At 51.0% G+C, this 230,686-nt stretch carries 210 protein-coding genes, 3 pseudogenes, 1 riboswitch and 1 other annotated feature (1 of these 215 only partly in view); of the genes and pseudogenes, 139 read left to right on the top strand and 74 right to left on the bottom strand.

Features of this window, described 5'->3' with window-relative positions; genetic code table 11:
- The first annotated feature begins 141 nt into the window (after positions 1–141).
- From AB4124_RS14265 to AB4124_RS14255, 3 genes are all read left to right on the top strand, one after another.
- Positions 142–735: a TetR/AcrR family transcriptional regulator gene (locus AB4124_RS14265; RefSeq protein ID WP_441973248.1), complete on the top strand. Its 594-nt coding sequence runs from the start codon at positions 142–144 to the stop codon at positions 733–735.
- Between the two features lie 88 nt (positions 736–823).
- Entirely contained in the window at positions 824–1,165 is a 342-nt protein-coding gene (locus AB4124_RS14260) for a zinc ribbon domain-containing protein YjdM (RefSeq protein WP_430202169.1), read from the top strand.
- A 223-nt stretch (positions 1,166–1,388) separates the two neighbouring features.
- Positions 1,389–2,102 carry a sulfite exporter TauE/SafE family protein gene (locus AB4124_RS14255; RefSeq protein WP_441973247.1) on the top strand — a complete coding sequence of 238 codons (714 nt, stop codon included), beginning with the start codon at positions 1,389–1,391 and terminating at the stop codon, positions 2,100–2,102.
- 27 nt (positions 2,103–2,129) lie between these two features.
- On the opposite strand, the gene AB4124_RS14250 is transcribed toward AB4124_RS14255, so the two are convergent.
- From AB4124_RS14250 to AB4124_RS14235, 4 genes are all read right to left on the bottom strand, one after another.
- The gene (locus AB4124_RS14250; protein WP_441973246.1) at positions 2,130–3,242 is read right to left on the bottom strand and encodes a glycosyl hydrolase family 8; all 1,113 of its coding nucleotides are present in this window, start codon (positions 3,240–3,242) and stop codon (positions 2,130–2,132) included.
- 274 nt (positions 3,243–3,516) lie between these two features.
- Complete coding sequence (locus AB4124_RS14245; protein ID WP_441973245.1) at positions 3,517–4,794, bottom strand: polysaccharide deacetylase family protein; 1,278 nt, start codon at positions 4,792–4,794, stop codon at positions 3,517–3,519.
- A gap of 38 nt (positions 4,795–4,832) precedes the next feature.
- Entirely contained in the window at positions 4,833–5,573 is a 741-nt protein-coding gene (locus AB4124_RS14240; RefSeq protein WP_441973244.1) for a hypothetical protein, read from the bottom strand.
- A gap of 226 nt (positions 5,574–5,799) precedes the next feature.
- Positions 5,800–6,786 carry a glycerophosphodiester phosphodiesterase family protein gene (locus tag AB4124_RS14235; protein WP_379413146.1) on the bottom strand — a complete coding sequence of 329 codons (987 nt, stop codon included), beginning with the start codon at positions 6,784–6,786 and terminating at the stop codon, positions 5,800–5,802.
- 218 nt (positions 6,787–7,004) lie between these two features.
- On the opposite strand from AB4124_RS14235, the gene AB4124_RS14230 reads away from it, so the two are divergent.
- The 5 genes from AB4124_RS14230 (at position 7,005) to AB4124_RS14210 (ending at position 13,261) form a co-directional block, all read left to right on the top strand.
- The gene (locus AB4124_RS14230) at positions 7,005–7,697 is read left to right on the top strand and encodes an FHA domain-containing protein (RefSeq protein WP_256720640.1); all 693 of its coding nucleotides are present in this window, start codon (positions 7,005–7,007) and stop codon (positions 7,695–7,697) included.
- A 363-nt stretch (positions 7,698–8,060) separates the two neighbouring features.
- The gene (locus tag AB4124_RS14225) at positions 8,061–9,494 is read left to right on the top strand and encodes a PTS mannitol transporter subunit IICB (protein WP_213647497.1); all 1,434 of its coding nucleotides are present in this window, start codon (positions 8,061–8,063) and stop codon (positions 9,492–9,494) included.
- Between the two features lie 74 nt (positions 9,495–9,568).
- Positions 9,569–11,638, top strand: a complete 2,070-nt coding sequence (locus AB4124_RS14220) for a BglG family transcription antiterminator (RefSeq protein WP_441973243.1) — start codon at positions 9,569–9,571, stop codon at positions 11,636–11,638.
- Positions 11,639–11,654: 16 nt separating this feature from the next.
- Complete coding sequence (locus AB4124_RS14215; protein WP_071220559.1) at positions 11,655–12,095, top strand: PTS sugar transporter subunit IIA; 441 nt, start codon at positions 11,655–11,657, stop codon at positions 12,093–12,095.
- Positions 12,092–13,261 carry a mannitol-1-phosphate 5-dehydrogenase gene (locus AB4124_RS14210; protein WP_441973242.1) on the top strand — a complete coding sequence of 390 codons (1,170 nt, stop codon included), beginning with the start codon at positions 12,092–12,094 and terminating at the stop codon, positions 13,259–13,261. Before AB4124_RS14215 ends, AB4124_RS14210 begins: the two co-directional genes overlap by 4 nt.
- 134 nt (positions 13,262–13,395) lie before the next feature.
- Here AB4124_RS14210 and AB4124_RS14205 read toward each other — a convergent pair whose 3' ends face one another.
- The gene (locus AB4124_RS14205; protein WP_441973241.1) at positions 13,396–13,590 is read right to left on the bottom strand and encodes a hypothetical protein; all 195 of its coding nucleotides are present in this window, start codon (positions 13,588–13,590) and stop codon (positions 13,396–13,398) included.
- 93 nt (positions 13,591–13,683) lie between these two features.
- Here AB4124_RS14205 and greA point away from each other — a divergent pair, with 93 nt between their 5' ends.
- The gene (greA, locus tag AB4124_RS14200; protein WP_076323724.1) at positions 13,684–14,160 is read left to right on the top strand and encodes a transcription elongation factor GreA; all 477 of its coding nucleotides are present in this window, start codon (positions 13,684–13,686) and stop codon (positions 14,158–14,160) included.
- 122 nt (positions 14,161–14,282) lie between these two features.
- On the opposite strand, the gene AB4124_RS14195 is transcribed toward greA, so the two are convergent.
- Positions 14,283–15,488 (bottom strand): MFS transporter, encoded by a 1,206-nt coding sequence (locus tag AB4124_RS14195; RefSeq protein WP_430108846.1) that lies wholly within the window; start codon positions 15,486–15,488, stop codon positions 14,283–14,285.
- Between the two features lie 654 nt (positions 15,489–16,142).
- Positions 16,143–16,454 carry a hypothetical protein gene (locus AB4124_RS14190; RefSeq protein ID WP_339292012.1) on the bottom strand — a complete coding sequence of 104 codons (312 nt, stop codon included), beginning with the start codon at positions 16,452–16,454 and terminating at the stop codon, positions 16,143–16,145.
- Positions 16,455–16,608: 154 nt separating this feature from the next.
- Between AB4124_RS14190 and AB4124_RS14185 the strand changes: the two genes are divergently transcribed.
- The 5 genes from AB4124_RS14185 (at position 16,609) to AB4124_RS14165 (ending at position 19,962) form a co-directional block, all read left to right on the top strand.
- Complete coding sequence (locus tag AB4124_RS14185; protein ID WP_441973240.1) at positions 16,609–16,965, top strand: nucleotide excision repair endonuclease; 357 nt, start codon at positions 16,609–16,611, stop codon at positions 16,963–16,965.
- Between the two features lie 271 nt (positions 16,966–17,236).
- Positions 17,237–17,572 (top strand): ArsR/SmtB family transcription factor, encoded by a 336-nt coding sequence (locus tag AB4124_RS14180; protein WP_339268877.1) that lies wholly within the window; start codon positions 17,237–17,239, stop codon positions 17,570–17,572.
- Positions 17,573–17,597: 25 nt separating this feature from the next.
- On the top strand, positions 17,598–18,107 hold the full coding sequence (locus tag AB4124_RS14175; protein WP_379413173.1) for an SRPBCC domain-containing protein: 510 nt from the start codon (positions 17,598–17,600) through the stop codon (positions 18,105–18,107).
- A 263-nt stretch (positions 18,108–18,370) separates the two neighbouring features.
- Positions 18,371–19,432: an LLM class flavin-dependent oxidoreductase gene (locus AB4124_RS14170; RefSeq protein WP_441973308.1), complete on the top strand. Its 1,062-nt coding sequence runs from the start codon at positions 18,371–18,373 to the stop codon at positions 19,430–19,432.
- Between the two features lie 95 nt (positions 19,433–19,527).
- Positions 19,528–19,962, top strand: a complete 435-nt coding sequence (locus AB4124_RS14165; RefSeq protein ID WP_441973239.1) for a hypothetical protein — start codon at positions 19,528–19,530, stop codon at positions 19,960–19,962.
- 157 nt (positions 19,963–20,119) lie between these two features.
- Here AB4124_RS14165 and AB4124_RS14160 read toward each other — a convergent pair whose 3' ends face one another.
- Entirely contained in the window at positions 20,120–20,818 is a 699-nt protein-coding gene (locus AB4124_RS14160) for a Crp/Fnr family transcriptional regulator (protein ID WP_379413180.1), read from the bottom strand.
- Positions 20,819–20,919: 101 nt separating this feature from the next.
- Between AB4124_RS14160 and AB4124_RS14155 the strand changes: the two genes are divergently transcribed.
- The 6 genes from AB4124_RS14155 to AB4124_RS14130 all read left to right on the top strand — a co-directional run bounded on the left by AB4124_RS14155 (position 20,920) and on the right by AB4124_RS14130 (position 27,062).
- Positions 20,920–21,693, top strand: coding sequence for an HAD-IIB family hydrolase (locus tag AB4124_RS14155; RefSeq protein WP_076323734.1), 774 nt, complete (start codon positions 20,920–20,922; stop codon positions 21,691–21,693).
- 219 nt (positions 21,694–21,912) lie between these two features.
- A complete protein-coding gene (locus AB4124_RS14150; RefSeq protein ID WP_441973238.1) occupies positions 21,913–23,100 on the top strand; it encodes an amino acid deaminase/aldolase in 1,188 nt (395 codons plus the stop codon).
- Complete coding sequence (locus AB4124_RS14145) at positions 23,097–24,431, top strand: D-arabinono-1,4-lactone oxidase (protein WP_441973237.1); 1,335 nt, start codon at positions 23,097–23,099, stop codon at positions 24,429–24,431. The genes AB4124_RS14150 and AB4124_RS14145 overlap by 4 nt, the downstream gene beginning before the upstream one ends.
- A gap of 273 nt (positions 24,432–24,704) precedes the next feature.
- Entirely contained in the window at positions 24,705–25,133 is a 429-nt protein-coding gene (locus AB4124_RS14140) for a MarR family winged helix-turn-helix transcriptional regulator (protein WP_441973236.1), read from the top strand.
- Positions 25,126–26,358, top strand: coding sequence for an MFS transporter (locus tag AB4124_RS14135; protein WP_441973235.1), 1,233 nt, complete (start codon positions 25,126–25,128; stop codon positions 26,356–26,358). Before AB4124_RS14140 ends, AB4124_RS14135 begins: the two co-directional genes overlap by 8 nt.
- 218 nt (positions 26,359–26,576) lie before the next feature.
- Positions 26,577–27,062, top strand: coding sequence for a DinB family protein (locus tag AB4124_RS14130; RefSeq protein WP_441973234.1), 486 nt, complete (start codon positions 26,577–26,579; stop codon positions 27,060–27,062).
- A gap of 146 nt (positions 27,063–27,208) precedes the next feature.
- On the opposite strand, the gene AB4124_RS14125 is transcribed toward AB4124_RS14130, so the two are convergent.
- The 4 genes from AB4124_RS14125 to AB4124_RS14110 all read right to left on the bottom strand — a co-directional run bounded on the left by AB4124_RS14125 (position 27,209) and on the right by AB4124_RS14110 (position 31,699).
- Positions 27,209–29,158 carry an FtsX-like permease family protein gene (locus AB4124_RS14125; RefSeq protein WP_430108875.1) on the bottom strand — a complete coding sequence of 650 codons (1,950 nt, stop codon included), beginning with the start codon at positions 29,156–29,158 and terminating at the stop codon, positions 27,209–27,211.
- Positions 29,148–29,909: an ABC transporter ATP-binding protein gene (locus tag AB4124_RS14120; protein ID WP_441973233.1), complete on the bottom strand. Its 762-nt coding sequence runs from the start codon at positions 29,907–29,909 to the stop codon at positions 29,148–29,150. The genes AB4124_RS14125 and AB4124_RS14120 overlap by 11 nt, the downstream gene beginning before the upstream one ends.
- Positions 29,910–30,008: 99 nt before the next feature.
- Entirely contained in the window at positions 30,009–31,013 is a 1,005-nt protein-coding gene (locus tag AB4124_RS14115) for a sensor histidine kinase (RefSeq protein ID WP_441973232.1), read from the bottom strand.
- Entirely contained in the window at positions 31,010–31,699 is a 690-nt protein-coding gene (locus AB4124_RS14110) for a response regulator (protein ID WP_441973231.1), read from the bottom strand. The genes AB4124_RS14115 and AB4124_RS14110 overlap by 4 nt, the downstream gene beginning before the upstream one ends.
- Positions 31,700–31,956: 257 nt before the next feature.
- Between AB4124_RS14110 and AB4124_RS14105 the strand changes: the two genes are divergently transcribed.
- The 10 genes and pseudogenes from AB4124_RS14105 to AB4124_RS14060 all read left to right on the top strand — a co-directional run bounded on the left by AB4124_RS14105 (position 31,957) and on the right by AB4124_RS14060 (position 38,983).
- Positions 31,957–33,468, top strand: a complete 1,512-nt coding sequence (locus AB4124_RS14105; RefSeq protein WP_441973230.1) for a copper amine oxidase N-terminal domain-containing protein — start codon at positions 31,957–31,959, stop codon at positions 33,466–33,468.
- Positions 33,469–33,731: 263 nt separating this feature from the next.
- Positions 33,732–34,685, top strand: a complete 954-nt coding sequence (locus AB4124_RS14100) for a DMT family transporter (protein WP_441973229.1) — start codon at positions 33,732–33,734, stop codon at positions 34,683–34,685.
- A 131-nt stretch (positions 34,686–34,816) separates the two neighbouring features.
- The gene (locus tag AB4124_RS14095; protein ID WP_441973228.1) at positions 34,817–35,428 is read left to right on the top strand and encodes an Ig-like domain-containing protein; all 612 of its coding nucleotides are present in this window, start codon (positions 34,817–34,819) and stop codon (positions 35,426–35,428) included.
- Between the two features lie 2 nt (positions 35,429–35,430).
- Positions 35,431–35,577 carry a hypothetical protein gene (locus AB4124_RS14090; protein ID WP_441973227.1) on the top strand — a complete coding sequence of 49 codons (147 nt, stop codon included), beginning with the start codon at positions 35,431–35,433 and terminating at the stop codon, positions 35,575–35,577.
- Positions 35,553–35,615: pseudogene (locus AB4124_RS14085) on the top strand (SpaA isopeptide-forming pilin-related protein); the annotation flags it as partial. The gene AB4124_RS14090 and the pseudogene AB4124_RS14085, both read left to right, overlap by 25 nt.
- A gap of 378 nt (positions 35,616–35,993) precedes the next feature.
- Positions 35,994–36,140 carry an LPXTG cell wall anchor domain-containing protein gene (locus AB4124_RS14080; protein WP_441973226.1) on the top strand — a complete coding sequence of 49 codons (147 nt, stop codon included), beginning with the start codon at positions 35,994–35,996 and terminating at the stop codon, positions 36,138–36,140.
- A gap of 44 nt (positions 36,141–36,184) precedes the next feature.
- Positions 36,185–36,865, top strand: a complete 681-nt coding sequence (locus AB4124_RS14075) for a class D sortase (RefSeq protein ID WP_441973225.1) — start codon at positions 36,185–36,187, stop codon at positions 36,863–36,865.
- A gap of 139 nt (positions 36,866–37,004) precedes the next feature.
- Positions 37,005–37,247 carry a helix-turn-helix domain-containing protein gene (locus tag AB4124_RS14070; RefSeq protein WP_071220536.1) on the top strand — a complete coding sequence of 81 codons (243 nt, stop codon included), beginning with the start codon at positions 37,005–37,007 and terminating at the stop codon, positions 37,245–37,247.
- Between the two features lie 4 nt (positions 37,248–37,251).
- A complete protein-coding gene (def, locus tag AB4124_RS14065) occupies positions 37,252–37,770 on the top strand; it encodes a peptide deformylase (RefSeq protein WP_379413218.1) in 519 nt (172 codons plus the stop codon).
- Positions 37,771–38,005: 235 nt separating this feature from the next.
- The gene (locus AB4124_RS14060) at positions 38,006–38,983 is read left to right on the top strand and encodes a ring-cleaving dioxygenase (RefSeq protein WP_441973224.1); all 978 of its coding nucleotides are present in this window, start codon (positions 38,006–38,008) and stop codon (positions 38,981–38,983) included.
- An 86-nt stretch (positions 38,984–39,069) separates the two neighbouring features.
- Here AB4124_RS14060 and AB4124_RS14055 read toward each other — a convergent pair whose 3' ends face one another.
- Positions 39,070–39,474, bottom strand: a complete 405-nt coding sequence (locus AB4124_RS14055; protein ID WP_441973223.1) for a YybH family protein — start codon at positions 39,472–39,474, stop codon at positions 39,070–39,072.
- Between the two features lie 127 nt (positions 39,475–39,601).
- On the opposite strand from AB4124_RS14055, the gene AB4124_RS14050 reads away from it, so the two are divergent.
- The gene (locus tag AB4124_RS14050) at positions 39,602–39,940 is read left to right on the top strand and encodes a winged helix-turn-helix transcriptional regulator (RefSeq protein WP_441973222.1); all 339 of its coding nucleotides are present in this window, start codon (positions 39,602–39,604) and stop codon (positions 39,938–39,940) included.
- A 129-nt stretch (positions 39,941–40,069) separates the two neighbouring features.
- Positions 40,070–41,620, top strand: a pseudogene (locus tag AB4124_RS14045) (BCCT family transporter).
- A 72-nt stretch (positions 41,621–41,692) separates the two neighbouring features.
- Here AB4124_RS14045 and AB4124_RS14040 read toward each other — a convergent pair.
- From AB4124_RS14040 to AB4124_RS14020, 5 genes are all read right to left on the bottom strand, one after another.
- Complete coding sequence (locus AB4124_RS14040) at positions 41,693–42,175, bottom strand: hypothetical protein (RefSeq protein ID WP_441973221.1); 483 nt, start codon at positions 42,173–42,175, stop codon at positions 41,693–41,695.
- Between the two features lie 161 nt (positions 42,176–42,336).
- Positions 42,337–43,347 carry a FecCD family ABC transporter permease gene (locus AB4124_RS14035; RefSeq protein WP_441973220.1) on the bottom strand — a complete coding sequence of 337 codons (1,011 nt, stop codon included), beginning with the start codon at positions 43,345–43,347 and terminating at the stop codon, positions 42,337–42,339.
- Positions 43,344–44,354 (bottom strand): FecCD family ABC transporter permease, encoded by a 1,011-nt coding sequence (locus tag AB4124_RS14030; RefSeq protein ID WP_441973219.1) that lies wholly within the window; start codon positions 44,352–44,354, stop codon positions 43,344–43,346. The genes AB4124_RS14035 and AB4124_RS14030 overlap by 4 nt, the downstream gene beginning before the upstream one ends.
- A gap of 69 nt (positions 44,355–44,423) precedes the next feature.
- Positions 44,424–45,401 carry an iron-hydroxamate ABC transporter substrate-binding protein gene (locus tag AB4124_RS14025; protein WP_441973218.1) on the bottom strand — a complete coding sequence of 326 codons (978 nt, stop codon included), beginning with the start codon at positions 45,399–45,401 and terminating at the stop codon, positions 44,424–44,426.
- Positions 45,325–46,197 carry an ABC transporter ATP-binding protein gene (locus tag AB4124_RS14020; protein ID WP_441973307.1) on the bottom strand — a complete coding sequence of 291 codons (873 nt, stop codon included), beginning with the start codon at positions 46,195–46,197 and terminating at the stop codon, positions 45,325–45,327. Before AB4124_RS14020 ends, AB4124_RS14025 begins: the two co-directional genes overlap by 77 nt.
- Before the next feature lie 324 nt (positions 46,198–46,521).
- Here AB4124_RS14020 and AB4124_RS14015 point away from each other — a divergent pair, with 324 nt between their 5' ends.
- A complete protein-coding gene (locus tag AB4124_RS14015; protein WP_441973217.1) occupies positions 46,522–47,571 on the top strand; it encodes an NAD(P)/FAD-dependent oxidoreductase in 1,050 nt (349 codons plus the stop codon).
- A 78-nt stretch (positions 47,572–47,649) separates the two neighbouring features.
- Here the strand turns inward: AB4124_RS14015 and AB4124_RS14010 are convergent, their stop codons facing one another.
- On the bottom strand, positions 47,650–48,261 hold the full coding sequence (locus AB4124_RS14010) for a TetR/AcrR family transcriptional regulator (RefSeq protein ID WP_441973216.1): 612 nt from the start codon (positions 48,259–48,261) through the stop codon (positions 47,650–47,652).
- Positions 48,262–48,432: 171 nt separating this feature from the next.
- On the opposite strand from AB4124_RS14010, the gene AB4124_RS14005 reads away from it, so the two are divergent.
- The 9 genes from AB4124_RS14005 to AB4124_RS13965 all read left to right on the top strand — a co-directional run bounded on the left by AB4124_RS14005 (position 48,433) and on the right by AB4124_RS13965 (position 58,996).
- Positions 48,433–49,611 carry a YhgE/Pip domain-containing protein gene (locus AB4124_RS14005; protein ID WP_441973215.1) on the top strand — a complete coding sequence of 393 codons (1,179 nt, stop codon included), beginning with the start codon at positions 48,433–48,435 and terminating at the stop codon, positions 49,609–49,611.
- 304 nt (positions 49,612–49,915) lie between these two features.
- Positions 49,916–50,560 (top strand): response regulator transcription factor, encoded by a 645-nt coding sequence (locus AB4124_RS14000; RefSeq protein WP_339291991.1) that lies wholly within the window; start codon positions 49,916–49,918, stop codon positions 50,558–50,560.
- Entirely contained in the window at positions 50,557–51,681 is a 1,125-nt protein-coding gene (locus AB4124_RS13995) for a sensor histidine kinase (RefSeq protein ID WP_430108916.1), read from the top strand. Before AB4124_RS14000 ends, AB4124_RS13995 begins: the two co-directional genes overlap by 4 nt.
- Positions 51,682–51,894: 213 nt before the next feature.
- Positions 51,895–52,830 (top strand): ATP-binding cassette domain-containing protein, encoded by a 936-nt coding sequence (locus AB4124_RS13990; protein WP_441973214.1) that lies wholly within the window; start codon positions 51,895–51,897, stop codon positions 52,828–52,830.
- Positions 52,831–52,858: 28 nt separating this feature from the next.
- Positions 52,859–53,977, top strand: a complete 1,119-nt coding sequence (locus tag AB4124_RS13985; RefSeq protein ID WP_441973213.1) for an ABC transporter permease — start codon at positions 52,859–52,861, stop codon at positions 53,975–53,977.
- On the top strand, positions 53,977–55,128 hold the full coding sequence (locus AB4124_RS13980; RefSeq protein ID WP_441973212.1) for an ABC transporter permease: 1,152 nt from the start codon (positions 53,977–53,979) through the stop codon (positions 55,126–55,128). The genes AB4124_RS13985 and AB4124_RS13980 overlap by 1 nt, the downstream gene beginning before the upstream one ends.
- A 231-nt stretch (positions 55,129–55,359) precedes the next feature.
- Positions 55,360–56,673 (top strand): MFS transporter, encoded by a 1,314-nt coding sequence (locus AB4124_RS13975; protein ID WP_441973211.1) that lies wholly within the window; start codon positions 55,360–55,362, stop codon positions 56,671–56,673.
- A gap of 4 nt (positions 56,674–56,677) precedes the next feature.
- Positions 56,678–57,376, top strand: coding sequence for a MerR family transcriptional regulator (locus AB4124_RS13970; RefSeq protein WP_441973210.1), 699 nt, complete (start codon positions 56,678–56,680; stop codon positions 57,374–57,376).
- 138 nt (positions 57,377–57,514) lie between these two features.
- Positions 57,515–58,996 carry a cellulase family glycosylhydrolase gene (locus tag AB4124_RS13965; protein WP_441973209.1) on the top strand — a complete coding sequence of 494 codons (1,482 nt, stop codon included), beginning with the start codon at positions 57,515–57,517 and terminating at the stop codon, positions 58,994–58,996.
- A 210-nt stretch (positions 58,997–59,206) separates the two neighbouring features.
- On the opposite strand, the gene trpS is transcribed toward AB4124_RS13965, so the two are convergent.
- Positions 59,207–60,190 (bottom strand): tryptophan--tRNA ligase, encoded by a 984-nt coding sequence (gene trpS, locus AB4124_RS13960; RefSeq protein WP_441973208.1) that lies wholly within the window; start codon positions 60,188–60,190, stop codon positions 59,207–59,209.
- 48 nt (positions 60,191–60,238) lie between these two features.
- Positions 60,239–60,516 (bottom strand) — a binding site (T-box leader).
- A gap of 123 nt (positions 60,517–60,639) precedes the next feature.
- On the opposite strand from trpS, the gene AB4124_RS13955 reads away from it, so the two are divergent.
- Positions 60,640–61,596 (top strand): hypothetical protein, encoded by a 957-nt coding sequence (locus AB4124_RS13955; RefSeq protein WP_430108932.1) that lies wholly within the window; start codon positions 60,640–60,642, stop codon positions 61,594–61,596.
- Between the two features lie 81 nt (positions 61,597–61,677).
- A complete protein-coding gene (locus tag AB4124_RS13950; protein WP_441973207.1) occupies positions 61,678–63,261 on the top strand; it encodes a sigma-70 family RNA polymerase sigma factor in 1,584 nt (527 codons plus the stop codon).
- Between the two features lie 230 nt (positions 63,262–63,491).
- On the opposite strand, the gene AB4124_RS13945 is transcribed toward AB4124_RS13950, so the two are convergent.
- Both AB4124_RS13945 and AB4124_RS13940 read right to left on the bottom strand, forming a co-directional pair.
- Complete coding sequence (locus AB4124_RS13945) at positions 63,492–64,256, bottom strand: SDR family oxidoreductase (RefSeq protein WP_441973206.1); 765 nt, start codon at positions 64,254–64,256, stop codon at positions 63,492–63,494.
- 193 nt (positions 64,257–64,449) lie between these two features.
- A complete protein-coding gene (locus AB4124_RS13940; protein WP_441973205.1) occupies positions 64,450–65,280 on the bottom strand; it encodes a MerR family transcriptional regulator in 831 nt (276 codons plus the stop codon).
- Between the two features lie 234 nt (positions 65,281–65,514).
- Here AB4124_RS13940 and AB4124_RS13935 point away from each other — a divergent pair, with 234 nt between their 5' ends.
- Both AB4124_RS13935 and AB4124_RS13930 read left to right on the top strand, forming a co-directional pair.
- Complete coding sequence (locus AB4124_RS13935) at positions 65,515–65,970, top strand: SgcJ/EcaC family oxidoreductase (RefSeq protein ID WP_430202268.1); 456 nt, start codon at positions 65,515–65,517, stop codon at positions 65,968–65,970.
- A gap of 22 nt (positions 65,971–65,992) precedes the next feature.
- Positions 65,993–66,799, top strand: a complete 807-nt coding sequence (locus tag AB4124_RS13930) for a phosphotransferase family protein (RefSeq protein WP_441973204.1) — start codon at positions 65,993–65,995, stop codon at positions 66,797–66,799.
- Positions 66,800–66,879: 80 nt separating this feature from the next.
- Here the strand turns inward: AB4124_RS13930 and AB4124_RS13925 are convergent, their stop codons facing one another.
- Complete coding sequence (locus AB4124_RS13925) at positions 66,880–67,485, bottom strand: DJ-1/PfpI family protein (protein ID WP_076323771.1); 606 nt, start codon at positions 67,483–67,485, stop codon at positions 66,880–66,882.
- 27 nt (positions 67,486–67,512) lie between these two features.
- Positions 67,513–68,754 (bottom strand): MFS transporter, encoded by a 1,242-nt coding sequence (locus AB4124_RS13920; protein WP_076323772.1) that lies wholly within the window; start codon positions 68,752–68,754, stop codon positions 67,513–67,515.
- 130 nt (positions 68,755–68,884) lie between these two features.
- Here AB4124_RS13920 and AB4124_RS13915 point away from each other — a divergent pair, with 130 nt between their 5' ends.
- Positions 68,885–70,237, top strand: a complete 1,353-nt coding sequence (locus AB4124_RS13915) for an aminotransferase-like domain-containing protein (protein ID WP_441973203.1) — start codon at positions 68,885–68,887, stop codon at positions 70,235–70,237.
- A gap of 68 nt (positions 70,238–70,305) precedes the next feature.
- On the opposite strand, the gene AB4124_RS13910 is transcribed toward AB4124_RS13915, so the two are convergent.
- The 6 genes from AB4124_RS13910 to AB4124_RS13885 all read right to left on the bottom strand — a co-directional run bounded on the left by AB4124_RS13910 (position 70,306) and on the right by AB4124_RS13885 (position 76,557).
- Positions 70,306–71,394, bottom strand: coding sequence for a DUF418 domain-containing protein (locus AB4124_RS13910; RefSeq protein WP_441973202.1), 1,089 nt, complete (start codon positions 71,392–71,394; stop codon positions 70,306–70,308).
- 2 nt (positions 71,395–71,396) lie between these two features.
- Positions 71,397–73,328 carry an FtsX-like permease family protein gene (locus tag AB4124_RS13905; protein WP_441973201.1) on the bottom strand — a complete coding sequence of 644 codons (1,932 nt, stop codon included), beginning with the start codon at positions 73,326–73,328 and terminating at the stop codon, positions 71,397–71,399.
- The gene (locus tag AB4124_RS13900; protein ID WP_076323776.1) at positions 73,303–74,073 is read right to left on the bottom strand and encodes an ABC transporter ATP-binding protein; all 771 of its coding nucleotides are present in this window, start codon (positions 74,071–74,073) and stop codon (positions 73,303–73,305) included. The genes AB4124_RS13905 and AB4124_RS13900 overlap by 26 nt, the downstream gene beginning before the upstream one ends.
- Positions 74,074–74,261: 188 nt before the next feature.
- Positions 74,262–75,272 carry a sensor histidine kinase gene (locus tag AB4124_RS13895; RefSeq protein WP_441973200.1) on the bottom strand — a complete coding sequence of 337 codons (1,011 nt, stop codon included), beginning with the start codon at positions 75,270–75,272 and terminating at the stop codon, positions 74,262–74,264.
- Positions 75,269–75,970: a response regulator transcription factor gene (locus tag AB4124_RS13890; RefSeq protein ID WP_339291974.1), complete on the bottom strand. Its 702-nt coding sequence runs from the start codon at positions 75,968–75,970 to the stop codon at positions 75,269–75,271. Before AB4124_RS13890 ends, AB4124_RS13895 begins: the two co-directional genes overlap by 4 nt.
- 44 nt (positions 75,971–76,014) lie before the next feature.
- Complete coding sequence (locus AB4124_RS13885) at positions 76,015–76,557, bottom strand: hypothetical protein (RefSeq protein WP_076323779.1); 543 nt, start codon at positions 76,555–76,557, stop codon at positions 76,015–76,017.
- 189 nt (positions 76,558–76,746) lie between these two features.
- Between AB4124_RS13885 and AB4124_RS13880 the strand changes: the two genes are divergently transcribed.
- Positions 76,747–78,162, top strand: coding sequence for a hypothetical protein (locus tag AB4124_RS13880; protein ID WP_430108949.1), 1,416 nt, complete (start codon positions 76,747–76,749; stop codon positions 78,160–78,162).
- A 165-nt stretch (positions 78,163–78,327) separates the two neighbouring features.
- Here AB4124_RS13880 and AB4124_RS13875 read toward each other — a convergent pair whose 3' ends face one another.
- Both AB4124_RS13875 and AB4124_RS13870 read right to left on the bottom strand, forming a co-directional pair.
- Positions 78,328–80,520 carry a GH92 family glycosyl hydrolase gene (locus tag AB4124_RS13875; protein WP_441973199.1) on the bottom strand — a complete coding sequence of 731 codons (2,193 nt, stop codon included), beginning with the start codon at positions 80,518–80,520 and terminating at the stop codon, positions 78,328–78,330.
- A gap of 34 nt (positions 80,521–80,554) precedes the next feature.
- Entirely contained in the window at positions 80,555–81,649 is a 1,095-nt protein-coding gene (locus tag AB4124_RS13870) for a GntR family transcriptional regulator (RefSeq protein WP_441973198.1), read from the bottom strand.
- Between the two features lie 355 nt (positions 81,650–82,004).
- On the opposite strand from AB4124_RS13870, the gene AB4124_RS13865 reads away from it, so the two are divergent.
- From AB4124_RS13865 to AB4124_RS13850, 4 genes are all read left to right on the top strand, one after another.
- Positions 82,005–82,484, top strand: a complete 480-nt coding sequence (locus AB4124_RS13865; RefSeq protein WP_441973197.1) for a MarR family winged helix-turn-helix transcriptional regulator — start codon at positions 82,005–82,007, stop codon at positions 82,482–82,484.
- Between the two features lie 222 nt (positions 82,485–82,706).
- Complete coding sequence (locus tag AB4124_RS13860; protein WP_441973196.1) at positions 82,707–84,260, top strand: L-lactate permease; 1,554 nt, start codon at positions 82,707–82,709, stop codon at positions 84,258–84,260.
- A gap of 8 nt (positions 84,261–84,268) precedes the next feature.
- Positions 84,269–85,222, top strand: a complete 954-nt coding sequence (locus AB4124_RS13855; protein ID WP_076323785.1) for an L-lactate dehydrogenase — start codon at positions 84,269–84,271, stop codon at positions 85,220–85,222.
- A 329-nt stretch (positions 85,223–85,551) separates the two neighbouring features.
- A complete protein-coding gene (locus AB4124_RS13850; protein ID WP_441973195.1) occupies positions 85,552–86,079 on the top strand; it encodes a cysteine hydrolase family protein in 528 nt (175 codons plus the stop codon).
- 59 nt (positions 86,080–86,138) lie between these two features.
- Here the strand turns inward: AB4124_RS13850 and AB4124_RS13845 are convergent, their stop codons facing one another.
- From AB4124_RS13845 to AB4124_RS13835, 3 genes are all read right to left on the bottom strand, one after another.
- Positions 86,139–86,942: an alkaline phosphatase family protein gene (locus tag AB4124_RS13845; RefSeq protein ID WP_430108960.1), complete on the bottom strand. Its 804-nt coding sequence runs from the start codon at positions 86,940–86,942 to the stop codon at positions 86,139–86,141.
- A gap of 104 nt (positions 86,943–87,046) precedes the next feature.
- Positions 87,047–87,898 carry a DMT family transporter gene (locus AB4124_RS13840; protein ID WP_076323788.1) on the bottom strand — a complete coding sequence of 284 codons (852 nt, stop codon included), beginning with the start codon at positions 87,896–87,898 and terminating at the stop codon, positions 87,047–87,049.
- Positions 87,898–88,671 (bottom strand): DeoR/GlpR family DNA-binding transcription regulator, encoded by a 774-nt coding sequence (locus AB4124_RS13835; RefSeq protein WP_441973194.1) that lies wholly within the window; start codon positions 88,669–88,671, stop codon positions 87,898–87,900. The genes AB4124_RS13840 and AB4124_RS13835 overlap by 1 nt, the downstream gene beginning before the upstream one ends.
- Positions 88,672–88,862: 191 nt before the next feature.
- Here AB4124_RS13835 and AB4124_RS13830 point away from each other — a divergent pair, with 191 nt between their 5' ends.
- Complete coding sequence (locus AB4124_RS13830) at positions 88,863–89,822, top strand: metallophosphoesterase family protein (protein WP_441973306.1); 960 nt, start codon at positions 88,863–88,865, stop codon at positions 89,820–89,822.
- Positions 89,823–89,916: 94 nt separating this feature from the next.
- On the opposite strand, the gene AB4124_RS13825 is transcribed toward AB4124_RS13830, so the two are convergent.
- Together AB4124_RS13825 and AB4124_RS13820 are read right to left on the bottom strand one after the other, a co-directional pair.
- Positions 89,917–90,513 (bottom strand): TetR/AcrR family transcriptional regulator, encoded by a 597-nt coding sequence (locus AB4124_RS13825; RefSeq protein WP_430108966.1) that lies wholly within the window; start codon positions 90,511–90,513, stop codon positions 89,917–89,919.
- Positions 90,514–90,570: 57 nt separating this feature from the next.
- Positions 90,571–92,052 (bottom strand): NAD(P)/FAD-dependent oxidoreductase, encoded by a 1,482-nt coding sequence (locus AB4124_RS13820; RefSeq protein ID WP_441973193.1) that lies wholly within the window; start codon positions 92,050–92,052, stop codon positions 90,571–90,573.
- Between the two features lie 311 nt (positions 92,053–92,363).
- Here AB4124_RS13820 and rlmN point away from each other — a divergent pair, with 311 nt between their 5' ends.
- The 6 genes from rlmN to AB4124_RS13790 all read left to right on the top strand — a co-directional run bounded on the left by rlmN (position 92,364) and on the right by AB4124_RS13790 (position 97,943).
- Positions 92,364–93,425 (top strand): 23S rRNA (adenine(2503)-C(2))-methyltransferase RlmN, encoded by a 1,062-nt coding sequence (gene rlmN, locus AB4124_RS13815; protein WP_379414654.1) that lies wholly within the window; start codon positions 92,364–92,366, stop codon positions 93,423–93,425.
- Between the two features lie 149 nt (positions 93,426–93,574).
- Positions 93,575–94,045: a DUF3052 domain-containing protein gene (locus AB4124_RS13810; RefSeq protein WP_379414653.1), complete on the top strand. Its 471-nt coding sequence runs from the start codon at positions 93,575–93,577 to the stop codon at positions 94,043–94,045.
- A gap of 102 nt (positions 94,046–94,147) precedes the next feature.
- On the top strand, positions 94,148–94,438 hold the full coding sequence (locus tag AB4124_RS13805) for a DUF6509 family protein (RefSeq protein WP_100541128.1): 291 nt from the start codon (positions 94,148–94,150) through the stop codon (positions 94,436–94,438).
- 511 nt (positions 94,439–94,949) lie between these two features.
- The gene (gene mphI, locus AB4124_RS13800) at positions 94,950–95,891 is read left to right on the top strand and encodes a macrolide 2'-phosphotransferase MphI (protein ID WP_441973192.1); all 942 of its coding nucleotides are present in this window, start codon (positions 94,950–94,952) and stop codon (positions 95,889–95,891) included.
- Between the two features lie 317 nt (positions 95,892–96,208).
- A complete protein-coding gene (locus tag AB4124_RS13795) occupies positions 96,209–96,745 on the top strand; it encodes a GNAT family N-acetyltransferase (RefSeq protein ID WP_076323796.1) in 537 nt (178 codons plus the stop codon).
- A gap of 379 nt (positions 96,746–97,124) precedes the next feature.
- The gene (locus AB4124_RS13790; protein ID WP_215161275.1) at positions 97,125–97,943 is read left to right on the top strand and encodes a GNAT family N-acetyltransferase; all 819 of its coding nucleotides are present in this window, start codon (positions 97,125–97,127) and stop codon (positions 97,941–97,943) included.
- 61 nt (positions 97,944–98,004) lie between these two features.
- Here AB4124_RS13790 and AB4124_RS13785 read toward each other — a convergent pair whose 3' ends face one another.
- Positions 98,005–98,895, bottom strand: coding sequence for a LysR family transcriptional regulator (locus AB4124_RS13785; RefSeq protein ID WP_441973191.1), 891 nt, complete (start codon positions 98,893–98,895; stop codon positions 98,005–98,007).
- A 122-nt stretch (positions 98,896–99,017) separates the two neighbouring features.
- Here AB4124_RS13785 and AB4124_RS13780 point away from each other — a divergent pair, with 122 nt between their 5' ends.
- A complete protein-coding gene (locus AB4124_RS13780; RefSeq protein WP_441973190.1) occupies positions 99,018–100,094 on the top strand; it encodes a branched-chain amino acid aminotransferase in 1,077 nt (358 codons plus the stop codon).
- Between the two features lie 166 nt (positions 100,095–100,260).
- Here the strand turns inward: AB4124_RS13780 and AB4124_RS13775 are convergent, their stop codons facing one another.
- Positions 100,261–100,557, bottom strand: a complete 297-nt coding sequence (locus AB4124_RS13775; protein ID WP_441973189.1) for a thioredoxin family protein — start codon at positions 100,555–100,557, stop codon at positions 100,261–100,263.
- Between the two features lie 300 nt (positions 100,558–100,857).
- On the opposite strand from AB4124_RS13775, the gene AB4124_RS13770 reads away from it, so the two are divergent.
- Together AB4124_RS13770 and AB4124_RS13765 are read left to right on the top strand one after the other, a co-directional pair.
- Entirely contained in the window at positions 100,858–101,058 is a 201-nt protein-coding gene (locus AB4124_RS13770; RefSeq protein ID WP_441973188.1) for a helix-turn-helix transcriptional regulator, read from the top strand.
- A 4-nt stretch (positions 101,059–101,062) separates the two neighbouring features.
- A complete protein-coding gene (locus tag AB4124_RS13765; RefSeq protein ID WP_441973187.1) occupies positions 101,063–101,437 on the top strand; it encodes a hypothetical protein in 375 nt (124 codons plus the stop codon).
- Between the two features lie 81 nt (positions 101,438–101,518).
- On the opposite strand, the gene AB4124_RS13760 is transcribed toward AB4124_RS13765, so the two are convergent.
- Entirely contained in the window at positions 101,519–102,235 is a 717-nt protein-coding gene (locus tag AB4124_RS13760; protein ID WP_441973186.1) for a hypothetical protein, read from the bottom strand.
- Positions 102,236–102,899: 664 nt separating this feature from the next.
- Here AB4124_RS13760 and AB4124_RS13755 point away from each other — a divergent pair.
- The 5 genes from AB4124_RS13755 (at position 102,900) to sigJ (ending at position 108,616) form a co-directional block, all read left to right on the top strand.
- Entirely contained in the window at positions 102,900–103,796 is an 897-nt protein-coding gene (locus AB4124_RS13755; RefSeq protein WP_441973185.1) for a helix-turn-helix domain-containing protein, read from the top strand.
- 109 nt (positions 103,797–103,905) lie between these two features.
- Positions 103,906–104,889 (top strand): N-acetylglucosamine kinase, encoded by a 984-nt coding sequence (locus tag AB4124_RS13750; RefSeq protein ID WP_441973184.1) that lies wholly within the window; start codon positions 103,906–103,908, stop codon positions 104,887–104,889.
- A 66-nt stretch (positions 104,890–104,955) separates the two neighbouring features.
- On the top strand, positions 104,956–106,272 hold the full coding sequence (locus AB4124_RS13745; protein WP_441973183.1) for a 6-phospho-beta-glucosidase: 1,317 nt from the start codon (positions 104,956–104,958) through the stop codon (positions 106,270–106,272).
- A 192-nt stretch (positions 106,273–106,464) separates the two neighbouring features.
- On the top strand, positions 106,465–107,766 hold the full coding sequence (locus AB4124_RS13740; protein WP_441973182.1) for a phytoene desaturase family protein: 1,302 nt from the start codon (positions 106,465–106,467) through the stop codon (positions 107,764–107,766).
- Positions 107,741–108,616: an RNA polymerase sigma factor SigJ gene (gene sigJ / locus AB4124_RS13735; RefSeq protein WP_441973181.1), complete on the top strand. Its 876-nt coding sequence runs from the start codon at positions 107,741–107,743 to the stop codon at positions 108,614–108,616. The genes AB4124_RS13740 and sigJ overlap by 26 nt, the downstream gene beginning before the upstream one ends.
- A 79-nt stretch (positions 108,617–108,695) precedes the next feature.
- On the opposite strand, the gene AB4124_RS13730 is transcribed toward sigJ, so the two are convergent.
- The 3 genes from AB4124_RS13730 to AB4124_RS13720 all read right to left on the bottom strand — a co-directional run bounded on the left by AB4124_RS13730 (position 108,696) and on the right by AB4124_RS13720 (position 111,520).
- The gene (locus tag AB4124_RS13730; RefSeq protein WP_441973180.1) at positions 108,696–109,631 is read right to left on the bottom strand and encodes an SDR family oxidoreductase; all 936 of its coding nucleotides are present in this window, start codon (positions 109,629–109,631) and stop codon (positions 108,696–108,698) included.
- Complete coding sequence (gene uxuA / locus AB4124_RS13725; RefSeq protein ID WP_441973179.1) at positions 109,628–110,725, bottom strand: mannonate dehydratase; 1,098 nt, start codon at positions 110,723–110,725, stop codon at positions 109,628–109,630. Before uxuA ends, AB4124_RS13730 begins: the two co-directional genes overlap by 4 nt.
- 117 nt (positions 110,726–110,842) lie before the next feature.
- Complete coding sequence (locus AB4124_RS13720) at positions 110,843–111,520, bottom strand: GntR family transcriptional regulator (RefSeq protein WP_098749386.1); 678 nt, start codon at positions 111,518–111,520, stop codon at positions 110,843–110,845.
- 86 nt (positions 111,521–111,606) lie between these two features.
- On the opposite strand from AB4124_RS13720, the gene uxaC reads away from it, so the two are divergent.
- The 9 genes from uxaC (at position 111,607) to AB4124_RS13675 (ending at position 124,194) form a co-directional block, all read left to right on the top strand.
- Positions 111,607–113,010 (top strand): glucuronate isomerase, encoded by a 1,404-nt coding sequence (gene uxaC / locus AB4124_RS13715; RefSeq protein WP_441973178.1) that lies wholly within the window; start codon positions 111,607–111,609, stop codon positions 113,008–113,010.
- A 113-nt stretch (positions 113,011–113,123) separates the two neighbouring features.
- Positions 113,124–114,734, top strand: coding sequence for a response regulator transcription factor (locus AB4124_RS13710; RefSeq protein ID WP_441973177.1), 1,611 nt, complete (start codon positions 113,124–113,126; stop codon positions 114,732–114,734).
- The gene (locus tag AB4124_RS13705; RefSeq protein WP_441973176.1) at positions 114,731–116,473 is read left to right on the top strand and encodes a sensor histidine kinase; all 1,743 of its coding nucleotides are present in this window, start codon (positions 114,731–114,733) and stop codon (positions 116,471–116,473) included. The genes AB4124_RS13710 and AB4124_RS13705 overlap by 4 nt, the downstream gene beginning before the upstream one ends.
- 235 nt (positions 116,474–116,708) lie before the next feature.
- The gene (locus AB4124_RS13700; RefSeq protein WP_441973175.1) at positions 116,709–118,394 is read left to right on the top strand and encodes an ABC transporter substrate-binding protein; all 1,686 of its coding nucleotides are present in this window, start codon (positions 116,709–116,711) and stop codon (positions 118,392–118,394) included.
- 107 nt (positions 118,395–118,501) lie between these two features.
- Positions 118,502–119,542: an ABC transporter permease gene (locus tag AB4124_RS13695; RefSeq protein ID WP_430109005.1), complete on the top strand. Its 1,041-nt coding sequence runs from the start codon at positions 118,502–118,504 to the stop codon at positions 119,540–119,542.
- A 52-nt stretch (positions 119,543–119,594) separates the two neighbouring features.
- Positions 119,595–120,530 carry a carbohydrate ABC transporter permease gene (locus AB4124_RS13690; RefSeq protein ID WP_076323812.1) on the top strand — a complete coding sequence of 312 codons (936 nt, stop codon included), beginning with the start codon at positions 119,595–119,597 and terminating at the stop codon, positions 120,528–120,530.
- Between the two features lie 163 nt (positions 120,531–120,693).
- Entirely contained in the window at positions 120,694–121,710 is a 1,017-nt protein-coding gene (locus AB4124_RS13685) for an endo-1,4-beta-xylanase (RefSeq protein ID WP_441973174.1), read from the top strand.
- 191 nt (positions 121,711–121,901) lie between these two features.
- Entirely contained in the window at positions 121,902–124,004 is a 2,103-nt protein-coding gene (locus AB4124_RS13680) for an alpha-glucuronidase family glycosyl hydrolase (protein WP_441973173.1), read from the top strand.
- Between the two features lie 43 nt (positions 124,005–124,047).
- Positions 124,048–124,194: a hypothetical protein gene (locus tag AB4124_RS13675; RefSeq protein WP_441973172.1), complete on the top strand. Its 147-nt coding sequence runs from the start codon at positions 124,048–124,050 to the stop codon at positions 124,192–124,194.
- Between the two features lie 526 nt (positions 124,195–124,720).
- On the opposite strand, the pseudogene AB4124_RS13670 reads toward AB4124_RS13675, so the two are convergent.
- Positions 124,721–125,418: pseudogene (locus AB4124_RS13670) on the bottom strand (response regulator transcription factor).
- A 198-nt stretch (positions 125,419–125,616) separates the two neighbouring features.
- Between AB4124_RS13670 and AB4124_RS13665 the strand changes: the two are divergent.
- The 8 genes from AB4124_RS13665 (at position 125,617) to AB4124_RS13630 (ending at position 132,239) form a co-directional block, all read left to right on the top strand.
- A complete protein-coding gene (locus tag AB4124_RS13665; RefSeq protein ID WP_071218722.1) occupies positions 125,617–125,940 on the top strand; it encodes a metal-sensitive transcriptional regulator in 324 nt (107 codons plus the stop codon).
- A 288-nt stretch (positions 125,941–126,228) separates the two neighbouring features.
- Positions 126,229–126,429, top strand: a complete 201-nt coding sequence (locus AB4124_RS13660; protein WP_071218723.1) for a cation transporter — start codon at positions 126,229–126,231, stop codon at positions 126,427–126,429.
- A 36-nt stretch (positions 126,430–126,465) separates the two neighbouring features.
- Positions 126,466–128,898: a heavy metal translocating P-type ATPase gene (locus AB4124_RS13655; protein ID WP_441973171.1), complete on the top strand. Its 2,433-nt coding sequence runs from the start codon at positions 126,466–126,468 to the stop codon at positions 128,896–128,898.
- 87 nt (positions 128,899–128,985) lie between these two features.
- The gene (locus AB4124_RS13650) at positions 128,986–129,627 is read left to right on the top strand and encodes a nitrite reductase (protein WP_076323820.1); all 642 of its coding nucleotides are present in this window, start codon (positions 128,986–128,988) and stop codon (positions 129,625–129,627) included.
- Positions 129,628–129,706: 79 nt separating this feature from the next.
- Positions 129,707–129,919: a hypothetical protein gene (locus AB4124_RS13645; protein WP_339268722.1), complete on the top strand. Its 213-nt coding sequence runs from the start codon at positions 129,707–129,709 to the stop codon at positions 129,917–129,919.
- A gap of 268 nt (positions 129,920–130,187) precedes the next feature.
- Entirely contained in the window at positions 130,188–130,604 is a 417-nt protein-coding gene (locus AB4124_RS13640; protein ID WP_256720651.1) for a MarR family winged helix-turn-helix transcriptional regulator, read from the top strand.
- A 19-nt stretch (positions 130,605–130,623) separates the two neighbouring features.
- Positions 130,624–131,376: an SDR family NAD(P)-dependent oxidoreductase gene (locus AB4124_RS13635; protein ID WP_076323822.1), complete on the top strand. Its 753-nt coding sequence runs from the start codon at positions 130,624–130,626 to the stop codon at positions 131,374–131,376.
- Between the two features lie 104 nt (positions 131,377–131,480).
- Positions 131,481–132,239, top strand: coding sequence for an SDR family NAD(P)-dependent oxidoreductase (locus tag AB4124_RS13630; RefSeq protein ID WP_339268717.1), 759 nt, complete (start codon positions 131,481–131,483; stop codon positions 132,237–132,239).
- Positions 132,240–132,306: 67 nt separating this feature from the next.
- Here AB4124_RS13630 and AB4124_RS13625 read toward each other — a convergent pair whose 3' ends face one another.
- The 5 genes from AB4124_RS13625 to AB4124_RS13605 all read right to left on the bottom strand — a co-directional run bounded on the left by AB4124_RS13625 (position 132,307) and on the right by AB4124_RS13605 (position 137,492).
- Positions 132,307–133,344, bottom strand: a complete 1,038-nt coding sequence (locus tag AB4124_RS13625; RefSeq protein ID WP_441973170.1) for an LLM class flavin-dependent oxidoreductase — start codon at positions 133,342–133,344, stop codon at positions 132,307–132,309.
- 383 nt (positions 133,345–133,727) lie between these two features.
- Positions 133,728–135,029 (bottom strand): serine--tRNA ligase, encoded by a 1,302-nt coding sequence (serS, locus tag AB4124_RS13620; RefSeq protein WP_441973169.1) that lies wholly within the window; start codon positions 135,027–135,029, stop codon positions 133,728–133,730.
- A gap of 331 nt (positions 135,030–135,360) precedes the next feature.
- Positions 135,361–136,131: an ABC transporter permease gene (locus tag AB4124_RS13615; protein WP_441973168.1), complete on the bottom strand. Its 771-nt coding sequence runs from the start codon at positions 136,129–136,131 to the stop codon at positions 135,361–135,363.
- A gap of 39 nt (positions 136,132–136,170) precedes the next feature.
- Positions 136,171–136,881, bottom strand: a complete 711-nt coding sequence (locus AB4124_RS13610) for an ABC transporter ATP-binding protein (protein ID WP_430109031.1) — start codon at positions 136,879–136,881, stop codon at positions 136,171–136,173.
- 86 nt (positions 136,882–136,967) lie between these two features.
- Positions 136,968–137,492, bottom strand: coding sequence for a PadR family transcriptional regulator (locus AB4124_RS13605; RefSeq protein ID WP_430109034.1), 525 nt, complete (start codon positions 137,490–137,492; stop codon positions 136,968–136,970).
- Positions 137,493–137,779: 287 nt separating this feature from the next.
- On the opposite strand from AB4124_RS13605, the gene AB4124_RS13600 reads away from it, so the two are divergent.
- The 8 genes from AB4124_RS13600 (at position 137,780) to AB4124_RS13565 (ending at position 145,760) form a co-directional block, all read left to right on the top strand.
- A complete protein-coding gene (locus tag AB4124_RS13600) occupies positions 137,780–138,535 on the top strand; it encodes a threonine/serine exporter family protein (protein WP_339291939.1) in 756 nt (251 codons plus the stop codon).
- Between the two features lie 23 nt (positions 138,536–138,558).
- On the top strand, positions 138,559–139,038 hold the full coding sequence (locus tag AB4124_RS13595) for a threonine/serine exporter family protein (RefSeq protein WP_076323830.1): 480 nt from the start codon (positions 138,559–138,561) through the stop codon (positions 139,036–139,038).
- A gap of 318 nt (positions 139,039–139,356) precedes the next feature.
- Entirely contained in the window at positions 139,357–141,123 is a 1,767-nt protein-coding gene (locus AB4124_RS13590; RefSeq protein WP_430109040.1) for a LytS/YhcK type 5TM receptor domain-containing protein, read from the top strand.
- Positions 141,110–141,907 carry a LytR/AlgR family response regulator transcription factor gene (locus AB4124_RS13585; protein WP_441973167.1) on the top strand — a complete coding sequence of 266 codons (798 nt, stop codon included), beginning with the start codon at positions 141,110–141,112 and terminating at the stop codon, positions 141,905–141,907. Before AB4124_RS13590 ends, AB4124_RS13585 begins: the two co-directional genes overlap by 14 nt.
- A 187-nt stretch (positions 141,908–142,094) precedes the next feature.
- A complete protein-coding gene (locus AB4124_RS13580; protein WP_071218738.1) occupies positions 142,095–142,394 on the top strand; it encodes a DUF485 domain-containing protein in 300 nt (99 codons plus the stop codon).
- A 6-nt stretch (positions 142,395–142,400) separates the two neighbouring features.
- Positions 142,401–143,912 (top strand): solute symporter family protein, encoded by a 1,512-nt coding sequence (locus tag AB4124_RS13575; protein ID WP_076323832.1) that lies wholly within the window; start codon positions 142,401–142,403, stop codon positions 143,910–143,912.
- Between the two features lie 140 nt (positions 143,913–144,052).
- A complete protein-coding gene (locus tag AB4124_RS13570) occupies positions 144,053–145,591 on the top strand; it encodes a solute symporter family protein (RefSeq protein ID WP_441973166.1) in 1,539 nt (512 codons plus the stop codon).
- Complete coding sequence (locus AB4124_RS13565; protein ID WP_430109045.1) at positions 145,563–145,760, top strand: hypothetical protein; 198 nt, start codon at positions 145,563–145,565, stop codon at positions 145,758–145,760. Before AB4124_RS13570 ends, AB4124_RS13565 begins: the two co-directional genes overlap by 29 nt.
- Before the next feature lie 10 nt (positions 145,761–145,770).
- Here the strand turns inward: AB4124_RS13565 and AB4124_RS13560 are convergent, their stop codons facing one another.
- Both AB4124_RS13560 and AB4124_RS13555 read right to left on the bottom strand, forming a co-directional pair.
- Positions 145,771–147,279, bottom strand: a complete 1,509-nt coding sequence (locus tag AB4124_RS13560; RefSeq protein WP_441973165.1) for a response regulator transcription factor — start codon at positions 147,277–147,279, stop codon at positions 145,771–145,773.
- A complete protein-coding gene (locus tag AB4124_RS13555) occupies positions 147,276–149,021 on the bottom strand; it encodes a cache domain-containing sensor histidine kinase (protein ID WP_441973164.1) in 1,746 nt (581 codons plus the stop codon). Before AB4124_RS13555 ends, AB4124_RS13560 begins: the two co-directional genes overlap by 4 nt.
- Positions 149,022–149,214: 193 nt before the next feature.
- Between AB4124_RS13555 and AB4124_RS13550 the strand changes: the two genes are divergently transcribed.
- The 4 genes from AB4124_RS13550 to AB4124_RS13535 all read left to right on the top strand — a co-directional run bounded on the left by AB4124_RS13550 (position 149,215) and on the right by AB4124_RS13535 (position 153,448).
- Positions 149,215–150,519, top strand: coding sequence for an ABC transporter substrate-binding protein (locus tag AB4124_RS13550; protein ID WP_441973163.1), 1,305 nt, complete (start codon positions 149,215–149,217; stop codon positions 150,517–150,519).
- A gap of 89 nt (positions 150,520–150,608) precedes the next feature.
- Positions 150,609–151,520, top strand: a complete 912-nt coding sequence (locus tag AB4124_RS13545; protein ID WP_441973305.1) for a carbohydrate ABC transporter permease — start codon at positions 150,609–150,611, stop codon at positions 151,518–151,520.
- Entirely contained in the window at positions 151,517–152,338 is an 822-nt protein-coding gene (locus AB4124_RS13540) for a carbohydrate ABC transporter permease (RefSeq protein WP_076323838.1), read from the top strand. The genes AB4124_RS13545 and AB4124_RS13540 overlap by 4 nt, the downstream gene beginning before the upstream one ends.
- 333 nt (positions 152,339–152,671) lie before the next feature.
- Complete coding sequence (locus AB4124_RS13535; protein ID WP_430109053.1) at positions 152,672–153,448, top strand: YheC/YheD family protein; 777 nt, start codon at positions 152,672–152,674, stop codon at positions 153,446–153,448.
- Positions 153,449–153,589: 141 nt separating this feature from the next.
- On the opposite strand, the gene AB4124_RS13530 is transcribed toward AB4124_RS13535, so the two are convergent.
- Positions 153,590–154,474, bottom strand: a complete 885-nt coding sequence (locus AB4124_RS13530; protein WP_441973304.1) for a class I SAM-dependent methyltransferase — start codon at positions 154,472–154,474, stop codon at positions 153,590–153,592.
- 206 nt (positions 154,475–154,680) lie between these two features.
- Here AB4124_RS13530 and AB4124_RS13525 point away from each other — a divergent pair, with 206 nt between their 5' ends.
- From AB4124_RS13525 to AB4124_RS13510, 4 genes are all read left to right on the top strand, one after another.
- On the top strand, positions 154,681–155,421 hold the full coding sequence (locus tag AB4124_RS13525; RefSeq protein WP_441973162.1) for an HAD family hydrolase: 741 nt from the start codon (positions 154,681–154,683) through the stop codon (positions 155,419–155,421).
- Between the two features lie 156 nt (positions 155,422–155,577).
- On the top strand, positions 155,578–155,922 hold the full coding sequence (locus tag AB4124_RS13520; RefSeq protein WP_076324076.1) for an ArsR/SmtB family transcription factor: 345 nt from the start codon (positions 155,578–155,580) through the stop codon (positions 155,920–155,922).
- A gap of 88 nt (positions 155,923–156,010) precedes the next feature.
- Complete coding sequence (locus AB4124_RS13515; protein ID WP_441973161.1) at positions 156,011–156,508, top strand: SRPBCC family protein; 498 nt, start codon at positions 156,011–156,013, stop codon at positions 156,506–156,508.
- Positions 156,509–156,536: 28 nt separating this feature from the next.
- Positions 156,537–156,938 carry a VOC family protein gene (locus tag AB4124_RS13510; RefSeq protein ID WP_076323841.1) on the top strand — a complete coding sequence of 134 codons (402 nt, stop codon included), beginning with the start codon at positions 156,537–156,539 and terminating at the stop codon, positions 156,936–156,938.
- A 172-nt stretch (positions 156,939–157,110) separates the two neighbouring features.
- Here the strand turns inward: AB4124_RS13510 and AB4124_RS13505 are convergent, their stop codons facing one another.
- Positions 157,111–157,935, bottom strand: a complete 825-nt coding sequence (locus AB4124_RS13505; RefSeq protein ID WP_441973160.1) for a helix-turn-helix transcriptional regulator — start codon at positions 157,933–157,935, stop codon at positions 157,111–157,113.
- A 137-nt stretch (positions 157,936–158,072) separates the two neighbouring features.
- Between AB4124_RS13505 and AB4124_RS13500 the strand changes: the two genes are divergently transcribed.
- Positions 158,073–160,046, top strand: coding sequence for a glycoside hydrolase family 127 protein (locus AB4124_RS13500; protein ID WP_441973159.1), 1,974 nt, complete (start codon positions 158,073–158,075; stop codon positions 160,044–160,046).
- A gap of 160 nt (positions 160,047–160,206) precedes the next feature.
- Here the strand turns inward: AB4124_RS13500 and AB4124_RS13495 are convergent, their stop codons facing one another.
- Positions 160,207–160,683 carry a glutathione peroxidase gene (locus AB4124_RS13495; RefSeq protein ID WP_339268689.1) on the bottom strand — a complete coding sequence of 159 codons (477 nt, stop codon included), beginning with the start codon at positions 160,681–160,683 and terminating at the stop codon, positions 160,207–160,209.
- A 263-nt stretch (positions 160,684–160,946) separates the two neighbouring features.
- Between AB4124_RS13495 and AB4124_RS13490 the strand changes: the two genes are divergently transcribed.
- A complete protein-coding gene (locus AB4124_RS13490; RefSeq protein ID WP_339268687.1) occupies positions 160,947–161,855 on the top strand; it encodes an ABC transporter permease in 909 nt (302 codons plus the stop codon).
- Between the two features lie 18 nt (positions 161,856–161,873).
- On the top strand, positions 161,874–162,773 hold the full coding sequence (locus tag AB4124_RS13485; protein ID WP_339268685.1) for an ABC transporter permease subunit: 900 nt from the start codon (positions 161,874–161,876) through the stop codon (positions 162,771–162,773).
- 123 nt (positions 162,774–162,896) lie between these two features.
- On the opposite strand, the gene AB4124_RS13480 is transcribed toward AB4124_RS13485, so the two are convergent.
- Both AB4124_RS13480 and AB4124_RS13475 read right to left on the bottom strand, forming a co-directional pair.
- A complete protein-coding gene (locus AB4124_RS13480; protein WP_441973158.1) occupies positions 162,897–164,366 on the bottom strand; it encodes an alpha-amylase in 1,470 nt (489 codons plus the stop codon).
- Between the two features lie 442 nt (positions 164,367–164,808).
- Entirely contained in the window at positions 164,809–165,852 is a 1,044-nt protein-coding gene (locus AB4124_RS13475; RefSeq protein WP_441973157.1) for a YeiH family protein, read from the bottom strand.
- A gap of 158 nt (positions 165,853–166,010) precedes the next feature.
- Between AB4124_RS13475 and AB4124_RS13470 the strand changes: the two genes are divergently transcribed.
- Complete coding sequence (locus tag AB4124_RS13470) at positions 166,011–166,907, top strand: LysR family transcriptional regulator (protein ID WP_441973156.1); 897 nt, start codon at positions 166,011–166,013, stop codon at positions 166,905–166,907.
- 167 nt (positions 166,908–167,074) lie between these two features.
- Complete coding sequence (locus AB4124_RS13465; RefSeq protein ID WP_339268677.1) at positions 167,075–167,293, top strand: DUF378 domain-containing protein; 219 nt, start codon at positions 167,075–167,077, stop codon at positions 167,291–167,293.
- Between the two features lie 459 nt (positions 167,294–167,752).
- Here the strand turns inward: AB4124_RS13465 and AB4124_RS13460 are convergent, their stop codons facing one another.
- Positions 167,753–168,787: a glycoside hydrolase family 18 protein gene (locus AB4124_RS13460; RefSeq protein ID WP_430109070.1), complete on the bottom strand. Its 1,035-nt coding sequence runs from the start codon at positions 168,785–168,787 to the stop codon at positions 167,753–167,755.
- Between the two features lie 421 nt (positions 168,788–169,208).
- Between AB4124_RS13460 and AB4124_RS13455 the strand changes: the two genes are divergently transcribed.
- From AB4124_RS13455 to AB4124_RS13420, 8 genes are all read left to right on the top strand, one after another.
- Complete coding sequence (locus tag AB4124_RS13455; protein ID WP_339291926.1) at positions 169,209–170,180, top strand: ABC transporter permease; 972 nt, start codon at positions 169,209–169,211, stop codon at positions 170,178–170,180.
- 15 nt (positions 170,181–170,195) lie between these two features.
- Positions 170,196–171,104 carry a carbohydrate ABC transporter permease gene (locus AB4124_RS13450; protein WP_098749345.1) on the top strand — a complete coding sequence of 303 codons (909 nt, stop codon included), beginning with the start codon at positions 170,196–170,198 and terminating at the stop codon, positions 171,102–171,104.
- 43 nt (positions 171,105–171,147) lie between these two features.
- On the top strand, positions 171,148–172,758 hold the full coding sequence (locus AB4124_RS13445; protein ID WP_076323855.1) for an extracellular solute-binding protein: 1,611 nt from the start codon (positions 171,148–171,150) through the stop codon (positions 172,756–172,758).
- Between the two features lie 146 nt (positions 172,759–172,904).
- On the top strand, positions 172,905–174,290 hold the full coding sequence (locus AB4124_RS13440; RefSeq protein ID WP_430128628.1) for an alpha-L-fucosidase: 1,386 nt from the start codon (positions 172,905–172,907) through the stop codon (positions 174,288–174,290).
- A gap of 62 nt (positions 174,291–174,352) precedes the next feature.
- Positions 174,353–175,639, top strand: a complete 1,287-nt coding sequence (locus tag AB4124_RS13435) for an alpha-L-fucosidase (RefSeq protein WP_379410278.1) — start codon at positions 174,353–174,355, stop codon at positions 175,637–175,639.
- 63 nt (positions 175,640–175,702) lie between these two features.
- Complete coding sequence (locus AB4124_RS13430) at positions 175,703–176,725, top strand: carbohydrate-binding family 9-like protein (protein ID WP_441973155.1); 1,023 nt, start codon at positions 175,703–175,705, stop codon at positions 176,723–176,725.
- Between the two features lie 8 nt (positions 176,726–176,733).
- A complete protein-coding gene (locus AB4124_RS13425) occupies positions 176,734–179,352 on the top strand; it encodes a transglutaminase domain-containing protein (RefSeq protein WP_441973154.1) in 2,619 nt (872 codons plus the stop codon).
- A 21-nt stretch (positions 179,353–179,373) separates the two neighbouring features.
- Entirely contained in the window at positions 179,374–180,420 is a 1,047-nt protein-coding gene (locus tag AB4124_RS13420) for a glycoside hydrolase family 18 protein (RefSeq protein WP_441973153.1), read from the top strand.
- Between the two features lie 148 nt (positions 180,421–180,568).
- Here AB4124_RS13420 and AB4124_RS13415 read toward each other — a convergent pair whose 3' ends face one another.
- The 5 genes from AB4124_RS13415 to AB4124_RS13395 form a co-directional block, all read right to left on the bottom strand.
- A complete protein-coding gene (locus tag AB4124_RS13415) occupies positions 180,569–182,869 on the bottom strand; it encodes a helix-turn-helix domain-containing protein (protein ID WP_441973152.1) in 2,301 nt (766 codons plus the stop codon).
- Between the two features lie 649 nt (positions 182,870–183,518).
- Complete coding sequence (gene tatC / locus AB4124_RS13410; RefSeq protein ID WP_076323863.1) at positions 183,519–184,292, bottom strand: twin-arginine translocase subunit TatC; 774 nt, start codon at positions 184,290–184,292, stop codon at positions 183,519–183,521.
- Entirely contained in the window at positions 184,249–184,470 is a 222-nt protein-coding gene (gene tatA / locus AB4124_RS13405; RefSeq protein ID WP_015737862.1) for a twin-arginine translocase TatA/TatE family subunit, read from the bottom strand. Before tatA ends, tatC begins: the two co-directional genes overlap by 44 nt.
- Positions 184,471–184,494: 24 nt before the next feature.
- Positions 184,495–186,120, bottom strand: a complete 1,626-nt coding sequence (locus tag AB4124_RS13400; protein WP_441973303.1) for a PhoX family protein — start codon at positions 186,118–186,120, stop codon at positions 184,495–184,497.
- Between the two features lie 176 nt (positions 186,121–186,296).
- Positions 186,297–187,154: a lipoate--protein ligase family protein gene (locus AB4124_RS13395; RefSeq protein ID WP_441973151.1), complete on the bottom strand. Its 858-nt coding sequence runs from the start codon at positions 187,152–187,154 to the stop codon at positions 186,297–186,299.
- A gap of 364 nt (positions 187,155–187,518) precedes the next feature.
- Between AB4124_RS13395 and cysK the strand changes: the two genes are divergently transcribed.
- Positions 187,519–188,433: a cysteine synthase A gene (gene cysK, locus AB4124_RS13390; RefSeq protein WP_339268663.1), complete on the top strand. Its 915-nt coding sequence runs from the start codon at positions 187,519–187,521 to the stop codon at positions 188,431–188,433.
- A 17-nt stretch (positions 188,434–188,450) separates the two neighbouring features.
- Here the strand turns inward: cysK and AB4124_RS13385 are convergent, their stop codons facing one another.
- Both AB4124_RS13385 and AB4124_RS13380 read right to left on the bottom strand, forming a co-directional pair.
- Complete coding sequence (locus AB4124_RS13385; RefSeq protein WP_430187113.1) at positions 188,451–189,005, bottom strand: DNA topology modulation protein FlaR; 555 nt, start codon at positions 189,003–189,005, stop codon at positions 188,451–188,453.
- A gap of 82 nt (positions 189,006–189,087) precedes the next feature.
- On the bottom strand, positions 189,088–190,257 hold the full coding sequence (locus AB4124_RS13380; RefSeq protein WP_441973150.1) for an epoxide hydrolase family protein: 1,170 nt from the start codon (positions 190,255–190,257) through the stop codon (positions 189,088–189,090).
- A gap of 194 nt (positions 190,258–190,451) precedes the next feature.
- Here AB4124_RS13380 and AB4124_RS13375 point away from each other — a divergent pair, with 194 nt between their 5' ends.
- The 5 genes from AB4124_RS13375 (at position 190,452) to AB4124_RS13355 (ending at position 193,853) form a co-directional block, all read left to right on the top strand.
- A complete protein-coding gene (locus tag AB4124_RS13375; protein ID WP_430109090.1) occupies positions 190,452–191,009 on the top strand; it encodes a CGNR zinc finger domain-containing protein in 558 nt (185 codons plus the stop codon).
- Between the two features lie 248 nt (positions 191,010–191,257).
- Positions 191,258–191,689 carry a YciI family protein gene (locus AB4124_RS13370; RefSeq protein ID WP_076323869.1) on the top strand — a complete coding sequence of 144 codons (432 nt, stop codon included), beginning with the start codon at positions 191,258–191,260 and terminating at the stop codon, positions 191,687–191,689.
- A complete protein-coding gene (locus AB4124_RS13365) occupies positions 191,689–192,951 on the top strand; it encodes an RNA polymerase sigma factor (RefSeq protein ID WP_441973149.1) in 1,263 nt (420 codons plus the stop codon). The genes AB4124_RS13370 and AB4124_RS13365 overlap by 1 nt, the downstream gene beginning before the upstream one ends.
- 120 nt (positions 192,952–193,071) lie before the next feature.
- A complete protein-coding gene (locus AB4124_RS13360; protein ID WP_441973148.1) occupies positions 193,072–193,470 on the top strand; it encodes a VOC family protein in 399 nt (132 codons plus the stop codon).
- A gap of 41 nt (positions 193,471–193,511) precedes the next feature.
- Positions 193,512–193,853, top strand: coding sequence for a DUF1801 domain-containing protein (locus AB4124_RS13355; protein WP_441973147.1), 342 nt, complete (start codon positions 193,512–193,514; stop codon positions 193,851–193,853).
- A gap of 90 nt (positions 193,854–193,943) precedes the next feature.
- Here the strand turns inward: AB4124_RS13355 and AB4124_RS13350 are convergent, their stop codons facing one another.
- Entirely contained in the window at positions 193,944–194,075 is a 132-nt protein-coding gene (locus AB4124_RS13350; RefSeq protein WP_009590359.1) for a DUF4023 domain-containing protein, read from the bottom strand.
- A 92-nt stretch (positions 194,076–194,167) separates the two neighbouring features.
- Between AB4124_RS13350 and AB4124_RS13345 the strand changes: the two genes are divergently transcribed.
- On the top strand, positions 194,168–194,344 hold the full coding sequence (locus AB4124_RS13345; protein ID WP_441973146.1) for a hypothetical protein: 177 nt from the start codon (positions 194,168–194,170) through the stop codon (positions 194,342–194,344).
- Positions 194,345–194,464: 120 nt separating this feature from the next.
- On the opposite strand, the gene AB4124_RS13340 is transcribed toward AB4124_RS13345, so the two are convergent.
- Positions 194,465–194,770 carry an antibiotic biosynthesis monooxygenase gene (locus AB4124_RS13340; protein WP_430187124.1) on the bottom strand — a complete coding sequence of 102 codons (306 nt, stop codon included), beginning with the start codon at positions 194,768–194,770 and terminating at the stop codon, positions 194,465–194,467.
- A 140-nt stretch (positions 194,771–194,910) separates the two neighbouring features.
- Positions 194,911–196,140 (bottom strand): DUF418 domain-containing protein, encoded by a 1,230-nt coding sequence (locus tag AB4124_RS13335; RefSeq protein WP_441973145.1) that lies wholly within the window; start codon positions 196,138–196,140, stop codon positions 194,911–194,913.
- 140 nt (positions 196,141–196,280) lie between these two features.
- Between AB4124_RS13335 and AB4124_RS13330 the strand changes: the two genes are divergently transcribed.
- From AB4124_RS13330 to AB4124_RS13270, 13 genes are all read left to right on the top strand, one after another.
- Positions 196,281–197,000: a response regulator transcription factor gene (locus AB4124_RS13330; protein ID WP_339268649.1), complete on the top strand. Its 720-nt coding sequence runs from the start codon at positions 196,281–196,283 to the stop codon at positions 196,998–197,000.
- The gene (locus tag AB4124_RS13325; RefSeq protein WP_430109099.1) at positions 196,997–198,763 is read left to right on the top strand and encodes a sensor histidine kinase; all 1,767 of its coding nucleotides are present in this window, start codon (positions 196,997–196,999) and stop codon (positions 198,761–198,763) included. The genes AB4124_RS13330 and AB4124_RS13325 overlap by 4 nt, the downstream gene beginning before the upstream one ends.
- A gap of 129 nt (positions 198,764–198,892) precedes the next feature.
- Positions 198,893–200,137 carry an MFS transporter gene (locus AB4124_RS13320; protein ID WP_441973144.1) on the top strand — a complete coding sequence of 415 codons (1,245 nt, stop codon included), beginning with the start codon at positions 198,893–198,895 and terminating at the stop codon, positions 200,135–200,137.
- Positions 200,138–200,296: 159 nt separating this feature from the next.
- Positions 200,297–200,887 carry a TetR/AcrR family transcriptional regulator gene (locus AB4124_RS13315; protein ID WP_339273721.1) on the top strand — a complete coding sequence of 197 codons (591 nt, stop codon included), beginning with the start codon at positions 200,297–200,299 and terminating at the stop codon, positions 200,885–200,887.
- Positions 200,888–200,947: 60 nt separating this feature from the next.
- Positions 200,948–201,607 (top strand): NAD(P)H-dependent oxidoreductase, encoded by a 660-nt coding sequence (locus tag AB4124_RS13310; protein ID WP_441973143.1) that lies wholly within the window; start codon positions 200,948–200,950, stop codon positions 201,605–201,607.
- 107 nt (positions 201,608–201,714) lie between these two features.
- Positions 201,715–201,816, top strand: a riboswitch (purine riboswitch).
- Between the two features lie 370 nt (positions 201,817–202,186).
- The gene (ade, locus tag AB4124_RS13305) at positions 202,187–203,989 is read left to right on the top strand and encodes an adenine deaminase (protein WP_430109105.1); all 1,803 of its coding nucleotides are present in this window, start codon (positions 202,187–202,189) and stop codon (positions 203,987–203,989) included.
- Between the two features lie 288 nt (positions 203,990–204,277).
- Positions 204,278–205,681: a cytochrome ubiquinol oxidase subunit I gene (locus AB4124_RS13300; protein ID WP_441973142.1), complete on the top strand. Its 1,404-nt coding sequence runs from the start codon at positions 204,278–204,280 to the stop codon at positions 205,679–205,681.
- Entirely contained in the window at positions 205,668–206,684 is a 1,017-nt protein-coding gene (gene cydB / locus AB4124_RS13295) for a cytochrome d ubiquinol oxidase subunit II (RefSeq protein ID WP_379410109.1), read from the top strand. The genes AB4124_RS13300 and cydB overlap by 14 nt, the downstream gene beginning before the upstream one ends.
- Entirely contained in the window at positions 206,684–208,450 is a 1,767-nt protein-coding gene (cydD, locus tag AB4124_RS13290) for a thiol reductant ABC exporter subunit CydD (RefSeq protein WP_441973141.1), read from the top strand. The genes cydB and cydD overlap by 1 nt, the downstream gene beginning before the upstream one ends.
- Positions 208,447–210,243, top strand: coding sequence for a thiol reductant ABC exporter subunit CydC (cydC, locus tag AB4124_RS13285; RefSeq protein ID WP_441973140.1), 1,797 nt, complete (start codon positions 208,447–208,449; stop codon positions 210,241–210,243). The genes cydD and cydC overlap by 4 nt, the downstream gene beginning before the upstream one ends.
- 247 nt (positions 210,244–210,490) lie before the next feature.
- The gene (locus AB4124_RS13280; RefSeq protein WP_441973302.1) at positions 210,491–211,498 is read left to right on the top strand and encodes a DUF2332 domain-containing protein; all 1,008 of its coding nucleotides are present in this window, start codon (positions 210,491–210,493) and stop codon (positions 211,496–211,498) included.
- Between the two features lie 241 nt (positions 211,499–211,739).
- The gene (gene fumC / locus AB4124_RS13275) at positions 211,740–213,128 is read left to right on the top strand and encodes a class II fumarate hydratase (RefSeq protein ID WP_076323886.1); all 1,389 of its coding nucleotides are present in this window, start codon (positions 211,740–211,742) and stop codon (positions 213,126–213,128) included.
- A 170-nt stretch (positions 213,129–213,298) separates the two neighbouring features.
- The gene (locus tag AB4124_RS13270; protein WP_430109111.1) at positions 213,299–214,333 is read left to right on the top strand and encodes a hypothetical protein; all 1,035 of its coding nucleotides are present in this window, start codon (positions 213,299–213,301) and stop codon (positions 214,331–214,333) included.
- Positions 214,334–214,443: 110 nt separating this feature from the next.
- Here AB4124_RS13270 and AB4124_RS13265 read toward each other — a convergent pair whose 3' ends face one another.
- The 7 genes from AB4124_RS13265 to AB4124_RS13235 all read right to left on the bottom strand — a co-directional run bounded on the left by AB4124_RS13265 (position 214,444) and on the right by AB4124_RS13235 (position 222,099).
- Positions 214,444–214,992, bottom strand: coding sequence for a hypothetical protein (locus AB4124_RS13265; RefSeq protein ID WP_441973139.1), 549 nt, complete (start codon positions 214,990–214,992; stop codon positions 214,444–214,446).
- 138 nt (positions 214,993–215,130) lie between these two features.
- Positions 215,131–216,720, bottom strand: coding sequence for a PTS sugar transporter (locus AB4124_RS13260; protein ID WP_441973138.1), 1,590 nt, complete (start codon positions 216,718–216,720; stop codon positions 215,131–215,133).
- Between the two features lie 150 nt (positions 216,721–216,870).
- On the bottom strand, positions 216,871–218,223 hold the full coding sequence (locus AB4124_RS13255; protein ID WP_339268629.1) for a hemolysin family protein: 1,353 nt from the start codon (positions 218,221–218,223) through the stop codon (positions 216,871–216,873).
- A gap of 56 nt (positions 218,224–218,279) precedes the next feature.
- Positions 218,280–218,615, bottom strand: coding sequence for a hypothetical protein (locus AB4124_RS13250; RefSeq protein ID WP_098749311.1), 336 nt, complete (start codon positions 218,613–218,615; stop codon positions 218,280–218,282).
- 296 nt (positions 218,616–218,911) lie between these two features.
- On the bottom strand, positions 218,912–220,771 hold the full coding sequence (locus AB4124_RS13245) for an LTA synthase family protein (RefSeq protein WP_430109119.1): 1,860 nt from the start codon (positions 220,769–220,771) through the stop codon (positions 218,912–218,914).
- A 270-nt stretch (positions 220,772–221,041) separates the two neighbouring features.
- A complete protein-coding gene (locus AB4124_RS13240) occupies positions 221,042–221,731 on the bottom strand; it encodes a CidB/LrgB family autolysis modulator (protein ID WP_076323893.1) in 690 nt (229 codons plus the stop codon).
- Positions 221,728–222,099, bottom strand: coding sequence for a CidA/LrgA family protein (locus AB4124_RS13235; protein ID WP_076323894.1), 372 nt, complete (start codon positions 222,097–222,099; stop codon positions 221,728–221,730). The genes AB4124_RS13240 and AB4124_RS13235 overlap by 4 nt, the downstream gene beginning before the upstream one ends.
- 126 nt (positions 222,100–222,225) lie before the next feature.
- On the opposite strand from AB4124_RS13235, the gene cidR reads away from it, so the two are divergent.
- The 6 genes from cidR to rsgA all read left to right on the top strand — a co-directional run.
- Positions 222,226–223,116, top strand: coding sequence for a cidABC operon transcriptional activator CidR (gene cidR, locus AB4124_RS13230; protein ID WP_339268625.1), 891 nt, complete (start codon positions 222,226–222,228; stop codon positions 223,114–223,116).
- A gap of 107 nt (positions 223,117–223,223) precedes the next feature.
- Positions 223,224–224,846 carry a catalase gene (locus AB4124_RS13225; RefSeq protein ID WP_430128674.1) on the top strand — a complete coding sequence of 541 codons (1,623 nt, stop codon included), beginning with the start codon at positions 223,224–223,226 and terminating at the stop codon, positions 224,844–224,846.
- A gap of 195 nt (positions 224,847–225,041) precedes the next feature.
- Positions 225,042–226,085 (top strand): oxidoreductase, encoded by a 1,044-nt coding sequence (locus tag AB4124_RS13220; RefSeq protein WP_076323897.1) that lies wholly within the window; start codon positions 225,042–225,044, stop codon positions 226,083–226,085.
- Positions 226,086–226,227: 142 nt separating this feature from the next.
- Positions 226,228–227,022, top strand: a complete 795-nt coding sequence (gene pdaA / locus AB4124_RS13215) for a delta-lactam-biosynthetic de-N-acetylase (RefSeq protein WP_441973137.1) — start codon at positions 226,228–226,230, stop codon at positions 227,020–227,022.
- Between the two features lie 147 nt (positions 227,023–227,169).
- The gene (locus tag AB4124_RS13210; RefSeq protein ID WP_441973136.1) at positions 227,170–229,458 is read left to right on the top strand and encodes an ATP-dependent DNA helicase; all 2,289 of its coding nucleotides are present in this window, start codon (positions 227,170–227,172) and stop codon (positions 229,456–229,458) included.
- A gap of 404 nt (positions 229,459–229,862) precedes the next feature.
- Positions 229,863–230,686, top strand: partial view of a ribosome small subunit-dependent GTPase A gene (gene rsgA, locus AB4124_RS13205; protein WP_441973135.1) — the 5' portion only. 289 nt of this gene lie beyond the right edge of the window; only the first 824 of its 1,113 coding nucleotides appear in the window; the start codon lies at positions 229,863–229,865; its stop codon lies beyond the right edge, outside the window.

Raw genomic sequence — 230,686 nt, 5'->3', positions numbered from 1 at the left:
AAGAAATGAAATATTATAGATCGGATATTTCATATGTTATAATATACCTGGCTTGTGGTATCGTCAATGATTTTATGAAATTAATTTATTCTTAAATTTCACCAATTACATAACTAATCTTAGGAGTAAGGATGAAGGGATATGAACGGTTTTGAGAAAAGAGCGAATCTGATCAAAGAGAAGATTATGAGAACGACCTTGGAACTGGTGCGAACCTCGGAGCTGAAGCGGATTCGGATTGCTGATATATCCAAGGCAGCCAAGGTATCGCAGGTGACGATTTATAATTACTTTGGCAGCAAGGAGGAGCTGCTGCGTGAGGTTTTTCGCAACTATTTTGATAAGGCGATCCGGGATTTCGAGGAATATATGAGCGAAGGTCATTCCTTGAAGGAGAAGATCGAACACATTATTTTTCTGGAGAAGGAGTCCTACAATGATTTCCCGCCCGGTTTGATCAAAGAGTTGTTAATCGATGACGAAGAATTGGCCCGTTATATGGACGAACAGTACAGGAACAAAGCTATTCCGCTTACGATTCAGATTATTGAGGAGGGTAAGGACAACGGCGAAATTTCACCGGAGGTATCGACGGAACACGTCCTGGCTTTTATCCAGCTATTCATGAATCAATATGAATCGATTCTGGCGATGGCCCAGCAAAGTGATGATATGGACGGCTTCCTGGAGGGAATCGTTCATATGTTCTTCTACGGTGTCTGCGGAAAGGCTTAATCCTCAGTAACAAAAGTATTGGTATTGGCCAGCATAGGTTTCTAATATAGGGTATAGTTAATATAAAACGAATGGAGAATACGAAACGATGTCTTCTTTGCCAAATTGCCCGAAATGTAATTCTGAATATACATATGAGGATGGGAACCTCTTGATTTGTCCGGAATGCGCTCATGAATGGACCCTGGAGTCCGAAGCGGAGCATGATGAAGATACAAAGATCATTAAAGACGCGAACGGCAATGTTTTGGCCGACGGCGATTCCGTAACGGTAATCAAAGATCTTAAAGTAAAAGGCAGCTCCTCTGTATTGAAAATAGGCACGAAAGTGAAAAATATACGCTTGGTCGATGGCGATCATGATATCGATTGCAAAATCGACGGATTCGGCGCAATGAAATTGAAATCGGAATTTGTTAAAAAGATATAAGATGTGTTATCCCATTTCATCGTGGATACACGGTAACAAAACCCTCCATTAGTGGAGGGTTTTTCTCATTTAACCATGGCACGCCGTATAGCATCTGGTGCGCAACATGCACAAATTAATGGCGCCAACTGACCCTTCTCCATGATTCCAATATGTTACAATGGTAGGATGGAGTTGCTTCGAATAGGAGCTTCCCGCAATACGTGATGAAAGCAGGTGCAGCGTGGATATTATACTGTTTGTCGTCATTATTTTTGTAGCGTCCATCCTACAGACCAGCACCGGATTTGGGTTCTCTATCCTGGCTACGCCGTTTCTGCTGCTCTTATTCCAGCCTAACGAGGCCATTCAGATTAATTTGATTCTATCGCTTGTCATCTCGGTTGCTCTGATTGTGAGGATACGCAAGGATATCGACTATGGCATCCTCAAGCGATTGGTGATCGGAAGTGCGGCAGGTCTCCCTGTCGGCATCGTTATTTTTTCGCTGATCGATATTCGTTATCTTAAGTTAGGTGTTAGTCTGATCATATTGGCACTAACTGTCATGCTGATGCTAAAATTCAGAATCCGCCAGAGCCAGGGCAGGGATCTTACGGTAGGGGGGCTAGCAGGCTCTCTAACGACCAGCATTGGAATGCCGGGTCCGCCCCTGTTGTTATATTTCTCGGGGACCGACACGCAGAAGGCAAAGCTCAGAGGGACGACCCTCGCCTTCTATTTGTTCATCTATTCCCTGAGTTTGATCATTCAGGTCATCGTGGCGGGAACGAGCAAGACGGTCTGGATGTCGAGTGGAATTGCACTTCCCTTGGTATTTGTCGGGCTGTTGATCGGACAGCGTCTATTCAACGTCATTAACCAGCGCGTATTCCAGATATTCACCTATATCATTTTGATCTTTACGGGCGTGTATATGCTCATCGAGAGCCTGTAAAGACGCTAGAGGTCCCAGCGACGAGGATTACTTCCCAGTTGATTCTAACAGCGTCTCCGCGAGCAGAGGAAACAGATTATCAAAAGCATGCGTATTCCCATCAAACACATACCCTCCCGGATAAGCAGGATCTTGGCCTCGGAATTGGATCATTCGATCATGCAGCTGCCGGGCCCAAGGGAGGTCATTCGTTTTTAGCGCCAGGATAATAGCCAGGCCGTAGACACCAGGCGACTCATATGTCGCGTCGGGCTTTCGTGTCTTCCGGTTGTAGCGGCCCACCAGCTGCTGATTCTGCTGGAATTCTCCCTTGAGGAATTGTATGAGCTCCTTCGGCCGCTGATCCATCTCCGCCAGATGAATGCCAACGATCAGCTGGTCAATCAGATTGACCGATGCATCGTACTTATATTGACCGGAACTGATCTGATACGTTTTGGGATAGAAGACGCCGTCTGAAGGCATTTGGGAGAGCAGATCCTGATACTGTTCATACTCCTGGCGGGACAGGATTCCGTTATTCTGCATTTCGCGCAGTGCCGAAATGTCCGCGTAGACCAGACTTAACACGGCTGCCGATTCATTACGTTCAAAATCATGATAATCCACGAAATATCCTTGGGTTTGAGCCGAGGCTTGCAATGTGGAGCCGATCTCCTTCGCCAATTGAAGGTATTCTTCGTCGCCCCAGCGCTTGAACGCCTTCAGCAGGGCATCGAGAATTCGAAAATCATCGCCCAGTGCATTGGTCGTTACCTCGGATTCACCGTCCGGCCTGAGCTTCCACCGGATATAGGGCTCCTGCTCCTGATGGAGAAAATAGGTGGTGAGAAGCTGGGCGCTATCGTCGAACCGCGATCGATCATCAGATAAAACGGCGTACTGCATCCAAAGCCCAAGTGACTCGGATAACGCCTCTCTTCCGGCAACGATGTCCGGGTGCTCGGAGGAGGCGGGCTTGAGATAGGTAGCGATGGTACCATTGTCGTTGATCATATGCTCTTCAATGAAAGCTGCTGTCAAGTCGGGGTTCTCCTTGCTTTGGATGATAGCGTAGGCTATGAAGACAATGCCGGTTAGAGCAAGAGCGACGATGATAGCAAGAATGGTTTTCTTGCGAGTGGAAATCCAGGTTGTCATAGGTTCACCTCGAACATACTATTCTACGCTTGCGTTCCTAAAGCCTTTAAGAAGTCCCGGAGACGAATAAAGATAGCTTCTCGGATCCATCGTTCATTTATCCATAAAAAAGGCCGCACCCCGATGTCTGAAGTTACAGAACAACGGGGACGGCCTTTTCTTAAACTTCAGAGACTCACCATCTTTATCTCACCAGAAAAACTTCCGCTAAATGCGGTCTGTCTACTGAGAAAGCACGTCGATAGACGTCGTCTTTCTTAAAGCCATAGTCTGGCTAGTTCAAACTGACGATAGTGAGCCCCTGATCCTGCAGGTGCTTAATAATCTTCGGCAAGGCGTCCACTACTGCTTGAGATTCATGCAGGAGTATAATGGAGCCGGAAGCTTCGATATGCTGGACATAATCGAGGATTTTATCCTCGTCGCGGGTCAGCCAATCCTCGGGATCCCGGTTCCAGAGCACCATTTTACTACCTTGCTGTTGGCTTAACACCTCGGTCCGATCGTCAAAGGCACCGTAGGGCGGACGGAAGAGTACCAGCTTCTCGTCTGTAATAGGCTCGATAAGGTCGGCCACGCGGGTCAGCTCTGCCTGCTGCTGTTCATAGGTAAGGCTTGTCAGCTGGCTATGGGTCATGGAATGACTGCCGACGGAGTATCCGTTTGCATGGATGGCCCTGACATAGTCGGGATGTTTTTTCACATTGGTGCCAACAAAGAAGAACGTTCCGCCAACCTCGTGTTTTTTCAAGACGTTCATAATATCGATGGAGTGCTTGGATGGCCCATCATCGAATGTAAGGGCTACATAGCCTTTGGGCAGGCCGAACGAGATGAACTCTTCCAGCTCCAGCTGTGGAACGGAGGCAGAGAGTTTGATATCCTTCGGTTTGCTCTCCGCTGCTTCCTCCGCTGAGACTGCCACGGTTTTCCCAATGAGTGCGCTCCGGTTCTCGGCAAACAATTGGATGACGGTCTCTGCTTCCGCCGTGGCCGTTGCTGCAGGGTGTGGCCGAATATAACCGGGATACGAGTAATTAAATGAACTTAATAATACAACAAAAACCAAGCTCATCATGATTGCGCTTACCAGCTTAAGCGGAAGATGGCGCCGTTTCCTCGCGAAATGATAGGTCTTGATGTCCTGTTCGGCTTGCATCTCCTCGGACTGATCCGTTTCGGATCGATGTGTGGACAAGAAGGGCAGCGTATGCAAGTCATCTACAAGTCGGATCTTCTTTATGGACTCTAATTCGTTCCTGAAAGGAACGGAGCAGGCAAATGAAAAGCGCTCACTATGATCACGATATGTACGCGTAATGGAACCTATGTATTGCTGTTTGTTAGCATCCCATGCGGTATGTAAGGATAGTCGGTATTTATGAACCCCGTCGAACTCTGCCACGGTTGCTATATTCGCTATGGTCTCGTTATCGGTTAACCATATTAGCTCCGCAGACTCTATAAGGGATAGCTTGATTCGTAGACCGAATGCTTCGGTATCCCTCTCGATCGCCAGCAGTTCTATGATTTTCCCATAGGATTGTGACATGATGGCCCCCCTTTCTCTAGCTGTTTATGTGGGTATGATTATTCCGATGGTGTATTGGAAGCCGTGGTTTTCGGTGAGAAGGAGAAGGACATCTTCTCGGTAAAATCATTGATGGTCTGCATCAGCTTGGCTTTATCATCCAGGATATTTTGGTATTGCTCTGCGTACTTCTGATTGGCAATCTCCAGCTCACGAACCTTCTCTTCAAGCGAGTTGATCTTGAGCATGCTCTGATATTGCGTATTGTTAGACTCCTCATAGAGCTTGTTGTACTTGGCGGTTTCGGTTTCCAACTGGTTGGAGAGCTTCTCGTACGCCAGGTTCGATGTTAGCTGGTATTCCTTGTAATCCTCGAGCAGCTGGTCGTAGGTCATCTGTTTATTGGTCAGCACGTTCTCGAGTTCGCGGATTTCCTTGTTCTTCTCCTGAACCAGCTGATCTCTCTTAATCTGCTCATGCTTATACCGGTTAATCGTTTCGTTGGCGGTAAAGAGCTGATCTTCCAGGCCCCTATTCTTATAGGTCAGCAGCTGCCGTTCCTTCAGCATGTTCTCGATCGAAACAATGACATCGAGGCCGATCTTGTCCTGGTTATCCTTGGAGAATAGCTGTTTGTTTCCTTCTGCAGCGGGCAGTTCAGGCTCCGCGGAGTAAGCTGCCACTTCTTCTGCCGTTACGTCAAGATCCTCTTGTTCGGCAATGTTCTTCTCGGGCTGGATTTGATTTGAGCGGGCACTCTTAAACCACGCCATTCCTTTTTTCTCTGTTTCCCTGGCCAAAATATCAACTCCTATATATTTCAATGATTCTAGTTATGAAATTAGGCTAAAAGACCCCTATTAATAGTAATCGGTAAAATCGTCCCAAAAACTTTGCCCTACACCCCGTGAAAATAAAAAAAAGCCCCCGCGATGGGGCAGGGGCTTTTTAGTGGGCTAATTTTCCGGTTTATGCGGGTTTGCAACTCGCGCATATTCATGAATTGAACGAACATGATGCTTCAACTCATTCATTTTTCTTCAAGGTCAGCTCCGGGGCGATCACGTCGACCCGATTCGTCCAAATCCCGCCGCTGTAGTCCTCTGGCAGTCGTTCCAAATCTGCTACGGAGTCAAAGCCCTCCGACCATCCGCCGTCCCCGGCGACGAGGATGACGCGCGTATTTATGCTGTCCATTCGGTTCAGGAATTTATCCGGCCATCCCCACAAGTAACGAGCGTATTTTTCCGGTATATGAAGCTGGGTGTTGCGGCAAACCGATGGAAGGTAGCCGCTCCAGCCGGCTCCGGCGTAGGATACGAGACAGCTCTTCAGCGTACCCCTTGACATGACGCGCAGGGATGGGAGCTGCGATTTTAATGCCCGGATCGGCTCATCGTCACCGTAAACGGTCAGTTGGCTGAGACGCTTCACCGGGAGTCCGGACAAGTACTCTGCCAGGAGTTTCCCCTCTTCAGTGTCGGTGCTTTTGATATGGATCAGGAATGAGCCGTCAGGGAATGCCTCTAGTACCTCGGCTAACGACGGAATCAGCCCGACGCCCTTTCCCCGAAAAGGATAAGTCGCTCCCTGATCGGCCGTATAGCCATACCCGATGTCTATGTTTTTTAGCTGCTCCATGGTATAATCCTTGACCGAGCCCTCCACGTTAGTACGGCATTCCAGGGTCCAATCATGGAACACGGCGAACTGGCCATCCTTGGTTGGTTTGATATCCAGTTCCACGATATCGGCGCCTGCTTCGAATGCGGCTTTCATGGACGGAATGGTGTTCTCAAGGTAAGCATGCTCCGGCACATAGATGCGGGAGGCGGTGCAAGTATCGGCTTGAATGCCTTCCATCGAGAAGGTCTGGCCAAGCCCCCGATGCGCCAGCAGCAGCGGCTCTACGTCACGGTCTTTGGTGAACAGGGATGTATTATTTACAAACAGAAACACAAACAACACGAGAACAAACAGTATGATGTTCTTCCATCTTTTTAGTTTTCGCATGATCCAATCCCCCAAAATCGTATACAATATGCAGTAGTAGATTTATATTTATCTCTATTTCTATCTCTATCTCTATCTCTATCTAAGTTCTCTATTTATTAATCCTTCTTTCATACATCTTAGTGATTTTGGGCGCATACTCAATAGCTGGACCATAACAATTGCATAATAGCGAACTGATAAACACAATGAGCAGCATAATAAGAACGGGAGGGAGCATGATGGATAAATCCTCCTTTTTGATGGTGGAGCGGGGGAACCCTTATGAGCGTGGAGACGTTATAGCTTTGACAAAACCCATAACGGTGCTTGGCCGCAAGGGCCAGCATTTTGATCCGGATATCGCGTTTGATAACATTTTTGTGTCCCGGCAGCATGCAGCGCTGCTGTATCGAAACGGGAAATTCAGCATTAAGGATTTGAACAGCAAACATGGAACTTTCGTCAATCAGGAACGGCTGGCTCCCCATGATGAAATTTCCCTTCAGCACGGAGATACCATAGTACTCGCTGGAGATCTGATCGTGTTGTCCTTCTCCATCCTCAGCATGGATGAGACGATGGACATTACACCGCTTATCAAACAGCTGGCAGCGGTCGAGGCTTCAGGCGGACTTAGGCTGAATCCTTTCAAGCAGGAGCTGGTATATGGCGAGGATGTGTGTGCTTTTTCGGAAAAAGAGTACAAATGCATGGAGCTGCTAGTCAACCACCAAGGCCAGTTCGTGTCCAAAGATCAGCTCAAGGTTTACATTTGGCCCGAGCGGAGCTATGGAACGGATGAAGTGCCCGATGTGAGCTCCGAGGAGCTGAATGCGCTGATCTACCGGGTGCGCAAGAAGACGCGAGGCATTCTGGACATTGAAAGCATCCGGGGAAAAGGTTATATTTTGCAGACACAGGAAGAATAAGAATGAATGAACAAGCACTTCCGGACCCGGGAGGGCTTGTTTTGTTAAGATAGCGAATCGACAATCAGAAAGGGATGAGCATAGAATAGCGGATGCTGTATACGATGATACACACCGCGCTTTTTTGAAAGCGCTTTATTTCTTCCCTGCGGGCAGGCTTGCTCTACGAAAGAAACCACGTCAGGACTGCATTTTCAAAATTATGACATGATCCATTTAAAAGTTGTCAACAATATTCTTGACGAAACCCGCTTTTCCTTTCATTGAGCCTTTTGCCGGGCTGACTTAACATAGAGATGTCAGATGAAAGCGACACAACAAATTTCAGATTTATGTTCAAATATGACTAGGAGGTTCTATACGATGTCCAACGAGACAAATACAAACGCTTCCAAAGGCATTCGCGTAATGGTTCAGAAGCTTGGCCGTCTCCTTAGCGGCATGGTGATGCCGAATATCGGCGCGTTTATTGCCTGGGGTCTGATTACGGCTCTGTTCATCCCGACCGGCTGGTTCCCGAACGAGAATCTGGGAGCGCTGGTTGGCCCGATGATCACGTACCTGCTCCCGCTCTTAATCGGTTATACGGGCGGACAGATGATCCACGGCAAGCGTGGTGCGGTTATCGGTGCGGTTGCTACGGTCGGCGTCATTGTCGGGGCAGATATTCCAATGTTCCTCGGCGCCATGATTATCGGTCCTATTGCAGCTTGGGTACTGAAGCAGTTCGACAAGCTGGTTGACGGCAAAATCAAATCCGGGTTTGAAATGCTGGTGAACAATTTCTCGCTCGGCATCATCGGCGGCGCGCTGACATTGGTGGCATACACTGGGATTGGGCCGCTTGTACAGGGCATTACCAAAGCGCTGTCAGCAGGTGTTGACGTACTGGTCAATGCCAACCTGCTGCCGCTCGTCAACATTATCATTGAGCCGGCGAAGGTGTTGTTCCTCAACAATGCGATCAACCATGGAATATTCAGTCCGATCGCCACAGAGGAAGCGGCACGTATCGGTCAATCCGTTCTGTATATGCTGGAATCGAATCCCGGTCCCGGGCTGGGTATACTTCTCGCCTATTGGTTCTTCGGTCGCGGTTCTGCCAAATCCTCCGCACCGGGCGCGGTCGTGATTCATTTCCTGGGCGGTATTCATGAGATCTATTTCCCATATATTCTGATGAAGCCGGTTCTGATCCTGGCTGCTATTGCAGGTGGTGTTGCCGGCACCTTCACCTTCCAGATTCTTGGAGCCGGATTGGTGGGCCCTGCGTCGCCGGGCAGCATCATTGCTTACTTCGCCATGGCGCCTAAAGGTGGTCTGATTGCGGTCCTAGCCGGTGTTATTGTTGCAACGGTGGTCTCCTTTGCTGTAGCGGCATTACTGCTCAAAACAGGCAAACAGACTGAAGAAGAGCCGAATCTTGAAGAAGCATCGGCCAAGATGAAGGAAATGAAAACCGGCGGCATGAATGACCAAGTCGCCCCAGCTTCAGCGGCTGTAGCTAATCTAGACAAAGAGAATGTGAACAAAATCGTGTTTGCTTGCGATGCCGGTATGGGCTCCAGCGCAATGGGCGCCTCGGTATTAAGAAAGAAACTGCAGCAAGCAGGCGTCGACATTACGGTTGTGAACTCGGCGGTAAGTGAAATACCGGATGACGCGGATATCGTCATTACCCAGAAGACACTCACCGAGCGGGCCATCGCGAAGAATCCGAATGCGGAGCATATCTCCATCGACAACTTCCTGAAGAGTCCGAGATATGATGAGCTGGTGGAACGACTCAAAGACTAACATAAGCCTAAAACCATATGACACGCTGGCGTAGTAATGCCGGCGTTGTCTTTCATTTCATGAAAAAGGGGGCCATGCGTCTGGGACACATCACTGCCCGCCAGCGACAAATCCTTCTGCTCCTGATGAGCAGGAACGAGGGCATGACGGCTGCAGAAATAGCCGCTGAGGTCGGGGTCAGCGTCAGGACGGTTCACCGGGAAATGGAGGAGATTGAGAAGGAATTGCAGGGTACGGGCGTTCTCCTTCATAAAAAGTCGGGAACGGGTATCCGGCTGGAAGAGGAGACGCCTGGGGAGATGGCTCAGCTGCGGAAGCGCCTGCTTGCAGGGAAGCCGGCTGATTACTCCGTGGAAGAGCGCAAAATCCTCATGCTATGCGCCTTGCTTGAGGCGAATGAGCCCATCAAACTGTTTGCTTTGGCCCATAGTTTAAAGGTAACCGTACCGACCATCAGTAATGACCTGGATGAGCTGGAGCCATTAATGAAGCGGTTTAACCTTAACCTAATTCGCCGCAGAGGCTATGGTATCGAGATTGAAGGCTCGGAAGTCGTAAGGCGATCGGCGATTTGTCGGCTTGTCGAGGAATATCTGGATTATTCGGATCTTGTCGGGGATGGATATCGTGATCAGAGCGAGCCGGTGACTGCCCGTTTGCTGTCCATGATTGATAAACCGGTGCTGCTGGATGTAGAGAAATGTTTATGGGATATGAACTGGGATTGGACGGAGAGTCTTAACGAAGGTGCATATACTTCGATGGTCATAGCGTTATCGGTTTCCGTAAACAGAATCAAGCAGGGGCGGAGCATAGAGACAGCGGATATGACGGGATATGGTAAATCCTTAGCGTCAGTGGAGGAGGCAAAGGATTTCGCAAGTCGCCTAGGCCAAACCTTGAAGATTGATTTCCACGATCCTGAAATGAAATATATAGCTCACTTATTCGAATCAGCGAAGGACATGTCCGAGGTCAGCGAACTGGCTCACACGGATGTGGAGATGGTGGAGATCGCCCAGCGTCTGATCGAACGGGTTCAGGGGCGCACCGGCATTCCGTTCCAGGAAGACCGCACGCTGCGGGCAGGTCTGGTGGAGCATATCGGGGCTGCCATGAAACGGATTCGGGAAGGGACCCGGATCCGGAATCCCTTGCTGAGCCCGATTCGGAAGGATTATGAGGAGCTGTTCGGAATCGTCCGTCGTTCGGTTGATGAAATGAAGCTGGACATGACCGTCCCGGATGAAGAAATCGGGTTTCTGGTTATGCATTTCGGTGCATCCAGCGAACGGCTGAACCAGCTGGGGCATCATCTGAAAGCCATTCTGGTATGTTCCAGCGGCCTTAGCTCCTCGAGGCTTCTCGGGACGCGACTGAATAAGGAGATGCCGCAGATTGAGGTGCTCGGCAACGCTTCGTGGTATGAAGCGGCTCGGATACCGAAGGAGCAATATGATCTCATCATATCGACCATTGATCTTCCGCTGTCGAAGGATCGGTATGTGAGATTAAGTCCACTGCTCACGGCGGATGATAAAGAGGCATTGCTGCAATTCATCCAGAGCACATCCTTGAAACCGGCCGCAGGCATGGCTGCCGATAAGCGAATCGAGGAAGAGCGTAAGGTCGCATCATTCGAGCGTCTGCGCATGCAGGCTGCCCTGATGAACGAGATTGTATCGCTTTTGGATGGCTTTCATGTGTACCACCTGGATAATCGGCAGGATGATTTGCAGGGGACATTGAGAGAGGCTTTGGCTAAGGTGGTCGAGCGCGGGGCTGTCCGTGATGCGGAGAAGGTGAAGGAGCGTTTGCTTGAGCGCGAACGGATGGGCACCCAGCTCATTCCTGATACGACACTGGCCTTGTTCCATACGCGCAGCCGCTATATTACCTGGCCGTCTCTAACCTTGTTCCGGCTGGCGCATTCAGCGCCGCTGGAGGACGGGGCGGAGGCGGGTGTCATACTGCTGATGCTGGCGCCGAAGCAGCTTCCGAAGGAGAGCTTGGAGGTGCTCAGTGAAATCAGCGCCATGCTGCTTCACTCCGAGCTGATCGAGCTGATGGAGCGGGGCAGCGAGGAAGAAATCCGCTCCTATTTGGCGGAAGAGCTTCAGCATTTTTTCAATCACAGACCATAGAAAGAGGGAGACCAACATGAGTAACATACTGTCCAAAGATAAAGTCGTACTGAACGCAAAGGCTGATAGCAAGAGCGAAGCCATCCGCATGGCGGGGAATCTGCTTGTGCAGGCAGGCCATGTATCCGAGGATTACGTGGATAAAATGCTGGAACGCGAAGAGATTGCGTCCACTTATATGGGCGGAGGACTCGCGATTCCCCACGGCACCAAAGAGGCTAAAGGCATGGTGATTTCCACGGGATTGTCCATCGTCCGCTTCCCGGAAGGCGTAGATTTCGGAGGAGATGAGCCAGCGTTTATAGTCATTGGTATCGCGGCTGCCGGTGGTGACCACATGGAGATTCTGACGAATGTGGCCATGATCTTTACGGATGACGAGAGCATTGAGAAGGTAATGAACGCTTCCAGCGAAGAGGAGATTCTGGCGATCTTCGAAGGAGGAATGGGGGCATGAAAGCAGTCCATTTCGGAGCAGGCAACATCGGGCGTGGATTTATAGGTCTCTTGCTGTCACAAGCCGGTTATGAGGTTTGCTTTATCGACGTGAACGAAGAGTTAGTATCGGAGCTGAAAGCACGCGGGGAGTATCCCGTAACCTTGGCCAGCGAAGGACAGGAGACCACGATCGTTAAAGGCATCACGGCACTCAACAGCGCCTCGGAGCCTGAAGCTGCCGCACGTGCAGTAGCGGAAGCGGATCTCGTGACAACAGCGGTAGGCGTGAACATTCTGAAGTTCATCGCCGGCACCATTGCCGAGGGGCTGAAGCTTCGGCTGCAAGCGGAGTCTGCTGCACCGCTTCATATTATTGCATGCGAGAATGCCATCGGTGGCAGCACGCAGCTGAAAGAGCATGTCTACGGGAAGCTTGATGACGAGACGAAGCAGAAGGCCGACCAGCGGGTTGCTTTCCCGGATGCGGCCGTAGACCGGATTGTGCCGCTGCAGCAGCATGAGGACCGTCTGAAGGTTGTGGTGGAGCCGTTCTATGAGTGGGCGGTGGACCGCTCGCAGATGTTTAAGGACTATGTCCCTGTGGAAGGCATTCACTATGTGGATCGCCTGGAGCCGTATATTGAACGCAAGTTGTTCACGGTGAATACCGGACACTGCTCGGCAGCATATGTAGGCTTTCTGAAAGGCTACGAGACCATCCAGGACGCCATGAAGGATGAAGAGGTAGCGAGTCATGTCCGCGCTGTGCTCGAGGAGACGGGATCTGCACTTGTGCATAAACACGGCTTCAATCCTACCGAGCATGGAGCCTATATCGATACCATCCTGGAGCGGTTCCGCAATCCGGCGCTGACCGATGAGGTGTCCCGCGTAGGCCGCTCCCCGATTCGGAAGCTGTCCCCGGGCGACCGCCTGGTGTCGCCAGCCATGCTGGCATTCGAAAGCGGGCTTGCGTATAAGAGCTTGGCGAAATCCATGGCAGCGGCACTGTTGTTCGATGTTCCGGAAGATCCGGAAAGCGTGGAGCTGCAAGCATCGGTCCGGGATATCGGTGCAAGCGACGCGGCCTCCCAATATACCGGCATTGCCGGTGAGCATCCGATTATGGGTGAGCTGATGGAGCAGTATGAAGCATTGAAGGCTGATGTCGAAGCGAGTTCGTAAGGTATTGGAAGTGAATCACATAGCAGGTGGATACACGTGCCGATAGGCCATGGCATCCCATCATCTTATATAGCCCCTGGTTCTCCTTGCGGAGAAATCAGGGGCTATATGCATAAGCAGGAGACCGTGCTCTCTTATCTCGCGTTCTTCAGAACATTGTTCGCTTCCTCTAGGGTGGTTGCCGGGGCTGCGATGTACATTCTCTTCTCGGCGTGTTCTATCTCGGGGAGTACAACGATCCTGATTTGTTCAAAATAATCGTTCATGTATAGCTGTCCAAGTGGTTCAATCTGGGTAGCGGCAACGCCATCATTGTCATTAAATCCCAAATATTCCATCCATCGATTTTCAGAAAGTTTTCGCTTATTTTCGAAATAAAGAGTACACTAGAAGTAAGAAATTAAAAAGTGGATGTGATGAACATGGCAGAAGAACTGATCTTGACCCAGGAGGGCTATGATAAACTCCAGGAAGAACTTGATGACCTCAAGTATGTAAAACGCAAAGAGTTAGCGGAACGGATCAAGCTCGCGATCAGCTATGGTGACTTGAAGGAGAACAGCGAGTACCACTCAGCCAAGAACGACCAAGCGTTTATGGAAACGCGCATCATCATCCTGGAAAAAACACTCAACAACGCCCGGATTGTCGACGCCAAGCATGTAAGCTCGAAAACGGTGAATGTTGGTTCGAATGTCGTCCTGAACGACATCGAGTTTGCAGAGAAGCTTGAATATCAGGTCGTAGGACCGGCAGAAGCCGACGTATTGAACAATAAAGTCTCCTATGAGAGTCCGCTTGGCAAAGCACTGATGGGCAAAGCGGTTGGCGATCAAGTCAACGTGGAAGCGCCGATGGGTATCGTCAAGTATGAGCTGCTGGAGATCAAAGCTCTGTAATCGCTGATGGATCAACGAATATATAAATAGAAGGCGTAACCGGAAGCACGATGTCCGGTTACGCCTTTTCTAATGATTCAACCCCGTATGGCAGGCTAGAGTTACATACCTAATGGAGCAGATTAAGCATTAGCCGTTACGGCCTTGCGCTCATACATATAGCAGGCTGCGCCCAGAATGAAGGCAAGTCCCACCAGTCCAGCGCCCACCCAAGGCAGGGCTGTTAAGCTTAGATGCGTAATGACCACCCCTCCGATAAAGGCTCCCGCTGCGTTTCCGAGATTGCCCGCAGAATGGGTTGCCGTAGAGGCTAGCGCTGGAGCGGACTGGGCCAGACTCATCACGCGCACCTGCATGCCCGGCATAACGGCGAAAGAGGCAGCTCCCCACAGCACGATGGTCAGCACGGCTGTGACCGGGTTATGGATGGTCACGGTGAGGATGGTAAGAATGACGGCCGTCGCAAAGTAAACGCCCAGAATGGAGGGCAGCAGCTTCCAGTCGGCCAGCCTTCCGCCCACGATATTACCGGCGGTTACGCCGATACCGAACAGGATCAGAATCCAGGTGACGCTTGGTTCGGCAAAGCCGGTGATCTCAATCAGCAGCGGCGCAATATAAGTGAAGACGGCGAACAGGCCAGCGTTGCCAAGCGCCCCGATCAGCAGGAAGAGAAGGAGTTGTGGTCTAATGAGTGCTGTGATTTGCTGAACGATGCTTGAAGCTTGTTCCTGCCGTAGCTTCGGAATGAAGATCAGGATGCCGATCAATGCCAACACCCCCATAACGGCAATCGCGGCGAATGAAGCACGCCAGCCCATCGTCTGGCCGATGAAGGTGCCAATCGGAACCCCGATGATATTGGCTATCGTTAATCCGGCCATCATGATGGACACCGCCCCAGCACGCTTGTCCGGTCGCACCAGGTTCGAAGCGATGACGGCTCCCACACCGAAGAAAGTACCGTGCGTCAGCGCGGTCAGCATGCGGGCACCCATCAAAACGGCATAGCTCGGAGCGAAGACCGAAATGCCGTTACCCAGAATAAACAGGCCCATGAGCAGCAAAAGCAGCTTTTTTTGTGGAATTTGGTGGGTTAGAACGGTTAGAATAGGTGCCCCTACGGCTACCCCGAGGGCGTACATCGTAATCAGCTGCCCGGCCGATGCAATGCTGACATTCAGATCATCCGCGACATTAGGGAGTATTCCCATGATGACGAACTCCGTCATGCCAATAGCAAAAGCACCAACGGTGAGAGACAGTATAGAGATGGGAAATGGCTCTTTGGCGCCTTTTTTCCCAGTGGCGTGTTGCGATATATCCATGGTGTTCAAGTCAACCTTTCTACTGTGTTTGTTAAAGATATAATCCCAATCATCATTATCGGTTTTAAAGAGGGACTGTTACATATTATTTAATGTTGTCGGAGGATAATCAAGAACTTTATTTTTTGGGGAAAATGGATACCCTGAATAGGGAAGCCCCTACTAAGGAAAGCTTGTCCAGTATGCAAGAACTCGAGAGTACCGCAGGGGCACTCTCTTGATGAGCGGGCGGATCATCGAGGCCATTTATCGAGCCTGCTGATCCATACTTTGAATATAAGGGTTTTAGAAACAAGTGAACGACTCGATACTTCTTAAGTCGAGCCCCGAATATACCCACATCCATCCCGTCCAGCGGAAGCCAGCAACCGAGGTGCGGCCAACAAAAGTCGGGTAAAACCAGAAGCCGGGTCCACGTGTCGGCCAAATATAGGTATTTCTGAACAAACAGCCCCTAATCGCTCCAGGATCAACTGCGAAGGTACTGGCCATAGGCTGTTGGGGGACAGATGTTGGAGGAGGGGAAGTGGGCCCTTGCATCGGTCCCTGGGGTCCTTGCGGCGGCATAAATGCCATAATGGATTCACTCCTTAATCGGGTTATTAGGTTGGGAAGTACGCGGGAGGCTGCCGAATAACAATGTAAGCCCTTCTTCTAGATGTAAAGCAAGGTGATGACAAGCAATTCGAAGAGGACAAGTGGCAGAATTACATTGTTATAATAACTGGGGCCGAAGCCGCGCTGGTTTCCGTATCCGGGCATGCTCAAGTACAGAATCCCTTTTTCGCAATGCATGATGGTCCCTTCAAAAACATCACCGTCGAGCGTTTCGACGCGAACCAGCTGATTCGCATGCTGCTTACATAGATGGTGAATATGATCGCGAACCGATTTGATGTTGTGCCTCATGTTGGGTTCAGCTTGATACAAGGTTTGTTCCTGGTGTCCGGGATATTGAATGCTCATATTGTAAAAGACCCCCATCGTTATTAGTCATACCTAGTTTCCATCCTATGCGGATGCCTAGAGAGGGGTGCTTTTGAATTTCCCGCATGGGCAAATAAGCAGATTAGTGATACGATTTAGATCAATATATGAGTTGAGGAAGTGAGCGTTAGTCGTGATCAATATAACCATTCCCAAGGTGGACGTTACCATTACCAAGCAGGCAGTTCCGGAATTGAGCCACATTTACGGATTTACAGATTTTCACCTGATTCCAAGAGATCGGGGCGGGATTTTCATGTTCTACAACAGCAAGGAGGAACTCCTGTTTGTTGGCAAAGCAAGAAAGTTAAGACCGCGGATCAAGAAGCATTTTGAAGATAGCGTCTCTCCAATCAAGGAGCATCGGGATGAGGTTACACGAATCGAGGTCTGTATCATTGAAGACGCCGTTCATAGAGAGATCTATGAAACCTATATCATTAATGAATTCAAGGCCAAATATAATGTAGACAAGGTGTTCTTTAAGTAAGGAATACGAAGGATAAAGTGACAAGAAGCAATAGACGTGGCCCGAGTAAAGCCCCGCGTTTATTGCTTTTTTTGTGTTGTGATAAAAAAATCAAAAAATCATTTAAATATTCCTTTACAGGAATATTCCTATAATGGTATATTATTATCAGGAAGTACGGCACACCATTTAATCAGTAAAAAAAAGAGGTGATGATGGTGACGTGGACAGAGAGAACAGACAATCACCGTAAACGCTACAGCAGCGGGTCTGTACCAGTCATCACAACAAGATGGAACTAACCACATTTAACGCTTTAGCCGAACCGAGCCGTTTTCGTATTGTGGATCTCCTGCTGAAAGGGCCTTTAACGGTAGGGGAAATCGCTGAACGTCTTGACATTCGGCAGCCACAAGCGTCTAAGCATCTGAAGGTGCTGCTGGATGCCGGGCTGGTGGAAGTAAGGGCGGAGGCGAACCGTCGGAACTACATGCTGCGGTCGGAACCGTTTGTAGAACTGGACCATTGGCTCCATAATTACCGAAGCATATGGAACGAGCGCTTCGACAACTTGGATAACTACTTAGAGAAACTGCAATCGGAAGGAACAGGTAAGAAACAGGATTAACACCTAATATGAGGAGGAATTGATAATGACAAACCAAATGATTACGCGGGTTGAAGGGCAAGTACTTGTATTGGAACGTGTGTTTAATGCACCTAGGGAGCTGGTATTCAAGGTATTTACGGATGGAGAGCATCTGAAGCAGTGGTGGGGACCTCGCGGATGGGAGGTTACCGTATCCAAGATGGATTTCCGTCCGGGCGGCTCATGGCATTACTGCATGAAGTGTTTGGATAAGAAACAGGGGGATTTCTACGGCATGGAATCCTGGGGCGAATCGGTCTACCAAGAAATTGAGGAGCCTGAGAAAATTGTCTACATCGACTATTTCTCGGATGCAGAAGGCAATATTGCGGAGGGAATGCCCGCAACAACGGTTACAATGTCATTCGAAGAGCAGGATGGAAAGACCAAGCTGATCAGCCGGGCAGTGTACGAATCTCCGGAGGCTCTCAAAACCGTGCTGGACATGGGAATGGAAGAAGGCATTACCCAAACCTGGGATCGCCTGGAGGAATACTTGGCAACAAAGCAATAAGCCAAGCTCAAATACAGGGTTAAAAGGTAAAATGAAATGGCCGGAATCCGCATGGATGCCGGCCATTTTTGAATTCCTCATGTCCATTGACCCGCAGGATTCACGTTATCAGTTAACTTGTAACTTGAAAAATCCCTACTAAAAGTTCAATATAAAGATAATTGAATGATAGATAACGATGTTGAATGCTCTTAGGCGGGAAGCAACGATAATCTTTGCCTACGGTTCTGCCCCACGGCAAAGCATAATAGGAGGAAATCATGATGGAGATTGGAGTTAGCTCGTTCGTAGAGACTTGGCCAGATGTGAAGACAGGCGAAGTGATGAGCCATGCGCAGCGGCTGCGTGAGGTTGTTGAGGAAATCGTACTGGCTGATCAGGTGGGATTGGATGTGTATGGGGTAGGCGAGCATCACCGTAAGGATTATGCGGCATCTTCGCCTGCGGTTGTGCTCGCTGCGGCTGCGTCGCAGACGAAGTGGATTCGGCTGACCAGTGCGGTGACGGTGCTGTCCTCCGCTGATCCGGTGCGGGTGTTTCAGGATTTCGCCACCTTGGATGCCATCTCGAACGGCCGTGCCGAGATTATGGCAGGCAGAGGTTCGTTCATCGAATCGTTCCCGTTATTCGGCTATGATCTGAGCCATTATGATGAGCTGTTCGACGAGAAGCTGGAGCTGCTGCTCAAAATCCGCGAGTCGGAAAAAGTAACCTGGCAGGGCGGGCATCGCCCGGCGATTCATAACTTAGGCGTCTACCCGCGCCCGGTTCAGAATCCGCTGCCGGTATGGATTGGCAGCGGAGGCAATTCGGAATCGGTCGTGCGGGCAGGCCTGCTCGGTTTGCCGCTGGTACTGGCGATTATCGGTGGGAGTCCCCTGCAGTTCGCACCGCTGGTTAAGCTGTATAAAGAAGCGGCCGCGCATGCGGGTCATGATGTATCGAAGCTGCCGATCGGCTCGCATTCCCATGGATTTATTGCGGAAGATACGGAGATGGCAGCGGACAAATTCTTCCCATCCACCCAAGCCAGCATGAATGTATTGGGACGGGAGCGGGGCTGGGGAAACTACGACCGCGCAAGATTCGATGCGGCTCGGAGCTTCGAAGGAGCGCTCTATGTGGGGGACCCGGAGACGGTCGCCCAAAAAATCATTCACCTGCGCAAGCATGTGGGCATTACCCGCTTCATGCTGCACGTGCCGGTGGGAACGATGCCTCATGATGAAGTCATGCGAGCCATTGAACTGCTGGGAACCGAAGTCGCCCCTCGGGTGCGCAAGGAAATCGACCGCTGGGAAGCGGCTGGTGAACCTGCGGAGTAAGCTGGCAGCACTTTTATTGAGATGAAACGGAATTAAACGTAACCTTTTTTCGGACCATACCGTTTATGACATAAACGTACAAGGTGGTGTACATCTTGCGGGTTGCCAGATATTTTCTGCTGTGGTTCGTATTTATATGGATGTTTACCGGTGCGATCGTAGGCTTGGAGTATATCGAAGGATATAAGATTGCAACGACGGAACATTATGGCCTTCGTAATATGGGTCTGGTGTTGGTGATCATCCCGATCTTCTTATCCTCGATCCTATATACGGTGATCGTGCTCCCGTTATCGTGGCTAATCGGCATGATTCGATGGGTTAGAGCTTCCCTCATCCTGTATGCTCTGCTGTATGCCGTGATGTGGGCCGGGGCTGGGGCTTTCCTGTTCTATGAATCCTATGAGGTTCGATTCATACAGGAATATGAGCTCTATGTCAGCACCGCGATTATTCTGTTCGGGGTGGTCGGCTTGGTCTACGCTTGGATCGAGTGGAGATTATTGTTTAGACCCGTTACGACAGTTTGAGGTTCAACAAGAGACCGCTCGGGGCCTAGTGGGCTACCCTGGCGGTCTCTTGTTTTCAATCTCCTTGCTTCTGAACTGCATCTCAACGGACTCGCTTGCCACAGGCCCATGGCCGATTCGTTACAAGAACTTGAGAAAAAAGTTTCAGTCGGGCGATTTACTCATAGCGAATCCCATTCGATGCCACCTCTATGGCGTTCCAGTCCAGAATACGGATGGTCTGTCCGTTCCGCTCCAGGACCCCCTTTTGGGCGAAGGCAAACATCACCCGGTTCAAATGTCGGTGCGTGGTGCCAAGCAAGCTGGCAATCTCCCCGATATGGTCGGTCTTCAGCTCCATCCCAAAGGAAGGATTGGCCCCCGGCGACAGGGTGGACATGAGATAGCTGGCAAACCGGTTCTCCACCGATGCCAACAGATTGACGCGGGAGGCGGTCGTGCAGGTCTGAAGTTTATAGCTCAGGTGATCCAGCAAGGTGGATGTAAAGCGAGCGTTCGTCATTTCATGTTGCTTAATATAGTCAAAGGACAGCCCGATGAACAGGCATTCGTTAACGGCTTCAATCTGGGATTGGACCGGGACGCTTCGAATCAATTCAATATCCCCGATGATGGAAAAAGGATGGCCAAAGCGCAGAAGAAGCGATTTACCGGTTTCGATGCTGGAGGTCACCTTGATCTTTCCTTGTACGAGGAACAAAAGGGAATTCATGGTGAAGCCTTCATGCAGAATGATCTCGCCAGGCTCGTATTGCTGCAATGTAAAAGGCACAGGCTTGCTCAGATCCAGCATGCTCTCGAATTGAAATTGCTCCAGCTTGGCTCTCAGCAAGGGTGCATCATGAAGTAGTTTCATGGGTCTTTGGGTTGCTCCTTTCTCTCCTGGACAAATGTCCTTCTCATTATACGATCAACTGCTATGATAAGAGTAATGAGAAGATACAGGAGGACATGGGCATGAAATTTGTATTCGATCTGGACGGAACGATCTGTTTTAAAGGGCAGCCGGTTTCGAACGAGTTGTTGAAGGCATTGGAGGAGCTGGTGGCGCAAGGGCATGAGGTTATTTTTGCTTCCGCCCGGCCGATTCGCGACTTGCTTCCCGTCCTTCATGAGCGTGTTCATCACTACCCGATGATCGGAGGCAACGGTTCGATGGTGGCGGCAGGGGGAAAGCGGGTCTCCACGGCGGGCTTTGACAGCGAGGTGCTCCCGAGCCTTCTTCAGCTGTTAATAACGTATAACGTTGGCTATTTGATCGATGGAGAATGGGATTATGCCTATACGGGTCCTGCAGATCATCCGATTCTGCTAAATTTGGATCCGCACAAGCTGGCTAAGAACGTGGCGCTCCAGGAGCTGACTTCGGTTGTGAAAATATTGATGCTGACCTTGGACGATATGGCGGAAGTGGAGGAGAGGCTGAGACAGCTGGATGTCGTTGTTCACGTGCATGGTGGGGAAAATGTGCTGGATATCAGCCCTAAGGGGATACATAAATGGAGCGGGCTTCAGCAGTTGGGCGTGAAGGAGGGCGAGTATGTTGCCTTTGGCAACGATGCCAATGATATCACGATGTTTCAGCATGCGCTGCACGCGGTAATGATCGGTGATCATCCGCTGTTGGCACCCTACGCCTCGGAACAACTGCCGCTGGATCGCGATATCGAGCATGCGATTGCGGAACGGCTGCAGGCGCTTGGGCGTCAATATGCTGCGACAAGTGTGTAGGCCCGATAGGTTCCTTCGGGATATATAGAGTTTCAACATACTTCACGGTTCAAGAAACATAAGACGCACTATATTTCCTATACGATAAATTTGTTCAGCCAACCACCGGCTGGGCTTTTTTTATTGTGTGGATGGGTGTGTGCAGAAGGATAATCCGCAGGCTTCGAGAATATCATGTGGCATAGGCGTGAGGGGAAACGGGAAGGTGTTGATAGAGGGATGTCGACATACGAGTACTATAAAGAGATATTCGCGGAAGTCCCGAGGCCGTTCGCCTTGGTGGATCTGGACATGCTGGATGACAATGCACGAGCGATTGCGCGGGCTGCAGGAGGCAAGAAGGTACGGCTGGCCAGCAAGTCGATCCGCTCCGTGGATGTGCTGCATCGTATCCTGGATTCGGATCGCATGTTTCAAGGGATCATGTGTTATACCGCTGCGGAAGCCGTATTTCTAGCAGAAAAAGGCTTCGATGATTTGCTGCTTGGCTATCCTCAGTGGCAGTCGGAAGCGGTTCGGTCCATCGTGAATCTGGTTAGCGAAGGCCGCTCGATTACCTTAATGGTGGACAGTGTGGAGCATGTCGAGCACATCGAACAGTTCGCCAAACAACAGAGTACCGTGATGCCGCTATGCATTGATCTGGATATGTCGGTACATTATCCCGGCCTCCACTTTGGTGTGTGGCGATCGCCCGTCCATTCGTGGGAGGGCATGTACCCGATAGTGGAGCAGATCATTGGCTCCCCTTGGCTTCGACTGGACGGCATCATGGGATACGAGGCGCAGGTGGCAGGCGTCGGGGATAACACAGCCGGAAAATATGTAAAGAATACGATGGTCCGGTGGCTGAAGAGCCGCTCCATCGTCGAGGCCGCCAAGCGAAGGCAGGAAGTCGTGGAGCGGCTTAATGCCATGGATATCCAGCTCCGCTTCGTCAACGCAGGAGGAACCGGAAGTTTGGACAGCTCCCGGAAGGAAGCGTGGGTAACCGAGATTACGGCCGGATCGGGCTTCTATGCGCCGGGGCTGTTCGACCATTATGCGTCATTCCGTTATAAGCCGGCAGCAGCTTATGCCATAGAGGTGGTGCGGATACCGAAGGCAGGGATCGTGACCTGTATGGGCGGGGGATACTCGGCATCGGGAACAGCGGATAAGGATAAGCTGGCGAAGCCCTATTTGCCTGAAGGACTGGAGCTGTTCTCGCTGGAGGGTGCCGGTGAGGTTCAAACGCCGCTGCGCTTGCCTGCCCATGTGAAGCTAGGCCTGGGAGATCCGGTGTTCTTCCGTCATGCGAAGGCCGGGGAGCTGTGCGAACGATTCAAGGTGCTGTATGCGGTCTCGCAAGGCCGTATCGTGGGCGAATATGCCACCTACCGTGGAATGGGGGAGTGTTTTCTATGAAGCAGGTCCAATGGTCCAATTGGTCGGGGGCGGTGCGAGCCAATCCAAGAACGGTGCTGTATCCTGCATCCATTCCGGAAGTGGTGAAGATGGTGCAGATGTGCCGGCAGGAGGGCAGGCGGCTGCGGGTGGTCGGCTCAGGACATTCTTTTACTCCCATTGCTGCATCCGAGGACTGCCTGGTCTCCCTGGACGCCATGCAGGGACTGGTCCATGTCGACGCTGAAGCCAGAACAGCCACCGTGTGGGCGGGGACGAAGTTGAAGCTGCTCGGCGACCTGCTGTTCCAGCATGGGCTGGCACAGGAGAATCTCGGCGATATTGATGTGCAATCCATTGCGGGGGCCATTAGTACGGGGACGCACGGTACGGGCCGGGCATTCGGGAATATATCAACGCAGGTTGTCGGACTTATGGTGGTCACTGGCACAGGCGAGGTGCTGGAGTGCAGTAGGGAGTCGAACCCCGATGGGTTCCAGGCGCTGCAGGTTTCCTTGGGTACACTCGGCATTATCGTGCAAGTGACGTTGAGGCTTGAGCCGGCTTACAAAATAGAATATGAAAGCCGGAGAGTAACCCTCGACGAATGCTTGAAGCAGCAGGCTCGATTAGCGGAAGAGAACCGCCATTTCGAATTTTATTGGTTCCCTTATGCGGAACCGTGCCAGATCAAGCTGATGAATAAGACGGATCAAGAAGTGAAGAAACATCGGCTCAGGGATTATATCAGTGAAGTGTTGGTGGAGAATACCCTTTTCGGTCTAATCTCGGAGCTGTGCCGGAAGGTGCCGAAGGCAAGTCCGTATGTCAGCCGTTTCTCGGCGTCACAGGTTCCTCTGGGTCGTAAAGTGAATTACAGCCATCGTCTGTTTGCGACCCAGCGGCTCGTACGTTTCAACGAAATGGAGTATAACATTCCGGTAGAGTCGATGAATGCGGTTATTGAAGACATGCGGGCAGAGCTGTCCCGTAGTAAGTATCATGTGCATTTCCCTGTGGAATGCCGCTATGCCAAGGGCGATGATATATGGTTAAGCCCTGCTTATGGCCGGGATTCCGCTTATATTGCGATTCATATGTATAAAGGCATGCCGTATGAAGATTACTTCCATGCGATGGAGCGCATTTTCCTCCGGTATGGCGGCCGGCCGCATTGGGGAAAAATGCATAATCTTGAGGCTGCTCAATTGAAGGAGCTCTATCCGATGTGGGAAGCATTCCGTGCGGTTCGGGAAGAGCTGGACCCGGATGGCATCCTGCTGAGTGATTATATGGGCAGGCTGTTCGATGTATCTGGGCCCATCTCCGATTCGATCAGTGATATTGGCTAGACCACGATCAAACATCTCAAATAAAATCGCCCTTAGATGGCTGTCTTATCTTCCATCGCCCAAGGGCGGTTTTTTTGTTGCCCGATGTTCGCTCACGGAAGGGGCAAGAAGCGAATAGATCATTTCAGAAACAGGGAGAATAAGCGTCGTTATGCTGATTGGAAAGCGGCTAGCGTTTGTAATTGGAAATCAATTGGGATGGACAATGCAAAGGATCTTCTTTATAATCAATAAATAGTTACCCAAGGTAACCATTTTGGATGGAGGTATCAAATGGACGCCCACAGACATTTTTTCCATAAATACTTTACGCTGCATCGCCCTTTCGTCAATGAGCTGAACCGTAAGCTTGAAGACTATAACCTGTATTATGCCCAGTGGTCCATTATGTACTATCTGGATGTTTACGAGTCGATGACCTTGGTGGAGCTATCCAAAATGCTGTACGTGGAGAAGCCAACGGTAACCCGAACCGTGAACGCGCTGATTAAGCTCGACTACGTGGAGCAAATTCCGGTGTGTGATAAACGGGAGAAGCGCATTCAGCTATCCAAGACGGGAGTTGGCGTTGTCCAGCAAGTCCGTAAGGTGTTCGACCAATATGAACAGGAGATTATGGAAGGTGTCTCTGCTGAGGAACAGGCCACGGTTATTCGTGTGATGGAGACGGTCAGAGACAACATTATTAGAAAAGGTGATTAACTTGGAGCAAGCAGACTCGCGAGATCGATTGTGGAGCAAGGATTTTTTGATTGTGTTTGGCGTCAATTTCCTGCTCTTTTTATGTTTTTATTCATTAGTGGTCATTATGTCCTCGTATGCAAAGAATGAATTTCATGCATCAACAGGAATGGCTGGCTTGGCTTCCAGCATTTTTGTCGTGGGCGCATTGATTGGACGGTTGATCGGAGGCAGCATCATTGAGAGGGTCGGGCGCAAAAAACTTCTTTTTACCGGTCTGATCGCCTTCAGCGTTCTTATCGGGTTATATTTCATTGTGAACAGCCTGAGCTTGCTGCTCATTGTTCGGTTCTTCCACGGCATAGCCTTCGCACTCGCTTCAACGGCAACAGGCACGATTGCAGCCAGCCTGATTCCGAATTCCAGAAGGGGTGAAGGTACGGGTTATTATGGCGTGAGTATCATTATCGCATCGGCTATTGGCCCTTTTATTGGTCTGATGATTAACGAACATGCTTCGATGATGGCCAACTTCACGCTGTGCGCGGTACTAGGTGTTCTCTCTTTGCTGTCCGCATTCTTTATGAACATACCGAAGCTGGTGCTGACCGCTGAGCAAGAGAAGGATCTGCAAGGATTGAAACTATCCAATTTTATTGAACCGAAAGCATTACCGATTTCACTGGTTAGCTTCGTCATGGGTTTCGGATATTCCAGCGTTTTAACGTACCTCATGATCTTTGCCGGACAGATCAGTTTGACCGAAATAGCCAGTTATTTCTTTATTGTCTACGCTATTGTGGTCATTCTGTCGAGACCGTTCACGGGTCGGTGGTTTGACCAAAGAGGGGCCAACGTGGTGATGTATCCTGCGATACTTTCATTTGCAATCGGCATGGTGCTGCTCAGTCAAGCCCACCACGGTCTGACCTTGCTGCTCTCGGCCGTATTTGTCGGTCTGGGCTACGGTACGACGCAGTCCAGCTCCCAGGCCCTTGCCATCAAGCGTTCTCCGGCTCACCGGATTGGACTTGCGACGTCGACCTTTTATATATTTGTGGACGTGGGCATCGGGTTCGGGCCCTTTATACTTGGTTTCCTGACACCGCTTGTCGGCTTCCGGGGCATGTACATTGCGATGGCAGTCCTGCTCGCTGCGGGTATTGTGCTGTATCACTTCTTAGTTGGGAAAAAGGAAAAAGAAGGGAACGACGGACATGCTGTCGTGCAATCATCAACCATATAAACGGAGGAAAGACTGCCTTTGCGGCAGTCTTTTTTGTGTAGTCATGAACAAATATTTGGACTTGTTCCATGTAAGGTAGACTCCTTCTGCTGACATGACTAGCCCAGAAAGAATGATTTTAATCATTTTCTGCGAATCACAGGACTTCATCCTATAGTAAAATTAGTCATGATTTGTGATGCTGCTCATTACCGGGCGCATGAAGGAGTGAATGACCCATGGCGCATGCAAATAATGTTCTAATGAATCAAATGTTAGCGAATGTGAATGATCCCAGCTGGCATATCCCGTTCCAGCAATCTGTGGAACATTTGACCGAGGATGAAGCGTTCTGGACACCTGCCAACGATAGTCACAGCATTGTTGAGATCATACAGCATCTGCTGTATTGGAATGAAACGTGGCAGTCCAGGTACCGTGAATCGCGGATAGATGCCGTGCCCTCTATTGGAGATAATCATTTAAGCTTCATCATTCCGGATCACGCGACCTTTGCAGAGTTGAGAGACCGATTGATAGCGGTCTTATTACAGTGGCAGGAACTGCTGTCCGAGACCAAGCTTGAGCAGGAAGTGAATGGATTTCCGGGGTCGGCCAAGTGGTGGGAGATCATAAGCAATGCCACCCTGCACAATGCCTATCATATCGGCCAGATTGTGTATATTCGGAAGCTGCAGAAGAGCTGCAGAGCGTTGGAATGGTAATCCACGGTTTTTCACACCTTAAGGTATCCACGATTGGAATGTTTCGAAGTTGCTTTCTCCCGGGTCTCTAGAGATCTCCCTACTAAAAAAAGAAAAAATGCATGGATGGAACCCGAATCATTCCTGGGCCCAACCATGCACCTCGTTTACAACGCTTCTTTAATTACCCGTTTATAGAACATAACCGATAACAACCCGAATATGGAATACAGCGCCGTATACAGCAGCATAACCATGACCATAGGCAGCCACAGCTCGGTTCCGAAGAAGAACCAGCCGGATTTAACTGCAAAGTAACTGTGGGACAACCCGACGACCAGCGGAATGCCGAAGTTGAACAACTGCTTGATCTGAATCCCCTTCAGCAGGTTTCCTTGAGTAAAGCCCAGTTTCCGGAGAATCGTATAATTCGGCTTCTCCTCTTCACCTTCATCCATCTGCTTAAAGTACAGGATGCATCCTGAAGTAATCAGGAAGGTAAGTCCCAGGAATCCCACGATGAACATCATCAAGCCCATATTGCTCTTCTGGTTGAAGACCAGTTCCGTCTGAGAGAGGTTCCCTGTTCGCTCGCTAATGCCGAGGCTCTTAAAGATTTGATTGGCTTGATCAATAGCGATCGGATCCACAATATCGATGCCGTGATAGACATTGGTCTTCTTCTGGATCTTCGGATCCAGGTCCTGAACCAGCTTATCAAATACGGTCTGGTCCACAATCGCCGTCGGCAGTCCGCCGCTTGCATAATAATAGGATACGTAGGCTTCCTTGTCCAAGCCGATCAGCTTCTGCTTAAAGCTTTGATTAGGGCTTATTAGTTCAATTTCCCCTGTGGTCTGTATCGCCATAAATTGCTGGATTGCGTCACTGTATCCCGTGAACAGCGTCTCCCCGGGGGAAACATCCTTGCCCTTCACGCTGGCATCACTGATTACCGGGATGATCATGGAACTGGAATCCACTTGCCCAGAGACCTCCAGGCTGGCCCCGATAATGTCGGATAGGTCCGCATTCACCTGGATGACATCGCGGTTGGTCTGCTTAAACTCGATATTCTCATCCGATAGTGCCTGAATAAAAGCCGTGTGATCCTTCTCGTCTGCCACCGCAAAATGGTTTGGCACGCTCTGCTCGGCCGATTTCTCCGCAGAATAGTATGAGATATAGCTAAGTGACAATAGTCCGATCGCGAGTGCGGATACGGTCGTAATGATGGTCAGCAGCAGCGCATTCGATTTCATGCGGAACATGATGGAGGAGAGGGACAGTACTTCATTCAGGGACAAGTAGCCACCCTTGCTCTTCCGGATCGCGTTGAATAGAAAGCTGACCGATCCTTTATAGAATAGATAGGTCCCGATGATAACCGATCCCAAGATCAGGATCATGGCCATGAACAGTTCGTTCATGGTGGTGAAATCCCCGCTGAACAGCTTGGTGGATACATAGTAACCGAGCACGATGAGCCCGATTCCAAACAGACCGAACAGCATTTCCAAGAAGGACATCTTCTTCACCCGGTTTTCGGTTGTGGATACCGCGTGGAAGAGGGACAGAATGCTCTGTCTTTTGATGAACGTATAATTCATGATCATGATCAACACGTATATGACGGCAAACACAATCACGGTCTGGATCATGGCTTCGGTGGAGAAGGTTAGAGCCGCCTTGGTATCAACGCCGGTGATCTTGAACAGAATCATTAAGATCAAGCGCGAACCCGCAAATCCGGCAAAAATGCCGATGACCATCGAGCCGAAATACAGAATCAGATTCTCCGCGCTGAGGATTCGGAATATCTTACCCTTGGTCAGTCCGATGAGTTGAAACAGCCCGATCTCTTTGCTGCGCCGTTTAATAAAGATCGTGTTGGCATACAGCAGAAATATCGCCACGATGGCTACTAACAGCACGGAAGCCGCGCCAAGCGCAGCCGCCCCCTTAACGGAGCCTTTCGCTTCATCCATTGCCGGATCATATTGCAGCGTAACAAACGCGAAGTACAGGCCCACGCTGAAGATCAGCGCAAACACATACAGATAATAATTCTTGATATTCTTCTTCAAATTCCGGTAGATCAGATAATTAATGTTCATTCTGAACACCGCCTAGCACGCCTTGAGTCTTGATGATGTCGTTGAAGAAGGCCTGCCGGGATTGCTCACCCTTGTTCAGCTGGGTATAGATCTGTCCATCCTTAATGAAGACGACCCGGGTGCAATAGCTGGCGGCCACAGGATCATGGGTAACCATGATGATCGTGGAGTCGATCTTCTGATTTAATTCGCTTAGCTTGTTCAACAGATCGGAAGCGGACTTCGAGTCCAGCGCTCCCGTTGGCTCATCCGCAAAAATAATGCTCGGATCATGGATGAATGCGCGAGCCGCGGAGGTCCGCTGCTTCTGTCCCCCGGAGATTTGGTTCGGATATTTATCCTTGAGTTCGTAGATTCCAAGCTCGGTCGCGATTCTTTGGAACTTCTGCTCGGCTTCCTTTTTGGATACCTTCTTAATGGAAAGCGGCAGCAGCACGTTTTCCTTGACGGTCAAGGTATCCAGCAGGTTGTACTCCTGAAAAATAAAACCCAAATGGTGCTTTCGGAATTCCGCCAATTCCTTCTCCTTGAGACCCGTAAACTCTTTGCCCTCGATTTTTATGCTGCCGAGGCTTACTTTATCGATCGAGGAGAGCACGTTCAGCAGCGTGGTTTTTCCTGAGCCTGATGCGCCCATGATGCTGACGAACTCGCCTTTATCCACGCGGATATCGATGCCCTTCAGCACTTCCTGTTTATTGAATTTGTTGCCGTAGCTTTTATGAATTTGGTTTGCTTCAAGAATTGCCAATTTCACTCACTCCTTCGTTATCTGTCCTTATCATAAAGGAGTCGGAGCATCTTTTCCTTCGATTCGCCGAACAAAGCGCAAAAGCATGTGACATTGTTGTCACATGCCGGTCATGCTCACAAAATCATTCCGTTTCGGAAAGATTAAGGTGAAGGTGGTGCCGATGCCCGGCTTCGATTCCACCTGAATGCGGATCAACAGGGCATCGGTTACTTTTTGCGTCAGATAGAGCCCCATGCCGGTTGCCGCACTGTCCTGATGCGAGGTGGTTGAGGTGAAGCCTTTGTCGAAAATCCGGGGCATGTCCTTCGGATCAATACCGCGTCCGGAATCCTGGATGGTAAGTCTGACATGATCATCCGTAAGATTGCTCTCGATGATGATGTCCGAAGCGCTGCTGTATTTGACCGCGTTGGTCAGCAACTGGCGGATGATAAAGCCCAGCCATTTCGCATCACTGAGCACTTCCGTTACCTCAAGGGAAACGTCAAATCCGATGCCTTTCTGCATGCACCAGGACTTGAGCGCACGTATTTCTTGGAAGATGATCGGCTCAAGCGCGGATACCTCGATCAGCAGATCATTCCGGATAAAGGGGATGCGCTTCTGGTGCAGCTGCTGGTCAAGCAGCAGGTGGATGCGGAGCCACTCATACTGAAGCTGAGCTTTTAACGTCTCGTCTTCCATGCGCTCGATCATCAGCTGCATGGTGGTGAGCGGCGTTTTCACTTCGTGAATCCAGGATAACAGCTCGTCCTTCTCCCCTTGTATCTCCATTAGACGCATGGAGGATTCCTTCTTGAAGCGCTCGGTTTGGAGGGAGAGGATGTCCATGGCAATCGCTTCAAAGGGGTGCTCCGGCTCGCTGATGGCGGCTAAATCGTAGGTGTCATCCCACGCCTGGAGGCTTTTGTAGAACTTGGTTTCCCGATTGTACCTCACAAACAGGAACACCAGGAAGAACAGCGTCGACAGAAACACGATATAAAGGATGGGCAAGAACGGGATCTGGGAGTCCACGGCGGCTATGAACAGAAACAGCAGCTGCAGAAACAGGAAGAACAGAATCCAGCTTAGTCGTTCCCGGATATAGGCCATCATCATGCATGGGCCTCTTCCGTGGCGATATAACCTTGTCCCACCTTGGTTTCGATGTAAGGGTCAAGACCGAGGGGCTCCAGCTTCTTGCGCAGCCGATTGACGTTGACCGTTAAGGTATTATCGCTGACAAAATGCTCGTTGTCCCATAAGCTCTTGATTAGGTCTTCCCGGCTGACGATCTGATTCTTCCGCTCCATGAGGATTTTCAGAATGAACATTTCATTCTTTGTCAGTTCCGCGGTGCCCTGGGGGCTGCTAATCGTATTTTTACCGAATTCGACGGTGGCTCCGCGCCATGTTCTCAGCTCAGTCCGTTCGGTGTTGTAATTGTATACCCGGCGCAGAGTGGCCTGGATTTTGGCAATCAGGACATCAAAGTGGAACGGCTTCTGAATGAAATCGTCCGCTCCAAGCTGCATGGACATCACCATATCGGTCGGGTGATCGCGGGAAGACAAGAAGATAATCGGCACGTTCGAGTGGGACCGAATCATTCGGCACCAATGGAACCCGTCAAACTTCGGCAGCTGAATGTCGATAATGACCAGATCGGGCTGAACGGCTGTAAATTCCTGAAGTACGGCGCTGAAATCGTGGACGCCATAAACGTCATACGACCATTGCGAAAGGCGCTCCTGCACTTCATGGAATAGGGTCACGTCGTCTTCGATTAACATAATTTTAAACAAGAGATTCACCACGCTTTATAGGGTTGTTCAAAAGCCCCTTTGCAAACCTTCCCGGTGCTAAAAAAGTTGACTTTTGAACTTGCACTTTACTATCCATATTTCATTCCCAGTGTATAGCAAATTGTCGATATGTGCCATCTTGTGGGCAGCCATTCTGCGTGTGCACATGTGACGAGGCTTAAATACCTATTTACAAACATTTCCTCACTTCCCATAATAGAAATGAGCCTATGACTTGGGAGGGGAAAACTATCGTTATGTATAAGAAGTTCAAATGGTTGACTGTACTCGTTGCAGCTGTGCTGGTCGTTATAACAGGATGTCAGGCTGTCGGGGGACTGGATATCAACAAGGCGTTGCTTACCAGTCTCGATGTTAAATCCAGCGAATCCAAGGCAAGTATTCGATTCGAGGTGGTGCCATCAGACAAGGCCCTATCGACTGAAGATAAACAAGCGATTGATCTCATTAATTCGTTATCCTTGAATATGGACCATGCTATCGTCCAGGATAGCAAAACCGTGTCCATTCAGGGCAGTGTCCAATATTCGGACAAGAAAATTCCGCTTCATATATCCATGGATTCCAAAGGAATGGCGATTCAATTGGAAGGCGCCAAGCAGCCGTTCTATCTATCGATGGATACGACCATTCCCGGATTACCGGATACCAGTCAGTATGAGCAGGCGATTCAAGATGTCGTGAAGAAGGCGGCAGGGCTTGTGCTGAAGCATTTCCCGAATCCATCGACAATCGCGGTGAAGTCCGCTCAGGAGAAGGTGAACGGGGAAAGCTTGAACCTGACGCATCTCCATATGGAGTTGACGGGTGAGGAAATTCTGAATATGTTCAAACCCTTCGCAGAGAGTTTACTTAAAGACGAAGCCGGTTTGAAGCAGTTGATAGGCGATGCTTACGATGCTATCTATCCGATGATGACCAGCATCGGCGAGACCTACGGCGAAGATGTGGAGCTTCTGCCGCAAGAGTCCAAGGAAGAAGCCGTCGCTTCGCTTTACGAAATGGTTCATGGCGGTTTGAGCGAGCTGATGGTAAATTACGATCGACAGAAGAAACAGTTATTAGAGGAGCTTCCGGGATCCGAAACCGTCTTCGGCAAGGATACGGTCCTCAAGCTGGATTATTTCTTCGATGAGCAGCTGAATACACGCAAGAGTGCGTTGGAACTAAACATCGCACTTCCGGCTTCTGAGGAACTGCCGCTGAAGTCCTTTAAGGTTTATTCCGAGAGTGAAGTATGGAACATCGGTGGCGCGGTCAAAGCCAATCAGGTAGACACGACCAAAGGCGTTCTCGACGTCCTGAACGGGACCGTGACGCCAGGCCAAGTGCTGCGGAACTTCGAGAAGGATTCCCTCATCTATACTGTGTTGAAGGATGATCTGAAGATTACGCACAAAACGATGTTTCTTAGTCCCGTAATCGATGATTATGGATATGGTGTCATCAAGAAAAACAACCAAAGCTTCGTTCCGCTTCGTTACTTGACAGACCAGTTGGATGCCGAAGTGAAGTGGACCAAAGGCTCGAAGAAAATTAAAGTCATCAATGATCTGACAGGGGAAGAAATCGTATTGACCGTAGGCTCCAAAACAGCCAGCGTCGGCGGTGAAAACGTGGCGCTGCAGGAAGCTCCATTCGTGCATAGCAATGGTTCAACCTATGTTCCGCTTCGGTTTATGGCCGAAGCGCTCGGCGCAACGTTACATCAGGAGGGCGACGGCTGGATTTCGGTTAAACGTGATTAACGAGTATTGTTATTGATAACGGGGCAGGCCTATACCTGTTATGAAACGTATAGGATTTAAAGTATAGCGTGGCTGTTTCCTATCATCTTGGGATGATGGGAAACAGTCTTTTTGTCATTACTTTCTTCATCGCGCCAACTGTACCGGTACAGTTGGCGTTATTTCAAATCGTCAGGAAGTCCTTCCTACCGTAAGATAAGTAGCAAATGTACCAACCTCCTCTGGTTGGACTCAAATAGAGAAGATGAAGGAGGATACTTATTATGAATACACCGAATACAAGCCGTGCTTATGCCGCCGCGTTGGGATATACAGTCATCATTGGTTTTTCCTTTATGTTTGTGAAGCTGGCGCTGATCGTCTCTAACCCGCTGGACACATTGGCCCACCGGTTCACTATTTCGTTCATTGCCGCATCGCTTGCACTCCTCATCGCCCGCAGAAAGGTCAAGCTGGATCTGAAACGGCTGCTAACCATCGTGCCGCTGGCCATATTCTATCCATTCCTGTTCTTTACGCTGCAAACCTTCGGTTTGGTCTACACCTCTTCAGCCGAGGCCGGGATCATCCACGCTACCGTACCGATCTTTACGTTGCTCTTGGCGTCACTGTTTTTGAAGGAACGCTCCAGCTGGGCACAAAAGCTATTTACCGTGTTGTCAGTGTCAGGGATCATCTCTATATTCGTGCTGAAGGGTGTTTCCTTCGAGACATCAAGTACGCTCGGGATTGTACTAATTCTGCTGTCGGCGCTTTCCAACGCGATATACAGCGTGATGGCACGCAAGTTGACGCAGAAGCAGTCGGTACTGGATATAACGTTCATCATGTCGATGATCGGATTCGTGCTGTTTAACCTGATGTCGGCCGCTCAACATGCTGCGCAGGGGACGCTCGTACATTATTTTGACCCGTTTCTGCATCCGTCCTTCGTATGGGCCGTTCTGTATCTTGGCGTTTTGTCCTCCCTTGGAACATCGCTACTGTCAAATTATGCATTGTCCCAGATGGAGGCATCCCGGATGGGCATCTTCAACAATCTGGCCACCGTGGTCACGATCTTTGGAGGTGTCGCCTTCTTGAATGAAGAGCTGGCTTATTATCATATCATTGGAGCAGCGCTTGTCCTTATTGGTGTGATTGGGACTAGCCTTGCAGGGAGATCCAAGAGCGCTAGTCGTAAACCGCTTGTGCGGAACAAGTCGAAACCAGCTTAATATGTTTGTTGTAGAGAAATTGTCGAGTTCCACCATGTATGATTACAGGCTGTAGCATCTGTACACACGACCACTTGTCATAATATTCTACTAAAAACAGATGAAATCATACTTAGAGGTGGAGTTAAACTATGAAAAAGAAAGGAGGCATGCTGGCTCTCATTGTTATTTTGATGTTCCAAGGTATATTTGGTACGGGCCTTGGTACGTTTAATGGCCAGAGGGTCAGTGCGGCTGGAGCGGGTAATCCGAATCCGGGTCGGGTAGAGCTCGGCTCAGACGCCATCTTGCTCTACGATTGGGAACTTGATGACAACCACAACTATGTGGATGGCTCAACGATTGAGTTCGACCTGCCCAAGGCATTCAAACTGTACAACAGCATAAACGGGGTTCTTGAGACGGACATTGGGGATGTTGGAACCTTCACGGTGTCAGTGGATGGTCATGTTGTGATGACGTTCAACTCTCTGGTGGATAATGCCGAAGTCCGGGGAACTCTGAAATTCCAGACGAAGCTTAGCCAAGAGGGGATCGGCGGCGGTACTCCGGACGTTGAAATTCCGATTGAGCTTCGGGATAGCACTAAGCAGATCATGATCCCGGCGAAGCCGGCAAAAGGCAATCTTCTGAGCAAGAGCGGCAAGGTTGTCAATGATACCAGGGGCAAACCGTCCACGATTGTATGGACGCTTCAAGTCAATTCGGTCTTGGAACGGATTGACCAGCCCTGGAAGTCTTGAAGGTGGACAAGGCCGACCCGTCGCTTGTATTGGAAGGAGCAACGTTTATTCTTCAAGACACGCAAGGTAAGCGTCCTGAAGTGACGCTGACAACCGATGCAGCTGGAAAGGCTTTTTCACGAAGCTGCTTTACGGCGATTACATTCTGAAGGAGACTTCGGCTCCTCAAGGATACGTAATCGATCAAGCAACTACAACGATTAAGATCGATTCAAGCATTAAACAGACTGGCAATATCAAGCGAATAACCATAACGAACAGCAAGGATAGCGTTCCGCCAGGACCGGATCCAAACCCGGGTAACCCCGATCCAAACCTAGGTAATCCAGGGACATCACCGGGTGGAACAGCACCACCGGGCGGTAATACCGATGAAGGAACGCCAACCGTTCCCGGGGAAGTTGTACAACCCGGAGAAACCGATCCCGTCGTACCGGGCGAAGTTGATCCAGAACCAATCCCTGTAGAGGAACCGGAAGAAGATGACACCCTGGTTGGGGACGAGACGGCGAAGCCGGAAGATCCTTCTACCCCATCCGCCGGGAACAATACGAATCGTAATCCGGTGAATGAAACCAAGCCGGAAGGCGGCCCGATTGCCACGCTCCCGAAAACAGGAGAGAGCAATCCAGCACCGTTCCAACTCGGAGGACTGGCACTTATACTTGCAGGCTTCTTCTTAAGCCGCCGCCTGCGTAACAAACGTCAATAAATGATGATATCCCCTTCTCCCTGCTAATATCTGGAGAGGGGGATTTGAATTTCAATCGTAGTAAGGAAGGACGGCTGTTCATGCGGAAACTTTCGGTTGCCTTGATTCTTGTTGGATTTCTCATATTCTTATATCCGATCCTCCGCGACTGGAATGCGGACCGCCAGCAGGATGGCTTGCTGAAGGAAGCAGCGCGAATCGAGGCTGAAGCTCAACAGAGAACCGCGCAAGATAACGTGGCTGTTCACTACAAGGAGCTCTCCCGTATCCTGGATGAGGGAGAGGCACCAGCTTCAACACAAGAGGAACAGGCCAGTTATGAAGAAGGTTCACCTATCGGCATTATCACCATTAGCAAGTTGAAGTTAGAACTTCCCATTCTGGAGGGAGCAACCCAATCGAATATGAAGAATGCGGCTGCTCGCGTAACGGGGACGGCAAAACTCGGAGAAGCCGGAAATGCCGCCATTGCCGCCCATCGCGCCCATAAGACCGGGCGTCTGTTCAATCGATTGAATGAGCTCACATACGGCGATGAGGTCATCATAAAAACGGAAGGCCGTGAACTGATTTACCGAGTCGACCAAATTTCCGTCGTGGAGCCGACCGATGTATCTGTTCTGGAAGGAGACCCGGATGAGCAGATCATTACACTGATCACTTGCGATCCTATCTACGAGGCTACACATCGTTTGATTGTCCAGGCTGAACTCGTTTCCGATTAAGTGTCTCCTAAGGATCCTCAAGATCTGTAGAGAACTCCTTCGGTTAGGGTTAGATCCCTAAAAAAGGCTTGAGATATTAGGTAGCACCTAATAAAATAAGGTGTGAGCTAATATTTAAATGGAACGGGAGGGGGACCCTGTGCTCGAATGGATGCTACGTAATGTGATGGCGGAGAGAGGGATATGGTCGGGAGCGGCTTTGGCGCGGCTGATGAAAGAGAAGGCGAATTACAGCCTGTCAGCTGCTTCCATTAGTGCCTTGCTGACGAACCAGCCCAGGCAGATGAAGGCAGAGACGTTAGATGCCCTTTGCACAACCTTAGAGTGTACTCCAGGTGACTTATGGGTGCATACACCTCCTTCTAGAACTAAGGGGGCTTAAGTGAATGACGGTTAAAGCTATTGTGCCATTCGGTGATCCGATCTTGCGAAAGATTGCCCGGCCAGTCGATACCGTAAATGCCAGAGCATTGAAGATTCTGGATGATATGGTTGAGACGCTGTATGACAGCGAAGGGCGCGCTGGTCTTGCCGCACCACAAATCGGTATATTACGAAGGCTTATTGTCATGGACTGCGGAGAAGGATTGATCGAGCTGATTAATCCAGAAATCGTAGAGATGGACGGGGAACAGCTGGGCCCCGAAGCGTGTCTCTCTTATCCAGGGTATTACGGATATGTGAAGAGAGCCAATAAAGTTAAGGTAAAGACATTGAATCGCCAAGGCGAGACGGTAATTCTGGATGGCGAAGATTATCTGGCCAGATGTATGCAGCATGAGATTGATCACCTGAACGGCATATTGTTTGTGGACCATGTTCGGGATGGATGGTTGTATCACGAGGAGACCCATCAACGCATCGAGCTGTTTCCTGTCATTGGGTTATCCAATACAGGCGCATAACGGACATGGAGAGTCTCTCTCTTATGAGGAAAGAAATAGAACGGCTGGATGTTCTTATGTCCGGCCGTTTTTTGTATATCATGCACGGGCTAAAATAAGATTTTGAATGTAGAAGGTTGACGGAACAGAATTCTCGTGATATTATTATCTTAAATTAAAGATGTTTTAAATCAAAGTAATAATTTATGAAGGTTGCGCCAACACTTTCTAAATATAAGAGATGGAGGAATTAATCATGAACGGATTAAAAGGAATTCACCACGTAACAGCCATTACGAGCAGTGCCGAGAAGAACTACGAGTTCTTCACCTATGTGCTCGGCATGCGGCTTGTGAAGAAGACGGTTAATCAGGACGATATTCAGACATACCACCTGTTCTTTGCCGATGACAAGGGCAGTGCCGGCACAGATATGACCTTCTTCGATTTTCCGGGGATCCCGCAGGGCAGACATGGTACAGACGAGATTTACAAAACCTCGTTCCGTGTCCCTAACGATGCAGCGCTCGAATATTGGGTCAAGCGATTTGACCGAATGGATGTGAAGCATCAAGGCATTCAAGAGTTATTTGGCAAAAAGACACTCGCCTTTGTTGATTTTGACGATCAGCAGTATCAGCTCATCTCCGATGAGAGCAACGAAGGTGTGGCTTCAGGAACTCCTTGGCAGAAAGGACCGATTCCGCTGGAGCATGCAATAACAGGACTCGGCCCGGTGTTTGTACGGGTATCCAACTTCGATAATTTCAAGGAAATGATGGAGAAAGTGCTCGAATTCAAGGAAATCGACAAGGAAGGTTCACTTCATCTGTTTGAGGTTGGTGAAGGCGGTAATGGCGCACAGGTGGTTGTTGAGTACAACGCCGTGCTTCCAAGAGCTCAGCAAGGCTTCGGCACCGTACACCACGCGGCCTTCCGGGTCGAGGACCGCTCAGTGCTGGAACATTGGATCAAGCGTCTGGACGACTTCCAGTTCCATACATCGGGCTTTGTTGACCGCTATTTCTTCCAATCCCTGTATGCGCGTGTTGCACCGCAAATTCTGTTTGAGTTCGCAACCGACGGTCCAGGCTTCATGGGCGATGAGCCATATGAAACGCTGGGCGAGAAGTTGTCCCTGCCTCCATTCCTGGAGCCAAAGCGCGAGCAGATCGAGGGTATTGTTCGTCCAATCGATACGATGCGAAGCACGAAGGAATTCGTAAAGGAATAATGTAATGAATCTTAAGAAGCAATCCGCTTATTTACGACAAGGGCGGATTGCTTTTTTTGTATCGCTGAAATAATGGATCTTACTATTCATTCCACTTCATCCGAACCAAATGGATGGTCCACGATGTACAGCCAGCTTCCGTCAGGTTGCTGTCTCACGATTTCGGAGGTATAACCTTGAAGCAGAAGAGGTTGGCCATCCCTGTCCGAGGTACGCAAGGTAAAATGGGCACGCAGCATAGCGATATTTTCAAATGGGATGGAGTATAGATTGGTGGAGACCATCTTGCCTTGAAGCAGCAGCAGCTCCTCCAGCGTATGGTGGAAAGAATGAGTTCCGATCTCTAAGCTTCCATTGCGGTGGACATGAATACTGTTCGGTTCATACAATGCCAGCACCTGATCGATATCCCCTGAGTTATACGCGTCAGCAAATGCAGCATTCATATCCTCGGGCTTCCAGACTCGGCTTGCGGGAGTGGATGGTTTCATTGAATCTCCTCTTTCTGTATGATGATAGCAATAGCCTATCTGAAAATGGAAGTTATGATAAGTACGCACAATTTTATGACATAGTCATCTATTTATGACCAATGACCAAGGGGGTTCAGTAATACATATGCCATATCAGGATGAGGAATATGGGTGCCCGGCTGAAATGGGCTTGCACATGATTAGTGGGAAGTGGAAGCCCCGAATCCTGTATGAGCTGTTTCAGGAAACCCTGCGTTTTGGTGAGCTGCATCGGAGAATACCTGAAGTATCAAGGCATGTGCTTACCGTGCAATTGCGGGAGTTAGAGGAGAGCGGCATCGTGAAACGAACGGTGTATCAAGAGGTGCCTCCCAAGGTGGAGTACTCGGTAACGGAATTTGGCCGGAAATTTGAAGCGTTGCTTGAGCAGATGGTTATTTTGGGTCAATTGTATATCGATTCTCAAGAGGTCCCCAACGAATAGCACTTCAAGATAGCCTCGATCAGAAGAATTATCCTTTGCTGCACACATTCACCGATTAAGTACATCAATTCTGGTTTAAATACAAATACTGTATAGGAATGGATGACTTAATAGCCTGAGGTGGAACATATGAAAGGGAGTTTATTCAAGAACATCGTGTTTACGGTTTCGGCCGTCATCATTGCCATTCTTGCTATTCTCGGGGCTGCTATGCCCGGAGCTTTCGGGGAAGTGGCAGGGTATTTGTACAGATTTACGACGAATATGTTCGGCTGGTTCTATCTGCTCTCGATCTTTGTAATTATTATATTTCTGATCTGGGTGGCAACCAGTAAATACGGCACGATTCGTCTTGGTGGAGATAAGGAGAAGCCCGAGTATCCGTTCTTCACCTGGATCGGAATGCTGTTCTCTGCGGGATTTGGTGTAGGGCTGGTGTTTTGGGGTGTGGCTGAACCCATGAGCCATTTTTTTAAGACACCCTTCGGCGGTGTTGAAGCACAAGGTGTAGACGCGGCACGTGTGGCTATGGGCTATTCTTTTTTTCATTGGGGGGTTAGCTAATGGTCCGTGTTTGCTCTTGTCGGACTTGTGATCGCGTTTCTTCAATACCGTAAGCAGAAGGATGGGCTGGTATCTACAGCGCTGGAGCCTGTCACAGGCTCAAAGCGTGGTGTGAAGAATACGATTGATATCCTCGCGGTGATTGCAACGGTCATGGGCATCGCGACTTCCATTGGACTTGGCGTTCTGCAGATGAGCGGTGGTTTGAACACGATTATGGGAGTGAACAATGGTGTCGGGTTGCAGCTAATGATGTTGGGGCTTATTTTTGTCGCTTATATGATCTCGTCCACAACGGGATTGGATAAAGGGATTAAATACCTAAGCAACCTGAACCTCGCGTTGGCGCTCATTTTTTTATTGTTTGTGTTTGTTAGTGGTCCCACGGTGTTCATCTTGGAGACCTTTACCTTGGCACTGGGCGATTATATTACGAATTTCGTATCGTACAGCCTGCGGCTTCAACCCTACGCAGAGGGCACGTGGGTACGGGAATGGACGATTTTTTACTGGGCTTGGGCGATTGCTTGGTCCCCGTATGTCGGAGCTTTCGTGGCGAGGGTGTCCAAGGGAAGAACGATTCGTGAATTCATTGTGGGCGTGATGGTCGTGCCGCCGGTCATTGCCTGTCTGTGGATCGCGGTATTCGGCGGGACGGCGATCTGGTTTGATCTGCACGAGAGCACCGGGATTGCCGCAGCCGTTAATGCGGATGTGACATCGGCCCTGTTTCAGCTCTTTAACCAATTGCCTCTCTCCATGGTCATGAATGTGCTGGCGATTTTACTCATTCTGACGTTCCTGGTGACATCAGCCGACTCAGCAACCTATATATTGGCCAGTATGACCACCTATGGCAGCCTAAACCCTCCTCAAATGGCAAAAATCGTGTGGGGCACGCTCATGGCAGCCATTGCCGGCGTCCTGCTGTATGCGGGCGGACTGGAAGCCTTACAGACAGCGTCGTTGATTGCGGCCTTGCCGTTCACAGTACTGCTGTTGATGATGATCATTGCCGTGGTGAAGCTGCTGCGGCGCGAGCCGATTCCGATTCGGAAGGCTGATCTGAAACGGTTCCGCCGTCTGGAGGAGGCAGCCAACCGGGGGAAGAAGTGAAGGCAAACGCTTGACGGAACGAGGTTTTATATTACCTGCGCGATAAAGAGGGCATCCATGCGGGGCCCCTCTTTATTTTGTGAGGAGATAAGCTCGGAAATGACGGCTACCATAGCCAAGCCAATACAAGCATAGTAATGACATGTGTAAGTAGTAGGCATACCAGGAAGACAGCCCAAGGGATCGAAATAATCCATGAATCCAATTAAAACATAGGATGTTTAGGATCACAAAGAGGTATATGGGGAACTGAAGGAGGATTCGTTTCTTGAAGGATCCGGACTTTATGTCGTCACCGGGGGTGTGGGATTGCTCTCTCTCTACATATGTTCGATCCAGATAGACATTCAGCTCGCCGGCAAGGTAGCCTGTTAGGTACGTTCCCACGATGGCGATGTTGATCCAGCCTACATCCTGTCGAGGCAGCCCGAGGTTGATCAAGAGGTCAAATATCCAGAACATGCATAGTGAACTGATCGTCACGATGATCCATAGAGGAAATGTTGACATCCATCGCTTTGCAGCTGAATCGATCGCTTCCTTTGATTTTTCCATAGTACCTCCCTTTTATTTACTGGGATAATTATCCTTATATTACCTTATTTATGAACGCAATGTATGAAGAGAAGCGATTCGCAGTATACAAAATAGCCCTTATTACACCTGAAAAAGTGCAATAGGGGCTATTAGGCGTTCCGTTCTAAAGAGAATAACAGTTATTTTTTCTTCAGCAGCAAATATACAAAATACGGCGCGCCGATGATAGCAACCATAATGCCAGCGGCGATGCCATCAGGATCCACGATATTCCGTCCGATCGTGTCTGCGAGCAGCAGCAGCCAGCCCCCGATCAATATGGCAATCGGAATGTACATCTGATTCCGCGGGCCAACCAACGCTTTGGCAATGTGTGGGCCCATGAGTCCGATGAACGTGATGCCGCCTGTGACCGACACCGCGGATGCTGCAAGCGCTACGGCGGCCAGAAGCAGCACGATGCGCTCCTTCTCAATGGATACGCCGACGCCGATGCCCACGGGATCGCTTAACCCCAGCAGATTCATGCGCTGCGCTTTGTACAGGGTGAACGGAATCAGGATAATCAGCCAGGGCAGCAGCGCCACAATGAAGGGCCAATCCGTTCCCCATATCCCTCCAGCCAGCCACTTGGCGATAAAATCGACCTTAGTCCGCTCGGCAGATGATGTGAGCACAATCATGACGCCCGAGAGTGCCATGGAGAACCCGACACCGGTAAGCACCAATTTAACGGGCTGCAGGCCTTCGCCTTTTCGGAAAGAGAAGAGGTAGATGCCCACGGCCGTTAGCACAGCTCCGATAAATGCCGCCAAAGGCAGCATGTAAATAAAGGAGCCGGCTTCGATCGGGAAGAACAGGAAGAATACGGCTACGCCGACACCGGCCCCGGAGTTAATGCCGATAATTCCGGGATCCGCGAGATCATTTCGGGTGATGCTCTGCAGAATGGCACCCGATAAGGCGAGCGCCATTCCGGCCAGCAAAGTAATGAGCATGCGCGGCAGGCGTACATCGAATATAATGAATTTCTCTTTGAAGCTGCCTTGGCCCAGCAGGGTTGGAATAATCCGGTCATAGCTAACGGACGAATAACCGAGACCCAAACCAATGAGGACAGTAACCACTGTAAGGCCCAACAAGACCAGAAACGTAATGCGTTGTTTTCTTAATAACGATGGATGAATCATGACAGTCCCCTACCTCCTTTGCGTACGATAAACAGGAAGAAGGGCAATCCCATGATGGCGATCAGAGCGGCTACGGGCGTTTCGTAAGGAGCATGCAGCGTTCGTCCGACCGTGTCGGCAAACAGCATAAATATAGCTCCTACCAAAGCGGACATCGGGATGACATGACGGTAGTCGGTTCCGACGATCCCGCGGACGATATGGGGAATCATCAGGCCGAGGAAGGCCAAATTCCCCACCAAAGCCACAGAGGTTCCGGCCAGAAGGACAATCACGACAAACAGGATGCCTTTGATAGCAGCAATGTTCTGTCCCAAACCGACGGCGACTTCTTCACTTAGGCTTAGGATGGTCAGCTGCCTTGATAACGCGATGGCGATGATAATTCCGACAAGTATGAATGGAAATATCGTCTGCAGCTGCCCCCATGATGTGCCGATCACACCGCCAGCCGTCCACATGGACACATCCTTGGATAATTTAAAATAAATGCCGATTCCTTCGGCGATGGCATACAGGAATGCGGATACGGCTGAGCCAGCCAACACCATCTGCAAGGGAGAGAAGCCGCCTTTTCGCATGGCTCCGATGCCGAAGACCATCACGGCACCGATCGCTGCCCCGATGAAGCAGGCCACCATAATGCCAAAATAATTGGCGCCTGGCAGGAAAGCCAGCGTGAAGGCAAGCGCCGCATTCGCCCCGCTGGTGAGGCCGAGCAGGCCGGGATCCGCCAGCGGATTGCGGGTAATGCCCTGCATGATGGCACCGGAGACCGCCAGCGCGGCTCCGACCAGAATGGCGGCAACCTCACGGGGCAGCCGAATTTCGCGAAGGAGGGATAATTTCTCGCCCTCCATCGAGGTGGTGAGAGCAAACCATACATCCTTGATGCTGGTTTCAGCTGCGCCGAACACCATCGCAACGACAAACGTGCCGATAAATACGATGATGCCCGCAATCAATTGGATTGAAAAAGGAATGGACCGTTTCGTAGGCTTTGTCATGGAATCATCTTTTCATCATAAAGTTGGAATATTCAATCTAAATAAGTCTGTGCAAGGGCAGCCTATATCCTATTTGCCCAGAAAATGTTCCGTAATGAACTCCAGCTGGTACTCCAGCGTGGTTGGATCATTAAAATAAATCCGGTTTCCGTCTGCTTCGAATACGCGGCCATTCTTCACCGCCGGGATTTGCTTATACGTCTCGGTTTGTTGGAAGGACGTATCGGCATCGGCAAATTTGCTCAGAATGACATAATCGCCGGCATACTCCGGCAGCACTTCTGTTGAAAGGGCATAATAGCCGTCCTTCAATGCCATTTCCTTCACTTTTTCCGGCATTTTCAGCTTCATTTCCTGATACAGGATTTCAGTACCGCGGCCCCAGTTATCGCCGTATACATAAAGCTGCTTATTAAAGCTCTCGATAACGGATACGGTGGCGTCTTCACCAATCTTGGCACGGATGTCCTCGCCGGCTTTTTGCGCCCGTTGTTTGAAATCGTCTATCCAGGCCTGGGCTTCTTTTTCTTTGTTCACAAGCTTGCCGATTTCAAGATGCTGCGTCAAATAATCGACTTTTCCGTAGGTAAAGGTCACGGTTGGGGCAATCTCTTTCAGCTTATCGACGTTCTTGATATTGGACAGGCCGATGATGAGATCGGGATCCAGCTCGATGATTTTCTCCAGGCTTTCATCCGTAACTTCTTCGGCATCCTTGATTTTGTCCGCAAATGCGGGATTGGCTTTGGACCAGGAATCAACGCCCACCATGTTGACGTCGAGCGCAAGCAGGTCGCCTACGTAGGAGGACAGCACAACCACGCGCTGCGGATTGGCAGGCACCTCAACGGGTCCGTTCTCGGACTCATATGTAATGGTTCCGGAGTTGGTTTCGGTTTGTTCGGTTTTCGGTGTTTCGGTCGTTTCTGTATTGCTGCCGCTCGTTTCTGCCGGCTTGGTGCCGCAAGCGCTAAGAATGAACAGCAGTGCGATAAACGGGACGAGTAGTTTCTTCGAAGTTGTCGTTTTGCTGCGTTTTGAGTACATCCTCTTTTTCCCCTTTTAATAGATTGTATGTGATACAGATCGGTTTTGCCGTGCGCGGATCGCGGCCGATCTCTGCGTCGATATGGAATACTTTCTTTAATACGTCGTGCGAAATGACGGCTTCCGGATCTCCGGCCTGAATGATATCCCCATCCTTCATCGCGATAATGTAATCAGCGAATCTGGCGGCTTGGTTTAAATCATGCAGAACCATAACAATGGTACGTTCCTGCTCGATATTAAGCTTCTCCAGCAATTCCAGGATCTCAAGCTGATGCGCCATGTCCAGGTACGTGGTTGGTTCGTCGAGGAAGATCATTTCGGTCTCCTGAGCAAGTGCCATCGCAATCCACACCCGCTGCCTTTGTCCGCCGGACAGAGCATCCACCGAGCGATATTTGTAATCCTGGGTTCCGGTAACCTCCAGCGCCCAGTCAATCACTTCCATATCCTGCTTGGTCAAGCGGCCAAAACCGCGTTGATGAGGATAGCGGCCATAGGAGACAAGCTCGCCAACCGTCAAACCGCCGGGTCCTTCCGGAGTTTGGGGCAGAATGGCCAGCTTTTTCGCCAGCAGCTTGGTGTTCATCTTGGCGATTTCTTCTCCATCCAGAATGGCAGCGCCGGACTGGTAAGGAATAATGCGGGTAACAGCCTTCAATAGAGTGGATTTGCCGCAGCCGTTAGGTCCAATAATGGTCGTGATTCTTTTATCGGGAATATCTACGTTAAGACGATTCAATATCAGATTCTCGCCGTAACCGACGCTTATTCGATCTGTACTTAGGCGAATCATCATTTCACCTCCAGAGTAATTAGCTATCAAACGATAATGATTCTCAATTTCATCCATAAATATAATGTGGGGCCGCGTCGTTGTCAATAAATATCTTAATGGAAATTTTAAATAATATTCATGTTTCATCCGAATAATGTCCATATATAGATTGGCAGGGTGTTACATACCTATATATAGGCGAAATTGTGACAATATGAATTTTTTCTAAATGATTGATTGTAAAACGGTGAAAGGCAACGTATACTAATTGATAATGATAATCATTTACGTTACAAGGTGATCACAAACATCCTTTTAATCTATAGACCGGGAGTGAAATGCATGAGTGGGAAAGAGATATTTGATGTAACGGTTATTGGTGGAGGACCAGCAGGATTATATTCTGCTTTTTATAGTGGACTGCGCGGCATGAAGACCAAGATTATAGAATATCAACCCATGCTTGGCGGAAAGGTTCACGTCTATCCGGAGAAAATGATATGGGACGTCGGCGGACTGACGCCTGTTCCGGGCGCGAAGCTGATCGAACAGATGGTTCAGCAAGGTCTGACGTTTAATCCCGAAGTGCTGTTAAACGAGAAGGTTGAATCGATCGCCCGCAATGAGGATGGGCTGTTCGAATTACATACGGCGAATTCCGGCGTGCATTTGTCCAAAACGGTCATCGTAGCGGTTGGCGGAGGCATCCTGAATCCGCAGAAGCTGGAGATTGAAGGAGCCGAGCGGTTTGAGGTGTCGAACCTGAACTACACGGTGAAGTCCCTGCAGCACTTCAAGGGCAAAACGGTGATTGTGTCCGGTGGAGGGAATTCGGCCGTGGATTGGGCGAATGAGCTGGAGCCTGTAGCGAAGAAGGTATATCTGGCCTACCGCAAAGGCGAATTGTCAGGCCATGAAGCCCAGGTCGAGCAGCTGATGAACAGCAAGGCGACTTGCCATCTCAATACATCGATTACGAAGCTCATTGCTTCAGATAATCATGAGGTGATTGAACGGGTAGAGTTGACCAACAATGCGACGGGGGAAGTTTCCTATCTGGCCGTGGACGAAGTGATTATTAACCATGGCTATGAACGGGATATGTCGCTGCTGGAGAACAGCAAGCTCGATATTCATCGGGTGGATGATTACTATATCGCGGGCAACGCAAGCTGCAATTCTTCCATACCGGGACTGTATGCTGCTGGCGACATCCTGCATTTTGACGGGAAGCTGCACCTGATTGCAGGCGCCTTCCAGGATGCCGCGAACGCGGTGAACAGCGCGAAGCAGTTCATTGAGCCGGATGCCAGAAAGTACGCGATGGTCTCTTCGCACAACGAGGTGTTTAAGGAGCGCAATCGCGAATTAGTGAAGCAATTGATCAATTAGAACAAGGGCATGCGTGTACATGCATGTAACGTTAGAAGAGAAGCGAGGGGATCCCCGCTTCTCTTTTTTTGCGTTTCTTTACGGTTTTGGGATAATCCCTGAAGTAATCAACGGGCCGTAGTTGAGCAGCTGCGTCATCATGATCGCCATTTCTCTTGCGGATTTATTCATGCCGGACTCGATCCAGTGGATAACTAAGCCGATATTGGCCGAGGTCATATAAGCAATCAGGTAATCGCTCGGAATGATTTGATTCTCGCCTGCGGGCATTCTGAACGCATGCTTAGCAAACATATGCTTCTTCATGAACTCCCTGAACTGCCGAACGAACGAGATGTCGCCATTCGGTCCGACAATGGCCCGGAAGAAGGCGGCATGCCGAATGAGTTCCTCGAATATTTGTTCTGACGCCGGGTAAGGCTCTCCCTTTTCCGCATAGTCCCTGGAATCCCTGGGATCAATATGGATCACGATGTTCTCAATCTTCTGAAGCACCTCTTCTTTGAGCTTATCCAGCATATCCGGCACATCCCGATAATGCAGATAGAAGGTACCTCGGTTGATATTGGCGCGATTGGCGATATCGGTGACAGTAATCGAACTTATGTTTTTTTCGTCCATGAGCTCAAATAGGGTTTGACGCAACAGCTGGTTGGTCCTGATTTGCCGGCGATCCGCTTTTTTAGTCAAGGAATCCCCTCCAAGTACAATGTGAAGACTTAATCAACAGAGGGCTCGTACACTGATGAGTAATGAACACTCCGCTGAAAGCTGATGATTGAACAAATCTCTCTCTTCATTATAATTAACGCTGTGATTATTAATCAACAGTCTGTTCATTAATAACGAGGAGTGGTTGATATGGGGTTTATAAGACAAAACATGCTGTGGATCGGCGCATTGGTTGTCCTTCTGGTACTGGCAATCTTCGGTATAGCCATGATGGGTTCGATCGCGGGAGCGAAGCCGAAGTCGCTGCCCGTTGCATTGGTCGTCTTGGATCAGCCGGCGGAGTTACCGAACGGCGAACCCCTCGCTGTTGGCGACATGATGAAGGGGATGCTGCAGGGAAACTCACAGCTGCCCATTCATTGGGAGATCGTGAACTCGGAAGCGGAAGCGCGGGAAGGGCTCGACAGTCAGAAGTATTATGGAGCTCTCGTGCTGCCTGAGGACTTAAGCGCGGGCATCTTGTCGCTGCAATCGCCTGCACCGAAGCCGGCTGTGGTGCAGGTGTTGGTGAACGAGGGGATGAGCACGCAGGCATCCACTGCGGTGAAACAGATGCTCGGGCAAGTGGTGAAGATGGCGGGAGCGCAGCTCTCCAACCAGGCACTGACCATGATCGGCACGCAGACGGAAATGCTGCCGGTCACAACCGCGCAGGCTCTGCTCACCCCGTTCGAGGTTCATGAGGAAGTCGTTCATCCTGTAGGTGCGAACCACGCAAGCGGCAATGCGCCGGGCATGCTGATACAGATTCTATGGATCGGCTGTCTGATCCTTAGCGTGTTCTTGTTCCAGGCGCTGCAGAAAGCCGTAGCTGATGGCAACAGCAGGGGGATCGCGATTGTGCTGCAAGGCGCTGTCGGTTTGCTGCTGGCAGGTCTGGCTTCTGGTTTCCTGATGTGGATGGCATCCTCCTGGTATGGCATGGAGTTTACCAACGGGGGCCGTGTTTGGCTGATGCTGTGGCTGGCAGGTTCTGCTTTTTTCCTCCTTCAGTCCACCCTGCTCAACTGGATGGGAATCCCGGCTATGGGGATTTTGGTGCTCCTGATGTTCTTCTCGATGCCGCTTCTCAATATGGCGCCGGAGTTTCTGCCGCAGGCAACGCAGGATTGGCTGTACTCGTGGACGCCGCTCCGCTTTGCTGCTTCAGCTCTAAGAGATGTGATGTATTTTGACGGAGTTTCTGCATCTTCCGCGAATGCTGCCGTACTGTGGTCTGTCGCCGGAGGTTTCCTTGTCCTGCTGCTTGCCGCGGTGCTGAAGAAGGGGAGCCTTTCCGACAAAAGAAAGTCGATGACCGCTTCTTAATAGAGGTTGTTCAAAATCTAACCTAAAGCGTTTTGAAAAACGCACTTCGGAAGCATAAACCTCGGTGCTGAAAATCCGACTTTATGAACACGCACTAATAGAATAGGCTGGCGAATGGGCAGTGTGGGGTGTGTACCCGCACTGCTTTTTTACTTTGCTTAAGCAGGTTGGTCTATATCGGTCGGGTGATCATGGCAAAAGTGTTTAGCATCGTGACGATCAACCTTTATTCAGGTGAATAAAATACTATCGTTCTTCAAGATGGCAGCCTGTATAATCCTGAATAAGGGAGTGTGAGCGTAAGTTGAAGATTAAAGTGATCATAGCGGACGATAACTCTTTTATCAGGGAAGGCATGAAAATCATTCTGGCTACGTTTGATGAGTTCGACGTGGTAGCGACGGTTGAAGACGGCCAGGAAGCGGTCGCCTATTGCGAAGCGCATGAAGTGGATGTGGCACTGATGGACGTCCGGATGCCGAATCTGAACGGGGTTGAGGCCACGAAACAGCTTACGGAGCGCACCAAAACCAGGACGCTGATCTTGACGACCTTCGACGACGATGAATATATTACCGACGCGATCCTGAACGGCGCCAAGGGTTATCTGCTTAAGAATAACGACCCGGAAAGGATTCGCGATGCGATCAAAACCGTGTACCACGGCCATCATGTGCTGCAGGACGTCGTACTGGATAAAATCAAATCCGGGCTGAAGCCGGACAAGGAAGACACCGGTGCCAAGTTCGACCGGAGTCTATTCACCGAACGGGAACTGGATATTATGGCGCTCATCGCCAAAGGGCTGGCCAACAAGGAAATCTCGAAGAAGCTGTTTATTTCCGAAGGCACGATTGCCAATCACATCACTTCGGTTCTCAGCAAGACAGGTCTTGAGCATCGAACCCAGATCGCGATTTTTTATTTGACGGGGGAAGTGAATAAGTGAGCGAACGTCGAAATTATGCCGAATTGTGGGTCATCGGCTTTCAAACGATTCTGTTCCTATATGTGATCGGCCAGTCTTATGTCTCTGATCTTGCGATAACGCCGTGGTATATCCTTGTCATTCTTCTCTACCTGTCCGTGAACGTATCCGTCTATATTTTCAAGAGCCGGAATGCACAGCCGTGCCTCATGGTATTGGCTATTCTTATTGTCGGGGCTTCCTCATTCTACATACATCCGCTGTTGTTCCTGCTGCTTCCCGCGAATCTGTATGAACTGCTGTTTTTATACCTTCGCAGGAGCTGGATGATCCTGATCCTCCTATTGCTTCCAGCGCTTATGGTGCCTCACGAGCTTGTCATTACGTATGTTTTTATATCCGTTCTATCCTATATCTATCTTACGATGCTAAGAACTTTTGTAAGCCGAGTCGCATCCTACCAGGAGCAGAGTGAGCATATGCACCTTGAACTGGATCGGTTGACCCAGCGGTTGAGCGAGAATAATGAGTACATCCGGCAGTTTGAATACATGTTCAAGCTGGAAGAGCGAAATCGGCTGTCGCAGGAGATTCATGATAAGATCGGGCATTCCATGACAGGGGCATTGATTCAGATGGAAGCGGCCAAGCGCTTGATGACAGCGAATCCGGACAAGTCCGCCGAGCTGCTGCAGAATGCCATATCGATCTCCAAAGAAGGCATTGAGAGTATCAGGCTCGTCCTGAAGAATGTGAAGCCGCCTACGGAACAGCTCGGCATCAACCGGATGCGTTTATTTCTGGAGGAGTTCTCGGCTCAGCATCCAATCAAGACCGTATTGACGCATGAGGGCAACGTGGACCGGATCACGCCGCTGCAGTGGAAAATCATTCAGGATAACACCCAGGAAGCGTTAACCAACACGATGAAGTATGCCAACGCAACCTCAGTCTCGTTACATATTGAGGTTCTGGGCACCATGATCAAGGCCAAGGTCAGCGACAATGGCAAGGGCATGCAGAAGGTCATCAAGGGTCTTGGGATCGTAGGCATGGAGGAGCGTGCCGCGGTCGTAAATGGAACCGTGATCGTGGATGGCTCCACCGGCTTCTCGGTGACCACTTTGATTCCTTATAGCTAACACCCGGTAAGTTTGATTTGGTGAATTAAGGAGATCGGTCATAGGGGACTTCCTTTCCCCCTAAGGGTGAAGATTTGGGTCCTCAACAACATGAAGATTCTCATGGGTAAGGATGAACTTGTGCACTATCGCAAGGGCATCCTTTTTTCGTACGATACATACAGATCAAGTCCACCGGTTGATGCGTGGATGGAATATGGAGGCGGAAAACGTATGAACGTGCTGGAGATCAAAGGGCTCACGAAAAAGTTTGGGGATTTCATAGCGGTAGATCAGTTGTCGTTGAACATACGGGAAGGCGAGATTTTCGGCTTCCTGGGCGCGAACGGAGCTGGCAAGAGCACAACCATCAACATCATATCGTCGCTCATGCCCATGACCAAGGGAGAGGTTCATATCCTGGGCAAGAATCTGGTGAAGCATCGAAAGTTCGCGAAGCAGCAGATCGGCATGGTTCCGCAAGAGGTTGCGATTTATGAGGATCTGACCGCCTATGAGAATGTTCATTTTTTTGCCGGATTGTATGGATTGAGAGGATCGGAGTTGAAGAGCAGGGCAGAGGAGGCCCTCGCCTTCGTCGGACTTAGCGACAAACATAAGATATACCCGAAGAGTTTCTCCGGGGGCATGAAGAGACGACTGAATATCGCCTGCGCAATTGCTCACAGACCGAAGCTGATCATCATGGATGAGCCGACCGTCGGCATCGATCCTCAATCGAGGAATTATATCCTGAATTCGGTCAGGAAGCTGAACGAGATGGGCAGCACGATCCTGTACACGAGCCATTATATGGAGGAAGTGGAGGAGCTCTGCACCCGGATTGCCATTATCGACCACGGCAAGATCATAGCGGAGGGCACGAAGGCACAGCTGAAGGCCATCATCACGGACCAGAAGGATATCGGAATTGAAGTACAATCGGCCATCCATCTTGAAGTGAGCAAGTTGGAGGACATTGCAGGCGTCAAAGCGGTTGAAGTGAAGGAAAATATTGTGCACATCAGCTCCGATGCAGAGGTCAATAACTTGAATAAAATCATTCAACAATTCACGGCGCAGGGCATCGAGATTCGTTCTGTTCAAGCCTCCGAGCCGAATTTGGAAACGGTGTTCCTGACGTTGACCGGCAGGAGCCTCCGGGATTAACAGACAAGGGTAGAGGGGGTGGAAGAATATGAACGTACTGAGAATCGCACTGAAGGAGATGAAGATCGTCCGGGAGGTACGGATGCTGGTATTCATGCTGGCAACGCCCGTGCTGCTCATTCTGATCCTAGGGACGGCGCTGTCGAGCGCTTTTAACGGCAGTACTGCGATTGGAGACATCCGGGTGTTATACCATGACAGCGGAACGGAACCCGCGCTTACGGAACAATGGCAGGCATTCACGCAGGAGGCACAGCGTTCATCGGGCATGCTCTTTGAGCAGGCCAAGGAAGGCATGAATGGACAGCAGGAAGTGAGAAACAACCGGTACACCGGTTACGTGGAAATAGACGGCCAAGGGATCCGATATGATGGAAACAGCCGCAACAGTATGGAGAACGGGATTGTGGAGGGGATGCTGTCCGCATTTACCGACCGGTACCGGCTGTCAGCCGAAGCCTCGAAGATCGATCCGGAATATGAGAGCAAGCCGCTTGTTGATGATGGAGGGAGCTATGTGCTGGAGTCTTCTATTCAGGGAGCGAGGCAGCCGGGTTCACTTGATTATTTTGCGATTGCGGTGACTACGATGATCATTCTGTATAGCGCCTTGACGGCAGGCGGATTAATCGATAGTGAGCGAAAGCGAAATACCGCGCAGCGCCTATTGGCCTCACCGGTGACGAAAGCCGAAATTTTTGCCGGTAAAATATTGGGCACACTCGCGATCAATGCCGTATTTGTCATCATCGTTGTGCTGATCAGCAAGTATATGTTCAATGCGTATTGGGGTGAGAACCCGATCATGGTGTTTCTGGTGTTGTTTACCGAGATCCTGTTTGCGCTCAGCCTCGGGCTCGGCATCAGTTATGTGCTGAAGGGAAATGCAGCCGGGACTGTCATCATGGTCATTATTCAACTGGCTGCGTTCTTTGGGGGAGGATATACGCCGGTTGCAAGCACAACGGGATTCATGAGAGAGGCCGCAACATACTCTCCCCTGCATTGGTCCAATGAAGCGCTGCTGCAACTCATCTATTCAAGCAATGGGTCGGCCGCCATGCAGGCGATGATGCTGAATGTCGGTTTTTCCGTCCTGCTGTTGGCCATAGCCATGATTTCGATGCGAAGAAGGGAGGGGCTGTAATGATGAAGGATATGCTCTGGCTCATTCGTAAGACCATATTGACCTCGTTGAAGGATTATAAAAACCTGCTGCTCGTTATTGCGCTTCCCATGGTCGGCATTCTGCTGTCCACCTTAATCTACAAGGGCTCCGGAGATGCCTCCGTTACCATTGGCATCGTGAACCACGATATCGAACAGAAAGTCACGCAAGATACGATCGATTTTGTTGCTCAATTGGAGCATACCGAGGCATCGGTCATTAGGGAATCGGAAGCGGATGACTTGGTTGTGTCGGGTGAGTTGGACGCGGTGCTGATCTTCCCCGAGGGGTTTGCGAAAGGCGTAATTCAGGGGACACCCGAGCCGGTCCGGATCGAATCGATTAAGGGAGCTCAGGTTACCGGTTATGTCAAATCGTATCTGAACGCGTACGTCCAGAATATTTCATCCATGGGGGTTATAGCGGATGGCGATGCCGCTGCGTTTAACGAATTATACAGCGGTTATCGGAGTTCAACGTTTCAATTGTCCACGACTACGGTTGCGGATCAATCGGCCAATCATGATATGACCAACCGGACGATCGGTTACTTGGTTGTGTTCATGTTATTCTCTGCCGTGAATCTATCGGCATTGACAATCCGGGATCGTGAGAACCGTACGTACTATAGACTCTTATCGTCGCCTATTACGGCCCGCAGTTACGTCTTCTCGAATGCTATGGTGAACATCGTTCTGATGATGATCCAGATTGCCGCCACCTTGTTTGTTATGACCCGATTCTTTCACATCGAGCCAGGCATTCCGTTATGGCAGATGTTCCTGATTCTGTCGCTGTTCGCTCTGGTCGCGGTCAGTTTATCGCAGGTCATTGTCGCGTTCTCTGACAGCACCATGATGGCTAACGGAATCCAGACGATGGTGATCATGCCGACTTCGCTGCTGGCAGGGTGCGTATTCCCGCTCTCCGTGATGCCGGAAGCGATTCAGCGAATCGCCGATTTCCTGCCGCAGTATTGGCTGCTCGATACGTTTGGCAAGCTTCAGCAAGGAAGCAAGCTGAATGACATCATGCTAAATGTGGCGATTCTGCTGGCTTTTGCCTTGGCCTTATCGCTGATTGCTACCTACAAGTTTGGGAGAAATAGAGATACACAGAGCTATATTTAAATTTAATGGTGGGATCACCTTGTACTGCACATAGGATGGCCGACTATAAGCGATCAGGGGCTTGCTTAACCAGCACAGCTCCTTTTTTCATTAGTCTAAAACCCGTTCTTCCGGCGAAAAATCTATTGGAAAAAAATGAACAAAGCTATTTCATCTGGAGTTACTCCATGGTTTACAATGAGTTCAGGATACAGGGTCTGGTTGAAACGTTGAACGATCGGGGGATGGAAAATGTTAGGGAAAGCACGAAGTGCCTTGCGGCAAGCCTTTCGCTTCACTGCTACCGGACTGACTCTAGGGGAGAAGTGGCGTCTGGCTCTTCCTGGTCCGATCCTGTCAGTCGGAGGAGTGCTCATCCACAATGTGTTCTTGAAGTATTACACGGATATCATCGGTCTCAGTCCGAAGTATGTCGCTTGGGTGTACATTATCTATAACATCTGGAACGCGATTAACGACCCGGTGCTTGGCGTATGGATCGACAGAATGAGGCATCGCGTGCAGCGTGGGAAATACGTCTATATCATGAGAGTGACGGTGCCGTTCATGATCGTTTCCTCCTTCCTCATGATGCTGTCTAATCCGGCATGGGATCAGTGGTTGATCTTTCTGCTGTATACCGGGTTGTTATTTATTTACGACACGGCTGCAACCGCTTACAGTATAGCCTATCAATCGTTTATGCTGATCGCAGCTCCAACCAAGGAGGAACGCATCGATGTTGGTGTGATCCAGAACTACTTATCCCAAGCGATGTCATTTCTGATCACCTTGATTCCGACGCTGCTGCTCGTTGGGGACGGAAAACAGGAGGTTATCATCCCGATCTTCTCTGCCGTAATCGTGGCAGAAGCGATATTCTTCACTTTGGCCCTGAGGGGACTGAGAGAAGATGCGCAAATGTACGAATCACTGGATAAGCAGCATATCGATACAAAAGAGGTTTACAAAGAAGCCTGGCAGATCATCAAATCAAGGCCTTTCCTCACCTTTATTATATTTACCATCGTCACCGGCCCCGTGTTCTTCTACTTTACGCCGTTTCTCTACTACATGGACAGCGTCGTGCAGTCAACGGGTATCGAAGCTACCGTCATCGATGTGAGTACGCATGTGATCGCGCTCCTATTCTTGCCGGTCATGGGATCTATCGTCAAGAAAAACGGAACGAAGAAGAGTGTATACCTGGGGACAATCTTTGTGGTGCTCGGATACGGGGGGATCTTTCTTGCTGACGGCATATGGACCGCGGCGGCATCCTACGTTCTGATCGTCTTTGCTGTGAACTATCTTCGAACGGCAATATCTCCGGCCCCGGCGCTGCTCATCGACGAGAATGAGCGCACGACCGGCGTGAGGAAAACCGGGCTGTTTAACGGATTGTTCTCGTTATTCACGGTCGCCTTCTCTAGCCTGCAAACGGTTATCTTCATTAATGTCATCGGGGCATACGGATATGACGGTCTTGCGGCGGAACAGTCCGAGTCCGCCATGCTCGGCATTCGGGTAGCAACCGGCTTGATTCCGCTAGAAGAGGGGGGGTGAAGATGTGAAGGAATCGGCGTTAAATTTGAATTTTACGATTGGCGAAGTGTCCAAAATTCTGGATATCCCGATCGATACCTTGCGTTATTACGATAAGATCGGACTGCTACATTCCCGCAGTCGGGACGCGAACAAGTACCGCTATTATGATCTTGAGCAGTTCGATTCACTCATCACGATTCGAATGCTGCGGGCAATGGATGTGTCGATCGAGCGAATCCAAGAGATGCTTCGGGACAACAGCCTAAACGCTATTCGCAGGCTGCTCTCCGACAAGCGGCAAGACATCGATCGCCAGCGGACTTATTTGAAACATTTGTCTCACAAGCTGGAAGTGTTGGATGTTCAGCTTCAACGGTTCGATAACACGGAGGTCATTGAGCTTGTACTAAGCCACCCGTGCTGGGTGCTCCTTACCGATTCCATCATGGAGAGCGGAGATCATGGACTCGGGAGCAAAGTGCAGCAACAGGTACGAAGAATCCATGCCAGGGAATGGCTTGCATTCTGTCATGCCATATCGATTGTGTCGCAAGATAACCTTAACGCAGGCCGTTTTCACAATTACCTGTACAATGGCATTCTGTCCACCTTCCCGATGGAGGGTGACTCTTCCGTCTTTCAGAAACTTGAGCCTCGCTACTGTGCCAGAAAATGCGTGGTTATCGGCAGGGACGACTATGCCAAGATGGACGATCACTAAGATCAGATGAAAGCCTTCATTCGCAATCGCGGACTAAAGATCGCGGGTCATTCTCTCGAAGTCAATCTCTATAACCAGTACGACAATCATTACATTGAAATTTACATTCCGGTAGAAGAACGATAGGGGGAAGCGGACATGAAAAAATTAGTGATCGACGGACAACGATTCTTGAATGAAGACGGCGCTCAAGTGATCCTGAACGGCATCAATCTCGTAAGCAAGGACAAGGCAAAAGGATATGTTGAGCCCTGTGATGCAGCTCTGTTCGCCTGGTTCCGCGAACAAGGATTTAACGTTGTCCGTCTAGGTTTAATATGGGATGGCGTCGAGCCGGAGCCTGGGGTCTACGACGATGCGTATCTGAGCAGAATCAAGCAGCAAGTTGTATGGGCTGAGCAGAATGATCTCTATGTTTTTTTGGATATGCACCAGGATTTGTACAGCTTGCTCTACGGCGACGGGGCTCCCGCATGGGCGACCCTCTCCGACGATCTTCCTCATATTACCGGACAAATTTGGAGTGACGCCTACCTGGAAAGTCCGGCTGTGAACCGCGCTCTGGATCACTTCTGGCGGAATACGTCCGCTTCCGACGGGATCGGCCTGCAGGATCACTATGCAGCGATGTGGAAGCATGCCGCACAGTTTATGGCTGATTGTCCGAATATCATAGGCTATGACATGATGAACGAGCCGTACCCCGGAACAAGCGGACAGGAGGTGCTTGGCACAATCATTGCCGCATATGCGGGGCATGTGATGGGAATAGCCGACCCGAACATGGAACAGCTTGCCGGACTCTGGTTTGACGAGGAAAAGAGGCTAGAGGTTCTTGCCGGGATGGCGGAGATGGATACGTACCGCATACTCGTCGACAGCGCCAGAGAAGTCTCGCAAATCTTCGAACGGGTAGTTCTCGCGCCCTTTTTCAACAAGACAGCGGCAGCCATTCGCTCCGTTTCCCCGGACGGATTTTTGATGCTGGAAACGAGCTATTTCTCGAACATGGGGATCGAGTCCGGCTTGCAGCTAGTGCAGGATCCAGCTGGTCAAACCTTACACCATCAGGTGTTTGCACCGCACGGCTATGATCTGGTGGTCGATACGGAGCATTATGACATTTACAATCAGGATCGCGTCCATCTGATTTTTGCTACCCATCGCAAGGTGCAGGAACGATTGAACGTGCCGGTCCTGGTCGGGGAATGGGGGGCCTTCTCCCAACATCCGGCAACCTTTCAGCTTTCCAAGCAGATCATTGCGATATTTGAGCGGTATCTTTGGAGCAATACATACTGGTGTTGGTGTGACGGCTTCAAGGAAGCCCCATATGTCAAAGCGTTGAATCGCGCGTATCCGCAAGCGACAGCCGGCGTGCTCTCAGCATACCGTTATGATCATGATAACGGCAGTTTAAGTATAGATTTCGTTTCATCCGTTGGAGAGACGTTGATTTACCATCCCCATCTGGAATCGATATCCAGGAGCGACGTGGCGGTTGCCGGTACGGACGCCTATCAACTCGAGCTGCGCCCTTTCCTGGATTCGAAGAGTGGCATCTTGGCGATCACTGTTCCTGATCAAGGGAACAAGATTACGGTTACGATAGGGAGATGATGTCAAGGGGGCTGGAACGACATAGCAGGCATTTCAATAAATAAGGCGAGAATAAGAAGAACCATGGGGTTAAAGCGAGGCGGGACAGACTAAAGCGGCGTAGATACTTGTGTACAATGTAAAAAAGCATGCCAACAAAATAAGCAGGGCGTCCCTTGTTCTGATTCCCGATAAGGAAACAGTCATCAAGGGGACGCCCTCTCGGTTCTTTCAGAACGTGACCAATCCCATCGCTTTCTTGGCGGCAAGCAGTGTTGGGACTGCGGTTTCGGAAGCCCGCTTCGCTCCGTCCATCAAAATGCGATCAAGCTCGGAGGAATTCACGATTTGATGGAACTTCTCCTGGATCGGCTGAAGTTTTTCGATGACCACCTCGGCCAATTCCTTCTTGAACGTGCCGTATCCTTGGCCCTCATACCGATTCTCGATGACGGAGATGGCTTCCTCGGAGAATACGGAGTAAATCTCGATCAAATTGCTGACCGCCGGTTTTTGCTCCCAGTCATGCCGGACCTGGCCATCGGAGTCGGTAACGGCTTTGGAGAATTTCTTGCGGATATCCTCCGGCGTATCCATCATGTGGACGCAGCTATTTTTATTCGGATTGCTCTTGCTCATCTTTTTGGACGGATCGTCAAGGCCCATTATGCGGGAGCCAATATCCTGAATGATCGGCTCGGGAAGCGTAAATGTGTGTTTATACCGGTTATTGAAGCGCTCGGCTACATCACGGGTCAGCTCCAGATGCTGCTTCTGATCGTCACCGACAGGCACATGCGTTGCCTGGTAGAGCAGCACATCGGCAGCCATCAAGACCGGATACGTGAACAACGCGGAGCTCACGGTATCTTTTCCGTCCGATTTCTCCTTGAATTGGGTCATCCGCTTTAATTCCCCGAAATGAGCCTGCGTCTCCAGCAACCACCCGAGCTCCACATGCGCAGGGACCTGGGATTGCAGAAAGATCGTCGCTTTATCGGGGACAATGCCTGACGCAATGTACAGAGCGGCTATGTCTCGTGTGCGCTGGTGCAGCTCCTTGGGATCCTGATAGACCGTGACTGCGTGCAGATCCGGCACGAAGAAATAGGACTCATACTCATGCTGCAGCTTCACATACTGACGGAGAGCACCCCCGTATCCGCCAATATTCAAATCTCCACTCGGCTTAATTCCTGACAATAATCGTTTCATAACACACCTCCTGATTGTTTGCGAACAACACAAAAACACCTCATCCCTCTATGGGACGAAGTGTAACTTTCGCGGTACCACCCAAATTCGACTGTACGGTCGCTCTTAAGCATGACGTGGAAATGGGGAAAATGCACCATTATTCCTGTCATATCTCCCAAAATAACGGTGGAGAGCCGTCAAGGCCTACTGCTCCGGCACAGATCGGAGGTTCGGGTTGAAGCGAGAAGATCCATTCACTTATTCCGGGGTACCGGGCCTCGCACCATTCGCCGGTTCGCTTGGACCTCGAGAGATAAGCTACTATTTCTTCTCATAGCCGTGTGGTATGTTGTTCTTAAATTCATCAGCGCTGCTCTTTCGGATAAGAAGAGAGAGCAAGATGAATATGATGAGAATCATTACACAGGTGTTAGGTGAATGTCAAGAGGGTATGGGGAGGATTCATGATGAGGGATAATGATACGGCGATTCTCGGAGACGGATTATCCATACTGTCGCAGAGTAGAAGGCAAACGGGGGATATTTGGCAAGCCCATTACGGAGCGGCCGCGATCGCGGGTTATTTTTTTATAAAAGCAAACCATTTGACCGGGAAGGTCGAAGAGGCTGTGGCAGCGGAGAACCGGAGGATGCTCGGCAAGTATTTGCAGCCGGGAACGGTGACAGAGGAAAGCGTGAGCGTGGAAAGCGCAGAATCACTGATTCTTGCGGCCCTTGACGATACGATTGATGGTTTGCACTGGGTCGGGCACAATGTGATCTATGCCGCAATAAGTCTGGCTGCACTCCACGAGCTTGGAGGCGGTCTCTGCCATGAAGCAACCGATATTGCGGAATTAGTCTCCTCTTTCGTGAAGACGATTCCGGGAAGGTCCTGGATCGGATATTCTGCAGCCGAGGTCAAACGGTTGACCCTGGATGAACTTGACGGGATACCTGAAATAACGGACGGCGATCAGCTCTCGGCCTTTATTTTGAACGAACTGGCCTCTTATTCGGTGATCTACAGAGCGGAAGCCCATCATGATTTGATGGGGCATATGCTGACCTTCTCACATGCCTTAAACATATTGTACGATCTTGGCCACCACGCTTATTTCCATAGAGGCTTGCCGGGTTTACTCAAAATCGTGAAGGTGCTCCGTACCAGCAACCAGCTGGACCCTGCAGAGCCGATCCGAATCGTATCTCCGGTGGATCGGCTGCCACTTGTGGAGGCTGCAAGATCGTCTTGTTTGCCGCATCAATCGGAGTACTGGGCGGGTATCGACGGGGCTGCGACCGACTGGGACTTCGGCCATCTCTTTAAATTCCCATTTAGTTTCTATCATCATTGGAACCGTGTTTCGGAAGCGCCGGCGAAGGCAATGGAGAATTTCCGATATATCATCCATCCGGTGTAGACGATAATTTCCTGAAGAGGGGTAACCTTTTTTATACGAATCGGCACTTAAGTGTTAGAGACACCGGGAAGGGAGGTTTTAGTGAACGTGTTCCAGTGGATTGAGGAAGCCCGGCGGGGCAGTGCGGTGGCTCAGGAAAACTTGGTCCGGCATTTTACTGGCATGGCGCTGGCCGTGGCCTACGATAAATTGCAGGATCCCCATTTAGCGGAAGATGCCGTGCAGGAGGCATTTACGGAGGCCTTTGCGAATCTGCATAAGCTGCAGGATCCCTGGCGTTTTCCCGGATGGTTCAAAGTGATCGTTGAGCGGCAGTGTTACAGGGACTTGCGCCGCAAGCAATTTCAGACGTTACCGCTGCATGATATGGAATTGCCGGTAGGAGATCAGCGAAGCTTGGAGTCGGTTGTGGAAAAGAGAGAGCTGATCGGTCAGCTGCATGCCACGATCGCAGATTTGCCACCCGGCATGCGGATTTCGGTCCAGCTCTATTATTTTCAAGGCTACAGCCTGCGGGAGATCTCGCAATATTTGGATATATCCCTGCCGGCTTTGAAGAAGCGACTCTTTGATGCCCGGCGGAAGCTGAAGAACACGCTTCATGTAGCCGACTTTGTATCGGTGTTCACCGATCTGTATGAGGGAGGAAAACGTATGCTGCATATCGTTAACGGGGATTCGGTAGGAGATAAGCTGAAGCAAGGGAACATTCAAGGGGACATTCTGGTGTGGCGAGAGCTTTATTCTTTTGGTCCGGTCTTCACGAAGATGGACGTGCCGGATCATCGGAGAACAAGAGCTCAGTATCTGGAGCAAACGCTGGGGATTCCGCAGAAGGAATATATCGGGACCTGCGAGGCGCAGGAGAGGAAGCTTCAGGATTTTCAGCAATATGATGAAATCGTGCTCTGGTTTGAGCATGATCTGTTTGACCAGACGATGCTGTCTTATTTGCTGCATTGGTTTAAGGAACAGTCACTGGGAAATACGAAGCTGAGTCTGCTGTGCATCGGCGCATACCCGGGCATCGAGCTTTTTCGTGGGTTGGGGCAGCTCAGCACGGAGCAGCTCGAGACTTTATCGGGCACATGGCACACGATTGGAGAACAAGAGCTCATGCTGGGCAGTATGTTGTGGGAAGCCTATACTTCGGATCTGCCGGAGAACCATCAGCGCATGCTGGAGGTTGATTCCTCGGCACTGCCTTTTGCTAGGGCTGCATTTGCAGCCCATCTGGCACGGCTGCCCTCCGTGAACAATGGACTTGGGATCATTGAGCAGACCACGTTAGAGGCTGTAGCGGGCGGAATCCATAAGCCTCACGAGTTATTCCGAAAGGTAGGTGACCAGCTCCATACACTGGGAATGGGAGATCTGGAGTTCTGGTATTACCTGGCGAAGCTGACAGAGGGACCGGATTCCTTGCTCGTTATCGATGGTACAGCACCTTTTCCCGACTTCAAACTAGCTGTACCCCATTTCCAAGATCGGGTGTTGCAAGTGACGAGTCTAGGGCGGGAGGTATTAGCCGGGAATTCCGACTATGCCCCCTACACCGGAACGACCGATAAATGGGTAGGAGGTCTGCTTGTGCGGGGTAAGGCTCCGTCATGGCGCTGGAACCCGGAGCGGAAGTCGATTGTGCGGATGGGCGAATCTGATTAACAACAGGTACAGGAAAAAGCGATCTTGAGTAGATTGGCGGATCCGATTACCAGCAGAATATAGCATAAGAGCTATCCTTGCTTGGCGTTAATGCCAAGCAAGGATAGCTCTTTTTAAGATATCAGGAAGTATAAGCTTCGGAGGGTCTGCTGCCTGATATCGCAAGAAAAACTACCGCTAAACGCGGTCTGTCTTCTTTGAGAGTGCGTCGATAGACGTTGTTATTATACTTACAGATGAGAACCACCGGTTGCGTCAACCATTTGTCCTGTTACCCAGCGTCCGTCGCTGGATGCGAGAAACGCGACGACATCTGCAATATCGGACGGCTGGCCGATTCGGCCAAGCGCGGACATCTCCGCGGCATGCAACTGCCCTTCCGGTGTATACAGCCATGTAGCATTCACATCCGTATCCACGATGCCTGGTAGAACCGCATTCACCGTGATCCCGCGTGGACCCAGTAGCTTGGCGAGATGCAAGGTGAACGTGTTGATGGCTCCCTTGGTTATGTTGTAAGCCATAATATGCGGATAGGCGATACGCGTAACACCGGAGGAGATGTTGACGATGCGTCCGCCGTCACGCAGGAGCGGCAGCGCCTGTTGGACCAGGAAGAACGGTGCTTTTACATTGACGGCAAGCAGCTCATCGAAGCTTTCCTCGGTCGTCTCTTCAAAGGTGTTGGAGGTTCCGATGCCTGCGTTATTCACCAGAATATCGAAACGGTTGTCCCCCGTTACGCGAAGAAGTTCCTCCTCCAGCGAATGAATGAGTCCTTTTGCTCCGTCTACCGATTCCAGTTTGGCGCCTAGGGCGATAGCTCGCCCACCCTGATCTTGTATGGTCTGGACAACCTGATCCGCAGCATCCCGGCGGGTTCCGTAATGCACAACGACCAGAGCCCCTTCTTCTGCCAGCCGAAGCGCAATTCCTTTGCCGATTCCCCGGCTTCCGCCTGTAACTAATGCAATTTTGCCTTCCAATCGTTTCATAAACCCCCACTCCTCTTGTTCGATTTAACGTTACTGTACACTCTCCTGTTAAGGGGAGAGTCAAGAGGGTGGTTTAGAATTTTTCTAGAGTTTTTTCATGAACATAAAAGTCATGCCAGATTACTGCTGCTGTAAGTACGGATGGAGGCTGGGTCGAGGTTCGTTTTCGGTAGCCTATCACGGCAAGGAAGGGTTACTCCGCGTTACCTTGTAAGGGGATAAGCAATTCCGCAGGGCGCTTCTTGCCGTAGATATCTTTATCCGAGGTGAGATAAATTTCGCGGATCGGCTCCCGGTCCGATTGAACGAGGCCTTGGGACGAAATCCATGCCTTGAGCTCGGGTACGGCGGGACAGCTATAGCCGTACGGATCACAACGATGGACAAGAGATGCTGCAGATTGCAGCTCTGGTAGGAAGTCTACACGCACCCGACCATTAGCAGGTATATCTCCAGTTATGGGGATTGCGATTTCAATGTCCGCAACGTCGGCATTCCCGCTGCCGTCATCATGCCAAAGGATGATGAGTTGACTGACCTCGGGTTCTCCATAAGAGGTCGCGTATTTCGTAATCTCATCAAGCAAGAGACATAGCTGGCTGCGGGGGACTTGGTCGCGAATTGAAACGGCGCGCTGGGATGGGACTTCCCGGATACGGATGGGGCCTGTCGGATCCCCGGCTTCGGATGGTTCCAGGCGCGACATCCTGCTGTTCACCTCATCCAGCTGCAGCTGGAGGGTCTGCATCGCATGCTGAAGCTCCGTCATTTTATCCACAAGTTTGTTCTTTACGACATCGGTTCCTATATCCTCTTCAAAAAAAGGCTTGAGCTGTTCCAAGGTAAACCCCTGTTCCTTGTAAGCGGCAATCCGCTTTACGGTCAGAAGCTGCTCCTCGGAATAGTAACGGTATCCGCTTTGTTCATCAACATGGGCCGGCTTCAATATGCCCAGCTCATCATAATATCGCAATGTCTTGATGGAAATGCCGCTGACCTTGGCAAAAGCGCTGATCTTCATCATGCCGATGGCAACCTCCTTTACGATTCGGTCTGCGTGGATAACGATATCATATCTCGCGCTCCTGCGTACGTAAAGAACTTAGCTCGCCGGTTCTGAAGGAACAACTCGGTCCCAAGACCGAGTCGGTTTTCATCCTGGAGTGGGAATTCAAAAACGGCCGGATTATCATACAATGGGTTCAAAGAAGATTCAGCGATCCCGCTTAAGAGCAAGAAAGGAATGGAGATGAGGCTGATGAACGGAACGTACGAGGATCGCCAGGCGATCCAAACGTTATTCGATTCGCTGTCCAAGGCGTGGGGAGAAGGGAATGGCCGGGCTTATGCGGAATGCTTTACGGATGATGCGGATTACGTCACGTTTAGCGGACAGCACTTGAAGGGCCGCCAAGAGATCGATGAGGTCCATCAGGAGCTGTGGAACGGGGTTCTGCGAGATTCCAAGCTGGTGGCGGGACCCACCCCAACGGAACTGCGTTTCCTGACCCCGGAGCTTGCGATAGCCCACGCAACAGGAGCGGTACAGCTAAGATTTCATAAGAAGCCGCCCACCAGCCGATTCTCGATTAATACCAACGTGCTCATCAAACAGAACGGGGAATGGAAGATATCCGCATTTCACAACTGCCGGATTCAGAAGCCAGGCTGGATTCAGCGGTTAATGATGCGTTCGAAATCAAAATCCAGCTGACGTAGGAAGCGGAGGAAATGCTTTGAAGAAGGGTACACAGATTGGAAGAGGCAGGAGCGCAGAGGTGTATGAATGGGGAGAGTCTCAGGCTTTAAAGCTGTATTATGAAGGGTACCCCCCGGAATGGGTGACATATGAGGCGGAGATAGGCCGCATCGTTGCGGAAGCGGGCGTGCCTGCCCCTGCCGTCTTTGACATGGTGGATATGGAGGGACGAACGGGGCTGGTGTATGAACGGGTGACAGGACCGTCGATGCTGCATCAGGTTCAATCGTCACCGCGCAAGCTCATGAAGTGCGCCCGTGAGATGGCCCGGCTCCAACATGCGATGCATGGCTGCACGACAACCTTGCTGCCGCCGCAAAAAGAAAGGCTGGAGCATGCAATTCTTGATGCAAGCGGCATCCTGCAGGGAAAGGCACAGGCCATATGCAAGGTACTGGACTCTTTTCCTGAGGGGGACTCCATCTGTCATGGCGACTTCCACCCGGACAATGTGATCGTGGCGGAGAGCGGATACCGGGCGATCGATTGGAATAACGCCACGATTGGTGACCCTCTATGCGACATCGCCAGGACATCCCTGATGTTTCAATCTCCTTTTCATCCGCTCGAACAGTCGAGCCTTATGGTGATTCCGCTTCGGATGGCCCGAGTCCTATGGAATAAAATATACCTGAATGAATATCGTCGATTATCTCATGCAAAGATGGAGGAGATCGACCGCTGGATGCTGCCGGTAGCGGCAGCCAGGCTGAGAGAGGATGTCCCTGGAGAAAGAGCATGGCTGCTGGGTCTAATTGATGATCGGCTGCGTGTTTATGCTTAATGGAGATTAGGCTTCTATGAACCCGCCAGGCTCCTCGGAATGGGGAAAGTGGGCTCATTTCGGGGAGGCTTTTTCGGAATTTATACGCCTGTCTTGGCATGATAGACCGAGGATGAGTTTCCCGTCTGGTAATACGGGTAGCTCATATCCGATTTCACCCGTTCCGCGGTGGCTGCATCGGTTAACCTCTCCAGCACGTACAGGCCGAGATCGATGGATGAAGAAACCCCGCTGCCCGTAAAGAGGCGGTCATCCTGTACAATGCGTGCATGAACGACCTCCTTGCAGTAGGGTGCCAAAAGCTCGTAAGCCGAACCATTGGAGGTAGCCCGCTTGCCCTCCAGCAACCCGGCCGCGCCAAGCAGCAGCGATCCGGTGCACACGGATACGAGATGTTGTGCTTCCCGGGCTGTCCGCAGCCAAGCCAGTACATCGGGGTCGAATCTGAGCTCCCGCGTAGTAAAGCCGCCAGGCACGAAGACCAGGTCATATTCCGACAGATTCGGTCTTACCTTGGATATGACATACTCCAGTCCGCGATCATCCGTAATTTGCTGGCTCATCGCGCAGTAATCCCAGGAGATTTCCGAGTCGGGACGGATGCGGGAGAGCCTGGTCATCACTTCGGTGAAGCCGATAAGGTCCAGGGACGTCATCCCATGGAACAGAATAAAAGCCATTTTCATTAAGAACACCTGCCTATAGGGAGTTTATTAAGCCTCGGCCGACGACTGACCCGGGACGGAACGTCTTCGATTCGACGTTCGATGAAGATGATAGTAGCCCATAGCCGACAAGGCGCTGAACATCAGGTTGAGGCCGATCAACCATTGGTAGCTGTTCGTGAGGTCAAACAGGAATCCGCCGGAAAAAGAACCGAGAACAGCTCCCGCTTGATGGAAAATAAGCAGCGTTCCTGTCTGCAATCCAACGGAGCGATTGCCCATAGCTTCGCTAGCCACCAATATGCCACCGGGGATGGCCCCTAAATAACTGGCTCCGAAGATGACCGAGAAGACGATCGGAGAAATGCTGAAGTGCAGAAACAGCATCGTAAAGGCCAGAATTCGGAATGCATACAGGAAGGACAGTGCCAAACTTCTGGACATCCGATCCAGGAGCAGGGCAAACAGCAGCCCGCCTGCCAACTCAAGCAGCCCGAGAATGCTCAGTGAGGATGTGAACATTACCGAGCCGACATGATCATGCCGGTGGATGGCCATCAGGTGCATTTCAACCGTTCCCATGCTGAAGCCGCAAGTGAACAAGGCAAAGACCACCAGGAGTACCGTCCGGTTGGTTACCATCTCCCTGGCGATCGAGAGGAACGGCAGCCGTCCCGTTGATGGGGGTGAATCCGAAACAGCGGGTTTCTCTCTGTGCTGACCCGGTTGGCGTTCCTTCATGATAAGGAAAGTGAGCGGTATGGAAATGAGCGTAATCCACAAGGTGATGGTGAATGCCGTTGTCCAGTCAAGCCAATCCCGATTGCTGACAAATAGAGGCGTCAGTATGGCCAGTCCGAGGGAGCTTGCGCTGGTCATGATCATGAGCGCTTTCGCCTTATGCCGGCTGAACCAGCTTGTAACCACGACATATCCTGTACTCGCGGCCATGCCGGAGAGGCCGGAGAGCAGTCCGAGTCCTATGAAAAATCCCGCCGGATGATGAAGCGTAAGCACGGTCAGCATGGACAGTACGCCAAACAGGGCGTTCAGGAGCATCATTTTTTTGGGGCCGTATTTATCGGTTAACCATCCGCCGAGGGGAGAACAGATAGCGGCGACGGCAATGTTGAAGGACCATGTGAAGCTAATAAAGGTCAGGTCCACGTCCAAATCCCGTGCCATTTCGTGCTGGTAATAAGACATGACAAACCGGCTGATTGCCGCTGCAAAACCAAGTGTCCATAGATACAGTAGGATGATCCACGCATAACCCCGATCTTTTTTCATCGCTGACCCGTCAGCTCCTTTCCTATGTCTTTACTTCCGCTATGTCATGGAATAAGCTAATTCTAATCATGGAGCAGAAAATGAACAGGACAATTTAGATCAACTGTATCAATACAGGGGGATGATTGGGATGGACACGAAGCACGAGCAAATTGTTGCGTATATGATCCGGGAAGTGGAAGGGGGGCATATCCGGTCAGGCCATAAGCTGCCTTCGGTCCGGGCCGTGGCCAAAATGTTCTCCTGTAGTCCCAACACGGTCGTTCGTGCATATCAGACCTTGGAGCGCGATGATGTCATCTACCCGATAGCCAAGAGCGGATACTACCTTGTAGAAGGGAAGAACCGCACCTCGGCGCGAACGGAAAGCGAGCCGATTGATTTCGCCTCAACGACACCCCGGGGCGATTTTTTGCCGTTCCAGGAGATGGAGCACTGCTTACGGAAGGCGATTTCCGTGTACAAGGAGGAGCTGTTCGGTTACACCGACCCACAGGGGATCTTCTCGTTAAGGAATGAGCTGAGTAGGTATTTCCACGATCAGCAGATCTTTGCGAAACCCGATCACATCGCTGTGGTCACTGGAGCGCAGCAAGCCTTCTCGATCCTGACGCGCATGCCTTTTCAGGGTGAGGGGCAGGCGGTGCTGGTAGAACAGCCGACGTATTTCGGTTTCTTGGCGGCGGCGCGCGTTGCAGGCTGTCCGGTGATCGGAATCCAGCGCGATGAGCAGGGTATCGATTTGGAGGTGCTAGAGTCTCATTTTCGCAGTGGACAGTTCAAATTCTTCTATACGGTGCCGAGGTTTCTCAACCCGCTTGGCACCTCGTATTCGCTGGAGCAGAAGACACGTATTGCGGAGCTTGCCCGGCAGTACGATGTCTATATTGTGGAAGACGATTATCTGGCCGATCTGGAGGAGGATGCCAAGGCGGACCCCTTGTATGGACTGGATCTGTCAAGCCATGTCATCTATGTCAAAAGCTTCTCGAAAACGATTCTGCCGGGCATTCGAATGGGTGCCGTTATTCTTCCTGAACCCATGCTGGATTTGTTTATAACGTATAAGAACGCTGCGGATGTTTCATCTCCGATTCTCTCCCAAGGCGCCCTTGAAATTTATATCAAGAGTGGAATGTACAGGCGCCATGCCGCCAGAATTCGGGCGCATTACCGGGAGAAGATGCGATATGCCACCGAGGTGTGTGCCCATGTCTTCGGCAGCGGCATTTCCTATACTTGCCCTTCCTCCGGCGTGTTCATCACCCTTCGTCTGCCGAAGTACGTAAAGGCATCAGTACTGCAGGAGCGCCTGAAGCAGAGAGGGGTTTCGGTTACGAATGTGGATTTGCATCTGCTGCCGGAGAATCAGCGAAATGACAGGATCCGGTTATGTATAATCGGGGTGGAGAAACCCCGGATTGAAGCGGGATTGACGGTCATCGAGCAGGAGATCAGGCGCCTGGAGCTGAGGATGAGATAGCGGGAGGGACGCTGGTAGGGGGAGTTTATCTGGCCACTCGGCAATAACAAACCCAAAAAACAGGAACCCTATAGGGCTCCTGTTTTTTTGCGAATCGGCACGATGGCCCCATAGGTACCACATCGCCACAACCATTCGAGAGGTCCAAATTGGAACCAACGCATCCACAGATTGCTGGCTATGATCTGGAAGGCCACAATCCCTAGGGAAACGAGTGTCGATACAACATACGTGGTGGGCGAGACGTCTAGGATCAAACGCTGAATCCCTACCAGAAAGACGGTCTGTCCAATGTAGTTGGTAAGCGCCATTCGCCCATATGCTTGCAACGGATACAGCATCTTCGCACCAATGCGGGTACGCTGAAGCATTAAGAGTGAGCTTAGATAAAATACGGACACGAGAGGGCCCGTCGCTATCCCGATATGTGCCAAAGTGAAGGCCGCTTCCATGGTTGGAGATGGCGATTCGCCTTCTATCTTGAATAGAAACGGTGACATCGATTCGGGAGGTGCTGCCCACCACATAGCCCCGATGGCAATGACGGTTCCAAGTAACGACAGCAGCCAAACCATGCGCAGCTTGCTTAACCGTAATCCCTCGCTGATGGTGTCCATTAATCGATATTGGCCTGCGGCCAGCCCTAACAGGATCAGGAACGGGGTGGCCAGCAGTTTGGCACCCATGATTGCCGCAAATGTAAACCCCGCCAATCCAATGCCGAGATTAACCCTCCGCGGTGCCCAATAGAGTGGAACCGCAAGCAGACCGACAATCGCATAATGAAACAAGGCCTCCCCGGATTGATACTGCTGATGTATGAACCCGATCAGCACCAGAATCGCTAACCGGCGAATATACAGCCGAAGTCTCGGCTTACCTCCCGATGAAGCGCTTCGGGATAGAAACATGTAGAACCCAAGTCCGAACAGGAACGTGAAGATGGTGTAGAATCGGGCTTCTACGAAAAAGTTAAGCCCTCGCTGCAGCCAAAAATCCGCTGAGGTTTCCGGCGTGGCGATGAGCCAGAGCGCCAATACGTTAACAAACGGCAGACCAAGGAGGGCAAACCCCCTGAACTGGTCTAAAAAATGTAATCGCCCCTTTCCGGTAGCAGGCCGATGCTGAGTCACTGTGTCTTTTTGTTCTATATGCATATTCACACCATCATTCCATTCACGGATTTAATATAACGGGCTCTGGCGATCAGGAAATAGATCGTTTGGGCAGCCAGGAATGCTGATGAAGCAACCAACACAGGACCGCTTACATACGGAACATCCAGATATCCGAGAATCGGACCGAGCACAACCAGGGACTGCAGGGTTGCAACCAGGATGGGGATAAAGAATAGTACGGCAATCTGAATCGTTGCGGAGATGTTCATCTCCCGCGCACTGAGTCCAATCTTGGACAGAGAACGATACATCGCTTGATCAGCTGAAAGCTCCGTATGCAGTTTGAAATACAAGAAACTTGCCGATGAGATTGAGAATATCAAGGCAACAAACACCCCGATAAAGCTGAATAACGAAAATCCTTGTTTATTGGTGTAATAGTTCTCCGCCCTGGATTGAACATACCCTTCATGAATGGCATCCCGGTTCCATTCCGACAGCTCAAGGCCGAGCTTGGTTTCAGGGTCATCCTTTTGAGGGAGCCCTTGGGAATCGGGAAGAATATACGGATACGTATGACTCACACTGATTCCATCTGCTTTGTTCTCTCCCCTTAGCTCTTCAAACATGGTGTCCGTAACGACCAGCAATCTGCCGCTATATACCACAGCCGCAATCCGGTCTGTCCGGTTCTCCAAGCTGAAAGAGTAGGGCTGACCGGATAAATCGATATCCGCTTCCGTTAGTTTCCCCTTACTCTTCTTCGCTGCATTCGGGGTTTCCGTCAATAAGGCTTCATTCTCGCCGAGTGTCCCAGCCGGCTTGGTATTCATCATGGCAGCCAAACGGTCGTATTGGGATTGCGGCATGATGTGCAAGGAGTCCTCCCCATTCGCTGACAAGCGATAGTAGATGGTCTCGACCTCCGCCCGTTTATACTCAAGCCCTTCTGATTGGAGTCGCTTTTCAATCAGGGCCAACTCATCCTGCACCTTAGTCTCGTCGGCATCGCTATAGTAGGTGTAGCTAAGCGCGTACAGGTTATCCAAATACACTGATTTGATCGATTGCTGCATAGCCAGTACGAAACCGGTGCTCATGGAAGCCAGCGCAACCACAACCGTGACCAGAAACAGCATGCGGGCATTATCCTTAATCTTGTAACTCATTTCGGAAATCCACAGCAGGTTTGTACCTTTCCAGGTAGTCGCGCGATTTCGCTGCAGCATGCGGACAACCCACACAGATAATTGGGAGTAGAAGAAATACGTGCCCATAATGCCGGTTACCGCGGCGATCATCAATCCCGTAGGATCTAACTCTTTGACGCGAAGAACGGTAAAGCCGATGGCAAGCAGCACCACGCCCAAGAGGGCCAGGAACAGATTGGCTTTTGGTTCGGTTTTCGGTTTGCTGGTGCCTTTGAGAAGCTCCAGGACCTGATTCTTCCGGATAAATAACAAGGTAAAGAGCGAAATGACGAGAAACAGCGCAGCGAACGCACCGGCGGTCAGCAGCATCGCTTTGACCGGCCAATAGAACGGCAGCTCGTCCATATCAATTACTTTGGTGCTGATGAGCAGGAATACCTTGGATAACAGCATTCCGCTGGTGATGCCCGTTACGATGGCAATGGCGCCAATCAGAATGTTCTCCAGGGAGATCAGCCAATTGATCTGTTTGGCTTCGGCTCCGAGGATCGTAAGAATGCCGAACTCCCGGTTCCGCGACTTCAGGAAGACGCTGATCGAATATAGCACGAATAAGAACGCAAACACGTAGACGATGACCGTGGCAATCGTCATTCCCGTACGTGTCATGGTACCCATAGGCGAATTCTCGATAGCCGGATGATAGATGAACACCGCATACGTAAAGAAGATCATGACCATGAACGAGCTGCTAAGCAGGTAAGCGAAATACTGACGCCCGTTACGCCGGACGTTGTTAAACGCGAATTGAGGAAAGCTCACTTGTATTCCCTCCCCAGAACGATAGCGTATCGATGATTTTTTGGAAAAAGGCCTGCCGGTTCTCTCCGCGGTGAATTTCGGCGGCAAGCTTGCCGTCTTTAATAAAGACGATGCGGTTGCAGTAGCTTGCGGCCAAAGGATCATGCGTAACTAGCATCAATGTGGTACGATCCCGCTCGTTAATCTCAGCTAACGACTCCATCACGATGCGTGAGGAGTTGGAATCGAGCGCTCCTGTAGGCTCATCCGCAAGCAATAACAGAGGTGCGCCGATGATAGCCCTGGCAATCGCGGTGCGCTGTCGTTGCCCTCCCGAAATTTCGTACACGCGTTTATTCAGAATTTCGCGGATGCCAAGCCGTGAAGCGGTTTGCTGCAGCAGCGACTCCATGTCCTTGAGCGGACGGCGGTCCAGCGTAAGCGGAAGCACGATATTCTCGGCAACCGTTAACGTATCAAGCAGATTGAAATCTTGAAACACAAAGCCGAGCTGTCTGCGACGGAAGTGGGCAAGCTCGCTTTTTTTCATAGTATAAGGATTTTTGCCCCCGATCTTGACCTCGCCCGAGCTTGGACGATCGATGGTGGACACCATGTTCAGCAGGGTGGTTTTGCCGCTGCCAGAAGGGCCCATGATGCCGACGAATTCCCCTTCTTGGATGGTGAGATGAATATCGGTAAGAGCTTGTGTCGCCACTTTGCCCGCATATACTTTGTTTAATGCTTTTACTTCAAGAATATCCATAAACCCAGAAGCTCCTTTCTGTATACCTCATTAGTGTAACCTAACTCTATCGTATACTGACCTGACCGTGCTATGGATTTAGGTGAAACGGAGCTTACATCTCCCATAAGGTTATGTTCGTATTTTTTGTTCGTATTCTGAGATGATCGATATGAAATTAGCCTCTGTCCAATGCAAAGAAGACACACCTAAGAATGAGATGTGTCTTCTTTTACTGCTTTCTGCAGCGTCAAGGTAACGGTGGTTCCTTCACCCAGCGTGGATTCCAGTTGGACGGTATGATTCAGCTTATGGGCAATTTCACGGACAAGATACAGGCCCATACCGGTGGATTCATGATATTGCCGACCGCGCTCTCCGGTGAAGTAGGGATGGAACACCCGATTGATGTCCTCGGGCGCAATGCCGATACCCTCATCGCGTATATGAAGTTTGATGTGTTTCCCCGCTTCTTCTGCGGTTAATTGAATCTTTTTGCCGGGGCTGCCGGAGTAGTTCACAGCGTTCGTCAGAATCTGACCCAGCATAAATCGAAACCACTTGGCATCCGTATAGACGGAGATCTGATCATCGATTTGGAACGCCGGCGTAATCCCCTTACGAATGAACAGCTTCCGGTTCTCGACCACGGATTCGTTTACCGCGGCACGAAGGCCGATGGCTTCTACCGCGAAATCCTGCTCGAACCGGTCCAGGCGTGCGGTATACATCACCATTTCGAGGCCTTTGCGAATGCGCTCAAGCTCTTCCCGAATATGTTCGGCGGGTGCTTCTTCGACTTCATCGAGCGTTAGCTGAATCACCGATAGCGGGGTCTTCATCTGATGTACCCAGCGGTTGACGAAAGCCAGATGCTGGTCGGTTTGACTCTGCTGTCGATGCAGCTGTTCGCGGTATAAGCGTTCATAATGGCCGATCCGCTCGTGTATCGCTTCCGGCAGAGGCGCTTCACCCAGGGGAGGGCTTAAGAATTCCTTCTCCGAAAGCTCCTCGGAAGAAAGCTCTTGATACATCGTGCGATGGGAAAGATACCGGTATGCAAGATAGAGGAGCAGCACGACACTGCTCAACAGCACCCCATATAGCACGACAGTAAAAGGTCTGCCTTCACCGGTAAGCCAGTACAGCAGGGGGATGAGCAGCATTTGAACGGTAAAAAACAATATGAGCGGGAGATGCTCCCGCAGGAAGAGTCTCATTGAGGCTCCCTGCCTGTCATGAACCGGTAGCCAGCTCCCCGGACCGTTTCGATAAGATCTCCGGCACCCAGCTCACGTAGTTTGCGGCGAACCCTTGTAATATAAACATTTAACGTGTTGTCATCAATGAAGTGCTGATCTTCCCACATCAGGTCCAACAGTCGCTCGCGGCTGACCACACGGCCGTCTTTTTCCATCAGCATCGTCAGCAGGGCGGCTTCCTTCTGGGTAAGCTCAGCTGACTCGTCTCCATAAGTCACGACGAATCGCTCCGGATAGATGATGAGACCGGCGCTTTCGACGGTATGCTCATCCTCCTGACCGGAGGCATAGGCACCGACTGCACGGCGCAGGTGGCTGCGGATCTTCGCCAGAACAAGCTCCATGTCAAACGGCTTCGTAATATAATCATCCGCTCCGTTTTCCAGCGCCATAATCTGATCCATGCCGCTGTCGCGCGCCGAGATGAAGATGATCGGGCAGTGCGATTGGGTACGGATTTGCCTGCACCAGTAGAACCCGTCGAATTTCGGCAGATTGACGTCCAGCAGAACCAGATCCGGCTTCGTGTCCGCAAAAATGTCCATGACACGGCTGAAGTCTTCAGTGATCCGCACGTTAAAATCATATTTGGAAATAGCCGACTTTAATTTATCCGCGATTCGTTCATCGTCTTCTACAATCAGGATGGTATACACTGATCCTTCCAACTCCTTTTAACTCCAAACTACATCATGTACTACTATACCGAATTGGAGATGACGTTGGAAATCCAGTGGTCCATGATTCTGAATTGGAGGTAATCTATAAGAACTGCGAGGAGAATGAACCCGATGCTGGCAACCAAAGTAAGCAGTATCGCTGATTTCAGCTGTAGATGGAATCTGCTGCGGATAGCCGCTCGAAACCAAAACCATAGCGCAGCAATGGAGATGATAATCAAGAGTATGGGTTTCCAAAAGAATTGCGCGTTGATATCAATGTCGGACACTCGCATGGCAACACCTGTTGACATGAAGATGGAAAATATGAATGTAACATATAGTCCCACTGTTGCCGACCATCCCCATGTCTTTTGTGCCCATGCCCCTAACGAAGCGGTAATGAACAGGAGAAATATAACGAGAGATAATAGAATGTAGGCCCCTTGAGACAAGAACGAAGGATCAAATGTCTCATTGGTAAATCGGATAGAATCCCGAACACGGTTATACCCCAAGATTACAACGATGATCACCTGAATGATCGCGGCTATAGCGATGAAGCGTTGTTCCCGATTTGGCATGCTGTACACCTCTTTTATGTTTTGATTATTTTACCATAATCTAGATGAAATAGGTCATAACATACCAAGTATATGAGATGCCCAATCAAGTTGTGAATCATGGCACGATCCCGAATTAACCTTTGCCCAGGCCCATGCATAAGATGTAGTCACATCAAACCTGCTGCCTGAGAAAGGGCGTGACTTCATATGGGGATTCATTTAACCGCGATTCACTGGGTGTACCTAGCGTTTATCGTCTTGATCATGACGCTATTGATTCGGCGGCGCGATACGTCGCTTATTTGTATTACCGGAATATTTGCGCTTGGCCTTCTGGCTACGGAAACGCTAAGCGGCTCGGTCTCCGGCGTGTTTCATTCATTCATCTATGCGACCAAAGAGCTGATGGGCACCATCATGATTATATCCATCATCGTGGCGATGAGCCGAGTCTTGATCAAGACGGGGATCAACGAGACGATGGTGGCCCCGCTAACCCGGTTTCTACGTACTCCCGCGATGGCTTACTGGGGCATCGGAATCATTATGATGGTCACGTCCTTCTTCTTCTGGCCGTCACCGGCAGTTGCGTTAATTGGTGCGGTCCTGCTGCCTGTGGCCATCCGTGTGGGTTTGCCGGCCCTCGGTGCGGCGGTGGCGATGAATCTGTTCGGTCACGGCATTGCGCTATCGGGAGATTATATTATCCAGGGTGCGCCTAAATTAACCGCGGATGCAGCCGGTTTGCCTGTATCCAGCGTTATGGCTGCCAGTGTGCCGCTCGTGATCGTCATGGGACTTGTGACAACCGTAACGGCATTCTGGATGATGCGCAGAGATCAGCGGAACGGCAGCTGGAGAAATGGACTGGTAACCATTAAAAGCACGGGGGACGCGCTTACCACGCGTACCGAAGAGGATGATGCTGTTTCGGCGATATCCCCGGTTATGAAAAAATGGTTGGCTATCGTAATTTTGCTGTTGTTCGCGGCAGACGTTGTCACCATGTTCATCCTAAAGCTGCAGGGCGGAGATGCAACGGCCTTGGTCGGCGGCACAGCCGTCCTTATCCTCAGTGTCATTGCCTTGCTGGCTCACCGCAACCGGGGATTAGAGAAGGTCACCTCGTATTTGATCGAGGGATTCATGTTTGGATTCAAAGTATTCGGTCCCGTCATTCCTATTGCGGCGTTCTTCTATCTGGGGGATGCAGCATTTACCGAATTGTTCGGTAAAGTGCTTCCGGAAGCATCTCATGGGATCGTGAACGACCTGGGGGTTGCCCTCGCGAATGCGGTGCCGCTGAACGGTGCGGTGGGTTCGGTAACATTGACGATCACCGGCGCGATTACAGGGCTTGACGGTTCGGGCTTCTCGGGTATATCGCTTGCCGGCTCGATCGCGCAGCTGTTCGCTACGGCCATTGGCTCGGGCGCGGCTACCCTGACGGCGCTTGGGCAGGTTGCCGCAATCTGGGTAGGTGGCGGTACGCTCATTCCCTGGGCGTTGATCCCGGCTGCAGCCATCTGCGGAGTCAGCCCGTTCGAGCTTGCCAGACGAAATTTGAAGCCGGTGCTGCTAGGTCTGACCGTGACTACCGTCGTGGCAATGTTTCTGGTGTAAGCCATGGCAAATATAAATAGCGCTGACCGTATACGTCAGCGCTCGTTTCATCTATGGAGGAACCGAAGTTGGTCATATCCATGTATACCTCATACATAAGGGGCATCCCCAGGCTGCTAACCTAAATGGGGATGCCCCTTTCTTATATGAGCATAGTTGTAACAGTTACTTCTTCGATATCGAGAACGGCAACTCATCAGGGCTGTAAGAACGATAGCTTGGAGCCAGTCCGAGACGGAAATCAAGGGACTTGCCTGCCAGTATATCCTCATGCGTAATGTACAGTTTGGTATAATCTTGTCCCTCTAATTGAACGTTCGCAACGAAATTGGACTGCGGATTATTGTTGTCGGTATGAATCAACATCTGCTTACCGTTTGGCAGCTCAATGCTCACGCTGTCGAATAACGGGATACCGAGGACGTATTCATTGCTGCCTGGACATACCGGGTAGAAGCCCATGGAGCTGAATACATACCATCCGGACATGCTTCCATTGTCCTCATCACCCGGGAAGCCGTTAAAGCCGCTGTTGAACAGGTTCGACATCAGCTGCTTAATGACAACCTGGGAAGAAGCCGGCTGCCCTACATAGTTGAACAGATAAGGAATATGGAAGCTTGGCTGGTTGGAAATGGCCAGCTGGCCATAGTCGATGGCAGCCATCTCACTCATCTCATGAATTTCAAAGCCGTAGCCCCGCACGTCGAAGTCCGGTGCTTTGTTACACAATTCGGTTATTTTGTCGAAAAATCGTTCCTTCGAACCGTATTCCTCAATCAAACCCTGGAAATCCTGGAACACTGCAAAGCTGGTCTGCCAGGCGCTTCCTTCGGCATAATCGAGCCCCCAGCTCGTATCACTGAAATCCGGTCGGAACTGGCCGTTCGGATCCTTTGCCCGCATGAACCCGGTTTCCGTATCGAAGATATTCTTGTAGTTGAGCGCGCTCTGTCTATATTGATCCGCTACATCTGATCGGCCCAAGACATCGGCCACGCGGCTGATGCAGTAGTCGCTGTATGCGTAATCCAGCGTGTGGTTCACGCTCTCGTGATAGGTGTTTGGCACGTAACCGTACTGTATGTAGTCCATCGTTCCCTGACGTCCATAACAGTCCTTTCCGCTCTGCGTGGTAGCGGCAGTCAGCATGGCTTCCAGCAGCTCCGGCATCAGGTGCGGAGCCAATCCTTTAGCCGCGGCATCCGCAATGACGGCGTCAATAAGCGTACCTGGCATCAGTCCGCGCTCATCCGGAGACAGCCATTTCGGCAGGAAGCCGGTTTCGCGGTAGGAATTCAGGAAACCTTCCAGCATTTCTTCATATTCTTTCGGTGCGATGATGGAATAGAGCGGATATACGGTTCTGTAAGTATCCCAGAAGCCGTTGTTGGTATAGAGAATCCCTTTCTTGACGGATCGGGCCGTTGTATCGTAATGTACCGGCTCCATGTTGGCATCCAGCTCATAGAACTTCTGTGGGAACAGGAACATGCGGTAAAGACAAGTATAGAAGGTCCGCATATATTCTTCGTTCGGGTGAGTGACCCGGATTTTGTTCAGGTAATGATTCCAAGCTTGCGCAGCCAATTCCTTCCGCTCATCCAGGGATGTGTTCAGCTCGCGCGCAAGGTTAAGCTCTGATTGCTCCAGGCTAATAAACGACGTTGCCAGTTTAACCTCCAGCACGTCCCTTTCACAGTCTTTGAAACGAATGACGGCATGCTGGTCGACACCGCCAAAAGCAATCTCAGGGAAGAACTGGCCTTCCTTGTTGTAATAACCTGTTGTTGCGAGATCTATGTCCTTGCTAAAGCTCATGGCTACGTACATACGGAACCCGTCATCGTGACAGCCTGCGAAGTTGCTGACATAGCCTGTTAGTCTACGCTGGGCTGCATCCAGTCGGAATTCGCTTATGTTATTAACGTTTAGGACAAAGCCTGCCTGCTGCCCGGAATTGTATTTCATGCGCATTGCCGCACCGTAGGTGCTGGGAACCAGCTCCGTGGTGATGTTATAACGCTGCTGCTTCACTTTGAGATAGTGGGGCTTGAATATCGCTTCTTCGGGCCGGTAGGAACTTTGACAGGTGAAGACGGACCCTCTGATTTTGTCGTCCGCAATCGGCGTCATCAGGAAGTGGGCGAAGTCGCCCATCCATGGACTTGGCTGGTGCGTCAGGCGTATGCCTTGGAAGACGCGGTCATTGGGGTTGAAGAACCAGCTTCCTTCATTATTGGTTTGGACAACAAAGTGGTTCATACCGAAAGGTACACCCGTATAAGGGAGCGCATTCCCGTTGGAATAAGTGTACTGATTGTTGGTGCCTTGCCTTGTATCGATATAGTTTAGCATGTAAAAGTCTCCTTTGATTTTAGAAATAGGCGTGTTACAGCTTCTTTACGGTCTGACGTTCAATGAGACGAACGGGAACTACGACATTCTCATTCGGTTGATCCAGGGAATTCTCGATCAGGGTGATAAGGCTTTGTGCAGCTTGATATCCCATCTGTCCAAAGTCCTGGGATATGGTGGTCAGCTTGGGTTCAACGAAGCTTGCGAGATGAATGTTGTCAAAGCCCACGATGGAGAAATCATCCGGTACCGACAGACCCAGCTCTTTGGCAATCTGAATGATCTCGATCGCAATCAGGTCATTCTCGGCAACAATCCCCGTAATTCCCTGTGTCACAACGGATTGGATAAACTGAATATAGTATTCTCTGCCGTTGTCGTTGTCGTGGGTCAAGTACCGGTCGGTCAAGTCACTGACGCTGTAATCGATCAGGCTGTAATCATACAGAGCCTTCAAATAACCGAAATACCGCTCTCGGATCGAGGAAGAGTTCTCTACCTTCAAGGAGGAGATAAAGGCGATTTTTTTATGATTATTCTCGATCAGATGTTTGGAGGCCAGGTATCCGCCGCCGAAGTTGTCGGAGACAACGGACTGGAATGGAATGCCTTCAATGCATTTATCCATCGTCACAAGCGGGTACTTTGCCAGGTGATACTGATACAGAATGCCAAGATCCGAGATGCTGCTTATCGGGTAGAGAATCAATCCCGAATTGGCGCTTTGTAGCGCGGCCTCCAGCAGCTTCCGCTGTCCGACAATCGTATTGGACTGAATGTTCAGGGTATAGTCGGTCGTTGCGAGAAATTCGTTGATGCCTTTTTCATAATCTCCAAGCCCCGGGTTATGAGTGAACGGTAGAATCAGCAGAATCTCCTTGTTCGTCTTGCCGAGGGGCCTGTGCGGGGCTCTGTCTGTGCTCACGAAACTTCCCTTACCTTGGATCCGGTAGATCAGCTTGGCATTCTCCAGCTCGGTCAGCGCTCTCTTCGAGGTGATCCGGCTGACGTTGTATTCTTTCGAAATCTCAGCTTCGGTCGGTAGCTGATCTCCAGCCTGGAGCTCCCCGCATTCAATCTGGGCTGTTAGAGCATTTACGATATGTTGGTATAGTGGAATTTGTTCCAAAGCGGATCTCCTCCCTGAATTTGATATATCATTTTATGGCGTTTATGTCAAAGTCTAATTGATACTTTTGATAAAAAGTTACAGTTGTTATGTTTGAATGTATAAAATGAATACACTGCTCGTTGTGCATCTAGTTCAAAGATTCTATGTTTATAGTATCGTTTCCGCGGCTATATTTCAAGATTAGGCGCTCTCAGCACCGATAAATTGGAGAGAATTAATTGGTATATATAATAAACGAATAATACACTAATTGATATATCAAATATTCAAGGAGCGGCGGGCGTTGATTTGACAGTTTTTCACTTGAGTGATAAATTGACTGTGATTAAGGGAGGGGAGGTGTAGGGAGTCAATGAAACAATTGGGATTTCATCAGGAGAACCGATTAGCCATGCTGTCTTGGATTCGGATTACCCGTTTTCAACAGATTGGCAACCACCTCTCGAATGAGTTCTTACAGCCGTTTTGCATCACGGTTGCCCAATTCGACGTTTTGATTCAGGTCTTTGCACACCAACCTTTATCACAGCAGGAGCTGGCCGAATATCTTTCCATTAGCGGCGGCGGTGTTTCGCATATGGTGAAACGACTGGAGAAGCTGGGCCTGATTGTCCGCAAGCAGGATTGGAAGGTAAAGTATATCTCACTAACGGATAAGGGACAGGTCTTGCTGGAAGAGATTATCCCGCTGCTGTCGGATTTCCAAACTTCTATGTTCGACATTTTGGATGAACAGGAGTTGCAGCAGCTTTACAAGACCATGAGGAAGCTTCATCAGTATAATGTAAAGAAAAAGTCGGCAACCCCGGGGGTTATCGTCGAGGAGGAGTAGCTAAAAGTTGCCTTGGCTGCTTTTTATCGGCTTTACGATGGGGAGCTGAAGAAGAGGAAAAAGGAGTCCTAAGAGAGGGGTTCCTTTGTTTGCGTGGGTGGACGTAAATTTTTAGAGTTTTACAGGAGGCCTACGACCGTAGACATCCGATGAATAAAAACTATATGACTCCATCATACTAATGCCGTACTCAATCTTTGGGTACGGCTTTTATATGGTGAGGTGTGTTTAGTGGAATGGAACCAACATTATGACCCATTAAATAATATCTGGTTATCGGCAATTGTTGCTACAATACCTATATTATTTTTTGTTATCGTTTTGTCAGTATTCAAAGTTAAAGGCTACATAGCAGGAGTTTTGAGTGTTGTTATTGCGGCGTTGACTGCAATGGTTGCTTACGGAATGCCTTTTTCTAAAGTATTGGGAACTGGAATATACGGGGCATTAACAGGAGTTTGGCCAGTGGCAGCAATTGTATTAGCTGCAATATTTCTTTATAAGTTAACGGTTAAAACCGGAAAATTTGAAATCATCAAAGAAAGTATAACCTCAATAACTCCGGACAAACGCATCCAAGTGTTACTGATTGCCTATTGCTTTGGGGCATTTTTAGAAGGTGCTGCCGGGTTTGGAGCCCCGGTCGCAATAACAGCGATAATCCTCGTTGGATTGGGTTTCAAACCAATCAATGCCGCCGGTATATGCTTAGTTGCTAATATTGCAGGAGGGTCATACGGTGCAATGGGCATACCAGTAACTACTCCAGCCCAATTGACCGATTTATCTCCATTAGATGTGGCAAGCTATACATCTTATATTATTCCGATTGTCAGCTTCATTGTTGCATTCTTAGTTGTATTTCTGGTTGATGGAATGAAAGGCATTCGTGAGACTTGGTTATCGATCGTTGTTTGTGGAGGAGCCTTCGCCTTAGTACAATTTGCAGTACTCAATACGATTGGTGCAGTTCTCGTTGATATTTTGGCTGCAAGTTTGAGTTTGATCGCTCTCACGATATTTACTTTGTGGCGTGAAAAAACCAAATACAAAAGTGATTTTAGACAAGTTACAGTCGCATGGCTACCATTCATCATGCTCACCGTATTTGTAATTTTGTTTTCACAAGTCACATTTGACGATCTCATTTTAAAGATACCAATCCAAGGTGTTCATAACGAAATTATCAAGCATCCACCAATAACAACCGAACCTAGTCCGTATGCGGCGATTTTCAACGTGGATCTGTTATCTTCAACCGTTACCGCGATCGTACTAGCAGGATTGTTGACTATTTTGATTTACCGTATTAAATGGTCAACGGTAAAAAGTTCAATAAAAGATACTTTTAAAGAACTGCTATTCCCAATTATAACGATATGCAGTGTTTTAGCCTTTGCTTATATTTGTAATTATTCCGGAATGTCGTCTACGTTAGGGTTAGCATTCGCTTCGACTGGAGGGTTATTTCCATTATTCTCTCCAGTGTTGGGTTGGATAGGTGTATTCCTAACTGGATCAGTGGTCAACAGTGGGTCATTATTTGCACCACTTCAAGCCGTAACGTCTAGCCAAATCGGAATTGATCCCGGGTCAATGGTTGCAGCCAACGTGATTGGTGGCGACATGGCTAAAATGATCAGCCCACAATCGATAGCCGTAGCGGCAGCATCAGTAGGTTTAAGTGGACAGGAAAATCTATTGTTTAAATTTACAATCAAAATAAGTCTAATATTCCTTGTTGCCATTGGGATAATAAACCTATTACTATACTAGGAGGATTTATGAAGAACAAAATTAGCCGAGTGGTATTAGTGGGTACAGGAGCGGTAGGCTGTAGTTATGCCTACGCCTTGATCAATCAAGGCGTTGTTGAAGAGTTAACACTAATTGACATTAATGAAAAGCGAGCAGAAGGTGAAGCAATGGATTTACAACACGGTATGGCATTTGCTTCAACCACTACTCGTGTAACTTCTGGTACGTATGCCGCCTGCGAGAAAGCCGATCTCGTGGTTATTACCGCAGGTGCTCCCCAAAAGGACAAAAATGAAACACGTCTTGAGTTGGTTGGTAAGAATGCGGAGATTATTCGAAGTATTACCAGAGATATTATGGCGAGCGGATTTAATGGTATCATCTTAGTTGCAAGTAACCCTGTTGATATTATGACTTATGTTGCTTGGAAAGAGAGTGGTTTATCAAAAGAGCGTGTAATCGGATCAGGAACGACTTTAGATAGTGCTCGCTTTCGTTTCATGTTGGGTGAATATCTTGGAGTCGATCCACGTAATGTTCATGCTGCAATTATTGGGGAGCATGGAGATAGCGAAGTTCCGGTTTGGTCTCAAGCGGCTATTGGGATTGAAGGTTTAGAGAAAGTATTGGCTAGACGTAACAACTCAGGAGATAAAGCTGCATTACTGAGTATTTTCGAAAATACACGAGATGCCGCGTACCACATCATTGATCGAAAAGGTGCTACCTATTATGGCATTGGTATGTGTTTGGTACGGATCACTAAAGCAATATTCGCAGATGAAAATAGTATTCTTCCGGTGTCATGTTTGATGGAAGGACAATATGGGCAAAGCGATTTGTATTTAAGCACACCTGCTGTGGTAAATCGTACTGGAATTAAGGAAGTTATTGAAATTGATTTGAATGAAACCGAAAGACAGATGCTTGAAAAATCAGCAGCTGTTATGAGAGAAACTATCCATGGACTTAATAAATGAGCATTTTGCATCGATTTAAAGATAGCCGAATCTGCTAGCAATCAAAGCTTAATGCGAGGCTTGATTCTCAAAATGGGCGGACCTGCAGCATTTTAGCCTTGCTATATTTCAAACTGCTGTTGACCATGTAGGCTGCTTTATTCACGATGGCCCCGTCCTGCTTCACGGTGACTTCCTCTATTCTAAGTTAGGGTGAAGTCCTTTTTTATGCTTGGAACTCCTTGTGTATCAAGGACTCAGGTTACTGCAAAATGCTCATATACATAGCAGGAACGTTCGTTCTATAATAAAGCCGAGGAGTAAATGGATCGTACAGGAGGGTGTTATAGTTGAAGAAGAGTGCGCTATTGGTCATTGATGTGCAGAATGAAATGTTTCAAGTGAATGATCCGGTGTTTGAAGGAGATCGATTGCTCCACAATCTCAAGCAGCTGATCGCAATAGCTAGAAGCGGCGGCATTCCTGTCTTTTACATACAACATAATGACGAAAGTTTGAAGGCAGGGTCGGAGGCGTGGAAGGTTAACCCTGAGATTGCGCCTGCGATGTCGGATACGATCATTCAGAAGACCAGACCGGATTCATTCTATAACACGACGCTTGAGGAAGAACTGAAACGAAAGGGTGTCCAACATGTCATTCTTGCGGGTATGCAGAGTGAGTTATGTGTAGATACCACATGCAGGAGAGCATTCAGTTTGGGCTATGATGTCACGCTGGTATCAGATGCTCACAGCACCTGGAACAATTCGGTGTTAACCGCGCAGCAGATCATAGATCATGTGAACGCTACCCTGAAATGGTTTGCGGACCTAAAAACAACAGAAGAGATCGCCGGCTTTTTTCATATTGAATAGGTAAGAGAAAGTGATTCATCAATTGGAACGTGCTTCCCCAGCAACTCGAATTTTCCGGATTAGAATATTCCTTCAGGTACCTTTCCTTCCCAGCAATCCGGTGCGTGCAGCCCCAGCACATGACCGATGACGGCGGCCGTGTCCATGATGCTGATCGGTGCATCGAGAAGGCCGCGTTTTACGCCCGGACCTGTAATCCCCCAGGTGATGGTCATATCCATCGGGTGATCACTGCCGTGGTCATTAGGATGAGCGCCTCCGCCGCCGTGATCCGTGACCGTGATGATCCAGGTGTCTTCCAGCAGCTGCTGATCATCCAGTGCCTTGACAATCATGTCTACGTACTTATCCGTAACGGCAATCTGCTCCAGCTGCTTATCGGTACCGAATCCGTACTTGTGGCCCGCACCGTCGGGGTGATCCAACTGAATGAACATCAGTTTGAAATTGGGCTTCTGATGAATATAATCGACGATGGCTTCCGTCAGCTCGGGGTCCGGTTTGGATTCCATATGAACGTTGATCGTATTCTCAATGATTCCTGTATTGATCGGTTCCCAGCAGCTGAATGCAGACAGAGGAGCATCCGGCCATTGCTGGCGGGCCAGCTTGAATAGTGAAGCATAGGGGAAACTCTCCGGAATTTGCTGGTGAATTGCCCGGTCATTATCAAGACCGTGTTGGTCCGGTCCTACGCCATATAACAGCGAGCCCCAACACTCAGCACTGATGCTGGGAAATACGGTCTGAGCATCGTACGAGTATGCTCCTGCTTGCAGCAGGGCGTGAAGATGCGGTGCGTCCGCTTCTTGAACGAACCTGCCTGCTCCATCAATTCCAAGAATAACGACACGTTTAGCCATCGATAAACTCCTCCTTGGTAAGAACAATTTGATCTTTAAGCATTGAAGTTGAATAAGACATTATGCAAAATGTGTACAGGATTGCTGACTTGCGATGACGATTGCTACCCCCATAAGGCAATGGTCACGATACCTAGCGTGATGAGCACGGACGTAATGATTCGCCGCCAGCCTTGCTGCTCACGCAGAACGATGATGCCGAGTATGGTGCCAAATACCGTGCTCATTTCACGGACCGGCGCGATGTGCGCAAGCGGGGTGAGCCGCATGGCGAACAGGAACAGCAGGTAAGATCCCGGTGCCAGGATGGAGCCCAGCAGGATCGTGCGCCAGTTCACCGACCATTCCTGTTTTAGCCCTCTTGACAGCATCACGGGAACGATCAGAGCGATGAAATAACTGATATTGGATAACTGGATTAGCGCGATAGGGGAGACCCCCGCATCCAGAACGGCCTTGTCGGTCAGGGTATATCCTGAAATGCAAAGCCCGACCAGGCAAGCATAGCTTAAGGCTTTGGGGTTCAGGCTGGAAGGGCCTTTGAATCTCAAACCCGATAAAGCAAACAACGAAAAGATAATGATACTCAGGCCCATATAACCTGCTGCACTTAGATGCTCATGGAACAACACGAGGCTGCACAGCGAAGTCAGCATAGCGCCAAGCCCTCGCATAAACGGGTATACCTGGGACATATCGCCATGAGTATAGGCTTTGGAGAGCAGCGTGATATAGAAGCCTTGGATGGTCATGGACAGAAGCATAAGTCCGTAAATGTGCGGTTCCAGCTTCAGCCCTGACATCTCCATGAGAAAAGAAGGCATCAGGAGGATTAAGGTGACAGAATGGATGCACCACAGAAACACCGATTTATGAATGCTTCGCTTCGTGAACAGATTCCAAAGGGCATGGGTTAAACCGGAAGACAGCACCAGCAGCAGTGATAGCAGTTCCATCAGAAATGTCCGATAAGGACTTCAATGCTGCGAGCGGACAGGTTATCCACCCATTCCTGTGAACAGCCTGGATCCGTGATAACCATGGAGATGTCCTCCAGTTTGGCGAGCTTCGAGAACGTGGTCACCCCGAGTTTCGTATGATCGGCAAGGACGATGCCTTCCTCGGAACGCTCCAGCATTTTTCGTGATATGTAGGCTTCATCCAGATCATAATCGGTAATGCCATCGGTTAATGAGATGCCGCCGGCCGAGATAAACGCTTTATTGACCTTGAACTGTTCCAGCAGCATTTCGGTCAGAGGACCTGTTGCCGCCTGTTTAGCCCGGTCCATATCCCCGCCGATATAAATAATCTTTCCCTGGAAAATCTCCATCGCCAGATTCAGGACAGGCAGCGAGTGGGTGATGACCGTGACATCAGACCGGTCCTTAAGATAACGCATGACTTCAATCGTGGTTGTTCCGTTATCGAGCAGAACGGTCTCCCCTTCCTTAACTAGGGAAGCTGCGAGTTTACCAATCGCGGCCTTTTCCTCTGCGCATGTCTGGGAACGACTCGTGAAGGAAGGCTCAATATGCCCGGAACGGGATTTGACGGCGCCACCGTAAACTTTGCGCAGCTGGCCTTCCTTCTCTAAACGATCCAAATCCCTTCGGATCGTTTCTGCGGATACCTCCAGCTGCTCCGCAAGGGCGTGGACTTTCACCTTGCCTTCAAGCTCCAATTGATTTAAGATCTTCCCCCTGCGTTCCTCATAGGTTACAGACATAAATTCATTCACCTCAATATTGTATATGACTGATGTTGACCGAAGATGTGGATTCGATCCTATATTAGGCTGGTAAAACGAGATTGTCAACGAAAAGTCATTGACTTTTCGTCGTTACCTCAACTAATATACACATAAAACCACAAGAATTCATTAAAAAACCACATGCCCATGTAAAGGAGACGGTTATGTTGAAGCCAACTCTTCGATTCGGAGACGATCATACCTTTAAGATTGTGCAGTTCACAGATATTCATTGGAAGAATGGGGAGCCGGAGGATCAGATGAGCCGGCGCTGCATGGAAACGGTACTGGACCTGGAGCAGCCGGATTTGGTGGTATTTACGGGCGATCTCATTTATTCGGGCGAAGCCGATCCCGGCTGGAAAAAGTGCCAGGATCCGGTGCAGGCCTTCAAGGATGTTGTCAAGACGGTGGAGTCACGCGGAATCCGCTGGGCTTTCGTATTCGGGAATCATGATACGGAGGGGGATGTCACGCGTGAAGAACTTATGAATGCAGCTCTGCAGCACACCTACAACTGTGCAGAGCATGGCTCGCCAGAAGTTCACGGCGTTGGTAATTATACGATTCCGTTGTACGACAGTCATGGGAAAGACACGGCGGCCGTTCTGTATTTCTTCGATTCAGGGAGAGAGTCTGAACATCCTGATGTTCCGGGGTACGATTGGATTCGGCGCGATCAGATCCGCTGGTATGAGATGGCGTCCTTGGCTTACAGCGCCAAGGATCAAGGAAATCCGCTGCCCGCATTGGCTTTTTTCCATATCCCTCTACCGGAGTATCATGAAGTCTGGGAGCGGAAAACGTGCTACGGGAGCAAGTTCGAGAGAGTGTGCTGTCCCGAAGTGAATACCGGTCTGTTCGCGGCCATGCTGGAGCGGGGCGATGTGATGGGCACGTTTGCCGGACATGATCATATCAATGATTACTGGGGGGAATTGCACGGCATCCGTCTCTGTTACGGCAGAGCTACCGGTTATGGTACATATGGCCGGGAAGGCATGCTCCGTGGTGCGAGGGTTATTTGCCTGCATGAAGGACAGCGGCAGTTCGACACTTGGATTACGCTGAGCGACGGCTCGCAAATACGGGAACAGGAGAAGCATGAACCCGGGACGCCCCTCTGATATACGACAATAATAAAAACACACCTCTTATGAAATGTACGGAAATGATCCGGGTAGTTTCATTTGGAGGTGTGTTTGGTTTGCGTTATTATCTTTATCCGTTCGTAAGCAGTCGCAGCAGCAGCTCCGCCTTAGGGGGCGCATAGCTCGGATCCCCTTGGGACTTCAGCGTCATTAATCCCGATAGCACGGATAAATAACAGGCCGCCAGCTCCCTCAGATCGCCAGCCGCAATCTCTCCGGCGTCCTGCCCTGCTTCGAACAGCGGCATCAGCTGGTCAACGAAGGCATGGATGGAATAGTTCTCGATAATCCGCTTGGCTTCCTCGGGCACGCCATCTGAGGTACGTGCTTGCTGAATCAGCATAAAGTGCGAATTATCATCCTCTTGGAGAATCATGGAGGTTAGCAATGTAATTTTCTCAAGAGGGGTACCGGGCACGTTATAGATTTCGGAAAGCGCTAGCCGTGCCTCCTCCATCGACCATTGAACGAGCGTGATGAACAACTCGTCTTTGGATTTAAAGTAATGATAGAGCAGGCCGTGGCTGACCCCGGCTTCGCTGGCGATCATGCTCATTTTGGTTCCGAAAATACCTCTTCTGGAAAATACTTTAATGGCAGCTCGCATGATTTGTTCTTTTCGTTCGTCGCGTATTTGGTGCAATTGTTCTTCGTTTAACGGGGCCATTGCGTCCATCCCTCACCATGGTATTCTCTTGCTGACATCAACAATAACGCATTTCATTTATTCGGGCAATCCCATGGATAAGGGCAGGAATTCGTAATTAAAGACCGGGATGATCCGCGCGAGTAGTTCTTCCAGCGGCAAGTTTGCCTCCTGTAATACTTGATGGAGCCAAGCGTTACCTTTACCCGACGGGTCCGCATTCATAAGTGCGGTGATATACTCGGCATTAAACAAATGCTGAGGCGAGGCGAGTAGACCCGTTACCATCATATACTGTTCGAATACGGCCATATCGTGATGGCCATAAGCCAGCTCCTGGCATATATCGAACAGCCTCTGGGCAAAAGAGAACCCTTGGGCGGACAGATGGCCTTCGTATGTCACGCCCGGCCATCTGAGATCCGCGGCAGCGCTAAGCCACCATGCAGGTTCCGTGGCGGATTGAATCTTTAGAAGGGCCGAACGCTCGAAGCCCTCCTCAAGCAGGACTCTATTCTGCATCGATTGTAAGCACTGATCCAGCGTATCTGCCTGGATGGCCGCCACCGTCATACCCTGGCCAAATATCGGATCGAAGCTGCAGAAGGCATCGCCGAGCACCAGCAGACCGGAAGGCCAATCCTTCATCTGCTCAAAATGCTGTCTCACGCATTCCTCGATCCGGTAGCCCCGCGGGCTTGAGACCGGTTCAAGCTGCTGAAGCAAATCTCCGATGGTGGCACCGAACAGATTTTGGGCTTCCTGGTCGTATAGCTGATGGTCGGTTGTCGGATAGGAGTCACCTCCCGCGCGGTACAGAACCACCTCCGCAATCTGGTTCTCGATCGGATTGAATACGGCCGTGCCGATACCAAGGGAAGGATCCCCATCATTTAGGATAGTGCTCCACACAGCCTGGGTTTCCTCCGGAACCCTATAGTGCCGCGTGCTGTAACCGAGAGATATGTGCAGCCTTTCTGCCTTCGGTATCGCATACCCGAGGTTCTGCAGCCAATCAGCGAGCTTAGACCCACGCCCGCTTGCATCAACGACGATATCCGCATTCATATGAAGGAGCGCCGGCTCCTTGACGCTTCTATCCCGGAACACAACGCCGGTAACGGCATTCTTGTCGGCGTCAAACAGCAATTGTTGCGCCGTCAGTTTCGGTAAGAGAGTAACGTTGGGCAGTTTGGCCACTCTGCTGCGCAGGGTCCACTCCAGCAGGGATCTGCTGCATCCCGCATTGGGCTCATCGGGCATTTCCAGCGTGCCGTAGCGATTGGTCATTTTAACGGATTTCAGTCCTCGGGAATGAGCCCCTTGCTGAAGCAATTCCTCGGTTATGCCAGGGAACCAACGTTCAACGATCATTTTGCCGCGCTCAAGGAAACGGTGCGGATGATAGGCCTGCGGCGTACCTGCCCGATTTTTCGGTCCTGCCGGAAACTCATCCCGATCCGTGACAATCACTTCATCATAATGCTTGGATAGCACGGTTGCAGTGAATAGTCCAGCTATGCCTCCACCTAGAATGAGCGCTTTGCCTTTTGTTTTCATTCGAAGACCTCCAATATAGATTGATTTAGTCAGTCAATGATAAACACAAAAGCTCCTTCTGAAATTCAAATTTGGAATACAGGGGCAGGACTGATGGCGGTGAACTTCGTTGAACATCGAGCCGATGTCTCCCTTCTGCTATTCATATTTATGATTGATTAAGTCAGTCAATGATAAGATAAAGGTATTTATTGGATATGTCAATCCTGTTTTACGTACAAGAAGCGTGAATTGCCTATAACTCCCCTTGTGTTCGCTTCGGAATTTTGGGACAATAAGGAGTGGACTATGAATAGAAAGAGGACCAATCAATGAACAAACCATCCATTTATGGATTAACATTAGATCAGTTGACAGCTTGGCTTGGCGAGCGTGGACATAAAAAGTTTCGGGCAACACAGGTATGGGAGTGGCTGTATCGGAAGCGGGTCACCGCTTTTTCCGATATGACGGATGTGCATCCGGAGTGCTTGCAGCTGCTCGCGGAGCATTATACGATTCTGACCTTGGAGGAGCATACCAAGCAGGAATCTCTGGACGGAACGGTTAAGTTCCTGTTCAAGCTGGTGGACGGCAACCTGATTGAGACTGTATTGATGCGGCATAAATTCGGTTTATCGGTCTGTGTGACCACCCAGGTCGGCTGCAACATCGGCTGCAGCTTCTGCGCCAGCGGTTTGCTGAAGAAAAGCCGGGATTTATCCGCAGCGGAAATTGTGGAACAGGTTATGCAGGTTCAGCTTCACTTGGATCAAAAAGGCAAAAGCGAGCGGGTCAGCCACCTCGTAGTGATGGGGATCGGGGAGCCGTTTGATAATTATGAGAACATGTCGGATTTCATTCGCGTGATCAAGGATCATAAGGGGCTTGCCATCGGTCCCCGTCATATTACGGTATCGACCAGCGGACTGGCTAACAAAATCATCGAGTTCGCGGACAGCGATCTGGGCGTAAATCTGGCCATCTCCCTGCATGCGCCGAATGACGAGATCCGGACCCGCATTATGAAGATTAACAAGGCGATTCCGATCGAGAAGCTGATGGGAGCGATTGATTATTATCTGGAAAAAACGAATCGTCGCATCACGCTGGAGTACATTCTGTTGAAGGATGTAAACGATCAGCCTGAGCATGCGCTCGAGCTGGCAGAGCTTGTTGGCAAGCGACGCAATCTGGCGAATGTGAACCTCATTCCGTACAACCCGGTAGATGAGCACAGCCAGTATCAGCGCAGCACGAAAGAATCGATCACCTCTTTTTATGATACCTTAAAAAAACAAGGCATTAGCTGCAGCGTTCGCCTGGAGCATGGAACCGACATCGATGCGGCCTGCGGGCAGCTGCGAAGCAAGCAGATTAAGAAAGCGCAGTAACAAGAATAACGTGCAATCTCAGGTGGATTTTTCCGCCATATGGATTGGCCAGTTGAAAGGGCGTACCCACTCATATGGGTATGCTCTTCTTAATAAGGTGTCCGAAGTGCTTTATATTACAATCGAATCGAGAGGAATGAAACTTAAACATGCTGGAGACACATCCAACCGTCAAAAAGCTGCAATTCAAAGACCTCGGCCAGCCGGTTCTGATGCTAAACGCGCCACAGGCTTATCATGAGGTCATCAATTCCCTGCAAGGGGAAGTCCATAAGGAGCCTCAGCAAGTACCTTACGATTTCGTGCAAGCCTTCGGGACAAGCAATGAGGAGTTGCAGCGGTTAGCCAAGATCGCAGCTAGCTCCGTGACTGACAACGGCCTGCTGTGGCTGTGTTATCCCAAGAAATCATCCAAGACCTACAAGAACTCCGATTGCAGCCGGGAGAGCATTACGGGCATTCTTGCTGACGAAGGCTATGAGCCCGTTCGGCAAATCGCTATCGATGAGGATTGGTCGGCCATGCGCTACCGTAAAGTGGAGTTGATCAAGTCCATGACCAGATCGTTTGCAGCAACCGCGAAGGGGAAAGAACGGACGGGTCAAGAGGACGATAAATGAAGGTCGGCTTGCATACGGTAGCTCGGGTATATTGATATTGGCTGCCCGGCCCAAAAATGCGCTGTTGTGTATAATGAATAGAGTGATAGAAAGGATGGGAATATGCTGACAATCAAAGAATACAGCGTTGAATTGGTGAAGGATCCCTTTGGAATCCTGACAGGCAAACGCTTTGAGTTTGTATGTGATTTGGACGTGCCGGAGGACGATGAGCTTTATTCGGAGCACGGCGTCTATTTGAGAGTGATTTACCTGGATGATGAGGAGCGTTCGCGCATTGTAAAGTACGACTTCTATGAGCGGACAACGGACCAGTACCTGGACTTCGATATGGAGCCCGAGGAAGAGGAAGAACTCATGACTTTTTGCAAAGAGCATTTGCAGGAAGCGTAAATAGAGCCGGAAGATGAGAAACAAGCACTTGCGGGTTGACTTGGTCATGCTGTGCTGAATCATTACGGATTGCAGCTTCTTCCATGGAAAGTGGAAATATTGCCGTAACAGGTCTTGCAGACTATTGATGGTTTTGGTAAAGTTAAACACAACTTATGATGAACGGAGGGTTACGTATGTTGGATTATTCCCGATTGAGATCTTTTCGCGGCTAATGAAATAGCGCTAAAGAGACCTGCACAGATGCAGGGTAATCGGGATGGGTCCGTCTTTTTTTACGCAACCCATTTTTATGATATGTCTATAGAAATACACGTCTATTCATTTGTGGGATAACGGTGTTTTCACCTTCCTGTTTTATTTGGATGTGTATTTAGACTAGGCATTCCAGGAACGGTGGACAGCTATAGAACCCGTTCCGGTTACCCAGCACAGGCAGCTCGATGCCTGTGCTTTTTTTGTTGTTATGACGGCTAGGATGCAATGAAATATGGAAGGGGATTGATTCCTTATGACAATAGCAAAACACAATGATGAGTATACACAAGTTATACAAGAGATGCTGGAGATAGCCGGAAAACACGGGGTGAATTTGAATCCGGAGGGAATTGAAATGAATGAATCCGGCATGGATTTCCTTGTTGGATTCGCAGAGGAAGCAGGGACCGGAGCACGGTGGATTCTGCGTAAACCGAGACGATCGGATGTGCTGGAAAGGGCTGATAACGAAGCCCGGGTCCTGAAGCTGATCCCATCCTATCTTCCGGTTGATGTACCGGATTGGCGGATTTATACGCCGGAGCTCATCGCCTACCCGCTGCTTAGTGGGGAGCCTGCCGCTTCCGTCAGCTCCGAAGGCTATGCATGGAATATGGATCATGAGAATCCGGGTGACGGATTTGTCCGCTCATTGGCTGAGACGCTGGTTTCCTTACATGGCATCGATCATGATGCGGCGCGAGCAGCAGGTCTGCGGGTGAAGAGTCCCCAGGAGGTTCGTGAAGAGACGGCGCGAAATATGGAAGACATCAAGAGCCGTTTGGGCGTCTCCGATGCGCTGTGGGAGAGATGGCAGAAATGGCTGGAAGAGGATTCCTATTGGCCAACGCATTCTGCCCTCATCCATGGCGATCTTCATCCCCCGCATATCCTGATTGATGAGCGCGTGCAGGTTACCGGGCTCTTGGATTGGACGGAGTCGGAGGTAGCAAGTCCCGCCAAAGACTTCGTGTTATACTACGCTATTTATGGCGAGCATAATCTCCGCGTCCTGTTGGACCGGTATAAACAAGCCGGAGGGAAGGTGTGGCCGCGCATGTTTGATCATATTGTAGAGCAGCATGCCGCCTATCCCGTGCTGATTGCCCAGTTCGCTCTCCTGACGGGTCAGGAAGAGTATATGACGATGGCTCGGAATGCCCTAGGATTGACGGAGGAAGCCTCCTCGAACTAGGAGATTGTCGGCCAGGAATTTTATGCTGTTTGGTGAGACGGCAAACCCACTGAATACAGCTCTCGAGAAAACTACAAGCCAACCGATGCATACATTCGGTTGGCTTTTTGCATGATATAAATTAACAGAATTCAACATTATTTTGGATGAGCTGTAGGACATATAATGAAATCATGGTGAAATAAGAAGTAAGGTTAACAGATTTTTACTACATTCGTAACGCAATTTACATACCTGTAAACCTCTTGGAAGAGTAAATATGTTATCCTAGACATACTAAACTTACATACATCATTCATTTAGGGAGGGGATTGACCGTGAATATTGAGGTACGTTTATGCCCGAAGGAACAGTCATTTATTCTGCATAACATCTATCCACTGTACTTGCATGACATTGCTGAGATATGGGGGGTCCGTCCTAACCGGTTCGGTGTATTTGAAAAAGAGGATGTGCCGACCTTAAGCGAACAGAGCAAGCAGCTCGATATGTGGTGGGAGCAGCCATCGGTTCTTTTTCCTTATCTGATCTCTGTAGATGGTATCGCGGCAGGGTTGGCCCTAGTGGCGACCACCCCGTACATTCCATCGCCGAATATTCAGTACTACTTGAATGATTTTTTTGTGCTTCGGACTTTTCGAAGACAAGGTGTAGCCCAACGAGCGGCTGAGCTTGTGTTCGATCAGTTCCAAGGTGCATGGGAGCTACAAACGAATCCGACCGAGCGCAATATGAGTACCCAGATTTTTTGGCGCAAGACGTTGAACACGTACACGGGCGGAAGATATACGGAGCATGAAGGCGTCCATCCGGAAAAAGGGGATATGCTGGTCTTCCGTTTTAATAACAAATAAGCATTTCTTCATATGTGGAATCGGGCTTGACAGCTGGATGCTGCTGGGAGTAAACTGAGTTAAATTTTTCGAAAATGCTAGGATGAGGACGCCAGGGTCGCAAGTGGAAGCTGAATCAGAGAACTGCTGGGTGGTGCGAAGCAGTCAGCGGCGATGTATGGCCATCACCTCGGAGCAGATCCGCCGATCGTTTATAACTTGAGGCGTATCCGGTATTCCCTGCCGTTACCATGGGGCATCATTGATGGATGATGACGAGAGTGCGTACCGGCTTGACCGGTGCGAATCAGGGTGGTAACGCGGAGACAAGGCTCCGTCCCTACAAGGGACGGGGCTTTTTTGTGTTCATTTAGACCATGGAAAAGAGAGGAGTGTACGTATGCTTGCGAAATTGATGCCTCAGGACGAGGTGCTGTACCAGGAAGATTTTATTCAGGATGAGGTGTCATACAATCTGATTCATCTCCTTGCTGGGTCACCGCAGAACATGGGGCTGAAATCGCCGGATGGACGGATGATCTTTGCGCAGTCTCCCCGGGGGAACGCGTGGTTATGGATTTCCCGGGAGGTTTCCGGGGATAAGCGGCAGCACCTGCTCCAAGAGCTGGTAAGCGAGCTTGAAGCGGTGACCCTGCCTGGGGTGACCGGGGAGCCGGGTGTGGCAGAGCAGTTTGCACGTTGTTATGCAGAGGAGCGTCAAGGGACCTACCGTCATCATATGACGATGGAGTCTTATCATGCCCCCGCTGTGGAGCCTCCTCATTTTGTCGAGGGCGCGATCAGGCAGGCCGCTGAAGAAGATACGCAGCAGGTGGCCCGGTTTCTGGTTGGATTCTCGGAGGATGCTTATGGGGTCCGCGCGAATGCGGCAAGCCAAGTCGAGACAGCGCAGCGACTCATTCAGCAGGGCGGGTTGTATTTATGGATAGCTGGCGACAAAGCGGTCTCGATGGCTAATCTTGCACACCGTTCGCCAAGGCACGGTCGCATAAACGCAGTATACACGCCGAGGGCTGAACGGAAAAAAGGGTATGCCAGCGCCCTGGTTGCAGACCTTGGACTTCGTCTGCTGCAGGACGGTTTGGTACCCATGCTGTATGCCGATCAGGTCAACCCGGACTCCAATCGATTGTACCAAAATATCGGGTTTATCCGGTGCGGAACGATTCGCGACTTCAAGTTTGTTAACAATGAATAGTGAATCCATAAAGTGGCACGGCTTGGACAAAGCCGGGGAAGACGAGGGGCATCAACAAATGTTATTCTATAAAGGTAGCTAAGAAATGCCGGGCCCGATTGGATAGTACATGATCCCTCAGCCAGACAATGCCCACGTCGGACTGGAAATCAGCGCTCGTAATGGACAGTGTCCGGATGTTGGGAATCGCAAATGAGGACATCACCGACTCGGGTAAAATGGTGGCACCGATGCCTTCAGCTACCAGAGCAACGATAATGGCAACGCTGGAGCATTCGCAAATGACATGCGGTTCAAGTTCGCCGCGCTTAAATTCTTGGATGACCCGCTCATGCATCCCGATCGTCTGATCGGTTTTTAAGGACAAGAACGGATATTCCGCCAGCTCGCGCATCGAGATTTCCGAATGGGAGGATACACTTTCCCAGCTGCCTGGAAGGACCGCGACGAACGGGTCGGAGGGCAGAGGCTGAACGGCATAATGCTCAGGCCCGAAGCTGGATTCGAAAGGGAGCCGGGTCACTGCCAGCTCAATATTACGCTTGTCGAGTTGATCCGCCAGCAGGGAGTGATCGCCTTCCCGAATCTTGAAGGTGACCTCGGGATATTGCTGCCGGAAGATCTGGATGCGCTGGGGCAAGAGCGAAATACAGGAGACGACGGCGCCGATGGAGAGCATGCCGCGGATTCCAGCGTGGATCTCCTTCACCTCGGTTAGCGTTTCATTGAACTGGTTCAGCAGGGATGCGGCTCGGTTCTGCAGCAGCTCGCCTGCGTGTGTGAGCTGAAGTTGCTTGCCGCTGCGTTCAAACAGCAGAACGCCGAGCTCTTCCTCCATCAGTTTCAGCTGACGGCTTAATGGAGGCTGCTCCATATTGAGCTGTTTTGCTGCACGCGTGATCTGTCCTTCCTGCGCAATCGTCAGGAAATATCGTAGCTGTCGAATGTCCATCTTCATACCCCCTCTCCATACCTTTAAGGTATGGTATCCCTATAAATCAGATATTTTTAATATAGGGTATCGATTGATATGATTCAACTAATAACGTTTACAAAATAAGGAGATGTGTGCACATGACTTACGCGATACCCGTGGAGTTAACGACCACCCCGAAGACAAAGCCGAGCCACTACAAACAGGCTTTCGGCACGGTATTTACGGACCACATGTTTATTCTCGATTATGATGCTAGTCAAGGCTGGCACGATCCGCGCGTCGTTCCGTATCAGCCGATCGAACTGGACCCTGCCGCCAAGGTATTTCACTACGGGCAGACCGTATTTGAAGGCCTGAAGGCTTACTTGACGGAAGATGAGCGAATTCTCATGTTCCGCCCGAGCAAAAATATTCAGCGGCTGAACCTGTCCAACCAGCGCCTGAGCATTCCGGCATTGGACGAGGAACTTGTTATGGAAGCGCTCAAGCAGCTGGTGCTCGTGGACCGCGACTGGATTCCTTCAGAGCCGGGCACATCGCTCTATATCCGTCCGTTTGTGATCGCAACCGAGCCCGTGCTTGGCGTAGCGCCATCACTGCAATACAAGTTCATGATTATCCTGTCGGTGGTCGGTTCGTATTATGCAGAAGGCATCAATCCGGTCAGCATTTATGTGGAGCCGAAATACGTGCGTGCCGTAGCCGGCGGCGTGGGCAATGCCAAGACGGCTGGCAACTACGCGGCAGGTTTGAAGGCGCAGGATGAAGCAACGCTTAAGGGATACTCGCAGGTGCTGTGGCTCGATGGCGTACATCGCAAATATATCGAGGAAGTCGGCAGCATGAACGTGTTCTTCAAGCTGGGCGATACGGTCGTAACCCCGGCGCTGAATGGCAGCATCCTGGATGGCGTTACCCGGAACTCGGTTATCCAACTGCTTCAGCATTGGAATATTCCGGTAGAAGAACGGGCCATCTCCATTGATGAAATCGTGGAGGCCCACCGCAGCGGCTTGTTGACCGAAGCTTTTGGTACCGGTACGGCAGCAATAATTTCACCGATTGGATCCCTGGAATGGCAGGATCAGCAATTGAAGATTGGTGAGGGAGCAACGGGCGAACTCTCTAAACGCGTATATGATGCCATCACAGGCATCCAGCTCGGAACGGTTGAGGATCCGTTCGGCTGGACGGTTGAGCTTACGTTATCTTAATAACGATCGATTACCCGAACCTTCCAAAGATAAGGCTGCAGCTATAGATGCAATTCATAATACTTGAGGCAGGCAATACCCTTTTAAATGAAATAAACGGCCTGGTTGCAAAAGCAACCAGGCCGTTTATCATTTCATCGTGTGTAAGCTTCATGAAACGTTTTTTTCATTGATCATATTTAATGAAAAAATTTTCGAAGTCTTCTGAGTGATTTCCGAATTTGACGTTATCGGGAACAATCCCTCCAATTAGCCGTTCTTTTTCGATCCCACCTTTGAAGTATATGAGCGTTGGTGTTTCCTGAACGCTAAACTTCTTCCATCCCTCTTTATATTCAAGTAAGTTATATAATAAAAATGATATTCCAAGTTCGCTAGCGATATTTTTTATTTTAGGTGTCGTCGCCTTACAATGACCACAGGTTGGAGAGAAAAAATATAAAAAGAAGCTTTCTTTATTCATTAATTTGGTACTCAAGTCCATTGGACTAATGATATTTTGATAATTCACATCACTTAATATCTTGATCGTGCTCGGGGACAATTCATTTATTGGTTTATCATAAGGATTCGACGGAGAAGATTGGAGCAAAACAAATGAAGCTCCAAAGATAATAAGGATTATGGTTAGAGACAGGGATAGTCTTTTCATAAAATCTCTCTTTTCCTTTTTTTGGTGTAAATATAACTTGACATTCGAGGGTGAATTGGTAAAATAAGGTGTAAATAAGACTTTACATTGGGGGCGAGGTGCAAATCTAAATTGGTCGAAAATCGAATTCGCGAATTGAGAAGTGAAAGAGATATTACCCAACTTCAAATGGCTAAAGACTTGGAAATCACAAGACAAACCATTATTTCAATCGAAAAAAAACAGTATAATCCAAGTTTGGAACTTGCTCTTAGAATTGCTTGTTATTTTGATTGTACTGTAGAAGATATTTTTACCTTGAAGGAGGAGTGATCCAATGAAATTCAATCAATTGAATATTTTATATGTTATCATTGGTTTCTCGATAGCATATTTTGTAGTCAATGCAGCTGGACGAGATCTCCAATGGGAGATGTTAATTGTTCTTCTGATTGGTGCTGGGACCGCTGAATTTCTCCGAAGAAGGAGATTAATTAAATCTGGGACAACAGAAGTTGATGAACGCACAGATTTTTTAATCAAGAATTATTTAAACAACGTTTTTATTAGCGCTGCGATCGTATTGCTCATCTACCTAATTGTCTGTAAATATCAAGGAATAGCGGAAATTCCAATCAATCATTTATTTTTCTACTTGTTGTTATTGTTGTTTTCTCTTTCTATCGCAGCTGTTACTGCTAAACGAAGGTAAGGTTAAATTATTGGCCCTTACCGCCTAAGATAAAGGAGGTAAGGGCCAGCATGGGAAAAATAATGATAGGTTTTTAGATGATTAACATATCAGATCGATTGCGGATGAGCATCCCCACAGTGCAATTATTCCATAGACTGCAACACAACCTAATGCTGCAATCCCTCCAGCAAAAATGGATAGCGCACAAAGCTCAGCTGCACCCCATCCGGACATATACATGCACATATTACCAACATAATCCGTACAGGACCATGCCATAGGGGTAATCTCTTCTGTTGCTTCTCCTTGCTTTTGTTTGATTAATTCATAGATGTCTTCTTGAGAATAGGTTTGCCCATCCTTAATGATTTTACCATCTGCTGTCAGCTCAATTTCTACAGTATCAGTAGCATTGCATTCTTCGCAGTCGTTTATGATCCGTAGTGTTGTAGTATCACCGTTTTGAATTGTTTCATAAGTAGTAGCCTGTACTTTCTCAGCTTTAGTGTCAACTCCGTAAACCACAAGTTTTGCATTGCCATTTTGATCAACCTCACTTGTAGAAACCAAGGCAATCTCTTCATGACCTTCAACGACACCGTACTTCAAAGAGTTGCCTTTGGAAGTAAACGCGTTGTTAAGAGATTTCGATGATTTGGCAATAATCCCGTTGACCTCTTTAATTTGAGATGGGGTAGCAGCTTTGTAGCCCTCAGGCAGATCTGGCGACTTTGCATTAACAGAAGAACCGGTTGGGGAGAGAACCATTACGAATAAAAATGCGAACAGTGAAAATACAGTAAATGCTTTTTTCATTTTTTTACCTCCTTATATTTGAAGGATCTATCAACGTGACGGGCCAACTGTCAGAGATTTGAAGACTACTTCGAGAATATTCCACTATGGAACAAAAGCAACCCTCCTTTTAAAGTGACTGCTCGTTCTTCTGATATTTACAAAGAATCTCTTACATAGTTATAATGAATCTAACTGTTTTCTTTGTATAAACAGAGGAAAGAGCGCTAAAGAGTCGATTCCGATGGTGCCCGCCAAAGCTCATATGGAATCGACTCTTCTTTATTGAAAACAGGAGGGCGCTTTCTTCATTGCCGACCTGTTTGCAATCGTTGATCTAGCATTCTGGCATACATTCGAGATGTAGAAGCGGCGGTTGCTTTGTTTTTAACTAGAGAAGCATCGTCTACAACTCCTTTGAATCAATAAATGTAATATAACATCTTATATCCCAAATTATAGTAATTTAAATTAAGAAAATCAATAATTAATTGGTAATTAAGTAAAAATTAACCTTATATAAATTTAAAGTTGATATGGATTTCGGGAAGCGCCATATCTAGGAATCTACAAATAGAATCTCTAAATGATGGATATATAATCGGTAACTGGTAATTCACTATAACAAATTCAAGAAAGAGGTTTCCCATCAACCAGTGTACGAAGGCATGGAGGTGCTTTTTTAGTGAATCGTCCGCAGAGTGTCGTTCCTGATGCTATTGATTTTACGAACGCTGCTTTTCCTTTTACAGCGTCGACCACGCACGGCATATTTGCCGGAGCCCAGCGCCTGCATTGGCATCATGCTTTGGAGCTCAACTATATTCAGAGCGGGACCGGATTTATTCTGATCAACGGGATGAAGCTCCAGTTTCAGCAGGGGGATATCATTTTCATCAACAGCAATGATCTTCACCGGGCGTATGAGACCGAGAATCTGGTGATGGATGTCATTATGTTCGAGCCTTCGCTATTATCCATTGACCTCAAGTTCGATCCGGATCTGATGGCTCCCTTCCGTTCGCTTGGAAACATGGAGAGGCAGTCCCCCGTGCACGATGAATTGGCTCATCTGCTGGGGCGCATGATGGAAGAGTATCAATCCCGAGGTACCGCTTATATGAGCCTGATCCGTTCGGATCTTATTCGATTCCTGAGTTTGGCGAACCGCCATCTGTCGACTCCGATTCAAGCGAACAGGCCGATCAAGGGTAGGGGAATGCATGCGTTAAAAGAAGTCCTGCGCACGATGGAGCTTCAGCTGGACTACAGCTGGACGCTGCAGGAGCTGTCGGACTTAACGCATCTGAGCCCTTCCCGGTTCAGCACTCTGTTCCAGCAGGCGGTCGGCACTTCACCGCACCATTATCTGATTCAGCTGCGCTTGACGCATGCCGTGCACTTGCTAGAGACGACGGACCAGAAGATTATCGAGATTGCGGAATCCTGCGGGTTTCGGAATCTGTCTAACTTCAATCGTCTGTTCAAGCAGCATGTCGGTGCATCGCCAAGCGAAATTCGGGAGCGTGCTTATGCAGGCAGTCCCGTGATCCCTTCCACTACAAAAACCAAGAAACAGTAAGATAGTATCACTCCTTGATCGTATAACAGTAGATGGATGTCAGTGGAAGCGGTATCTTAAATATATACCACCACATGACGCCGCTGTATGGCGGGTAGGAGTGAAGTGCATGAGTTTGTATCTGGGTGTAGATGCCGGCGGTAGTAAGACACACGCCGTGATCTGCGATGAGCAAGGGAACATTCTTGGCAAGGGAGCGTCTGGGAACGGCAATCACCAGATTCACCGTGAACATGCGGCCCGTAACATTGAGGAAGCCTGTAATGCGGCTCTTCAAGAGGCTGGAGTTGCCAAAGAAAATATCAGTTATGCTTATTTTGGCTTGGCCGGAGCAGATCGGGAAGCCGATTACGAGATCCTGCGTCCGATGATTGGGGCTCTCGGTTATCCCAAGCACGATATCGCATGCGATACCATTATCGGGATGAGGGCTGGAACGAGCCGTCCGTATGGCGCCGCATTGATCTGCGGTACGGGCTTCAACAGCGCGGCCCGAAATCGTGCGGGAGAAGAGCTTCAGTATGGAGGTTTTGGCTTCTTGTATGGAGACGGATACGCGGGCGGTTCCGGATTTGCCACGCTGGCTTTCCGGGCAGTCATTCGGGCATGGGATGAGCGGGGACCGGCAACCTTATTGACATCGCTCGTGCTAGAGCAGATGGGATACACGTCTGTAGAACCGATGTATGAGGATGTCCTCTACGGTAAGACAAAGGTTCCGCCAAGCCTGGTGAAGACGCTGTTCCAGGCAGCTGAAGCAGGTGACGAGGTGGCAACCCGAATTCTTGAGAATGAAGGCGAAGAGCTGGCTAATGCGGTATGTACGCTGATCCGGCGGCTGGACATGACGGATGAAGCCTTTGACATTGTTTATATCGGCAGTGTGCTGAACAGGCCGAATAGCTCGATCCTGACGGATGCGATCGAACGGATTATTGCGGTCCGGGCACCACATGCGAGCTGTGTAAGACTGACATCCGATCCGGTTTCCGGCGCGCTTCTCTGCGCGATGGATGCCGACGGTCATGCTATTGATGCACAGGCGGAGGCCAAACTAAAAGCATTTACGTTTGAGCAGGTAACCACAGCCTGATCAGTTTATCGTTTTGAATAGAACCTGATAAATACGGATTGATATCATACCTTGGAGGCGATTAATGTGGCAGCAGGATTGAAGATAGCGGTCATCGGGGGAGGTTCCTCCTATACCCCGGAAATTGTTGAAGGTTTCATTCGCAATTATGAGCAAATGCCGATTCGCGAATTATGGTTCGTTGATATTGAAGAGGGCAAGCATAAGCTGGAGATTGTAGGCAATCTAGCGAAACGCATGGTGAAAGAATCGGGCCTGCCGATAGAGGTTCACCTGACACTGGATCGCAGACAAGCGATTGCAGGTGCCGATTTTGTGACGACCCAGATGCGTGTCGGCTTGCTTGCGGCACGTAAACAGGATGAGCATATTCCGATTAAACACGGCGTTATCGGTCAGGAGACGACGGGTCCTGGCGGCATGCTGAAGGCGCTGCGCACGGTTCCGGTGATTCTGGACATTTGCCGTGATATCGAGGAGCTGGCACCGAATGCATGGATGCTGAACTTCACGAATCCGGCGGGCATTGTTACCGAGGCGGTTGCAAAGCACAGTAAGGTGAAATCCGTTGGTCTGTGCAATTCGCCAATTAACTTTCAGAAGTTCCTGGCGGCCGAGTACGGCGTGTCGGAGAAGGACGTTCTGGCCGAGTTTGTCGGAATCAACCATCTTCACTGGGTGACGTCGGCTATCGTTAACGGGGAAGAGAAGATGCCGGAGCTGCTGGACGGCGGCAAATCGTATACGGCGAAGAACGTGCCGACCTTCGGCTGGGATACGGACTTTATCCGCTCGCTTGGAGCGATCCCGACGTATTATCTTAAATATTTCTACATGACCGATACGATGTTTGCGGATATGAAGGCATCGCTGGAGAAGGACGGAACCCGAGCGGATGTGGTCAGCCGGGTTGAGCAGGAGCTGTTTGAGCTCTACAAGGATGAGAATTTGGCCGTGAAGCCGAAGCAGCTGGAGCAGCGGGGCGGCGCTTACTATTCCGAAGCGGCAGTTAACCTGATGACGTCCATCTACAATGACCGCCATGATATCCAGACATTGAATGTCGCAAACGGCAATATCTATGACTTCCTGCCTGCGGATGCCAGCATCGAGATCAACTGCGTGGTAACGGGCCAAGGGCCGATTCCGCTTACACCGCAGAACGTGCCTTCCCATGTTAAAGGACTGATGCATGCGGTGAAAGTATATGAACAATTGACGATTGAAGCGGCCATTACCGGTGATCGCGGAATTGCGCTGCAAGCGCTGGTTCACCATCCGCTGGTACCTTCCGTAGGTGTAGCGAAGCAGCTGCTGGGTGAAATGCTGGAGGCGAACAAAAAGTATTTGCCTGCTTTTTTTAAGCCGGAGACCGTGCAGTGAACCGAAATGAATCTCAAACGTGAGGTTATGATATAGAGCCATGCAAGCCCCTCTTCGTATTGAAGAGGGGCTTTATGGATATGAGTTGCCGAAATCATGAATGATATGAATTTTCGGATTGGATCTTCATTCCTGTCACATCTGGGTATCCTCGCCCGTCATACCCGTATAAAACCGAAAGGGTGATGACGGATGCTAAAATATGATGTAGCCATTGTAGGTGGAGGTGTAGCCGGTTTAACAGCCGCTATCTATGCGGCAAGAGCCGGGAAGCAAACGATACTCGTTGAAAAGCAGGAACGTCTAGGTGGTCGGGCCATGACCCATAAGAAGAAGGGAGCCTACTTCAATCTGGGCGGGCATGCCTTATACCATGGAGATGCCCTTTCAACCTTTCGCGAATTAGGGCTTCAATTGCGGGGAGGTCAACCTTCGATTGACGGGTACGGGATATGGAAAGGGAAACTAAGTCCGTTACCCATGGGCGTGAAATCCCTATTCACTACCCCACTATTAACCTGGAAGGGCAAGATGGAGCTCGGTGCCTGGCTTGCGAAATTAGGTAAACTGGATACGCAGCTGTACGACAACATGAGTTTGCGCGAATGGATTGAAGGTAACGTGCAGGATCCCATGGTACGAAATTTATTTTATTCGCTATTGCGTACAGCGAGTTATGTGGTAGCCCCTGACCTGCAGGCCGCCGGTCCCGTACTGCAGCAGCTTAAGCACGCGCTGAAGGGGGTGCTGTATCTGGATCGGGGCTGGGGAGCCATGGTCGATGAATTAAAACAAAAGGCTCTCGAGCAGGGAGTTCAAATCGTAACGAAGAATAAAGTGATTTCAGTTGATCATCACGAGGGAAGGGTACGGCATGTCCTATGCGGGGATGGCATGAAAATAGAAGCAAACCATATTATTCTTACCACACCGCCAGCTGTTGCTCACGAACTGGTGCCTCATGCAGAAGAAACTGCCCTTCATACTTGGAAGGAGCAGGCGGTCGAAGTGACAGCGGCTTGCTTGGATGTAGCCCTGCGTCGTCTTCCGGAACCGAAGCAGCAGTTTGTGTACGGCCTCGATCAAACCGTCTTTCTCTCGAATCAATCCCGAGCGGCTTACCTCAGTGAAGATGGCGCACAAGTCATAACCTTGCTGAAGTATCAGGGCAAGGAGAAGGATGCAAGAAGGGATTTGCAGGAATTAGAAGAAACCTTAGACTTGGTGCAGCCGGGTTGGCGCAACGAGCTCGTTGAGAAACAATACCTTCCTAACATCACGGTCTGCCACGATTTTATGCATGTGAACCGCCAAGAGAACCCGGGTCCAGCGGTCCCGGAAATCATCGGGTTATATGTAGCGGGAGAATGGGCAGCGCATGGCGAACTCTTGGTTGATGCTGCAACCGCAAGCGCCAAACGGGCTGTACAGCATATACTCTCGCTTGAAAGTGAGGCAAGGATCCCGAATGATGAGCACAGAGTCATTGTATAAAACCTATCGATCCGCTCTTTTCTCGTTAGCTTACCGAATGCTGGGAAGTGTGATGGATGCGGAAGATATCGTGCAGGAGGCTTTCATCAGTTATAACCAATTGCCCCACCCGGAGGATATTCGCAATGAGAGAGCGTTTCTGTACAAAATCGTAACGAATCGTTGTTTGGATCTGCTGCGCTCTTCTGCCAAAAAACGCGAACTGTACGTCGGCCCTTGGCTGCCAGAACCCCTGATCGAGAATATGGCGTCAGAGACGGACCCATCTCATATCGTAGAGCAGCAAGGGTCCATCTCTACAGCGTACCTGCTGCTCCTTCAGCAGCTCAACGCGGTGGAAAGAGCCGTGTTCCTTCTTCGTGAGATTTTCCATTATTCCTATGATGAAATAGCTGAAATTCTGGGAAAAAGCAGCGCCAATTGTCGTCAAATCTTCCGCCGTGCTAAGGGCAGCCTTCATTTTGTTCCTGATCAGAATCCATTGATTTCGGTGGCGGAGGAGCAAATCAAGGAATTTGTAGACTCCCTTTTACAGGGGAACACGAATAAGCTGCTGTTGCTGTTAAACGAGAATGTTGTGTTCTACTCGGATGGCGGCGGTAAAGTCAGAGCGGCGCAAATTCCTGTGGTTGGAGTCCATAAAGTGATCCAATTGCATTTGAACCTGCTTAAAATGTATGAAGGGAAATATGTATACTCTTATCTTACCGTCAATGGTCTGCCGGGAATGCGGATCCAGTTGGATAACGGAGTCCAATTTATTTATTCTTTTGCTTTTAAAAACAATCGGATCGAAGCGATATATACCGTGGCAAATCCAGATAAACTCAGGCATATACAGTTGCCGTGATATAAAAAACAGGGCCGGTTTTAAGATCATAGGATCTTAAACCGGCCCTGCTGCTGTATCAGGTTAAGGAAATAATCCGTTATACCCCGGAATAAGCCATGAAGCCGCCGTCTACGGGAATCACCGTTCCGGTGACGAACCCGGAGGTCTGATCATCCACAAGCCAGAGCAGGGTGCCGAGCAGATCCTCCGGCACGCCAAACCGTCTCATGGGGGTATGGGAGATGATTTTATGAGAGCGCTCGGTTAATGAACCGTCACTATGGGTCAGCAGATTGCGGTTCTGCTCGGTCAGGAAGAAGCCTGGCGCAATCGCGTTCACGCGAATGCCGGATTCCGCGAGATGAACGGACAGCCACTGCGTAAAGTTGTTAATGGCTGCTTTGGCTGCGCTATACGCCGGAACCTTGGTCATCGGGCTCGGTGCGCTCATGGACGAGATATTCAGCACGACGGCCCCGGGACGCCCCAGCATCCCTTCCGCAAAAATTTGCGTCGGTATGAGCGTGCCGATGAAGTTCAAATCGAATACGCTGCGGAAGCCAGGCACACTTAGCCCGAAGAAGGTTGTCAGATCCGGCTGCCCCACATCCTCCGGACGGAGTATCTCGTTGGTTGTATTCGCGTCTTTCCGGTTGCCGCCGGCTCCGTTAATAAGGATATCGCAGGGTCCGAAAGACTGGCGCACAGCCTTCTCGGCTTGCCGGACGCTTTCCACATCCGTTACATCGCAGGGAACGGCAATCGCTGTACCGCCGGCAGCCGTAATTTCGTCCGCTACCTGCTGCCCTTTCTCGGCCGTACGATTCAAGACGGCGACCTTGGCGCCTTGCCGACCCAGCTCCAGAGCCATTGCTCGGCACAGCACCCCGGAGCCGCCCGTAATGACAACCGTCTTCCCGTTTAATGATGGATGGATAGGAAGGGCTGGCGTCACTTGCGGCGTGGATGCATAGGAAGCGCCGCTTGATCCGGATTCAGAGGTACCTGTTGTATGCTTATTTACCTCACTCATTGAACGGCCTCCTTCAGCTGAGCTGCGCTGCCTGCGCGCTCCCGGCTGTAAGCGTCCCACAGCCCCCAGAGATACATAATGCCCAAGGCGCGGTCATATAGACCGTAACCCGGACGGCACTGCTCACCCCAAATATGCCGTCCGTGATCGGGCCTTACATATCCAGTGAAACCGTTATCATGATAAGCCTGCACGATGCCGGAAATATCGACGGTACCGTCTTCGGTGCGGTGGGACGTTTCGATGAAATCGCCATTCTCATAGACGCGCACATTCCGGATGTGTGCGAAAGGAATCCGGTCGTGGAACTCATGGATCATGGAGACGATGTCATTGTCCGGATTGGCGCCGAGCGATCCACTGCACAGGGTCAAGCTGTTTGCCGGGCTATCATATAGCTTGAGGAATCTCCGCAGATTGTCCTGGCTGGTAATGACCCGCGGCAGACCGAAGATCGGCCAAGGCGGATCATCCGGGTGAATGGCCATTCGAATACCGTTCTTCTCGGCAGCCGGGATGACGGCGCTTAAGAAATATTCGAGGTTGCGCCACAGATCGTCCTCGGTAACGCCGCGGTATGCTTCGAACAGGGAGGTTAGATGGGCCAAACGTTCCGGCTCCCAGCCAGGCATCGTAAGCGTGCTGTTTCGGTTGATCGTCTGAACCAGCTCCATCGGATCAGTGCCGTGGATTTTGGCTTTCTCAAAGAAGAGAGCCGTCGATCCATCGGCAGACTGCTTATGAAGATCGGTTCTAGCCCAGTCAAATACCGGCATGAAATTGTAGCAGATGACTTTGACGCCGACCTGGCCCAATTTCTCAATCGTCCGGATGTAGTTGGCTATGTACTGATCCCGGGAAGGAAGGCCGAGTTTGATGTCTTCGTGCACATTCACGCTTTCCACGACGTCAATATGAAGCCCGTACGCTTTGGCCTGGTCCGCAATTTCCTCAATTCGCTCCATCGGCCATTCCTCGCCGACAGGAATATCGTGAAGTGCCCATACGATGCCCTCCACGCCGGGGATTTGTCTAATCTGATCCAGCGAGACCGTATCGTTGCCCTCGCCGAACCATCTGAATACCATGCGCATTTCTTCACCGCCCTTTACAAGTTTAAGGAGTTAACGCAAAGCTGCTGGGAATTTTGCAGTTACGAGTGTAACGCCAAGATGAAGCCGTGACGAATAAGGGTCTTTCGCGGTAACGGCTTATTTGAAATAATCGGGATGCTTCTCTTTCAGCACGGCCAGATTGGAGATAATCAGGCTCAGATGCGCCTGCATTTCTCGTTCGGCATGATCGGCGTCATGGCGTGCAATCGCGTCCGCGATCTCCCGATGCTGCTCGTACAGGTTGGTCCAATTCGGATCGGCGGACAGCCATAACATCCGGCTTCGGTTTAGATGAGCGTTCATCTGCTGCAGCACGTTCCATGTGCCGACCTTACGGCAGCCTTCGAACAAAATACGGTGAAAGGCCTCATCCAGCTCAAACATGTGCTTGCCGTCATGCTTCTCGATGCTCTCGCTTTGCTCGGACAGATTTTGCTCCAGCTCGGCGAGTTTATCCTCGGGAAAGCTTTCGCAGGCAAGCCGGACCACGGCTTTCTCCAGCTGTTCGCGCATGAAACGCGCTTCCTCGACCAGCTCCGAATCGATGAGCGAAACGCGTGTGCCGCGCTGGGGAAGCACAACCACAAGGTCCTCCTGAGCCAAACGGACAAAGCTTTCCCGAACTGGCGTCCGGCTGACCTCGAAGGAAAGGGAAACCTCCTTCTCGGATAGAGCCGTTCCCGGCGGCAGCTCTAGACTGACAATCTGCTGTTTAAGCCGGGAGTACACGATATTTCCGGCCGATCCTGGCTGTAATCGCAAAGATTCTACCACTGCATCACCTCCTAATGTATTCCATACTACCATACTTGTATGGTAGTATGGAACTGAAAATCGAAATAAGAATCGGAGGCGATCACATGAGCCGTTTGGACACGGAAAATCTGCTCCTAAACAGCAACAGCGCGAAGAAACTCTTTTATGATTATGCGGAAGGGATGCCGATATTCGATTACCACAACCATTTAAGTCCGAAGGATATTGCCATCAACCGGCAGTTTGATAACCTGACGGAGCTATGGCTGGATGGGGATCATTACAAGTGGAGGGCGATGCGCTGGCTCGGCGTCGACGAAGAGCTGATTACCGGCAGCGCAAGCGCCGAAGCGAAGTTTATGGCTTGGGCGGAATGTGTTCCGCGATTGATGGGCAATCCGCTCTATCACTGGACCCATCTGGAACTGACCCGCTATTTCGGGATTCAAGAGCGGTTGACTGCGGATAATGCCAAGGAGATCTGGGGAGCTTGCAATGAGCAGTTGAAGGCCCCTGCCTTGCGGGCAGGCGGAATTCTGGAGAAATTCAAGGTCAAAGTGGCCTGCACGACAGATGATCCCGTCGATTCGTTGGAGTTTCATCGCGCCATTCGCAATCATGGGGAGCTGTCCACCGTCGTTGCCCCTGCATTCCGTCCGGATCGGGTCCTGGATCTCACGCACCCCGACTTCACTTCCTATGTCGAGACTATAGGAACGACGTCCAGTTTAGCTGTGGATACTTATCAAGGGTTGCTGGATGCACTGCAAGAACGGATTCAATATTTCCACGATCATGGCTGCCGCCTGTCGGATCACGGCTTCGGCGCGTTTCATTGTGAACAAGTCGATGAACAAGAGGTTGCGGACATTTACAGCAAAGCGATTAGTGGGGGCAGCATCACACCGCTTGAGGAACGGAAATATCGCACCTACACCCTGCTCAAGCTTGGGGAAATGTATCACGCCAAGGGCTGGACCATGCAGCTGCACATTGGGGCGATTCGGAACAATAATGCGCGCATGTTCGCGAAGATCGGCAAGGACAGCGGGTATGACTCGATTCTTGATTTCCATCTGGCGGAAAGCCTGAACGGATTTCTGAGCAGGCTCGATAGGAACGATCAGCTGCCGAAAACCATTGTGTACAGCCTATATTCTTCTCATTACGAAATGATTGCCACCACGATCGGGAATTTCCAGTCGGCTGGCGTTGAGGGCAAGCTTCAGCTTGGTTCCGCTTGGTGGTTCCACGATCAGAAGGAAGGGATGCTGAAGCAGCTCACCGCGTTGTCTTCCATGGGGCTGATCAGCACCTTTGTGGGCATGCTGACCGATTCCAGGAGCTTTATGTCGTTCCCGAGGCATGAATATTTCCGCAGAGTGCTGTGCCGCCTGTTCGGGGACTGGATCAGGGAAGGGGAATTGCCCGCCGATTATGAATATATCGGTGCCATTATCCAGGATATTTGCTACCGCAATGCTGAGCGCTATTTTCAAATCCATTGACAATTCCGTGCGGAGCATGAACAATGGACTTACTATATGAAAGCGTTTGCTGTTAGTCGGATAGAAGATATGTAACAGGAAGATGTGCATGAACAGGTGAGGGGGGACATACCGTGCAATGGAACCGGGCGATATTGGTGGATGACGAGGTGTTTACGCGCAAAGGGTTTCTGAAGCTGATTGATTGGGAAGCCTGCGGCTTCCAAATTGTGGATGAGGCGGACAACGGGGAAGATGCGCTGGAACTGATTGAACGGCTACAGCCGGATGTGGTCATCACCGATATCCGCATGCCGGTGTTGGATGGACTCGAGCTGATCAGGCATGTCGTCATGAAGGACATCGTGAAGCCGTATTTCATTATTGTAAGCGGATACGATGATTTCAACTATGCACAGCAGGCTGTCCGCTATGGTGTGCATGATTTCATTCTGAAACCGATTGACGAGACGGAGTTCAGCCATGCGCTGGTTCGGCTCAGCGAACGGCTGGAGTTAGACCGCGAGGCCCGCATGAGAGAAGAGAGGCTGATGTCAGGAGCCTTGATGGAATCACTCATTATAGGGGAAGCCGATGAGGCGCTGCTGCAGGAATGGGAGCAACGCCTTGAGCTCCAGCCGGAGGGTCATCTGTTCTACGTCTTTGTCGAGCGGAATGACCACCCGCTGGCTTCGAGGGCGAACGACAATGACGGTGGCAGAGCAGAATTCAAGGACAGGGTGGAAGCGGCTCTCCTAGCGATCTCGAGTGGAGAACAGCCCTTCTACCTGCATGAGCACCGCAGTCGAATCGGCATCATCGTCCCGGGCAGCATCCTGCACTCGTTCCAAGGGTGTCAGCGGGGATTTGCCAGACGCATTCAGCAATCGCTTGCCGACTCGGGCGACGAACGAGTCTTTGTTTACTTTGGTCAACCGGTTATGCAACTGTCCCACATTCAGAAGGCTTACGAAACAGCCAAAGAATCACTCCTGTACAAGTACATGTATGATGAGAGTGGCATTGTGATCCATGAGGAGGCCTCCCAGCATGCCCTTCACTACATCGGGCTGGAAGAGGGGCTTTACCAGCAGCTTCTGGAGCAGATCGAGGAGCTGCACTTCGAGAAGCTGGAAGTGACGATTCGTTTGCTGTTCGAATCCTTCCGGGAGAAGCTGTACGCTCCCGAAGCGGTGAAGACGGCAATCAACCAATGCGTGCTAGGCGTGGTCCGGGTGCTTAGCAGTATGGATGGGGATCAGAATCAAATATCCAGCCTAGAACCGATGACCGAGTGGCATGACCGTAACCTGTCGCTTCAGGGGCTGATGCGGCTGTTTACGGATTTTGCGATTGAGAGCGCAAACTATATTGCTCGTCTTCGCAAGGAGCAGCACAAGGGCGGAATTCAGAAGATTAAGGCGTATATCGAAACCCATTATCATGAGAATATCAGCCTGAAGGGCATCGCAGGGAAGTTCTATATGAACCCTGTTTATCTGGGACAGCTCTTCAAAAAAGCATATGGCATGTACTTTAATGATTTCCTGCTGCAGCTGCGCGTGAACGAAGCGAAGCGATTGCTGCGCCAGACGGATCTGCGCATCTATGAGGTGGCGGAACGGGTCGGCTTCGGCAACCCGGACTATTTCGTTACGCAATTCGAGAAGTTGGAGCGAATGGCGCCAAGCGAGTACCGGAGCCGCTTGATGAAGGAGGCTGCGTCCGAAGGGACGGATCGATGAAACCAAGCCTCAATAACGTCCGTCTGCGGGACAAGATGCTGCTAATGTATTTCCTCGCTGTATTTTTGCCCATCCTGGTCACCAATCTCATCTTCTACAACGTGACATCCGGCAGCGTGAGGGAGCAGCGGATCCAGGATATAACGGTGGCGCTTGAGCAGATGAAGAATGAGTTCCGTCGTGAAGTCGAGGACGCGCTGGAGATATCCTCCGTCTTCTACACGGACATTCAATTGAACGAGATCGTGGAGACGGTATACGATCATCCGGCTGATTATATCGAGGCCTATGATACCTATCTCCGCCGCATTTTGAATTCAGGCAGTGCTGTGTACAATTCGGTGAGCGAGATTACGGTTTATGTGGATAATCCAACCTTGCTGTATTCCGGGGGCATTAATTATATCGATGACCAGGTGAAGGAAGAAGCTTGGTACAAGGCGATCGCGGGCAAGAACGTAACCCAGCCGATCGTGATGCGTACGGGCAAGAACGGTCAATTGGACAGCTTCAGCATCATCCGGAGCATGAATTATTTTAGCTCCCAGGATGACCATGCCAAGTATCTCAAGATCGATATGCGGATGCCCTCGATCCGGCAGATCATGAGCAATCTGAATGTACAGGGCAAAGTGTACCTGCTGAGCAGCGCCGGAAATATTGAATACACCACGGATCCGCAAGTCGATGTCATACAGGGTTCCGTACCGTACAACGGCATCGTGCATGGCGACAACTTTCTGGAGTTTCATACCGATACGTTCACGACCAACAATCTGAACTCTTGGACGATCATGGCCGTGACGCCGGAGGATGTGGTGCTGCGCGACGTGCATCAGTCCCTGCGGTTCGTCATTGTGCTGACCTGCCTGAATTTTCTGCTCCCGACCCTCGTGATTGTCTGGATTAGCCGTTCTCTGAACGTACGTCTGGTACGGATACTCAAGCATATGAAGAAGGTCAAGAACCAGCATTACGACACGATCCAAGAGGCTGAGGCACGTGACGAGATCGGTCAGCTGACGGGTGAATTCAACCGGATGACCCTGCAGCTCAAGAGCTTGATTAACGACGTGTATGTGGCGGATATCCAGAAGAAGAATTTGGAGCTGCAGCGGCGGCACGCGCAATTGAACGCCCTTCAGAGCCAGATTAATCCGCACTTTCTCTTTAACGCCCTGGAGACCATCCGCATGCGCAGCCTGATGAAGGATGAGGATGAGACGGCAAAAATCATTCATAATATGGCCAAGATCTTCCGCAATTCTTTAGTTTGGAAAAAAGACATGGTGACGCTCAAGGAAGAAGTTGAGTTTATCCATTGTTTCCTTGAGATCCAGAAATACCGGTTTGGCGACAAAATCGATTATTCGGTCCATGCGCCAGCGGAAGAGGGACACCTGCAAATACCGAAGATGGCCATCGTTACTTTTGTGGAGAATGCCAGCATTCATGGCATTGAGCCGCTCAAGCACGGGGGGCGCATTGAGGTTCATATTGCACGCGAGGGACAAATTCTTATCTGCAACATTCAGGATAATGGGGCGGGCATGTCCGCAGAGCAAGTAGAACGCATCTATCGCTACCTGGATACGGAGGACGAGATGGGCGAGCGGATCGGCATTCAGAACGTGATCTACCGGCTGAAGCTGTACTACGGAAGCCGGTTCCAGTTTGAAATCGACAGCTCGCTTGGACAAGGTACCCGGGTAAGGCTGTCTATCCCCATCGAAACATAACGTCGGCAAATCCTGCTTGGCACTCCGGTTCGGAGTGACTATAAGCAGGATTTGTTCGTTAATCGGCAGGGGTGCAGTTGAGAAGGCTACCGATCTGCCATTTTTCACGACAAAAGATACGGTTCTATAGTTTTCTAAGTATCACCTAAAGATTGACGGGTGAAAATCGCTCCAGAGCTCTCTTATAATGAAAGTGCTTACAAATAAACGAGACCGAAAGGGGTAGGTCAAGAGCATGAACAAGAAATTTTGGCTGAGCTGTCTGACCGTGGTTATGATGGTATCGCTTCTGGCAGCTTGCGGCGGCGGTAAAGAGGCATCGGATGACACACCGGCAGCCGGCGGCGAAGGCGAGAAGAAAGAAGAGAAGGTCACCTTCACCTACTTTAACTCAGCAGCAGGTAAAGACAAAAATACGAACGAGACCACCATCGGTAAAATTTTTGAGGACCAAACCGGCGTGAATTTTAAAATGGAACATCTGGTAGGGGACGAGAACACCAAGGTGGGAACCTTCATTGCCAGTAACGATTATCCCGATGTGATTGTACCGGGGAGCTCGATCGACAAGCTGGTCGGGGCTGGCGCCTTCATTCCGCTCAATGACCTGATCGATAAGTACGGCCCCAACATCAAGCGCGTGTACGAGCCGTATTACAACCTCATGAAGGCCGAGGACGGCAACATTTACTTCCTGCCGCTAAGCGCGGTTGTAGGCGAGTACACGTCGGCTCCCAATATCGAGCAAGGAGCATTCTGGATTCAACGCCGCGTCCTGAAGGAAGCGGGTTATCCGAAGATCAAGACGTTCGACGAGTACCTGGGCCTGATTCGCGACTACGTGAAGAAACATCCGGAGGAAGGCTTGACCGGATATTTGGCACTGACGACGCAGGATAAATTTTTTGCCTTGACCAATGCCCCAATGCACTTGGCCGGCTATCCGAACGATGGCGGGATCATCATTGACATGGAAACCCATGTAGCGAACGATTACGCGGACGATGACATTACGAAGCGTTACCTGCAGGAGCTGAACAAGCTGAATGCGGAAGGCCTGTTCGATAAATCCTCTTTCGTGGACAACTATGATCAATACCTTGCCAAACTGACTTCCGGTAAGGTTCTCGGCTTCTTCGACTATAGATGGCAGGTAGGCCAAGCGATGAACAACCTGCGCGAAACAGCCAATAAATCGGGTGACGACGATCTCGAATATATGGCGTTGCCGATTGTATACGATGAGAATACCAAGGATCAATATCTGGATCCACCATCCTTTGTTAACAACCGCGGTGTAGGGATCTCCGTCAGCGCGAAGGATCCCGAGCGCATTGTGAAGTATTTTAACAACCTGCTTACGGACGAGAACCAGATTCTGTCGAACTGGGGCATTAAGGACGAGACGTATTCCGTCGATGAGAATGGACGCTTCTACCGTACGGAAGAGCAGATTGCACAGACCAATACGGAAGCCTTCCGCGAGTCGTTCGGCTTCAAGTACTTTGAATACAACTGGCCTCGTTACGGCAACGGTTCTACGCTTTCTGACGGTAATTCCGTGGGTGCAGGACGCCAGCCTGAGGTTGCCAAAATGTCCTACTCCGAACCGGACAAGAAATTGCTGGAAGCATACGACATCGATTCCTTCTCGCAATTGTTTGCCGCACCGGACGACCGTCCATGGTACCCGGCTTGGAGCATTCCGATTGACCAGGGCTCACCGGCCCAAATCTTCACGCAGAAGAAAAGCGATTTACAGCGTAAATACTTCCCGAAACTGGTTCTTGCAAACCCTGCCCAGTTTGACGGCATCTGGAATGAATACGTGGGCGAGTTCAGCAAGCTGGATGTGAAGGGATACGAGGACCTGATCACCGAGGAAGTAGCTAAGAAAATCGCAAATGTCCAGGGACAATAATAGATGAAGGAGAGGTGATCAGGGGCGGACCACACAAAATGGTTGTATCCGTCCCTCCTCTTCTATAACAGCATAATTGATAGGCTGGATAGGAAGGAGAAGAAACCGTGGATAAGGCGAACCCGATTGGACCTGCAGAGACGACGGCGTTGCGCGAAACGCCGGCGGTATCGAAAGGTTTCTTCAATAAACAACGGAAAAACGATACTGAATTAAACAATAAACCGCCAACAGGCGAAAAAGGCTTTGTCCAGAAGCTGCTGCAACAGAAGGCGCTGGTCTTCATGTCGATTCCTTTTTTGATATGGTTGTTTGTCTTTAAGTACATGCCTTTATGGGGCTGGACAATCGCGTTTCAGGATTTTAAACCGGCCAAGAAGATTTTCGATCAGCAATGGGTAGGCTTGCAGCATTTCACCTTCCTGTTTCAGGACGAACACTTCCTCAGGGTCATGCGCAACACGCTTGCCATGAGTTTTATCAACCTCGTCTTAGGTTTTGTGACGGCAATTGTGTTAGCGATTCTGCTCAATGAGCTGCGTAATTTGATGTTCAAACGAGTCGTGCAGACGATCAGTTATTTGCCCCATTTCATCTCTTGGGTTGTGGCTGCGAGCATTATTTCGACGGCCCTGTCCGCAGACGGCGGGATTATCAATGAACTCCTCATGTGGTTCGGGATGATTAAGGAACCGATCCTATGGCTTGGGGAAGGGGAATATTTCTGGGGAATACTCGGTGTTTCGGAAGTATGGAAGAATGTCGGCTGGAACACCATTATATATTTGGCTGCCATGACGATGATCGATCCCTCGCAGTACGAGGCGGCGGAAATCGATGGCGCCGGACGCTTTCAACGGATCTGGAACATCACCTTGCCGGGTCTGAAACCAGTATTCATCATCCTGTTGATTATGAATATCGGCAACCTGCTCGAATCCGGTTTTGAACCGCAATATTTGCTTGGCAATGGCATGAACGTGGATTATTCCGAGAACCTGGATATTTTCGTGCTGAAATACGGTATTCAGATGGGCAACTTCTCGCTCTCGATTGCAGCCGGTATGTTCAAGACGGTCGTCAGCTTCATACTCTTGTTCACGGCCAACCATATCGCGAAGAGACTGGGCGAAGATCGATTGTTCTAAGCGAAAGCTTGCGAGGACCGTTCTCTATCAGAAAACGTACAGGAGGATTCATATGGCGAAGATGTCAGATTCACCACGAGCTCATGCCCGGTTCAAGTCTCCTGCGGACCGGTTATTCGATACCTTTAACATGGTGTTTATGATCTGTCTCATGATTATCACGTTGTACCCGTTCATCAATACGCTCGCGGTATCCTTCAACAATGCGACGGATTCGGTGAAAGGCGGCATTTATTTATGGCCGCGGGATTTCACGTGGGAGAATTATAAATATGTATTTAACGAAGCCACGATATTTCACGCTACCTTCATCTCGGTTCTGCGTACGGTGATCGGAACGATTACCTCGGTATTCTGCTGTGCCATGGTCGCCTATACGATCAGCCGTCCGGAATATGTGCTGCGTAAATTCGTATCGATTGCTTTCATCTTAACGATGTATTTCAGCGGCGGTTTGATTCCGAACTTCCTGCTGATTCGCGAATTGGGCATGCTGGGCACCTTCTCGGTGTACATCATTCCAGGCCTGATCGGCGTGTTTAACGTGATCGTCATCCGTTCCTTTATTGAAGGACTACCAGAGGGAATTCTGGAATCGGCCCGGATCGACGGCGCCGGCGAATTCACGACTTTCATGAAAATCGTGCTTCCGCTATGCGTGCCCGTGCTTGCTACGGTATCGCTGTTTACGGCGGTATCCCAGTGGAATTCCTGGTTTGACGTATTCTTGTACAACTCTTCATACAGTGAGCTTAGCACCCTGCAGTATGAACTGATGAAAATACTCCAGAATTCGAACTCATCGCTGAATTCGGGCAACGATTACGCAAGCCAGTTTGCAAGCTCCGAGAGCGGTGCGAATCAGGTTACGCCGACCTCCATTCGGGCAACGATGACCATTGTGGCCAGCGTGCCGATCATTCTGGTATATCCGTTCCTGCAAAAATACTTCGTACAAGGGATGACTCTGGGCGGCGTGAAAGGCTGAGCTCCGGGAGCCGCTAATTTAAGTACATCGTGCGAACTACTCCCTGTGCGCACGGTGCGTGGTCCGGGGCATGAATGGATGGCTGTCGACCAACCGATACCTGTGGCATCACGATCATAACCATCAATCTTGCTATTATCTATAATTTAAGGAGGGACTGGATGTGTCCAACACGCAGCGAAATGAACCGAGGCTTAAGGAAGGGTTCGCGAATGACTTTCTCATTGGAGCGGCCGTGAGCCCGCGGACGATCGAAACGCAAGAGGAATTGCTATCCTATCATTTCAACAGCATCACAGCGGAAAATGAAACGAAGTTTGTCAGCGTGCATCCGGCGGAGGATAGATATACGTTCAAGGATGCGGACCAGCTCGTCACCTTCGCCCGCAAGCATGGGATGAAGATGCGCGGCCATACGCTGGTGTGGCATAACCAGACAACCGACTGGCTGTTCGTAGACAAAAACGGGGACTTGGTGGATAAAGCCACGCTTTTTGAACGGTTGAAATCGCATACCGATACGGTCGTAAAGCGGTACAAGGATGATATTTACGCCTGGGACGTCGTCAACGAGGTCATTGCCGATGAAGGCGCCGAGCTGCTTCGTCCATCCAAGTGGCTGGACATTGCCGGTCCGGAGTTTATCTCCAAGGCATTTGAGTATGCTCATGAAGCCGACTCGTCCGCGCTGTTATTCTATAACGATTACAATGAGTCCCATCCGAACAAGCGGGACAAAATCCATACACTGGTCAAGTCGCTGCTGGATCAAGGAACGCCGATCCATGGCATAGGATTGCAGGCACACTGGAATCTGTACGATCCGGGTTTTGACGATATCCGCGCCGCGATCGAGAAGTATGCATCGCTCGGCCTGCAGCTTCAGCTCACGGAGCTCGATGTGTCGATGTTCCGGTTTGACGACAAGCGGAAGGATCTGATCGAAGCGCCAGAAGAGCTTCTGGAGGCTCAAGCTAAGCGGTACGAGGCAATGTTCGGCATTCTGAAGGAGTACAGGGAACATATTACGTCCGTCACCTTCTGGGGCGCAGCCGACGATTATACTTGGCTGGACGATTTCCCGGTACAGGGACGGAAGAATTGGCCTTTCCTGTTCGATGAGCGGCATCAGCCGAAACCGGCGTTTCACCGGTTGGTGGAGCATACGATTAAGGTGTAAGAATACTAGGGCTTAAGCTATCATTTTATATAACAATAGCGATAATACAGGCGGCTGAAGACGCAATCAGTTTGTCATGATGCCGGTCCTTGTGGCCGGCGTCTGCATGTTCGAGCTTAAGGAAGCAGGCGTTGAAAACAGTGAGATGCTGAAGAGAAACGTTGACCTTGGACAAAAAGGGGGAGTTTACATTGAACAGCACTTTATATAAAGCGTGGCTGCAGTATGCGCCCATCAAGGACCGGGAGCTTGCCTCCGGATACAGCAGGCTGCTCGGCACGATTGTAGCGGACCTGCAGCAGTCGCGGGTTGCGAACACTGCCATTGAGGAACTGAAGCGTGCGTGCCAATCCATGCTGGGGATTGTACCGGTCATCACGGTCGAGGCCCCGGCTTCATCTTATCTCGAGGTATGCATTCTTGCGGCAGCTGAAGCAGACATGGGAGAAATGGATGGGGTCGGCTCAGGCGGGGACAGATCAGGTCGAGATAGGGGCCGGATGGCAGCCCAGTTAGGCGCAGAAGGTTTTCAGCTGGAGCATTCAATCCAAGGGCAGCAGGAGAAGTTGGTATTGATCGGTGGATCCGGTAAAGGCGTATTATATGGGATGTTTCATTTATTGAGATTGCTGGCCTCTGACCAACCGTTAACTGGACTGAACGTAACCGAGCAGCCAGCGAACGGACTGCGGATGATCAATCAATGGGATAATGCCGACGGCTCGGTGGAACGCGGGTACTCGGGCAACTCGATTTTTTACGAAAACGGACGGTTTGCCGAAAATCTGGATCGCGTGAGAGATTACGCTCGTCTGTTGGCTTCCGTGGGTATGAATGCCATCTCCATTAATAACGTCAATGTGCACGAGATCGAGACGAAATTCATTACCGCGGAATATTTGCCGACGATTGCGAAGATCGCGGATATCTTCCGGGAATATGGGATTACATTGTACTTGAGCATTAACTTTGCGGCTCCGCTGCATATCGGCGGCGTATCGACCTCCGATCCGCTGAACGAAGAGGTTCAGCAGTGGTGGAAGGACACGGCGAATGAGATTTACGATCATATTCCGGACTTTGGCGGCTTCCTGGTGAAGGCGGATTCGGAGCATCGCCCCGGCCCGTTTGCCTATGGCAGGGACCATGCCGATGGCGCCAATATGCTGGCTGAAGCCTTGGAGCCGCATGGCGGGCTCGTCATCTGGCGCTGCTTCGTCTACAACTGCATGCAGGATTGGCGCGACCGCAGCACAGACCGCGCACGGGCGGCCTATGATCATTTTACCCCGCTGGACGGCAGGTTTAAGGACAATGTGCTGCTGCAGATTAAGAACGGGCCTATGGACTTTCAAGTGCGGGAACCGGTATCGCCGCTGTTTGGCAGCTTGAAAGAGACCAATCAAGTGCTCGAGTTCCAGGCCGCCCAGGAATATACCGGACAGCAGCGTCACGTATGCTATCTGGTGCCGCAATGGAAAGAGGTGCTGGATTTCGATACCTATGCGAATGGGGCGGGGTCCGAGGTGAAGAAGATCGTGAATGGTTCCCTGCACGGCATGAAATACAGCGGAATCGCTGCCGTTTCCAACATTGGAAATGATGAGAACTGGACGGGTCACACCTTGGCACAGGCGAATCTGTATGGCTTTGGACGTCTGGTCTGGGATCCGGAATTGTCCTCCGAGGAGATCGCGGAAGAATGGACGAGGTTAACCTTCGGTAATGACGACATGGTGGTCAACACGGTATGCGACATGCTTATGCAATCGTGGCCGATCTATGAAAGCTACACCTCTCCGCTCGGGGTGGGCTGGATGATTACGCCGCATACGCATTACGGTCCGGATGTGGACGGCTATGAATATTCAAGGTGGGGTACGTACCATTTCGCGGATCGGGACGGAATGGGCGTCGACCGCACGGTGGCGTCGGGCACAGGCTATACCGCACAGTACTTCGAGCCGAATAGGGCTCGATATGATTCGCTGACGGATTGCCCTGACGAGCTGCTGCTGTTCTTCCATCATGTGCCGTATTCCCATGTGTTGAAATCCGGTAAATCGGTGATTCAGCATATCTATGATGCGCATTTTGACGGGGCGCAAGCAGCGGCTGGATTGCTTGAGGCATGGACCTCGCTGGAAGGAATGGTCGATCCGGAGCGTTTCGCTCAGGTGACGGACCGGCTGACTGATCAAGCCGAGCATGCGAAGCATTGGCGGGATGTAATCAACACATATTTCTTCCGTAAATCCGGTGTGCCGGATGAGCAGGGGCGGAAGATTTATTAAGATCGCTTATAACTGGACGTGGAAATTAGGGTGCCCCCATCAGATGTTGGATCTGGTGGGGCATCTTTTTTTATGGCTGGATACTTTTCGAATGCCGAACCTTTCTATGAGTATGTATTTTTACTACGGCATGAATCGTACGGATGCTGAAGAAGTGCTTGGCACGGGCCAAGAGCATGTGCTGAAATAGGAATGGAAATTGGCGAGATCAAGGAACGATATGGGGAGTTATATACGCCGTAACAGCCCGATGACATCCTGTATTACTTCTATAACTATAAAAAAGGAAAGTTCCTCGAGAAAAATTCACCCGAAACAGAAAAAGAGGCGCGGAATATTTTTATTATTTCATCCATGTTTCATGAGGGGTATGTGGACACCCTGTTGTTTATGGATAGTTATTACGCATCCTCTGGCAAATAAATAGCCTGCTTCCTATTCTTTGGTCCCCAGTCGTATGTTCTTAAGGTTAGGGGAAACTATTTAAAAAAGAAGTAGGCTTTTTCTGAAATTTTTCTTAAATAAATGAATCGCCCTTGGGCAAACGCATTTCGTACCTCATGAAATATCGAATTCGAGTTAACGGATTCTCAAACAAAACTTCAGAACGATAGTACAGTTGGAGAGCTTTATAGATCCCAAAGGTAATACCGCCGGATGCAAGCATACTAGCCATGAGCAGCAGAATCATTTTAGTCCGAAAGCTAAATATCATGTTAGACATGGATGGTATAACCTACTCCCCATACCGTCTTGATCAGTTTATGCTTGTTGGTATCTTCCCCGAGCTTTTTCCGCAGCGTACGAATATGTACCATCACCGTGTTTCTGCCTTCATAGTAGTCTTCGCCCCATACCTGCTGAAATATATGTTCGGCACTATGGACTTTTTTGGGATGCCTGGCGAGCAGATACAAGATATCAAATTCTTTTGGCGTCAATTCAATGGGCTTACCGTAGAGCTCGACCACTCGCTGATCCGGATAAATGACGACGCCCCCGATCTCCACGATAGGTTTATTCACTTCCGCTGCCGACTGACTCAACTGCTTGGTACGCCTGAGATGGGCGTTCACGCGAGCTACTAATTCCATGGGGGTGAACGGCTTGGTCATATAATCATCCGCCCCTCGCACCAACCCCTCGATCTTATCAAGGTCCGAGATTTTGGCACTGAGAAAAATAATAGGCAGTAAAAACTTTTCGCGAATTTGCCGGGTTACCTCATAGCCGTCGAGCTTGGGCATCATAATATCCAAGATGGCCAGATCAATCGGATACGTTTGAACCGCATGAATGGCATCCTGGCCATTGCGCGCTTTAATGCAGTGGTAACCTTCTTTTTTAAGTGCAACTCAATCAGATCCGCAATCTCGGATTCGTCATCCGCGATCAGTATGGTGATACGGCTCATTTTATTTACTCCCGTAAAATGATGATTACCTTTATGAATCGTTCTAAAATCTCAATAAATGAATCGATCCCGATGTAAATCCGGATATAGTCGGGTTATATATTCCATAAGCTGGGCTTTATAGGGTGGGGGGCTATATGATATACTGAGAATAGGGTTAGAATAAGATGAAGTAATGTGATCAAGGGGGGAATGGGTATGACAGTCGAGAAACATGTACATGATGCATGCGCAGTAACCAGTGAACGGAAGAGCCATCATTCCGACAAAACGAAAAGCAATCTCGTCAGCCGGTTGAACCGGATTGAAGGACAGATTCGCGGTGTGAAGGGCTTAATTGAGAAGGATACGTACTGTGATGATGTATTAAACCAGATCTCCTCGATCCAGTCGGCCTTGAACGGCGTCAGCAAATTGCTGCTTGAGCATCATATGAAGAGCTGTGTGGTGGAACGCCTGCAGGAAGGTGACGACGAGGTAATTACCGAGCTGTTAACAACCATGAACAAGTTAATGAAATAATGGAATTCCTGGCTGGAGACGGTCGGGTTATGATGAGTTTCCATGGAGCTGCCACCTTCTAAAGGTGGCAGTAATTGTTTATTCAGGGTGAAGAATAGCGCATGGTTATGCGGTTAATTCAAGCGAGGACATAATTTTTCAAAAAAATGAGAAAACCCATTGACTATATATAGGGTAGGGGGGTATACTAACATCAAGAAACGAGAACAACCAGTTCAAAACTTATTCCGGGCACGCTTTTAGAAGGGCTGCTCAAAATAAATTCATAACCCAAAGGAGAGATTGAACATGGAACAGGTAACAATAAAAGTAGAAGGTATGTCTTGCATGCATTGCGTGAATTCCATTGAAGGAGCTTTAAAGAATGAGAACATCGAGGGTCATGTGGATTTGAAGGCAGGCACGGTCTCCGTTAAATATGACGCAGGCAAAGTCAATTTGGATAAAATCAAAGAAATTATCGAGGAACAAGGATATAACGTAGTTTAACCAAACGGCACGAGGATGAAGAGGGGTGAGGAGAAGATGGGAGCAGGAACAACATTGGAACAGAAGAAAACGTCGCTGCAGTTAACGGGTATGACATGTGCCGCCTGTGCGAATCGGATTGAGAAGGGCCTAAATAAAATGGAAGGCGTCCAGGAAGCGAATGTGAATTTTGCGCTGGAAAAAGCGTCGGTTACATTTGATCCGAATGTGGTTACCGTCCAGCAGATGGAAGAGAAAATTGAAAAGCTGGGTTACGGAACAGCAAAGGAAACAGTGGACCTGCAGCTGATTGGCATGTACTGCGCCGCTTGTGCTTCGAAAATCGAGAAAGTGGTAAGCAAGATGCCAGGTGTTAATCAGGCCAACGTCAATTTTGCACTGGAGACGGCCCGGGTGGAATTCAATCCCGCAGAGGTAAGCCTTAGCGATATTCAACAGCGTGTGGAGAAGCTCGGGTATCAGGCGGTTTCCAAACAGGAGACGCTTGATCAGGAAGGTCACCGCAAGGAGGCCATCACCAAGCAAAAGCGGAAGCTACTCCTGTCGGCGATACTGTCGCTGCCGCTGCTCTGGGCCATGGTGAGCCATTTCTCCTTCACCTCCTGGATCTGGATGCCGGATCTGTTCATGAACCCTTGGTTTCAGCTGATCCTGGCAACGCCGGTACAGTTTTTTATCGGAAAACAGTTCTACGTGGGAGCCTATAAGGCTCTTCGCAACAAAAGCGCCAATATGGACGTTCTGGTCGCACTCGGTACCTCGGCAGCCTATTTCTACAGTCTGTATTTAACGATCGATTGGGCCGCTGCCGGAGCAAATGCACACCATGGGCCCGAAATGTACTATGAAACGAGTGCGGTGCTGATCACGCTGGTCATTATGGGGAAACTGTTCGAATCCCTGGCCAAAGGCCGTACATCGGAGGCTATCAAAACCCTGATGGGGCTTCAAGCCAAAACAGCGCTGGTCGTTCGTGACGGTCAGGAGATGACCATCCCGGTGGAACAGGTCCTTGTGGGTGATCTTGTATTAGTGAAGCCGGGTGAGAAAATCCCGGTGGACGGTAAAGTCGTGGAGGGCACGTCGGCGGTAGATGAGTCGATGCTGACAGGTGAAAGCATTCCGGTTGAGAAAAAAGCGGGCGACGCCGTCATCGGCGCCACCATAAACAAGAACGGGCGCTTGACGCTTGAAGCGACGAAAGTGGGTAAAGAGACCGCTCTAGCCCAAATTATCAAGGTGGTTGAGGAAGCACAAGGCTCCAAAGCTCCGATTCAGCGGGTCGCTGATGTCATCTCCGGCATCTTCGTTCCGATCGTGGTCGGCATAGCGATTGTTGCCTTCCTCGTATGGTACTTCTGGATAGCGCCTGGTAATTTCGCGCAATCGTTAGAAATTGCCATTGCGATTCTGGTTATTGCTTGTCCGTGTGCGCTGGGTCTGGCTACACCGACCTCGATCATGGCGGGTTCGGGCCGTGCTGCAGAACTGGGCGTCCTGTTCAAGGGCGGGGAGCATTTGGAGTCTACCCATAAAATCAATACGATTATTCTGGATAAAACAGGAACAGTCACGAAAGGTAAACCCGAGTTGACCGATGTGGAAGTGAATAACTTAGATCAAGAGCTGTTCCTTCGTCTGGTCGGATCTGCTGAGAAGAGCTCCGAGCATCCGCTTGCTGAAGCGATTGTGGCCGGGATTGAGGAAAAAGGTACGCAGCTTCCGGCTGCCGAGTATTTTGAAGCCATTCCAGGTTACGGCATCCGTGCCAGCGTGGAAGGGCATGAGGTGCTGGTAGGCACACGCAAGCTGATGGCACAGCATAACGTACCGATTGATTCGATCCTCGGCAGAATGTCAGAGCTTGAAACCGAGGGTAAGACTGCCATGCTGACAGCGGTAGACGGCCAATATGCGGGTCTTGTGGCTGTGGCGGATACGATCAAGGAGACGTCCCGTGCTGCTGTAGCGAGATTGAAAGAAATGGGCATCGAGGTCATCATGATTACCGGTGACAATGAACGCACGGCACAGGCCATCGCGAAGCAGGTTGGCATCGACCATGTGCGTGCTGAGGTGCTGCCCGAAGGCAAGGCAGATGAAGTGAAGAAGCTCCAGCAGCAAGGTAAGAAGGTCGCCATGGTTGGCGACGGCATTAACGATGCGCCGGCACTTGCGGTTGCCGACATTGGAATGGCTATCGGAACAGGTACGGATGTGGCGATGGAAGCTGCTGACGTGACGCTGATGAAGGGCGACCTGAACAGCATTCCGGATGCCATCTACATGAGCCGCAAGACGATGAGCAACATCCGTCAGAACCTGTTCTGGGCGCTGGGCTATAACTCGCTTGGCATTCCGATTGCCGCCATCGGGCTTTTGGCACCTTGGGTGGCCGGGGCCGCCATGGCACTGAGCTCTGTATCGGTCGTGCTGAATGCCCTTCGCCTGCAGCGAATGAAGGTATAACGAAAGCAGACTGACCGTTCATATATAGTGTATGAAGCAACCTAGCGAGGATATGATTATTAGGGCGACTTGATGGGGGTGTAGACATTGGCAACGCAAAAATTCGCAGTGACACCCGGCTTTGAAGTGGGCGGAACGCTGTTCCGCCCGGATCAGCTGTCCGTATTGGGCTCCATCGTGGGTGAGGATGCCCGCATCGAGATGACTACCTTTAAACAGCTCTACGTGGAGATGGACGCAGAGCGGGTGGAAGAAGCAAAGGCTAAGCTGGAAGCCGCCGGACTTCAGGTTCATCCTGCCGGTTTTGTCTCCAAGAGCCTGATCACCTGCAATTTCTGCCGGGGGGCGGAGGATTCGGGACTGGATGTTGCGAAGATGCTGGATGAAGCGATCGCCGATCATCCTGTACCTAATCCGCTAAAGATCGGTTACGCCGGCTGCGCGCTCGGCACCAGTGAACCGCTGCTGAAGGATATTGCCGTTATTAAGATGAGAAATACCTATGATATCTATGTAGGTGGAGAGCCGAAAGGGTTGAAGGCTGCTCTGGCAAAGCCGCTGCATAAGGATTTAGCGCCGGAGCAGCTGGCCCCGATCATCCTGAAGCTGATCGTCGTCTATCAGGAGAACGGCAAGAAGAAAGAGAAGTTCTCGCGCTTCGTAGATCGCATGACACTCGATCAGCTGCGTCAACTCACGCTGGATGCGCGGATGGATACGGCAGGGTAACAAAAGGCTTGGAAGGCATCACCTTAGGGTGGTGCCTTTTTTTGTTAGCGGACGCCGCGTATTAGGGATCTCCTATTTCGTGCGACTTCATCAATTAGCTGCCCTTGTCTCGTCGGATCGGAATGGCGGATTTACCGAAGCGGTGATCTCACTCTTCGCCACTGGGAATGGCAGAGAAAGCGCGGCTCGCGCCTACTATGAATACCGGCTATTTCTCGTAACGGATACGCCGAAACGAGGATGGATATACTCTCAAGAGCACCTGAGGGTGCTCTTTTTTTCTATAGATTAGAAAGCGATATCCACTAAAATCCTTGCTTGGTTCGATCAAGCGAGATTCACTTTGAGCGCATTGCGTCTTCTCTACTTGCGACGATGGGAATAACAACCAGATTGGGTATTTTATCGTGGTTGACGAGCGATATGAAAGGGTATACAATTTAGATTGTTAAAATCTTTTAACTATTTAAATTTGTGATATATTTGTAAGTACTTCGTTGTGCATCGAGGTGATGAAACTGGATAAGAGGGAACAATTATCTAACATGGTGGCTCGTCAGATGATGACGCTTGTGGCGAACTATGCCAAGATTCTGGACAATGATTTGACCGGCCCCCAGTACTACGTGCTTCAGACTTTGGCGTATGAGGGGCAGCAGACCAGCTCGTATTTTGCCAATGCCTTGAATGTTACGCTGTCGGCTGTGACCAACTTGAGCAACAAGCTGGTCAGCAAGGGTTATATTGAACGGGTGGCGTCAATCGAGGACAGACGTCAGGTCTATCTTAAGATTACGGAGCAGGGCCGTGAAGTTGAAGCCCGGATGATTGCGAAGTACCGTGATTTGAATGAAGGCTTATGGTCGGATTTCTCGGATCAGGAGATGGATGTGTTGATCGCTTCATATGAGAAGATGATTGAACATCTGCAGCTTAAGATCGGGCAGTCCAATGAAGATAGCCAAACTAACGACTAATATATCAGGAGGTATTCTCATGGGGAGATTAGACAATAAAGTAGCAATCATTACGGGTGCAGCAGGTGGTATGGGTAAAGCTGACGCTCTTTTGTTTGCGCAAGAGGGAGCTAAGGTTGCGATTACGGACCTTCAGGAAGACAAGATCAAAGACGTCGTAGCCGAGATTGAAGCGCTTGGCGGCAAAGCGATCGGATTCAAGCACAACGTAGCTTCTGAGGAAGATTGGGTTCGTGTTGTAGACGAGACGGTTCAAAAATTCGGCAAAGTCGACATTCTGGTGAACAATGCCGGTGTCTCCAATGCAACGCCGTTCATGGATTTGACGGTGGAAGGCTGGGAGAAGACGATGTCGATTAACGTTACGAGCATATTCCTCGGTCAGAAATATGTCATCCCACACATGATCGAAGCCGGGGGCGGTTCCATCGTCAACATCTCCTCCATTGCCGGCCTGACAGGCGGCAGCGGCGCTGGTCCCTACACGGCAAGCAAAGGCGCGGTGCGCATGCTGACTAAAGCCACAGCCGTTGACTATGCAAAGCATAACATCCGCTGTAATTCGGTTCACCCTGGCTACATTGAAACGCCAATGACCGTGGACTTGTTCAAGGATGAGCAAATGATGCAATGGTTCCAATCCCAGACTCCGCTTCCACGCTTGGGCAAAGCGGAAGATATCGCTCGCGGCGTATTGTTCCTTGCTTCGGATGAATCTTCTTATATTACAGGTGTTGAGCTGCCGATTGATGGCGGATATTTTGCGAAGTAAGTCATTCTTCCATTGGCTTGTCTATAGGCTATAGACGGCAGAAATGTTCGTGATACTACTCGGTCAGACCTAATTTATCTTATCATCAAGGGGAGTGTTGTTTCATGTCCGATAACAAACAGATCGCTGTCATTACAGGCGCAGCCAGCGGGATCGGCAGAGCCAGCAGCTTGAAATTGGCAGAGAACGGTGCAAAGGTAGTGCTCGTTGACTTCAACAAGGAAGCCGGCGAAGAAACGCTGCGTTTGATCAAGGAACAGGGCGGAGAGGGAATCTTCGTGCAAGCGGATGTAACAAAAACCGAGGATGTTCAGAACTATGTGAACAAGGCGGTTGAAGCTTACGGCAGAATCGATTTCTTCTTCAACAATGCAGGCATCGTGCAGAAATTCTCGATGCTGGACGACATCGACGAGAACGAATTTGACCGTCAAATGTCTGTGAACGTCAAGGGCGCTTTCCTTGGCATGAAATATGTGTTGAAAGTCATGAAAGAGCAGGGCAGCGGACATATCGTCAATACCGCTTCCACGGCAGGTATCCGCAGCGAGCACAGTGCAGCCGCTTATTCGGCAAGCAAGCATGCGGTGGTAGGCTTGACGAAGGGAGCAGCGCTGGAATACGTGAAGCAGGGCATTCGCGTGAACGCGATTTGTCCGGGCGGCGTTCAGACACCGCTTACGGCAGCGGTGGCCAAGTCATTCATGGAAGGGGGCTACGTGCCTGAGGAAGTGGGCAACATGCGGATGGGACGTCCGGCTGAGGCGGATGAAATCGCGAACGTGGTTGCCTTCCTGGCTTCCCCGGGCTCCAGCTACATGACAGGCTCGCTGGTTACGATTGATGGCGGATTGACGCTGTAATTATAAAGAAAAAAAGACCAGTCAAGCACCGGAATACCGGGTGTGACTGGTCTTTTTGGTACAACATTTATTTGATACCGACGACATCCGCCAGCAGCTCATATGAACGCAGGCGTGCCTCATGATCATAGATGGCGGCTGCGACAATAATCTCGTCTGCGTTCGTCGACTGCTGGAACTCCTCCAACTGCGCACGTACGGTTGCAGGGCTGCCGATGGCGGAGAAGCTGAGCTGGCGCTTCACGATGGCCTGCTCCTGCAGGTTCCACAGATCATCCATGCTGTCCACCGGCGGGTTCAGCTGGCCGGTACGTCCGCGGATGATGTTCAGGAACTGCTGATACGGCGAGGTAGCCAGACGCTGCGCTTCCTCGTCCGTGTCGGCACAGATTACGTTCACGCCGATCATGGCATACGGCTTGCTCAGCTCGGATGAAGGGCGGAAGCTGGTACGGTACAGATCGAGCGCGGCCATCAGATAATCCGGAGCAAAGTGGCTTGCAAAAGAGAACGGAAGCCCCAGCTGGCCTGCCAGCTGCGCACTGAAACCGCTGGAGCCGAGCAGCCAGATCGGTACATGCAGGCCTTCACCGGGAATCGCCCGGATACGCATGGACGAGCCTGAGGTGGGCTGGAAGTAATTCCGCAGCTCGCCGAGGCGATCCGGGAAATCCTGCCCGTCGCTGCCCGGACCGCGGCGGAGTGCCCGGGATGTGAGCTGATCCGATCCCGGCGCACGGCCAAGACCGAGATCAATCCGGCCGGGATACAACGATTCGAGGGTCCCGAACTGCTCGGCTATGACCAGGGGAGCGTGGTTCGGCAGCATAATGCCGCCGGATCCGACGCGGATCTTGCTCGTGCCCCCGGCGACATGGCCAATGACGACCGAAGTGGCCGAGCTGGCGATCCCCGGCATATTGTGGTGTTCGGCAAGCCAGTAGCGGTTATACCCCCACTTCTCGGCATGCTGGGCCAGATCGAGTGTATTCCGCAGCGACTGTGCAGCGGTGCTGCCCGCTGTAATCGGGGCGAGATCCAGGATGGAAATAGGGATATCGCGAAGCGTTTTGGGCGCTGTATGATCAAGATGGGGTTCTGTCATATGGGTTGACCTCCTTATTCGTGCGCGGCACGGTAAGTTTTTATATAGGGAGAAGACATCCGTCTGGATGCTGGAAAATATGAAATCTATTATCGATAGTTGATATCCCTATATAACGAACATTATATACCTACTTAATCCATAAGAAAAATGTACATCGAGGAACCTTCAGTGAAGCCAGACCGCATAAAGAGGAACCTTATCTTGTGTTATATAACTGCTCCATTTAATATATGCTTTTATTCTGATCTAATTATCGGTGAATCCCATTCGGTGTATTTATGACGGAGCTTTGGCAAGCTTTTTGTTAAGAAGGTAATAATAGCAAAACAACGCAGCCTTGACGGCTGCGCTGTGGAATGTTCAGATTATGCTGGTTTTGTTCATTTTGTTTCACTTGGAGGCTCAATCCGCTCCATCCCGTTCATGTAAGGTCTGAGCGCCTTTGGAATGAGGATCGAACCGTCGGCCTGCTGATGGTTCTCCAGCAGCGGGATGAGAATTCGCGGCGAAGCGACGGCTGTGTTGTTCAGGGTGTGGCAGTAGCGCAGCTTGCCTTCTGCGTCCCGATAGCGGATGTTCGAGCGACGCGCCTGAAAGTCGAGCAGATTCGACGACGAGTGAGTCTCCCCATAAGCCCCGCGGCTTGGCATCCATGTCTCGATGTCGTATTGCTTGTACGTTTTCTGCGACATATCCCCGGTACAGACGGCAACGACACGGTAAGGCAGTTCGAGCTTCTGTAGCAGCTCCTCGGCATTGGCTGTGATCTCTTGCAGAAGCTGCTCCGAGGCTTCCGCGCTGGCCTCGCAAAGAACGACCTGTTCCACCTTCGCGAACTGATGCACCCGATACAGGCCCTGGACGTCCCGGCCGCCCGAGCCGACCTCGCTCCGGAAGCACAGCGATGCTGCTGCCAGGCGAATCGGCTGCGTCACATCGACGACTTCACCGCTATAGAACGATACCAACGGCACTTCCGACGTACCGACGAGCCACTTATCTTGCTCCATAATTTGAAAAGCCTGATCTTGACCAAGCGGGAAGAAGGCTGTGTTCTCCATGGCCTCCGTCCTAACGGTTAACGGTACGTCCATAAGGGTAAAACCCTTGGCGACCAGCATATCCACTGCAAGCTGCTGGACGGCCCGATGCAGCATGGCGCCGATGCCGGTCAGGTAGTAGCTGCGTGTGCCGGCGGTTTTGACGCCGCGGGGAATGTCGATCATCCGGTGCAGCTCGCCGAGCGTGACATGATCCCTGTATTCATAATCAAACACGGGGGGCTCGCCAACCCGTCTGATCTCTACATTGTCCTCATCCGAAGCTCCGACTGGCGTATCCTGCGAAACGATATTCGGTACAAGGATGAGCAGCTTGTTGTAGGCGTCGTCAACCTCCCGGTATAACGCTTCCTGCTTGCCCAACTGATCGTTGATGTCCTTGACCTGTTGTTTCGTCCGCTCGGCTTCTTCCTGTTTACCTTGTCGCACGAGCGTGCTAATCTCCTGCGAGATGGCATTGCGCTGCTGCCGCAATCTCTCCACGGCCAGCAGCAGTGTCCGGCGCTGGTCATCCAGCCGGACAAGTTCGGCAACCGACAGGGCGATGCCTTTCTGGTCAGCCACTCGCTGCAGTTCTTCCTGATTTTCTGTGCTCTCTCTGATCCATTTCATATCTAGCATAATCACCGCGCTCCTTTTTCTGAAAAAAATAAAAAAGCGTCCTAGTCCATATGGGACGAGGGACGCTTATGCGCTCGCGGTGCCACCCAAATTGATTGAACCGTAACCTAATCACGAAACAGGTTGGTCCGTGTTCAATCCACTTTGATTCCGCGGTAACGGGCGGGTCCGGTTAACTTAGGGAGATGTCTGATCGATTATAGGATCAGATCCCCTTGACGAGAACGCCTCGGAGTTGGAAGCTCTTCATCGGCCTGATGTTAATATTGTTGTTCAGTATACCGCATGAGGTGTCTTTTATACAAGGGGCTCATTAGATTTTTGTACGCTGTTACATCGACGCCGCTTTCTTCGCAGCTGCCCGCTTCCATCCGGCAGGCTGCTCCGCATCCCAGCGGAAGGTCCATGCGGCTGCGCCGAGGATAAGGACCGTGAAGCCCGCAAGAATCATGAGGGGCATCCAGATGCCAAAGATATCGCCTTGCGGAGAAACGGCAATGGACATGGCATCGACCAGGTAATGGAACGGCTGCAGCTGACCCAGGATGACGACCCATGAGGGTGCATGTTCTAACGAATAGAAGGCTTCACTTGTCAGCAGCATCGGAAAGCTTATCAGGTTCGAGATCATGTTGACATTGTTCTCGTCCCGAGAAAGGTTGGCTGCCAGAAAACCGAGTGCGGTAAAACAAATGGTGCCGATCAGAAGAACAAGCAGCATCAGCGCAAGCCCTGTCAGGCTTAGCTTCACCTCGAGCATAAATAGACTCATGAGGATGACGCACACGCTTACGAGCAGTGCCAGCACGGTTCGTGCCCCTGTCATTGCGGTAATGAACGAGACAGTGCGAAAAGGTGTTACCCGCAGCAGCTTATAGATGCCGCGGTTGCGTTGGGCCATGACGTTAAAGGCGGTAACCATCGTGGCCCCAAACAAAATGTTCGTTGTCAGCACGCCCGCGAGGAGTCGGTGAGAATAGGCTGCGTCGTTGAAATATAGTCCCAATCCGATCAGCATAGCAATGGGAAACACGATGTTCCAGACCAGGGTATGGGTGTCGCGGAACATACTCCGCAGCATGGTGGTCATAATGATTCGCATATATATTCCTCCTAAGGTTTTTATTATTCTGACCGGCCTTTATTCCTGATCATCGGTTAGTTGGATATACAGTTGTTCGAGGCTATCTGTTCGGTAATAGCCGAGGAGCTCTTCCGGCGTGCCGGAAGCTTTCACCCGCCCATCACAGATGAGCACCAGCCGGGAAGCGAGTTTATGAACCTCCTCCATGTCATGCGAAGTGAAGACAATCGAGGTGCTCTTGTCTGCCAGAGAACGGATCAGCTCTCGGATATCCCGGCGTGCCCGTGGATCCAGTGCTGCGGTAGGCTCATCGAGGAACAGCAGCTTGGGTGAATGGATTAGCGCTATGGCAATGGCGAGCCGTTTCTGTTGGCCTCCCGAGAGCCGAAGCGCATCGGTTTTGGCAACATCCGCAAGCCCGCAGCTTCTAAGATGCTCGATGAGCTCCGCATCCTTGAGCCGCTTGCCATAGAAAGCAGCGAACATTCGCAGATTCTCAAGGGCGGTAAATCCCGGAAAGAAGGGAGTGGACTGCAGCTGAAGCCCGATGTGCGGGGCAGGATCCGTAGTCCAGTAGGTGACCGTGCCGATATCGGGTCGGCGCAGCCCCAGCACCAAATCCAGCGTCGTTGATTTCCCCGCGCCGTTCGGCCCGATGATCGCAAGCACTTCACCTTCTCGTATATCTAGAGCCACATCATGTACGACCGTTCGCTGACCATAGGTTTTTCTTAAACCTTTCGCTTGAATGAGAGTAGGTAACATCATCTCGTATTCACGCTCCTTATTAACCAATGTTATATATCCAATATTGGATATTGACCGGAAATGAAAGCCGCAGCTGATGCTGAGGCTTATTCTTGAACGAGTGTTATGATCTTGTTGAGAAAGGCGATGTCTTGTTCCAGGCTTGAGATCGCATTATCGAAGGTAGCAAGAGCGATCTTCGATAAGCCGTACTGTCCCTTGATTTCTTTACCTGAACGCCATTGTGCCAGCGATTCTTCCACTTGCTTGCGGTTTTGCTGCAGCAATTCCACCGCTTCCTGCTTGGGAATGTTCTCGATCCAGACCAATCCAAGAGAGAAGTCGGATTTGACGGTATGGGGAGGAAGCGTCAAGGTTTCGCGGATCATCTTCTGGAATAACTTCTCGCCTTCATCCGTAATATTGTAAATTTTGCGAAGTCTCGCACCGGTCCGCTCTTCAGCGGTGGCTGCAATCAGACCGTCGCTTTCCATCTTGTTAAGTGCATAATAGATGGAGCCGGACAGAATATTCGTCCATAGGTCCATGCGGCTGGCCTGAATAAGCTGCTGAATTTCATAGCCATGCATCGGGCGCTGGCGCAGGAATGAGAGCAAGATGAGGTTGGTCATGTTGGGTCACTTCCTTAGGATGTGTAGGTGAAGAATAATTTCATAACTGGATATCCAACGTTGGATATCTAATGATTGTAATTATAAGTACGATGGAATGATTTGTCAACAACCTGCGGAAAATAGGTAAATGTCATATATGGAGTGTAGGAGGATGACTTTGTTCAGAACGATTGCAGCTGCTGCAGTGCTGCTTTAAAGCATATCCTATGCTTAATGATGGTAATGATACTATAATATAGGCAAAGATTCTGAATCGGAATGTGTTCAGCAGGAGGATTGTCGTTTTGAATGACTTGTTGAAGCGGGAGCATGACATCATCAAGGTCTGCTTGTTAGCAGGAAAAATCATGTTGCAAAGCGGTGCCGAGACCTATCGGGTCGAGGATACGATGATGCGGATCGCCGCGGCTTTCGGCGTGGAGAACAGCCACAGCTATATGACTCCGACCGGGATTATCTTCTCGGTGGAGGAGCCTCAGCATATTACGCGGCTTATTCGTATTTCGGATCGGACAACCAATCTCGATAAGATCGATCAGGTCAACAGCGTGTCTCGGAGCATAAGCCTCGGTGAGCTGACGATTGAAGAGGCTCATAGGGCGCTTGAGAAAATCGAACATGAGCAGGCGATATATCCGACATGGCTGCTGATTCTCCTGTCAGCGATCGCAAGCGGCTGCTTCCTCATTATGTTTCGCGGCGTCTGGCCGGATTTCGTACCGGCGGCCATTGCGGGCGGTCTTGGCTTTTCCTGCTTTCTATTCATGCATCGGGTCATACCGGTGCGATTCTTCGCCGAATTCTCGGGAGCGCTGGTCATCGGCATAACCTCCGTATGGATGGTCAAATACGGATTCGGTCATCAGCTGGATACGATCATTATCAGTTCCGTGATGCCGCTGGTACCGGGCTTGCTGATCACGAATGCCATCCGCGATTTAATGGCGGGGCATCTGATATCCGGCTTGTCCAAAGGCGCGGAGGCTTTTGTTACGTCCTTTGCCATCGGAGCGGGAATTGCGTTTACGTTATCATTCTAAGAGATGTGTGAGTGGAGGTGAAGATGGTGGCAACCTTTTATATACAGCAGCTCATCACGAGTTTTGTTGCTTCGGCGGCCTTCGGGATCATATTCAACGTACCCAAAAAAGCACTGCTGCAGTGCGGGTTTGCCGGCATGGTGGGCTGGCTGCTCTACATTATGCTGCAGAACATGATGGTTGAGCCGGTGACGGCCACTGTGTTTGCGGCTTTTTGCGTGACGATCATCAGCCATTTTTTCGCCAAAAAATACAAGACGCCCATTATCGTGTTCAGCGTGTCGGGGATTATTCCGCTCGTACCGGGCGGAGTCGCCTACAATGCCCTTCGGCATGTCGCCCAGAATCAATTTGATCAGGCTGTTCAGCTGGGAGCGCAGGCCTTCATGATTTCAGGCGCCATCGCGCTGGGTTTGCTGCTATCGGAGGTGACCAATCAGATCATTCGGAAGTGGTCGATATCCCGGAGAAGAGCTGGAAAACCCAATTCGACCGGCTCGTAAGCTCTCACGATTCCGAAGAGACCTAACAGATCAGGACGAGGAACAAGTTCGGATATTTTGGCCTTGCAGCTGCTCACTGTCCGTATCTTTCGCTTAACTGCGGGGGATACGGTTTTTTTGAGTGCACTGAAGTGTATGTCCCCTGCGTGAATATTTTTACATAAGTTTCATGTTATTCCTTTTTATTGTCCAAATCCTCGCTGTACTATATAATCTTTACTGCATGAAATGAAACCGCATTCACATCTATCCTATCTATTGATACCGTCTACTGACGACAGTTGAAGATTCCTAGTCTACCAAAGAAGAGGGATGTCCATGCAGGAGTTGACGCTGCATCTGTTCGAACGGATGGGCATGCTGCTCATCCTGACGTTTATACTGACGAGAATTCCGTTGTTCCGCCAATTGTTGGACCGCAAAGAGATGTCTGGCACGCGAATGTTCATCTATTCCTGTCTGTTTGGCCTCTTCGGTATCCTCGGGGTGTATGCAGGCGTTGTGGTGGAGAATGGCGAGTCGAGCTCCTCCTTCTGGCTGATGCAGCTGACGGAGGAGCAGGCCCTGGCCCATTCCGCTCTGGTTGGCGTTGTCATTGGCGGGCTGATCGGCGGGCCCCGCGTTGGCATCGGGGGCGGGCTTTTGGCGGGAGCCCATCTGCTGTATATCGGGGGCTACACGGGGCTTGCAGGAGCTATCGCCGTACCGCTTACGGGTGCCCTGGCCGGGGGCGTGGCCCGATTCTTCTCGCAGGAGCGGGTTATCTCGCCGGCAAAAGCGTTATTCGTGGGGATGTTCGCCCCGATCTTGCACATGGGGGTTATTTTGATCTGTTCAGATGAGCCGGACCGCGCGGTTGAGCTGGTCAACCTGATCGGTCTGCCGATGGTGCTGACCAACAGCATTTCCATTGCGATCTTCACGACGATGCTGCGGGTTGCGCTCACCGAGGAAGAGCGGGCAGCCGCTTACGAGACGGAGAAGGCATTCCATATCGCGGAAGCGGCGCTGCCGCATCTGAAGCAGGGCTTGACGTACCGTACGGCACAGGCCGTGGCCACCTTGCTGCTGCGCGAGCTGAAAACAACGGCAGTCGCCATTACGGATACGGAGCGGTTCCTGGCCCATGCCGGTGCCGCCAGCCGTACCATTGATCCCGGAGAAGAGATCACATCCGACTTGACCAAGAATGTCATTGCGACCAGCGAGCTTCGGATCATAGAGAACGCGGAAGATATTCAGCCCCGTCATTCGGCGCTCGGCGCCGCCATTCTTGTCCCGATGATCGAGGGTCACGAGATTGTAGGCGTCATTCATTTCTATTTCAAGCGACCGCAGGATATTCGGCGCGTTGAGCTGGTCATGGCTCAAGGGCTTGGACAGCTGATTTCTTATCAGCTCGGGGCCACGGCCCACGAGAAGATGAGCCATTTAATGAAAGAGGCGGAGCTTAAGCTTCTGCAGGCGCAGATCAATCCGCATTTTCTGTTCAATACGCTCAATGCGATCCATTCGTTGATCCGGAGTGATCCGCTGCTGGCAAGACATGCCACGATGCAGCTGGGGGCGTTCATGCGCTTGAACGTCAAGGTCATGGCCTCCCGCAGAACGACCATTCGTGAGGAAATGGAGCTGTTGAATGCCTATTTGGACATTATTCAAATCCGGTTTGAGGATCAGTTCACGTTTGAATGCCAGCTGGATCCGGTGCTGGGCGAGCTTATGATTCCGCCTGCAACGCTGCAAATGCTGGTGGAGAACAGCATTAAGCACGGCTTGCGCGATAAAGCGAGCGGGGGCATCATCCAGTTGACCCTAAAGCGGGCGGGCGATATGGCGGTTGTACAGCTGCGGGACAACGGGGCAGGTATCTCCCCTGAGGTGCTGGACAGCCTCGGCGAACAACCGATCATCGGCAGCGAGGGTACGGGGAACGGAATTTACAATATCAACCAGCGTTTAATCAGCATGTTTGGCAAGGAAGCCAGACTCATCGTAGAGAATCTTGCAGAGGGCGGATGCAGCATATCCTTCAGCATCCCCTGCAGTCTATCGGAAGGGAGCCGGTACCGTGAAGCGAATTAAAACGATGATAGCGGAAGACGAACGATTGGCAAAGGAGGAGCTGGCTTACCTGTTGGAACAGGAGCCTGATATCGAGCTGCTTCCTTATGCCACGAACGGCCGGGAGCTGCTCGAGCTGGTTCCCTTACGGCAGCCGGATGTCGTCTTTCTCGACGTTCATATGCCGGAGCTGGAAGGATTGCAGGCTGCGCGGATGCTGAAGGCCTCCCCGATCTCGCCCTTGATTGTCTTTACGACAGCCTATGACGAGTATGCTGTCGAGGCGTTTGGTCTGAATGCGATTGATTATCTGCTGAAGCCTTACAGCCATATGCGATTAAAGGAAACCCTGCAGCGAATTCGCAGCAGGGTTCATGAAGGGCAAGTCTCCCCAAAGCAGGAAGCTTATGATGTCGCCCCCCAGATAGCTCCGTATCCATCCACTGAGGCTGCTGCCCGCAGTATGCGTGGCAAGCTGCTATTCGATGATGGGGACAAGCATGTGCTCGTCGATCCCGAGGCGATTCTGTACGCGGTGCGCGAGGAGCGGGTCATCCGCATATGGACGGCGGAAGGCCAGCGGATTACGAGCAAAAGCACGCTGCAGGAGCTGGAGGAGAAGCTGGCGGGTTACTCGTTCTTTCGTCCTCATCGCAGTTACCTGGTTAACGTGAACCGGATTGCGGAGCTGTCCCCTTGGCAGAACGGCGCTTACAATATTGTGCTAAAGGATGAGCAGCGGACGATGATTCCCTTGTCGCGGGAAGCCGCCCGGGATTTGTTCCGGTTGCTTAGAGAGGCGTAGGGAGAAGCGCGTGAGGACGGTGGTTGTCTCCCGGTTCAGGCGGCATATCCGCCTTTTCGCGCACCCTATCGGACGTTTCGCGCAGGAGCTGTGGTCGCAGACAATCCTCCTGTATATAATCATTCTAAAGCGCTTTCATATATGGGAGACGCAATAGAATCCTTGATCGTTAATGGAGGGAAAGGCAATGGAAGAAAAAAGCTATACCGAAGTATGGCATTCTGAAAAATTCAAAACGCTGCTCTCCCGCAAGAAACGGTTCATTATTCCGATGACCGTCTTTTTTCTTCTGTTTTACTTTGCACTGCCGATTCTTACTTCGTACACCGACGTGTTGAACCACCCGGCGATTGGCCCGATCACGTGGGCATGGGTATTTGCATTCGCGCAGTTCATCATGACATGGGTCTTGTGCATCCTGTACTCCCGCAAGGCGGCCCAGTTTGACCGTATGGTAGACGATATTAAAAAGGATATGGGGGCGTAATCGACTATGGCTATCGCGTTGTTTTGCGGAATTGTATTTCTCACGCTGATCATAACGTATTACGCTGCCAAGAAAACAACCAACACCAGCGACTTCTATACGGCAGGCGGAGGGCTCAAGGGCTGGCAGAATGGAACAGCCATTGCCGGCGACTATATGTCTGCTGCCTCCTTCCTTGGCATCGCAGGCTCGATCGCGTTAGTTGGCTTTGACGGCTTCTTCTATAGCATCGGTTTTCTCGTGGCTTACCTGGTGGTGCTGTACCTTGTTGCCGAGCCGCTTCGGAATCTCGGGAAGTATACGGTGGCGGATATGATTGCCGCTCGTTTCTCCGACAAGAAAGTGCGCGGCGTTGCAGCGCTGAACACGATTTCCATCTCCATCTTCTACATGATCGCACAACTGGTTGGAGCAGGCGCGCTGATTAAGCTTTTGCTGGGACTGGACTATGTTACGTCCGTGCTGATTGTCGGCGTGCTCATGACCATCTATGTTGTCTTCGGCGGCATGCACGCCACGAGCTGGGTTCAAATCTCGAAAGCTATACTGCTCATGGCCGGCACGTTCATCATCTCGCTGATCGTATTCGCCAAATTCGATTTCAGCCTGACCCAGATGTTCCACCATATGAAGACGGCCACCCCGCTGCAGGAGGCATTCCTGAACCCGGGGAATAAATACAAAATCCCGCTGGAGACGCTGTCGCTCAACCTTGCCCTAGTACTGGGCACGGCAGGTCTGCCGCATATTTTGACCCGTTTCTTTACCGTTAAGGATGCTAAGACGGCACGCAGCTCCGTGGTATACGCTACCTGGATTATCGGCATCTTCTATGTCATGACGATCTTTCTCGGTTTCGGGGCTGCCGCTTTCGTAGGAGCGGCGGATATTACCGCGGTCGATAAAGCCGGCAACATGGCTGCGCCGCTCCTGGCCAAAGCGATTGGTGGCGACTTCCTCTTCGCGCTCATCTCGGCGGTTGCGTTCGCGACGATCCTCGCGGTGGTGACGGGGCTTGTGCTATCCGCTGCATCGGCCTTCGCCCATGATTTCTACGGCCAAATCGTGCGCCGAGGCGAATCGTCGGAGAAGGAGCAGCTGAAGATGGCACGGTACGCATCGATTGGCGTATCCATTGTCTCCATTCTGCTCGCATTGTTCGCTCAGAAGATGAACGTGGCATTCCTTGTCTCGCTAGCTTTCGCCGTTGCGGCCAGCGCGAATTTGCCGGTCATCCTGTTCACGGTGTTCTGGAAGAGGTTTAATACGACAGGCGCGGTTACCGGGATGCTGACAGGATTGATCAGCACGGTGATTCTTGTGGCGCTTAGTCCGAATATATGGGATCCGGCCGGCAAAGCGATTTTGATTGGCGATCCGATCTTCCCGATGAGCAACCCGGGCATTATCTCCATTCCGCTAGGCTTTGTGGCAGCTTATATCGGGACGCTGCTATCCTCTTCCAAGGATGAAGCGAAGTATGCCGAAGTGCTGGTCAAGGCCAATACGGGCGCGTAATCCGGATTCAATTCATTGACCAAAAAGGGTGTATCCAGCTGCTTAGCAGCACAGGGGATCGCCCTTTTTTTGCCATTTTATCGTAAAATAAAGGAATAACAGGACAGGACTTTGAGGCTGAAGCGGAAGGAGGCATGCAAATGAACATATCCGGCATCGTTTTTTTTCTGGCGATTGTGGTCGGCACGTTAATGATTACGTATTATGCCGCCAAGCGGACAACAAGCACGAATGATTTCTATGCAGCGGGCAATCGCCTGAGCGGGCTGCAAAACGGCTTGGCCATTTCCGGTGACTATATGAGCGCGGCGTCCTTTCTTGGCATCGCGGGCTCTATTGCTGTGTACGGCTTCGACGGCTTTTTCTATTCGATCGGCTTCCTCGCCTCCTATGTGATCGTGCAGTACATCATAGCCGAACCGCTTCATAACCTGGGCAGGTACACGATGGCGGATGCGGTGGCGGTTCGGTTCAGCGAGAAACGGCTGCGCGGATGTATCGCCGTCAACAACATGATGATCACCGTCTTCTACATGATTGCCCAGCTCGTTGGTGCCGGGTGGCTCGTCCATTTGCTGTTCGGGCTGGAAACGTCGCTAGCCATCGTGCTGGTCGGAGGCTTAATGACCGTCTACGTCACGTTCGGCGGCATGCTCGCAACTTCCTGGGTGCAGATCGTCAAGTCTATTTTGCTGGTCAGCAGCACTTTTATCGTGAGTCTTATCGTACTGGCAAGGTTCGATTGGGATCTGCTCGGTTTATTCGAATCCATGAAGCGGGCGACCCCATTGCAGGAGCGGTTTCTGATGGCGGGTAATATGTTCGACCATCCGCTGGACATGCTGTCGTTTAATATGGCGCTGGTGTTAGGGACCGCGGGACTTCCGCATATTATTGCGCGTTTCTACACGGTAAGAGACCCGCGTACGGTCCGTTCTTCGGTAAAAACGGCAACGTTTACGATCGGCATCTTTTATGCCATGACCATTTTTCTTGGTTTTGGGGCGGCTGCCTTCGTCGATTGGTCCGTTTTGTCGGAGCGGGTTGAGCTGGCGGCGCCGCTGCTCGCAAGCGCATTGGGTGGCGAATTCTTGATGGCCTTTGTATCGGCTGTTGCCTTCGCAACCATACTGGCCGTGATCTCGGGGCTTGTGCTGACGGCATCCTCCGCATTTGCTCATGACGTCTATAGCAGCATTTTCCGCAGAGGACGGGCGACCGAGGCACAGCAGATGAGAGTGGCTAAGCTTTCGGCCATCGTGGTTGGCACCGCTTCGATTGTGCTCGCCCTCGGCGCGCAGAAGCTAAACGTGGCATTCCTCGTTTCATTTGCGTTCGCGGTAGCGGCCTCGGCTAATCTGCCGGTGCTGCTGTTCACGCTATTTTGGCGGAGATTTAATACGTATGGGGCCATGTCGAGCATTGCGGCCGGATTGGTATCCTCCTTGCTGCTCATGGCCGTGGGGCCTAACGTGATGGATCCCGGGGCCGGCTGGATCCGGGCGGAAGCGATCTTCCCGCTCAAGCATCCGGGCATCGTATCCATTCCGATTGGTTTCGCGGGCGGCATCCTCGGTACTCTGCTATCCGGTAAAGTCGGCTCAAGCGGCCAATTCGAGACGATGCAGGCCATTGCCCATGTGGCCCCTAATGAGATTCGTACCCGCGAGCCGGGATGACAGAGCACATAAAAATGATGAAGGAGAGGCAGGGGATAACAGTGAAGCAGGATTGTGTAATTGTCCCCTGAACTACCGCTTAAACCGGATCAAGCAGCTGACTGGCAAAAATCCGCGCCATGTGCTGGATCTGTTCGAATTGCTGTGCGGGCTGATGTGGAGAAAATAGTGAAGCTTTATCATTTAGGTTTCAGCAGCTTGCCAAACTCAGAGGGATAACAACCGACATGTTCCCTGAACAGATTCGTAAAATGCCGGGTGCTGTAATATCCGACTTGCTCTGCTGCCTCATTGACCTTCATGCTGGGGATGGACAGGAGTTCCTTCGCTTTCATCATCCGCAGCCGGGTTACGTATTGGCTAAAGGTTACCCCCATTCGTTTATGAAAAAGGGTGCTGAGGTGGTTCGGTGAAACCTCGAACCGCTCGGCCACGGCGGAAACGGTAATATCACCGCAAAAATGCGCCTCCAAATAAAGAACGACCTCCTCAAGCCAGTCTTTGGCTCCGGGGTCACCCTCAGATTTTTTGCGGAGCAGCCGGGTCCCCGTTTCTTCATAAAGCTGCTCTAACCATGGATCGAACCCTTCATGCATCGGTGCTGGCGTTTCCTTGGCCAGGCTGCCTGCCAGAAAAGCCAGCAGTCTGGATTGAAGTTTACGCGCGGCTTCCCGTTCATCGGCCCACAGCATCCTAAGTTTATCACCGCAGGTCATAAAGGCGGTATAATCTCCCTCGGCATATGCTCTAACGAGCTGGACCGCAGTTGTGCCAAACCGGGCAGTCACCGGATCTTTTGCCAGCCGCCGCATATCGGCGAGAAGCAGGGGCTTCCCATCGTCTGCGATGCTACGCAGGTAGGAAAGGGAACGCATCTCCCGCACTTCATTCCGCAGCGGTTCGAACGAATCATAGGTTCCCGATTCCAGCATGGTTACCCGACGGCTTCCGCGATGTTCAGGAGATTCGCTGTTAAGCATGTCGTGAAGCACCTTGGGTAAGCGTCGCAAGATTGCTTCCGCTTGGGAAGTGAGCGCTTTTCCAATCAGGGCATATTCGCCTCGCTCCAGTCCGATCAGGGCCAGAAGCAGCTCCTTGGAGTTGTGGTCAGCGATGACCTGGCGTGCAGCTTGCGGCAGAAGTCCGGTTTGTTCGGGTCGAGCATCATTGCCATCGACGGGCCGCGTTTCATAGAGCAGCATGCCCGTCCATTGGCCTTCCCGTTCAGTTGTCTTGTGTTCCGGTCCGGTCTGCATGATCGGGTTATGCCATAGCGATGTGACCACCGATTCAAACTCGCGGCTGAGCGATTTCGTGTCCTGCCCGATCCGGGCGGCAGCACGCTGCACGATTCGTTCCACATCGGAAGGCTCGATTGGTTTCAGGAGGTAATCCAGAGCACCCAACTTCAGGGCTTGACGGGCATAGTCAAATTCCGCAAAACCGGTCATGATGATCCACTGTACATGGGGGGTATGAGGGAGTGCCTCTTCCATCGCTTCAAGTCCGCTCTTGCCAGGCATCCGGATATCGACGAATATGATGTCGGGCCTCAGCTCTGACGCCTGCTGTACCAGCTCCAGGCCGTTTTTGGCCTCCGTCACGTCCAGACCTGGCCGAATGTCCTCCAGAATCAGGATCAGCGTCTCTCTTGCCAGCATTTCATCATCCGCTACGATAATCTTCATTGCGCAATCCCCTCCTCTTCCAGTTCCATCGTGATCGTAATGGTTGTTCCCTGGTCAGGTTGACTTTGGATATGAAGTGAAGCCTGACCGTCTCGAATGAGCGCAAGCCGTTCCTGTGCATTGCGGAGTCCGACGCGATCGCTGTGTTCAAGCTTCTTAGGGTCAAATCCGGTTCCGTTATCCTTGATAAGGATGACGGCATGGGCCCTCCCGTCTGCAATCCGCGTGTAGGCGTTGATCTCGACATGGCACGGGTGGGCGCATGGTTCGGCGCCATGCACAACGGAGTTCTCGACCAACGGCTGCAGCAGCAGCTTGGGAATTCGCAGCGAAGCCAGCGAGGGCTCCAGCGAGAAGGAGAAGTTCAGCCGGTCTCCAAAGCGCATGGACTGCAGCTCCGCATATTTGCGGATAATGTTGAATTCCGCTTCCAGCGTGATCGACATATCGGCCGACAGGATGTCGCGCAGCAGCCCGCTGAGCGAGCGGATGGCCCGGTCGAGCTTCTGCTGCTCGCCTTTGCGGTTCAGGCCGATAAACCCATTCAACGTGTTGTACAGGAAATGGGGGTTGATCTGTGCCTGCAGAGCCTGCATTTCCGCGTCCTGCTGCTTGAGTTTGGCACGATATTGGCTAATGACCATCTCGTCCAACCTGACGATCATGCGGTTCAGCGCGCCGCCCAGCTCCGCGACCTCGTCCTTGCCGTGAATGTCGACCCGCTTGGACATATCGCCGCGCTGCACGTGACGCATCACGCCGATCATCTCCCTAAACGGAGTGAGCAGCTTGCGGGAGTAGGCAAGAAACAGAAACAGCGTAAGGATCATACCGCCGCCGGCAAAGATCATGCCGACGTTATGCATCCACTGCACCTTCTCCGTAAATCGGCTTTGAGGGATCAGGGAGGTCACCATCCACGAGCTGGATTCAATCGTCTTCGACACTTTAACGTACGTCTGATTATGATATCTGACCTCGCTTGCCGAGAGCTGGCTCAAGGTTTCTTCGGGAATTTGTTGGCTTGCATAGACCAGCTGCCCATTCTTGTCCGTGATGACAACGACCGAGTCGTTCGTAATCAATTGGCGCACAATGCGGTCGATGACGACGGTATCGGCATCCGACATGATGACCGCAATCGGTTTGCGTGTATCCATGTCGCGAATGAGCCTGGCGACGGAGAAGACCGATTGGAGACCGTCCATCTTCACATAATCCTGATCATGGACTTTCACGAAGGTGGCTTTACCGCCTGCCTTGACCGCATCGATGTACCAATCCTGGCCCGTGTAGTCGTAATCGGTACGGGCGTTGTAGAGGGTGGAGCGGCTATCTTTGTAGAATACGGAGCCGTCGAACGGCAGCAGCAGGGTACCTAGAATCTCCTTGTGCATATTTTCGAGCACGGTTGGCAGTGTGTTGTACAGGGCGTAATCCGCCTTATATTGGGTATATTGATCCGATTTCGGGTACAGGCCGGAGGATCTGAGTTTCAGGGCATACATGACTTCGTCGTAGTTATAGGGGATGGATGTCACCCGTTCGAGCTCATCCAGATAATATTGGATGTTGCTGGTCAGCCCGACAAGAGACGACTCGGTCAGCTTCTCCGTTTCCGACGTAATCAGCTTTGTATAATAGGAAGGCATCACGTAAGCGATGATAAGGACAGGGACCAGTATGGTCACGGAAAAAAGGATGATGAGCTTGGAGCGCATGGACAAGGTGCGGTTCTTCACGGGAGCAGCCTCCATTTCGCTAAGTCTCGAATAAGCATGTTGGTTCTATTGTACTGGAACCTGCCCGAGGCGACAATACAGATAAAATAGCGCTTACATCGTAGTTTTGGATCATATGTAAGCGCTATTATGTATGCTAACCTTAATGATGCAAGGATTGTCACACTATACATTCCGAATGAGGTGGGTATTAATGAAAAAACGTGCATGTTGGATCATGGCCGTCGCCTTGCTGTGCTTGATCACGGCGTGCTCTTCGCGGCCGGACGCAATAGAAACAGGCGCAGGCACGAACAACGGCGGCAGCGGCTCCGGCAAAATTGGCTCCGGTGAAGCGAAAGTCACGCTGTCGATGATGGTCAACGTCGCCGATGAGTCGCTTACCGAGGTGTATCGCGGGATCGTGGACGGCTACACCAAGGAGAATCCCGACATCAGCGTCAACCTCCAGTTTGACAGCACGGGCTATGAGAACACCATGAAGGTCAAAATGGCCGCCAACGACCTGCCTGACATTTTTGATACGCATGGCTGGGCCAAACTCCGTTATGGGGAGTACTTGGCGGATCTGAGGGATGAACCGTGGGCCGCCAATCTCACCGACACGATTCGTGACGTGGTGACGGATGAGGATGGCAAGGTATACGCGCTGGTACTGACCGAAGCGAAAGACGGACTCCTGTACAATGCCGATATGCTGAAGGAATACGGGATCGAGGTGCCAAGCACGTTCGAGGAGTTAATTGCAGCTGGCGAAAAGATCAAGGAAGAAAGTGGAGGCAAGACGAGACCCTTGTATCTCTCGGGCATCGACGATTCGATGATCGGGCAGTACCTGGACAATTTTGCGAACCCGCTTCTCATTACGACTCCAAATACTCAAGCCGAGGCTCTCTTGAACGGGACGTTCGACTGGTCCGGCTTCACGCCGCTGGCTCAAAGCTTGGTCGATCTGAAGGAGCGGGGCCTTATGAACGAAGACGTTCTGACGGCGAAGCGCAGTGACCTTCCGGCAGCCTTTGCCGCAGGCAAAGCAACGTTCGTGCTGGTAGGGCCTGCATTCATGGATGACGTCCATAAAATCGATCCGAACATAAATATCGGCATTATGCCGGTGCCTTCCATGATCGAAGGCGATACGCCGACATTCGCCGGTGGGGAGCGCAATACGCTTGCGCTGTGGAAGGATTCCAAGCATCCGGATGAGGCCAAGAAGCTGCTGCAGTATTTTGCCAAGCCGGAGAATATGGCAAAGCTCTCCAACGTGTCGAAGAACCCTCCCGGGCTCAAGGATGTGGAGACGGACCATGAACTGACCACTTACTATGAACGATACGCCGATATTCGCGTCTTCCCTTATTTTGATCGTGTCTACCTGCCGAACGGCATGTGGGACGTGCTCTGCAAGACGGGCACCGAGCTCCTGGCCGGCCGGGTGACGCCGGAGCAGTTCAGCGAGACCATGAAGGTTGAGGTGGAACGGTTGTCCAAGGAATAAACCTGAAGGCGCGCGAAGTGCAGGCAAGCTGCGCTTATGCGCGCCTTATCACTTGGCTAAGAGGAGTGTGAGCGAGAGTGAAGACAGGCATGGCTAGAAGTGAAGCCGCTCCGGTCCGGGGGACCAAGCGTTTTACCCATTCGAATTTTATGCTGAACTGGATGTATGTTCCTGCACTGCTGCTGTTTATCATATTTATTTTTTATCCTTTTTTTCGCGGATTGCTCATTTCCTTTACCGATTGGAACGGGTTTTCCCAGGCGATGAATTACATTGGTCTTGATAATTACCATAGAATGCGGACAGACAGCCGAATCCACACCGTTATTTTGAACACGCTTATTTACGGCGTCGGCAGTACGCTTTTTCAGAATATATTGGGCCTCGTGTATGCGCTGCTGTTGAATAAGTACGGCAAGGGTCGGACCTTCGTCAGAGTTATCGTCTATATTCCTGCGATTGTCAGCCCGATCATCATGGGTTATATATGGTATTTCCTACTCCAGTATAATGGAGGGGCCATCAATGACATCCTCATGCTGTTTACCGGATCGCCGGTCAATCTGCTCGCCGAGCCGAACATTAACGTGTGGATCATTATGGTCGTTAACACCTATCAGTACCTTGGGATTGCGATGATGATCTTTCTCTCGGGGCTGCAGGGCATTCCGAAGGATTATTACGAAGCGGCTGAAATTGACGGCGCCACGGCCAAAAACCGGTTCTTCCGGATTACGTTCCCGCTGCTTGCACCGGCCCTCACCACCAGCATCATCCTGAATCTGATTGGGGGATTAAAGCTGTTTGATGTCATTAAAGCGCTGACGAACGGCGGACCGGGGTATGCCTCGGCTTCCCTGTCCACCATGATGTATGAGCTTTATTTTGCCCGTCAGGATGCGGGGCTCGCGGCCGCGCTCGGCAATCTGATGTTCCTGCTCATTACCGTCATCAGTCTGACAGCTCTGTACTTCTTACGTCGAAAGGAGCTGTCCCAATGAAGCATCGAAAGCGTACGTGGATTTATACGATCATCGGTTTTGCCGTGGCGATGGTGCACATCATCCCTTTTTACATTCTGCTGACCGTTTCTTTCAAGGATATGCGGGACATGAGCTCGAAGTGGCTGTTTCCGGGGTACTGGTTTACCGACAACTTCGTGAGCGCCTGGCAGAATGCCCAGCTGGGCCAGGCGTTTCTCAATACCGGTGTCATCACGATATTATCGGTCGTGCTCATTCTGGCTTTTGGCTCGCTTGCCGCTTTTCCTCTGGCGCGCTATCAGTCGAAGCTCAATAAATGGGTCTACGGTATATTTGTCAGCGCGCTGATCGTTCCTCCGCTTACGATTCTGGTGCCGCTGTATAAACTGTTCGTGGATATCGGATTTATGAATACGTATCTGGGGATCGTGCTGCTGCATGTGACGTTTCAGCTGTCGATGGCGATTTTCCTCTATACCAGCTTTATCGGAACGATTCCGCGGGAACTCGATGAGGCCGCCATGATCGACGGGGCAACGCGGACCGGGCTGTTCTTCCGGATCATTTTCCCGCTGCTGAAGCCTGTAACGGCTACGATTCTCATCATGAATGCGAACTCGATCTGGAATGACTACCAGTTCTCGCTCTTCTTCCTGCAAGAGCCGGATTCGAGAACAATCACGGTTGCGTTATCCAGCTTCTTCGGAGAGAACAGCGCGCAGATCGGCTGGATTGCGTCAGGCTCGCTGCTGGCTGCCATTCCAAGCATTCTGGTATATATTTTCTTGCAGAAATATTTCGTTGACGGCATATCGGCTGGTGCCGTGAAGGGTTGAGCGGGGATGGTTTCTGTGACGAAGAGACCGTTTAGCAAGTGTTCTATTTCGGTCCATAAGAGGTTTTTGAGCATATTACAGGCTGACATGCTGCTGTCAGTCTTTTCTTTTTATTTTTGATTTGAACATACAGTGTAATAATGCAACAGTGCTATAGACACGCCTTATCCTAAGTCGATTCATTTCATGATTGAAATCACGAGTGTTCTGGGCTAATCCATTAAAATAGTTTATAAACCTCCATCAAAAGCCGTTGAATTTTAATATGTTTTTAATATGTTAGTTAGTAACTTATGAAAGGCAAACGAACAAAATCAGGAGCTCAGGAGAGGAATGACGGCCGTGGGAAAGTGGTATCTTCATCGCTTCTATTCAAAGGACTACGAGATCCGAAAGTATTTGCCGCCTACCGCATTATTCAATGAACAGACTTTGAGAACATTCATGGAAAAATACGGTGCGGTCTATATTAAACCTGATAAAGAGCACATGGGTAAAGGAATATTAAAAGCTTGGAAAACAGACAGCGGATACGCTTTTGTCCTTTTGAGGGGGGCTGTTGTAAAATGCGCTTCTTTGGACGAACTGTACAAGGAGATCAAAAAACGGTCTTTGTCCCAGCCATACATCATTCAAAAAGCCATTCCTCTAGCCCAAATTAACGGTAGGCCTTTCGATATCCGGGTTATGATGATGCGTAACCTGCAGAATCGTTGGCAGTTTTTCGGGCTTTATTCGAAAGTGGCAGGGCCCAAGAGTATTGTCACCAATATAAGCAGCTCGCGAGGATATGTGACTCTCTTTGAAGAGTCCATGAAGCAGTCACTGGGGTACTCCAAAGAAAAAGCGTTGAGAGTCAAAGAACAACTTATCCACCTAAGCAACAAAATTTGCAAGCGGGCCGGGAAGATGAGATATTATCAAAAGATCGGTAATGACTTTGCTATCGATAATAACGGAAATGTATGGATTATCGAAGTGAATTTTACCTATCCGGGCTACAAGGGGTTCTCCCAATTACCCAATCAAAAATATTACTGGGATATCAAAAAGATGGACAACATTCTGCGAAAAGGGCGACTCTTCGAAGGTAAGGTAAGGAAGGAGTAGACTTAACCGTAGATATCCAGGCATCTTTGATAATATTGATTGGCGCTGATGCAGAATGCCTATCACTTATTCAATGATCAAAGGAGCAGCTCCAGGGTCAATAGGACCTTGGGGTTGCCCCTTTCGATTCTTCTTTTTTTATTATTTAATGCCAAGCCGCATGCGGTAGCTGAGCATCACGGGAAGTGTCCGCCCTTGGAAGTGCTCCTCGACCAGCGCATGGAACTGTGCAATTTTATCGTTCAATTCGGTTGGTTTCAGCTTGAGCACGGTCTGGATACCGCCTTGACTGACGGCAAGGCCGGTATATCGTTCGGCGGTGAACGGCTCCATATGATGGAATACGATCTCTTTGGAGAACCGGAACACCCCGCTCTCCCGGATATGCTTCAGATGCTCGTTCTTATTCCCTTTATAGGCCTTCTCTTGTGCTTCTACATGGCGGTCGTTGATGTCTTCTGCCCATTCGATCAGCTCATGGTAGGATTGCTCGACCTTCCAGGTCAGGCTCGGCGGCCAATCGCAATCATATACTGCGAATATCCCTTCCTCGCGCAGAACGCGGGAGACTTCCTTCAACGTACTGGCCGGGTCCATCCAGTGAAAGGATTGGGAACAGGTGATGATGTCCGCGGACTGATCTGGAAGCGCCAATTGGTTTGAATAGCCGGAGACGAACTTGATGTCGGCAAGCTGAACATCGTGGCTGGCGTCAGCCTCTTGCTGCAGTGATTGCAGTTTGGCGATGGCTTTACCCCGCATATCATCATTCGGCTCAACGCCGATGACTTGGTCCGCCGCGTCTCTCCATGCAAACGAGGACAGTCCCGTGCCGCATCCCAAGTCGACGACGAGGGAGGGCTTGCGTTCCAAATATCCTGTCAGCAGGGCGACAACCTCCTCGGGAGCTTCGGGGCGATGCTGGTCGTAGGTATCCTCAAAGCCGGTAAAACGGTCCACGTTGCTGGCACGGTTCCCCTCGGGAACGAAATCCTTACTCCACACTTCGGTCATATCCTTGGTCATCATTATTCATCTCCTTATCCGGGTACATGAATCGGGCATTACAATTGGCGCTTTCTTGGCTGCCGCGAGTACGGACAAAAGGCTCCAATTGCCGTTTCGTGCCGCTTTAATGCCATCATATCATAGGGAAGGAACTTATTAACAGATGGGCTTGACCCGGGCAGTGCCGATGCGGGTACAATAGAGGGATAGAATGAGGAAGAGGGATGAACATGAAGCCAACATTATCACCGAAGGGAATCTTCTTCGATGTGGATGATACATTGTATGACCATCTGGCGCCTTTTCGCGATGCCGTTCAGGAGGTTGCCCATCCGGGTGGAGCGCTTCCTTATGAAGCCGCCTACCACCGGATGCGGTATTACAGTGACATGCTGTCCGTAGAGCTCGGAGGAGCGGGCACGGCGGCTTACGGGGAAGCCGTTGAAGATATGCGCAGACGTCGGTTCCAATACGCGTTGGCCGAATTCGGCATACAGCTGACCCTCGAGGAAGCTGAGGCGGTACAGCAGACCTACCTGGACCGACAGTATAACATCACGATGTTTGAAGGCGCCCGGGAGCTTCTTAAGAAATTAGCGGATGCCGGGCATGTCGTTGGGTTGATCACCAACGGGCCGGCGGAACACCAGATGAACAAAATCGCGGCTATGCGGCTGAGTGACCTCATACCGGAGGAGCGTCTGTTCGTATCCGGAGCCGTGGGCTGGGACAAGCCCGATCCGCGGATATTCCACCATGTGAATCGGTTGACCGGAACGGTGCCGGAGGGCTCTTATTACATCGGCGATTCGTGGCGTAATGATGTGGTTGGCGCCCTGGCCGCGGGCTGGCATGTGATTTGGTTCAATCATCGGAGCGTCGGGCCGGAATCGGAGCATCAACCGCAGCATACCGTGACGAGTTATGGCGAGCTGGAGCGGCTGCTTGATGAGGTTATCGGATAAAAAAATGCTGTGGCGAGCGTAAAGTGCTGTCGGGGCAGGATCGAGTAAAAGAATTATCGTGGCCAGACCCTTTAAATGGAGGGCTTGGCTTTTTTTGTTGCTCTATAGTCAACCAATTGGTTGACTTTGTGGGATTCATCTATTATAGTTAACCACATGGTTGAACAAAATAACGAAGAACAACTGGATCACATCTTCCACGCACTGGCTGACCCGACCCGAAGAGAGATGGTGCGTATGATCGCGGCGCAGGAGCGGACCGTATCCGAGCTGGCCGAGCCGTTTGACATGTCGCTTGCGGCAGCCTCCAAGCATATTAAGGTGCTGGAGCGCTCCGGCCTGCTGGATCGATCCATTCAGGGGCGGACACATACCTGTCGTCTCAATTCGGGCGTCATGTCCAGGGCGATGGAATGGCTGCAATTCTACGAACGATTCTGGACCCGGCAATTTGATGCATTGGAACGTGAGCTGAACAAAGCGAAGAAGGAGGAGCATTAACAGGAATACGGCTGAACATCCTGGACAACGATGAGAACTAGGGGAAACAGACGGAATACCACTTTTAATAAGAGAAGGATGATTTACATTGGAGAAAGCCTCTACAACTACACTGGTCATGAAACGCTTGTTTGAGGTAGCGCCGGAACGAGTGTTTGATGCTTGGTTAAACCCCGACATGATGCGCAAATGGTTGTTTACGATGGAAACGACGAACAAGATCGCCCGTAGTGATCCTCGCGTGGGCGGAACCTGGGAGATTGTTGACGTTCGGGAAGGCAAGGAGTACCGGGCCATTGGGGAGTATCTTGTAATCGACCGGCCTCACAAGCTGGTGCTTACCTTCAGGATGCCCCAGTTCAGCGAAACCGTGGACCAAATAACGGTTGAGTTCAAAGCCGTGGACGCAGGATGTGACATGACATTCACGCAAGAGATTGTTGTTCCTCACGAGGAAGATTGGACCGCAGAGGATATCGAGAAGGCGCTCACGGAGTATCATACCCAAACCGAACATGGATGGGGTTATATGTTTGAGGGCTTGAAGCAGCTGCTCGAGACAGGAAATATTAACTACCCATCCTAATCAGATGAACAAGGAGAGTGTATTGTCCATGAAGAGTGTTACCCCGTTTTTAATGTTCCAAGGTAATGCCGAAGAAGCCATGAACCATTACGTTTCCATTATTGAGGATTCCGAAATAACCAGCATTGCCCGTTATGGCCCCAATCAGCCGGGAACCGAGGGAAGCGTTATGCATGCAGCCTTTTCGTTGAAGGGGCAAACGTTCATGTGCATCGACAGCAATGTGAAGCATGATTTTACGTTCACGCCTTCCTTCTCCATCTATCTGACTTGCGAGTCGGAAGCGGAGATCGAGAAGGTGTACGGGGCATTAATTGATGGCGGAGGTGCGATGATGCCGCTGGACAACTATGGATTTAGCCAAAAATTCGGCTGGATCGCGGACAAGTTCGGCGTATCATGGCAGCTTAATCTGCCGAATGAAGCGTAACGTTACGTTACGCAATCGATTCATTAGAGACGGGCCCTAGAGGGGTCCGTCTCTTTTTGCTGCTGATAATGCATCGCCAGCTCGTTGCTCTGCGATCAAGGCCCCGCCGATCCCCATTGCCAACCGAATGGCAGAGTGTAGGGTGTCTCGAAGCTGGCCCCATCTTCGCTTCTTACTCCGTATACTGCTTTCGGAATTGCAGCGGCGATAGGCCGAAACGTGCGGAGAAGCGGCGGGAGAAATAAGGCGGGTATTGAAACCCCACATGCTCCGCAATCCGCGCCATCGACCACTGGGTGGTTAACAGCAGCCGCTTCGCCTGGTCCAGGCGGTATTGCAGCAGGTATTCCGTTGGCGTCACGCCGTGCGATTCTTTCATGCAGCGCGTTAGGTAATTGTAGTGGAAATGCAGGTCGGACGATAAACGTGCGTTGCTGATGGGCTCACGGTAATGCATTTTGATATAGGACTCTACCTGCTCCGCTATTTTGCGTACCCGCGATTGTTCCTGATCCGATCTTGACGGGTCCAGCAGCTCCAGCAGCTGGATAAACAGCGTTTGTTCCCGCCAAAATGCCGTGGACCTCGGTTCCGTTGCCAGCAGGTGCAGGGAATCGAACAGTTGATAGGCTTGCTCCGGATAAGGGATAGGGCCATGCCTCGGCAGCTTTATGTTGTGTGAGATCGAATCATCGTCGGCTGCGCTTGATGCCGCGGACTGAAAATGCAGCCAATAAAAGGCGGTTTCCTCCTGGCACCCCTGCACGGCGTAATGGTACGCATCCGGTAATAATATAACGGAGTCCCCTGGGCCAAGCGCCCACTGCATATCCTCCTCGCCCAGGAACAGGCAGCCGCGTTGAACCAGGATGAGATCGAAAACGCCAAGGTTTCTCCGATTGGGATGCGACTCGCCCGGCATATAATGTGTTTTTCCTGATTCAAGGAAGTAGGGGAGCGGCGGCGAAGGAAAGGAAAGAACACTTCGTTCCGTCATGGTAACACCTCCAGGGAAGTGTGAAATCGTATAAGAAATTAGGTCGATTATGTTATCGTTTTCATCCTATCATAGAACGTAGAATGGGAAGTGTCGAGGCTTTATCTTATGAATTCCAAAAGGAGTGTATATCCAAGATGATTACTCTTACTTCGCGTTCAGCCGCCGTCCCCCTTAAGCAAGTGAAACTGACGGATCCTTTCTGGTCCCGTTACATAGAACTGGTAAGGGAAGTGGTGATCCCATACCAATATGAAGCTCTCCATGATCGAATTCCGGGTGTGGAACCGAGTTATGGCGTGTCTAATTTTCGAATTGCTGCCGGCAGGGAGGAGGGTGAATACGGCGGCATGGTGTTTCAGGACAGCGATGTCGCCAAATGGCTTGAGGCTGCGGCTTATTCGCTTGCCATTCATCCGGATCCGAAGCTGGAGGAGCAGGTGGATGAGCTGATCGATCTTGTGGCCGCTGCCCAGCAGCCGGATGGTTATCTGAATACGTACTTTACGGTGAAGGAGCCGGAGAAGCGCTGGACCAATCTGACGGATTGCCACGAGCTGTACTGCGCCGGCCATATGATTGAAGCTGGAGTTGCGCATTACCGGGCGACAGGCAAGCGGAAGCTGCTGGATGTGGTGTGCCGCTTGGCGGATTATATCGATACCGTTTTTGGACCCGAGGATGGCAAAATCCATGGATTCGACGGCCATCAGGAGATTGAGCTGGCACTGGTCAAATTGTACGAGGTGACTCAGGAACCGAGATATTTGAGTCTGAGTCAGTATTTCATAGATGAGCGTGGGACTGAACCCCATTTCTTCCTTCAGGAGTGGGAACAGCGCGGGAAGAAGTCATTCTACCCCTCGGTACTGCATCCGCCGCATTTGGCTTATCATCAGAGCCACCTGCCGGTCAGGGAACAGAAGGAGGCGGTTGGGCATTCGGTTCGTGCCGTTTACATGTACACGGCGATGGCGGATTTAGCTGCCAGAACGAAAGACCCTGCTCTGCTTGAGGCTTGCGTTAATCTGTGGCATAACATAGTACGCAAACAGATGTACATTACCGGGGGGATCGGCTCCACTCATCACGGCGAGGCGTTTACCACGGACTATGATCTGCCGAACGATACCGTATACTCGGAGACCTGCGCATCCATTGGGCTGATCTTTTTTGCCCAGCGCATGCTGCAGCTGTCACCCAAATCGGAGTATGCGGACGTAATGGAGCGTGCGTTGTTCAACACGGTCATTGGCAGCATGGCTCAGGACGGGCGGCATTTCTTCTATGTGAATCCGCTTGAGGTATGGCCTACCGCCTGCCGCCATAATCCAGGCAAATTCCATGTGAAGCCGGTTCGGCCGGGATGGTTCGCCTGCGCTTGCTGCCCGCCAAATGTGGCGAGATTGCTGTCGTCGCTGGGTGAATACGTGTATACGATGAATGACGACACGCTGTATACCCATCTGTACATCGGCGGCGAAGCGGAGGTCCGGTTTGGGGACGTGCCGGTGAAGGTAACCCAGACCAGCGCGCTGCCGTGGGACGGGAATGTTATGCTTACGATTCAGCCTGAGCAGGCAGTCGAGTGGACCGTCGCTCTCCGCATTCCGGATTGGTCGCAGGGCAAAGCCGTTATGCGGGTGAACGGGCAAAAGGTGATCGTGGAGGATATTACCGAAGACGGCTATGCCTACGTGAAGAGAGTGTGGGCGCCGGGAGACACGGTGGAACTGGCATTCTCCATGGAGATTCATCAAGTAAGAGCTAATCCCAATATACGGGAGAATGCCGGCAGGGCCGCGATTCAGCGGGGACCGCTAGTATACTGCCTGGAGAGCGTCGATCATGGAGCGCCGGTATCCTCGCTGTCGCTCGCAGGCGATCCGAAGCTTCATACCCGATTCGACCCGGATTTTCTCGGCGGTGCCGTTATCATTGAAGGGGATGGGTGGCTTGAAGAGTCTGATGATTGGAGCGGTGAACTGTATCGTTCCTCTCCGAAAAAGAGGCTTACTGCGGCATTAAAGGCCATTCCATACTATTTATGGGGCAACCGTGGCGAGAATGAAATGGCCGTCTGGGTGCGCGAGCTGCCGCACACGGTATAAAGATCGTACCGTTGGCTCTCCGGATAGGGGGCTACAGAACACCAGCATACAGAGGATGCAATGGCAAAGTATTGACGATGCCGGTCGCATAACATGAAGGGCTTGCCCAAGGTCGATGGACCTCGGGCAAGCCCTTTTTTATCCGAATCGGCGCCTGCTTTTATAACAGCTTCTTGATATCCTCTTCAATTTTCTCCGGAGTATCGGTTGGTGCAAAGCGCTTGACCACCCTGCCGCTGCGGTCCACAAGGAACTTGGTGAAGTTCCATTTAATCGCTTTAATGCCCAATGCGCCGGGAGCTTCGCTCGTCAGATGCCGGTAGAGTGGATGAGCGTTCGTGCCATTCACATCAATCTTGGAGAATAGCGGGAAGGTGACGCCATGATTGAGCTTGCAGGCCTCCTCGATCGCGGAGTCCTCCTCCAGCTCTTGATTCATGAACTGACTGCTGGGGAAACCGAGAACGGCCAATCCTTGGTCGCGGTAAGTTTGGTGCAGCTTCTCCAGACCGTCGAATTGAGGGGCAAAGCCGCATTTGGTCGCTGTATTGACAATGAGCATGACGTCGCCTTCATAAGATTTGAGCGTTTGGGACTCGCCGCGTATCGTTTTTACTTCATATTCATAGATGGACATCGCCGTAGAACCTCCTCCAATGAGATGTATATACAATCAGAGTATATTCTTTCGCCATGGATTGCAATTTGCTAGAAACGGCAGCGGCAATTATATGCTATATGCATGACAAAAGCTGGAATGCAATACATGATGCGGAAATATAGAGAGTAAAATTTTGTATTTTAATCTGGACTAATTTAGGAGATATATGGTAGTAGTAGAATAAGTATTTAAGCAGATGAAACAAGAGGTACTGCTGAAACTATGTGTGGGAGGACTTTATGAGATTAAAAACACAAATGCTCAAAACGACGGTAACCAGCCTGCTCGCTTTTATGTTCATCGTCCTCATTGTCCTGGTTCCGAGGGATTTGAATCTGTCGCTGGACAGCAATTTGTGGGTGACGAATTATTCCTTTGATCTGGGTGAGTATGTTACGTATATTCGCGATTATTTTGCAAATGCCATTCAGAACGGGACGCTGGGGGAATCGCAGTATACCGGGCAGTCTTCGGAAGCCGCCGCTTTTGGAGCCGTCGGTAAAAGCCTGCTCGTTATTGTATCCGCTTTAATCATTGGATTCGTGTTCGGCATTCTGAAGGGAGTCCTTGACTACAAATTGTCCAAGACCAAATTCAATGTGCTGGGACACTGGACCACATGGCTGTTCCAATCCATTCCGGATTTTTTTCTGATGCTGATCGCCCAGTGGGTGCTCATTAAGTATGTTCCAGCTATCCGCTATTTTGCAGTTGACGGCTGGGAGGCCTTCGTGCTGCCTTCGCTGCTCGTGTCGATTTACCCGATTTTCTTCATTGCTCGAATCACTTCGGCTTCTCTGCTTGCACAGGAGGGAAAGTTATACATACTGCTGGCTAAAGCCAAGGGGCTTAGTGACCGGAAGGTCGTATACAAACATATGCTGCGCAACGGCATCGCGACCATCCTGACCCATCTTCCGGGCCTGCTCGTCTTCATATTGTCCAACCTGCTCGTCGTGGAATATTACCGCAACTATCCGGGAGCGGCATGGAGACTGTTTCAGGCGCTGGACTTCAACACGTTCAGCGGCACTGGGTCCAATTATGAGCCGGGGGTCATTATTTATATCACGTTTTCTTTCATGGTGCTGTTCATGATCGTTCAATGGATCAGTCAATCAGCACGCAAATACTTTGATCCACGATAAGAAATGAGGTGAGTCGACTTGAAGAATGTCCCTTTATGGATTGGCGGCACGCTGCTGGCCTTCTTTGTTTTTGTTATGCTGGCGGGGCCGTATATGCCCTTTATCGATAAAGAGTTGAAACAGGAAACCTCCAGATGGGTGATGAAGGACGGGAAGCAGAAGCTGACGCTTCCGCCCTTTAAACCTTCTTCGAAGAACTGGCTGGGATCGGATAAGAAGGGGGTCGATAACCTGAGCAAGCTCGTTGTGACCGCCAAGGATACGATCCTGCTTGTGCTGGGGATTACGGCTGTTCGATATGCGATAGGTGTGCCCCTGGGATTGATCGCTCGTAAGAAAAAAGGCTTCACCCACCGGTTCATTACCTTCTGGAACCAGCTGTGCTCCTATTTGCCGCCGGTCTTCGCCTCGGCCCTGCTGCTTGCGCTTCCGTTCTTTCTCTTCTCCCAGCAGCGGATGGGCTGGGCCATTCTAATTCTGGCCAGCGTTGAAGCCGGACGTGTTGCGATAACGATACAGCAGCAGGCCCACAAAATGGCAAGCGAGCCTTACATGGAGGCCGGAACCGCGTTAGGACTTCGCACGAGGACATTGACCAAGAATTATTATATTCCGGTTATGTTCCCCGAGGTGATCGTCAACTTCTGTTTGGATATGGGAAAGGTCATGCTGCTGCTTGGCCAACTTGCGATCGTGAACATCTTTCTTGGTCATGAGTGGAAGGAAGTTAATTATTATGTCATGGAATTTGTGGAGACCGGGTATAACTGGGCGACGATTCTGTCCAAGAATCGAGCGGATATATGGTTAGGAAAGTTCCAATTCGTTGTCTATCCCGCATTTGCGATGATGCTGCTAATCATCACGTTCAACCTGCTAGGCGAGGGCCTGCGCCGTCGTTATCAGGTTAAAGGCTGATCGGTACGTAGCCGTTAACGCGAAAAACCGGAAGGATGAGGACTTGCGCCAGGTGTTTTCCTACACATTAGGAGTGCTGGCGAAACCCATCCTTCCGGTCTTTTTTTGTTCAAATGCTGCTGCTTACCCTTTTACGGGAATATCCGGATGAGCCCAGACGGATACACTGCCGCCGTTCACCGGAAAAAGAGCGAAACCATCCTTGCCGATCGTTATGCGATCCTTCCGGGTGCGGGTCAGATCCACCCATACCTCTCCGGCTCGATGCTCGCCGACAAACATCCGCTTATCCCCGGCTTCGCCATTGGCAATGACCACCGCGCAGCCGGAGAACTCGATTTCCTGGATGCCGCGGCGAACCCAGCTTATCGTATTCGGATGGTCAAAATAATCATCCTGCTCGCCATACGCCCGATTCGCTCTGGCATAGAGCAGCGGGTCAATCGCTTCCCTTTTGCCGGGAATGGGCTTCTCGCCGCCGATTCCGTAATAATCGCCATAGAAGACGGAAGGATAACCGTCCTTTCGCAGCAGGATTAACGCATAAGCGCTCTGCTTGAACCAATCCTCCACCCAGGATTCCAGCGATTCCTGCGGCTGTGAGTCGTGGTTGTCCACAAACGTGACAGCATTCATCGGGTGCGATTGCACAAGCGTATCGTCAAAGATCGTCCGCAGGTCAAAGGAACGGCCGGCTTTGGAAGCTGCTTGGAGTTTATAGTGAAGAGACACGTCAAACAGATCGATCCTGTAATCCACCGTATCCAGAAAGTTTCGGCAGTCTTGAAGCTCGGGATTCCAGAACTCGCCCACGATGTAAAAATCATCTCCACGCTTTTTCTTCATGGCGGTGGCAAATTCTTTAATGAAGTCATGGTTAATATGCTTGATCGCATCCAGCCGGAAACCACTGCATTGCAGCGTATCTACCAGCCACTTGCCCCATGCCACCATTTCCTTGCGTACATCCGGATGACTGTAATCAATGTTGGCAAACATCAGGTAGTCGTAATTGCCGAATTCATTGTCAACGTTATCGCTCCATGATTTATTCTCGCCGACGATCCGGTAAATGCCTGAACGCTTGCTGATATCGTCGTAATCGGTACCGTTAAAATGCGTGAAATTCCATTGAAACGAGGAGTATTGATCCCCTCGGCCAGGAAAGGTGAATTTAGTCCAGCCTTCAATCTCGAATGGCTTGGATATATCCTTGGTCCGATCCATCTCGTCGACCTGCACAACCCGAAACCGCTCGGTTTCATCTGCGCCCGCCTTATGGTTCATGACCAGATCCACATAGACGGCAATCCCGTTCTTGTGGCAGGCTGCGATGGCATCGATCAATTCCTGTTTGGTTCCATACTTCGTGCGAACCGTTCCCTTCTGGTCGAACTCTCCCAGATCATACAGGTCGTATACGCCATAACCATTGTCCTCAGCGGACGATGCCTTCGTCACCGGAGGAATCCATACCGCATCGATCCCTGCCTTGCTCAGCTCCGGGGCTGCGTTCTTGAGTCGGTTCCAGTGCGAGCCATCGGCAGCAACATGCCATTCGAAGAATTGCATAATCGTATGATTTCGTTGCATACATCCATCTCCTCTATCATGATAGCTCTGCATGAATACTGCATACTAAGCTCAAATACCCAAGAAAGCAGGGGAGCTAAACCTTCCACCTGGAATTGGCGGACCGCCTACATTTAGTTTTACCCTAAAATGGAAAGAAAAAGACGGGGGTTCCTTGGGAGACTTGTTCATAGGGAGTCTTTGGCATGAGGGTGTTCACCAAGGAGTGGTTGATAGCCTTAGAAGATCCATCAAATGTGTGAAGAGGCAAATCAAAGCGGATACCTCCATGCCGCCTGGATAAGCTCCGGTAATAAGGAAGCAAGGGGAGGAAGATCCCGAAACCGGCGGCAACACACGCCCCCCCAGGCTGATCATGTACGAAAAAAACACCATCCCCTGCGCAAAAGTTCAACGCTAGGGATGGTGTTCGTTCCTTACACACTGGCTGCCTTCCGCTTACTTATGCCATGGCATAAGTAAGCAGGATCAGCAGCACGGTGGTGATGGACATGGCCAGCAGCGGCCGCCAGGCACCGTGTATATCCTTCAAGTGGACATTCAGGCCAAGCCCCACCATGGCCATGGCAAGAATGAAGGAGGCTGCCTGAGAAATCCAATCCTTGATTGGCAGGGGAATGATCGGTTGTCCGGTAAATTCCCAGCTTCCCAGTACACTCGCTGCCATGAAGCCCAGCAGGAACCAGGGAAACTCCATTCGTGTTTGACTCTGTAAACGACCGGTACGTTTCATCCAGACCATGAGCGCGATACTGAGCGGTACGAGTAGAAATACGCGCCCAAGCTTGGCAAGCAGACTAATCGCAAGGGCGTCCTCACCTGCCGGAGCAGCTGCCAGTGCCACATGGGCGATTTCATGAAGACTTACGCCAGACCACACGCCGTATTGAGTGTCTGTTAAAGGAAGCAGCGGCTGGACAAGGGTATATCCGATAGCAACGATGGTTCCAAGAAAGGCGATAAGCCCTGCTCCAAGCGCGGTGTCCTTCTCCTTCGCCTTGAGAATCGGGGATACGGCAGCAATAGCCGCCGCACCGCATACGCCGGTTCCAATGCCGAGCAGGAGGGACAGAGACATATCGGCCTTCAGCCATTTGGCAATCAGCAGGGTAAGCGCAATGGCAAATACAACGCTGATGACATCCCTCATCATTAAACCAAGGCCTTGCTGGAACACGATGCCGATATTCAGCTTTAAGCCATATAGTATGATCGCTACACGCAGCAGCCGCTTGGCCGTGAATTGGATTCCAATGCGAAGTCTCTCCGGGTAACCGCGCAACTGCCGGTATATCGCGGCGATGAGAATCGCCCATGCGAGCTGGCCAAGGTAGCCAAGGCCTGGCACGCTTGCTAATGCGTAACCGATGAGGGCGATGACAAAGGTAAAGGCAATGCCGCCTGCGGCTGCGGGCAGCGTATGCTGTGTCCATCGAACCAGGCGATGGACGTGTTCTTGTGATTTGGAATAAGCTGGCTCTGTCATATGATGTAACCTCCGATTCGTTCGGTTGGTCTGAACCCATCGTATCTCATTCCACTGGATAAGAAAAATAAATCATTATGATGATCATCATAAGTGATAAGTTATGATAATATAACTCATAACCATTTGTGGATATTGCAAACGAAGGAGGTCCAAAGGTGGATCCAACATTGGAGGTATTCGTTACGGTGGTAGAGAAGGGGAATTTTACCCGCGCGGCCGAGGAACTGCTGATGACACAGCCCGCGGTAAGCCAATATATCCAATCGCTCGAGCGGTCAGTTGGCACCAAGCTGCTGGAGCGAACCAATAAATATGTCCGGCTGACGAAAGCCGGAGAGATCGTGTATCACCATGCGAGGGACATTCTGGGTCTGTACACCCGCATGAACACGCTTGTGGACGATTTGATGCATCGGGCAAGCGGCAATTTGTCCATTGGCTCCAGTTACACCTTTGGGGAATATATGCTGCCGCATTTGATCGCTTATATGAGGGAACATTATCCCTTGATCCGCCCATCGATTATGATCGGGAACACCACGGAGGTGGGGGAGATGATACTGCGCCATGAGGCGGATATCGGCATCGTGGAGGGGGATTATCAGGATGATAAGCTGCATATCGAGGCCTTTGCTGAGGATGAAATGGTGGTGATGGTTCCCCGGGGCGGGCGCTATGACCATCTGCAAGAGCTATCGCTCTCCGAACTTGCGGATGAGACCTGGATTGTCAGAGAAGCTGGATCAGGCACCCGCGCGGCAACGGAGCGGATGTTCTCACGGTATCATATTCACCCTCAGCATATCGTGGAGTTTGGAAGCACCCAGCTGATCAAGGAATCCGTGGAGGCAGGCCTTGGCGTCACGCTGCTGTCGCGATGGGCGGTGCGTAAGGAGGTTCAGCTCGGAACACTTCATATGCTGCTACCGAACGGCAAGCCGGTGGCCCGGCAGTTCTCGTGGATTACACAGAAGACACCTTATCATACCAAGGCGGTTGAGGTATTTCTCGAGCTTCTGCATCATAAACGCGGTTTCCCCAAGGGAGTCTAAAGGAAGAGAACGATCTCGGTGCAAGAACATCCCGGTTTTAGGGGATGTTTTTTTGTTCGGGCATGATTACAAACGCCGTAAATGGTTAAAAATAGATACTAAAATCCTTAGAATAACAAACCATGTAACGAATGATGTGAAAATCGGACGCAAGGGGGTGTTAAGCGATGAGAACATTTAATACAATTGCTTTGCTGTTATTGATTATTGGGGGCATTAACTGGCTTTTGGTCGGCCTGTTTCAATACGACCTGGTAGCTGCATTATTTGGAGGACAGAGCTCCGCAGGGTCCCGTATTATCTATACGATTGTCGGTCTGTGTGCATTGTACTCGATCCGCTTCTTTGGTGATGTTACGAATGACGACCGAAAGACAGCTAGATGAGTTACATTTAATAACATATAGATGACATAAATAAAGAGAGATATCGATTCTCTCCTAGATGAAAAAAGCCGTTCCGTGTTCAGGAATGGCTTTTTTTGTGTGCAAATTCTAAGATGGTCAATGAATTGTAAACCTCATGTAAGGTGCAAGATCAACATATACAGTATGAAATTTCCAGTGTTTATGAGGCTTTGTATGCTCTATAGTTAAAGATAAAAACGACATATTTACGGAGTTCGGAAGGAACTCCTAGAATAAAGCCAAGCCATTGCAGCGAAATAATCGGAAGTTAACAACATGGCAGAAAACATTACATATTATCTGTCGTCAGCCTCTTTTTTTGCGTAAGTAGTGAAAAAGGACTCCTTCACGATAAGGAAAGAGTCCGGAACGAATAGCGAAATAAAGACACACTGAAGGGGAGTGAGGCTGTTAGGCTCAGGCAAGTTTCTGCTTCCTTTAGGAGTGGAATGCTTTGTACATTGCATCCAGCAGGTTGTGTGTCGCATCACAGCTGTATTCCCAGAACATAATACCAGCCAAGCCTTGATCTTGTATATATTTGCATTTATGAGTTAGGGATTCGGCATCATCGTAAGTGATGAAGCTGCTGCCATCGAATAAAAAGGGCGCTTTGGCTTCATCGTCCCAGTACCGCTTATATGAAGGATTGTTAAAATACTCGGCTGCGAGCTGGGTATAGGTCGGACCGTAACTACCAGAAGATGGAGCTACCTGGAGGTAACCGTTATTGACATCCGGCACATCCTTCCACTTCCTGGAGTAGAATGCGGCGCCGATCACGATTTTTTCGCGCGGCACACCGGCTATGGTGAACAGGCGGACGGAAGCATCGACACTGATTCGGAACAGATCGCCGGTGGAGGTGTACAGGTTGGTGTGATGGCCCGTCATCGTCTGGAATCCGCCGCGCATGTCGTACGTCATCAGCTGAATGAAGTCGAGATAGGGGTGGATGTTATGGATCTCGGTGCCATCGATATAATATTGATCGGCTCCAGCCGCGATCGTGAGCAGATAGTGCTTCTTGCCCCGCCCGTACTGATCTAGTGTTTCCCGGAGCTTCTTCAGCAGCAGCGTGAAGTTCTCCTTGTCACTTGGCGATGCCGCCGTTCCGGCTATCGAGTAGCATGGATACTCCCAGTCCAGGTCAATGCCGTCGAATGGAAACTCTTGCAGCAGCTTGATCGCCGATTCGCACACGCTTTGTCTTCCTTCGGACGTGGCTGCCGCTTTCGAGAATCCGTCGGAGCCCCAGCCGCCAACGGACAACAGTATGGTTAATTCGGGATTGACGGCTTTCAAGCGTTGGATCTCGTGAATGGTGTTCGTATCGGTATACGTAATCTTGTCTTCATGGATATGGGCGAAAGCGATATTCAAGTGAGTGAGCCGCTTGGCATCTTCGGTCGTGATCGTGGATAAGACCTTGCGCCCTGCGTAGCCGGCTAAAATCCAGGAGGATGGCAACATGCGTAATACCTCATTTCTTTTAGAATATGTCAGTTTTGCTTTTACGGTTTATTTTTCCAACTTACGGTCAGATATGACATCTGTCAAGGATCATTCCATTGACCTGGATGACAATTTACCAGAGGGGAAGGGTCAAAAACCACATGTTTTCCTACCCGAAAACGACAATGACAAGAGTGGAAAGGACGTAAAAAGCCCGTCATACCAATGCATGAAGCCGTTTTCATTAGACCATTGAAAATGACATATTTACGGATAGTGCCGCGGTCCATACACTTGGTGTGTAAGCGTTAACATTTCTGAGGCGGGCGAAACGCCGCACGCTAAGGAGTGGTCAGGAAGGCTCTTTCTTTTACATTAAACAGGGGTGCTTTTCCGAAAAAAATGGCTGGATTTTCATTAGAAAAGGAGGGGGCAACCTATGCAGCAAGATGGTCAATCCGCCCTGTCGCAAAGCTTATCGGTTAACACGATGCCGAATCGTAAAAAAAATACATTATGGAGGAGGATGATTCGAAACTGGGAGTTGTATTTGTTTATAGCTCCGGCATTTCTGTATTTTGTCATTTTCCATTACGGCCCGATGTACGGGATCCAAATCGCCTTCAAAAACTTCATCCCGACGTTGGGAATAACGGGAAGCCCGTGGGTCGGATTCGACCACTTCGAACGCTTCTTTAACTCTTATTACTTCTGGGACTTGCTCTGGAATACCTTGAGCATCAGCTTGTATGAGCTAGCTATCGGGTTTCCGCTGCCCATCATTCTGGCACTGGCCTTCAATGAAGTGAAGGATTCATTCTTCAAGCGTACAGTACAGACCGTCACGTATGCACCGCATTTTATTTCGGTCGTTGTCATGTCCGGTATGATCATCACCTTCTTGTCCCCGTCGTCCGGCATGATTGTTAACTTTGTGGAAATGCTTGGCTTTCAGGCACCTCAATTCCTGACGGACCCTGCATGGTTCAAGACGGTGTATGTGCTGTCCGGGGTCTGGCAGAGTGCAGGCTGGGGTACCATTATATATCTCGCAGCCTTATCGGGTGTCGATCCTCAGCTGCATGAAGCAGCTGTCGTGGACGGAGCAAGCCGGTTCAAACGGATTCTGCACATCAACATCCCGGCGATTGTACCTACGATCACCATCCTGTTGATCCTGAACATGGGCAGCATTTTGGGCGTCGGATTCGAGAAGATCCTGCTGCTGCAGAACCCGCTGAATATGAGCTCTTCCGATGTCATCTCGACATTTGTTTATCGTTCCGGTCTGGTTGACGCACAGTACAGCTTCTCTACCGCCGTCGGATTGTTCAATTCGGTCATTAATGCGATTCTGCTGATTGCGGTGAACCAAATCGCTCGTCGCACCAGCGAAAACAGCCTGTGGTAGAAGGGGGAATAACATATGTCATCCACGGTAAGGGAAAGCAAAGGGGATAAATTATTCCTGCTATGCAACTACATCTATCTGACGATTGCGCTTGTCATCGTACTGTACCCGCTGCTGTACATTGTCAGCGCCTCCATCAGTGATCCGAAGTACGTAAGCTCAGGTGAAATGTGGTTGATTCCGAAAGGGATAACTTTTGATGGATATGCCCGGGTGTTTGAGAACGCCAACATTTGGATTGGCTACAAGAACACGATTATTTATACAGTGATCGGTACGATCGTGAATCTGATTGTTACGCTGCCTGCAGCCTATGCGCTCAGCCGTTCTGATTTTGTGGGCAGAGGATTTTTTATGGCGGTGTTTCTGGTTACGATGTTTTTCGGCGGGGGACTGATTCCGAGTTACCTGCTCGTTAAGGATCTTGGCATGGTCAACAGCATGTGGGCCCTAATTCTGCCGGGAGCTGCGTCCATATGGAATATTATTGTGTCCCGGACGTTCTTCCAATCGACCATTCCGAAGGAGCTTCAGGAAGCTGCCCATATCGACGGCTGTACGAACTTCCGGTTATTCATCAAAATCGTACTGCCGCTCTCGATGCCGATTATTGCTGTCATGGCACTCTTCTACGGAGTCGGTCACTGGAACAGTTATTTCAGTGCCATGATTTATCTGAATGATGCCGCGAAGTACCCGCTGCAGCTCTTCCTTCGTCAAATCCTGGTTCTTCAGGAGATGGCGGCACAGGGCGGCGGGGCGATTGACGCCTCATCCGCAGCAGCGATGAATTCCAAAGCGGAAATTGCTGCACTGGTCAAATATGCGGTCATTATCGTTGCGACACTTCCGGTTATTGCGGTTTACCCGTTCCTTCAACGTTACTTTGTGCAGGGTGTTATGATTGGTTCCGTTAAGGGCTGATCTTATACCATAAATCGACACCAAAAAAAGGGGAGTTGTTGTCATGAAAAAGCTTCGCAAGGCATCATCTATTTTACTCTGCCTCACCCTCTCAGCAACAATGCTTGCAGCCTGTGGTTCACCCAAAGGAGATGGCGCTGCTACGGCACCGTCCGGGACGGCCAGTACGGAAGGGGTAAAAAAGGAAGGTTTCCCGATTGTGGATGAGCCGATCACGCTGACGGTCATGTCACAGGATGCCGGTGTAGCCGATTGGAATACGATGCCCGTACTACAAGAGATGGAGAAATTGTCAGGCATCAAGCTGGAATATCAGCTTTCTCCGATTGACAGCTTTGAAACAAAAAAGAATCTGGTGTTCGCCAGCGGTGATTTGCCCGATATGTTTTACGCGGCCGACCTGAAGCCGGCTGAGCAGGTGACCTATGGTACCCAAGGAATCCTCATTCCGCTGGAGAAGTACATCGACGAGGGCTATGCACCGAACATCAAAAAGATATTTGATGAGAACCCGGATGTTCGCAAGTCCTTTACGACACCGGACGGACATATCTATGCCTTGCCATTCGTCGACAAGGCCGCCGTATGGTACAGAGGCCCGATGTGGTATAACGGCAAGTTCTTAAAAGCGCTCAACGTGTCCGAACCTAAGACAACAGAGGAACTATATACATTCTTGAAACGCGTTAAAGAAGAAGATCCTAACGGAAATGGAAAGAAAGACGAGATTCCGCTGACTTCGGTCAAGCTGGATGACCTGCGCATGTACTTCTTCGGCTTCTGGGGAATGTACAACGAAGGGATTTATTCCGACAAGGACGGAAAAGTTCACTATCCTTACCAGGAAGAAGGCTACAAAGGCTATCTGACGTTCATGAACCGTCTGTGGAAGGAAGAACTGCTGGATCATGAAACCTTCTCGCAAACAGGCGATCAGAAAAAAGCCAAGGGAGAAAACAATCAGCTGGCTCTGTTTAACGACTACCATGCGTACTTCACGCTCGGTGGCGAACCTAGCAGCGAGCATCCGCTCATGACGCCGGTGAAGAGTGAAATCGCCGATTCTCCTGTATACGGCATGCACCCTGGTATGTCGGCAAGAGGCACATTCGCCATTTCGAGCAGCAACCCGGCTCCGGAAGCTACCATGCGCTGGATTGATTATCTGTACAGCTATGAAGGCGCTACACTGTTTAACCAAGGGCCTGAAGGCACGTTGTGGAAATTCAAGGATGAGGCAAACCGCGTGAAAGAATGGCTCCCGGTGCCAGGCGGCGGGGATCGTGAGGAGTATCGCGGCAAAATCACACCGAACTACGGTATTTTGACACCAGGCGTCAATGATCCGGATGTTGCAAAAGGTCTTCGTACCGAATTCGATGAGTGGATCGATCAGCAGAATCAAGAGAAGCTGGTGCCAATCGGCAAATCGCCATTCCCTAACGTCTATTTGACGAATGAAGAGCAGAGCGAGGCAACTTCACTGTTGTCCGATTTGGAAACGTATGTGAAACAGATGGAAGCGAAATTCGTAACAGGCCAAGAGCCGCTTGAAAATTGGGATAAATACGTTGCACAAGTTAAGAAAATGGGCAGCGACCGTCTCGTCGAGCTTTACCAAGGCGCATATGATCGCTGGAACGCCGAGCAATAATCAGATGCATAGATGAAAAACAAAGAGCCAACGTATCCCGGTCGATCCATGACCGGGGGTTGGCTATTGTTTTTAGGGGCAGGCAAGCCTGTTCCTTGCGGTCTTCAAACCTATCGTTATCAACAAATGACTATTGGAGGTACACCATGTCGGAGAACAAGCTGGTAGAGGAAGAGCAAGCAGTAGTGGAGCAGGGCGTGCACAATTTCAGCAGTGAGGACAAATGGGTCAAGCCGGAGGATCCACTGCTCTTGGAGCGTCTGGAATGGTTCAAAGACCAGAAGCTGGGCCTGATGATGCATTGGGGACCGTATTCCCAGTTGGGTCTTGTCGAATCATGGGCACTGAGCGATAAAGACGCGGATTGGTCACGTGACGGCATTGACTGGGATATCGATGCGGAGGAGCTTAAGCGGCAGTATTTTGATCTGAACAAGACCTTCAACCCGCTTCGCTTTCAGCCTGATCTATGGGCTGACCTGGCAGCCGATAACGGCTTCAAATATTTGAACTTTACCACCAAGCATCATGACGGGTTCTGCATGTGGGACACGCATACGACCGACTACCGTGTAACGGGTCCAGACTGTCCGTTCCATATGCATAAACACGCCGATATCACGAAGGAGCTGTTCGAGGCATTTCGTGCCAAAGGGCTCGGCATCTCCGCCTATTTCTCGAAGGCCGATTGGCATACGCCATACTACTGGGCGCCTGGAATGGAGGCGGGAAGCTTTACGTCACGCGGTCCTAGCTATGACCCGAAGAAATACCCGTGGCTGTGGGAACAGTTTGTCCAGTTTACCCATGAGCAGATCATGGAGCTGATGACCCGTTACGGCCGCATTGATGTACTGTGGCTGGATGCAGGCTGGGTGAACGATTATCGTGATCAGAATATCCGCCTGGGTGAAGTGGTAGAGAAAGCGCGTGAGATTCAGCCTTGGCTCCTCTCGGCGGACCGCACGGTCGGCGGGCCTTACGAGAATCTGATTACGCCGGAGCAGACCCTCCCTGAGCGTGCTCTTCATGTGCCTTGGGAGAGCTGTATCACGATGGGAACTTCCTTCTCTTTCCGCTACGAGGATCGTTATAAAACGGTGCGTCAGCTCATTCATCTGCTGGTCGAGATCGTGGCCAAAGGCGGAAATCTAGCGCTCAATGTGGGTCCGCAGCCGGACGGTAGGCTGCCCGAGACGGCTATTTCACGAATGAAGGGCATGGGGGCATGGCTGAAAGTCTATGGAGAGGCGATCTATGGCACGCGTATCTGCGAGCCGTATTCCTCCGGGGCCGTCCAGTTTACCCAAAAAGACGATACGACCTATGCCATCTATCTGTATCGAAATGAGCAAGAAGCCGTCCCTGAGGAGCTGCACATTCCGATTCAGACGGCGTTCAGCCGCATTGATCTCGTCGGGGGTCAGGAGGCGCTCGATTATCGCCGCACGGACGATGGCGTTGCGGTCCGTCTTCCGGATCAGGAACGTCAGGGACCGGCCCCGATTGCGCATGTGTTGCGGTTTCGTTAAGAGACGGGTTGTATAAACGTATTTTTCACTTACAAGGACATCAAAAAGAGGTGTGGACAGATATGCAGAAATGGTTCGAAGAAGCCAAGCTGGGCATCTTCATTCACTATGGCATTTATGCCGTGGACGGAGTCTCGGAATCCTGGTCCTTCTACAATGGGAGGATCACTTACGACGAGTACATGAAACAGTTGGACGGTTTTACGGCATCGAAATTCAATGCGGAGAAATGGGCGGATTTGATCGAGAAATCCGGTGCCCGGTATGCCGTGCTGACAACGAAGCACCATGACGGTGTTGCGCTGTGGGATACGCAGTACAGCGATCTCAACGTGGTCAAGCGGACACCGGCCAATCGAGACATCGTGCGGGAGTATGCCGAAGCGATCAGGGAGAAGGGGATTCACCTGGGCATGTACTTCTCTCTGATTGATTGGTCGCATCCGGATTATCCGAGTGTGTTCGAAGGAGGCAAGGTGCCGGAGGATCTCAGCAGCGTCAACCCGCACACCAGTCCCGTGGACGGTGTTCAGGATGAGGAGAAATGGCAGAAATTTCTGGAGTTTAATAACAACCAGCTGCGGGAGATCCTGACGAATTACGGGAAAGTGGATCTGCTGTGGTTCGATGGCGATTGGGAGCGAAGTGCCGAGCAGTGGAATCTGCCGGAGTTCAAGCATTACCTGCAATCCTTCAATCCGGATATCATCATCAACTCACGGCTGCAGGGCCACGGTGATTATAAAACGCCGGAGCAGGGCATTCCGATCACGAGACCGGAGGGACCGTGGGAATTCTGCACAACGATCAACAGCTCATGGGGCTACGTGCCGACCGATCATAAATACAAATCCTTGAACCAGATCATTCGGATGTTCTGCGACTGCATCTCGATGGGCGGCAATATGCTGCTGGATATCGGTCCGCGCGAAGACGGCACCATCGATCAAAGGCAGGAGGACATCCTGCTTGGGCTGGGAGCATGGATCCGGACCCATGAAGAGGCTGTATTCGGAACGGGTGAAGGCATTATGACCCGCTATTATCTGGGGGGAAGCACGATTTCCGAGGACAGAAAGACACTGTACCTGTTTGTCTATGACGCTCCGAAAGAGAATGTGTGCATTAAGGGGCTGTGCAACCCGATCAAGAAGATTACTGTGCTGCATTCGGGCAAGGAGCTTACCCACGAGATTCATGGGGGCGTGCCTTGGTTCAACATCCCGGGGACGACGTGGATCAAGATGACTCCTGAAGACGCGCATGAGCAGGTGACGGTTCTTAAGCTGGAGTTTGACGAGGAGCTGGAGATGTACGGCGGCTCGGGAGCTGTTGTCACGCATAACTAACCATCACAGGGAGGGACGCGCTAGATAAGTGCTTAGCCTCCCTCATGAAGCGGAGAGAATGACATGAACAGAAGTGGAGTGCCGGAGCCGAGGATTGAGTATGCTCCTAAGCATTATTTATGCAAGCGTGCGGGGCAGCCGCTCGTGCTGGATGGCCGCGTGGATAAGGCATTCTGGGATGCGGCGGAGTGGACCGACGATTTCGTTGATATCGAAGGGGATCTTCGTCCGAAGCCGGGGAAACGGACTCGGGTCAAAATGCTGTGGGACGACGATTATTTTTATTTTGCCGCCGAGCTGATCGAGGATCAGATATGGGCGACATTTACTGAACGCGATTCGGTTATTTTCTATGATAATGACTTTGAAATATTCATTGATCCGGACGGAGACAGCCATCAATATTATGAATTCGAAATTAATGCCTTGAACACGGTGTGGGACTTGCTGCTCGTGAAACCGTACCGGGATGGCGGACCTCCGGTTAACGGCTGGGATATCAGCGGTCTTAAGACGGCGGTATTTATCGATGGGGAGCTGAACCGTCCTGGCGCTGACAACCGGAAATGGAGCGTGGAGGTGGCGATTCCTTGGACCAGTCTCAAGGAATGTGCCGAAGGTGGCCGCCGCCCTGCGCCGGGTGAGTTCTGGCGCGTCAACTTCTCGCGCGTGGAATGGCAGACCGAGGTACAAGACGGCGAGTACCGTAAGGCGCTGAATCCGGAGACAGGCAAGCCTTTTCCGGAAGACAATTGGGTATGGTCGCCTATGGGCATCATCAATATGCATTACCCTGAGCTGTGGGGTTACGTTGTGTTCGCGGGTGGCGAGGAGCAACAGCCGTTTACGCTTCCGGAAGACGAACGGATCAAATGGGAGCTGCGCAGACTCTATTACCGGCAGCGTAATTACTATGAAGCCCATGGTGAATTTACGCAGGACATGAAGCAGCTCATGGGCGAGGATGCATGGAGCATCCAGCCTGTGATTGAAACGACTCGCAGCCTGTTCCAGATTAGCGCGCCTTCATCGGACGGCACGGCTCTAATCTGCATTCGGGAAGACGGAAAGCTATGGAGGGAGTGAACGCTAGGATGACCAGCCAAACCGCGGTGTTCTCGCTGGATTCGCAGATACGGGAGCGGATCGAGCAAAAGTTTCAGGAGAAGATCATCTTTGCGGAAGCGCGCAAAGATAAGCTGTTTCATGTTTTGGAGCAGGAACTGACCGATGAAGAGATTTGGGCCCTGAAATATTTGTTTGCTTACATGCCGGTGAACGACATGGCCGACTATGATGGAGAATTGTTCTTGAATCATGTGCGCCAAGCCCTGGACATCCGTAAGCGCGTGCCTTGGGGCGAGCGCGTGCCGGATCATCTGTTCCTGCATTTTGTGCTTCCTTACCGGGTTAATACGGAGAATATTGAGGATTACCGCGGTATTCTCTACAACGAATTGGCCGAACGGACGGCGAAGTTATCGATGGCGGATGCCATTCTGGAAACCAATTATTGGTGCCATGAGAAGGCGACCTACATCGGCAGCGATCTGCGAACCATTTCGCCGCTGACGATGGTCCGGAACGCACGCGGACGCTGTGGCGAGGAGTCCACGCTGGCGGTGGCCGCGCTTCGTAGCATCGGCATCCCCGCGCGTCAGGTCTATACGCCGCGCTGGGCTCATTGCGACAGCAACCATGCCTGGGTGGAAGCATGGGCGGACGGCCAGTGGTATTACATCGGGGCATGCGAACCGGAAGCCCGCTTGAATCAAGGCTGGTTCAGTCCGCCGGCACGCAGGGCGATGTTGATCAATACGCGAATTTTTGCCGATTACCCCGGTCCTGAGGATATTACCCTATGCGAAAAGGGGTTTACGGAGATTAATTTGCTGGAGAACTATGCACCGGCTCGCACCCTTTACGTGAGCGTGAAGGATAAGCAGGAAGTGCCTGTATCCGGCGCAAGCATTCGATTTGAGCTGTATAATATGGCTGAATTTTATCCGATTGCCGAAATCAAGACCGATGAGCAAGGGAAGGCTTCCTTTAAGACCGGTTATGGCGACCTCTTGGTTCGTGCGGTCAGCGGCGGCAAGTGGAGTGAAGTCCTGTTCAAGGCCGAGGACGGCGGACATATCGAACTTGTGCTTGATTCATCCGAACAGCCGTCAGGGATCGTGGATTTCGATATGGTTCCTCCACCGGAAGGAGAAGGGGACGCCGCGACGGCGTTATCCGAGGAGAAGACCCAGGCTCATAACCACCGTCTGGAGGAAGGGACGAAGGTCCGGACCGAATATGAGGGTACATTCCTGAGCGAAGAAGAGGCAACTGCACTGGCCCAGTCATTAGGACTGCCTCCGGAGCGGGTGTGGGACGTCCTTCGAAAAGCCAGAGGCAACAGCAAGGAAATCGCAGCGTTCCTGAAGGAGCATTCCGGCGATTACGGCGAGTGGCCGCTGCGGCTGCTGGAATCGCTGAACGAAAAGGATTTGATTGATACCTTCCGGCAAACGCTGGATGATCATCTGATGGGTGCCCTCTCACAGCGTGGACAGTGGGATGAGGATACCTTCGTGAAGTACATCCTGTGTCCGCGGGTTTCTTATGAAATGCTGGTCCCGTATCGCCGTGTATTCGTTGATGCCTTTACGGCGGAGGAGACTGCGGCATTCAGGAAGAATCCTTCTACGCTTGCCGGGCATTTGGAGCAGGGCTATGCCTATGCTGAGGACCTTCCCAACCTGAAGGGTAAGGGAAATCCGGCAGGCACGTACAGTCTCATGAAGGGAGACGAGCAGTCGCTGGACATTCTGTTTGTGGCTGTATGCCGCAGTCTGGGGATTCCCGCCCGACTGCATCCGAGCGAGCAGAAGCCGCAGTACTTACGTGATGGAAGTTGGGAAGATGCAGCCTTCCGTCTGGACTCCCCCCGGAATCAGGAGAGCTCAAGCTGGGGGATGCTGCAGCTCCTCAGGGATCCGGAGGTTTCGCAGGATACGCCGGCCGCATCCTATGCCGAGAACTTTACCTTCGCCCGCCTGGAAGACGGCGTGTACAAAACGCTGGTGTATCCTTATGGCAGCACCGATGTTTACGACGAGCCGTATGAGGTTGAGCCGGGTTCGTACCGTCTAACGTCGGGCATCCGGCTGAAGGACGGAACGGTAAGAGTGCGCTTCACGTACTTTACCGTTCGTGCCGGAGACACCACGCGCGTGGCGCTGACCTATCGTGAGACGGCGGTCGACATTCCGGTGCTGGGCAAACTGGCGCCGGGCAGTACGCTTACCCGATTAGACGGAACGGGAGCGGATCTTAAGGATCTTCTGGGAACCGAGGGCGCTATCGCTGCCTGGATCGAACCGGAGCGGGAGCCGACCAAGCATCTGCTCCGCGAGCTCAGCGAGTTGGCCGAGCCGCTGGATAAGCTGGACTTGCCGATTGTGCTGGTGATCGGGGATGCGGAATGGACGGCTTCCTTTGATCCGGCAAGCTATCCGAAGCTGCCGGCCCGCACCATTTTTGTACGGGATTCCAGTTACGCTTCCTTGTCGGGTTTCATCCCGAATCCTGCAGCCCATGAAGCCGGTTATCCTCATCTGTTCGCCCTGGACCGTCAGGATCAAATCCGTTATACGGCTTCCGGATACAAGATCGGCACCGGGAAGGAAGCCCTGCAGATTGCAACCGCGATATTACAACCCTAGAAGGGATCGGAGTGAAGAGTAATGACGAAGTATATTGTGGCGGGTTACGCCGTCGATTCGGTTCTTCCCGACATGACGCATGAGGATCTATCGAAGTTGACGCATTTGAACGTGGCTTTCGGCCATGTCAAGAACGATGAAATCACGACCGAGCATCTGAAGAATGGCGAGGTTGTCCGGAACATCAAACGGGACCACCCGGATCTTACGGTGCTGCTGTCCGTTGGCGGCTGGAGCGCTGGTGGTTTTTCCGAAGCCGCTTCTACCGAGGGCGGAAGGGACCGCATGGCCGCATCCGCCATACGGGTGCTGGAGGAATATCCTTTTGACGGTATCGATCTGGACTGGGAGTATCCATGTTATGGTGAAGCCGACATAGGGTCGAGTCCGGATGATAAACGGAATTTCACCCTGCTGCTGAAGACGATCCGGAAGGCGTTGGATGCTAAGGGCTCCCGGGATGGCCGGCATTACCTGCTCACGATTGCGGCAGGGGCTGACCAATACTATGTAGACGGCACGGAGATGGCCGAGGTACAGCAGTACCTGGATTTTGTCCAGTTGATGACCTATGATATGCGAGGCGGGTTTCAGGTCCTGACCGGACATCATACGAATCTGTACACGTCAACCGGAGATCTGTTCCGAATCAGCACGGATGCTTCCGTGAACCTGTTCGTTCGCGCCGGCGTCCCGAAGGAGAAGATAGTCATCGGTGCCGCATTTTACTCCCGTGTATGGAACGAGGTGCCGGATCGAAACCATGGCCTTCACCAAATGGCTGGCAGCACAGGCGGCTATGGTCCGGCCTTTGCCGAGCTGGCTGCGGAGTACATCAACAAGAACGGCTACATTCGTTATTGGGACGAGGAAGCCTGTGCGCCGTACCTTTTTAACGGCTCCAGCTTGATTTCTTATGACGATGAGGAATCGATTCAGTGCAAATGCAATTATGTGAAAGAACAAGGCTTGGCCGGGATCATGTTCTGGGAATATGGATGCGACCCGACCCATCGCCTGCTGGGCGCTATGCAACAAGGACTTCAAAGCATCTCGGCCGGGAAATAGGAACAGCTGGCGGTCGCGGTGGATCTGATAACTCGGATGAGTTTAAAACATACGAAAACCTCCCCTGTACGGTACGGTTCAGGGGAGGTTTCTATTTTTGCGGCAAAACTGGTACCGACTCACTATTCTTCGCCATCATCCGAATTCGTTATCCGGTGTACTCTTCGTCATCCTCATCCGGCGAATCAGCAGCGCCGTTGCTGCTGTGCATTTTGCGGTATTGACCGGGCGTGTACCCCGTCTCTTTCTTGAATTTGCGGATGAAGTTCGGCGTGTCCAGGTAACCGACCCGGGTGATGATATCCTTTAATGGATCGGTTGTGTGCAGCAGCAGCCGGATCACCTCATCCATTCGTTTCTGCCAGATGTATTGGGTAAAGTTCATCCCGATCTTCTCCTTGAAGGAGCGGCTGAAATATGATGAAGAGATGGAGAATTTAGACGAGATCGTGCCCAGGCTGAGGTCATAGTCCGTAAAATTGGCATCGATAAAGGCAACGATTTCGTCCATCAGGGAGCTCTCTTCGGTCTCGCTCTTCGCCTCGACATGGGCGCAGATTTCCGCGGCAAGGCCTGCCAGCTTCTTCTCCAAATCCTCCAGCGAGTCATAAGAGGTGACCCGTGGAAGCTGATTGACCACATGATGGATGCCAAGCTCGGACGCGGTCTTCAGCATCGTATTCAGAATATCGAAGCAGATACAGCGCAGCAGCGGTACGGACGGCATTTCTGTCTTCAGGTTATTCAATGCGGTGGATACCATTTGAACCGCTACATCATAACTGCCCTGTTTCAAGCTTTGAACCAGCTTCAGCAGCACATCCTTAGGGATCCAGAAGGATGAATCCTGTGCGCCGGAACCGGAAAGAGCGTTAAAGAAGGTGCTGCTGCCCTGTCCGTGCAGCATGGAAGCCTCCAAAGCGGTTGATGCTTCAATGAAGGATTGATTCAGTTGCTCCGGATAGCTGTAGCGGTTGCCTACCCCGATCGCAGGAGAGACGCCCGTGTGCTCTCCCGCCATCGATTGCAGGGCCAGGGCGATCGGCTCCATACGGGCGTTAAGGCTCGCATCATGCCCGGTTTCGGCATCAAATCCGACAATGAGGGCCAACTGATCGGGCTGTGGCAGCTCCACTCCATAGGCATAGGCGGAAAACGCCGGCAGCTCCACATCGTTCATTAACTGCATGACGGGCCGCCGCTCCGGATTGTCGCCAATGGGCAGGGCGTGCGACTCCCAGCCCATGGTCACGACAAAATAATGGGATTGGCTGAAGCGGATGCCCAGCTTCTCGGTGAACTCGGAAGGGAATTCACCAGTATGGCCATGCTTTAGCAGCATGAGCAGAATATGATTCCGTGCGTAAGGCTCTTGAAGATCGACGCGCTGGCTGTAGTCGTGCAGCGTTTTCTTGATCCATTCCAGCTCGTTGCTGGATGTGGACGTTTCCGGGTCATTCTTCAAGCGGATGAACTCCATCAAGTCTGAAATCGGATGGTATTGCCTGCGAGCCAGCATAATGGCAAGAATGGTACCCATCACTACGACGAAGGAGAATACCAGAATTACAAAGGTACGAATATGAACGATACGGCTGAAAAATTGGTTGCTTGGCATTGCGGTGACATAAGTCCAGCCCGCATCGGATTTAACGGATACAACCGAATGCGGCTCTTGGTTCAAGGAAAGGCTGTGCGTTCCAGGCTCAAGTGCGAACAGGGCGTGGACTTCCTGCTCGGTAATGGTTTCGCCTTGGTGATTGGCGGCCAGCACTTGTCCGTAATTATCGAATATATATGTCATTCCATGATAGTCGCTGAGGATGGATTCGATCAATCCGGTCAGATTGGACTCATGGATCAGGTACATGACGGTGCCGTGGGCGGGCGTATTGTTAGGTGCGATCGGCACAAGGTATGCCAGCATGGAATTTTGGATTTTGGTCCCCTGAACCACTTGCTCCGCCGGACGCATGGTCGGAATCGGGACAGAGTTTAAATCACGGACCATCTCCGTTTCGTTCCAGCTGTTGAATTTGTAGCGGTCGGTGAAGACATTCAGATTCTCAAAGCCCTTTGACGAATAAATGCTGTTATCTCCGCGGAAGAACAGGAACAATTCATCAATAATGGAGCTGGTGGCTTTGTATTTGACCAAGGCCCCGATGGATTCCCGGCTGTAGTAAGGATGGTGAGTCCAATAACGGGTCAGCTGCTCATCGTAGGCGATGCGAAAGGCGATGTCCTGCAATTCTTTCATGCGCTCATCGATGACAGTTTTGGCCTGGGTCAATTGATTGACATTGGTCTGCTCGATCTCGGAACGGAGCGTATTCACGGCATTGTGATAAATAATGATGGTTAATATAACAAGAGGTATCAGGAAAATGGAGATGTAGGACAGTGTGTATTTAAGCAGAAGCTTGGACTTGAAGTGATTCCATTTCATATCTGCAACCTCCCGTTTTTTAACGATTTTAGATTATTAAGTTTTTAGCCGGAACTAATTCATTCTACACACCGAGACGGTTTTCAAATAGCAATTTGTGTTTTCACGTTGCGCCATTTGATAGCGCTATCATAAATGCTGCCGAGGCAGTAGCATTCATGACGAGCCAATAGATACCCTATTAAAAATACTAGGAGAACTTGACTAATAAATCAATGGATCATTTCGAATATACAATGGAATCGCGTCAAAAGTCTCAGATGAGGGGGGATAAAACGAAACAATCGGTTCGAAATAAGCGGGGGATACGTGTTGAAGCGAAGATATCGGTAAAGGGGAGGATTGCAAAAAAAAGAACCCGTAGGTCAGACAACCTGCATGTTGAGGCTGTCCAGTTCACGGGTTCTATAAAGTTCCGTCCAATTTCGGGGGAAACGGACATGTACTTAGGTTGAACGAAATTTCGTCCTAATTTCCTATAAGGATCCCTTCGTAATCGTATTTGCACGATTTTTCGTACAAATTCCTGAGTCGATAGCTCTTATCCATTCAGTTTGTGCGATTTCTCGTACAAATCTCGTAAAAAGCATGGACCGGACCACGCAACGTGCGCACAGGGAGCAGTGCACACATTGAAATTGGTTCCTTACTAGGTTGCGCTGCCCTCCACTTGAGAGAGCTGCAGCTGCTTGCGATAGATGAATCTGGAGATCGATACGCTGATTTCGTACAGCAGGAACAGCGGAACGATCACAATCAAATCGGACATGATATCCGGTGGCGTGATGGTGACGGCCACGATACATAGCAGAAAGTAGGCTGATTTGCGCATTTTGGCCAGCCGATGCGGATTCACGATGCCGAGCTTCGTCAGAAAAACGACGATGGCGGGCATTTCGAACAGGAATCCGAAAGGAACGGTCATATGGATCATGAACGTGAAGTATTTTTGCGCGGTATACATCGTTTGGAATGCGCCTTCGGCCATACGCTGCATGAACTGCAGCACCATCGGGAACAGCACGAAGTATCCGAAGCAAATGCCGGCAATGAATAACACGCTAATCACGGGGATGAGCAGCACGGCCGAGCGATGAGTCCCATCCGGCAGCGCCGGCTGCACGAACCGCCATATTTGATAGGCGGCAATGGGAAGCGTGACGGTTACGGCCACAACGCCTGCAATGATCATATATACCCACATGACTTCGGAGGGACCGAGCAGAACGAGCTGTTTGTCCATGCCTCGTACCAGCCAGTGGTAGATCTTCTCGACGTAGATGAAGGCAGCCACCATTGCGACGAGAAACGCAATTAGGGTGCGGATCAGGCGCTTCCGCATTTCTTCCAGATGCTCGATCGCGCTCTGGTCGTTCGGATTAGCTGTGCTGCTTATCGACCGCTGCAGCAGTTTGCGGAGCATCGTCTTTTTTTCCATTCTCGTCGTCTCCGTTCATCAAGCCACGGGTTGCGCCCTTGAATTCGCTTAAGGTCCGCCCGAAAGCGCGACCGAGCTCAGGAAGCTTGGATGGACCGAATATGATGAGTGCGATAATCAAAATAAGAATTAAACCACCGATGCCAATGTTGCCAAACGGCATGATCCTCGCTCCTTTCGATTGGTATTACTCCAGTTTGAAGCCGCTAATGGCCACGACGGCGCAGCGCGCCATGTTTTCACCGGAGCGGTGAGGCCATGTGCTGGTTGGTTTGCTGAGGTCCTCCGTATTCTCGCCCGGGTGTTGAACGGATAGGAAGAGCGTCTGCTCATCGGGTGTGAAGAAAGGACCTGTAAGCTCGGATTCCACCGGACCGGAGGCGAATTGCAGCGCGACCCCTTGATCCGGCCCGCTTGTTGGAATCACAAACAGTCCGTTGTTCATAAAGGGTTTGTGAACGCCTTTGTTCTGGCTGCTGCTGGAGATATCCGTCACGACCCACAGATCGCCGTTCGAGTCGAAAGCCAGGTTGTCCGGCGAGCTGAATCCGGATTGGCGTCCTCCCGCAGCAAAAATTTCAAAGTCAAACTCCATGGCTGCCAGATCGTTGCCCGCTTCAAAAATGCGCGTTATATGACCATGGATGTTGCCGTGATTATCGTTGTTCGTATGGCAGATAAACACGGTGTTATCGAACGGCGAGATTTCGATATCCTCCGGACGGTCCGTTGGTGTTCCGCCGACAAGACGCGCAGCTTCCTGGCAGTAAGTGACAACATCGCCTTGGGACTTGAATTTGGCTTGGGCCTCTTTATCCTCTGCGGCTGCCTTGGTTACGGCCTCCAGGGTGACCGGCTGCCATTTGCCCGACTTCAGGTTGGCCACGTACAGGGTTCCGTCTTCCAGAAGCGCGGAGTTAGCGCGGCCTTTGCTTTTATCATATTTGCTTTTGCTAATGAATTTATAGACGCAGGCATCCTTCTTGTCGTCGCCCATATAGACAACGACCCGGCCGTCTGCGGCAAGGCCCATCGCGGTATTCTCATGATTAAATCTGCCGAGGGCGGTATGCTTCTTCAGGAAGGATTTATCGAACGGATCGACCTCAACGACCCAGCCGTAATGCGTATCCGGGAGGTTAGAGACTGCCGCGGTGTCCTCGAAGTTCTCCTCGCAAGATAAGACTGTGTTCCAAAGCGTCACTCCGCCGGAGCAGTTGGCAAACGTGCCGGTAGCTGTCGTTGCGCCTTTCAGGGCAGGGATGCCTTTGGCCGGACCGGTGATATCGAATTTGCTGAAGCCGTTGATGCGGCGGGCATGGGTGGAGGTGGTGTCCATTTTCCATACCCCCTTCTCGTCACGGTATACTTCGATAACAGACATGCCTTGGTAATACAGGTTTTTATGGATTTGATCCGCCGTCATCTTCCCATCCTTTACAGGACCGATGGAGAAGATGGTGGAGTATTCATGATTGTTGACCAGAAGGCCGCGGACATTGGAGCCCTTAAGCGGGAAAAATGCGTTGTAATCACAGCCGGAGCCGAATTTTTCGCCAGCCGGATTGATCACGTCATCAAAAGCCGCAATGACATCATATTTAAAGTTTTTAGGCAGGACGAGCTGGTCTGCTTTGGTTGGTTCGATTGGTTCGAAGTAACCGCTGACCCGATTCGTTTTGAATCCGAACAGATGATTTGCGGTTCCGGACATGGCCGAAGCCTTCCCTTCCAATACACCTAAGCCTGCGGAAGCGGCAGCCAATGCGGTTGCGCCAGTACCCAGATAAGACAGAAACGTTTTGCGATCCATCGTTTTACTCAAGCTTATCCACCCCTAATGTATAAATTGCCATCAGGACAAGTTTATAGGGGAAGTGTTAAGGGAATATCATCGGTGAATGGTGGAATTGTAAAAATAAAGTGATATTGGAGGGGGCGTCTAGCGGCGCCCCTGTACATGGCTGGACTTGCGGAGGATATGCATAATCATATGGAGTTGCCCTTGTAGCGCTGACGCATCTGTTCGGCCATGACACGAATTTCCTCAGTGCCTGGCATCGTAAACCTGGAAGCGGCTTCTGTCAGCTCCTTGCCTGACTGCCAGCTGCGGATGACCTCTTTTACAGCAACGATAAACGGGTGGACGGGGTTTTGACTGGTGCCGATGTTCGTAAGCTCTTCAAGACTGGCGGTGCTGTTAGCCTCTACTAGAGGATATTGCTTGGGGTCTGCACCCGCAGCGGCAATATCATAGAAGGAACGAACCAGCCGGGCGCGCTTGCTGCCTGAACCTTCGGCTATGATAAAAGCCTGGATAATGAAGGCTTTACGTTGCCGCCGCTGGGCAATGCCGCAAAATTTAAGGCCACCTATGCTTAGATCGAACGTTCCGGGACAGAAGGCGCCAGCAATTTCGCCGGTATCTACGTTCTGTCCGGTGCCGCGGAGGGCCTCCCGGATCAGCTCCACCATGATCTCAAAGTCCTGATGAAAGTCAGGCGCCGGTCCCGTAGAGGAAAAGGGGAGGATGAGGGACAGGTTCACCACGCCAGCGTCTAAGGGAACCGCAGCACCGCCCGAATGGCGGACGGCGGTGTCATAGCCGAGGGAACGAAGCATGGCTACCCCTTGTGGTGCATGGGGGAGGCGGCTGTCGAGCACGCCCATGACAAAAGCGCGCGGATGCCGCCACAGATGGCAGACGGCCGGCCCGCCATCTCCGGTCAGCCTGCATAGGAGCTCGTCCAGCGCAAAATGGTACAGCACGTCCTGATGCGATAAATCATGTGTCCGGTCGAGCAGCAGAACAGGTTGATCTTCAGGTAGTGACAGCGGAATATTCACGCTTTCTTGCGCCTCCTCTTATATGTGGATCGTGCATAGACCATGGAAGGGTTTGTCTTCCGAGGGGGAGCCCGATCGTTATTTTCTTTGAACAGCATACCATAAATTCATACTGAAGCGGCGAGCCTCGCCTTATGAGTCGGGAACTTTCGACGTTTTTGTTTAGATATCAGAAAGTATAAACTTCGAGGCTCGTGACCTCCTGATATCGCAAGGAAAAACTTCTTCTAACTGCGGTCCGTCTTCTGTGGATGTACGTTGATCGACATTTTTGTTATAATCCGAGTAAGTTTATTGTCTTTATGAGTAATTTGGTTTAGTGGAGAATGATTTCACTTCCTATATAGAGGAGAGCATCAACATCATGGAGATTTATAATAGTGTAGTTGATATGATCGGTCAGACGCCAATGGTGAAACTTCAGCGGCTAGTGCCTGAAGGGTCTGCTGATGTCTATGTAAAGCTTGAGAGATTCAATCCTTCCGGAAGCGTGAAGGATCGTGCGGCGTACAATCTGATTCATACCGCAGAGGAACAAGGATTACTCCAACCAGGCGGTACCATTATTGAGCCAACGAGCGGGAACACGGGCATTGGCCTGGCGATGATAGCAGCAGCCAAGGGTTACCGCGCTATCCTGATTATGCCGGACAACATGTCCAAGGAACGGATAAATATATTGAAGGCGTACGGCGCGGAGGTCGTGCTGACACCGAGCAGCGAGCGCATGCCGGGTTCCATTGCCAAAGCGCTTGAGCTCAGGGAGCAGATTCCCGGCAGCTTCATTCCGCAGCAGTTTGAGAATGCGGCCAACCCAGACATTCACAGGTTGACGACAGCGCCGGAAATTTTGGGGCAGATGGAAGGGCGGCTGGATGCCTTCGTGGCAACGGCGGGAACGGGCGGCACCGTAACCGGTACCGGGGAAGAGCTGAGGAAGTCCCTGCCGAATCTGCATATCGCGGTAGTCGAGCCGAAGGGCTCGCCTGTGCTCTCCGGCGGACAGCCTGGACCGCACAAGCTAGTGGGCACGAGCCCGGGTTTTGTACCGAAGATTCTGAATACGAGCGTATATGACGAGATCATCCAGATCGCCGACGAGGATGCGTTGCAAACGGTGCGGGATTTGGCTCGCAGGGAAGGAATTCTGGTGGGGCCGTCCTCCGGCGCATCGGTATTCGCTGCTCTTCACGTAGCGAAGCGGCTGGGGGAAGGAAAGCGGGTTATCTGTATTGCTCCGGATACGGGAGAGCGGTATTTGAGCATGGATATTTTCTAAGTGAGAAGGACCTCCGGTTAACCGGAGGTCCTTTCTTGGTGTTCTATGGAGGGTATCCACTGCTTAAGCTGCTGCATGAGTTGTCGATGACTCTTCACGACGATCACTTTGCCGGGATAATCTTCGAGCGTATCCTGAATCTGATATCTGCCTTCCCGCTGAAACGCGGCGCTCCATTCGAACATCTTTTTGAACATGTCCCAGCTGGGTGTATAATGCGCCTGTTCAAGTCGCAGTCGCTGCTTGATGAACCTTGTAATGATCCGGTAGGTTATTGTGGAGTAGGACGGGTTCAGGAATATGATAAGATCTGCACGGCGGAAGCTGGGGCTGACCCATTTAAGGTGAGCGCCTTCGATGATCCAGCATTTCGTGTTGATGATGCTTATTAACATCGCATCCCGGTCCGCATCGCTCCTCCGAATATCATCCGGCTCGGCTCGCTCCCACACCACATTGTCGAGCTCGTAATAAGGAATGTGGAACTGGGCGGACAGCGTCCTGGCGAGTGTCGTTTTTCCGCTTCCGACGGAGCCGATAATATGGATCCGGTTCGGAATGTTAGTTACCATAGGAGATCACCGCATTCATGAGAAATGGTAGCTACTTATTTCGGTACCGATGCGGTGATCTCCTGTCCTATTATTCGTAAAATTACACAACATCCTGCGGCGAATCGCAGAGCAACTTGAAGAAAGCCATGATTTGCTCAGCAATCCAGGCCGGTTGTTCTGCTGCAATGAAGTGTCCGCCAGCATTTAGATCCTTCCAGTGGATCACATTCGGGAAGATCCGTTCTACATATGATCGGGGCGGACGCTCGTTCCGCTGAGCGCTTAAGGTGACACCATGCGGTACAAGTGAACTTTCTTTGGGCCCCGGCCACCTCGTATGCTTGCCTTCATAATAATAGCGGTTCGAGGCGTTGATGCTCTGGGTTAACCAGTAGATGGAGACGTTGGCCATGAGCTGCGCCTTGTTGAAATGCTGCGACACATCGCCATCCTCGGGAGATGTCCAGTAGTGCCATTTTTCCAGAATGAACGCGGCCAGCGCTACGGGTGAATCATGCAATCCATAAGCTGCCGTCTGCGGCCGCGTGCCCAGAATATGGGCGTAAGCGCCCTCCTCGCGTCCCCATTGCTTCTGATAGTCGAGGAACTCGGCCTCCTCGGCTGAAAGCGTTGAGTTCGAATCCAGATAGGGACTGGGATTCCCTGGCGATGTGGTGTGATGGCCGATGAAACGGTCGGGATGGTCGAGACACATGAGTCCCAGAATGCTGGCTCCGATATCATAGCCGTGTGCACCGAATCGTTCGTAACCGAGCTCCGTCATGAGTTTCATGAGCAGTTCCCCCGCCTGGCGATCTTCAAAGCCCGGACGCAGTTCGATACCCGAGAATCCATGTCCCGGGATCGATGGAATGACAACGTCGAAGGAAGTTTCCGTATGGCCGCCAAATTGCTCAGGATTCGTGAGGTAAGGGATAAGATCCAGCATTTCATAGAAGGAGCTGGGCCAACCGTGGGCGATGAGGAGCGGGATGGGGTGTTCACCGCTGCCTTTAATATGTATGAAGTGAATGTCCACTCCATCGATTTCAGCGATATAATTCGGATAGGCCTGAATGGAGCGCTGGAAGGCTTCCCAATCGAACTCATGCCTCCAGTAGGCGGTCATTTCTTTCATGAAATCCAGGGGGATTCCATAATCCCATTGTCCGCCGGGGATTTCGTCAGGCCATCGGGTCATGTCCAGGCGCTGATATAAATCATCGATGGCGGCGGGCTCGATTTGAAAAGAAAACGGTTGGATCTTCATTCGCTTCACCTCTTGGAAAGAATGGGAGTCTGGTATACTGATAACAACAAACTTGCGGTAGGGAAAGATAAATGGAGACAATGGCTTTCTTTATAACGTTGTGAGTGACCGTTAAATTTATATAACTGGTTAGATAACCGATAAATACACTTTACTGGTTTGTTTTGGAGAAATCAATAGGAGGTTTGTTTGTTGTGGGACAGGAATTTGATCAACTCGAAATCATCGCGGATTTTATCAATACCCATGATAAACGCATGCGATATGAAGGAGATCCGGGTTTGGAGCTGCTCCAGACTGCGGAGGAGCTGCGCATGTGGCTGTTAAAAAACGGCTTTATTCTGGAACAGGACAACGTATCTGAAGAGGATCTGGCTTTGGCCCGCGAGCTGCGGGGTGGCTTAAGAGCAGCCATTCCGAATAATATACATGATCATCAGGAAGCTGGCTTCCAAGCGTTAAACCGTGTAACTGGCCAGTACCGGTTCTCCTACCGTTTCGGTGAAACTTCAGATGCAATCGAGCCAGTGGATGCCCAGGGAAAGGGGGGCATGGCCCGGCTGTTGATTCTGGTATTTCGGCTTCGTGAAAAGAATATGTGGGGCAGATTGAGAGTGTGTACGGCCGAAGATTGTCAGTGGGTATTTGTTGACCGGTCGAGGCCGGGAACGGGAAAATGGTGCTCGATGAAAGCCTGCGGCAATCGGGCGAAGAATAAAACATATCGGGAGCGAAGCAAGTCCATGGGATGAATCGCAGCCATGGGACCAGGTTTGAATCAGGTCCAACTCCAAAGACCCATCAAGCGTTTGACTTGGTTGGTCTTTTTTTTATGGAGCCGAATCATTCCAACAGGAATAAACGATTCAGTAACGAAATGATTGTAACCTATTATTTTTAAAAAAATGTTGACGTCTTTGTCGATTAGGGAATTCTCTATTCGTTGATTAAGCATAGAACGAAAATTCAAGATAGTCTCGAGAACCAGGAGGGAATAAGAATGAGATTTATGATGATTGTAAGGGCAACCGAGGATTCCGAGGCAGGCGTATTGCCAAGCGCAGAGCAGTTGGATGCCATGATGAGGTACAACATGGAGCTGGCCAGAGCGGGCGTGCTGCTTGCCGCCGATGGGCTCCATCCAAGTTCGGGCGCTATCCGGATATCTTATCCGGAGCCCGGGGGCAAGCCCAAAATTACCGATGGTCCCTTTACGGAAGCGAAGGAACTGATCGCGGGGTATACCTTGATTGAAGTGAAGACGAGGGAAGAGGCGATCGAGTGGGCTAAACGCATGCCGGATCCACACGGCTTCGGTGCGGGCCAGATCGAGCTCCGTCAGGTGTTTGAACCGACTGACTTAACGCAGGACCCAGAGGCGCAGGCTAAACAATACGAAATGCGTGAACACATCCAAAGGCAGAATCCGTAATGTCAGGAGCAGATACCCATCGCACGATCGATGCCATCTGGAGAATCGAATCCTCCAAAATCATTGCCTACCTGACTCGCATGGTTCGTGACGTCGGTATCGCCGAGGATCTTGCTCAGGATGCGCTTATCGCTGCGCTGGAACGCTGGCCGATAGACGGCATACCGGATAATCCCGGTGGATGGCTCATGACCGCTGCGAAGCGCAAAGCGCTGGACCTGCTGCGCCGGAATAAGGTACGCGATCAGAAGTATGAGCTGTTGGGACGCGATATGGATTCCCGGATGGATTCGGATATTGAGGTGCCGGAGGCGGGGGAAGTGAACGACGATCTTCTGCGGCTGATCTTCATGACCTGCCATCCGGTTCTATCCCCTGAAGCGCGGGTGGCTCTGACGCTGCGCTTGCTTGGCGGATTAACGACGGCGGAGATTGCCCACGCCTATCTTGTGCCTGAACCGACGATCGCGCAGCGAATCGTTCGTGCCAAACGGACGCTGTCGGCGACCCGGGTGGCATTCGAGATTCCTCAGGGAGCCGAGCTTAAACCGCGATTGTCATCGGTTCTTGAGGTCATCTACCTCATGTTTAATGAGGGGTATGCAGCTTCATCCGGCAGCCAGTGGATTCGCCCGCTGCTGTGTCAGGAAGCGCTTCGGATTGGGCGGGTGCTGGCAGAGATCGCCCCGACGGAGGCCGAGGTGCATGGTTTGGTTGCGTTAATGGAATTTCAATCCTCTAGGTTCAAGTCCCGGGTCAACGCGGAGGGGGAGCCTGTCCTGCTCATGGATCAGAATCGGGCCTTGTGGGATTATTTATTGATTCGGCGCGGTTTTGCCGCTCTGGATCGGATCGAGCGGTTGGGTGGAATGACCGGGCCTTATGCTATCCAGGCAGCCATCTCCGCATGTCATGCCGGAGCGCCCAGTGCCGCAGAGACCGACTGGATTCGAATCTCCGCGCTGTATGAGGCATTGGCACAGGTTTCTCCTTCGCCCATCGTGGAATTGAACCGGGCCGTGGCCCTCTCCATGGCTTTCGGTCCGGAGATCGGGCTTGAGATCGTGGACATTTTACGCTGCGAGCCTGCCTTGAAGGGATACCATCTCCTCCCGAGCGTAAGGGGAGACCTGCTCTTTAAGCTGGGACGCCTGGACGAAGCCTGCGCCGAGTTCAAGCTGGCCGCATCGATGACGGATAACCTGAGGGAACGGGCCCTGCTGCTTGACCGTGCGGCAGAATGCCTGCCAGCGGAGTCCTAAAACAAGCTGGAGAAACATTTTTAAAAAAATTTCAAAAAAATATGAAGCTGTGTCGATTACATAAAATCTCGTTCGTCATTTAGATATAAAACTAAAAAATGAACCGAGAGGAAGATGAACATGCAAGCACAAATGGTACCTTTTATTATTTCGGAGGATGCAAGAGCTCAGGCGGATTTTTACATGCAAGCGTTGGGTGGAGAGATCGGTTTGTTGACTACCTTCAAGGACATGCCGGGCATACCGGAAGCTCATCAGGATAAGATTATGCACATGTCGTTAACGCTGGCTGGTTGCAATAAGCTCATCCTCACCGATGCTTTTCAGGAAACCGGCAAGAGCACGAACATGGGTCTGGCTATCACGTTCGATAACGAGGAAGACGCCCGCGCCGCCTATCGCCATCTTAGCCATGGGGGTACCGAGAAGTATCCGTTTGCCCTTCAGCCTTGGGGAGCCTATTACGGCGAAGTGGTGGACCGATACGGTATGACTTGGCAGATGGTTCATCAGGGTTGAGCTGAAAAATACAATACTACGAAACACAAGGAGACAGTAAGATGAATCAAGATGTAACAGAGTACATTGCAGCGATCAGTGATACCTGGAAGGTGGAGGTCAGCGAGCGGCTTCGGGAGCTCGTGTACAGCAAGATCCCGGATGTTTCGGAACGGCTTCAATATAAAAAGCCCCATTTTCTGAAGAATGGAAAATATGCGGCGGTGATCAGCGTCGCGAAGAGCGCCGTGAGCTTTACGATTTTTAATGCGGACAGCCTGGATTGGTCTGAAGCGTTGTTTGAAGGACCGCCTGAACGAAAAACCATCAAAATCACGTCGGGGCAGCAGGTCGATTATGATGCGCTTGGATCCCTGCTGAAGCAGGCATCCGATGGACTGTAAATCATATGTAATAGGAAAGCGCGGATAACCGGTTCGAAGCGTTCCTGATATAATAGCCGCGATCCTATGAGGATCGCGGTATGTGTCATTCTACTTCTTGGTGCCGTGCTGCTTGGTCGGCAGCTTGTCGCTTGGCGTTCCTTTGCCGTGATTCTCTTTGTTGCGACGGGCCTTCTCCGCATTCTCGTTCATTTTTTCCACAAAATCGTGCGTGCTTTCCATATGACGTAAGCTCCTTTTGCTCAGAATGTATGGCCTTGCCTGATCGTGCTTAATATAACCATTTCGTTGTGATCATATTTGGTGACTTTGGAATGGATATGGATGGTGAGCGGGAGGTTCGCTTGGCGAACGAGTTTATGGTGGATGGACAATCGTATATACTGGCGGGTCCCGAGTTGAGCGACCTGAACACGTACATGGTCGAGCTGGGGCGCTCCCACAACCCTGAATTGCTGCCGGGGTACACGATAAACGATCAGGGGCCCTGAGGTATGTCTTTTTTGGTTTCATAGGGATTGCGAACGAAATGGAGAAGGTATCTGTCATATCACGGCAAAAAAATACCCTGCCACAGGCAAACGCCCGGGCGGGGTATTTATGGTGTTTGATTACTTCTTATGACTGATCAACAGCTCATATTTATTTAAGGAAGCGCCCAAAATATTCTCGTTGCGGCCCTGACCGTGGGATTGCCGGAATGATTCGCTGGAAGTCCAGCGTTTGAAGGCCTCCTCGTCTTCCCATACCGTAGAGACCTTCAGTTCCTCAGCCTCTGCGCCTTCTTTGGATTCGTGCCATACTTCCATCCGCACGAATCCCTCAATGTCCTGCACGCCCTTCGCTTCAGCGAATCGCTGCGCAATTTCTTGTCCGAAGCCCGGTTTAACCTTAATCGAGTTTGTAACAACCAGCATGCTTGATTCCTCCTTCGGTGATGACCGGATACATTCCAGTAATGTCTAGCCCCTTGCATGTATGTCCATTATACATGAATGAGCATTCTGATTTCATCTTGGGAGGAACTGTGCTTTATGCCGAAAAAAGCATGGAATACTCAGGTCGCTGGAGGACCTTCTGCCGGAAACTCTGCGGTAGGGATGGCGGCAGCTGGCGTCATGGCTTTGGGTTTCGCCCTGCCGCTCCACGACCAGTAGGTGCCGATGCGCAGCAGCCGTTCAATTGGGCCGCCGTGGAATCGTTTCAACCAGAGCAGGCTGCCCGTTGCCAGTACAGCATAGATCAGGATCGCCAGCAGCGCTCCTTGCAGCACACCGAGCTTGCCGAACATGCCCAGCCCGAACCCGTAGAATATCAATACGCATACAACGCTTTGCGTCAGATAGTTGGTTAGCGACATCCGTCCAACCGCTTCAAACGCCCGGATGATAACGGATTGTTTAGACGAGAAGGCGTATAGGGAGGCGAACAGATGGATATAGCCCAGCGCGAGCAAAGGTCCGCCAATCATCGTGAAGACGCCGCTCCAGTTGTCGGTCGACCCGAGCATAACCCCGGCGGTCTTTAGACCAAGCCCGACCGGAACGAGTAGAGACCATCTTAGATACAGCTTGATCTCATTGGAAGGATGAAGGAAGCGCCCGCGCTTGGCTGCGACCATACCAAATAGGAACATCGGCGCGCTCATCAGCGGAGCAATCAGAATGACCAGCAGCAGCATCCAGTCTGGAAGGCCGAGGGGCATCTCTTCGGTTGACCGAAAATGCAAAATCTCGCCGTACGTGCCGCTGCCGTAAATTTCAATGGACTGCTTCACATAATTCTCCATGCGCTCTGTTTCACCTGTCCCAGGCTCCATGGAGCCATATCCGAAGATGGCAAACAGCGTTAGGAAGAGGATGCCCCAAATCAAGATCGTTTTGGCCTTCCGTTTCACAAATAGTAACAGGAAAAGCCCGATCGCTCCGTAAAACAACAGAATATCGCCTTCCCAGATGAATGTGGAATGCAGCCAGCCGAGAATGATCAGCAGCACGGACCTGCGGAAGAAGCTGCGGCCATATTTGAGCCCTTTGCCAATCAGGCTTTCCCGCATTTTAATCATGCTGTAACCGAACAGGAACGTAAAGATTGGCATGAAGCTGCCCTCTACGAATACTTTCAGCATGTCATGGCTGATCAGATCCAGCGTGGATGGCTGGAAGAGATGCAGCTCGTCTTTGCCGAACATGCCGTATTGAAAAATAAGCATATTGGCCATCAGGATGCCGAGCAAGCTCAAGCCGCGAATCGCATCCACGGCCGTGGAACGTTTATTTGAATTCATATCAATCACCTCTGACACCAAGTATAAAGCTCGAAATGAAATAACTCGGAAACGGCATCCTAACTTTTTCTTAACTCTTTCAGCATTTGTTTAACTCCTGTTAAGGTTGTTGTGCTAGCATAAATGTCGGGTGAGATAAAATGGATCAAACACGAATTTTAATTGTAGATGACGAACCTTCCATTGTGAAAATGCTGCAGATGGTGCTGCGCAAGGAAGGCTTTAACCGCATATACACGGCTTCCAGCTGTAAGGAGGCGCTTAACGAAATTGCTGCACACGGAGCGGATATCGTGCTGCTGGATGTCATGCTGCCGGACGGCACGGGATTTGATCTCTGTCCGCAGATCCGTTCCTATGGTAGTCCGCACATCCTGTTTCTGACGGCCAAGGCATCGGATCTGGATGTGTTGACCGGTTTTGCGATGGGCGGAGACGATTATGTCACCAAGCCCTTTAATCCGCTGGAGATTGCCGCAAGAATCAAGGCGCGTCTGCGCCGTGGCGGCATCGGGACGACCGTATCGTCTGAGCAGCCGGTGATCCAGCGTGCATGGGATTTCGGCCGGTTTAAGGTTGATGAATCTGCCGGGGAGCTTACGGTGCTGGGAGAGCCTGTGTCTTGTCCGGCGCAGGTCTTTCAGCTGCTGCTTTATTTTTGCAAGCACCCGGGGGTGGTATTCTCCAAGTCGCAGCTGTACGAAGCCGTGTGGGGCATCGACGGCATGGGCGAGGACAACACCGTCATGGTGCATATTCGCCGCATCCGCGAGCGCATCGAGGAGGATCCGAGCAACCCGCAATATTTACTGACGGTCCGGGGGCTCGGCTACAAGCTGGTTAAGGAGAAAGTCCGATGAGACTGCGCAGAAGGCTGGCTTTTCATTTTACGTACCAATTGATTGCGTTCTCGGCGTTTATGTTTTGCTTCCTGATCGTGCTCTTATTCTTCCTGATCAGACATATCAGCGAAGATGAGCTCCAACGCAACTTTCCAACAGGTGTCCTCGACAGTATCGTCATGGAGACGGTGACAGAGAAAGGCGAAGTATTGTTGGAGGACCATTGGAAGCTCTTGCTGCAGGAGAATGATATGTGGCTTCAAGTCGTGGATATGAAGGGGAATGTGATTCATTCCACCAACACGACCTCAAGTGTTCCTTCGAAATATTCGGTAAGCAACTTGCTTGAGATTAAGGAGGAGCGCCGTTTTGGAAAGTATATGATGGATTGGCAGATGGACCTGACGTATACGGAACCTCTGCTGTTTATGATTGGCTGGATTGATGAGAGCACGGATCATCTTCGGACATGGTATGCCCGGTATCAAGACGGTGGTAGGGTGAGGCCGGAGGATGAAGTAGCCCTCCGTCGCGAATTGGCTGGTCTAGGCGGGTATTTGCACGTCATTGACCGGGAGGGCCGCGTTGTCCAGGGGATTGGAGCCCATGCGGATCAAAAGACGAGCTACCATCCGCTGGAGATCATCGCGATGCAAGAGCAGCCCGGCACGTATTCAACGCATATTGCGGTTTATCGCGACGCTGCCAGCGGCAACACCTGGGTGTATCATACGCCGCGGGACGGTGCCCTGAAGAAGCGACCAATGATGAACGAGCTGATTCGTGTGGCGCTGTTTACCATGATTTGCGTACTGCTGCTGTCGCTCGGGGTGGCCATATGGCATGGATATCGATACAGCCGTCCGCTGCTGCTGTTTACCGGATGGTTTGAGCGGATGGGCATAGGAGCGTATGAGGAAGTGCTGACACCGAAGGACCGGAAGCGGGTATTCCGCAAGAACGGAAAGCTGCGCACGCGCTTCAAGCTGTACAAGGAAGTGATTCATTCTTTTTACAAGATGGCGGAGCAGCTTGCCGAGACCGAGAGGGAACGGGAGCGGCTCGATCGTAATCGGGAAGAATGGATGTCCGGGATATCGCATGATTTGCGTACTCCGTTGTCCTCCATCCAGGGTTACGGCTATATGCTCGAGAGCGCGCCCCAGGATTGGAGCCAGGAAGAGCTGCGGGAGATGGGAACCGTGATCCGGGAGAAGGGCGGGTACATGCTGGAGCTTATCGATGATTTCTCGCTCGTATTCCGTCTGAGAAGCGAAATCCGGCCGCAGGAGCTGACCCGGCTTGATCTGAACGAGCTGGTGCGTCGCTGTGTGCTGAAATACGTCAACGATGCCACGCTGGATGCGAATTTTAATTATATCGGTGGCGAAAAAGCACTGCTCATTGACGGTAATGCCAAATGGCTGCAGCGGTTGATGGATAATCTGATCACGAATGCCGTAAAGCATAATCCGGAGGGCGTCAACATTGAAGTGCGTGTAGAGAGGCACCCTGCTGGCGCGGCGATCGTAGTAGCGGATCAAGGTGTAGGGATGGATGAAGAGACCCGCTGTAATCTGTTCGAGCGTTATTACCGGGGAACGAACACCGAAGAGAGTATGGATGGCTCGGGGCTCGGGATGAGCATCGCGAAGGCGATTGTCGAAGCACATCGGGGACGGGTAAATGTGTGGTCTGAAGTGGGCCGGGGAACCACCATCACCGTTCTATTGCCTGAGGCTGCCGTACAAGAAGGCGAGGGGGCTGTTGAACGCGATTAAGGACTGACGTTTTTCCTGGATTGTCATGTCCGGAATGAGCTCTAAAAATCCTTCAACATTCCTATCCTGCTGCCGGCCCGGTTGCGCTATAATGGCTAAGCAACGATTACATGAGGTCCGGAGGATATTATGGGTTCAACTTCGTTTCGGCAATTGACTGGCAATGCGCGGGGCTGTCTCGTCTATGAGCCGCTGTTTCTCATCCCTTACAGCATGTTCACGACGTACACCTCCATCTACATGTACCAACTTGGGGTAACCGAGACGGGAATCGGCTGGATTACCTCCATCGGTTTGCTTGTGCAGGTGCTTTCTTCGTTTCTCAGCGGGTATTTAACAGACCGTTTAGGCAGAAAAAAGGCGCTGCTATACTTCGACTTACTAAGCTGGACCGTGGCCACGCTGCTCTGGGCCATTTCACAGAACTTCTGGTTTTTTGTGATCGCGGCCGTGATCAACGGCTTTCAGAAGGTGCCGCATACCGCCTTTTACTGTCTGCTGGTGGAGGATACCGCACCGAAGGAGCGAACCTATGTCTTTACGCTGCTGCAGCTGATTAGCGTCGTGGGCGGCTTGTTTGCACCGATCGGCGGACTGCTGGTGTATCATTTCACGCTTGTGCCCGGAGTGCGCATCATGTTCGTGCTGGCCTGTATCCTGATGACGATCCAGTTCATTGGGCGCCATTATGCGACAAGGGAGACGGATATCGGATACCGAAAGATGAAGGAAACGAAGGCGATGAGCCTGCGGGAAGGGATGTCCGACTATGCCTTGGTGATGAAGAGCATGCTCGGAAATCCGCTGCTGCTGATGATCTTCGGCGTTTATATATTGTTCAATTTTCAGATGACGGTGAAGACGACCTACGTCTCCATCTTCATGGTGGAATATTTGCATTTGGGCAGCGGCCTGATCTCGGTTTTTCCGGCATTCTCCTCTGTCATTATGCTAATATTCATGCGGTGGATCATGCCCCGAATCGGGGAGCAGCATGTGCACCGGACGATGGTATGGGGATTCGTAATATCGGTATTGTCCAATGTCATACTGGTGTTTGCGCCGCAAGGGGATCTGCTGGTGCTGAGTTTGAGCACTGTCATTGCCGCCATCGGTACGATGATGACATATCCGTATCTGGAGACGGCGGTGGCCAATGCGATAGACGATGAGAACCGCGCCAAAATATTCGCGCTGCTCCAGGTGCTCATTCTTATTGTCATTTCGCCTTCCGGCATCATTGGCGGCTGGGCATATGGCATCGACCCGAGAATTCCGTTCTTGCTTGTTGCCGGCGCATTTGTGATCAGCATCCCGCTTATGATGCTGTACGGCAAAAAGGCAAAGGCAGCTCCCGTTGAAGCCGGAGTTTAGCTTGGGCATGGAGATTGAGCCAATGGCTAAAAAGGTTGAGTGCACGCTTTAAGCTATGGGAAGCGTAAAAATATGAATGAAGAGGCACTCCAGGCAAGGGGGAGCCTCTTTTTTGCGTTGGTTATTGCAATTTGGTTAGTGTTCACTTATGATATGAGCATGAAAAAGAAACCTCATTTCGATAGCAAGAAGAAGGATATTTTGCAGGCTGCCATGAAACTCTTCGCCGAGAAAGGCGTGGATGGCGTATCGGTGAAGGAGATCGGCGCAGCGGCGGGTGTAACGGATGCAGCGATCTATAAGCATTTTACGAATAAGGATGCCGTGGCTGCGGAAGCGTTCGAGGAATACTGTAGCAGTTATACGCGTCTGGTGGATGATTATGCTTCCCGGCCCGGCTTGTTTGCAGAGAGACTGTCGGCGCTCGTCATCCGGGTATTGGCGGCGTATGACGAGGATAAATACGGCTTGCTGCTCTTGTCCCAGCATCACGAGCTGTTTACGGAGGTGCTCAAGAGCAGGGGACGTCAGCCGCTGGACGCCTTGCATGATCTGCTTGAGCAAGCGGTGTTGCAGGGGGATATTCCGCCGCAGAACACGCGATTAACCGCTGTGTTGATCATTGGTGCATTCAGCCAGCTTGCAATCTCAACGATGCAAGGAGAGCTGAAGGAACCGTTGTCGCCGCTGGCACCTGAAGTGACGGCGCATCTATTGGCATTAACAGGTTTGGGAAAAGGTCGGGAGTGACCTTTTCTTTTTACCATGAGGTTAGTGTTTGTTAACCAAATCATGAGGGGGAAGAAACATATGAAAAAGGTTTTAATTATTCAAGGCAATCCCATTGAGAACAGCTATGGCAGTCAACTGGCAGAGGTCTATGCAAGGGGGGCGGCCGAATCCGGAGCAGAGGTGCGGGAACTGGTGCTTGCGGAGATGGAGTTTGACCTGAATCTGTCCGGTGGCTATAAGGGTAAACAACCGCTAGAGCCGGATCTGCAAAAAGCGCAAGAACTGATCTCTTGGGCGGATCATCTGGTGTTTGTGTATCCGAATTGGTGGGGCGGCATGCCGGCGCTGCTCAAAGGGTTCATAGACCGGGTTTTTCTGCCAGGCTTCGCGTTTAAGTACCGCCGGAACTCGCCTTTGCCGGAGCAGCTGCTCAAAGGGTTCATAGACCGGGTTTTTCTGCCAGGCTTCGCGTTTAAGTACCGCCGGAACTCGCCTTTGCCGGAGCAGCTGCTCAAAGGGAAAACGGCCCGTTTGATCGTCACGATGGATTCGCCATATATCTACTACCGCTTCTATCTCGGTCAGCCGGGACATCAAATGATGAAGCATTCCATTCTGAAGTTCTGCGGCGTGGGCACGGTTCGTGCCACGAACATTACGCAGCTTCGCAAAATGCCTGAAGTGGCAAGAAAGCAATGGCTTGAGCGTGTGCAGAGAATGGGTCGGAAATTGGCTTGAGCTGGCAGGGCGTAAGATAAACAGTTCCTTCCAATGGCTTGACTTCTCGGGCAGGAGGATTATAATTCATACAACAAATGAAACGAAAAGAGAATGGAAGAATAAGTTTAATCAAAATCAAATCTTGATGTATATGCCGGGGAATAGGGCCCAGGCGTTTCTACCAGGTTACCGTAAATGACTTGACTACATGAAGGTTGAGAATCCCACCACCCAAAGCCCGGCTTCGTAATGATTGAAGCCGGGCAGGAGGATCATCTTGATTGGAATCCGGCAGGTTTTAACGGATGAGGTGGTGTGCAGACTAGATAGCATACATTGCTGATGCACGGGATTTCTCTTCCTCTATGGATATAGTACAGGCACCCCGGGCAGATACGCTGCCCGGGGTGTTTGCGTGTTATACAGCGGATCGATTTTGTGTTTTTACCGTTCATGATAAGAAAAACGTCTATCGACGCACTTTAACAGATGATAGACCGCAATTAGATGAAGTTTTTATTGCGATATCAGGAAGTTAAAAGCTTCGAAGTGTATACTTTCTGATATCTAAAGAAAAAAGGGGAGCGTGCAATCATCATGAGTTCAAGCAAGAGACAGAAACGATACGAGGTTAGCCGGAAGCTGGGAAAGGTTTCCTTAGGACAGGAGCCTGCCGATCTGGTCATCAAGAACGGCACACTGGTGAATGTGTTTACAGGCGAGCTTCAGGAGCAGGTGGACGTGGCCATGGCATCCGGACGCATCGCTTATATCGGCAACGCGGATCATACGATCGGGGAAGGGACTCGGGTCATCGAAGCGAATGGCCGCTATATCTCGCCAGGCCTGCTCGACGGTCATATGCATGTGGAGAGCACGATGCTCACCGTGACCGAGTTTGCCAAGGCGGCTATCGTTAGTGGAACGACTGGGGTTTATATGGATCCCCATGAGATTGCCAACGTATTCGGCATGGAAGGTGTGCGCTGGATGCATGAGGAAGGGCAGCAGCTGCCGATGAAGGTGTTCACCACCGTTCCTTCGTGTGTACCGTCGACCTTTGATCTGGAGGATGCTGGGGCGCAGCTGGGCGTAGCCGACATTGAGGAAGGGCTGACATGGCCCGGTGTTGCCGGGCTTGGCGAAGTGATGAATTTCCCGGGCGTCGTGTATGGCGATCCGACCATGAGCGGGGAGATCGAAGCCACGCTGCGTGCGGGCAAGACGGTGACAGGACATTTTCCGGCAGAGGATGTCCGGATGCTGCAGGCATATATGGCAACCGGCGTAAGCTCCGACCATGAAACGGTAACCAGAGAGCAGGCCTTGGAGAAGGTTCGCCTCGGTATGCACCTGATGATCCGTGAGGGTTCAGCTTGGCAGGATGTGAAGGAAGTTGTTAAGGTTATAACGGAAGATAAGGTGCGAACAGACAATATTTCTCTGGTTACGGATGATGTATATCCGCAGACGCTGCTGAGACTCGGACACATGAACCATGTAGTCCGCCGCGCTATGGAAGAGGGCGTGGACCCGGTTACGGCGATCCAGCTGGGAACGATCAACGTGGCTCGTTATTTCGGCATGGACAATGAGCTTGGCAGCATTTCGCCAGGCAAAACGGCAGATATTTTGCTGATTGATGATCTGAAAAGCATGGTACCTTCCGTCGTGATCACGGATGGCGAAGTGGTTGCAGAGAACGGTCGACTCGTGAAGGCATTCCCGGTATATCAATATCCGGAAAAAGCGTTTAACTCGGTCCGGCTGCAGCGTTCGCTTACCGCGGATGACTTCCTGCTCCGCAGCAAATTCGATGCCGCACGTACGGAAGTGAACGTGGTCCGCGTCATCGAGAACAGCGCCCGTACCGCCAAAATGACGGCGGTGCTCTCCGTGCAGCAAGGGGTAATCCAGCCAGATCTGGATCAGGACGTGGTTCAACTGGCGTGCATTGAGCGCCACGGCACGACGGGACAAATTTCGCTCGGTTTTGCCAGCGGCTTCGGACTCAAGTCCGGCGCGGTTGCGTCCACGGTAGCACACGACAGTCATAATCTGCTTGTGATGGGTACGAATGCCGAGGATATGGCACTCGCTGCGAATGAGCTGGCGGCATGCGGAGGCGGCATGATCGTGGTACGGGACGGCAAGGTGCTGGCGAAAGTGGCGATGCCGATTGCCGGTTTGCTGGCGGACCGTCCGGTCGAGATTGTAGCGGAGGAAGTCGCTGCCTTAGAGGAGGCTTGGAAGGAGCTTGGATGCTATATCCATGCGCCGTTCATGACCTTCTCGCTGATTGCGCTGCCGGTGATTCCGGAAATCCGCATTACCAACCGCGGGATCGCAGACGTAACGGAATTCAAGCTCATCGAGACCGAGATTGGCGCGGTTCAATAAGATTGCAGATACACCGAAGCAGGTTGGCCTGAGGGCGAACCTGCTTTTTTGGTGCGTAAATACCGGGCTTGGCCTGTGAGTGGATGCCGCAAGCCATGTTCCAATTGATAATCCTCACATATTCCACCGCCTACTTAGTGATTTTCGTCACAAATTTATAACTTTTTGCCCCCGTTTCAGCCCTGATATTGTGATGTTTATCACAATCCTTTAGGGCGTGGTCTGCGACAATACAAAAAGAATCAAATTTGAAGTGATCACGTGAGCTAAAGAAAGGGGTATCTTAATATGGATCCGGTTATGCTGGCGCGAATTCAATTCGCATCGACAACCATTTTTCACTTTATTTTCGTACCGTTGTCCATCGGATTGGCGTTTCTGATTGCCATCATGGAGACGATGTATGTTGTCAAAGGCCAGGAAGTCTACAAGAAAATGGCTAAGTTCTGGGGAAAGCTGTTCCTGATTAACTTTGCGGTCGGGGTTGTGACAGGGATTCTGCAGGAATTCCAGTTCGGCATGAACTGGTCGGATTACTCGCGGTTTGTCGGGGACGTGTTTGGCGCACCACTTGCCATCGAAGCACTGCTGGCGTTTTTCCTCGAGTCGACGTTTATCGGACTATGGATATTCGGTTGGGATCGGTTATCGAAGAAGGTCCATCTGCTCAGTATCTGGCTGGTGTCCTTTGGCACCCTGATGTCCGCCTTTTGGATTCTGGCAGCGAATTCGTTCATGCAGCGTCCCGTTGGGTTCGAGATGAACAACGGGCGAGCGGAGATGAATGATTTCTTCGCACTGATTACGAACGGTCAGTTGTTGGTAGAGTTCCCGCATACAATCTTTGGGGCACTGGCAACCGGGGCGTTCCTCGTAGCGGGTGTGAGTGCCTACAAGCTAATGAAGAAGCAAGATTTGGATTTCTTTAAGAAATCATTCCATATCGCCATCGTGATTGGTCTCATCACCTCCATTCTGGTTGCGGTGTTCGGTCACCAGCAAGCACAGTATCTGGTGGATACGCAGCCGATGAAGATGGCTGCTGCGGAGAGCCTATGGGAAACGAGTGACGATCCTGCGCCTTGGACGGTCATTGCAGCCATCGATCCGGATAAGCAGGAGAACACGATGGAGTTTAAAATCCCGTATTTGCTCAGCTTTTTGTCCTATAGCAAGTTTTCCGGTGAAGTCATCGGGATGAAGGAACTGCAGGCGCAATACGAACAGCAGTATGGACCTGGAGATTATATCCCTCCTGTGCGCACTACGTTCTGGAGCTTCCGGATTATGGTGGCCGCAGGCAGCATCATGATTCTGCTGGGGTTGTACGGAGCATGGCTCATGCTGCGCAAAAAGGTCGAGAAGGCCGGTAAATGGTTCTTCAGACTGATGCTGTTCGGTATTTCACTTCCGTTCATTGCAAACACGTCGGGGTGGATTATGACGGAGATCGGGCGGCAGCCGTGGACGGTATTCGGACTGATCACCACGGAGAACAGTGTTTCACCGAACGTCAGCGCAGGCTCGATTCTGTTCTCGCTGATTATGTTTACCGCCATTTATGCGGTGCTGGCAGCCGTCATGGCGTATCTATTTATTAAAGTCATTAAGAAAGGACCGTATGCGGCGGAGGAAGATGACCACCACGCAAGCGATCCGTTTAATAAGGAGGGCTACAATGCTGTCTCTTAACGAACTGTGGTTTGTGCTCGTTGCCGTATTGTTTATCGGGTTCTTCTTCTTGGAGGGCTTCGACTTCGGGGTCGGGATGTCCACGCAGCTGCTGGCCAAAAATGATACCCAGCGCCGGGTGCTGATCAACTCGATCGGCCCGTTCTGGGATGCCAACGAGGTCTGGTTGCTGACGGCGGGCGGCGCGATGTTCGCCGCCTTCCCGAACTGGTATGCTACGCTGTTCAGCGGCTTCTACATTCCGCTTGTCTTTCTTCTGCTGGCCTTGATCGGACGCGGGGTGGCCTTTGAATTCCGCGGCAAGGTGGGCGATGTTCGCTGGAAACGGGTGTGGGACGGTGCAATCTTCACCGGCAGCGTGCTTCCGCCATTCCTGCTTGGCGTTGTTTTTGCCTGCCTGATCCAGGGGCTCCCGATTAACGAAGAGATGCAGCTGCATGCCGGATTGTTTGATGTTGTGAATGGCTATACTGTGGTTGGCGGGCTGACGATGGTGATGCTCTGCCTGCTGCATGGCTTAATGTTCACAACACTGCGCACGATGGGGGATCTTCAGGAACGGGCCCGCCGTATGGCCCGGAGACTCCTGCTTCCCGTAGCAGCCCTGTTCGTGGCATTCGGGGTGATGACGTATTTCATGACCGATGTCTTCGAGAAGCGTGGCGTGGTGTTAACCGTGCTGCTGGTGCTGGCTCTGCTCGCATTCTTACTGGGCGGATATTTCATGAACATCAAGCGGGACGGCTGGGCTTTCGGGATGACCGGGGCGGTTATCGCTCTGCTGGTAACGTCCGTGTTCGTGGGCTTGTTCCCGCGCGTGATGGTCAGTTCCATCAATTCGGCATTTGACCTGACTATTTATAATGCGGCCTCCGGACCGTATTCTCTCAAGATTATGACGATTGTGGCGGTAACGCTGCTGCCATTCGTATTGGGCTATCAAATTTGGAGTTACTTCGTTTTCCACAAACGGGTACATGAGAAGGAGCATCTGGAGTACTGATGGGAAAAGATCTGCTAGGATACAAAGGCGCCAAGACGGTATTCTTCCTTGTCGCCGTATGTACCCTGGCACAGAGCATGGCCATCCTCCTGCAAGCCAAGTGGCTGGCGGAAGCCATATCCGCCTTGTTTGCCGGATCAACGCTGCAGGAGCAGGGGGAGACCATTGCCTTGTTCCTGCTTGCATTTCTGGCACGCCACGGCATCTCAGCCGTGCAGCAAGGAATCGCACAGCGCTTTGCCGAGGAGACGGGCACGAGCCTGAGGAAGCAGCTGCTGGATGAGCTGTTTCGGAAGGGGCCGTCCTTTGTCCGGTCGGAAGGAACAGGCAATGTGGTTACGCTTGTGCTGGAGGGCATCGGCAAGTTCCGCAAATATGCGGAGCTGACCATACCGCGCATGATGGGGGCGAGCATTACCCCGGCTCTGGTATGGCTGTACGTGTTCATGACGGACCGGATTTCGGGCATTATTCTGCTGGTGACCATGCCGATCCTGATCGTATTTCTCATCCTCGTGGGGCTTGCCGCGAGAAAGCAGACCGAGCGGCAGCTGGATTCTTACCGGATGCTGTCTAATCATTTTGTAGATTCGCTGAGAGGTCTGACTACCCTGAAGTTTCTGGGACAGAGCCGCAAGCACAGCGAGAGCATACAGCAAGTCAGCGAGGGATATCGAGCAGCTACTATGCGGACGCTGCGCGTGGCGTTTCTGTCGTCCTTCGCGCTGGATTTCTTTACGATGCTGTCCGTGGCATCTGTTGCGGTAAACTTAGGCTTACGCCTCATTAACGGCAGCCTGGAGCTGCTGCCCGCGCTGCTTATCCTGATCCTGGCACCGGAGTATTTCCTGCCGGTGCGCATGGTCGGGGCGGACTTTCATGCCACGCTGGACGGTAAGCAGGCAGGGGAAGCGATGCAATCCATGATTCAGGAGGCCCGGAAAGGGCGTTCTTGCGATATAACATTTAAAATTAAAGATAATTTGTCTGAGCCCAATTCGCCGCAGCCGCAATTCCAGTGGGATAATCACAGCGTCCTGGAGCTGTCCGGTATCGGCCTCAGGCACGAAGAGTTGGGGCCGGCTTCCTTGGAGAATGTCAGCTTCCGGATACCGGGTCAGCGCAAGATCGGCATCGTCGGGGAGAGCGGGGCCGGCAAATCTACGCTCATCGAGCTATTAGGGGGATTCTTGGCACCAACGTCCGGCGTGATGGAGCTGAACGGCGTGAAGCTGGGGGACAGGAACCGGCAGGCATGGCGGACCGAGGTCACCTATATGCCGCAGCAGCCGTATTTATTCGGTGCTACCTTGGCGGATAATGTGCGCTTCTATGCACCGGAGGCATCAACAGCGCAAGTAGAAGCCGCGGTCGAAGCTGCGGGTCTATCGGATCTGGTGAAGAGCTTGCCGGGCGGACTTGCGGAGATGATCGGCGGCGGCGGACGCACTTTAAGCGGTGGCCAGGCCCAGCGTGTAGCCTTAGCCAGAGCGCTGCTCGGCGGCCGACAGGTTCTGCTGCTGGATGAGCCGACGGCCCATTTGGATATCGAGACGGAATACGAGTTGAAGGAGACGATGCTGTCTCTTTTTCAAGATAAGTGGGTATTCCTCGCGACGCACAGGCTGCACTGGATGCAGGATATGGATTACATCCTCGTTCTGCATCAGGGGCGGGTGGTGGAGACGGGAACCCATGAGGAGCTTATCGCTCGGCAAGGTGTCTATTATGGATTAATTACATCGCAGATGGAGGGAGTACAATGAAGCAGGAATCGTGGTTTCGGCCTTACGTAACGGCAAACTTCTGGCGCTTTTTGCTGATTGTGATGCTTGGCGTGCTCACGATCCTGTTCGCCGGGATGCTGATGTTCACATCCGGGTATTTGATCTCCAAGTCCGCCCTGCGACCGGAAAACATCCTGATGGTATACGTGCCGACCGTAGGGGTTCGGACCTTCGGCATCGGACGCGCGGTCATCCATTACGTGGAGCGCCTGGTGGGACATGACACGATTCTTCGCATCCTGTCCCAGATGCGTCTGCGGCTGTACCGCATTCTGGAACCGCAAGCCCTTCGTTTGTCCTCCCGGTACCGCACCGGGGATCTGCTGGGCGTGCTCTCTGATGATATCGAGTATTTGCAGGACGTCTATATTCGAACGGTTTTTCCATCGATTGTAGCGCTTGTGTTATACGCGGGGGTTATTCTGGCTGTCGGCCTGTTTGACCCGGCATTTGCCCTTCTGCTCGCGTTATATGTAGCGGTGCTGATTCTGGTGCTGCCGCTGGTTTCCCTGCTGCTCACCAAACGGAAGAACCGGGAGATGAAGCAGGCCCGCAGCAACCTCTACCAGAAGCTAACCGACGCGGTACTGGGTATTCATGAATGGTATGTCAGCGGCCGGCAGACGGAGTTCCTGACCGGTTATGAGGCGGATGAAGCCGAGGTCGACCGGACCGACCGCTCCCTTAAGCGCTGGTCGCGTCTTCGGGCTTTTATCGGTCAATGCGTGGTTGCCGTGACGGTGGTATCAATGGTGTATTGGTCAGGACGACAGTATGCGGACGGCTCGATCGATGTTACGCTGATCGCGGCTTTGGTTCTGGTTGTATTCCCGTTAATGGACGCATTCCTGCCGGTATCCGAAGCCGTGGAGCGGATTCCGCAGTACGGCCAATCGGTCGCGAGACTTCAGGCGATAGAAAGCGCAGAAACATCTGAAGGGGAGCAGAACCGGGAGCAACAGCTGAATAAGGGAGAGATCCAATCCATCATAAGCAGCGGTGTCCATGTGAAGGCGGATGGCGTCAGCTTCCGTTATGATCAGGCAGCAGGCGGCGAATCCGGGCTGGAACGATCCGGTGCGAATAGGGAAGGGTCTACATTAACGGATGTATCCCTGGATATTCCTCCTGGGGCCAAGGTAGCCATTATAGGGCGTTCCGGTGCCGGTAAATCCACCCTGCTGCAGCTGATCCAGGGCGTGCTGGCACCTTCGGGGGGAAGTCTTACCCTAGGCGGAGTGGATGCTGCGCGGTTTGGCGATGAGATATCTTCTGTAATTTCGGTATTGAATCAGAGTCCGCACTTGTTCGATACGACGCTAGCAAACAACATCCGGCTCGGACAGCCGGATGCTACGGAAGCGGAAATACGGGACGCGGTTGCTTTGGCACGGCTAGAACCGTTGGTGGCCTCCCTTCCGGAGGGTCTCCGCACCCGTATGCAGGAAGCCGGACAGCGTTTCTCCGGGGGAGAGCGCCAGCGCGTGGCTTTGGCCCGAATCCTGCTGCAGAAGACGCCTGTTGTCATTCTGGATGAACCGACGGTCGGGCTGGATCCCAAAACCGAGCGGGAACTGTTATCCACCATGTTCGCCAGTCTACAGGACCGGACGCTGATCTGGGTAACGCATCATCTGGTGGGCGTTGAGCGCATGGATGAAATCCTATTCATGGAAGACGGCCAAATCGTTATGCGGGGTACCCACGATGAGCTGATGGAGCGCTACCCGCGGTATCGGAACTTGTATCTATTAGATCGTCCGGCAGTCTAGACAACAACAGCATCCTTAGTAGAAGAACCGCCCTTTTGAAGTGCCCCTTATTGTTAGACATGACCTAACGATTGGGGTGCAGTTCATTTAGGATCGGTTCTTTTTTTTGTCTCCATCTTATTTTTCTTAATGAGCCTGATAAAAGATCCAAATCCACGCGCATCTTGGAAAGATGTAACATTAGCCTTAAGCAAGGTAAAGGTTAATTACAATTTTAGGGGTGTGATGTAAGGTGGCTCATAAACGGATGGTCAACGTGTTTCGTCATTTTGCTGAGCGGGAATGTCCGGGCTCCAGTGTGTTCTATGAGTATTTGTCGCGCCATATAGCCGATGATGAAGAGGTGCTGCAAGTCGCAACGTTTGTTCCTGCAGGCCAGCCTGTACCCAATATGCTGTTTGGGGCAGTTCAATATTTGCTGCTCCAGGGTGAGGGACCAGAGCTGAGGGTGTATTACCCCGGCCTTGTGGAACATCCGAAGGAAATGAGCTCTTGTTATCCCCATTTTCGTTCATTTGTGCTGAAGCATCAGGCAGACATTATCGGGATACTGGAGAGTAAACGGGTACAAACGAACGAAGTCCGCCGCTGTGCGTATTTGTATCCGGTGTTCTGCTCGATCTATGACAAGGTCCGTAAGCCGCTTGCCTTGGTGGAGCTTGGAACTAGTGCCGGATTGCAGCTGCTGTGGGATCAATACAGCTATTCCTATGGGGACGCGGAGAGTTACGGCCTTGCGGGGTCAAAGGTTCATATCACATCGGCGATCAGGGGGAGCCGCACGCCGTTCCTGCTGGCTTCCAGTCCCCCGGTCGTCTATCGGATGGGGATCGATCTGCATGTGAATGACGTGCGAAACCCGGAGCATTTGTTGTGGCTGCGGTCTTTAATCTGGCCGGGTAATCACGACAGGGTATCCATGCTGGAGCATGTGGCGGAGGTGCTGAAGCAGCAGACCGGGATACAGTTCCGGGAAGGGGATGGGACCGCGCTGCTTCCCGAAATCGTGAGGGGCATCCCGGAGGAGGCCGTCATTTGCGTATTTCATACGCATGTGGCTAATCAGATTCCGGAGGCGTCCAAGCAAAAACTGCTGCATCACTTAAATGAAATCGGAAGCGTTCGCGATATCGTGCATGTCTACAACAATATGGAGGATGAGCATCTCCATGCCGATTATATTCTCGGAGGTGTGCCGAGCCAGTTTACGGTGGCACGGACGGATGGGCATGCGCGCTGGTTTGAGTGGTTGTAAGGCGGGAATATTACCGTTAGCGTGTGATTGAAGAAGCGGCAGCGAATTGTTCGACAACCGCGTTGTTTCATATGAGGTGACGGTGAGTAAGCGAGCCAAGAAGGCAGCCGAGCCAGCGCTTTAAGCCAGGAAGACAAAGCTGTTCATCCCGTCTGTTTTTTTCTAGGGCAAGTCTATGTCATAATAGGGGAGATGGAATATTAAGCGCTTAAATTCAAGGAAGCCAAAGGAGGAAGTTGGGATGGATTATCGTATTGAGAAGGATACCCTGGGTGAGGTTAAAGTGCCTGCGGATAAGCTATGGGCAGCACAGACACAGCGCAGTTCCGAGAATTTCCGGATTGGAACCGAAACGATGCCGAAGGAAATCATTCGGGCATTTGCGATATTGAAGAAGAGCGCGGCCATTGTGAATGGCAAGCTCGGTAAGCTGGATGCAGACAAAGTGGATGCGATTACGACCGCCGCCGACGAGATTGTGGCCGGCAAGTGGGATGAGCACTTTCCGCTGGTGGTTTGGCAGACCGGCAGCGGCACACAGTCCAATATGAACGTGAACGAAGTCATTGCGAACCGTGCGAATCAACTGCTTGAGCAAAAAGACAGCGCCCTGCGCGTTCATCCCAACGACGACGTTAACAAATCCCAAAGCTCTAACGATACGTTTCCGACAGCGATGCACATGGCCGCGGTCGTGGCTGTTGAAGATCATGTGCTGCCGGCACTGCGCCGCTTAAAGAAAACGCTGGAGAAGAAAAGCGATGAATATAAGGACCTGATCAAAATCGGCCGCACGCATCTTCAGGATGCAACGCCGCTGACCCTCGGACAGGAAATCAGTGGCTGGCATCGGATGCTGGAGAAGTGTGAATTGATGCTGGCTTCCGCCGTAGAACCGCTGCGTGAGCTGGCTATTGGCGGTACTGCCGTCGGGACCGGCATAAACGCTCATCCGAAATTCGGAGAAATGACGGCTGCCGAAATCAGCATGCAGATCGGAAAAAGCTACACGTCCGCTAGCAACAAGTTCCATTCGCTGACCAGCCATGACGAGATTGTATTTGCCCATGGGGCGCTAAAGGCGCTGGCTGCTGATCTGATGAAAATCGCGAACGACGTTCGCTGGCTGGCAAGCGGCCCCCGTTCCGGGATTGGCGAGATTTCGATCCCTGCTAACGAACCGGGAAGCTCCATCATGCCGGGGAAAGTGAACCCAACCCAGAGCGAGGCACTGACGATGGTAGTCTGCCAAGTGATGGGCAACGATGCAACGATCGGTTTTGCAGCAAGCCAGGGAAATTTTGAGCTAAACGTTTTCAAACCGGTCATCATCTATAACTTCCTGCAGTCCGTACGCCTGCTGTCGGATGCCATGGATTCGTTCGACCAGAATTGCGCGGTCGGCATCGAAGCCAACCTTGACGTTCTCCGTGCGAACATGGAGCGGTCGCTGATGCTGGTGACGGCGCTGAACCCGCATATCGGATATGAGAATGCCGCGGCCATCGCGAAAAAAGCGCATAAAGAAGGGACAACACTTCGTGAAGCGGCTCTGGCAAGCGGTTTGCTCACCGGAGAGGATTTTGATCGGATCGTTCGTCCGGAAGAAATGATCCATCCGAAGGAGTAGGGTCTGATGTTTAGAGCTTGATCGGAAAACAGACCTCGGTTGAACCTCCAGCCCATTTCACCACCGTGAAATGGGTTTTGGTTTTTTCCAAGCTCCACAGCGGTTATAATAGGGTGTGTCAGGATCTGACCATGATTTACAAACCATTAGCATGAAGGACGGATGATAACTTGAAGAAACATCAATGGATTGCCACGCTGCTCTCTCTGATCTGCACTGGGCTCGGGATGTTTTATATCGGGACGCCGGGCATGATTATAGGCGGAACGCTGCTTATAGCGCTTCAGGGAGCGGCTTTGTTTATTTTTTTCATGACATTAGGATTTTTGGGCCTGATTCTGGGTCCGATCGCCATTGGGATTCATATTATAGGTCTGATTATACCGGTTATTTACTTCAACTATCGATCACCCAAGAAACCGATGTTCGATGAGAAGCGGAGGCGCCAACTCTCCTCTCCGTGGAAAATCGTCGTGCGGACGGCGATCGGACTTGCCCTGTTCGCCGGGTCCATACACGCGGGGTATACTTGGGGATCTGCTCCGTTTATGAAGACGGCCGCCGAGAAACGAGAGGTCCAGGAAGCGACAGAGTCCTATTTGGAACAGAAGTACAACGAACCCTTTAAAGTAACGGACGTGAACTATACCTGGGCCATCGGCACATACAATCTGAGAGCCCATCCGGTACAGTCCCCTGAACTGGAATTCACGATTAGCAGCAATGATGCCAGCCCTCCAGTCATATCGGATGATACATATTTGAATTTGCTTTGGGGAAAACAGCTGAGAGACCAGTTGAAACCGCTGCTGGCAGAGCTTTATCCGGACCAGGCGTTTGCGGATGCTTATGTCAACTCGGATTTAGACACGGTTGAGCGTGATTATAACCAACTCGCAAATGCCGACGGAAATGTCAGTCAGAATATCAGTTTAATCGTGTTCGCGGATTTGACGGCAGACAATCAGGCGCAAGAGAAGGAACGGGTGCTGGAGCTGATTCGGCGGCTGCCATCGGTTACGGTACAGGGGGAGACGGACCTTCACATTGAATATTATGGGGCGGATTTGAAGACGCCGGACCGTGTGAAAAAGATCGAGCAGGATTTTGATATGAATGGGAAAGAGAGCACCCATAGTTTCAGAGAGTTTGATATTTCGAAAATCACGTCCGCGGATGACATAGAGATCAGAGAACTGGAATGAAGAATTTGAAGGCTGGATTGCTTCTATTCGATTAAAAGCCAGGCAGAGTTTGTGACTCTGCCTGGCTTTTTTTAAGTAGTATTCGTTAGGGGAGCAGATGAATGGGAGCTTTAGCGCTTGGATAGATGAATGCTGCGCCCTTTCTGGGTTTGCGTCACGGTCAGCTTCAGATTCAAGGCTGTGGCCATGTCTCGGACAGGTACGTAGAGGGTTTTCTTTATGAAGAGGGGTCCTTCGTACTTACGTTCATCGAGCTTGCAATGGTCCGATTCTTCAGGACATAGCTTGGCTGGCTTGTAAATGTCGATATCGTTTACGCTCATCTCTTGCGTTGCCCGCCGAACGATCGTATATCCCCACTTGTCGTTGCCCCATATCGATACCGCGGGACTGTTCGCAGCCTTTAAGTCATATTGATGAAAGTTGTCCAACTCCTGCTTCAGCGTATAGGAAATCTCATACCCCATTGCATCGGATAAGGACTTGAGGGGAACGTACGCTTTGCCTTTGTGAACAAGAACGTCCGTTATGGGCGTGCCTGCCGCCATCACGGAATAGTCTTCCGCATCGTTAGCGGCTGCTTGTTCGCTGTTCCAGATTAGCGAAGCGGCTAGCAGGACACTTGTCAGCGCAAACAGCGATAGGCTTCTGAATTTCACGATTTTGATAACCTCCTTCCGCTTTTCGATTGTGTATAGGCATCTAACTAGGAACCTATCTATTATATAAACTCCTTTTGAGACTAAATGGTTAGCTAAAATCCTGCATATTGTAATTGACCATGTACTACAAACTCACTACATACTCATTGTGTTCTTCGCATCCCGATAACCGGATAGTTTGTTTACGAAGAATGTAATAAGGAAAGAGCAGAGCATGCTTGCTGCCATGGAGATCAGGAAGCCAACGGTGTTATTTGATGTGATGGGACCAATGAAGGAAGGCACGTAGGCAGTTCCCCGAACGCCGAATAAACCGACGAGCATGCCGCCAAGACCTGCGGAAGCAATTGCCCCAGCAAACACAAGTTTGTTTGAAAACATGAAGGGATAGGCAGCTTCAACGAAAGTGCCAAAACCCATATTGATGGCAAACCCGGGAGCCGCTACGGCCGCTTCTCCCTTATCCCGTGGGGCGATAATGTTGGCCAGCGTGATTCCTGCGGACACCATCACCAGACCGACCATATCGACCGCGCCGAGGAAGCTGTTGCTTGTCGTCTCCATCTCAAGCAGTACTATCGGCAGGATGGCCGCATGATAGACGCCGCCAATGATCGCGGGCCAGATCAGCAGGCCTGCAATCAATCCGGCTATGGCCGGGCTCCAGGAGACAAGGGTTTCGATCAGGAAGCGAATGCCTTGCCCTGCACTCAGCGCAATCGGCGCAATGAGGAAGTAAACCAGCAACCCGGCAATCAGACCCGATATACCGCCTGCTACAATGTTGACCGTGGTTGCAGGGAAACGCCATTCCACGCATTGACGGAATATGTAATGGACGATGATACCTGCGCCAATTCCGCCAATGATGCCTCCGATAATGCCCCCTTCGACGGAAAGGACACCTGCCACGATGCCTGCCACGATGGATACCTCGTCCAGTTCGGATACCTGTTTGGCTGCAATGACAGCGACGATGACCGGCAGCGCCTTAATCAATAGATCAAACACCTCGGTCAGCGAGGATAACCCCGGGATCTTGCTGACCGCGAGGATCAGGGCCATTCCGATGAAACCGGGGAGGGATGCCATCATAATGCCGCGAATATTGATGCGCCGCCATGGCGACGAGCTCCCGGAAGTCCCGTGAAGGTTCGCGGTTGCATTTCCGATGACCGGCCGGTACGTAAGCCGCCAATGCTTGCTGAGGGAAGTGACGAAGGTGACCGCACGGGTTCGGTTGGTGGTCCCGGTTGTGCCCGAGGCGGCGATGACATGCGCGCCTTTGGTTTGTATGATGGCCATGGAAGTTCCGCCGGTACCGGTCACGGGAAGACGGAACTTGGCAGCAGCCTCAATGGCGTGCCGGTTGCTGCCCTCAGGGTCGGCACTCATAACGATGATGCCGTCGATTTCGCCGAGTTCAATCTGCTCTGCAATCTCTAGGTCCAGCCGTTCAGCCGCTTGATTGACCTGCTGTAGCGTACCCTCGGCGATAACGACCGGCTCCCCTTGAGAGATGCTCCAGCTGTAAAGAATGGCAGGCGTTGTATCCTTGGCTGCATCCATGGAGACCTGGGCAGCAATAAACTGCAGTGCCCCACAGGATAGGCCTGCGCTCTCAAGCTGCATCAATATTTCATCCAGCAGCTTGAGCGGGTCTTTGCCGCCGAGATTGTACAGATTGCCGCCGCTGCTTCCGATAATAGCGATTTGACGATTCATGGCTTGCTGCCCCCTATATGTATGGAATTAGATTATTCTATATTACAGCAGAGTTATAACTTGTTAAAGTGCTAAAATATCATTCCCGCATATAAAAAACCGCCATGCATAACCCGGTAATGGCTGCATGGCGGCTTGGCTATCTATTATCTATTCGTTGTTTTCGCTTGCAGCCGCGACGGCAGCTGCTTCTTCCGCTGCTGATTCGGCCGTTTCTTTAACGATTTGCAGCTTCGTGTAGCGGTGAGTCTTCTTCTCGATGACGGTAAACGTCAAGTCACTGTAACTCCATGTATCACCTTTGGCAAGCTCGGAGTTATGTCCGTACAGCCAGCCGCCGATCGTATCCAGGTCATCGGTGCTCAAATCGGTGTGAAGCAGGTCGTTGATCCGGTTAATGGATACCTTGCCATCCGCAATGATGCGGTTCGGCTCAGGCTGGGTCAGCTCGCGTTCTTCATCCTCATCAAATTCGTCGCGGATCTCGCCGACGATCTCCTCCAGAATATCTTCAATGGTGATCATCCCGGAAGTGCCGCCATATTCATCGATCAGGATGGCCATATGCGTGCCTTCCTGCTGCATTTTCCGCAGCAGCTTCTTGATCGGAATCGCTTCGGATACTGTCATGGCCGGATGAATCAGCTTGGTCAAGTCGATGTTGGAATTGTCATCGAACTCCAGGAAGAACTGCTTGGTGTTTACCATACCGACGATTTGGTCCTTGTCACCGCGTACAACCGGAAAACGGGTGTACTGCTCGCGCTTGATGATTTGCAGATTGGCGGCAAGCGGCTTATCCACATACAGGCAGATCATATCGGTACGAGGTACCATAATCTCCTTGGCAAGCATATCATCAAAAGCAAAAATCCGGCTTACATAACCGTATTCGGCTTGGTTGATCTTTCCGCTCTCATAGCTGTCGCTCAGAATCATGCGGAGTTCTTCTTCCGAGTGAGCTTCTTCGTGCTCACTGGCGGGATGCATGCCGAACAGACGAACGATCTTGTTGGCGGAGCCGTTCAGCAACCAGATGAACGGGTACATGATCCGGTTAAACCAGATAATAGGTGTCGCACAGATGAACGACACGGCTTCCGCTTTATTAATAGCAATCGTCTTCGGCGCAAGTTCACCGATAACGACGTGAATATAAGTCATGATAATAAATGCAAGCAAAAATGAGATTAGCGATGCGATAGCAGCAGGAATGGAAAAGCTATCAAACACCGGGTGAAGAATTTTCTCGATGGTCGGTTCCCCGAGCCAACCAAGACCGAGTGCCGTGATGGTAATTCCCAGCTGACACGCAGACAGGTATCCATCCAGATTCGAAGTTACCTTTTTGACGGCAAGCGCGCCTTTACGCCCTTCCATTACCAATTGGTCTACTCGGCTGGGACGAAGTCTTATGATAGCAAATTCCGTCATAACGAAAAAAGCGGTAGCTGCGATAAGCACAGCGACTAAGAATAAATTTAAGCCTATACTGTCATCCAAACAAAACACATCCTTTTTTATCTGATCCGAATTAGTTTTTTAATAACCATCACTTACTATGCATGGCTGTCAACATAATTCGACCGGAATTTTAAAGGGTCTAGCATCATGTGCTTGAGGAGCAGAAACATATCGGTATCCGTGGTACGGGATGTAACGTTATGCAAGGAAAGCAGATACACATGGCGTTTTGACTCCAGCATCAACCGAACAGGTTCCGGACTCTTGGGTACCGGCGTTGGCGATGGAAGAGTTCCTTCAGACGCTTCCAATCCCTGCGTAGCGGCAGCGGAATCGGTGATGTCCACCAGGGGAACATGCGTGACGGAAGCAATCAGAAGAAGGCCAAGTGTTGAACATATAATTCTGTTTGTCCTTCGTATGGGGTCCAAGTCGGATCGTCACTCCTACAATTCATAATCGATTTGTTCATGAAAAATATATGGCTTAATGGTCAGCGTATGAGTATGAGTCATTTAAGTTGTTGTACGTAATTTCACCACGAATGCAGTGTTCAAAACAAGGTATATTGCTATTAATAATAAGAAAAAGTAAGCCACTATGTCAAATAACCGTTGCTTTCGGCTGTATAAACCCTTATATATCAAGGATTTCCGGCATTCTCTGCCAAGCAAAAAAAAGGACAACCCTCCGATTATCCGAAAGAGTTGTCCTATTAAGCAACGAACTATTTATGGTATGGCAGCTGTCTGATATAGCTGTCCGACAGATGGAGCAACTGCAGCGAGCGTTCGAATTCTTCTTTGGTAGCTTGGGTCTTCTTCTCGTCCGAGTTCGAAAGCGGATGCTTGGTTCCATCCTCGAAGCCGATTCCCGGAATGTATAGGGTCGTATTGTTGATAAATGTACCGGAAGGAAGGTAGTATCGTTCCGGCAGCAAGTTATTATCAGTGTTGTTTAACAGATCCTGACCGAAATGAAGCTGATTGTCCATCGATACGCCGAGCAGGTTGGCCACCGTCGGCAGGAGGTCGATCTGCCCGCCGATTTGCTCCTTCACTTCCGGCTTAAGGCCTTCTCCATGGATCATAAGCGGGATATTGATCATATCTGCGGAGTTATAATCACGGCCGTAAATTTCATGCATGAGTTCTTTATCCTTGTTGTCCAAGGAATATATAGGAAGTCCAAGGTGGTCGCCGTAGAGAACAACCAGGCTGTTATCCCACACGCCGTCTTTCTTCAGCTGCTCAATGAACTTACCCAGCGCATCATCGGCGTAATTCTGCGAGCGGATGTAGTCGCCGACAAAGGTGCCTTCATATCGCTCCGGCAGCGTCATCCGATATTTATCTTCGGGAATCGTGAACGGATGGTGAGCCGACATGGAGATGACTTGGGTATAGAACGGTTTATCGGCATCGTCCATCTTCTTCAGCTCGGCCGATGTTTTGGAATACAGGGCATCATCCGAGGCACCGAAGAACAGTTTATCTTCATCACCGAAGAACGCTTTATCGTAATAACGGTTGAACCCGAGGGCCTTGTACAGCTCTCCGCGGTTCCAGAATTCCACCACATTGGTGTGGAAAGTGGCTGTATCATAACCTTCCCCTTGCAATAACCTCGGCAGGCTGGGTAGAACCCTGTCCGCATAATGCTGCGTTGCCGCTCCCCGCGGCGGAATGTAGAAGGATGTATTCACCACAAACTCGGCATCCGAGGTATTTCCTTGACCGACATTCTGGTAGAAGTTCGGGAAATATAAGCTCTCTTTAGCGAGTTTGTTCAAGTTTGGCGTAATTTCCTTGCCATCAATGTTCAAACCTAGCAGGAAATTCTGGAAGGACTCCATCTGAATGATGATCAAGTTCTTCCCTTTGGCTGCGCCCGAGAGCACAGCTTCCTGATCAGACGCCCTGACACCCTTCAATTCGTTGACTTTATCCTGCGTGATGGCCTTGGCATCCACGAGCTCTTTGTTCTCCTGTTGGAAAATCGTATAAGCCTCATAATTAAGAATGCCCATCTCCTGCGCCTTCACAATTTCGTTCATGCTTGCGCGGTTCGGCATAATCTGGAATAGGCACAGCATTAAAGAGACGACAAAAACAATAGGAATGATTTTGCGCTTTTCTTTCTTGGCATGCCGAATCTTCCATTTTTTAACGCGATCACTGCGCCATAATAGAAAAAACATACCGATGATATCCGTAAAGATCAACAGATAGTAAGGGTCCATCAAGGAGAATACGCTATTGCTTACCGCGGTTACCTGGTTGACCTGCTCCAGCGCGTGATACGTAACAATAACACCGTAATATTTATAATACATAATGGCCGCAAAGAATATGGCGGTTAGCAATAAGTTAACACTCATATAGGCAGCGAGCTTTCGCTTGGAAGCGAACCATTCGATTAAGCTGAACACAAGCCAAATAAAAGGGATTTCCGTAATGAGCGGTTTCCATGGCATAACATCATCAAAAATGACCATCCAGGCCAGGTAGCTTTTGAGCATCATAATGACAGAGAAAAATATAAAAGGCTTCGTAATCGTTAACCGAAACCGTGAGGAGGAGAACACCTGTATCGCCTTCCTTTCAATGCCGCCGTAACCCTATTTTCGAAAACTCCAGCGGCCACTCGTTATTTAAGAATCGATAGACGTTATTCTTACTGTTGATATACATTCTGTATACCATTTATTTTACAAAATGAATGAACAGAACTAATTATGACCTCTCCGGAGGAGGTTGTCAAAGAGTTAAAGTAAGTCCATAAGTTTCTTATAACAACACAAAAAAGACAACGAAAAAACCGGCCATCACCGGTTTTGTCAGGGGCTTAGCAAATATTAATAAAGAAAAGACATGATCAGCGGTGCGGTTCCGAGGGTGAAGAGAGCAGCGACGATCATCGAAATGCTGGAGATCGTTCCCGAAAGGGAGCTGAATTCGAATGCCTTGGAGGTGCCGGTTCCATGGGCGCTGGTCCCAAACAGCACACCTCGTGCAATATCGCCCCGAATCCGGAAGATTCGCATGACCGCCGGTCCGATCATGGAGCCTAGAATCCCGGTCATAATAACGAAGACGGCGGTCATGTTCGGCACGCCCCCGATGACCTCGGAGACGTTCATGGCAATGGGCGTTGTTATGGAGCGCGGGACGAGACTGGTGGCCAGCGAGCTGTTCAGGTGCATCCATTTAGCAAGAACTGCAGAGGATAACATGGCCAGTACCGATCCGGTCAGCACGCTGAGCATAATTTCGGCCGCATGCTTTTTAAGAGTTTGGAAGTTTTTGTACAAAGGCACGGCAAAAGCGATTGTAGCCGGTCCAAGCAGCTTGCTGATCCACTGCGCTCCTTCATTGTATGATTCGTAGGATACCCCTGTTTGTGTCAATATCACAACAATCAGTACCGGGGTGATCAGGAGCGGCGATAAATAGACCTTTGGCAGGCGGCGATACAGTCTTTTGGTCCCCCCATAAATTCCGATCGTCAATAATAAGCCGAGAATGACGGTCAGCAGGATGTTCATGGTGTTTTACGCTCCTTTCTGGATGAGATGAAGCCGGCAGTCAGTCCAGAGCTGACCATCACAATGACGGTGCTGAACAAAACCACGGCCAGAATCTGGAGTCCTTCGGCCTCCAGCATCGGGAAATATTTCATAATGCCGACCGCTGCAGGGATGAAGAACAGCAGCAATTCGGCGAGCAGCCAATTGGCGCCAAGCTCAATCCACTCCAGGCGTAGAACTTTGGTTTCGAGAAGTATAAACAACACAACGATTCCGAGAATGCTGCCCGGAATCCCTATATTCAGCCAAGCGGCCAGTTGATCCATCCCTAAGGAAAGAAGCATGAAACCGGCCACTTGGAGTGTTCCTTTCAACATGTTGATCATGACCGGACTCCTTTATTTTCATTGTTAATGAAATTTTACAACGATAATTTTCATAGGTAAAATGCATATATCGAATGAGATGCATTCCATTTATCTATACATAGAAGAAACCGGAGGGAATATCGGATGGACATACGGCACCTGGAGTATTTTCTTGAGGTAGCGAGGAACCAAAGCTTCACCAAAGCCGCCGAGAAGCTGTATATTACGCAGCCAACGATTAGCAAAACGATTCGCAACATGGAGGACGAGTGGGGCGTAACCTTGTTCTACCGGCAGGGCAAGCGGATTGAGCTGACGGATGCGGGTCATATCATGTATCAGCAGGCGCAGCAGATGGTGGATTCCTTTCAGCGGGTATCGGCCGAGCTGGAGGATCTCATGAACCTGAAGCGCGGCCATCTCCGGATCGGGCTTCCACCTATGGTAGGCTCAAGCTTTTTCCCTGAGGTGATCGGGCAGTTCCACCGGGACTATCCGAAGATTACCATTCAGCTGATTGAGGATGGCGCCAAGAAGGTCGAAGCGGATGTGGAAAGCGGTCAGACCGATATCGGAGTCGCGGTGCTGCCTGTCAATGAAGATGTATTTCACTATTATTCCTTTGTGAAAGAGAAGCTGAATCTGCTGGTCCATCCGTCCCATCGGCTGGCAGGCAGAGATCATGTACACCTGAACGAGCTAGCCGACGAGGCATTTGTATTGTTTCGAGAGGACTTTACGCTGCATGACCGGATCATCCGCGAATGCGTCAGCGCGGGCTTCGAGCCAAGGGTGGTCTATGAAAGCTCGCAGTGGGACCTCATCAGTGGCATGGTGGCCGCCAATTTGGGCATCGCACTGCTCCCGGAGACAATCTGTAAGGAAATCGATTCCTCGCGCGTGACGATACTGCCGCTGGACAACCCGTCCATTCCCTGGCAGCTCGGAATGATCTGGAGGAAGGACCGGTATCTGTCCTTTGCCGTCAGGGAATGGATCAGCTTTACCCGCGCCCTATTGGGTGAGCAGGATTAAGTTTGTTTCAAATTAAGGGGCATTTCATACATTTTCACGCCTTGGACATAATATCCATAATAAGAGAACCATTTTACAAGCCTTATATCCAAGGAGGAATGACATTCGTGAGTGGCCAGGAACATGATGGTAATAATGGAACGAACCCAGGTCGGGAAGGCTTTGCCCAGAACCGCGGCGAGACGGAGCGGGAGGATACGCTAACTAATCGTCAGGGACATCCTATTTCGGATAATCAGAATGTGAGAACGGTAGGGAATCGGGGTCCGATGACCCTGGAAAATTATCATTATCTGGAGAAGATCACGCACTTTGACCGGGAACGCATTCCGGAGCGCGTCGTGCATGCACGGGGTGCTGGAGCTCACGGTTACTTCGAAGCATACGGGAAAGTAGGCGATGAGCCTGTTTCGAAGTATACTCGGGCCAAGCTGTTTCAGGTTGAAGGCAAGCGTACACCGGTGTTTGTCCGGTTCTCAACCGTTATTCATGGTTCCGGCTCACCTGAAACGCTTCGGGATCCGCGCGGGTTTGCCGTGAAATTCTACACCGAAGAGGGCAACTGGGATTTGGTTGGCAATAACCTGAAAATATTTTTTATCCGCGATCCGCTCAAGTTTCCGGACATGGTTCATGCGTTCAAGCCGGATCCAGTATCCAACGTTCCGGGTCCAGTCGGCATGTTCGACTTTGTATCCCGTTCCCCGGAAGCGACGCATATGATCACGTTTGTCTTCTCCCCATGGGGCATTCCGGCTAACTACCGCCAAATGCAGGGCTCAGGTGTGAATACATACAAATGGGTCAATGCAGATGGCCATAGTGTGCTGATCAAATACCATTGGGAGCCGCTCAAGCAAGGCATTAAGAACCTCACGCAGGAAGAAGCAAGCAAGATCCAGGCCATGAATGACAGCCACGCAACACAGGATTTATATGAGGCCATTGAACGCGGGGATTATCCGGAATGGGAGCTATGCGTTCAGATTATGAGTGATGATGAGCATCCGGAGCTGGAATTCGATCCACTTGATGCAACCAAGCTGTGGCCGGCAGATCAATTTCCGTTTCTGAAGGTGGGCAAAATGGTGCTGGACCGCAATCCGGAGAACTACTATAACGAAGTGGAGCAAGCGGCCTTTGGCACGGGCGTGCTGGTGGATGGACTCGATTTCTCGGACGACAAGATGCTCCAAGGTCGCACATTTTCTTACTCGGATACCCAGCGGCATCGGGTGGGCACTAACTATCTGCAGCTGCCGATCAATGCGCCGAAGAAGCGAGTCGCTACCAACCAGCGCGGCGGGCAGATGTCTTATTACGTGGATAAGGCACCAGGGCAAAGCCCGCATGTGGATTACGAGCCTTCCATGACCGATGGTCTGGTGGAAGCCTCGCAGACGGCGAAGCCTCATCAGCCCCATTATGATGCCAACCTCGTCCGGCAGAAGCTGGACCGTACGCTGGACTTCAAGCAGGCCGGGGATACGTACAGAGCCTTTGAGGATTGGGAGCGAAATGACTTGATTAGCAATCTGGTGGGTGCGCTCATCCAATGTGATATCCGGATTCAAGACAAGATGGTGGAATATTTTACGAATGCGGATGAGGAATATGGACGCCGCGTACGAGAAGGACTCGAGCAGGCCAGAAAGGGCTCGAACGAGCCCGACCGGGAGCAGGCGGTTGAGGATGCTAACCGCATGGGCCATGAGGCGGATCCTTACTAAAATCTGCTAAGCCGGAAGAGGTCTTCAGGTTATCTTTTGCAATGGCAATTGAGCAGCCGCCTGCACAGTGATAAATGTGCAGGCGGCTGTATTATTTGAGGTTGTAAAATATTTGCGGAATGTTAAGATGTTGCAAGGAATCAAAGCGATACATATCGAATCAACATAGAACCATGGGAAGAGGAGGCGTGCTTTATGGCAATACAAGCGGGAATCATCGGCTACGGCCTGTCCGGGTCGGTGTTTCATGCACCTATCCTGAGAAGCGTGCCGGATTACATAGTCCACACGGTTGTGTCATCAGATCCGGACAAGGTTTACAAGGATTTGCCTGATACGGCGGTTGTCGATAGCGTGGATGAGCTTTTGTCTAATCCGGATATTGATGTTGTCATCATTACGAGTCCGAATGCAACGCATTACGAATATACCCGGTTAGCCATCGAGGCCGGTAAGCATGTGGTCGTCGAGAAGCCGTTTACCGTAACATCCGCAGAAGCGGACCAGTTGATTGATCTGGCCAAACAGAAGGGAGTTCTTCTGACGGTATATCACAACCGCCGCTGGGACAATGACTTTCTGACTGTCCGCAACCTGCTGGAGACGGGAGCGCTCGGGAAGCTATCCATTTATCAGTCGCAGTTCAGCCGTTACCGTCCGGAAGTGCAATCGGAGCGGTGGAGGGAACAGGGGATTCCCGGGTCCGGCATCCTGTACGATTTGGGTTCGCATCTGCTTGATCAGGCGCTGTTCCTGTTTGGTCTGCCGGAGACGCTGTGGGCGGATTTGAGAACGGAGCGCAACGGGTCCAAAACCCATGATTATTTTCATCTGGTGCTGGGTTACAAAACGTTTCGCGTTATTCTGCATTCCGGCTCGCTGGTCCGGCAAGCCGGCCCGAAATTCGAGCTGCACGGGGATAAAGGAAGCTTCCTGAAATATGGAACAGACCCTCAGGAAAGCCAGCTGAAGCAGGGAATGCACCCGGGGGATGCGGGCTGGGGTGAAGACCAGCCGGACCAGTACGGGGAGCTTGCTACTGAGCTGAGCGGACTGGCGGTTCAGGGTGAGATTGAGACGCTGCCGGGACGTTATCAGGCCTTTTATCAGGGTTTGGCTGAAGCGATTCTTAAGGATGGCCCGTTACCCGTTCAGCCTGAAGAAGCCCGTAATGTCATCCGTATGATTGAGTATGCACTGCAAAGTCATCAGAAAGGCCGATTGATCAAGATCACGTGAAACTCTACTATATCCGGTGACAGGGTCCTCTTTGGCTAGCACATAGTTTGCTCCGATTTGTGGGATATTAGGTGATGCAACCCTTGTACGTCTTTCATGAGGGGAATCAATCCATATCACAACAAAGAAGGAGAGAACGGATATGAAGAAACGCGATATCCTTCGGTCGGCCTTTGCGCTTCTGATGAGCTTGGCGGTGATGCTGTCCATATCGGGAGCGGCTTTGGCAGTAGGAAGCGGTCCGTTTCATTTTGGATTCAAAAAAAGCGTCAATGGCCAGCTGCCTTCCATCAATGAGGAGGGTTTTAAGGAGCTTCTGCAAAAATACGGCGCGATCTTCATGGGCGATGCCGAGCAGAAGGAGCTTTATCTTACGTTTGATAACGGATACGAGAACGGATATACCTCCCGTATCCTGGATGCGCTCAAAGAGAAGAAGGTGCCTGCCACCTTTTTCGTGACCGGACACTACGTAAAGACACAAGAAGATCTGCTTAAGCGGATGACGGCGGAGGGACACATTATCGGCAACCATTCCTGGAACCATCCGGATGTGACCACGATCTCGGCAGAGAAGCTGACCGAGGAACTGGAGCGGGTGAAGAAGGAGGTTATGCGCATAACCGGCCAGCCGGATATGAAATATTTGCGTACACCGCGCGGCATTTTCGATGAGCGGTCGCTGGCGACCAGCAAGCAGCTGGGTTATACCAATGTCTTCTGGTCGCTCGCGTATATGGATTGGGACGTGAAGTCCCAGCGCGGTGCACAGTATGCTTATGATAAGGTAACCGCGCAGCTCCACCCGGGCGCTGTGATTCTGCTGCACTCGATCTCCAAGGACAACACCGAGGCGCTTGGGCGGATCATTGACGAAGCCAGGAACCGGGGGTACGAGTTCAAGAGTTTGGATCAGATGCAGAAGAAAGCCCCGTAAATATTTGTTGCATACAGCGTGCAGAACGCTATCCTGTCAGGATGCCGTCTGCACGCTTTTTGTTGGCGAATGAAGATGGATGCTTCGCTTTCAGGAACGAATGTTTGGTATAATACCCTTCATAGAACATGAACGAAGGAGACCATCATGCCTCATACTATCCAAATATCCGTCAGGCCGCTGGTGGAATATGTCTTTCGCAGCGGCAGCATTACCTCGGGTTTTCGCACGGCGACATCCCTTACCGAGGGGACCCGTGCGCATCAACAGGTACAGCGCGACTATGGTGAGAACGATCAGAAGGAAGTTCAGCTTGAAGTGGAGATTCCTTACGAGGATCTTCTGTTTGTGGTGGAAGGCCGCTGCGACGGTCTGATTCAAGAGGAAGAGCGGATGATGATTGACGAGATTAAGTCGACCTCCGGCGATTTAGGCGAGATTACGGAGCACACGTACCCGGTTCATTGGGCGCAGGCCCAAATGTATGCCTATATGTACGCGAAGCAGCATGAGATTCCGAAGATGGCAGTGCGATTAACCTACTTCCAAGTCCCGAGTGGAGAGCGTAAGCAGTTCGTACAGGAATGGAGCTGTGCACAGCTGGAATCCTTCGTATTGGAGGTCGTGGCGGCTTATGCACCTTATGCCAACCTGCTGCGGGAGCATGGCGAGCGGAGGGATCGAAGCATCCGCGAATTGAAGTTTCCGTTTCCCGCCTACCGCGAGGGACAGCGAAAGTTGGCCGGGGCTGTTTATAAGAGCATCGGGGAAGGACGGAAATTGTTTGCCAAAGCGCCAACGGGCATAGGGAAAACGATATCCACGCTGTTTCCTTCGGTTAAAGCGATCGGTGAAGGCCTGTTGTCGCGGATTTTTTATCTGACAGCCAAGACGATCACCCGAACGACCGCGGAGGAAGCCATGGCGCGCATGGAGCGTCAAGGACTCTGCATGCACACGGTCACGCTGACGGCGAAGGACAAGATTTGTTTCCGTGAAGCTGAGGGCTGCGGTCAGATGGGCTGTGTGTTCTCGGAGGGCTACTATGACCGGATTAATGGCGCCATACTGGATTTGCTCTCGAATGAAACGTTGATCACGAGGCCTGTTATTGAAGAGTACGCCCGGAAGCATACGGTGTGTCCGTTTGAGTTCTCGCTGGATGCCGCGTATGCAGCTGATGCCGTCATCTGCGATTACAACTATGTGTTTGACCCGCGTGTATCCTTCAAGCGGATGCCGGAGGACGTGAAGAAGCGCAGTGTGCTGCTCATTGATGAGGCACACAATCTGGTAGACCGGGCGCGGGGAATGTTCTCAGCCGAGCTGAATAAATCGGCTTTTCTGGAACTGCAACGAGCTTACAAAGAGAGCAATCCCGCGCTTTACAACGCCGCGAAGCGGGTGAATAACCGATTTAAAGTGCTGCGCAAGGTCAGTGAGGAGGAAGAGCGGATTGTCGGGTCCCAGCAGCCGGAGATGATGGTGGAGCTGCTGGAGGATTTTTCGCTCCAGGCAGAGGCCGAACTGATGACTGGCAAGAGCGGGGATGAGGCGGATGCGCTCCTGGAGTGCTATTTTGCCGTGCAGGGGTATCTGCGCATCTCCAAGCTGTATGACGACCGCTTTGTCACGTATGCGGAGATGAGTCAGAGCGAGGTGTTTCTCAAGCTGTTTTGTCTGGACCCCTCTTATTTGCTCCAGCAAGCGGGAAAAAACTACCGCTCCAGCGTATTTTTCTCGGCAACTCTCATGCCGCTCGGGTATTACCGCGATATGCTGGGAGCAGAGGAAGAGGACTACAGCCTCTCGATTCCCTCTCCCTTCTCTTCCGAGCAATTGGATGTTCGAATTTTGCCGTTATCGACGCGCTTCAAGGATCGGGAGCGAAATAGCGAAGCCATCGTCCGGATGCTGAGTGCGCTGGTTCAGGAAAAGCCGGTGAATACCCTGATCTTCCTGCCGTCCTATCCCTACATGCAGGATATCCATGAGGCGTTTGCCAGAATGAACCCGGGAGCGCGTACCTTGCTTCAGGGGCATGGGATGAGTGAGGAGGAGCGGGAGGCATTCCTGGATGCCTTCCAGGCGGATGCGGAGGATCCGCTGATCGGCTTTGCCGTAATGGGCGGTATTTTCTCCGAGGGCATTGATTTGAAGGGAGAACGGCTGTCGAGTGTCGTGGTCATCGGCGTAGGATTGCCGCAGCTATCATTCGAGAATGATATCATCAAGGATTATTTCGATCGTACCGGCAAGCGGGGATACGACTATGCCTACGTGTACCCGGGCATGAACAAAGTGCTGCAGGCCGGAGGACGCTTGATCCGCTCAGAGCAGGACAGCGGGACACTGACGCTGGTGGATGACCGCTTTTTGAATCGCCAGTACGGGATGCTGCTGCCTGAGGAGTGGAGGCACTACAGGCGAATCTAATTTTTGCATGAGATGTTGACACCTGGAAATATGACCCCTATAATACGGATATATTAATTTAGCTGAAGGAGGCTGATGTCAAATGGTTATGATGCATAGTGGATGGGTCGCATTGACGTTGGTCTCTTTGGACGGGAAATTCTAATGGTATAGGGGGATAAGGCATGTAAACATACTTGTCTTTTACTCCATACTCAAGAACCCGCAGGAGACCGTGCTTGGTATCCTGCGGGTTTTTTGTGTCTATTTAAGGGCTTGGTATGACCTTTAACGGCTTGACTGTAGGCTGTATGGGGGTTTATGCCTTCTTCTTGCATAGATTCAGATCAGCCGCGGATACAAATCTGCGGTTTTTTTGTGTTTGATAACAACCAATCCAATAACGATAAGGGGATATCACGAATTTGACTAAACAAGACATGACTACGCTACAAGTATATGGATGGAATGAACATTGGGCTTTGCTGGCTGAGCAGATCCCGCAGCAGGATAAAGCGCTGGCACCGGCACGCATCACAGCCCAATTCTCGAAGCAATACCGCATTATCACGCAAGAGGGAGAGCAGTCCGCGATTGTTACGGGCAAATACGAATACGAGGCAGCCAGCAAAAGCGACTTTCCCGCTGTTGGCGATTGGGTCATGGTGGAACCGCTGCAAGGGGAATCCCGTGCCGTCATTCATAAGCTGCTCCCCCGCCAATCTGCTGTGACGCGCAAGGAAGCAGGAAACGTGCCGGATGAGCAGATCATTGCCGCGAACATGGATACCGTGTTTATCATTAACGCACTCAACAAGGATTTTAGTGTTCGCCGGATTGAACGCTACCTGATTGCGGTCTGGGAGAGCGGAGCCACACCGGTTGTGCTGCTTACCAAGGCGGATCTGTGTGAATCGCCGGAAGATTATGTCGCACAGGTAGAGGCTGTTGCACCGGGCGTGCCGGTTCATGCGGTGAGCTCCTTGATGGATCAAGGAAAGAAGCAGCTGCAGCCTTATCTGATACAGGGGAAGACGATTGCCATTACGGGTACCTCGGGGGCCGGTAAATCCACCCTCCTGAACTGGCTGTCCGGCCAGGAGCTGCAGCGGGTTCAGGGGATACGCGAGGAGGACGCAAGGGGACGGCATACCACGACGCACCGGGAGCTTTTCGTGCTGCCGGGAGGCGCGATTATGGTGGATACGCCAGGTATGCGGGAGCTGCAGCTGTGGGATTCGGAAGAAGG

The organism is Paenibacillus sp. 2KB_20 (assembly GCF_052115765.1).
Lineage (GTDB): Bacteria > Bacillota > Bacilli > Paenibacillales > Paenibacillaceae > Paenibacillus_AQ.
The sequence above is the reverse complement of the archived record's forward strand: the minus strand, read 5'-3'. Positions and strand labels throughout refer to the sequence as shown.

Bases quoted from the DNA above. Each gene is read 5' to 3' on its own strand.
- AB4124_RS13455 (WP_339291926.1), top strand. From the start codon at position 169,209: ATGCAGCAAGATGGTCAATCCGCCCTGTCGCAAAGCTTATCGGTTAAC.
- AB4124_RS14025 (WP_441973218.1), bottom strand. From the start codon at position 45,401: ATGTACTCAAAACGCAGCAAAACGACAACTTCGAAGAAACTACTCGTC.
- rlmN (WP_379414654.1), top strand. From the start codon at position 92,364: ATGAACAAACCATCCATTTATGGATTAACATTAGATCAGTTGACAGCT.
- uxaC (WP_441973178.1), top strand. From the start codon at position 111,607: ATGAGCCGTTTGGACACGGAAAATCTGCTCCTAAACAGCAACAGCGCG.
- AB4124_RS13655 (WP_441973171.1), top strand. From the start codon at position 126,466: ATGGGAGCAGGAACAACATTGGAACAGAAGAAAACGTCGCTGCAGTTA.
- AB4124_RS13220 (WP_076323897.1), top strand. From the start codon at position 225,042: ATGGCAATACAAGCGGGAATCATCGGCTACGGCCTGTCCGGGTCGGTG.
- AB4124_RS13885 (WP_076323779.1), bottom strand. From the start codon at position 76,557: ATGCCAAATCGGGAACAACGCTTCATCGCTATAGCCGCGATCATTCAG.
- AB4124_RS13445 (WP_076323855.1), top strand. From the start codon at position 171,148: ATGAAAAAGCTTCGCAAGGCATCATCTATTTTACTCTGCCTCACCCTC.
- AB4124_RS13440 (WP_430128628.1), top strand. From the start codon at position 172,905: ATGTCGGAGAACAAGCTGGTAGAGGAAGAGCAAGCAGTAGTGGAGCAG.
- AB4124_RS13550 (WP_441973163.1), top strand. From the start codon at position 149,215: ATGAAAAAACGTGCATGTTGGATCATGGCCGTCGCCTTGCTGTGCTTG.
- AB4124_RS14155 (WP_076323734.1), top strand. From the start codon at position 20,920: ATGAAATTTGTATTCGATCTGGACGGAACGATCTGTTTTAAAGGGCAG.
- AB4124_RS13490 (WP_339268687.1), top strand. From the start codon at position 160,947: ATGAGATTAAAAACACAAATGCTCAAAACGACGGTAACCAGCCTGCTC.
- AB4124_RS13480 (WP_441973158.1), bottom strand. From the start codon at position 164,366: ATGCAACGAAATCATACGATTATGCAATTCTTCGAATGGCATGTTGCT.
- AB4124_RS13500 (WP_441973159.1), top strand. From the start codon at position 158,073: ATGATTACTCTTACTTCGCGTTCAGCCGCCGTCCCCCTTAAGCAAGTG.
- AB4124_RS13535 (WP_430109053.1), top strand. From the start codon at position 152,672: ATGACGGCCGTGGGAAAGTGGTATCTTCATCGCTTCTATTCAAAGGAC.
- AB4124_RS13430 (WP_441973155.1), top strand. From the start codon at position 175,703: ATGAACAGAAGTGGAGTGCCGGAGCCGAGGATTGAGTATGCTCCTAAG.
- AB4124_RS13315 (WP_339273721.1), top strand. From the start codon at position 200,297: ATGAAAAAGAAACCTCATTTCGATAGCAAGAAGAAGGATATTTTGCAG.
- AB4124_RS13385 (WP_430187113.1), bottom strand. From the start codon at position 189,005: ATGGTAACTAACATTCCGAACCGGATCCATATTATCGGCTCCGTCGGA.
- AB4124_RS13965 (WP_441973209.1), top strand. From the start codon at position 57,515: ATGAAAAAATTAGTGATCGACGGACAACGATTCTTGAATGAAGACGGC.
- AB4124_RS13820 (WP_441973193.1), bottom strand. From the start codon at position 92,052: ATGAAAACAAAAGGCAAAGCGCTCATTCTAGGTGGAGGCATAGCTGGA.
- AB4124_RS13495 (WP_339268689.1), bottom strand. From the start codon at position 160,683: ATGTCCATCTATGAATATGAAGTAAAAACGATACGCGGCGAGTCCCAA.
- AB4124_RS14210 (WP_441973242.1), top strand. From the start codon at position 12,092: ATGAAAGCAGTCCATTTCGGAGCAGGCAACATCGGGCGTGGATTTATA.
- cydC (WP_441973140.1), top strand. From the start codon at position 208,447: ATGAAGCAGGAATCGTGGTTTCGGCCTTACGTAACGGCAAACTTCTGG.
- AB4124_RS13325 (WP_430109099.1), top strand. From the start codon at position 196,997: ATGAGACTGCGCAGAAGGCTGGCTTTTCATTTTACGTACCAATTGATT.
- AB4124_RS13545 (WP_441973305.1), top strand. From the start codon at position 150,609: ATGGCTAGAAGTGAAGCCGCTCCGGTCCGGGGGACCAAGCGTTTTACC.
- AB4124_RS14060 (WP_441973224.1), top strand. From the start codon at position 38,006: ATGAACGGATTAAAAGGAATTCACCACGTAACAGCCATTACGAGCAGT.
- cydD (WP_441973141.1), top strand. From the start codon at position 206,684: ATGGGAAAAGATCTGCTAGGATACAAAGGCGCCAAGACGGTATTCTTC.
- AB4124_RS13915 (WP_441973203.1), top strand. From the start codon at position 68,885: ATGGACACGAAGCACGAGCAAATTGTTGCGTATATGATCCGGGAAGTG.
- AB4124_RS13840 (WP_076323788.1), bottom strand. From the start codon at position 87,898: ATGGAACTGCTATCACTGCTGCTGGTGCTGTCTTCCGGTTTAACCCAT.
- AB4124_RS13340 (WP_430187124.1), bottom strand. From the start codon at position 194,770: ATGCTGGTTGTTACAAACTCGATTAAGGTTAAACCGGGCTTCGGACAA.
- AB4124_RS13575 (WP_076323832.1), top strand. From the start codon at position 142,401: ATGGCTATCGCGTTGTTTTGCGGAATTGTATTTCTCACGCTGATCATA.
- AB4124_RS13660 (WP_071218723.1), top strand. From the start codon at position 126,229: ATGGAACAGGTAACAATAAAAGTAGAAGGTATGTCTTGCATGCATTGC.
- AB4124_RS13640 (WP_256720651.1), top strand. From the start codon at position 130,188: ATGATGACGCTTGTGGCGAACTATGCCAAGATTCTGGACAATGATTTG.
- AB4124_RS13785 (WP_441973191.1), bottom strand. From the start codon at position 98,895: ATGGACATTCGACAGCTACGATATTTCCTGACGATTGCGCAGGAAGGA.
- AB4124_RS14235 (WP_379413146.1), bottom strand. From the start codon at position 6,786: ATGCGAAAACTAAAAAGATGGAAGAACATCATACTGTTTGTTCTCGTG.
- AB4124_RS13760 (WP_441973186.1), bottom strand. From the start codon at position 102,235: ATGAAAAAAGCATTTACTGTATTTTCACTGTTCGCATTTTTATTCGTA.
- AB4124_RS13530 (WP_441973304.1), bottom strand. From the start codon at position 154,474: ATGACCAAGGATATGACCGAAGTGTGGAGTAAGGATTTCGTTCCCGAG.
- AB4124_RS13690 (WP_076323812.1), top strand. From the start codon at position 119,595: ATGGCGAAGATGTCAGATTCACCACGAGCTCATGCCCGGTTCAAGTCT.
- AB4124_RS13700 (WP_441973175.1), top strand. From the start codon at position 116,709: ATGAACAAGAAATTTTGGCTGAGCTGTCTGACCGTGGTTATGATGGTA.
- AB4124_RS14190 (WP_339292012.1), bottom strand. From the start codon at position 16,454: ATGAGCATTCAATATCCCGGACACCAGGAACAAACCTTGTATCAAGCT.
- AB4124_RS13350 (WP_009590359.1), bottom strand. From the start codon at position 194,075: ATGGAAAGCACGCACGATTTTGTGGAAAAAATGAACGAGAATGCGGAG.
- AB4124_RS13790 (WP_215161275.1), top strand. From the start codon at position 97,125: ATGCTTGCGAAATTGATGCCTCAGGACGAGGTGCTGTACCAGGAAGAT.
- AB4124_RS14265 (WP_441973248.1), top strand. From the start codon at position 142: ATGAACGGTTTTGAGAAAAGAGCGAATCTGATCAAAGAGAAGATTATG.
- def (WP_379413218.1), top strand. From the start codon at position 37,252: ATGACGGTTAAAGCTATTGTGCCATTCGGTGATCCGATCTTGCGAAAG.
- AB4124_RS14215 (WP_071220559.1), top strand. From the start codon at position 11,655: ATGAGTAACATACTGTCCAAAGATAAAGTCGTACTGAACGCAAAGGCT.
- serS (WP_441973169.1), bottom strand. From the start codon at position 135,029: ATGCTAGATATGAAATGGATCAGAGAGAGCACAGAAAATCAGGAAGAA.
- AB4124_RS13330 (WP_339268649.1), top strand. From the start codon at position 196,281: ATGGATCAAACACGAATTTTAATTGTAGATGACGAACCTTCCATTGTG.
- AB4124_RS13765 (WP_441973187.1), top strand. From the start codon at position 101,063: ATGAAATTCAATCAATTGAATATTTTATATGTTATCATTGGTTTCTCG.
- AB4124_RS13980 (WP_441973212.1), top strand. From the start codon at position 53,977: ATGATGAAGGATATGCTCTGGCTCATTCGTAAGACCATATTGACCTCG.
- AB4124_RS14035 (WP_441973220.1), bottom strand. From the start codon at position 43,347: ATGATTCATCCATCGTTATTAAGAAAACAACGCATTACGTTTCTGGTC.
- AB4124_RS14140 (WP_441973236.1), top strand. From the start codon at position 24,705: ATGGACGCCCACAGACATTTTTTCCATAAATACTTTACGCTGCATCGC.
- AB4124_RS13900 (WP_076323776.1), bottom strand. From the start codon at position 74,073: ATGGATATTCTTGAAGTAAAAGCATTAAACAAAGTATATGCGGGCAAA.
- AB4124_RS13810 (WP_379414653.1), top strand. From the start codon at position 93,575: ATGCTGGAGACACATCCAACCGTCAAAAAGCTGCAATTCAAAGACCTC.
- AB4124_RS14055 (WP_441973223.1), bottom strand. From the start codon at position 39,474: ATGAAACCATCCACTCCCGCAAGCCGAGTCTGGAAGCCCGAGGATATG.
- AB4124_RS13210 (WP_441973136.1), top strand. From the start codon at position 227,170: ATGCCTCATACTATCCAAATATCCGTCAGGCCGCTGGTGGAATATGTC.
- AB4124_RS14105 (WP_441973230.1), top strand. From the start codon at position 31,957: ATGTATAAGAAGTTCAAATGGTTGACTGTACTCGTTGCAGCTGTGCTG.
- cidR (WP_339268625.1), top strand. From the start codon at position 222,226: ATGGACATACGGCACCTGGAGTATTTTCTTGAGGTAGCGAGGAACCAA.
- AB4124_RS13460 (WP_430109070.1), bottom strand. From the start codon at position 168,787: ATGTTGCCATCCTCCTGGATTTTAGCCGGCTACGCAGGGCGCAAGGTC.
- greA (WP_076323724.1), top strand. From the start codon at position 13,684: ATGGCAGAAGAACTGATCTTGACCCAGGAGGGCTATGATAAACTCCAG.
- AB4124_RS13750 (WP_441973184.1), top strand. From the start codon at position 103,906: ATGAGTTTGTATCTGGGTGTAGATGCCGGCGGTAGTAAGACACACGCC.
- AB4124_RS14170 (WP_441973308.1), top strand. From the start codon at position 18,371: ATGGAGATTGGAGTTAGCTCGTTCGTAGAGACTTGGCCAGATGTGAAG.
- AB4124_RS13935 (WP_430202268.1), top strand. From the start codon at position 65,515: ATGAACGGAACGTACGAGGATCGCCAGGCGATCCAAACGTTATTCGAT.
- ade (WP_430109105.1), top strand. From the start codon at position 202,187: ATGAGTTCAAGCAAGAGACAGAAACGATACGAGGTTAGCCGGAAGCTG.
- AB4124_RS13925 (WP_076323771.1), bottom strand. From the start codon at position 67,485: ATGAAAATGGCTTTTATTCTGTTCCATGGGATGACGTCCCTGGACCTT.
- AB4124_RS13740 (WP_441973182.1), top strand. From the start codon at position 106,465: ATGCTAAAATATGATGTAGCCATTGTAGGTGGAGGTGTAGCCGGTTTA.
- cysK (WP_339268663.1), top strand. From the start codon at position 187,519: ATGGAGATTTATAATAGTGTAGTTGATATGATCGGTCAGACGCCAATG.
- AB4124_RS13635 (WP_076323822.1), top strand. From the start codon at position 130,624: ATGGGGAGATTAGACAATAAAGTAGCAATCATTACGGGTGCAGCAGGT.
- AB4124_RS13475 (WP_441973157.1), bottom strand. From the start codon at position 165,852: ATGACAGAGCCAGCTTATTCCAAATCACAAGAACACGTCCATCGCCTG.
- AB4124_RS14225 (WP_213647497.1), top strand. From the start codon at position 8,061: ATGTCCAACGAGACAAATACAAACGCTTCCAAAGGCATTCGCGTAATG.
- AB4124_RS14245 (WP_441973245.1), bottom strand. From the start codon at position 4,794: ATGTCACAATCCTATGGGAAAATCATAGAACTGCTGGCGATCGAGAGG.
- AB4124_RS14040 (WP_441973221.1), bottom strand. From the start codon at position 42,175: ATGGAAAAATCAAAGGAAGCGATCGATTCAGCTGCAAAGCGATGGATG.
- AB4124_RS14095 (WP_441973228.1), top strand. From the start codon at position 34,817: ATGAAAAAGAAAGGAGGCATGCTGGCTCTCATTGTTATTTTGATGTTC.
- AB4124_RS14195 (WP_430108846.1), bottom strand. From the start codon at position 15,488: ATGGATATATCGCAACACGCCACTGGGAAAAAAGGCGCCAAAGAGCCA.
- AB4124_RS13370 (WP_076323869.1), top strand. From the start codon at position 191,258: ATGAGATTTATGATGATTGTAAGGGCAACCGAGGATTCCGAGGCAGGC.
- AB4124_RS14100 (WP_441973229.1), top strand. From the start codon at position 33,732: ATGAATACACCGAATACAAGCCGTGCTTATGCCGCCGCGTTGGGATAT.
- tatC (WP_076323863.1), bottom strand. From the start codon at position 184,292: ATGCTCCGCAAACTGCTGCAGCGGTCGATAAGCAGCACAGCTAATCCG.
- AB4124_RS13865 (WP_441973197.1), top strand. From the start codon at position 82,005: ATGAAACAATTGGGATTTCATCAGGAGAACCGATTAGCCATGCTGTCT.
- AB4124_RS14260 (WP_430202169.1), top strand. From the start codon at position 824: ATGTCTTCTTTGCCAAATTGCCCGAAATGTAATTCTGAATATACATAT.
- AB4124_RS13895 (WP_441973200.1), bottom strand. From the start codon at position 75,272: ATGAGACTCTTCCTGCGGGAGCATCTCCCGCTCATATTGTTTTTTACC.
- AB4124_RS13570 (WP_441973166.1), top strand. From the start codon at position 144,053: ATGAACATATCCGGCATCGTTTTTTTTCTGGCGATTGTGGTCGGCACG.
- AB4124_RS13510 (WP_076323841.1), top strand. From the start codon at position 156,537: ATGAAGAGTGTTACCCCGTTTTTAATGTTCCAAGGTAATGCCGAAGAA.
- AB4124_RS13400 (WP_441973303.1), bottom strand. From the start codon at position 186,120: ATGGATCGCAAAACGTTTCTGTCTTATCTGGGTACTGGCGCAACCGCA.
- fumC (WP_076323886.1), top strand. From the start codon at position 211,740: ATGGATTATCGTATTGAGAAGGATACCCTGGGTGAGGTTAAAGTGCCT.
- AB4124_RS13990 (WP_441973214.1), top strand. From the start codon at position 51,895: ATGAACGTGCTGGAGATCAAAGGGCTCACGAAAAAGTTTGGGGATTTC.
- mphI (WP_441973192.1), top strand. From the start codon at position 94,950: ATGACAATAGCAAAACACAATGATGAGTATACACAAGTTATACAAGAG.
- AB4124_RS13665 (WP_071218722.1), top strand. From the start codon at position 125,617: ATGACAGTCGAGAAACATGTACATGATGCATGCGCAGTAACCAGTGAA.
- AB4124_RS14130 (WP_441973234.1), top strand. From the start codon at position 26,577: ATGGCGCATGCAAATAATGTTCTAATGAATCAAATGTTAGCGAATGTG.
- AB4124_RS14160 (WP_379413180.1), bottom strand. From the start codon at position 20,818: ATGAAACTACTTCATGATGCACCCTTGCTGAGAGCCAAGCTGGAGCAA.
- pdaA (WP_441973137.1), top strand. From the start codon at position 226,228: ATGAAGAAACGCGATATCCTTCGGTCGGCCTTTGCGCTTCTGATGAGC.
- AB4124_RS13355 (WP_441973147.1), top strand. From the start codon at position 193,512: ATGAATCAAGATGTAACAGAGTACATTGCAGCGATCAGTGATACCTGG.
- sigJ (WP_441973181.1), top strand. From the start codon at position 107,741: ATGATGAGCACAGAGTCATTGTATAAAACCTATCGATCCGCTCTTTTC.
- AB4124_RS13855 (WP_076323785.1), top strand. From the start codon at position 84,269: ATGAAGAACAAAATTAGCCGAGTGGTATTAGTGGGTACAGGAGCGGTA.
- AB4124_RS14230 (WP_256720640.1), top strand. From the start codon at position 7,005: ATGATGGATAAATCCTCCTTTTTGATGGTGGAGCGGGGGAACCCTTAT.
- AB4124_RS13630 (WP_339268717.1), top strand. From the start codon at position 131,481: ATGTCCGATAACAAACAGATCGCTGTCATTACAGGCGCAGCCAGCGGG.
- AB4124_RS13415 (WP_441973152.1), bottom strand. From the start codon at position 182,869: ATGAAATGGAATCACTTCAAGTCCAAGCTTCTGCTTAAATACACACTG.
- AB4124_RS13525 (WP_441973162.1), top strand. From the start codon at position 154,681: ATGAACATGAAGCCAACATTATCACCGAAGGGAATCTTCTTCGATGTG.
- uxuA (WP_441973179.1), bottom strand. From the start codon at position 110,725: ATGCGCATGGTATTCAGATGGTTCGGCGAGGGCAACGATACGGTCTCG.
- AB4124_RS13955 (WP_430108932.1), top strand. From the start codon at position 60,640: ATGAGGGATAATGATACGGCGATTCTCGGAGACGGATTATCCATACTG.
- AB4124_RS13240 (WP_076323893.1), bottom strand. From the start codon at position 221,731: ATGAACATCCTGCTGACCGTCATTCTCGGCTTATTATTGACGATCGGA.
- AB4124_RS13300 (WP_441973142.1), top strand. From the start codon at position 204,278: ATGGATCCGGTTATGCTGGCGCGAATTCAATTCGCATCGACAACCATT.
- AB4124_RS13540 (WP_076323838.1), top strand. From the start codon at position 151,517: ATGAAGCATCGAAAGCGTACGTGGATTTATACGATCATCGGTTTTGCC.
- AB4124_RS13615 (WP_441973168.1), bottom strand. From the start codon at position 136,131: ATGCGAATCATTATGACCACCATGCTGCGGAGTATGTTCCGCGACACC.
- AB4124_RS13310 (WP_441973143.1), top strand. From the start codon at position 200,948: ATGAAAAAGGTTTTAATTATTCAAGGCAATCCCATTGAGAACAGCTAT.
- AB4124_RS13565 (WP_430109045.1), top strand. From the start codon at position 145,563: ATGAGATTCGTACCCGCGAGCCGGGATGACAGAGCACATAAAAATGAT.
- AB4124_RS14030 (WP_441973219.1), bottom strand. From the start codon at position 44,354: ATGACAAAGCCTACGAAACGGTCCATTCCTTTTTCAATCCAATTGATT.
- AB4124_RS13845 (WP_430108960.1), bottom strand. From the start codon at position 86,942: ATGGCTAAACGTGTCGTTATTCTTGGAATTGATGGAGCAGGCAGGTTC.
- AB4124_RS14115 (WP_441973232.1), bottom strand. From the start codon at position 31,013: ATGATGATGGCCTATATCCGGGAACGACTAAGCTGGATTCTGTTCTTC.
- trpS (WP_441973208.1), bottom strand. From the start codon at position 60,190: ATGAAACGATTATTGTCAGGAATTAAGCCGAGTGGAGATTTGAATATT.
- AB4124_RS13580 (WP_071218738.1), top strand. From the start codon at position 142,095: ATGGAAGAAAAAAGCTATACCGAAGTATGGCATTCTGAAAAATTCAAA.
- AB4124_RS13345 (WP_441973146.1), top strand. From the start codon at position 194,168: ATGGATATGGATGGTGAGCGGGAGGTTCGCTTGGCGAACGAGTTTATG.
- AB4124_RS13380 (WP_441973150.1), bottom strand. From the start codon at position 190,257: ATGAAGATCCAACCGTTTTCTTTTCAAATCGAGCCCGCCGCCATCGAT.
- AB4124_RS13435 (WP_379410278.1), top strand. From the start codon at position 174,353: ATGCAGAAATGGTTCGAAGAAGCCAAGCTGGGCATCTTCATTCACTAT.
- AB4124_RS13875 (WP_441973199.1), bottom strand. From the start codon at position 80,520: ATGCTAAACTATATCGATACAAGGCAAGGCACCAACAATCAGTACACT.
- AB4124_RS14145 (WP_441973237.1), top strand. From the start codon at position 23,097: ATGAAGCAGGTCCAATGGTCCAATTGGTCGGGGGCGGTGCGAGCCAAT.
- AB4124_RS13940 (WP_441973205.1), bottom strand. From the start codon at position 65,280: ATGATGAAGATCAGCGCTTTTGCCAAGGTCAGCGGCATTTCCATCAAG.
- AB4124_RS13360 (WP_441973148.1), top strand. From the start codon at position 193,072: ATGCAAGCACAAATGGTACCTTTTATTATTTCGGAGGATGCAAGAGCT.
- AB4124_RS14015 (WP_441973217.1), top strand. From the start codon at position 46,522: ATGAGTGGGAAAGAGATATTTGATGTAACGGTTATTGGTGGAGGACCA.
- AB4124_RS13260 (WP_441973138.1), bottom strand. From the start codon at position 216,720: ATGAATCGTCAAATCGCTATTATCGGAAGCAGCGGCGGCAATCTGTAC.
- AB4124_RS13335 (WP_441973145.1), bottom strand. From the start codon at position 196,140: ATGAATTCAAATAAACGTTCCACGGCCGTGGATGCGATTCGCGGCTTG.
- tatA (WP_015737862.1), bottom strand. From the start codon at position 184,470: ATGCCGTTTGGCAACATTGGCATCGGTGGTTTAATTCTTATTTTGATT.
- AB4124_RS13835 (WP_441973194.1), bottom strand. From the start codon at position 88,671: ATGTCTGTAACCTATGAGGAACGCAGGGGGAAGATCTTAAATCAATTG.
- AB4124_RS13320 (WP_441973144.1), top strand. From the start codon at position 198,893: ATGGGTTCAACTTCGTTTCGGCAATTGACTGGCAATGCGCGGGGCTGT.
- AB4124_RS13560 (WP_441973165.1), bottom strand. From the start codon at position 147,279: ATGAAGATTATCGTAGCGGATGATGAAATGCTGGCAAGAGAGACGCTG.
- AB4124_RS13465 (WP_339268677.1), top strand. From the start codon at position 167,075: ATGAGAACATTTAATACAATTGCTTTGCTGTTATTGATTATTGGGGGC.
- AB4124_RS13975 (WP_441973211.1), top strand. From the start codon at position 55,360: ATGTTAGGGAAAGCACGAAGTGCCTTGCGGCAAGCCTTTCGCTTCACT.
- AB4124_RS13675 (WP_441973172.1), top strand. From the start codon at position 124,048: ATGTTGGATCTGGTGGGGCATCTTTTTTTATGGCTGGATACTTTTCGA.
- AB4124_RS13235 (WP_076323894.1), bottom strand. From the start codon at position 222,099: ATGATCAACATGTTGAAAGGAACACTCCAAGTGGCCGGTTTCATGCTT.
- AB4124_RS13605 (WP_430109034.1), bottom strand. From the start codon at position 137,492: ATGACCAACCTCATCTTGCTCTCATTCCTGCGCCAGCGCCCGATGCAT.
- AB4124_RS13920 (WP_076323772.1), bottom strand. From the start codon at position 68,754: ATGAAAAAAGATCGGGGTTATGCGTGGATCATCCTACTGTATCTATGG.
- AB4124_RS13825 (WP_430108966.1), bottom strand. From the start codon at position 90,513: ATGGCCCCGTTAAACGAAGAACAATTGCACCAAATACGCGACGAACGA.
- AB4124_RS13775 (WP_441973189.1), bottom strand. From the start codon at position 100,557: ATGAATAAAGAAAGCTTCTTTTTATATTTTTTCTCTCCAACCTGTGGT.
- AB4124_RS13280 (WP_441973302.1), top strand. From the start codon at position 210,491: ATGGTCAACGTGTTTCGTCATTTTGCTGAGCGGGAATGTCCGGGCTCC.
- AB4124_RS13450 (WP_098749345.1), top strand. From the start codon at position 170,196: ATGTCATCCACGGTAAGGGAAAGCAAAGGGGATAAATTATTCCTGCTA.
- AB4124_RS13705 (WP_441973176.1), top strand. From the start codon at position 114,731: ATGAAACCAAGCCTCAATAACGTCCGTCTGCGGGACAAGATGCTGCTA.
- AB4124_RS14125 (WP_430108875.1), bottom strand. From the start codon at position 29,158: ATGAACATTAATTATCTGATCTACCGGAATTTGAAGAAGAATATCAAG.
- AB4124_RS13780 (WP_441973190.1), top strand. From the start codon at position 99,018: ATGACTTACGCGATACCCGTGGAGTTAACGACCACCCCGAAGACAAAG.
- AB4124_RS13595 (WP_076323830.1), top strand. From the start codon at position 138,559: ATGGTGGCAACCTTTTATATACAGCAGCTCATCACGAGTTTTGTTGCT.
- AB4124_RS13420 (WP_441973153.1), top strand. From the start codon at position 179,374: ATGACGAAGTATATTGTGGCGGGTTACGCCGTCGATTCGGTTCTTCCC.
- AB4124_RS13610 (WP_430109031.1), bottom strand. From the start codon at position 136,881: ATGATGTTACCTACTCTCATTCAAGCGAAAGGTTTAAGAAAAACCTAT.
- AB4124_RS14005 (WP_441973215.1), top strand. From the start codon at position 48,433: ATGGGGTTTATAAGACAAAACATGCTGTGGATCGGCGCATTGGTTGTC.
- AB4124_RS13805 (WP_100541128.1), top strand. From the start codon at position 94,148: ATGCTGACAATCAAAGAATACAGCGTTGAATTGGTGAAGGATCCCTTT.
- AB4124_RS14175 (WP_379413173.1), top strand. From the start codon at position 17,598: ATGACAAACCAAATGATTACGCGGGTTGAAGGGCAAGTACTTGTATTG.
- AB4124_RS14050 (WP_441973222.1), top strand. From the start codon at position 39,602: ATGCCATATCAGGATGAGGAATATGGGTGCCCGGCTGAAATGGGCTTG.
- AB4124_RS13625 (WP_441973170.1), bottom strand. From the start codon at position 133,344: ATGACAGAACCCCATCTTGATCATACAGCGCCCAAAACGCTTCGCGAT.
- AB4124_RS13730 (WP_441973180.1), bottom strand. From the start codon at position 109,631: ATGAGTGAGGTAAATAAGCATACAACAGGTACCTCTGAATCCGGATCA.
- AB4124_RS14150 (WP_441973238.1), top strand. From the start codon at position 21,913: ATGTCGACATACGAGTACTATAAAGAGATATTCGCGGAAGTCCCGAGG.
- AB4124_RS13425 (WP_441973154.1), top strand. From the start codon at position 176,734: ATGACCAGCCAAACCGCGGTGTTCTCGCTGGATTCGCAGATACGGGAG.
- AB4124_RS13365 (WP_441973149.1), top strand. From the start codon at position 191,689: ATGTCAGGAGCAGATACCCATCGCACGATCGATGCCATCTGGAGAATC.
- AB4124_RS13910 (WP_441973202.1), bottom strand. From the start codon at position 71,394: ATGCATATAGAACAAAAAGACACAGTGACTCAGCATCGGCCTGCTACC.
- AB4124_RS13520 (WP_076324076.1), top strand. From the start codon at position 155,578: ATGGTTGAACAAAATAACGAAGAACAACTGGATCACATCTTCCACGCA.
- AB4124_RS13945 (WP_441973206.1), bottom strand. From the start codon at position 64,256: ATGAAACGATTGGAAGGCAAAATTGCATTAGTTACAGGCGGAAGCCGG.
- AB4124_RS14250 (WP_441973246.1), bottom strand. From the start codon at position 3,242: ATGACAACCTGGATTTCCACTCGCAAGAAAACCATTCTTGCTATCATC.
- AB4124_RS13590 (WP_430109040.1), top strand. From the start codon at position 139,357: ATGCAGGAGTTGACGCTGCATCTGTTCGAACGGATGGGCATGCTGCTC.
- cydB (WP_379410109.1), top strand. From the start codon at position 205,668: ATGCTGTCTCTTAACGAACTGTGGTTTGTGCTCGTTGCCGTATTGTTT.
- AB4124_RS14180 (WP_339268877.1), top strand. From the start codon at position 17,237: ATGGAACTAACCACATTTAACGCTTTAGCCGAACCGAGCCGTTTTCGT.
- AB4124_RS14020 (WP_441973307.1), bottom strand. From the start codon at position 46,197: ATGATTCGCCTAAGTACAGATCGAATAAGCGTCGGTTACGGCGAGAAT.
- AB4124_RS13505 (WP_441973160.1), bottom strand. From the start codon at position 157,935: ATGACGGAACGAAGTGTTCTTTCCTTTCCTTCGCCGCCGCTCCCCTAC.
- AB4124_RS13985 (WP_441973213.1), top strand. From the start codon at position 52,859: ATGAACGTACTGAGAATCGCACTGAAGGAGATGAAGATCGTCCGGGAG.
- AB4124_RS13880 (WP_430108949.1), top strand. From the start codon at position 76,747: ATGGGGATTCATTTAACCGCGATTCACTGGGTGTACCTAGCGTTTATC.
- AB4124_RS14220 (WP_441973243.1), top strand. From the start codon at position 9,569: ATGCGTCTGGGACACATCACTGCCCGCCAGCGACAAATCCTTCTGCTC.